We start from the raw sequence: 230,686 nt of genomic DNA on the forward strand, positions 1-230,686 counted from the left end.
CCCGGATGCGGGCGACGAGGTCGAGATAGTCGGCGGCGGTGTGGCGGCGGTTCATGGCCGCGAGGATGCGGTCCGAGCCCGACTGCACGGGAAGGTGCAGGTAGGGCATCAGCTTCGGATTGCCGGCGTGTTCGGCGATCAGCGCGTCGTCGAGATCGCGCGGATGGCTGGTGGTGTAGCGGATGCGGGCAAGGCGCGGCAACTCGGAGAGGCGGGCGAGCAGGCCGGCAAGGCCGACGGGGCGGCCGTCCTCGTCCGTGCCGTGATAGGCGTTGACGTTCTGGCCGAGCAGCGTGATCTCGCGCACGCCGGCCGCCACCAGCCGCCGCGCTTCCTCGACGATGCGGGCGACCGGCCGCGACGCCTCCGAGCCGCGCGTGTAGGGCACGACGCAGAAGGTGCAGAACTTGTCGCAGCCTTCCTGCACGGTGAGGAAGGCGGTCACCCCGCGCGAGCGCACCGCCGTCTCGGTCGGGGCGGCGAGGTGGTCGAACTTGTCGTCGAGCGGAAACTCGGTCTCCACCACCTTCGGCCGGGCCGGCGCCTGGCCCTCGGTGGCGGCCGGACGCTCGCCGGCGCGGACGCGGTCGATCAGCTCGGGCAGGCGGTGGTAGGTCTGCGGGCCGAATACCATGTCGACCACCGGCGCGCGGGCGATGATCTCCTCGCCCTCGGCCTGGGCGACGCAGCCGGCGACGGCGATCAGCGTCTCGCGGCCCTCGGCGGCCCGCGCCGCCTTCATGACGCGCAGCCGCCCCAGCTCGGAATAGACCTTCTCGGCCGCCTTCTCGCGAATGTGGCAGGTGTTGAGGATGACGAGGTCGGCGCTTTCCGGGCTGTCGGCGGCGGCATATCCGAGCGGCGCCAGCGTGTCCGACATGCGCTCGCTGTCGTAGACGTTCATCTGGCAGCCGTAGGTCTTGATGAAGACAGATTTGTTGTCCGTCACCGTCGCTCGCTTTCCCTCGGGGGACGGCCTATCCGCGCCGTCCCGGTAAAGATAACGGCATCTAGTGCATTTTGAGGAGCGGCGAAAGGCGGTTTTCCAACAAATTCGCGTGGCAGCCGGCCGTGCGGGCCGGCCGGTCGCTGGAACGATTAGCCGCCGCGCCGGCTTGATCGGCGGTGGGCGGCGGGCGCAAATGGCCGGCGACGCCGGCCCCGCCGGCTCCCCGGATGGAAGGATGAGGCCCGATGCCCCTTTACGAACTCGACGGAATCGCCCCCGAACTGCCCGACGGCGATTGCTGGATCGCCCCCGACGCCCACGTCATCGGCAAGGTGAAGCTCGGCGAGGACGTCGGCGTCTGGTTCGGCGCGGTGATCCGCGGCGACAACGAGCCGATCGTCGTCGGCGCCCGCACCAACATCCAGGAAGGGGCGACGCTGCACACCGACATGGGCTTCCCGCTGGTGATCGGCGAAGGCTGCACCATCGGCCACCAGGCGATCGTCCATTCCTGCGAGATCGGCGACAACGTGCTGGTCGGCATGGGCGCCACCATCCTGAACGGCGCGAAGATCGGCAAGAACAGCCTGGTCGGCGCCAACGCGCTGGTCACCGAGGGCAAGGTGTTTCCGGAAGGGTCGCTGATCGTCGGCTCGCCGGCGCGGGCGGTGCGGGCGCTCGACGACGCGGCCATCGAGAAACTGCGGCAGTCGGCCGTCAACTACGCCGCCAACTTCAAGCGCTTCAAGGCCGGCTGCCGCCGCATCGACGGCTGACGCGTCATCAGGGGCGCACCGGCCCGCCGGTCTCCGCCGAGAAGATGGCGGCGAGATGGGGGGCGATGGCCTGAAGCGGCAGCTGCCGCTCCACCGCCCCGATCTCGAAGGCGGCGCGCGGCATGCCGTAGATCACCGACGTCGCCTCGTTCTGGCCGAGCGTGTGGCCGCCGCCGAGGCGGATGTCCAGGAGGCCGGCGGCGCCGTCGCGGCCCATGCCGGTCAGGATGACGCCGAGGCTGCTCAGCGGGCAGAGGCGGGCCATCGAGCGGAACAGCACGTCGACCGACGGCACATGGCCGGAGACGCGCGCCTCGCCGCCGAGGCGGCAGACGAGGTTCGGCCCGATGCGTCCGATCTCGAACTGGCGGCCGCCGGGCGCCATGTAGGCGGTGCCGGGTTGCAGCGCCTCGCCGTCGTCGGCCTCCTTGACGCGCAGGGCGCAGAAGCCGTCGAGCCGGCTGGCGAACGGGCCGGTGAACGGGGCGGGCATGTGCTGGACGATCAGGATCGGCGGCATGTCGGCCGGCAGGGCCGCCAGCACCGCGTAGATCGCCTCGACGCCGCCGGTCGAGGCGCCGATGCCGATCACCGCGCCGGTACGCGAGCAGCCGGCCATCGGCGGCAGGGCACCGGGCCGGGCAACCGCGGCTTCCGACGCGGCGCGGCGGGCGCCGACGTTGGCGGCGGCGGCGATCTTGATCTTGTCGGTCAGTTCGACGGCGATGGTCGCGAGATCGGTGGCCCTGGCCGGCTTGGCGACGACGTCGACCGCGCCGATTTCGAGGGCGCGCAGCGTGGCGAAGGTGCCGGCCTGGGTCAGCGTCGACACCATCACCACCGGCATCGGCCGGAGCGCCATCAGTTTTTCCAGGAAGGAGATGCCGTTCATGCCGGGCATCTCGACGTCGAGCGTCAGCACGTCGGGATTGAGGCGCTTGATCGCCTCGCGGGCGGCGAAGGTATCGGCGGCCGTTCCGACCACCTCGATCTCCGCATCGCGGCTGACGAGGGCGCTCAAAAGGTCGCGCATCAGGGCGCTGTCGTCGACGATCAGGAGGCGGATGGGCCGAGCGGGCATGGTGGCGTCTCAGAACAGGTCGATGTCGCCCTCGACCGTGGTCCGGGCGAGGTGATCCTTGAAGGAGCGTTCGTCGGCGACGAGGACAGGGTGGGAGGCGGCGGCGAGCAGCAGCCGGTGCACGACGCCGGTCGACGGATGGTAGTGGATGCGGCGGCCGGTGGCGCCGCCGAGGTCGACGGAGGCGGCGGCGAGTCCTTCCGCTTCGAGATAGCCGAGCACGAAGGCGACGTTGGACGAGCCGATCAGCGTCGGCCCGTCGGTGAGGTCGGCGCCGCCGAACAGCTTGATCTCCAGGTCCTGCCGCCGGCAACCCGACTTCAGCACCTCGTTGATCAGCACCTCCATGGCGTGGTTGCCGTAGCGCATGGCGGCGCTGACGCCGTTCCATGTTCCGGATTCGCTTTCGGGCAGCATGAAGTGGTTGAGCCCGCCGAAGCCGGTGGCCGGATCGCGGATGCAGGCGGCGACGCAGGAGCCGAGCACGGTGACGATCATCTCGTCGGCCCGCCGCGTCACGTAGGCGCCGCCCGGCAGCACCCGCACCGCGTAGAGGCCGCGCCGCCGGTCATAGGTGCGGGTGGCGGCCTGCTGGCAGGAGGTGGCGTCGCTCTCGGTTCGTTCGAGCGGAGACGGCCGGCTGAGGCGGGACAATCGCTCACGCTCCCTTCTGGTAGATGGTCGGGCCGCGCAGGCGGAAGACGGTCTTCTGGTCGAGAATGGTCTCGGAATGGCCGATGTAGAGCCAGCCGCCGGGCGCCAGGAGGTCGGCGAAGCGCTGCACCAGCCGTGCCTTGGTGGGGTTGTCGAAGTAGATCATCACGTTGCGGCAGAAGATGGCGTCGAGCGGCCCCTTCATCGGCCAGGGGTCGAGCAGGTTGAGCTGCTTGAAGGCGATCAGCTGCCTGAGTTCGGGCCGTACCTGCCACTCGTTGCCGCCGGCGGCGGTGAAATGACGGTAGCGCCGGCCCTTGCCAAGCTCGGCCACCGCCGGCGCGGCGTAGCGGCCGGCGCCGCCGCGCGCCACCACCGAGCTGTCGATGTCGGTGGCGAGGATCTTCATGTCGCAGCGGGCGCGCGCCGCTGCCTCGAGATAGGTCATGGCGATCGAATAGGGCTCCTCGCCGGTCGAGCAGCCGGCCGACCAGACGCGCAGCCGCGTCCGCCCCTGCGCGCCGTCGGTGGAGAGGTCGGCGAGGAGGTTGGCCGCGAAATGGTCGAAGTGGTGCGCCTCGCGGAAGAACTTGGTGAGGTTGGTGGTCAGCGCGTTGATCAGGTATTCGATCTCCGCCTCGCCCTCCGGGCTCGAATAATAGTCGCAGTATTCGGCGAAGGTCGAGAAACCGAGTTCCCTCAGGCGGCGGGTCAGCCGCGAATAGACCATGTTGATCTTGTGGTCGGGCAGCGTGATGCCGGTGCGGCCGTGGATGAAGGCGGCGAGGCGCCGGTATTCCCGCAAGGTGAAGGGAAACTCGCGGTGCTCGGAAAGGGTGTTCAGGGCGGCCATGTCTGCTCCGGCGGGCGGGGGCCGCGGCAAGGCGCCGCGGCCCGGTTGTCGGATGCTCAGAACTCCTTCCAGTCGGCATCGGTGTTGAAGGCGGCGGCAAGATCGGCCTGCAGCCGCTGCGGGTTGCGGCCCCCGGCCGCCGCCACCTTCTTCGGCTGGGCGGGACGCGGCGCGGTGGCCTTCTGGGCCGGACGGCCCGTCGGCGCCGCCGTGCGGCCGCCGGCGGCGGCGCGGACCGGCAGGGCGGTGTCGTCGAGCACGAAGGCGGACATGCGGCTGTGCATGGCCTCGGCCTGCTCCTGCAGCATGCGGGTCGCCGAGGCGTTCTCCTCGACCAGCGCCGAGTTCTGCTGCGTCATCTCGTCCATCTGGGTGACCGCCTTGTTGATCTCCTCGACGCCGGCCGACTGCTCGCGGCTGGCCGAGGCGATGTCGGAGACGATGTCCGCCACCTTCTTGATCGAGCCGACGATCTCGGTCAGCGCCGTGCCGGCGTCGTTGACCAGCTTGACGCCGTCCTTGACCTGGGCGCCGCTCTCGACGATCAGCGCCTTGATGTCCTTGGCGGCGCCCGACGAGCGCTGGGCCAGCGAGCGCACCTCGGAGGCCACCACCGCGAAGCCCTTGCCGGCGTCGCCGGCCCTGGCCGCCTCGACGGCGGCGTTGAGGGCGAGCAGGTTGGTCTGGAAGGCGATCTCGTCGATCACCGAGATGATGTCGGAGATCTTCTGCGACGAGGTCTCGATGCGGCTCATGGCGCCGACCGCCTTGCCGACCACCTCACCGCCGTCGGTGGCCGTGACGCGCGCCGAGGCGGCGAGCTGGTTGGCCTGCTGGGCGTTGTCGGCGTTCTGCTTGACGGTGGCGGCCATCTCCTCCATCGACGCGGCGGTTTCCTCAAGGTTGGAAGCCTGCTGCTCGGTGCGCTGGGAGAGGTCCGTGGTGCCCGAGGAGATCTCGGCCACGGCGTTGGAGATGGTGGTGGCGGCGTCCATGATGTCGGCGACGACGGTCGACATGGTGTCGAGCAGCGTGTTGATGCCCTCGCAGAGGCTGGCGATTTCGCCGGTCTTGCCGTCGAGCGGCACGCGCTTGGTCAGGTCGTTGATCCGCGCCGCTTCGATCACCTCCTTGGATTCGCGCACCGCCGCCTTCAGCGCCTCGGCGGCCATCACCTGCTCGGTGACGTCGGTGGCGTATTTCACCACCTTGAACGGCTTGCCGTTCATGTCGAGGATCGGATTGTAGGACGCCTGGATCCATACTTCCCGGCCGCCCTTGCCGATGCGCTTGTACTGGGCGGCGTCATACTCGCCGCGGCCGAGCTTCTCCCAGAACATGCGGTAGTCGACCGACGCCCGGTAGGCCGGATCGACGAACATCGAGTGGTGCTGGCCGCGGATCTCGGTCAGCGTGTAGCCGAGCGCCGACAGGAAGTTCTCGTTGGCGTCGAGCACCTTGCCGTCCATGGAGAACTCGATCACCGCCTGCGCCTTGGAGATGGCGGCGATCTGTCCCTCGAAGTCGGCTGCCTGCATGCGCCGCGTGGTGATGTCGGTGGCGATCTGGACGATCTTGAACGGCTTGCCGTCCAGGCCGAGGATCGGGTTGAACGACACCTCGAGCCAGATTTCCCGGCCGCCCTTGCCGATGCGCTTGTACTGGCCGGTGACGTGCTCGCCGCGATGCAGCCTGTCCCACATCAGCTTGTATTCGGCGCTCTCGCGGGCGGCCGGATCGGCGAACATGGAGACCGGCTTGCCGCGGATCTCGTCGATGGTGTAGCCGAAGACGGTGCAGAAGATCTCGTTGGCGTCGATCACCGTGCCGTCGGGCGTCAGTTCCAGCACCGACTGCGACAGGCGGATGGCGTCGGCCTGGCCCTTGTAGTTGGCGGTCAGCTCGGCGATCTCGCGGCCGTTGTCGCGGAACACCGACACGGCGCCGGCGATGGTGCCGATCTCGTCCTTGCGGTCGGCGCCGTCCACCTCGAAGGCATAGTCGCCCTCGGTGATCTTCTGCATGTAGCCGATCATCCGGCCGATGCCGCGGGTGATCTGCATCGAGAAGAAGATGCTGGCGGCGAGCGCCACCAGAACGGCGGCCAGCACGGCGGCGAAGGTGGTGAACAGGGCGTTGCGCAGCGCGCCGGCATGGTCGTCGAGCATGGTGGTGAGCGCATCGGCGCCCTGGTGCCAGAGGCTCTGGCTCGCCTGGGCCTGCGCCTTGGTGGCATCCATGAAGCGGGTGATGTCGACGCTCCCGGGCGACGCGGCGCTCTCGAAGGCGGCGGCCACGGCCTCGGCCTCGCGCACGAAGAGCGGGACGACCTCGGCAAAGGCGGTGGTCTGGCTGGCGATCGCCTCCATGCGGCCGTCGGCGTTGTGCGACTTGGCGACGTCGATGGCACCGAGGGCGCCGTTGGAGGCTTCCTGGAACAGGGCGATCTGCGACTTCAGGTGACCGAGGTCGGCCACCGACACCGACGCGGCGCGCGACATGGCGCGGATGGTGCCGGTGATCGCCACGCGATACCAGAGCACGCGCGGGATGCGGTTCATCAGCGCCTGGCCGAGGTAGTTCTGGTCGATCTCGGTGTCGACGGTGATGCCGGCGCCATCGGCGATGCCGGCCATCAGGCCGAGGCCGGCGTCGACCGACTTGGTGAGCTGCGCGTCGAAGGGCACGTGGGCGCGCGGCCAGTCGTAGCCGGCGAGCGCGGTGGAGAAGGCGGCGGCCGCGTCGGTGGTGCCGAAGGTGGCGTCATGCTCGCGTCCGAGGCCGTTGAGGTCCGGAATGACGGTCAGCACGCTGGCCGGCGTCGCCGTGTCGTCGAGGGCGGAGTTGGCAAGGCCGCGGATGCTTTCCCAGACGGCCGCCGAGTAGGTGACGCCGCCGGCCTCCTTGCGGGCCACGGCAACGCCCTCCTCGCTCTTGCTGACGTAGAGCCAGCCGAGGATGACGATCGGCAGGCTCATCAGCGCGACGATCAGACCGATCTTGGTGCGGAGTTTCAGCGAGGTGAGTGACATGATGTCCGTTCCTGGGAGGAAGGTCAGGCGGCGACGGCGGTGTCGGCCGGGCCGTGATGGGAGAACAGGTTTTCGAGGCTGAGAAGCACGACCATGCTGTCGCCGACGGCGATGATGCCGGCGAGGAAGGCGCTGTCGACGGGCTGGTCGACGTCGGGCACCGGCCGGATGTCGGCGGCGTTGACCGTCAGGATGTCCGAGACGGCGTCGACCAGGAGGCCGAGGATGCGGCCGCCGATCGACACGATGATCACCACATGGCTGCGCGTCGCCGTGGTCAGGCCGAGGCCGAAGCGGCAGCGGAGGTCAAAGATCGGCACGATCGTGCCCCGGAGGTTGAGCACGCCGAGCATATATTCCTGCTGGTTGGGCAGGATGGTCGTCTCGGTCCAGCCCTTGATCTCGCGCACCGCCATGATGTCGATGGCGAACTCGTCGTCACCGACGCGGAAGGAGATGAACTGCCGCGTCTGCGAGGCGGCGGCGCCGGCGTCCGTGCCGGTGCTGGAGGGGTCCTGCGGTTCTGCCATGAAGAGGCTCCGTGAGGTCAGGCGTTGACGAGGAGCGGCCGGGGTGGGGCGTCGGCGCGGCGGGCGGCGCGGTCGCTCCGGTCGTTGAGGCGGGTAAGTTCTTCGATGTCGACGATGAGCGCGACGCGCCCGTTGCCGAGGATGGTGGCGCCGGAGATGCCCGGCACCGGGTCGTGGTTGTCCTGCAGCGACTTGATCACCACCTGCTGCTGGCCGATCAGCTCGTCGACGACGATGCCGAGCTTGCTGCCGTTGGCCAGCTCGATCAGCACGACGAGGCCCTGGCTGGGATCGTCGACGGCCTCGTGCACGCCGAACAGCCGGGCGAGGTGGATCAGGCGGACGAACTCGCCGCGGATCGAGGCGACCTCGCCGCCGCCCGGCACGCTGCGGATCTGGCCGCGGTCGGGGCGGAAGGATTCGACGATCGAGGTCAGCGGCAGGATGTATTTCTCCCAGCCGACCGCCACCACCATGCCGTCGAGCACGGCCAGCGTCAGCGGGATCACCAGCGTGAAGCGGGTGCCGCGGCCGAGCGTCGACACCACCTGCACGCGGCCGCCGAGCGCCATGATGTTGCGCCGGACGACGTCCATGCCGACGCCGCGGCCGGACACGTCGGTGACGGCGGCGGCCGTCGAGAAGCCGGGCGCGAAGATCAGCTCGTCGATCTCCTCGCCGGACAGCTTGACGCCGGCCGGCACGATGCCCTTCTCGATCGCCTTGGCGAGGAGGCGGTCGCGGTCGAGCCCGGCGCCGTCGTCCTCGACGTGGATCAGGATGTTGGAGCCGGCGTGCTGGGCGGAGAGGCGGATCACCCCCTCGGCCGGTTTGCCGGCGGCAAGGCGCGCCGCGGTGTCCTCGATGCCGTGATCGACGGCATTGCGGATCATGTGGGTGAGCGGATCGGCCAGTTCCTCGATCACCGTCTTGTCGACCTCGGTCTGCTCGCCGGCCATCTCGAGGCGCACCTCCTTGCCGGTCTTGTGACTGACGTCGCGGACGAGGCGCGGCATGCGCGAGAACACCGACTTCAGCGGCTGCATGCGGATGGCCATCACGCATTCCTGCAATTCGCGCGTCAGGCCGGCCAGATGCTCGAAGCCCTGGAGGCCGGCCGAGTCGTCGCGGTCGTGGCTTTCGACGAACTGCTGGGCCAGCATGGCCTGAGCGATCACCAGCTCGCCGACCATGTTGACGAGCCGGTCGACGCGGGCGAGGTCGACGCGGATCGACGACATGGCGGCCGACTTGCCGGCCGTTGCGCCCGAGGTCCGGGCCGCGGCGGCCGGTGCCGGCGTCGGCGTGGCGCGGGCAGCCGGCGCGGCCGGCGTCACGGCCGCAGCCTCGGCCTGGACGGCTGGCGTGGCAGCGATCTCCTCGATGGTCAGCTCGCATTCGTCGTCGACGAACTCGAACACCTCGGCGACAGTGGCCGGCCGGCACTCGGCGCGGAGCGTCATGGTCCAGCTCAGATAGGCGTCGTCGACGTTGAGCGCCTCGAAGGACGGCAGGCGCGTGAGGTCGCAGTCGACCGTCAGCGTGCCGAGCGCCTTCAGCTCGCGGATCAGGTAGAGCGGCTCGTTGGCGTGGCGGAACAGCTCGGCGTTCGGCCGGAAGACGATGCGGTAGATCCGCTCGGCCGGCGCCTCTGGCGCCTCCGCTGCCGCTCGGGCGGCCGGCCTCGCCGGTCCGTCGCCGTCGAGCAGGGCGGCCAGCTCCTCGGCGACGTCGGCGCCGAAGTCGTCGGCCGGGCTCTCGCCCTGGCGGGCGAGGTCGACCAGCGCCGAGAACACGTCGGCGGCGGCGACCAGGGCGGCCAGCGTGCGCTCGTCGAGTTCGGCCTTGCCGTCGCGCAGCCGGTCGAGCAGCGCCTCGAAGCGGTGGGCGAAGCCGACCAGCACGCTGTAGCCGAAGGCGCCGGCACCGGCCTTCACCGAGTGGACGGCGCGGAAGATGGCATTGAGGCTCTCGATGTCACCGGAGAAGGCGGCGAGGGCGCCGAGGCGCTCCTCGAGGTCGGCCAGGAGTTCCGTGCATTCCTCGAAAAAGGTCTTGCGGAACTGGGCCAGCTCGTCGGAGCCGAAAGTCGGAGTGGGCATGGTGGCCATCCGTTCAGGCGGGGCAGACCTTGTTGACGACGGAGAGCAGCTTCTCCGGCGCGAAGGGCTTGACGATCCAGCCGGTGGCGCCGGCCGCCTTGCCGCCGGCCTTCTTGTCGTCGCCCGATTCGGTGGTCAGGATCAGGATCGGCGTCGACATGTGGCCGCCGGAGGCGCGCAGGCGCTTGACCAGCGTCACGCCGTCCATGTTGGGCATGTTGATGTCGGTGATGATCAGGTCGACGCGCGTGGTGGCCAGCAGGCCGAGCGCCTTCAGCCCGTCCTCGGCTTCCAGAACCTCGAAGCCGGCCCCCTTCAGCGTGTAGGAGACCATGTCCCGCATGGTCTTGGAATCGTCAACCGTAAGTATCTTTCTCTTCATGTCGGAGGCTCCGGGCGTCGAGTTCGGTCAGAAGGCCGAGGTCGGCATAGGCGTCGCGAAGGGGGGGCGTGGCGTGCACGATCGCGAGCCGGCCGCCGTTCATGTCGAGCGCGCGGGCGGTTGCAAGAAGAAGCTGGACGGCCTGGGTGCCGAGGCGTTCGACGGCCGCGGCATTCAGCGTCAGAAGAGTGTTTTCGGCGATGAAGGGTTCGATGCGCCCGTAGAGGTCGCGAACGGCCGCGGCGTCGAGAACGGCTGGCAGATCATAGGAAATCTCGCGGTGTTCGAGCTGCGACAATTTGGAATCTCTACAATCTACGGGCGGTAGCTTTCATCTTCCCGCCTTCACGTGGCAGGTAATACACGCACGGATTGGTTACCGAAAACTGAAGTGGATTTTCGCGACTGTTATTCATTCGATTATATAGGTAAACTTTGGTATCGGTTTCCCGAGTCTTCCCTGTCAATTCATGAAAGCAATTGTCATGGACAAAAAGTCATTCCAATCGAATATGTTAGGTGAAAACTGACAAGGGTGCCGACAAGGCCGCGCGAATAGAGTCTTGAAATGAATCGGGGTTTTCATCCGCGCCCGTCGACGGTGAAAAACGGCCGAGACTCGCCTGCCGATACTGGTGCGGTCATTTCAATTTAGGATAGAATATGCCCTATAAGTATTTTGCGGTATGTGGATGACGGCGGCACGGTCGCGCCGATGCTCGGGGGAAAAGGCGCGACTCAGCCCTTGCGGCCGCCGGGCGGAAGACGCATTGCTCTGAAACCTGCCCGGAAACGACTGCAACATGGCGCCGCTCGAATTCCTTCCCATCGCCCTCCTGGCCCTCGGCTTCGAGGCCTTGGCCGGCTATCCGGATCTCCTGTTCCGGCGGATCGGCCATCCGGTCACCTGGATGGGCGCGCTGATCGGCCTACTCGACCGCACGCTCAACCGCGACGACCTCGACGACGAACGCCGCAGGATGAACGGCGTGCTGGCTGCCGTGATCAATGTGCTCGTCAGCATTGCCGCCGCCACGTTGCTGGCGGCGCTGTTCGGCCTCGCCGGCCCGATCGCCGGCCTCGGCCTCGCCGCCATCGCCGGTTCGACGCTCCTCGCCGCCCGCAGCCTGCACGTCCACGTCGCCGCCGTCGCCGACGGCATGCGGCACGGCGGCCTTGCCGAGGGGCGGATGGCGGTGTCGCGCATCGTCGGCCGCAACCCCGAGCATCTCGACGCGGCCGGCGTCTGCCGTGCCGCCATCGAGAGTCTGGCCGAGAGCTTTTCCGACGGCGTGACGGCGCCGCTGTTCTGGATGGCGCTGTTCGGCCTGCCGGGCGCCGCCGCCTACAAGGCGATCAACACCGCCGATTCGATGATCGGCCACAAGACGCCGCGCCATCTCGCCTTCGGCTGGGCGTCGGCGCGGCTCGACGACCTCGTCAACCTGCCGGCCTCGCGCCTCACCGCCTGGGGAATCGTGCTGGCGGCGCTGGCCGACGACGGCGCCTCGGCCGCCGCCGCCCTCCGGGCGATCGACCGCGATGCCCGCCGCCACAAGTCGCCCAACGCCGGCTGGCCGGAGGCGGCGATGGCCGGCGCCCTCGGCCTGCGCCTCAACGGTCCCAAGATCTACGGCGATACCCGCGTCGACGACGCCTGGATGGGCGACGGCCGCGCCGAGGTCAACGCCTACGACATCGATCGGGCGCTGCGCCTCTACCGGCGGGCGGTGCTGCTGATCGCCGCCGTGCTGGGCCTCGTCTGGCTCGGCCTGGTCATCCTCGTCTACGGCTGAGGTCGAGGAGGCCGTCGGCGTCGAGATGGGTGGTGAGGTGCCCGGCGAGGCCGTCGAGCACCCGTTCGATCTCCGCTTCGTAGGCGAGGGGCGAGGCGTCGGCGCCGATCCAGGCGAGGAGCCGCGTCCGCTGCCGGTCGTCGGCGAACAGGCCGTGGCAGTAGCTGCCGACGATGGCGCCGTCCGGCGAGGTCGCTCCCTCTTCGCTGCCATCGGCGAGGCGGGCGAACGGCCTTCCGCGGTCGGGTCCGCCGGTGGCGCCGACGTGCATCTCGTAGCCGGCAAAGGGTGTGCCATCGGGCAATGAAACGCCGGTCACCGGCTGGAGACGCTTGTCGCCGGCCATCACCGTCTCGACGTCGAGGAGGCCGAGGCCGTCGACCATCGCGACGTCGCTTTCGAGCCGCTCGGGGTCGCCGAGCGTCCGGCCGAGCATCTGGTAGCCACCGCACAGGCCAAGCACCTTGCCGCCGCGTCGGGCGTGCGCCTTGATGTCGATATCCCAGCCCTCGGCCTTGAGCGCCAGGAGATCGGGAATGGTCGCCTTCGAGCCGGGCAGCAGCACCAGGTCGGCGTCGGGCAGCGGCCGGCCGGCTTCCGCGAGGATCACCTCGACGCCAGTCTCCTGCCGCAGCGGATCGAGGTCGTCGAAATTGGCGATGCGCGGCAGCACCGGCACGACGATGCGCTTGCGGCCGGCGGTGCCTCGCGTGTCATGCCGGCTCCTGAGGCCGAGGCCGTCCTCGGCCGGCAGGCGGGCGGCGTCGGGGAAGTGCGGCACCACGCCGAACGACCGCCAGCCGGTGCGGCGGCCGATCTCGGCGAGGCCGGCGTCGAACAGGCTGACGTCGCCGCGGAAGCGGTTGATCAGGTAGCCGGCGATCAGCGCCGCGTCCTCCTCCGGCATCACCGCGCGGGTGCCGACCAGGCTGGCGATCACTCCGCCGCGGTCGATGTCGCCGATCAGCACCACCGGCGTTTGGGTGGCGCGGGCAAAGCCCATGTTGGCGATATCGCCGGCCCGGAGGTTGACCTCGGCCGGCGAGCCGGCACCCTCGATGAGGATGAGGTCGGCGTCGTCCGACAGGCGACCGAAGCTGTCGAGCACCGCCGGCATCAGCGTCGGCTTCATCGCCTGATAGTCGCGCGCCTTGGCATTGCCGACGACGCGGCCCTGCACCACCACCTGCGAGCCGATCTCCGACTGCGGCTTGAGGAGCACCGGGTTCATGTGAACGGATGGAGCCACGCCGGCGGCCCGCGCCTGCAACGCCTGCGCCCGGCCGATCTCGCCGCCGTCGGCGGTCACCGCCGCGTTGTTCGACATGTTCTGCGGCTTGAAGGGCCGCACCCGGAGGCCGCGCCGGGCGTAAAGCCGGCAGAGGCCGGCGACGATCAGCGACTTGCCGACGTCCGAACCCGTCCCCTGGAACATCAGCCGGCAAACCATCAGAACTCGATTCCCGCCTGCGCCTTCACGCCGGCGGCGAAATGGTGCTTCACCGCCGTCATCTCGGTGACGCAGTCGGCCGCCGCGATCAGCTCCGGCTTGGCGTTGCGGCCGGTGACGACGACGGTAAGGTCGGGCCGCCGTGCCTTGAGCGTCGCCACCACGTCCGCAAGCGGCAGATGCTCGTAGCGCAGCGCGATGTTCAGTTCGTCGAGCACCAGCAGGCGGATGGCCGGATCGTCCATCAGCTGGCGCGCCTTGCCCCAGGCGGCCTCGGCGGCGGCGATGTCGCGCGCCCGGTCCTGCGTCTCCCAGGTGAAGCCCTCGCCGAGCGTGTGCCAGGAGACGCCGGGGAGGCCCTCCAGTACCTTGCTCTCGCCGCTCTCCCAGCCGCCCTTGCCGAACTGCACGACGCCGACCTTCCAGCCGTGGCCGAGGGCGCGGACGGCCAGACCGAAGGCGGCCGTCGACTTGCCCTTGCCGGGGCCGGTGTTGACGATGAGGAGGCCCTTGTCGGCAATCGTCTTCGACGCCACCTCGGCGTCCTGCACCGCCTTGCGCTTCTGCATCTTCAGGCGATGGCGTTCGGCGTCCGCGTCGGTCATGCCGCTTCCCTCCTCAAGTCAGTGCGCCTCGTCCCAGTTCTGCGCCGCCCGGGCGTCGACCACCAGCGGCACGGCCAGCCGCACCGCCGGCTCGGCGGCGCCCTCCATGACGGTGCGCACCACCGGCAGCGTCGCCTCCACCTCGTGGTCGGGCACCTCGAAGATCAGTTCGTCGTGCACCTGGAGCAGCATCAGCGCCGAGAGCCCGGCCGCGTCGAGCGCCGCTTCCATGCGCGCCATGGCGCGGCGGATGATGTCGGCGGCCGAGCCCTGGATCGGCGCGTTGATCGCCGCCCGCTCCATGAAGGCGCGCATCGACGCGTTGGGCGAGGCGATGTCCGGATAGTGCGCCTTGCGGCCGAAGATGGTGGTGACGTAGCCGTGCTCGCGTGCCTGCCGCTTGGTCGCCTCCATGTAGTCGCGAATGCCGGGGAAGCGCTGGAAGTAGCGCTTGATGTAGTCGGCCGCCTCCTCGCGCGGGATCGACAGCTGGTTGGCGAGCCCGAAGGCCGAGATGCCGTAGATGATGCCGAAGTTGATCGCCTTGGCGCGGCGGCGGATCATCGGGTCCATGCCGATGACCGGCACGCCGAACATCTCCGACGCCGTCATGGCGTGGATGTCGATGCCCTCGGCGAAGGCGTTCTTCAGCGCCGGGATGTCGGCGACGTGGGCGAGTACGCGCAGTTCGATCTGGCTGTAGTCGGCCGACACCAGCTTGCGGCCGGCCGGCGCCACGAAGGCGCGGCGGATCTTGCGGCCCTCCTCGGTGCGGACGGGGATGTTCTGGAGGTTGGGCTCCGACGAGGCGAGGCGGCCGGTGGTGGTGGCGGCCAGCGAATAGCTGGTGTGGACGCGTTTCGTCTCCGGATGGATGTAGCCGGGCAGCGCATCCGTGTAGGTGGACTTCAGCTTGGCGAGCTGCCGCCAGTCGAGGATGCGGCGCGGCAATTCGTGTCCGGCGGCGGCGAGGTCTTCCAGCACGTCGGCGCCGGTCGCCCAGGCGCCGGTCTTGGTCTTCTTCGCTCCGTCGAGGCCGAGCTTGCCGAACAGGATGTCGCCGATCTGCTTGGGACTGCCGATGTTGAAGCTCTCGCCGGCCGCCTCGTGGATGCCGGCCTCCATCGCCGCCATGCCTTGCGCGAAGTCGCCGGAGAGGCGGCTGAGAATCTGACGGTCGATCGACACGCCGCGCATCTCCATGCGGGCGATGACGTCGATCAGCGGCCGCTCCGCCGTCTCGTAGAGGGCGGTCATGCTCTCGGCGGCGAGGCGCGGCTTCAGGACATGCCAGAGGCGCAACGTGATGTCGGCGTCCTCGGCGGCGTAGCGGGTGGCGCGGTCGAGCGACACCTTGTCGAAGGTGATCATGCCCTTGCCCGAGCCGCAGACGTCCTTGAAGGCGATCGGCTTGTGGCCGATCAGCGTCTCGGACAGCTCGTCCATGCCGTGTCCCATCAGCCCGGCGTCGAGGGCGTAGGACAGCAGCATGGTGTCGTCGCACGGGGCGACGGTGATGCCGAGGCGCTTCAGCACCACCCAGTCGTATTTGGCGTTCTGGCCGATCTTCAGCACCGACGGGTCTTCGAGCAGCGGCTTGACGACGCGCACGAAGTCGGCGACGGCGATCTGGCCGGGCACCGGCCCGCCGCCGAGCAGGTCGCCGTCGCCGGTGACATGGCCCAGCGGAATGTAGCAGGCCCGTCCCGGCACCACGGCGAGCGAGGCGCCGACGATGTCGGCCTGCATCGAATCGAGGCCGGAGGTCTCGGTGTCGAAGGCGACGCGGCCGGCCTCGCGGGCCTCCGCCACCCAGGCTTCCAGGCGGGCGAGATCGGTGACCGTCTCGTAGAGCGCATGGTCGACCGGGATCGCCTGCATCCGCGACAGCGCCTCGGCGGCGCGGGACGCCGGGGTGAAGTCGCTGACGGCCGGCGCGGGCACGGCCCGTTCGGGCGACGGGGATGCCGCCGATGCGGCGCCGGCGTCCGGCATAGCCGAGGCGAATTCCGGCAGATCGGCCGTCGCCGCGCCGCCCTGACCGGACGGGGGCGTCCCGGCTCCCGCTTCTCCCTCCGGCGGCCAGAAGGACACCGGCACCGAGGCCGGCTCCACCTTGGATGAATCGACGCCGGTCGCCTCGGCCGCCCGCCGGGTGAGGGTGGAAAACTCCATCGCCTTGGCATAGGCGATCAGCCGCTCGCCGATGATCGGCCGCACGCCGAGCAGGTCGATCGGCTCGGTCACCGGCACGTCGCGCTTCAGCGTGACGAGGCGATGCGACAGGCGCGCCTGCTCGGCGAAGGCGATCAGGTTCTCCCGCCGCTTCTGCTGCTTGATGCCGGCGGCGGCGGCGAGCAGGCTTTCGAGGTCGCCGTATTCGAGGACGAGTTGCGCCGCCGTCTTGAGGCCGATGCCCGGCACGCCCGGCACGTTGTCGACCGAGTCGCCCGACAGCGACTGCACCTCCGCCACCTTGTCGGGCGGCACGCCGAACTTCTCGATCACCTCGGCGGCGCCGATGCGCTTGTCCTTCATGGTGTCGAGCAGCGCCACGCGCTCGTCAACCAGCTGCATCAGATCCTTGTCGGAGGAGACGATGGTGACGTCGGCGCCCGCCGCCTTGGCCTGTTCGGCGTAGGTGGCGATCAGGTCGTCGGCCTCGAAGCCGAGCTGCTCGACGCACGCGACGTTGAAGGCGCGCACCGCCTCGCGGATCAGCCCGAACTGCGGCCTGAGGTCGGCCGGCGGCTCGGGCCGCTGCGCCTTGTAGGCGGGGTAGATCTCGTTGCGGAAGGTGATCGAGGAGGCGTCGAAGATGACCGCCAGATGCGTCGGCGGCACGCCAACGGCGGTTTTCTCGGCTTCCCGCAGCAGTCGCCACAGCATGTTGCAGAAGCCGGACACCGCGCCGACCGGCAGGCCGTCCGACTTGCGGGTGAGCGGCGGCAGCGCATGGTAGGCGCGGAAGATGTAGCCCGATCCGTCGATCAGGAACACGTGGTCGCCGGCCCTGACCGGACGCGCGACGGGGCTTGTGAGGGAAGGTGCGTTCGACATGGGGCCGACTATGCCCGCCCGCCCGCGGGAAGGGAAGACGCACTGTCGCCGGCCAGCGTCATAGCTGACGCTTTCTGTCCCCCTCCCGACCATCGGCGGGGATGACACGCAGGCGTTGCGGCGCATGATGGACGGCGATTCGCCGAGCGGAGGCAGCCATGAAAGCGAGCGGCGGCCGCTATTTCGAGGACTTCAGGGTTGGACAGGTGTTCCGCCATGCCAGCCCGCGCACGGTCACCGACGGCGACGTCGCCTTCTACCGGGCGCTGACCGGCAGCCGCTTCGCCCTGCAATCGTCGGACGACTTCGCCCGCGCCCTCGGCTACCCGATGGCGCCGGTCGACGACGTCTTGGTCTTCAACATCGTCATGGCCCAGTCGGTGCCCGACGTCGGCCTCAACGCCATCGCCAACCTCGGCTATGCCGGCGGCCGCTTTCTGGCGCCGGTCTACCCCGGCGAGACCCTTTCGGCGGTGACCGAGGTGATCGGCCTGCGCGACAACGGCGGCCGCACCGGCGTCGTCTATCTCCGCACCACCGGCTACAAGGACGGCGGCACCGAGGTGATCGATTTTGCCCGCTGGCAGTCGGTGCGCAAGACCGAGGAGGGCGTGCCGCCGTTCGCCGAGCAGCTGGTGCCGCAGCTGCCGGCGGCGGTGCCGGCCGACGCGCTGGGCGCCGGCCTGCCGGTGCTCGACGTCTCCGCCTGGGACGGCGGCCTCAGCGGCAGCCGCTTTCGCTGGGGCGACTACGAACTCGGCGAGCGCATCGACCATGTCGACGGCATCCACATCGACGAGGGTACGGCGATGATGGCGATCCGCTTCTTCGGCAATCCAGCCCGCCAGCACCCGCTGCCGTTTTCCGATGGCGCGGCGCGCGGCCGCTGGCTGGTGTCGGGCGCCCTGGTGATGAGCGCCGCCCGCGCCCTCAGCTTCAACGGCCTCGGCAACGCCATCCACGTGGCGGCGATCAACAGCGGCCGCTACGTCGCGCCGGTGTTCACCGGATCGACGGTGCACGCCTGGTCGACCATCCTCGGCAAGGAACTGATGGACGGCCGCGACGACCTCGGCGCCCTGCGCGTCCGTCTGGTGGCGACGCGCGATCATCTGGCTGCCGATTTTCCCGACCGCGACGAGGCCGGCGCCTACCTGCCGTCGGTGGTGCTCGATGTCGATTTCTGGCTGCTGATGCCGCGATAATCAGCTGTCAGCTGCCGCGCAGCTCGCTCGCCAGCAGGCGGCGGCAGGCGGCCTCGGCGGCGAGCGCCACCTCCTTGCGGTTGGCGGCGCGGTCGAAGCGGATTGGCTCGCCGAACACGATGCTGACGTCGAAGTCGGAGACGGCCAGCACTTCCTTGGCGTGCGGCGCCAGATCCTGGTGGCCCATCCAGGACAGGATCGACCGCCCCGAGCGGCCGAGCGGCAGGCCGCGCATGTGGGTGTAGGCGATGGCCGCCGGCTGCACGACCACCGCGTCGACGCCCGCCTCGTCGAGGGCGGCGCGGGCGGCGCCGAACAGCGACGAGCGAAAGGGCAGCACCTGGTTGCCGTCCGAGGTGGTGCCCTCGGCGAACAGCATGATGACGTCGCCGTCGGCGAGGCGGCGACCGATGCCGTCGGCGGCGTCGGCGACGGCGCCGCGCCGGGTGCGGTCGATGAACACCGATCGTTGCAGCCGGGCGAAGAAGCCGATCAGCGGCCAGGTGCCGACCTCGCGCTTGGCGACGAAGGACAGCGGCATCACCGCGCTGTAGGCGGGAATGTCGATCCAGGACGCATGGTTGGCGGCGATCATCAGCGGCCGGTCGGCGGCCGGCCGGCCCTTGACGTGCAGGCGGATGCCGAGCACCCACAGCACCAGCCGGTGGAACACCATCTGCAGGCGGCCGGCGAGGCGCAGGCGGAAGTGCCGGGCCGGCAGGTAGAGGAGGATGAGCAGGCAGGCGGCCACGCAGAACAGCGGCAGCGTCAGCGCCGCCCTGACGTGGCCGGGCCTCAAGCCTTTTCTCCGCCGGTGTCGTCGAGCGGCACGCCGTAGAGTTCCAGCCGGTGGTCGATCAGCTTGTAGCCGAGCTTGCGGGCGATCTCGCGCTGCAACGCCTCAATCTCCTCGCTGTGGAACTCGACGACGGCGCCGGTGCGGAAGTCGATCAGGTGGTCGTGGTGCTCGTCGGGCAGCGGCTCGTAGCGCGAGCGGCCGTCGCGGAAGTCGAGCCGGGCGATCATGCCGGCGTCGTCGAACAGCTTGACCGTGCGGTAGACGGTGGAGATCGAGATGTTGCTGTCGATCGCCGAGGCGCGGCGATAGACCTCCTCGACATCCGGGTGGTCGACCGCCTGCTCCAGCACGCGGGCGATCACCCGCCGCTGCTCGGTCATGCGCATGCCGCGCGCCGCGCAGGCTTCTTCCAGGGAGAGCGGAGTGGATGGCTCGGTCATCTCGATACCCTCGAACAGCCGGGCGCCGGTGCCGGCCAACTATGGGTTATTTGAGATCGGCTCGCATGACAAGGGCGTTGGCGGTGCTGCCGCCGCTGCCGCCGTAGTAGTTCGGACGCCGGCCGACCTCGCGGAAACCGAGACGCTGGTAAAGGGCGCGCGCGGCGCCGTTGCCTTCGTCGACTTCCAGGAACAGCGCGCCGACGCGCAGGAAATAAAGGCGGCGAATCATTTCGTCCATCATCAGGCGGCCGATGCCGCGGCCGCGCCGGCGCGGCGCCACGGCCAGCGTCAGCACCTCCGCCTCGTCGGCGGCGGCGCGCACCATGACGAAGCCGACCGGCCGGCGGGTGAACGGCGTCCGCCCCTCGCGCGCCACCACCACCAGCACCGAGGGGTCGGCGATCAGCGCCTCCATCTCGGCGGCCGGCCAGCCGTGGCGGAAGGCGATGGCGTGCAGGGCGGCGAGATCGTCGGCGTCGGCGATGCGGCCGGGCTCGCAGATCGGCTGCGGGGCGGCGAACCAGCATTTCATGGGGCAGGGCTCATGCGAGAAGGCCGGGAACGGGCGGCTGCGGTTTGGCGTCGGGCGCCCTGAGGTAGAGCGGTCGCGGCAGGGCGGCCGCCGGATCGGCCAGCGCCCCGAGGCGGGCGAGCGCCAGCGGCAGGGTGCCGGTCATGGCGTCGACCGGCGGCACGCGCCGGCCGGACACCGCCGCCTGATGGGCGAGGATCGCCGCACCCGAGCCGGCCAGGACGGCGGCGCGGTCGCCGATGCGGGCGAGCACCGTGTCGGCGTCGGCGGCGAACGGCGCTTCCAGCACCTCGCCCTTCGGCCCGTAGAGGGCGGCGTAGACCTCGCCGCGCCGGGCGTCGACGGCGCTGAGCACCGGCCCGCCGGCCGGCTCGTCGAGCGAGGCGGCGATGAGGCGCAGCGCGTCGATGCCGACCACCGGCACGCCGAGCGCCAGCCCGAGGCCACGCGCCGCCGCCACGGCGATGCGGATGCCGGTGAAGCTGCCGGGGCCGACGTTGACGGCGATCCGCCCGACGCGGCCGATCTCCGTTCCCGCCTCGGCGAACAACTCGTCGATCAGCGGGAACAGCCGCTCGGCGTGGCCGCGCGTCAGGATCTCGACGCGCGCGAACTCCCGGCCCTCGCCGGCAAGGGCGACGGCGATCCGGTCGTTGGCGGTGTCGAGCGCAAGCGTCAGCATCGGCCCCCTTTATCGCGGCCCGCCGCCGCTGTCGAGCAATCCCGGAGCGTCGTCCACCTCTGCCGTCCTCCGGCTTCGCGGGGACTTGCGCCGAAGGGCCGCGGCCGCCAGATTAGCCATTGCGGAAAGGAGTTTCGGCATCGTGACCATGACAGGCGGACAGGGCGGTTTGCAGGCACTCGACGCGCGCTCGCGCGATATCTTCCGCCGCATCGTCGAGGCCTATCTCGACACCGGCGATCCCGTCGGCAGCCGCAATATCTCGCGTCTTCTCGCCGCGCCGCTGTCGCCGGCCTCGGTGCGCAACGTCATGTCCGACCTCGAGGCGGCCGGCCTCCTCTATGCGCCCCACACCTCGGCTGGCCGCCTGCCGACCGAGCTTGGCCTGCGCTTCTTCGTCGACGCCATGCTGGAGATCGGCGATCTCGCCGAGGGCGACCGCTCGGCGATCGAGGGCCGGCTGAAGGCATCCGGCACCGGCAAGAGCGTCGAGGACGTGCTGACGGAGGCGTCGCAGACGCTGTCCGGCCTGACGCGCGGCGCCGGCGTGGTGCTGACGCAGAAGGCCGACATCCGCCTCCGCCACATCGAGTTCGTCCGCATCGAGCCGACGCGCGGCCTCGTCGTGCTGGTCGGCGACAACGGCACCGTCGAGAACCGGCTGATCGACCTGCCGCCCGACCTGCCGGCCTCGGCCTTGCAGGAGGCCGCCAACTACCTCAACGCCCACATCCGCGGCCGCACGCTCGGCGAGACGCGCGCCGAGATCGAGCGCCAGCGCGCCGCCCGCCAGCTGGAACTCGACCGGCTGACCGCCCGCGTCGTCGATGCCGGCCTCGCCTCCTGGTCGGGGGTGGGCGGCAACCGGCCGCAGACGCTGATCGTGCGCGGCCGCGCCAACCTTCTCGACGACGTCAAGGCGGCCGAGGACCTCGAACGCATCCGCGCCTTGTTCGACGAACTCGAAAGCTCCGAGGACCTGATCGAGCTTTTGGGCCTCGCCGACGCCGGCGAGGGCGTGCGCATCTTCATCGGCTCGGAGAACAAGCTGTTCGGCCTTTCCGGCTCGTCGCTGGTGGTGTCGCCCTATCGCGACAACGAGGCGCGGGTGATCGGCGTCGTCGGCGTCATCGGGCCGACGCGGCTCAACTACGCCCGCGTCGTGCCGATGGTCGACTACACCGCCCGCGTCGTCGGCCGGCTGCTCGGCTGAGGGGAACAATGGAATCGTCCGGCGCCAAGCGGCGCCGGCCGCAGCGGGTCTTTGGTGGCGAAGCCCCGAAAGATGGAAAGCGGAGCGGAAGCCAAGGCGATGGATGTCGCCGCCGGCGCCTGAGGCCAGGAATAAAGTCGCCAAGGGTTGATTTTCCGGGTCGAAACCCTCAAATCCGGGGCACGCTTTGCGGCGACCGCCGCCTTTGAGACAGTGTGAGGACAAGATGGCAGACGAAACGGCACAGGGACCGACCACGCCCGAGCTGGACCCGGTGGTCGACCAGGGGCTTCAGCGCATCGCCGCCCTCGAGAAGGAGGCGGCCGATCTCAAGGATCAGCTGCTCCGCACCCTCGCCGACATGGAGAACCTGCGCCGCCGCACCGAGCGCGAGATCGCCGACGCCCGCACCTATGCGGTGACCAATTTCGCCCGCGACATGGTCGGCGCCGCCGACAACCTGACGCGGGCCATCGCCGCCGTCGACGCCGAGGCGCGCGCCAGCGGCGACGCGGCGCTGATCGCCCTGGTCGAGGGCGTCGAGCTGACCGAACGCGAGCTGATGAAGGCGCTCGAAAAGCACGGCATCAGCCGCGTCGATCCGGCCGGCGAGAAGTTCGACCCCAACTTCCACCAGGCGATGTTCGAGGTGCCCGACCCGAGCGTGCCGGCCGGCACGGTGGTGCAGGTGATGCAGGTCGGCTTCAAGATCGGCGAGCGCGTGCTGCGGCCGGCCCTGGTCGGCGTCGGTCGCGGCGGCCCCAAGGCGGCGCCGGCCGATGAGTCCGCCCAGCCCGACAAGCCCGCCGACGGCGGCCACAAGATCGACAAGACGGTCTGAGCGGCGATCGGCGGCAAGCGCTTCCCCGAAAGGAAAAGGGCGTCCGGCAGCGGGCGCCCTTCTTGTGTCTGGTCTCGTCGATTTATACGCGGTTTCACGTAAAAGGGGCTGGTATTCGCTGGCGTTCGCATCTAGCGTCGAGCAAGGCCCCGGAGGGGTTGGTCGCCATCGGGCGGCAATGTCGGAACGGCCCCGCCACGGCGGGGGACATTGCCGGCCCGGCGGCAGACGCTCAAAACAGGGGTCATTGGAGATGACCCCTGGCATTGAACTTGCCGATGTCGCATGCCCCGGATGCAAATGAGCAATCGGCGATGATTCCAATGAGCGGATGCGCCGGCATCGTCGCGAACCGGTATTAGTCGTCCATCTTCAGCGCCGCGATGAACGCCTCCTGCGGGATCTCCACCTTGCCGAACTGGCGGAGGCGCTTCTTGCCTTCCTTCTGCTTGTCGAGCAGCTTGCGCTTGCGCGTCACGTCGCCGCCGTAGCATTTGGCCAGCACGTCCTTGCGGAGCGCCCGGATGGTCTCGCGGGCGATGATCTTGCCGCCGATCGCCGCCTGGATCGGGATCTGGAACATGTGCTGCGGGATCAGGTCCTTGAGCTTCTCGCACATCGCCCGGCCCCGCCGCTCGGCCTGGCTGCGGTGGACCAGCACCGACAGCGCGTCGACCGGCTCGGCGTTGACCAGAATCTGCATCTTGACGAGGTCGCCCTCGCGATAGTCGCTGAGGTGGTAGTCGAACGACGCGTAGCCCTTGGAGATCGACTTCAGGCGGTCGTAGAAGTCGAACACCACCTCGTTGAGCGGCAGGTCGTATTGCACGATGGCCCGGCTGCCGACGTAGCTGAGGTCGATCTGGATGCCGCGCCGGTCCTGGCAGAGCTTCAGGATGGCGCCGAGATAGTCGTCGGGCGTCATGATCGAGGCGCGGATCCACGGTTCGGCGATCTCGACGATGCGCGTCACCTCCGGCATGTCGGCCGGGTTGTGCAGCTCGATCTCGGTATCGTCGGTGAGGCGCATCTTGTAGATGACCGACGGCGCCGTGGCGATCAGGTCGAGGTTGAACTCGCGCTCCAGCCGCTCCTGGATGATTTCGAGGTGCAGGAGGCCGAGGAAGCCGCAGCGGAAGCCGAAGCCGAGGGCGGCCGAGGTCTCCATCTCGAAGGAGAAGCTGGCGTCGTTGAGGCGCAGCTTGCCGACGGCGGCGCGCAGGTCCTCGAAGTCGGCGGCGTCGACCGGGAACAGGCCGCAGAACACCACCGGCTGCGCCGGCCGGAAGCCGGGCAGCGGCTCGGCGGTCTGGCGGCGCTCCTCGGTGATGGTGTCGCCGACCGCGGTGTCGGCCACCTCCTTGATCGAGGCGGTGATGACGCCGATCTCGCCGGTGTCCAGCCGGTCGCGGAGTTCGAGCTTCGGCGTCATGGTGCCGACCCGCTCCACCTCGTAGACGGCGCCGGTGCGCATCATCCTGACCTTCATGCCCTTGGTGAGCACGCCGTCGACGATGCGCACCAGCACCATGACGCCGAGATAGGCGTCGTACCAGCTATCGACCAGCATGGCCTTGAGCGGCGCCTCCGGATCGCCCTGGGGCGGCGGCAGGCGGGTGACGATCGCTTCCAGCACGCCCTCGATGTTGAGCCCGGTCTTGGCGGAAATCTCCACCGCGTCGGAGGCATCGAGGCCGATGACGTCCTCGATCTGCTGCTTGACGCGCTCCGGCTCGGCGGCCGGCAGGTCGACCTTGTTGAGGATCGGCACGATCTCGTGATTGTTGTCGATCGCCTGGTAGACGTTGGCCAGCGTCTGCGCCTCGACGCCCTGGCTGGCGTCGACCACCAGCAGCGAGCCCTCGCAGGCGGCCAGCGACCGGCTGACCTCGTAGGCGAAGTCGACGTGGCCGGGCGTGTCCATCAGGTTGAGCGTGTAGGTCTCGCCATCCTTGGCCTTGTAGGCCAGCCGGACGGTCTGCGCCTTGATGGTGATGCCGCGTTCGCGCTCGATGTCCATCGAATCGAGGATCTGCTCCTTCATGTCGCGCTGGGCGACGGCGCCCGTCGTCTGGATCAGGCGGTCGGCGAGCGTCGACTTGCCATGATCGATGTGGGCGATGATGGCGAAGTTGCGAATATGGGACAGCGGCTGTTTCGTCATGGCCGGCTAGATAGCATCCCCCCGTTCCCCCGCCAAGCACCCGACGCCCGGCAAAGCCAAGGTTTTACGGCGCCGGCTCGCCGATCGCGCCGCGCGGTACGACGGAGGTAGCACACGCGGTAAGTGTTTTCATGGGCGGTGCCGGCCGCCACGTTCGGTTATCAATGAGAAGCGGATAGCGATTCCCGTGGCCGGCTGGGTACGGCGTGGGACAGCCGGGGAGACATGGACGTGCATTTGTCGAACAAGCTCGCCGCCTTGTCGCTGGCCGTCACCGACGCGGCGCTGGCCGCCGACGCCGGGCTCGCCACCACCGCCGTCGCGGCGCTGATCGCCGGCGCCAACAGTCCGCCGCTGGCCATCGGCGAGATCGCCGTCATCGTCGGCCTCACCCATTCGGCCACCGTCCGTCTGGTCGACCGGCTGGAGGCCGACGGCCTGATGCGCCGCCAGCGCCGGATCGGCCGCGAGGTGCTGGTCGAGATCACGCCGGCCGGCCGCCGCCGGGCGCAGGAGTTGCAAAACCGGCGCCTCGCCGAGAGCGGCGCTTTCCTCGGCTGCCTCACCCCCGAGGAGCGCAACCAGCTCGGCCGGCTGCTCGACCGCATCATGCAGGACCACGTCGCCCGCGGTGTCGATCGCCGGCGCCTCTGCCGCATGTGCGCGCGGAGCTATTGCAACTGCTGCTTCGAGCGGGCCGGAACCGACGCCGGAGAAGCGCGGCAGGAGGCCTGATCCGGCCGGCATCTCAGGGAGCGGACGCGCCGGCCTCCTCGCCAATGGCCATCACGCCTTGCGGTAGGTCCAGACGCGGGCCGGCGGCAGGTTGCGCACGATCCAGCCGCCGACGTCGAGCGTCCAGCGGCTCGGCTCGGCGGGCACCGGCGGCACCAGCGCATAGGAGAACTGGATGAACGGACGCCCCGGCGGCAGGGCGGCCATCGCCTGGTCGAGCAGGCGGCGGCGTTGCAGCGGCGGCCGGGTGAAGAGGGGCAGCGACGACACGACGGCCGCCACCTCGGAGACGCCGGCGTGCTTCAGCGCGTCGGTGAGCTGGTAGGCGTCGCCCACCGTCACATGCAGCCCCGGAAAGCGGGCGCGGATGTGCTCGGCGAAGTCGGGATTATACTCGATGGCGATCAGCCGCTCGGGCGGCAGGCCGCGTTCGATGAGCGCCGCCGTCACCGCGCCGGTGCCGGGGCCTAGCTCGACCACCATGCCCGGCCAGGCCGGATCGACGACGGCGGCCATGGCGCGGGCCAGGAAGCGCCCCGACGGGCTGACGGCGCCGGTGGTCAGCGGCCTCGAAGCCCAGCTCCTCAGGAACTTGATGTCGTCGGAATATTGGCAGCGCACGCGCCGCGCTCCGGCGATCGCTTCATCCCGCAGTCGATGCACCAGCATCCTTCACCTCCGGCTCGGAGCACAGGACATCCCGGAGCGAACCTTGGCCCGCCGACATGTCGGGAGTTTGACGGCTGGTGTCAGCCGCCGAGATTGTCGAAGAAATCGCGGACGCGGGCGAAGAAGCCGGCCGATTCGGGATTGTTGTCGCCCGACGATTCGCGCTCGAATTCCTCCAGCAGCTCGCGCTGGCGGCGCGTCAGCCGCTGCGGCGTCTCGACGGTGACGTTGATGTACATGTCGCCGACGTCGCGCGCCCTGAGCACCGGCATGCCCTTGCCGCGCAGGCGGAACTGCTTGCCGGTCTGCGTGCCCTCGGGCACGCGCACCTTGGTCTTGCCGCCGTCGATGGTCGGCACCTCGAACTCGCCGCCCAGCGCCGCCGTGGTCATGGAGATCGGTACGCGGCAATGGAGGTCGGCGCCGTCGCGCTGGAAGAAGGCGTGCGGCCGGAGCGAGATGAAGATGTAGAGGTCGCCGGCCGGGCCGCCCCTCAGGCCCGCCTCGCCCTCGCCGGAGAGGCGGATGCGCGTGCCGTCCTCGATACCCGAGGGAATGTTGACGGAAAGCGTGCGCTCCTGTGTGGTCCGCCCGGTGCCCGAGCAGGCGTCGCAGGGGTTGGCGATGGTCTCGCCGCGGCCCTGGCAGGTCGGACAGGTACGCTCGATGGTGAAGAAGCCCTGGCTCGCCCGGACCTTGCCGGCGCCGCCGCAGGTGCGGCAGGTCTGGGGGGATGTGCCCGGCTTGGCGCCGGTGCCGGCGCACTTGACGCAGGTGATCGAGGTCGGCACGCGGATCTCGACGGTTTTGCCGGAGAAGGCTTCCTCCAGCGTGACGTCGAGATTGTAGCGGAGGTCGGCGCCGCGCTCGCGGCCATTCGGCCGGCTGCGGCGGCCGCCGCCCATGAACTCGCCGAAGATGTCGTCGAAGATGTCGGCCATCGAGGCGCCGAAGCCGCCGGCATCGCCGCGTCCGCCCATGCCGTTCTCGAAGGCGGCATGACCGAAGCGGTCATAGGCGGCCTTCTTCTGCGGATCCCTCAGAACTTCGTAGGCCTCGTTGGCTTCCTTGAACCGGGCCTCGGCGGTGTCGTCTCCGGGGTTCTTGTCCGGATGCAGCTGCATGGCGAGCTTGCGGAAGGCGCTTTTCAGCGTCTTTTCGTCGGCGTCGCGGGGAACGCCCAGCACGTCGTAATAGTCGCGTTTGGCCATCGTCTGTCCCGAGGTCGAGGGGAACCCTGCGGCGGTCGCGTCCCGCCCGGCCATGAAGCATGAGCCGTTGCTGGCGGCTTATACCTCACGTTTCTGCTCTTGGCATCCGCTGGCCCGAAAAAGCCTGCAACGTTTCGGGCGGATGCCCCTGACGGAGACCGGCCCCCCGGCCTCTGCGGACGGGGGAGCCGGATGCTCAGGAAGCCCGGCCTCAGCCGTTCTTCTTGTCGTCCTTGACCTCCTCGAAGTCGGCGTCGAGGACGTCCTCGCCCTCGGTGCCCGGCTTCGTCTCGGCGTCGCCCGGCTGCTGCTGGGCGGCGTACATCGCCTCGCCAAGCTTCATGGCCGCCTGGGCGAGGGCGTTGGTCTTGGCCTTGATGTCCTCGGCGTCGTTCGAATCGATCACCGCCTTGAGGTCGGCGATGGCGCTTTCGATGATCGACTTGTCCGACGACGACACCTTGTCGCCGTAGTCGGCCAGCGACTTCTCGGTCGAATGGATCAGCGCCTCGCCGTGGTTCCTGGCCTCGACGGCCTCGCGGCGCGCCTTGTCGGCGGTGGCATTGGCCTCGGCGTCCTTCACCATCTTGTCGATGTCGGCGTCCGACAGGCCGCCCGACGCCTGGATGCGGATCTGCTGCTCCTTGCCGGTGCCCTTGTCCTTGGCCGACACGTTGACGATGCCGTTGGCGTCGATGTCGAAGGTCACCTCGATCTGCGGCACGCCACGCGGCGCCGGCGGCAGGCCGACGAGATCGAACTGGCCCAGGAGCTTGTTGTCGGCCGCCATCTCGCGCTCGCCCTGGAAGACGCGGATGGTCACCGCGCTCTGGCTGTCCTCGGCGGTCGAGAACACCTGGCTCTTCTTGGTGGGGATGGTGGTGTTGCGGTCGATGAGGCGCGTGAACACGCCGCCCAGCGTCTCGATGCCGAGCGACAGCGGCGTCACGTCAAGGAGCAGCACGTCCTTGACCTCGCCGGCCAGCACGCCGGCCTGGATGGCGGCGCCGATCGCCACCACTTCGTCCGGGTTGACGCCCTTGTGCGGCTCGCGGCCGAAGAACTGCTTCACCGTCTCCTGCACCTTGGGCATGCGCGTCATGCCGCCGACCAGCACCACCTCGTCGATCTGCCCGGCGCTGAGGCCGGCATCCTTGAGGGCGGCCTTGCAGGGCTCGACGGTCTTCTGGATCAGGTCGTCGACCAGCGCCTCGAACTTGGCGCGGGTGAGCTTCAGCGTCAGGTGCTTGGGGCCCTTGGCGTCGGCGGTGATGAACGGCAGGTTGATCTCGGTCTGCGAGGCGCTGGACAGCTCGATCTTGGCCTTCTCGGCGGCTTCCTTGAGGCGCTGCAGGGCGAGCTTGTCGCCGCGCAGATCGATGCCCTGCTCCTTCTTGAACTCGTCGGCGAGATAGTTGACGAGCCGCATGTCGAAGTCTTCGCCGCCGAGGAAGGTGTCGCCGTTGGTCGACTTCACCTCGAACACGCCGTCGCCGATCTCCAGGATGGAGATGTCGAAGGTGCCGCCGCCGAGGTCGTAGACGGCGATGGTGCGGGAGTGGTCGGACTTGTCGAGGCCGTAGGCGAGGGCGGCGGCCGTCGGCTCGTTGATGATGCGCAGCACCTCGAGGCCGGCGATCTTGCCGGCGTCCTTGGTGGCCTGGCGCTGGGCGTCGTTGAAGTAGGCGGGCACGGTGATGACGGCCTGGGTGACGGCGGTGCCGAGATAGGCTTCGGCCGTCTCCTTCATCTTGGCGAGCGTCATGGCCGAGATCTGCGACGGCGAATATTTCTTGCCGTCGGCGCTGACCCAGGCGTCGCCGTTGTCGCCCTTGACGATGGCATAGGGGACGAGGTCCTTGTCTTTTGCCACCATCGGGTCCTCGAAGCGGCGGCCGATCAGCCGCTTCACCGCGAAGATGGTGTTCTCGGGGTTGGTCACCGCCTGCCGCTTCGCCGGCTGGCCGACCAGACGCTCGCCGCCGTCGGCGAAGGCGACGATCGACGGCGTGGTGCGCGCGCCCTCCGAGTTCTCGATGACCTTGGCGTTCTTGCCATCCATGATGGCGACGCAGGAGTTGGTCGTTCCGAGGTCGATGCCAATAACCTTGCCCATTTCGTCACTCCGTTCAGGCAGACCGTCCGAACCCCCTTGCGAGGCATTCGGCGTGGCGCCGGATACCCGGCCGGTCCCCGTTTTTTCCTATGAATGCTGACCGGGGAACTCCCCGAATTCGGGCGGTATATAGGTTGCCGGCGCAGGCCGCGCAAGACGGCGGATGCCGGCCGGCGGCGGCTTCTCGCGCGAAAGAGAGGCTCGCCGCCCTAACCGGACATTAAGGCGTGGCCGGCTAGGATTTCTCCCCGAACGCGAAAGGGTGACGCCATCGGGGCACCCGTCACGGTCGCAGGGTGGAGCCGGTCATGGATCAGACTGTGGTAACGGAGCCGGATTCGGACCGCGTGTCGAGAGGCCGGCTGTCGCTGGTCGTCCCGACCTACAACGAACGCGCCAACATCGCGCCGCTGATCGCCTCGGTTGCCCGCGTCCTCGACGGGCTCGACTGGGAGATCGTCGTCGTCGACGACGACAGCCCCGACCGCACCTTCGAGGAGGTGAGGCGCCTTGCGGCGGCGGATCGCCGGATCCGCTGCCTGCGCCGCGTCGGCCGCCGCGGACTGTCGTCGGCAGTGATCGAAGGCGCGCTGGCGGCGAGCGGCGAGGTGATCGCCGTCATGGACGCCGACTTCCAGCACGACGAGCGCATCCTCGGGACAATGTACCGGAAGCTCCGCGACAGCCGCGCCGACGTGGTGGTGGCCACCCGCTACGACGGCGAAGGCGGCGTCGGCGACTGGAATGCCGGCCGGCAGGCGATGAGCCGGCTGGCGACCTGGGTGAGCCGGCTGGTCATTGGCGGCCGGACGTCCGATCCGATGAGCGGCTTCTTCATGTTCCGCCGCGATGTTCTCGACGAGATCGTCTACGACCTGTCGGCCCAGGGCTACAAGATCCTGCTCGACATGCTCGCCTCCGCCCGGCGGCCGTTGCGCGTCGAGGAGGTGCCTTTCGTCTTTCGCCGCCGCGCCGAGGGCGAGAGCAAGATTTCGGCGATGGTGATCGCCGAATATGCCACGCTGCTGGTCGAGAAACTGTCGCGCGGTCTCGTGCCGGGACGCTTCGTGCTGTTCTGCATGGTCGGCAGCCTCGGCATTCTCGTCCACATGCTGGCCCTCTGGGCGAGTCGGGCGGCCGGCGTCGCCTTCGAGGAGGGCCAGGTCATGGCGACCTTTATCGCCATGCTGTTCAACTTCGGGCTCAACAACGAGGTCACCTATCGCCGCTGGCGCCTCTCCGGATCGGCGATCTACGGCGGCGTGGTGGCCTTCTGCCTCGTCTGCTCGCTCGGCGCGCTCGCCAACGTCAGCGTCGCCGAGCTGGCCCTCGTCCAGCTCGGGAGCTGGCCGCTGGCCGGCCTTTCCGGCGCGCTGATCGGCGGCGTCATCAACTTCGCCATTGCCGACAACGTCGTCTGGCAGGTGGGGCGGCGGCGCGGACGCGCAAGGGGGCAGCAGCCGTCGGCAGCTGCGGTGGCCGTCGACGCCGCCGGCGGCGAAAGCCCGGCCCGATGACGGCGATGGACCGCGCCGCCGCGACGCGGACGCCGGCCGATGCCTGGACGGTGGCCGCCGTCCTGCTGGCTCTCGCCGCCATGGCGTTCCAGGCCTTCATGCCGACCAAGGACGACATAAGCTGGCTGATCACCAACGCCGAGGCGCTGCTCGACGGCAAGGAGCTTTACAAGGACATCATCGAGACCAATCCGCCCCTCTCGGTGCTGCTCTATCTGCCGGCCGTGCTCGTGGAGCGCCTCGTCGGCGTGCGGGCCGAGCTGGCCAGCATCGTCTTTACCGGCGTGATCGGCCTCGCCATCGCCCGAATGGCCCGGCGGCGTCTCGACGCGGCCGGCGTCGAGGGAGGCGGACCTCTCGAGGCGGCCGTGGCGCTGGTATTCCTGGTGCTGCCGGTCGGCGCCTACGGCCAGAAGGACCATGTCGCGGCGCTGATCGCGCTGCCCTATTTCATCGACCTCGTGCTTCTCGCCGAGCGAAAGGGGCGGATGTCCGTGGCCGCGGGCGTGCTGGCCGGCCTCTGCGTGGCCGTGAAGCCGCATTTCGTCCTTGCCGTTCTGTTTCCCTGCTTCGGGCTGACGGCTTGGGTCTGGTGGACGGAGGGGCGACTTTCCCTGGCGCCGATCCTGAACCGCGCCAACGTGACCGCCGCCGCCGTCGCCGTCCTGTTCCAGGGGCTGGTCTACCTGCTGTTTCCGGCCTTCTTTCGCGTCGTCCTGCCGATTGTGCTGGAAATCTACGTTCCGGCCCGCGAGCCGCTGTGGAGCCTGCTGGTCACCGACAAGGGCTTCCTGTTTCCGGTTCTGTTGCTCATCGCCGCGTTCTACGGCTCATGGACGAAGCGGGAGAGCATCCTGGCGCTCGCCGGAGCCGGCTTCTTCGGCGCCTACCTGCTGCAGGCGAAGGGATGGCCCTATCATCTGTTTCCGGCGACGAGCTACGGCTTCCTCATCCTGGCCTGGACGGTCCTGCCGAACCTGCGGAAACCCGCTTCCCGCCGCTCGCCGCTGATCGCCGCGGCGATGGTCGCCGTCGTCGCCGCAAGCCACTCCCAATGGATGACGGTGACCTGGCTCGACTGGTCACCGCTGACGCGGGCGATCGTCGCCACCGGTATCGACAGGCCGAAGGTGCTCAACATCGCCAGCTCGCACGAGGTCGGCCATCCCTCGGTGCGGGACGCCGGCGGGCAATGGGTCGGCACCCTCTCCTGCCGCTGGATCACGGTCAATGCCCTGATCAGCGTCTACCTCCATCCCGACGACCCCGCCATGCGCGCCCGCTCCGAGGCCTGGCAAGCCCGCGATCGGGACTATCTGTTCGAGGACATCCAGCGCGCGAAGCCGGATCTCATCCTGGTCGAACGGCTCGATCTACTCGATTGGATGGACTGGGCGCGGAAAATGCCGGCGCTCGCCGCCGCCCTCGACGACTATGAGGTCGCGGTGGATGTTCCCGGCACCAGGGCGAGGGCGGCGGTTGCCGTCTATCGGCGCAAGGCCGCCGGCTGACCCGCCGGAGCTGCCGTCCGGCGTTTCCGTCTCTTTGGTCTTCATTACCGAATTGTCACGGAACCGTCGGCGAATTGACATTATCCTTGCAGAAAGGTGAGCGAGAGAAGAAGCAAGGACGGACAACCGGAGGGTTTGCGATGTTCGGTCTACCAAGTGGCTTTCCCGCCGCCCGCAAACTGCCGCCGGCCTTTCCCGGTGCCGCCGGGGAGATGCCCCTCGGCCGCATGGGCGCGCTGGAGGTGCGGCTTGCCCGCTCGGCCGGCGAGGTGCGCGCCGCCCAGGCGCTGCGCTACCGCATCTTCTACGGCGAGATGCAGGCCACGGCCGATCCGCGCACCCTTCTTCGCCGCCGCGACGCCGACGCCTTCGACCGCTATTGCGACCACCTGCTGGTCCTCGATCACGACGACGTCGAGGTCCGCCGTTTCCGCCGGGCACGGCCGCGCATCGTCGGTACCTACCGCCTGCTGCGACAGGAAGTGGCGGCACGCCACGGCGGCTTCTACACGGCGGGCGAGTTCGCCATCGAACCGCTGATCGCCCGCCATCCCGGTCTCGAATTCCTGGAACTCGGCCGTTCCTGCGTCATGAAGCCCTACCGGTCGAAGCGCACGGTGGAACTGCTGTGGCAGGGCATATGGGCCTACGTGCTGAACCACGGCATCGACGCGATGATCGGCTGCGCTTCCTTCGAGGGCACCGACCCCGACACCCTCGCCCTGCCGCTGTCCTTCCTGCATCATCATGCCTCGGCCGGCGGCGACTGGCTGGTGGAGGCGCGGCCCGAGCGGACCGTATCCATGAACCGGCTGCCGATCGAAGCGATCGACATGAAATCGGCGCTCGCCGCGATGCCGCCGCTGATCAAGGGCTACCTCCGGCTCGGCGCCATGATCGGTCGCGGCGCCGTCGTCGACCGTCCCTTCGGTACCACCGACGTGATGATCGTGCTGCCGGTCGAGCGCATTTCCGAGCGCTACGTCCGCTATTACGGCGCCGACGCCAGCCGCTACGCCGCCTGATCGTTCCGGAACACCAGGCGCGAATAGCCGGCGTAGTTCATCACCATGCCGACGCCGGTGCCGGCCGCCACGGCGATCAGCGGTCTGAGGCCGGAGATCGTCGCGAGTGCCGCCGCGAATACCAGGTAGTTGACGGCGATCGACGTCAGCGATACCGCCACGTAGCGCGCCCGCCGGCCGGGCACCGGCGCGCGCCGGTCCTTCCAGGTCAGGTTACGATTGATGGCGTAGGTCACGGCGATGGCGACGGCCACCGCGGCGACGCGGCCGAGATAGGGGCTGACGCCGAGGGCCGCCAGCGCCTCGGTGAGGCCGGCGTCAACGAAGAAGCCGCTGAAGCCGGCCAGCGCGAAGCCGCCGAGCCGCCGGAAGGTGGTCATCTCAGCCGGCCCGCCGCAGGAGGTCGCGCAGCGCCGCGAGATTGGCCGCGGTCGCCGTTTCGGTCGCCGCCGGGTCGGGCCGCTTCAGCGAGGGGATCGACAGGTAGAGAATGCGCTTCTGCTCGACGCGCGAGCGGGCGAGGCTGTCGAGCACCAGGCCGGCGGTGGCGATCAGCGCGGCGAGAATCATCAGCCCGGTGGTGAGCACCGCCGTCGGCAGGCGCGGCACCAGCCCGGTCTCGACATAGGTCGCGAAGATCGGCAGGGCGAGGCCGATCGAAGCGGCGGCACAGAGGCCCGACAGCACGCCGAAGAACAGGCTCGGCCGCGTCTCCTTCACCAGCATCATGAACATCATCAGGATGCGGAAGCCGTCGCGGAAGGTGTTGAGCTTGGACGGCGCACCCTCGACGCGGCGGCCGTAGTCGAGCGGCAGCTCGACGGTGGGGATGTGGAGCTGGCCGGCGTGGACGGCCATCTCCGTCTCGATCTCGAAGCCGTGCGAGACGGCCGGGAAGCTCTTGACGAAGCGGCGGGTGAAGGCGCGATAGCCGGAGAACACGTCGGTGAAGCCGGCGCCGAACAGCCGCCGGTAGAGGCCGTTGAACAGGCGGTTGCCGAAGGCGTGGCCGGAGCGGCCGGCGTCGACGGTGACGTTGCGGCGGACGCCGACCGCCATGTCGGCCCGCTCGGTGATCAACGCCCGGACGAGGTCGACCGCGTCGGCCGGCGCGTAGGTGCCGTCGCCGTCGGCCATCACGTAGACGTCGGCGTCGATGTCGGCGAACATCCGCCTGACGACGTGGCCCTTGCCCTGCCGCCCCTCGCGGATCACCTCGGCGCCGGAGAGCGCCGCCTCGACGGCGGTGCGGTCGGAGGAGTTGTTGTCGAACACGATGACGCGCGCCTCGGGCAGCGCCGCCCGGAAGCCGCGCACCACGGCGCCGATCGTCGCCCCTTCGTTGTAGCAGGGCAGCACCACGGCGATGTCGAGGCCGGGAAAGGTTGGAGGCTCGGCGGCGTCCGGGCGGATGTCGGTTGCGGTCATCGGGGGGCACTCGGACGGCTGCGGGCCGCGAAGCGCGGCACTCGCCTTTACCATTTATCCATCGTGTTAAGGCAAAGCTAACGACGCTTAGCGTGTGCCGGGCGTCCCGCGTCCTGTTGTCGGCTTTGGTCAATGAATTCGAAACAAGGTGCCCTCGGCGCCGCCTCCGTCCTCTCCGGTCTCAGGCTCCGGACCCGCCTGATCTTCGCCGCCGCGCTGGGACTGCTGGTCGCCGGGCTTCTGGGAGTGGGCCGCCTTGCCGACCTCGGCCCCGCCTGGAGCGACCCCGATTCGATGATGCGCCTCGTCGAGGTGCGCGACCTGCTCGCCGGCCAGGGCTGGTTCGACCTCACCCAGTACCGGCTCGACCCGCCGGGCGGCCTGCTGATGCACTGGTCGCGCCTCGTCGACGCGCCGATCGCCGCGCTGATCCTCGCCGCGACGCCGTTCCTCGGCAGGGCCGGCGCCGAGCTGTTCGCCGCCAACCTCTGGCCGGTGCTGCTGATAGTGCCCTTTGCCTGGGCGCTGGCCTCGGTGGCCGGCCGCTTCGGCGGCGACATCGCCCGTCTGGTCACGCTCCTGATGATCTTTCTGTCGCCGCAGGTGAAGGCGGTGTTCCAGCCGGGCATCCTCGATCACCACAACGTCCAGGCCGTGCTGGTCGCCGTCGTGCTGATGGGGCTGGTGCGGGCCGATGGCGCCCGCCGCTGGCCGCTTCTCGCCGGCGCGGCGGCGGCCCTGAGCCTTGCCGTCGGCATGGAAACGCTGCTCGCCGTCCTGCTGGCCATCCTCGGCCTCGCCGCCGCCTGGACCGTCGACGCCGACCGCTGGCGGCGCGGCCTGCTGCTGTTCACCGGCGCACTGGTCGCCGGCACGCTGGTCGCCGCCGCCGTCACCATTCCGCCCTCGCGCTGGCTGGTGCCGGCCTGCGACACGCTGTCCTTCGCCTATCTGGCGCCGGTGCTGGTCGGCGGTGCCGGCGTCATGGCGCTCGCCGCCCTGCTGCGCGGCCACGACGACGGCGTGCCCGGCCTGTTGATGCGCGGCGGCGCGCTGGTCGCCGTCGGCTCGCTGCTGGTGGCGCTGGCCGCCGTGCTGTTCCCGACCTGCCTCGCCGGCCCCTATGGCGGCGTCGACCCGGCCATCCGGCCGATCTGGCTCGACCGCGTCGCCGAGGCGCAGGGGCTGCTCGACACGCTTCAAGGACGGCCGACGCTGGCGCTGCCGCTCTACCTCGCGCCCTTCGCCGCCGTCCTGCTCGGCGCCGCGGCGCTCCGCCGCCTGCCGGCCGCCGACCGGCCGGGCTTTGCCATGGTGCTGTCCATCCTCGGCGGCTCGGTGCTGATCGGCATGGTGCAACTGCGCGCCATGGTCGGCGCTCAGATCGTCGCCTCGGCCGCCATCGGCGTCGTCGCGGCGCTGGCGGTGCGCGACACCGCCGGCCGCGACGACATCAGGGCGGTGGCCCGGCGCTGGAGCTGGCTCGTCGCCGTGCCGGCGCTGTGGTGGCTGGCCGGCAAGCCGATCGACCAGTTGCTCGGCCGGACGGAGGCCGACGCCGTGGAGACGGCGACCATGACCGACTGCCGCGCCTTCCTCGGCGACGTGCTGTCAGCGCGCGCGCCGGGTCTCGTCGTCGCCACCTCCAACTTCGGTGCCTTCCTGCTGGAAGCGACGCCGCACGCCGTGCTGGCCGCTCCCTACCACCGCGACGCCCACGGCATCCTCGCCGTCGACGCGATATTCACCGGCGACGATGCCGAGGCCGCCTTCCACAGGACCGGCGCCACCTATCTCGCCGCCTGCGCCGGTGATCCCGAACTCCACCAGATGGCCGAGCGGGCGCCGCACGGCCTCGCCGCCCGGCTGATCGACGGCGTGCGGCCGCCCTGGCTCGCCGAGGTCGCCTCGGGGCCGGCCGGCATGGTGTTCTCGGCGCGGCCCTCCGGCCTCGACGTCACCGGCTCGCTGCCGGTGCTGCGCCTCAGGCCGTCGATCCGTCAGTGAGGCTGGTTAATCTCCGGTTCATCCGGATTGGCGCAGCATGATCGCCCGTCCGATCCGGAATCGCCCCATGCTGAAACGCTTCTTCGCCGCCTTTCTCCTCGCCGCCGTGCTGCCGGCCGCCGCCGCCGACCGGCCGGCCAAGGAGCTGTTCGGCGCCGCAGAGGCGCCGGCGCCGCTCGCCGCCCGCTCGATCGGTACCTATGCGAGAGGTTGCCTCGCCGGCGCCGCGTTGCTGCCGGTCAACGGCCCGGCCTGGCAGGTGATGCGTCTTTCCCGCAACCGCAACTGGGGCAACCCGGTGCTGGTCGACTTCCTTGAACGCCTCGCCGCCAAGGCGCCGTCGGTCGGCTGGAATGGCCTTCTGGTCGGCGACATGTCGCAGCCGCGCGGCGGCCCGATGTCGTCGGGCCACGCCAGCCACCAGATCGGCCTCGACGCCGACATCTGGCTGACGCCGATGCCGAAGCGGGAGTTCTCCTACGACGAACGCGAAAAGGTCAGCGCCGTCTCCATGCTGGCGCGCGACACGCTGAGCGTCGATCCGGCGAAGTTTTCCGACAAGCAGTTCGGCATCCTCCGCCTGGCGGCCAGGCAGCCGGAGGTGGAGCGCATCTTCGTCAACCGGGCCATCAAGAAGGCGCTGTGCGAACGGGCGACCGGCGATCGCTCATGGCTCGCCAAGGTGCGGCCCTGGTGGGGCCATGACTACCACTTCCACGTCCGCATCGCCTGCCCGAGGAATTCGCCGACCTGCAAGCCGCAGGCCGAGCCGCCGTCCGGCGACGGCTGCGGCGCCGAGCTTCAGAGCTGGTACGCGCCGCCGCCCAAGCCGACGAAACCGTCGAAGCCCAAGCCGCCGCCGCCCGAGATTACGCTGAAGGACCTGCCACCTGAATGCGCCCAGGTACTGGTGGCGAAGTAATGAAAAGGGCCGCGAGGATTGTCCCCGCGGCCTTTCTCGCAACGCTTTTGATCAGACTTACGCCCGCAGGCTCGCTCCCGTCGCCTTCTGCACGGCGGCGACGATCGCCTTCGACACCTTGTCGATGTCCTCGTCGGTCAGCGTGCGGTCGGTGGGCAGGAGCGTGACGGCGATCGCCACCGACTTCTGGCCGGCCGAGACGTGCTCGCCCTTGTAGACGTCGAACACCTCGACGCCGCCGATCAGCTTCTTGTCGGCGCCCTGCACCGCCTTGACGATCTTCGCCACCTCGACGCCGTCGTCGACGACGAAGGCGAAGTCGCGGGAGACCGGCATGAAGGCGCTGAGCGCCAGCGCCGGCTTGCCGCGGCCGGCCTTGGCCTTGGCGACCGGGATGCGATCGAGGATCACCTCAGCGGCGACGATCGGCCCCTCGGTATCCAGCGCCTCGACGACGGCCGGATGCAGCTCGCCGAAATGGGCGAGCACGGTCTGCGGCCCGAGCTGGATGCTGCCCGAGCGGCCGGGATGGAACCAGTTGGGCGCGGCGCGGACGATCTGCACGCGCGAGATATCGACCCCGAGTGCGTCGAGCAGGGCGAGCGCATCGGCCTTGGCGTCGAAGGCGGTCACCGGCTTCGCCGATCCCTCCCAGTGGCGGCCGCCGCCGATAAGGCCGGCGTTGCCCTCGCGCACGGCGGTGGCGGCGGTCGACTGGTCCTGCGGCCGGTCGCCGGCGAACACCTGCCCGACCTCGAACAGCGCGAGATCGGCAAAGCCGCGATCGGCGTTGCGCTTGACGGCCGCGACGAGGCCGGGGATCAGGCTCGGCCGCATGTCGCTCATGTCGGCGGAGATCGGGTTGGCCAGCTCCAGATCGGCGCCGCCGCCGCCGAACAGCACGGCGATCGGCTTGGCGACGAAGGACCAGGTCACCGCCTCGACGAGGCCGCGGGCGGCGAGCGCCCGCTTGGCGCGGCGGGTGCGCACCTGGAGCGGCGTCAGCACCTTCTGCGACACCGAGGCGATGCGCGGCAGCGCCGTCGCCGGCACCTGGTCGAGCCCGACGATGCGCACCACCTCCTCGACGAGGTCGGCCTTGCCGTGGACGTCCGGCCGCCAGGACGGCACGGCCACCGAACGACTGTCGCCGCTGCCGGTCACCTTGAAGCCGAGCTTCTCCAGCGTCGCGACGATGGTGTCGGCGGCAAGGTCGAGGCCGGAGAGGCGCTTCACCTCGGAGAACGGGAAGTCGATCACCTTGTTCGGAAGCGGCTCCTGGCCGGCCACCACGACCTCGGACGCCTCGCCGCCGCAGAGATCGAGCACCAGGCGCGTCGCCAGTTCCAGCCCGGCGACCACGAAGCCGGGATCGACGCCGCGCTCGAAGCGGAAGCGGGCGTCGGAGTTGAGGCCGAGGCGGCGGCCGGTGCGGGCGGTGCGGCCGGGATCGAAATAGGCGCTCTCGATGAACACCGAGGTGGTGGCCTCGGTCGAGCCGGTGGTCTCCCCGCCCATGACGCCGGCAAGGCCGAGCACGGCCGCGTCGTCGGCGATGACGCACATCGTCTCGTCGACGGCGTAGGTCTTGCCGTCGAGCGCCAGGAGGCTTTCGCCGGTCTTGCCGAGGCGGGCGCAGATGGTGCCGGTGAGCTTGTCGGCGTCGTAGACGTGCAGCGGCCGGCCGCGATCGAAGGTCAGGTAGTTGGTGATGTCGACCAAAGCCGAAATCGGCCGGAGACCGATCGCCTTCAGACGGTCCTGAAGCCACTTGGGCGACGGACCGTTCTTGAGGCCGCGCACCACGCGGCCGGCGAAAATCGGGCAGGGCGTGTCGTCGCCGTCGAACCTGAGGGCGATCGGCACCGGCGAGGCGAAGGCGCCGGGCACCGGCTGGAGCGGATCGGGCTTCAGCGTGCCGAGGCCGCGCGCCGCGAGATCGCGGGCGACGCCGCGCACGCCGAGGCAGTCGGGCCGGTTGGGGGTGATCGAGATGTCGATCACCGGATCGGCGCCGCCCCGCCAGTTGGCGAAGGACATGCCGACCGGCGCGTCGGCCGGCAGCTCGATGATGCCGTTGTGCTCGTCGGAGAGGCCCAGCTCGCGCTCCGAGCACATCATGCCGCGGCTCTCGACACCGCGGATGGTGCCGATCTCCAGCACGGCGCCGGTGGCCGGAATGACCATGCCGGGCAGCGCGAACACGCCCTTCAGGCCGGCCCGCGCGTTGGGCGCGCCGCATACCACCTGCACCGGCCCCTTGCCGGCGTCGACGGTGAGCAGCTTCAGCTTGTCGGCGTTGGGGTGCTTCACGGCAGTGACGATCTCGGCGATCACGAAGGGCTTCAGCGGCGCCGACGGATCGGACACCTCCTCCACTTCGAGGCCCACCATGGTCAGCGCCTCGACCACCTCGTCGAGCGAGGCGTCGGTGTCGAGGTGGTCTTTCAGCCAGCTGAGGGTGAATTTCATTTTGGCAAATCCATTCGGAAAATCAGGCGCGGACGATCAGGAGGTCAGGCCGCCGTAAAGGCTCGGCAGGTCGAGCGGCCGGAAGCCATAGTGGCGAAGCCAGCGGACGTCGGCGTCGAAGAAGGCCCTGAGGTCGGGCATGCCGTATTTCAGCATGGCGATGCGGTCGATGCCCATGCCGAAGGCGAAGCCCTGATAGCGGTCGGGATCGAGGCCGGCCGAGCGGATGACGTTGGGATGCACCATGCCGCAGCCCAGGATCTCCAGCCAGTCGTCGCCCTCGCCGATGCGGATCTCCGAGCCGGAGCGCTTGCAGCCGACATCGACTTCCATGGAGGGCTCGGTGAACGGGAAGAACGACGGCCGGAAGCGCGTCTTCACCTCGTCGACCTCGAAGAAGGCCTTCAGGAACTCCTCCAGCACCCACTTGAGATGGCCGAAATGGGTGGTCTCGTCGATGACCAGGCCCTCCACCTGATGGAACATCGGCGTGTGGGTGGCGTCGCTGTCGCAGCGATAGGTGCGGCCGGGCGCGATGATGCGGATCGGCGGTTTCTCCCGCTCCATCGTCCGCACCTGCACCGGTGAGGTGTGGGTCCTGAGGAGGAGGCGCGAACCGTCCTGCTTCGGCTTCAGGAAGAAGGTGTCGTGCATCTCGCGCGCCGGATGGTCGGGCGGGAAGTTGAGGGCGGTGAAGTTGTAGTGGTCAGTCTCGATGTCCGGTCCCTCGGCCACCGAGAAGCCCATGTCGGTGAAGATGGCGGTGATCTCGTCGATCACCTGGCTGACCGGATGGATGCGCCCCTCGGCGAGCGGCCCCGGCCGCACCGGCAGGGTGATGTCCACTGTCTCGCGGGCAAGGCGGGCGTCGAGGGCGGCATCCTTCAGCACGGCCTTGCGGTCGGCGATGGCGAGGCCGACGCGGTCCTTCAGCGCGTTGATCGCCGCGCCGCGCGTCCGTCGCTCGTCCGGGCTCATGGCGCCGAGCGTCTTCAGCAGCGCCGATACCGAGCCCTGCTTGCCGAGGGTGGCAACGCGCACGCTTTCGAGGGCGGCTTCGTCGGCGGCGGCGTGGATGTCGTCGAGAATGGAGGCTTCGAGCTGTTCGATGTCGGTCATGACGCTTGTTCCGGCCCCGGTAGGTCTGATGGGTGGCTTCTAGCCGGTCTCGCCGGCGATTGCACGCCCGGAAAAGAAAAGAGCGGCGCACCGATCGGCGCGCCGCTCTCGTATTTCGGGGGCGGCCGATCGGCGATCGGCCCCGTGGCTGTTGCCTTAGGCGGCAGCCTGGGCCTTCTCGACGATGGCCCTAAACGACGCCGGCTCGCTGATGGCGAGGTCGGACAGCACCTTGCGATCGATGGCAATCCCGGCCTTGGCCAGGAGATCGATGAAGCGGGCGTAGGTCAGCTCGCCACCGGTGACGTCGCGGACGGCGGCGTTGATGCGCTGGATCCACAGGGCGCGGAAGTTGCGCTTCTTGGCCCGGCGGTCGCGCGTCGCATATTGCATCGCGCGATCGACGGCCGCCTTGGCGGTCTTGATGGTATTCTTGCGGCGGCCCCGGTAGCCCTTGGCGGCCTCCAGAACCTTCTTGTGCTTGGCATGGGACGTAACGCCCCGCTTGACGCGCGCCATTGTTCAGTCTCCTCGATTGAGTGCCGTTTGATCGCGCGGGATCAGGCGTAGGGCAGGAAGTTCTTCTTGATGATGATTTCATCCGGCTTGGACAGCACGGTGGTGCCGCGCGCCTTGCGGATGAACTTGGTGGTCCGCTTGATCATGCCATGACGCTTGCCGGCCTGCGCCGACTTGATATGGCCGTTGGCGGTCACCTTGAAGCGCTTCTTGGCGCCCGACTTGGTCTTCATCTTGGGCATTTTGCTCGTTTCCGAGTGTTTGGAGATCCCTTTCGGGTATCTCGTTGTGGTCTTTTCCGAAAAAGCCGCGATCCGCCGCCGGATTTCCCGCGACCCGCGACAGGCTCGTCCGGGGTTGAGCTTCGACGGTCGCCACGGCATGCCCATGGATACGGCAAGCCGTCTCCACGCCGGGCGACCTGAAGTGGCTGGGCTTCTAGCCGAAAAGGGCGGCCGGCGCAAGGCGCATTCGCCCTCACGGGGCCTATTGCCGGCAAAGGAAAGGGCCCCGGCGCGGCGGCCGGAGCCCTGTTCGGCGGACGGGCGCGAGGAAGGCTCAGCGCGGGGCGAGCAGCATCACCATCTGGCGGCCTTCGAGGCGCGGCTCGCTCTCCACCTTGGCGACGGCGCCGGTCTCTTCCTTGACCTGCTGCAGGAGCTTGAAGCCGAGGTCCTGATGGGCCATCTCGCGGCCGCGGAAGCGCAGCGTCACCTTGACCTTGTCGCCCTCCTCGAAGAACCGCAGCATGCTCTTCATCTTCACGGTGTAGTCGTTCGTGTCGATGTTGGGCCTGAGCTTGACTTCCTTGATCTCGACGATCTTCTGGTTCTTGCGGGCTTCCGACGCCTTCTTCTGGGCTTCGAACTTGTATTTGCCGAAGTCCAGAATCTTGCAGACGGGAGGCGTCGAATTCGGGGAAATCTCGACGAGGTCGAGACCGGCCTCGACGGCGGCGGCCAGCGCATCGGCGATCGCGACGACGCCGAGGTTGTCACCTCCCTCGCCGATCAGCTGGACCTGGGGGACCCGGATTTCGCGATTGATGCGCGGACCTTCCTTGACGGGGGCGGTGGCTCGGAACGGGCGACGAATGGCTGTCAACTCCTCTGATGTTTCGGAAAACGGCCATCCCTCCGGGTATGACGGCGCCTGACGTGTGCCACGGCCTTGATCGTCGAACGATCGGACAGCGAAACAGGGGGCGCCACCCACGGGCGGCCGGCTGTCCTCTCGCCATCGCTTCCGACGAAGCGCCAACTCGCGAAGCTGGACAACGGCCTGAAAATCGTTGGAGAGTGCGAAAAAGTCAAGGTCGCAGGCAGAGATCGCCGCGAAAACGGGAGAGCGCATCGCCATGACGGGCCGGGCCATCAGCATCACCATGCCGGACGACGGCCGGATCATCCGCGGCCTCGTCGACGACGGCGCCGGCCCGACGGTGGTCTGGCTGGGCGGCTTCCGCTCCGACATGACCGGCGCCAAGGCCGAGGCGGTGGCGGCCTGGGGCCGGGCGCACGGCCGCAAGGTGGTGCGCTTCGACTATTCCGGCCACGGCGCCTCGGGCGGCGACTTCGAGCACGGCCGCATCGGCCGCTGGCTTGCCGAGGCCCAGGCGGTGATCGCCGCCGAGGCCGGCGCCGACTTCCTGCTCGTCGGCTCGTCGATGGGCGGCTGGATGGCGCTGCTTCTCGCCCGTGAGAGGCCGGCCGGCCTCCGGGGGCTGGCGCTGGTCGCCCCGGCCCCGGATTTCACCGAAAAGCTGTTCTATCCGGCGCTTCCGGCCGAGGCGCGCGCCCGCGTCGACGCCGGCGGGACCATCGACATTCCCGGCGAATACGGCAGCCCCGACTACCGCCTCGCCGCCGATTTCTTCCGCGACGGCGCCCGCCACAATCTCCTCGACGGCCCGCTCCGGCTCGGCGTGCCGGTGATCATCCTGCAGGGCATGGCCGACGCCTCGGTGCCGCACGCCCACGCCCGGCGCATCGTCGACCGCCTCGTCGACGACGACGTGGTGCTGACGCTGGTGAAAGACGGCGACCACCGGCTGTCGCGCCCCGCCGACATCGACCTCCTTCTCGATGCCGTCGGTCGCCTTGCCGGGGAATGAGGCCGGAAACCGGCGCCTCTACGCGTTTTTTCCAGCATGATCCCGATGGTTTTTTGCGACTAAAGGATTACCTCGCGGCCCTCGCGTGCTAGAAGGCCGCCATGGCAACGGTGTTGTTTCCCTGGAACCGGCGAGGTCGGACATGGCGGACATGAAGCTCGTGGTGGTCGGCGCCGGCGGACGCATGGGGCGGACGCTGGTGCGCATCGTCTCGGAGACGGCCGGCATGACGGTGCACGCCGCCGTCGATCGGCCGGACAGCTCGCTGATCGGCCAGGACGCCGGCCTGCTGGCCGGCATCGGCGAGATCGGCGTGCCGCTCACCGCCGATCCGCTGGCCGCCGTGGTCGGCGCCGACGGCATCCTCGATTTCACCGTCCCGGCCGCCACCGTCGGCTTTGCCGAGCTGGCCGCCCAGGCGCGCATCATCCACGTCATCGGCACCACAGGCTGCTCGGCCGAGGACGAGGCGGCGATCGATGCCGCCGCCCGCCACGCCGTGGTGGTCAAGTCCGGCAACATGAGCGTCTGCGTCAACCTCCTGGCCGTGCTGGTCGAGCGGGCGGCCCGGACGCTGGGGCCGGACTTCGATATCGAGATCCTGGAGATGCACCACCGCCACAAGGTCGACGCGCCCTCCGGCACGGCGCTGCTGCTCGGCGAGGCGGCGGCGCGCGGCCGTGACATCAAGCTCGACGACTACGCCGTCCGCTCGCGCGACGGCTACACCGGCCCGCGGCCGCAGGGCGCCATCGGCTTCGCCACGCTGCGCGGCGGCTCGGTGGTCGGCGACCACACGGTCTACCTGGCCGGCGCCGGCGAGCGGCTGGAGCTGAGGCACGTCGCCGAGGACCGGGCGCAGTTCGCCAAGGGGGCGGTGCGCGCCGCGCTCTGGGCCTGGGGCAGGAAGCCGGGCCGCTACGACATGGCCGACGTGCTCGGCCTCAAGGATTGAAGAGATTCCGGGACCGGTGGTCGGTTCCGGCCTGCAACGACACGATCAACTGGAGAAAAGCCCATGAGCCGCATTCTGGTCCTCGTCCGCCACGGTCAGTCCGAGTGGAACCTCCTCAACCTGTTCACCGGCTGGAAGGACCCCGACCTGACCGAGCTGGGCGTCAAGGAAGCCACCGCCGCCGGCACCCGCCTCAAGGCGCTCGGCTACAAGTACGATATCGCCTACACCTCGGTGCTGACCCGCGCCCAGCACACGCTGCGCCTGATCCTGGAGCAGATCGGCCAGCCGGATCTTCAGACCATCCGCGACCAGGCCCTCAACGAGCGCGACTACGGCGAGCTGACCGGCCTCAACAAGGACGACGCCCGCAAGAAGTGGGGCGAGGAGCAGGTGCACATCTGGCGCCGGTCGTTCGACGTTCCCCCTCCGGGCGGCGAGAGCCTGAAGAACACCGCCGAGCGCACGCTGCCCTATTTCAACGCCGAGATCCTGCCGCGCGTCCTGAAGGGCGAGAACGTGCTGGTCGCCGCCCATGGCAACTCGCTGCGCTCGATCATCATGGACCTGGAGAAGCTCTCCGGCGAGGAGATCGTCGCCCGCGAGCTGGCGACCGGCGAGCCGATCGTCTACGAGCTGAACGAGGATGGCTCGATCAAGTCGAAGCGCGTGCTGTCGGCCTGATGTCCGGCAGTCCGAACTGACATGAAAAGCGCCGCGGCGGGCTTCCGTCGCGGCGCTTTTCGTTTCTGGTCCGAGAAGCCGGCTCAGGCCGTCTCGACCTCGGCGCCGCCGAGCCGGCGGGCGAGGCCGGTTTCCCAGCCGAGGATGGCCTTCTTGCGGGTGAGGCCCCAATGGTAGCCGCAGAGGTCGCCTTCGCGGCCGAGCACGCGGTGGCAGGGCACGACGAAGGACAAGGGGTTTCGCCCGACCGCCGAGCCGACGGCCCGCGCCGCCTTCGGATTGCCGATGTGGCGGGCGATGTCGGAATAGGTCGTCGCCTTGCCGAGCGGGATGCGCAGCAGCGTTTCCCAGACGCGCACCTCGAAGTCCGAGCCGATGAACACCAGCCGGATCGGCCGGTCCTGCGACCAGACCGTCGGGTCGAACACCTGCCGCGCATAGGGCGCGGTCACCACGTCGTCCTCGACATAGGTGGCGGCCGGCCAGCGGGCGGCCATGTCGCGGAACGCCTTGCGCTCCTCGCCGGGGTCGGCGAAGGCGATGCCGGCAAGGCCGCGGTCGGTGGCCATGACCAGCGCCGTGCCGAAGGGCGAGGCGTGGAAGCCGTAGGCGATGGTGACGCCGGCGCCGCGCGCCTTGTAGGCGCCGGGACTCAACGCCTCGTGCGTGACGAAGAGGTCGTGCAGCCGGCCGGGGCCGGACAGGCCGACCTCGTAGGCGGTATCGAGGATCGACGACGACTGGTCGAGCATCCGCCGCGCCTCGTCGAGGGTCAGCGCCTGCACGAAGGCCTTGGGCGTCAGGCCGGCCCAGCGGGTGAACAGGCGATGCAGGTGGCCGGCGTCGGTGCCGACGGCGGCGGCGATGGTCTCCAGCTCCGGCTGGTCGCGCCAGCGCTCGGAGATGAAGCGGATGGTGTCGCGGACCAGTGCGTAGTCGCCGTGATCGCGGTCGAGCGTTACCTCGCCGGCCATCCGCATGCCTTCGTGCAGCCAGCTCGCCGACATCGGCGGGGCGGTCAGGTTGTCGGTCAGCGTAATGGCGTCCATCGCATCCTCCATCGAGCGTGCGACACGAAGTTAGGGAGCGGCGAGCGGTCCAACCACCCGATTTTCGCACGTCGGCCGAAAAAGCGCAAAAAAAGCGAGGGCGGCGGCCGGAGCGGCCGCCTGCTGACTCTCCCGGGCGGCAAATCCGGCTATAGATGGCGGCGTTGCGCCCTGCCCGGAGTATCCTCTCGTGCCGAGAAAGCCCGCCGCCCCGTCCGAGGACATCGTCACGCCCGTCCCGCCGACGCCGCCGATGAGCGCCGCCGAGATCGAGGCGTTGTTCGCCCGCTTCCGGGAGGCCAACCCGGAGCCGAAGGGCGAGCTTCAGGCCGACAATCCCTACAAGCTGCTGGTCGCCGTGGTGCTGTCGGCGCAGACCACCGACGCCGGCGTCAACCGGGCGACGCGGCCGCTGTTTGAGACGGTCGACAGCCCGGCGAAGATGCTGGACTACGGCGAGGAACGGCTCGCCGAGGCGATCCGCACCATCGGCCTTTACCGCAACAAGGCGAAGAACGTCATCGCGCTGTCGGAAATCCTGGTGCGCGAGCACGGCGGCACGGTGCCGCGCGACCGGGCGGCGCTGGAGGCGCTGCCGGGCGTCGGCCGCAAGACGGCCAACGTCGTGCTCAACATCGCCTTCGGCGAGCCGACGATGGCCGTCGACACCCATGTCTTCCGCGTCGCCAACCGGCTGGGCCTCGCTCCCGGCAAGACGCCGCTGGAGGTGGAACTCGGCCTCGAAAGGGTGGTGCCCGACGCCTATCGCCTCAACGCCCACCATTGGCTGATCCTGCATGGCCGTTACGTCTGCAAGGCGCGACGGCCCGAATGCGAGCGCTGCATCGTCGCCGACCTCTGCCGCAGCCCGGAAAAGCGCCTGCCGATGTGAGGCATGAAAAAAGCCCCGCCCTTGCGGGCGGGGCCGGAGTTTCGACGAGGCCCGAGGTCAGGCGATGCGGGCGTATTCGTCGAAGGCAAGGCGCGGCAGGCGCGGGAACAGCGACGCCTTGTCGCCGTAGCCGAGATTGAGCACCAGGAAGGTCTTGACGCGGCTGTCGGGGAAGAAGGCGGCGTCGATGGCGGCGGCGTCGAAGCCGGCCATCGGGCCGACGTCGAGGCCGAGCGCCCGGGCGGCCATCGTCAGGTAGCCGACCTGCAATGACGCCGACCGCAGCGCCGAGAACTGCAGCCGCTCGTCGGGCGAGCCGGCATACCAGGAGCGGGCGTCGGCGTGCGGGAAGGTCTTCGGCAGCATCTCGTAGAAATCGAGGTCGTAGCCGGCGATCACCGACACCGGCGCCGTCTTCGTCTTCTCCTGGTTGCCGGGCGCCATGGCGGCGAGCAGCTTCGCCTTGGCCTCGGGCGATTTGACGAAGACGAAGCGGCCGGGCAGCGTGTTGGCCTCGGTGGGGCCGAGGCTGACCAGTTCGGCCAGCGTCTTCAGCGTGGCATCGCTGACCGGCTTGTCGAGAAAGCCGTTGTAGGAGCGGCCGTCGCGGAACAGGCGGTCGAGGGTGTCGTCGGCGAGAAGGGCGGACATCAAAAAACCTTTCGGGAGGGAAAGCGAAAAACCACCCCCGAGTTAGGCGGGCCGCCGGCGACCGCATAGTCCACGATCGGCTGACAGATTGTTCGCTGAAAGTGTCCAATAACGGAAATGCGCCGGCGATTGCCCGCATTTCACGCCATTCTCACGATCTCTTGAAGAGCGCGGCTCCCAAAACGAAACCGCCGCCGGGCGGAACCGGCGGCGGCTGGACAGGCGATGCGATGGTCGGTCAGGCGACGGCGCGCACCTCGCGCACATCCGGCAGGAAGTGGCGCAGCAGGTTCTGGATGCCGTTCCTGAGCGTCGCCGTCGACGACGGACAGCCGGCGCAGGCGCCGCGCATGTTGAGGTAGACGACGCCGTCCTTGTAGGCGCGGAAGGTGATGTCGCCGCCGTCAGCGGCCACCGCCGGGCGAACGCGGGTGTCGAGCAGCTCCTTGATCGACGACACCGTGTCGGCGTCGGCCGGATCGAAGTCCTCGTCGCCGGCCGCCGCCTCGGCGCCGGTCAGGATCGGCGCGCCGGACATGAAGTGCTCCATGATGACGCCGAGCACCGCCGGCTTCAGGTGCGCCCAGTCGCCGGTGCGGGTGGTGACGGTGATGAAGTCGGCGCCGAAGAAAACGCCGGACACGCCGGGAATGTCGTAGAGGGCGGCGGCGAGCGGCGAGGCGGCCGCTTCCTCGGCCGTCAGGAACTCGCGCGGGTTGCCTTCGAGCACGACGCGCCCCGGCAGGAACTTCAGCGTCGCCGGATTGGGCGTGGACTCGGTCTGGATGAACATCGGATGGGCTCCTCAGGCTCGCCTGATTGGAATTTCTCTAAACTTCATTATGAAAGGATAGTTCCAGTATTGCAACTGAACAATCGGTGAACCTGCGGACATGGCGCCATTCACGCCACGGCGGCGATGTCCTCGTCGTCCAGATCGCCGGGCACGATGGTCACCGGGATGGGGAAGGGCGGCGCGGCGCGGGCGGCGATCGAGCTGACCAGCGGTCCCGGCCCCTCGCTGCCGGTGCCGGCGGCCAGCACCAGGATGGCGACGTCGCGGTCGTCGTCGATCAGCCGGTGAATGGCTTCGGCCGGCTGTCCCTCGCGGATCACCAGTTCGGCGTCGACGCCGGGCGCGAAGGCGTGCACACGCTCGGCGGTGGCGGCGAGCCGCTGCCGCGCCTCGTCCATCGCCTCGGCCCGCATCATCTCCTCGACGCCGCGCCAGTGCTGGAAGTCGCCCGGCGGGATGACGTAGAGCAGCACCACGGCGCCGGCCGTGTGGATGGCGCGCGTCGCCGCGTAGACGACGGCCCGGTCGCATTCGGGCGTGTCGTCGACGACGCAGAGGAACTTGCGGCGGTGGCCCTCTTCGCGGGCGAGGCGGCGTGAAACCATGGCCGGAGAGTAGCAGAAGGCCGGCGCCGCACAAGCCGCGCCGGCCCTGGTTTGCCGTCGTTTTGCCGCTGTCAGCGCCGCTTGCGGCTCTGGATGAAGCCGATGATGTCGCGCACGTCGTCCATCACCTTGCCGGCGATGGCGCCGGCCCGCTCCGAGCCGTCGGCGAGCACGGCGTCGATGTGGTCGGGCTCGGCCAGCAGCGCCTTCATCCGGTCGTTGATCGGCGACAGCACGGAGACCGCCAGGTCGGCCAGCGCCGGCTTGAAGGCCGAGAACTGCGAGCCGCCGTGGTCCCTCAGCACCGCCTCCTTCGTCGTGTCGGCGAGCGCCGCGTAGAGGGTGACGAGGTTGTCGGCGTCCGGCCGCTCCTTGAGGCCGTCCACCTCGGAGGGCAGCGGTTCAGGATCGGTGCGGGCCTTGCGGATCTTCTGGGCAATGGCGTCGCTGTTATCGGTGAGGTTGATGCGCGAGTAGTCCGACGGATCGGACTTCGACATCTTCTTGGTACCGTCGCGAAGGCTCATGACGCGCGGCGCCGGCCCCTGCGTCAGCGGTTCGGGCAGCGGGAAATAGCCCTCCTCGGCGTTATGGCCGTTGGCGGCGATCGAGGCGGCGAAGTCGTTGTTGAACTTGACGGCGACGTCGCGGGTCAGCTCGAGGTGCTGCTTCTGGTCCTCGCCGACCGGCACGTGCGTCGCCCGGTAGACGAGGATGTCGGCGGCCATCAGGCTGGGGTAGGCGAACAGGCCCACCGAGACGTTCTCGCGGTCCTTGCCGGCCTTCTCCTTGAACTGCGTCATGCGGTTGAGCCAGCCCATGCGGGCGACGCAGTTGAACACCCAGGCCAGCTCGGCGTGCTCGGGCACCTGGCTCTGGTTGAAGACGATGTTCTTCACCGGGTCGATGCCGGCGGCGAGGAAGGCGGCGGTCACCTCGCGGATCTGCTTCTTGAGTTCGAAGGGATCCTGCCAGACGGTGATGGCATGCTCGTCGACCACGCAGTAGATGCAGTCGTGCGTCGCCTGCATTTCCACGAAGCGCTTGATGGCGCCGAGATAATTGCCGAGATGGAGATTGCCGGTGGGCTGGACACCGGAGAAGACGAGAGGCTTGAAGGGCATCGGTTTGGACCCGAGTAAGAAGGTTGCTGTCCGCGCCGGTGGTGGAACCGGGCGGTGCGGACTTATGGACCGCCGGCGCTGGAACCGCAAGGCGGAAGAACGGCTCAGCCGCTCCGGCCGCGGGCCAGCACCGCCTTCAGGTAGCGACGGACGTCGACGGCGCCGGTCAGCACCGTGGCAAGGCCGTAGACCGCCATGCCCCAGAGGCAGAGCAGCAGAAGCCACAGGCCCTGGGCCAGTTGCCGGCCGCCGGTGAGGTGGGCGTCGATCAGGCTTTCGCCGCCGAGCAGCGCCGCTCCCATCATCAGGCTGGCGACGGCGAGCAACGTCAGGCGGCGCAGGAGCAGCGCGTCGGCCTTGAAGTGGCCGCGGCGGATGAGTTCGATCACCAGCATGACGGCGTTGACCCAGGCGGCCAGCGAGGTGGCGGCGGCGATGCCGACGTGGCCGATGAACGGAAACAGGGCGAGCGAGGCGACGATGTTGACGGCCACGGAGATGCCGCCCTGGATGGTCGGCGTGCGGGTGTCCTCGCGGGCGTAGAAGGACGGCTGGAATACCTTGATGGCGACGAAGGCCGGCAGGCCGGCGGCAAAGGCGATCAGCGCGTCGGCGGTGGCAACGGTGTCGGCGGCGGTGAAGGCGCCGCGCTCGAACAGCACGCGCATGATGGTGTAGGGAATGGCGCAGAGGGCGACGGTGGCCGGCAGCGTCAGCGCCATGGCGAATTCCAGCGCCCGGTTCTGGGTGTGGAAGATGCTGTCCAGGCTGTCGCTGCGCACGCGTCGGGTGAGGTCGGGCAGCAGCACGACGCCGATGGCGACGCCGATCACTCCGAGCGGCAGCTGGTAGATGCGGTCGGCGAAGTACAGCCAGGACACGGCGCTCGCCTGCATCGAGGCGATGATGGTGCCGACCACGATGTTGATCTGGGTGATGCCGCCGGAGATCACGCCGGGGATGCCGAGCGTCACGAAGCGGCGGACGTTGTCGTTGTAGCGCGGCCTCGTCAGCGACATCGGAAAGCCGATCCACCACAGCGAGCCGCCGACGGCGATCAGTTGGGCGATGCCGGAAATGCACACCGCCCAGGACAGCGTGTAGGCGGCCTCCGGCGTGCCGGCCCAGTTCTCCCACCAGATCAGCACGAGGGCGGCGACCAGGATGACGTTGAGCAGCGACGGCGCGAAGGCGGCGACGGCGAAGCGGCCGAAGGATTGCAGCATGCCGGCCGCCATGGCGGTCAAGGACATGCAGGCGAGATAGGGGAACATCACCCGCGTCATGAACTCGGCGGCGGCGAACTTGTCGGGATCGGCGACGAAGCCGGGGGCGAGGATGCCGACCAGCCAGGGCGCGCCGACCTCGGCCAGCGCCGTGACGACGACGAGGGCCAGCAGGAACACCGCGAGGATGTCCTCGGCCAGCGCCCGCGCCGACACCTTGCCACCCTCGGCGAGCGCCCGGCCGAACAGCGGCACGAAGGCCGAGGAGAAGGCGCCCTCGGCAAACAGCCGGCGGAACAGATTGGGCAGGCGGAAGGCGACGAAGAAGGCGTCGGCGATCGGTCCGGAGCCCAGCATGTTGGCCATGAACACGTCGCGCACGAAGCCGAGCAGGCGCGAGGACAGCGTGGCGCCGCCCACCGTCACGAAGTTCTTGACCAGACTCATCGGGTTTTGCTCGCAGGGGTTCTCAGCATTGGGCGGCGTTCATTCTCCGGCGGCCTTCTTCGGCGGATGGACATCCTCGCCGTCGACGGCGGCGAGAATGCGCCGGCGGATCGCCGCCTGCTTGGCGCCGGACTGGATCTTCAGCTTGGTGAGGTCGGTGACGTAGAACACGTCGACCGCCCGCTCGCCGAAGGTGGCGATATGCGCCGAGGCGATGTTGAGGTTGAGGTCGCTCATCGCAGTGGTCACGTCGTAGAGCAGGCCCGGCCGGTCGAGGCAGGACACCTCCAGCACCGACAGGCTGGCCGACAGCGTGTTGTCGAAGCGGATCTCGGTCGGCACGCTGAACGCCTTGCTCGGCTTGCGCTGGCCGACGCGGCGGGCGACGATCTCCGGCAGCCTCTCGCGGCCTTCCAGCGCCGCTTCGATCATCTTCAGCACGCGGTCGGCGCGGCGGAACTCGTCGGCGTCCTCGGGGAACTCGCGGTTGATCAGGATGGTATCGAGGGCGAGGCCGTCGGTGGTGGTGTAGATCTGGGCGTCGGCGATGTTGACGCCGGCCGCCGCGCAGGCGCCGGTGATGGTGGAGAGGAGCCGCGGATGGTCGGGCGCCACCACGACCAGCTCGGTGATCGCCTCGAACTTCTTGGTCGACCAGGTGGTGGCGAGCCGCCGGCCGGTGCCCTGCATGGACTTGAGAAGGCGAGCGTGCATCACTTTCTCGGGAAGGTCGACCCTCAGCCAGTAGGGGGCGAAGTGACGGCCGCCGTAGTCGGCGAGTTCCGCCTCGCTCCAGTCGGTCAATTCGGCGGCAAGCTCGGCCTTGGCGGCGGCGACGCGCTGGTCGCGCGACAGCTTGGAATGGCCGCCGAGCAGATAGGGTTCGGTCTCGTAGAACAGCGTCCTCAGAAGCTGGCCCTTCCAGCCGTTCCAGACGCCGGGGCCGACCGCCTTGATGTCGGCGACGGTGAGCAGCAGCAGCATGCGCAGCTTCTCCACCGTCTGCACCACGGCGGCGAAGTCGCGGATGGTCTGGCGGTCGGAAAGATCGCGCGACTGGGCGATCATCGACATCACCAGGTGGTTCTCCACCAGCCAGGCGAGCTGGTCGGTCTCGCCGGGCGAGAAGCCGAAGCGCGGGCCGAGGCGGCGGGCGATCTTGGCGCCGGCGGTCGAATGATCCTCGACGCGGCCCTTGGCGATGTCGTGCAGGAACAGCGCGAGGTAGAGCAGCTTGCGGTTGGCGATGGTCGGGAACAGCTCGGTGGCCAGCGGATGGTCGTTCTGGTCCTCGCCGCGCTCGATCTGGGTCAAGAGGCCGATCGCCCGGAGCGTGTGCTCGTCGACGGTGTAGTGGTGATACATGTTGAACTGCATCATCGCCACGACGCGGCCGAACTCGTGGATGAAGCGGCCGAGCACGCCGGTCTCGTTCATCGCCCTCAGCACCGTCTCGGCATGCTTCTTGGAGCTGAGCACGTCGAGAAAGATGCGGTTGGCCTCCTCGTTGTCCCGGAGGTCGGCGTCGATCAGCCGGAGCGAGCGGGTGATCAGCTTCAGCGCGTCCGGGTGGAAGTCGAGGCCGGTGCGGTCGGCGACGGCGAAGATCCTGAGCAGGTTGACCGGATCGCGCTCGAACACCCGCTCGTCGGTCACCGACAGGCGGTCGTTGTCGATGATGAACTGCGGCGTGCCGGGCAGCGACTTCTTGCGCCGGCGGAAGGTGTGGTGCAGCACCCGGTCGAGCATCGGCTTGGGCTTGGCGTGCATCTCCTCGAGCGCCGCGCAGAAGATGCGGGTGAGATCGCCGACGTCTTTCGCCACCAGGAAATAGTGCTTCATGAAGCGCTCGACCGGTTCCAGGCCGGGGTGCTCCTGGTAGCCGAGCAATTCGGCGATCTCGCGCTGGTTCTCGAAGCCGAGCCGGTCGTCGGCGCGGTTGGTGACGAAGTGGAGGTTGCAGCGCACCGCCCACAGGAACTCCTCGCACTTGTGGAAGCGCTGCAGCTCCTTCTGCGAGAACACTCCGTGCTTGACCAGTTCGTCGGCGCTGAAGGCGCGATAGAAGTATTTGGCGATCCAGAACAGCGTGTGCAGGTCGCGCAGGCCGCCCTTGCCGTCCTTGACGTTGGGTTCGACGAGATAGCGCGAGGTGCCGGCCCGCCGGTGGCGCTCGTCGCGCTCGGCCAGCTTGGCCTGGATGAACTCGGGGCCGGTGCCCCTCACCACCTCGGCGTTGAAGCGGCTGACCATCTCGGCGTAGAGGTCGCGGTCGCCGAGGATGAAGCGCGCTTCGAGGAGCGCCGTGCGGATGGTCATGTCGGCGCGGCCGAGCCGGATGCAGTCCTCGACGCGCCGCGTCGAGTGGCCGACCTTGAAGCCGATGTCCCAGAGGAAATACAGGATGTGCTCCAGCACCTTGTCGGCCAGCGGCTGCGGCTTCGGCGGCAGCAGGAACAGCAGATCGACATCCGACGACGGCGCCAGCGTGGCGCGGCCGTAGCCGCCGACCGCCACGACGGCGATCCTGTCATCGCAGCCGGGAAAGACGCGGGTGATCGTGTGATGATGGATGACGCGGATCAAGAGGTCGACCAGCGCCGACAGCCGGCGGGCGCAGCCGACGCCGTCGCGGTCGTTGCGCAGCCGGTCGCGCGCCGCCGCCCGTCCCTCCTGGTTGGCCCGCTTCAGGGCGGCCAGCAGCTCGGGCCGCGGATCGGCGCCGGACAGCGTCGCCCGCTGGAAAATGGCGGCCATCTCGGCGTTGAGCGCCCGCTCGTCGATCAGGGAAGCGGCTTCCGGAAATTTGATCATCGGCGGCAATCACCTTCTGGACGGCGGACGCGACTCCCTGACGAGATCGATAGTCGGCGCGCCGCCAACAATCAACCGTGCCGCCCGACGGCGCCGCGCAGCGCCTTCAGGCGATAGAGCGCTTCGAGCGCCTCGCGCGGCGTGAGTTCATCGGGCGCCAGCGCGTCGATCGCCCGGAGAAGCTCGGCTTCCGCCGGGTCGGGCGGCGCCTCGGCCGGTGCGTCCGAAGTCGGACGGCGGGCCAGCGAGAACAGCGGCAGGTCGTCGAGCATCGAGGCGGCGTTGTTGCCGCCCGATTTCTCCAGCTCGGCCACCACGGCGCGCGCCCGCTCGATCACCGGACGCGGCAGGCCGGCCAGCTTGGCCACCTGGATGCCGTAGGAGCGGTCGGCCGAGCCGGGCACGATCTCATGCAGGAAGACGACGTCGCCGCGCCATTCCTTCACCTTGACCGTGGCGTTGACGATGCGCGGCAGCCGCTCGGAGAGGGCGGTCAGCTCGTGATAGTGCGTCGCGAACAGCGTGCGGCAGCGATTGGCCTGGTTGAGGTGCTCGATGGTCGCCCAGGCGATGGACAGGCCGTCGTAGGTGGCGGTGCCGCGGCCGATCTCGTCGAGGATGACCAGGGAGCGCGGGCCGGCCTGGTTGAGGATGGCCGCCGTCTCGATCATCTCGACCATGAAGGTCGAGCGGCCGCGGGCGAGGTCGTCGGCGGCGCCGACGCGGGAGAACAGCCGGTCGACGACGCCGATATGCGCCGACCGCGCCGGTACGAAGGAGCCCATCTGGGCGAGCACGGCGATCAGCGCGTTCTGCCTGAGGAAGGTCGACTTGCCGGCCATGTTGGGGCCGGTAACCAGCCACAGCCTGCCGGCCGCCTCGCCACTTCCGGACGGGCCGAGATCGCAGCCGTTGGCGACGAAGGCGCCGCCGTCCTCGCGCAGCATCTGCTCGACCACCGGATGGCGGCCGCCGTCGATGCGGAAGGTCAGGCTGTCGTCGACGCGCGGCCGCACGTAGCCCTCGGCGGCGGCGAGTTCGGCGAGCGACGTGGCGACGTCGAGGGCGGCCAGCATTTCGGCGGCCCGCTTGATGGCGGCGCCGGCCTCCACCGTCGCCCGCGCGAGATCGGCGAACACGGCAAGCTCGACGGCCAGCGCCCGCTCGGCCGCCGAGGCGATGCGGCCTTCCAGCGCCGACAGCTCGGTGGTCGAAAAGCGCATGGCGCCGGCCATGGTCTGGCGGTGGATGAACAGCCGATTGAGCGGCTCGGAGGTCATCGCCTGGCCATAGGCGGCCGGCACCTCGACGAAATAGCCGAGCACGCCGTTGTGCTTCACCTTCAGCGACTTGATGCCGCTCTCCTCGGCATAGGTCTGCTGCAGGGCGGCGATCACCTTGCGGCTTTCGTCGCGCAAGGCGCGGGCCTCGTCGAGGTCGGGCCGGAAGCCGGGCCGCACGAAGCCGCCGTCGCGCTTGAGAAGCGGCAGCTCGTCGTCGAGTGCCGCTTGCAGCCGGCCGGCGAGATCGGCCGGCGCCGCCCGGAGGCCGTCGGCGATGCGGCCGATCTCCGGGCCGGTGGCGACGGCTTCGGCGAGATCGTCGGCGAGGCGGGCGGCGGCGAGAAGGCCCTCGGCGATGGCGGCGAGGTCGCGCGGGCCGCCGCGATCGAGGCTGACGCGGGTCAGCGCCCTGGCCATGTCGGGCACGCCGGCGAGATCGCGGCGGAGCCGCGTCCGGAGCGTCGTCTCGGCGAGGAAATAGTCGACGGCGTCGAACCGCTCGCGGATGGCCTGTGGGTCGGCGAGCGGCGCCGCCAGGCGGTCGGCGAGCAGCCGGGCGCCGGCCCCCGACACCGTGCGGTCGATGGCGTGGAGCAGCGAGCCGCGCCGTTCGCCGGACAGCGTGCGGCAGAGTTCGAGATTGGCGCGGCTCGCCGCGTCGATGGCCAGCGCGCCGCCGAGGGTTTCGCGGGCCGGCGGGTCGAGCGGCGGCCGGTTGCCGACCTGCGTCTTGTCGACATAGGCGAGAACCGCCGCGGCGGCGGTCAGCTCCAGCCGCGTGAACGTGCCGAAGCCGTCGAGCGAGGCGACCGAGAAGAAGCCGGCCAGCCGGTGCTCGGCGGTGGCGCCGTCGAAGAAGGCGCGCGGCAGCGGCACCACGGCCGGACTGGCCGCCTTGAAGGTGCGCCTCAGCTCGTCGTCGTCGAACAGGCTGTCGGCGGCGAGCAACTCGCGCGGCTCGATGCGGGCGAGCAGGGCCGGCAGGGCGGCGGCCGTCGTCTCGGCGAGGCGGAAGGCGCCGGTCGACATGTCGGCCCAGGCGACGGCGAAGGCGTCGGCGGCGCTGTCGACGCCCTTCTGGCGGGCGACGGCGGCGAGATAGTTGGAGCGGCGGGCATCGAGGAGGTTGTCCTCGGTCAGCGTGCCGGGGGTGACCAGACGGACGACGTCGCGCCGGACGACCGATTTCGAGCCGCGTTTCCGGGCCTCGGCCGGGTCCTCCATCTGCTCGCAGACGGCGACGCGGTGGCCGAGGGCGATCAGCCGCTGCAGATAGTCGTCGGCGGCATGCACCGGCACGCCGCAGAGCGGAATGTCGACGCCGCGATAGCGGCCGCGCTTGGTCAGCGTGATGCCGAGCGCCCGCGAGGCCACCTCGGCGTCCTCGAAGAACATCTCGTAGAAGTCGCCCATCCGGTAGAACAGGAGGCAGTCGGGGTTGGCCGCCTTGATCTCGATATATTGCGCCATGGCGGGCGTCGCCGCGTCGGCGGTCCGGTCGTCGGGGAGGGCTTCAACGTCGGTCATGACGGCGGAAGCTAGCAAAGGCCGCGCCGCTTTTCACGCGGCAAATGGCCGGCCAGCCCGGTTATCCCGCCATCAGGGCGCCGCCGTCATTCCGGCACCGGCGAGGGGCGCGTCAACACGCCCTCGCCGTAGCGGGCCTTGTCGCGGTTGCGGTGCGAGCCGAGGTTCTCGGCTTCGAGATAGCCCCAGATCTCCTCGGCCGTCTCGGCGAAGTGCACGAGGTTGATGTCCTCGGGATTGATCATGCCGTAATCGGCCAGCGCCTCGAAGTTGATCACCTTGTGCCAGTATTCGGAATCGACCAGCACCACCGGAATGCGCGTGCCTTTGTGCGTCTGGGTCAGCGTCAGCAGCTCGAACAGTTCGTCGAAGGTGCCGAAGCCGCCGGGGAACACCACCAGCGCGTTGGCGCGCATGGCGAGGTGCATCTTGCGCATGGCGAAATAGTGGAAGCGGAAGGTGAGCTGCGGCGTGGTGTAGCCGTTGGGCTCCTGCTCGTGCGGCAGCGTGATGTTGAAGCCGATGGTCGGCGCGCCGGCGTCGCGGGCGCCGCGGTTGGCCGCTTCCATGATGCCGGGGCCGCCGCCGGTGGCGATGACGTTGTCGAAGAAGCCGTCGGTGCGGTTGACGGCGCCGCCGCGCTCGGAGGCGATGCGGCCGAACTCGCGCGCCGTCGCGTACCAGCGATTGTGCAGCGGATTACCGTTCTCGTGGACGCGGGCCGAGCCGAACACCACCAGCGTCGAGCGGATGCCCCAGGCCTTCAGCGTCTGCTCGGCCTTGGAATATTCGAGCAGGAAGCGGACGCCGCGCATCGAATCCGACAGGAGGAAATCGTTGTCGATGGCGGGCAGGAGGAAGGCCCTGGAGGTCTTCTGGGCGGTGTTGTCGGCGATATCGGTCATGCGAGGGTTCCAGACTCCGCCATCCAGCCTGAGGCGGCGGGACGGCAAGCATAGCTTTTCCCCTGTTAAGGAACGTTGAAGCGTGGCCGGACTGTGGCAAGGCGGCGACAGACGGCGGCGGCGGAGCCGTCGCCGCCGGCAAGAACGACTATAATCGGCTCCGAATCAGAGCGTTCGTGCCATGGAACGGCAGCCTGGACGGACGGGCGGCATCTGGAGCTGAAACTGCACGAGGACCCGACGATCGACGAGGGATGCCGGCCTGGGACGCCGGGCGCTTCCGGCCGCCCGCTGTGGGACGGTACTCGCCTGCCGGCCGCCCGGCTGCTGGTCGTTGCCGGGGAGGGCGATTGCGACACGCTGGCCCTGGGTCGCCTGCTGCCGGCGCTCGCCGCCCGCGTGCTGTCGCTGACGCTGGCCGCGCCGGCCGAACAGCTGTCCCGGCTCCTCGCCTTTGCCGCCACCTTCGGCAATCTGCCGCTTGCCGACCTCGCGGCGCCGCCGCCGCACGATCTCGTGCTGCCGCTCGCCTCGGTGCCGGCCGTGCTCGGCCTCAAGCCCGGAGACGTACCGCCGCCGCTTCCCCGCCCGGTGGCGCGGGCGCCGGGCGGAGCGATCGGCCTGGCGCTGGCGCCCGACGCGCCGGCGGCCATCGTCGCGACGCTGCGGGCCGCCTTTCCCGGCGTCCGCCTGCTGGCGCTCGATGACGCGGCGGCCCGGCAGCTTGGCGGGGAGCCGATCGACGCCGATCCGCCGACGCTCACCGGCCTCGACCTCGTCGTCGCCACCGACGGCGCCGTGGCGCATGCCGCCGGCAGCCTTGGCGTGCCGCTCTGGCTGCTCGTCGACGCCGCGCCGCACTGGATATGGGGACCGGAGGGCCGCCTCAGCCGCTGGTATCCCGCTGCCCGCCTGTTCCGCGCCGCCGGCCCCACCTGGCAGGGCGTGGCAGAGGCGCTGGCCGCCGAGGCGGCGGCGCTCGCCGTGCCGGGCCTTTCCGACGTCGCCGCGCTGCGCCGGCTCGCCGGGGTGGCCGAGGAGGTGGACGGCGCCGCCGCCGCGCTGAGCGCGTTGCCCTTCGCCCTGCGCCTTGCCGCGCTGCGGCCGGCCGATCCCGACGCCTGGGCCCGGCTCGTCGGCCTGCTGCTCCGCCTGGACGATGCGACCGACGCCGACCACGCGCTCGCCGCCGGCCTTGCCGCCGGGCCGCGCCACGGGCCGCTGCTGCGCCTCGCCGCCCGCCGCGATCTCGAACGCGGCAATCCCGCCGCCGCGCTCCGCCATGCCGAGCAGGCGCTCGGCGCCGATCCCGCCTCGGTCGCCGCGCTGGCGACGCGCGCCGCCGCGCTGGCGGCGCTCGGCGAGCCGGCCAAGGCGGAATTCGCGCTTCGGCAGGCGGTGCAGGCGGCGCCGCGCCGGGCCGACCTGCTGGTGGCCTGGGGCGAGGCGCTGCGCCGGCTGGGCGACGACCGTGCCGCCGGCCGCGCCTTCGAGCGGGCCGCCGTCGTCGAAGACAGTGCCGACGCCCGCCTCGGCCTCGGCCGTATCGCTCTGGCGGCCGGTGACAGCGATGTCGCGCTGCATTTCCTGAACAGCGCCGTGGCGCGCGACGACGGCCACGCCGAGGCGGCGATCGACTGCGCCCGTGCCCTGCATGACGCCGGCCGCGTCGCCGAGGCGATCGGCGTGCTGCGCCGCCTCGTCGCTCGCCGGCCGTCGCCATCCGCCCGCGCCCTGCTCGGCGAACTGCTGCTGGCTTCCGGCGATTTTACGGCCGGCCTTGTCGAATTCGAGGGCCGGCACGCTGCCGCCCTGCCGGACTTGGCGGATATCGCCGGACGCCCGGTGATGCTGACGGCCGAGGGCGACGCCGGCGTCCTCCTGCGCTTCCTGCGTTTCGTGCCGCGCCTGAAGGCGGCCGGCGCGACCCACGTCGGGGTCGCTGGTGCCGACGAGCTGGCGCCGCTGCTCGCCGATGTCGCCGGCCTCGACGGCATGGACGGGCCCTCCGGGGCCCTGCATCTGCCGATCATGAGCCTGCCGGCACTGTTTGGCCTCGGCGCCGGCGACCTCGCGTCCGGCAGCCGCTGCCTGACGCCCGACCCGGCCGCCGTCACCGACGCCGCATTGTCACTCGCCGGGGTCGACGGCTTCCGCGTCGGCGTGGCGCCCGGCGGCCCCGACCTCCCACCGCTCTCCGGCATCGTCCTGGTCGATCTCGATGCCGACCTCGCCGCCGTCGCCGCCGCGCTGCCCAACCTCGATGCGGTCGTGGCGCCGGCGACGAGCCCGGTCGCCGCGCTGGCCGGCGCCGTCGGTCGCCCGGCCTTTGTCCTCGCTCCGGATCGCGACGACTGGCTGTGGCTGGAGAGAGACGGCCGCACGCCCTGGTTCCCGTCGACCCGCCTGTTCCGCCGCCGACCCGGCGAAACGGACATGGCCGCTCCGTCGCAGCGCCTCGCGGCGGCGCTCGCCGCCTTCGCGGCCGGCGACCGCGCCGTTCCCTACCGGCCCGATCCCCCGCCGCCCGTCGCACTTGCCGACCAGCCCGACGCCGCCGCGACGCTCGCCCGTGCTGGCCTCGAGGCGCTCGCCCGCCGCGACGACCACCGCGCCGTCCTGCTGATCGGCGATGCCGTCGCCGCCGGCGCCACCGACCCGGAGCTGCGCCAGCGGCTGGCCGTCGCCCTTCTCGGCATCGGCGAGCGCGACCGGGCCGGCCAGCTCCTCGCCGCGCTGATTGCCGAGGCACCCACCGCCGAGCGGTTGGCCGAACTGTCCGAGGTCGAGCGGACCGCCGGCCGTCCCGACGAGGCGCTCGCCCACGCCGAGCGGGCGGCCGAACTACGGCCCGATCTCCCCCGTGCCCACCGTGCCGCCGGGCGGGCGCTGATCGCGCTCGGCCGGCCGCAAGAGGCGCTGGCCGCCTACGGGCGCGCCGTGGCGCTGGCGCCGGCCGATCCCGAACTTGCCCTGGACGAGGCGGAGGCGCTGCTCATCGCCGGCGACTACCGCCGCGGCTTCGCCCGCCGCGAAATCCGCTGGCGGGCCGCCCAGTTCCTGCCGCGCCGCTTCGAGGTGCCGCGCTGGACCGGCGAGGATATCGCCGGCCGTACGCTGCTCGTCCACGGCGAGCCGGCGCTCGGCGCCGACATCGCCTTCGCCCGCTTCCTGCCGCAGGTGGCGGCGCGGGGCGCCCGGCTGGTGGTCGAGGTGCGGCCGGCGCTCATCGACCTCTATCGCCGGCTCGATCTCGCCGGCGACGTCACGATCGTCGAGCAGGGCCGCCGTCTGCCGCCGCACGACCTCGAGGTGCCGCTCCTCAGCCTGCCGCACGTCCTCGGCATCGACCGGGCCGGCCTGCCGCCACCGGCCGCCTTCCGGCCCGATCCGCTGCGCGTCGACGCCTGGCGCCGGACCTTCGGCGACCGCTTCACGGTCGGCCTCTACTGGCGGAGCGCCGAGGACGCCGCCCTTTACGCGCCGCTGGCCGACCTCGACGGCGTCAGCCTCGTCGCGCTCGATCGCCGCGCCGGCCGGGCGATGCTCGCCGCGCTGCCGCCGGGCCTCGCCGTCGAATCGCTCGGCGCCCGGCTCGGCGGTCTCGTCGAAACGGCGGCGGCCATCGCGGCGCTCGACGCGGTGGTGGCGCCGGCCTCGGCCACCGCCCATCTCGCCGCGACGCTCCTCAGGCCGACCGTGGTGGTCGATCCGCCGGCCGACGACTGGCTCCTGGGCGGGGAGGGCGGCTCGCCCTGGTATCCGGCCGTCCGCCGCCTCCGCCGGGGCGGCGACCTCGCCGGCCTGCTCGGCGCGCTTGTCCGCGAAAGGTCGGCGCCATGAGCGAAGCGATGATCGATCAGTTGCTGATCCGCGCCGCCGCCGCCGAGGCGGCCCACAAGTGGATCGAGGCGGTCGCCCTCTACGAGGTGGCGCTCGCCCGGTCGCCCGATCACGTCGCGGCGATGCTGGGCGCCGCCCAGGCCTGCCGCGAGGGCGGCGATCACGCCCGCGCCGTCATCTTCCTGGCGCGTGCCGACCGCACCGAGCCGGGCCGCGCCGACGTCGCCCTGGCGCTCGGCGAGGCGCTGGCCGCCACCTCCCGGCTTACCGAGGCGGCCGCCGCCTTCGAGCGGGCCCGTGCCGCCCGGCCGCTCGATGCCGCCGTCGCCGCCCGCCTCGGCGCGGCGCGCCTTGCCGCGGGCGACGCCAGCGGCGCCGTCGAGGTGTTCGAGGCGGCGCTGCGGCTCGATCCGGCTGAACCGCGAGCCCGCCGCGACATCGGCGCGGCGCTCGCCGCCGCCGGCCGGCCGCTCGACGCCATCGCCGCCTTCCGCCGGCTCGGCGATGCCGCCCCGCGTGCCGACCGGGCCGCCGCCCTCTGCGCTGTCGGCGACATGGCCGGCGGCTTCGCCGAACTCGACGCGCTGGCCGGCGCCGCGCTGCCGCCGTGGGCCGCCCGCCTGCCGGCCTGGGGTGGACGACCGCTTGACGGCCCGCTGCTCGTCGTAGCCGCCGCCGATCCGCTCGACCTTCTCGCCCTGGCGCCGGCGCTGCCGCTCGCCCGCTCGCTGGTCGCCGAGCTGGTGCTCTCCGTGCCGAAGCCCTTCGCCCGCCTCGCCGCCTCGCTCGCCGGCGTCGATCGCGTGGTCACCGACGAGACGCCGGCCGCCGCGGCGGTACCGCTGGCCGGCCTGCCGCACCGGCTCGGCCTGACGGCCGGCAGCTTCGTGCCGCATGGTCCGCTGCTCGTCCCCGAGCCGGCGCTCGCCGACCGCTGGAGCGCCCGGCTCGGCCTCGGCAAGGGCAAGCCGGTCGTCGGTCTTGCCTGGAGCAACGGGCTCGATCCGGCCGACCTCGCGCCGCTCGCCGGCCTCGACGACCTGCGCTTCGTCGCCCTCGAACGGCTGCCAGCCTCGACGATTGCCCGCGCGTCGGGGGCGGCGTCCGGCTGGGAGGTGACGGGCACGCCGGTGCGCATCGAGCATCCCGGCCCGGATTTCGAGGCTGGTGTCGACGCCCGCGTCGACGGCGCCGCGCTGATCGCCCGGCTCGATGCGGTGATCGCCGTCGATGGCCTGCCGCTCCGCCTCGCCGGCGCGCTCGGCCGGCCGGGCGTTGCGCTGCTGCCGCCGGTTGCCGGCTGGATATGGGGAATGGATGGGGAGAGGTCGCCCCGCTTTCCGTCGCTGTCGCTGTTGCGGCGGGCGGCGGAAGGGTCGTTCCGGGCCGTGCTGCCGCGGGCGGTCCGCCTCGTCCGCGACGCCCTCCGCCGCTGATCGGACAGGAAAATCCCACCGGAAAGGACCCGCTTCCGGGAAGCATGTTGCCTTGGCAGCCCGAATGGGCGACAGTATCGGAAGGAATTTTTACAATCGGGCCATTCCGGAGGGAATCCTATCTCTTGCTAATTGAAGTCGTCCACTTAGGATTTCAGCCTGTCGGGAAGCGCTGCGACGGCCGAGAGGCGACCTAGCTCCCGAGAGGCGCGATGCCAGGGCATCGCTCGAAGCTGGAGACCGGAAGCATGAGACGCTCGAAACTCCTGGGACTGTTCGCTGCCGCCCTGATCGCCGGGCCGCTCGCCCTTGCCGCGCCCGCCCAGGCGGTGACGCTGACCAACGTCTCCTACGATCCGACGCGCGAGTTCTACGAGGCCTACAACAAGGCTTTCGCCGCCCACTGGAAAGCCGAGACCGGCGAGGACATCACTATCCGCGCCTCGCACGGCGGCTCCGGCAAGCAGGCGCGCGCCGTCATCGACGGCCTGCCGGCCGACGTCGTCACGCTGGCGCTCGAAAGCGACATCAACGCCATCGTCGAGAGGACCGGCAAGATCCCGGCCGACTGGCGCGGCAAGCTGCCGCACAATTCCGCCCCCTATACCTCGACCATCGTCTTCCTGGTCCGCAAGGGCAATCCCAAGGGCATCCACGACTGGGGCGACCTGGTGAAGGACGGCGTCGAGGTGATCACCCCCAACCCCAAGACCTCGGGCGGCGCCCGCTGGAACTATCTCGCCGCCTGGGCCTGGGCGGCCGGCCAGTACGGCGGCGACGAGGCGAAGATCCGCGACTACATCACCACCCTGTTCCGGCACGTGCCGGTGCTCGACACCGGTGCCCGCGGCTCGACGGTCACCTTCGCCCAGCGCGAGCTTGGCGACGTGCTGCTGGCCTGGGAGAACGAAGCCTTCCTCGCTCTCGACGAGTTCGGCGCCGACAATTTCGACATCGTCGTGCCGCCGCAGTCGATCCTGGCCGAGCCGCCGGTGGCCGTGGTCGAGGCGAACGCCAAGGCCAACGGCACCGAAAGGCAAGCGCGCGCCTATCTCGAATACCTCTATTCGGCCGAGGGCCAGACGCTGGCCGCCAGGTACCACTACCGGCCGTCCGAGCCGAAGCTGGTCGATCCCGAGCTGCTGAAGACCATCCCGGAACTGAAGCTCGTCAGCATCGACGATCCGCTGTTCGGCGGCTGGGCCAAGGCGCAGCCCTACCACTTCGGCGACGGCGGCGTATTCGACCAGATCTACAAGCCCGCCCAATGACCGATACTCGATAATGGCAGGGAGGATGCCATGTGGATCGCCACCGCGCCGCCGGGCTTCCTCTTTCCGCTGACCGAACGCGACCTCGACGCTGGCCGGCCGGGTGACCCCGACCGGCCGGCGAGCGCCGAAAGAGAGGCCGATGACCCCGACCGCCCCCTTCGTCAAGCCCAGCGTGCTGCCGGGATTCCGGCTGACGATCGCCTTCACGCTGCTCTACCTGACGCTGATCGTGCTGTTGCCGATTGGCGCCCTGCTCTTCCGGGCTTCTTCGCTGGGGGTGCATGAGATCGTCGCGCTGGCGCTCGACGGTCGCACGCTGGCCGCGTTGCGTCTTTCGTTCATGACCAGCCTGGCCGCCGCCGCCTTCAACGTGCCCTTCGGCCTGCTGATCGCCTGGGTGCTGGTGCGCTACGACTTTCCCGGCCGCCGCTTCTTCGACGCCATCATCGACCTGCCCTTCGCCCTGCCGACGGCGGTGGCCGGCATCGCGCTGACCGCGCTCTATGCGCCGAAGGGCTGGATCGGCTCCATCGCCGCGCTGGCCGGCCTCAAGATCGCCTTCACGCCGGTCGGCGTGTTCCTGGCGCTGGTGTTCGTCGGCCTGCCGTTCATCGTCCGCACGGTGCAGCCGGTGCTCGGCGAGCTTGATCGCGAACTTGAAGAGGCGGCGGCAACGCTCGGCGCCGGCCGGCTCCGCACCGTCGCCTCGGTGGTGCTGCCGCCGCTCACGCCGGCCATCCTCACCGGCTTCGCGCTGGCCTTCGCCCGGGCGGTCGGCGAATACGGCTCGGTGATCTTCATCGCCGGCAACATCCCCTATGTCTCGGAGATCGCCCCGCTGCTGATCGTCATCAAGCTCGAGGAGTTCGACTATGCCGGCGCCACCGCCGTCGCGGCCATCATGCTGGCCATCAGCTTCGCGACGCTCTTGCTCATCAACCTGATCCAGGCCCGGGCGCGCGCGAGGTACGGCCATGTCTGACGGCTCCGCTGCCTTCGCCGTGTCAACGGGCGAGCCCATCGCCAAGGCGGTCACCGCCCGGCCGCCGGCCCGCCGCCTGCCGACCGAGGAAGCGCCCTGGGTGCGGCGCCTGTTGATCGGCCTCGCCGTCGGCTTCCTCGGCCTGTTCCTGCTGCTGCCGCTGGTCACCGTGTTCATGGAGGCCTTCCGCAAGGGCGCCGGCGCCTTCCTCGCCGCCTTCGCCGACCCGGCCGCCGTCGACGCGGTTCTCCTGACGCTCCTGGTCGCCGCCATCGCCGTGCCGGCCAACCTGGTGTTCGGCGTCGCCGCCGCCTGGGCGATCGCCAAGTTCGACTTCCGCGGCAAGGCCTTCCTGGTGACGCTGATCGACCTGCCGTTCTCGGTGTCGCCGGTGGTGGCCGGCCTCGTCTACGTGCTGCTCTACGCCAGCCACGGCCTGTTCGGCGGCCTGCTGCAGTCGGCCGGCATCCAGATCATCTTCGCGCTGCCCGGCCTGGTCATGGCGACGATCTTCGTCACCTTCCCGTTCATCGCCCGCGAGCTGATCCCGCTGATGGAGGAACTCGGCAACGCCGACGAGGAGGCGGCGCTCACCCTCGGCGCCTCCGGCTTCCGCATGTTCTGGACGGTGACGCTGCCCAACGTCAAATGGGCGCTGCTCTACGGCGTGCTACTCTGCAATGCCCGCGCCATGGGCGAGTTCGGAGCGGTGTCGGTGGTCTCCGGCCACATCCGCGGCTACACCAACACCATGCCGCTGCACATCGAGATCCTCTACAACGAATACCAGTTCGTCGCCGCCTTCGCCGTCGCCTCGCTGCTCGCCGCCCTGGCGCTGGTGACGCTCGGCATCAAGTCCTGGCTGGAACATCGCTACGCCGGCGACCTCGCCGCCGGCCATCGCCACTGAACGGAACCCCCGATGGAACTCGACATCCGCAATCTCGTGAAGACCTTCGGCACGACGCCTGCCCTCCACGGCGTCGACCTCCGGGTCGAATCGGGCGAGCTTCTGGCGCTGCTCGGTCCCTCCGGCTCGGGCAAGACGACGCTCTTGCGCTGCGTCGCCGGCCTCGAAATCCCGTCCTCCGGCCAGATCCTGTTCGGCGGCGACGACGCCAGCTTCAAGAGCGTGCAGGAGCGGCAGATCGGCTTCGTCTTCCAGCACTATGCCCTCTTCAAGCACCTCAGCATCGCCGACAACATCTCCTACGGCCTGAGGGTGCGGCCGCGCCGCCGCCGGCCGACCGACGCGGCGATCAGGGCGCGGGTGGAGGAACTCCTGGAGCTGATCCAGCTTCCCGGCTACGGCGGCCGCTACCCGAGCCAATTGTCCGGCGGCCAGCGCCAGCGGGTGGCGCTGGCCCGGGCGCTGGCCGTCGAGCCGCGCGTGCTGCTGCTCGACGAGCCGTTCGGCGCGCTCGACGCCAAGGTGCGCAAGGAACTGCGCCTCTGGCTGAGGGCGTTCCACGACCGCACCGGCCACACCACGCTGTTCGTCACCCACGACCAGGAGGAGGCACTCGACCTCGCCGACCGCGTCGTCGTCATGAACGCCGGCAAGGTCGAGCAGGTCGGCTCGCCCGAGGAAATCTACGACCGGCCGGCGACGCCCTTCGTCTTCGACTTCATCGGCGAGTCGGTGCGCCTCGACATCCGCATCGACAAGGGCCGGCCCTTCGTCGGCCAGCAGCAGGTGTCGATCCCCAAACTGCCGCCGCTGCTGTTCGACGGGCCGGCCAGGCTCTACGTCCGGCCCGAGCACGTCGCCTTCCGCCGCGACGGCGAGGGCCTGTGGGCGACGGTGGTGTCGCTGCACCGCTCGGGCTCGTCGCGCCGCGTCGGCTTCCGCGCCGACGGCAGCGAAGCGCTGATCGAGGCGCTGACGCCGGCCGACCGCGAGCCGCCGCGCATCGGCGACCGTGCGGCGCTGGAGATCCGGGCGGCGGGGCTGTTCGCCGGCTGAGACAATATGGAGAGCATTGCCACTCTTCGCAACCGGTGATACCAGTTACAATCGGAAACATCACCGATGCGCACGGCGCGCATGAAGTGCGGAGGGGAGCTCATGCGTTTGTTTTTTGCCGCGGCGGCGCTGCTGTCGCTGGTTAACGTCGTCCATGCCGAAGATCTCGCCTTCGATGTCCGATCCGGGCAGACCGGCGTCAAGGAAATGTACATTTACATGGGCAACTGCGTTTCGGCCGGCCAGTTCAGGACCAAGGTCCTGAAGGAACCGGCGCACGGCACGCTGGTCGTCCGCCGCGAGACTTTCATCGCCAACGAACCTCCCTGCCAGGGGCGGAAGTTCGTCGGCACGAAGTTCTACTACACGTCGGCCAAGGGCTTCCGCGGCACCGATCATCTGTCGGTCAACCTCGGCTATCCCATCGACAGCTCCGAATTGCAATATTCCTACACCACCTACGACGTGACGCTGAACGTCCGCTGATCAGGTGCCGCGCGGCTTGGCCCGCCGGGTCGGTTCGGCGGCAATCGGATCGTCCGGCCAGGGGTGCTTGGGATAGCGGCCCCTGAGGTCTTTCGCCACCTCCTTCCACGAGCCGCGCCAGAAGCCGGGAAGGTCCCTGGTGGTCTGGATTGGCCGGTGGGCGGGCGAGGTCAGCACCAGCGTCAGCGGCACCCGGCCGCCGGCGATCGCCGGATGGCGGTCGAGGCCGAACAGTTCCTGCACGCGGATCTCGACGGCCGGGCCGCCGTCGGCGGCGTAGTCGATCGGCAGACGGCTGCCGGTCGGCGCCTCGAAATGGCTGGGCATCAGCCGGTCCATCTCCTGACGGAGGCCGAAGGGGATGAGCCGGTCGAGGGCGGCGCCGAGCAGTGCTGCGTCGATGTCGTCGAGCCGCGTCAGCCCCTCGGCGAAGGGGGCGAGCCAGTCGTCGAGCGTTTCGGCAAGCGCGGCGTCGGTGAGGTCCGGCCAGGGTTCGCCCACCGTGCGCTGAAGGAAGCCGGCGCGCTCTCTCAGCCGCCGCTGCTCCTTGGACCAGCCGAGCCTGTCGACGCCGGTCTTGCGGATGCCGGACAGCAGCGCGGCAACCGTTTCTGGTCCGGCCGGCGCGGCGATCGGTTCCTCGGCCAGCCTGACGGCGCCCAGCCGGCGGACGCGGCGGGCGCGCACGGCGCGGGCCGCCGGATCGTAGAGCACCGTGGTCTCGGCGACGACATGGCCGGCAAACAGCGCCTCGATCTCGTCGCGGGAGATGGCGGCGGCCAGCCGGATGCGCGCCCGCTCGGCCTTGCCGGCCAGATCGGCCACGACGATGTAGTCCTCCCTGGCCAGCCGGTCGTGATCCTCGACCAGGCCGCCGCGGCCGCTGGCGAGGCGAAAGGCACCGGCTGCCCCGCGCGCCTCGGCGATGCGGTCGGGATAGGCCAGCGCCAGGATGGCACCGGGCGACAGCGGATCGGCCGCCGCCGTGCCGCCCGAGAGCTTCGCCCATTTCGCCGCCATGGCGCGGGCGTCGGTCGCCCGCAGGCTGCGATCGGAACGGAAGCGGGCGAGGCGGTCGGCAAGATCGGTGGCGTCGCCGCCGAGCCCCTGCTCGGTCAGGATGGCCGCGATGTCGGCTGCGTCACGACCGGCGCCGAGTTCGGCTGCCCGGCGGATCATGTGGGCAAGGCGCGGCGGCAGCGGCAGCCGGGCGAGCGCCCGGCCCTCGGCGGTGATGCGGCCGCTGTCGTCGAGGGCGTCGAGCGCCTTGAGGAGAAGGACCGCCTCGTCCCAGGCCGGTTTGGGCGGCGGGTCGAGGAAGGCGAGGGCGACGGGGTCCTTGACGCCGACGGCGGCGAGGTCGAGCACCAGCTGGGAAAGATCGGCCTCGAGGATTTCCGGCGTCGAATAGGCTTGCAGCGCCGCCGTCTGCCCTTCGCCCCACAGGCGCCAGCAGACGCCCGGCTCGGTGCGGCCGGCGCGGCCGCGCCGCTGGTCGGCCGAGGCACGCGACACCCGCACCGTCTCGAGCCGGGTCAGGCCGGTGTCCGGCTCGTATTTCGGCACGCGGGCGAGACCGCCGTCGATGACCAGCCGCACGCCGTCGATGGTCAGCGACGTCTCGGCGATGGCGGTGGCCAGCACCACCTTGTGCTCCGGCGGCCGGCAGGGGCGGATGGCGAGGTCCTGCTCGGCGTTCGAGAGAGCGCCGTAGAGCGGCGCCAGCCGCACGCCGGCCGGCAGGCGGCCGTCGAGCCGCTCGGCGACGCGGCGGATTTCCGCCTGCCCCGGCAGGAACACCAGCGCCGAGCCCGCTTCCTCGCGGAGCGCGCTGAGCGTCACCGCGGCCACCTGGTCCTCGAAGCGCAGGAGCGGGTCACGGTCGACGTGCCGCGTCTCCACCGGGAAGGCGCGGCCGGCACTCTCGATCACCGGCGCGTTGCCGAGGAGGGCCGCCACCCGGCCGCCGTCGAGCGTGGCGCTCATCACCAGGATGCGCAGGTCGTCGCGGAGCGCCGCGCCGTCGAGGGTCAGCGCGAGGCCGAGGTCGCCGTCGAGCGAGCGCTCGTGAAACTCATCGAACAGCACCGCCGACACGCCGTCAAGCGAGGGATCGTCGACCACCATGCGGGTGAAGACGCCCTCGGTGACCACCTCGATCACCGTCTTCGCCGACACCTTCGCATCCATGCGGACGCGGTAGCCGACCGTGCCGCCCACCGCGTCGCCGAGACTGGTGGCCATGCGCGCCGCGGCGGCGCGGGCGGCGATGCGGCGCGGCTCGACGACGATCAGCCTGCCCCGACGCCACGGCGCATCGAGGAGGGCGAGCGGCACCCGCGTCGTCTTGCCGGCGCCCGGCGCGGCGGTGAGCACGAGACGCGGGTTGGCGTCGAGCGAGGCCCGGATGTCGCCGAGCACCGCGTCGATGGGCAGCGGCGGGGAAAAGCGGCCCGGCGTCGCCGTCAACGCAACGCCCTGAGCACCGCCGAATCGGGCCAGCCGTCGGCCGGCAGGCCGGCCTGCAACTGGAAGCCGCGCACCGCTTCGCGCGTCCGCTGGCCGAGCTTGCCGTCCTTGGGGCCGGCGTCGAAGCCTCTCGCGGCGAGCGCGCCCTGGATGAAGGCGATGTCGGACGCGCCGAGCGCCTCCACCTTGCCGTTGCCGGCGCCGACCGGCGGCGCGCCGGAAAGGCGCGTGGCGAAATAGGCGGCGGTCGTCGAATAGACCAGCGATTCGTTCCAGCCGAGATACACGTCGAAATTGTGATAAGCGAGGAAGGCCGGCCCGAAGCGGCCCATCGGCAGATAGAGCGCGGCGAGGCCGTTGGGGATGGTGCCATGGGCCGGCCGGACACCCATTGCCTGCCAGTCGCCGGCCGGCTTCTTGATCGGCAGGTCGGCCTGGTCCCAGGGCAGGTTGGCGGGAATGTCGACCTCGACCAGCCAAGGCTGGCCCGGCGCCCAGCCGAGCGACTGGAGATAGTTGGCGGTCGAGGCCAGCACGTCGGGGGCGCTCTTGATCAGGTTGCGGCGGCCGTCGCCGTCGAAGTCGACGGCGTAGCGGAGATAGTTGGACGGCAGGAACTGCGTCTGGCCGAGTTCGCCGGCCCAGGCGCCCTTCATCTCGGACGGCGCGAGGTCGCCGCGTGCCACGATCCGGATGGCGTCGCCGAGTTCGGTCTGGAACATGGCGGGACGGCGGCAGTCGTAGGCGAGCGTTGCCAGCGACTGGATGGTTGGGAAATCGCCGGTGTTGGCGCCGAAATCGCTTTCGAGGCCCCAGACGGCGACGATCACCTCGGCCGGCACGCCGTATTGCGCCTCGATGCGGGCGAACAGGCTGGCGTTGGCCTTGATCTTCTGCGCCCCCACCGTCAGGCGGTTCTTGTTGACCATGCGGCCGGCGAATTCGGTGAAGGTCTGCGAGAACACGCCCTGTCCCCGGTCCTTCCTGATCACCGCCGGATCGAAGGCGACGCCGGAGAGCGAAGACCGTACCGCATCGGCCGGCAGGCCGGCGTCGGTCAGCGTCTTGGCGTAGCCGGCGAGCCAGGCGCCGAAGCCGTCGCCCTTGGCGCTGCAGGAGGCGGCGAGGCCGGGCGTGGCGAAGGCGGGCAGGCCGGCGAGCAACGCCGCGAGGATGGAAACGGACGACCGCATCGATACAATCTCCTGTAGCACTGAAACCAAGGGGTGTGGATCATAGCGGCATTCGCCGGCCGCCGACAGGTGTCAGTCGAGGCTTTCCGTCCCGGCTCTCTTGCGCCGGCGTCCGCCCGCCAGCATCAGGCCGGCGACGATGATCACCGCCGCGCCGACCAGCATCGACGGCCGCGGCCGGTCGCCGAACACCAGCCAGCCGAACAGGATCGCCCAGAGCAGCAGTGAATACTGGATCGGCGCCACCACGGCGGCCGACGCCAGCTTCAGCGAGCGGGCGATGGAGAGGTGCGCCACCATGGCGACGATGCCGAGGGCGGCCAGCATCATGAGGTCGGCCGGTCCCGGCGTCACCCAGCCGAACGGGGCGAGCACGGCGCCGACGACCAGCGCCCCCGCCGTCTGCCAGAACACCAGCACCCGGTCGGGCGTGCCGCGCAACTGGCGGCTCTGCACCACCATCATGGCGTAGGAGAGCGAGCCGCCGATGGAGAACAGCGATGCCCATGTGAGGCTGCCCGATCCCGGCTGCAGCACGAAGACCACGCCGGCAAAGCCGACGGCGATGGCCAGCCACTGGCGGCCGCCCACCCGCTCGCCGAGCAGGAACGGCGACACGGCGGCAATGTAGATCGGACCGGCGAGATAGAAGGTCATGACGTCGGCGAGCGGCAGGAAGCGGACCGCCGCGTAGAAGAACACCAGCTCCGCCGTGGCCAGCACGACGCGCGACAACTGCGTGCCCGGTCGTTCCAGCCGGACAAGCGCCGGCGCGCCGCCCCGGGCGAGAAGGGGCGCCAGCAGGGCGAGGGCGGCGAGCGAGCGAATCAGCACGATCTCGCCGGCCGGGAAGGTGCCGGCCAGCCACTTGCCCATGATGTCGTTGACGGCGAACAGGAAATCGCCGAACAACATCATGAAGATGCCGAGGCCGACGGTGGAGCGGGCAGGGATGGCGGACACGGACGGCTCCGGCGGGACGAGGCTGGCGCCTCGATAGCCGATCCGCGGCGCCTTGGCGAGGCGGACGCCGGCTTGGCCGTTTTTCCGCTTGGCCGGGCGAGGGCGGCGAGGCTAACCTCGCGCCAGTTGCAGCGGTTCCGGAGACGAGATGCGGAAGCTCGATATTCTTCTCTACACGCGCGCTTCCGGCGGCGGCGGCGCCGAGCGCGTCTGGTCGATCCTGGCGGCCGGCCTGGCGGCGCGCGGCCACCGCGTCGTCTTCGCCTTCGATGGGAGGGTGCCGGGCATCCCGATCGATCCGGCCGTCGAGGCGATCGACGTCGGCGCCCGTCACGGCGCCGCCGTGCTGAAGCTCGCCCGCCTGCTGCGCCGGCGGCGCTTCGACGTCATCGCCGCCGCCGTGTCGGTCTCCTGCGTCAAGCTGGCGCTCGCCAAGGCACTGGCGCCGACGCGGGCGCCGCTCGTCGTCTCCTATCACGGTTTCGAGGAATACAAGACTGGCCGCCTGTCGGCCGCCGCCTACTATGGCCTGCCGCTGCTGCGCCTGGTGGCCAGCCGCTTCGTCGGCGTCTCCGACGGCATCGTCGAGGCGCTGGTCAGCCGCTGGCACGCGCCGGCGGCCCGCACGGAACGCATCTACAATCCGGTGCCGCTGCTCCCCGCCGCCACGGCGGATGAGATCGCCGCCCGGCCGCCGGTGGTCGGCGCCGTCGGCCGGCTGTCGCGCGAGAAGGGCATGGATGTGCTGATCGACGCCTTTGCCCGCCTGACGACGCCGGATGTCCGTCTCGTCATCGGCGGCGACGGGCCGGAGCGCGACACTCTCGTCCGGCAGGCAGCCGAACTTGGTGTGACGGATCGCCTGCGCTTCCTGGGGCGCGTCGCCTCGGCGGCCGAGGTCTACGGTCTGGCGCGCGTCGCCGCCGTGCCGTCGCGCACCGAGGCCTTCGGCATGACCACGGTGGAGGCGCTGTCGGCCGGCCTCAAGGTGGTGGCCAGCGATTGCGCCGGTTCTAAGGAGATCCTGGCCGGTTACGCCGGCGAACTGGTGCCGGTCGGCGACGCCGCCGCGCTGGCCGCGGCGCTCGACAAGGCGCTGGCGGCCCCGCCCGATCCCGCGCCCGGCGTCGGCCGGGCGCGGGATTTCTCGGCCGAGGCCGGCATCGATCAGTGGGAGCGGCTGTTCGCCGGGCTGGCCGGGCCGGGCTGACGGGCAGCCGTGCCGGTGCGCCCGAGCGCAACGTGCCGCTCGAACAGCTTCGGCATCTGCACCGCCACCGAATAGGGCGTCACCTTGGCGCGGATCGCCTCCGGATCGAGCTTGCCGGCGAAGATGTCGGCGGCAAGACGGGCGAATCCCTCGGCCATCTGCTCGGCGGCCGCCTCGCGATCCTCCGGCCGTTCGACCAGGAAGCCGGAGACGCCGGACTCGATCAGCGGGTCGTATTGCGGCAGGCGGATGGCGCCGACCGGCCGGCCGCTCGACAGCGCCTCCAGGAGATAGCAGGGCATGCCCTCGAAATAGGAGGTGAGGATGCCGGCGTGGCAATCGCGCATGATCGCCGACACGCCGTCGCCGGTCTGGAAGCCGTGGCGGATGGTGAACGCCTCGACGCCGGCGAACTCCTTGTCGCGGTAGGGGTCGGAGGTGCCGACATAGTGGAATTCGAGTTTGCCGCCGAGCTTGCCGTGGAGGCGCCTCAGCGTCTCGAACATCAGCGGCGGGTCCTTGAAGGCGTCGAGCCGGCCGGCGAACACCACGCGGAACACGTCGGTCGCCGGGAAGGGCGCCGCCGGGAAGCGCTCGGTGTCGACCGAGACGGTCATGAACTCCGATTTCCGGGCGATCCTCGGCATCTCCCGCTCGTAGCGGGCGATGATGTTGGGATTGACGCCGACCACGCGGGTCGCGAGGTTCAAGGCGATCGCCTCGTTGAGGCGGTAGAGCCACCAGTAGCGGGCGAGGATGGTGTCCATCTTGTCGCCCTTGCTGCCCTCGCCATGCACGAGCTGCACCACCGGATGGCCGATCAGCCGGGCGGGAATCGCCAGCTCGAAGCGCTCGATCTCGGTCGAGGCGGTGTCGCCGGCCGCAAGGCGGCGGATGGTGAGGAGATGCCGGATCACGCCGAGCGTGAAGCGCAGCGTCACCGACTGGAGAACCGTCTTGGCGGCGGCGTGGATGGTGTCGCCGGGGATATGCACCACCGGCAGGAAGTCGACGCGGCGGCCATCGAACTCGACGGGCACCGGCTTGCCGATTTCGAGATCGCCGCGCTCGTCCATGCCGACGAGCAGCACCGACACGTCGGCCGGGTGGCGCGACAGCATCAGCCGCACGTGCGTCTCGATGCCGCCCACCTTGCCGCCGCGCGGATCGATCGTGTGGAGGATGGTGATGCGATGGGCCATCGGTCGGGTTACTCCTGGCTCGGCTGGTCGGTCTGGTCGCTGGTCGGGCGCGTCGGCCGCCGTCGGCCCAGAAGCTCGCGTACGTTGTAGCGCATGAGATACAATGCCGAAAGCGCGTAGCGCCCGGCGAGACGGCGCGGATTGTGCAGGAGCCGCCACAGCCACTCAAGGCCAGCCGCCTGGAACAGGCTTGGCGCGCGGGCCTGGCTGCCGCCGATGAAGTCGAGCGCCGCGCCGATGCAGACGAAGGTGACGTCCGGCGCCCAGCGGCGGGCGAATTCGGCGAAGATCTCCTGCTTGGGCGCGCCGAGGGCCACGAAGCAGATGCGGGCGCCGCTCGCCGCGATGCGCTCGGCGGCGGCGCGGGCTTCGGTGCCGATCGGACTGAAGCCGAAGGGCGGGCTTTCGAGGCCGGCGATGACCAGACGCGGGTTTTCGCGGCGGAGCACGACCTCGGTCCCGGCGAGGGTTTCCGGGCTGGTGCCGAAGAAATGCACCGGCAGGCGGGCGAGCGCCGCCGCCGCGCACAGCGGCCGCACCAGGTCGGCGCCGGTGACGCGGACGATGTCGGCCCCCTGCCGCCGGGCCAGCGCCACCACCGGCGCGCCGTCGGCCGACACGTAGGTGGCGCGGTCGTAGGCGTTGCGGAAGGCCGGATCGCGCTCGAGCTTGACGAGGTGGTCGAGATTGAGCGTGAACACCGTGCCGCCGCGCCCGGTCAGCGCGTCGAAGGTGACGAGGTGGACGAGGTCGGCCTGATGGCCGATGTTGACGCGCGCCGCGTCGATGACGGCGATCGGCCCGGGGGTGCGACCGGCGGTATCGGCAGGGGCGGGAGCTTCGGCCGGCACCGGCCGATCGTGGAACAGACCTGACATTGGCGACCTTCCGGCGCGCGACGCGCCATCCCGACGCCGGAGGCGCGCGATGGACCACGAAGGTCCCATCCCCGCCTCCCAGCGAATTGACTGTCGGGGGAGAGCCGTCCCTGAAGGCCGCTCTCCTCCTTGGCAGCCAATCTAGACCGGGTGCCGTTCAGCCCCGATTGATCCGATTCTTCAAATTGTAATGAAATGCCGATTTGTTTTGCACGGACAGCACTCCCGCCTCTCAGTCGAGGCGCAGGAGGCGTTCGACGAGCGCCGCGCGGTCGGCGGCGGCCAGCGCGTTCCAGCGGGCGACGTTGGTCCGCCCCGCCGCGGCGGCGTGGGCGAAGGCGTCCTCGGCGGTGAGCCGGGCGGCGATCGCCGCCGCGGCGGCGCCCGGCGCCGCCGGGTCGATGTGGAGGCCGGAGCCGGCCAGCACTTCGTGGAACACCGGGGCATCAGGGGCGACGACCGGCAGGCCGGCGTGCTGCGCTTCGATGAGCGGCAGGCCGAGGCCCTCGTCGAAGCTGGTGGAGATCAGCGCGTGCGCCCGGCCGAGCGCCGCCCGGACGCCGGCCTCGTCGAGATAGCCTGTGAGCGTCACACCCGGCAGCCCGGCGAGGCGCTTCGCCTCGCCGCCCCAGCCGACGCGGCCGACGATTTCGAGGCTGGCGTCGAAGCCGTGCGCCTGTCGCAGCGCGGCGACGATCGTTGCGGCGGCAATGAGGTTCTTGCGCGGCTCGACGGTGGAGAGCGCCATCAGGCGGAGCGGGCCGCCGGGAGCGGGCGGTTGGCGCATCGGCAGGCCGGCGGCGCCGAATATGTCGCGCACCGGCGGCCGGCACAGGCTGATATCGGCGTCGGCCCGGCAGAAGCGCCTGAGTTCGCGCGCCGTCGCCTCGGAATTGGCGATCAGCCAGGGCAGGCGGACGACCGCGTAGCGGAAGGCCGGCGCCATGTAGAGGCGGGCGCGCCAGTTGAGGTCCTGCGGCCGGGTGATCAGGAAGCAATCGTGGACGTAAGGCACCACGCGGCGGCCGGCCAACGCCACCAGCAGCATGGACGGCGGAAAGCCGGGGCAGAGGACGATCGACCGGCGGTCGACGGCCAGACGGGCCGGCAGCCCGAACTGCTGCGTCGCCAGCATGCTGAGGGTCGAGCCGCCACCGGCCAGCGTCAGCGTCAGCGGCGCCAGCGCGTCGCCGGAGAACAGTTCGAGGGTGATGCGCTCGAGACCGGTGATGGCCCGCCCGAGATGGGAGTGGTCGACGATGAGGCGCGGCGACATGCCGCTCACGCCCGTTCGGCGACGGCAAGGCGCTCGGCACGCTCCCGGACCAGCACCAGGCCGGTGAAGGCCGGCAGGGCGCCGGCCAGATCGCGGACCATCTCCGCCGCCTCGGCATCGTCCTCGACCACCGCATCGGCGACGATCAGCACGGCGTCGGCGCGGGCGAGCAGCGACTCGAACAACTCGGGCGAGCGGCGGTGGCCGCAGTTGACGACGATACGGCCGAAGTCGCGGGCGAGCTTGCCGACGAAGCCGGCGACGCGGCCGGCGTTGCCGGCGATGTCGGCCGCCGCCTCGGGGCCGCCGACACCGATCAGCGTAACGTCCGGTCCGCCTTCGCAGATGGCGATATCGCCCGCCGCGGCGGCGCCGGCGATGACGTCGATGACGCCGGGCATCGGTCCCTCTACATAGGCGCGATGAAGCGGCAGCTCGTCCCAGGCGGCGTCGACCAGCAGCACGCCGTCCGGCGTCGGCACGCGAGCGAGGCCGAAGGCGATGGCGGCGGCGGCCGGGCCGTCGTCGGCGCCGATGAGCAGCACCAGCCGCGATGCGCCGGCCGTGGCGTCGAGGACGCGGGCGAGCTGGGCGAAGGCGGCGGCCGACGCCGGTGTGCCGTCGTCGTCGGTGACGGCGCTCCTGAGGACGGCGCGCGGCGGGCGGGCGACCGGCCAGCCACGATGGTCGCGGGTCACCGAGCGGGTCGACAGCATGATTTCGGCGAGCACCGGCGGCGCCTCGGCTTCGGCTTCTTCCTCCACCTCTTCCCCGGCTTCGGGCTCGATCTCGGGCGCGTCGTCGGTTTCTTCTTCGGGCTCGGCTCCAAGCTCGGCATCGTCCCCGGCCACGAGCGGCATGGGCTCGTCGAAGACGACATCCCCGCCGGCATCCGGCCCGGCAAGCTCGTCGGCCTCGGAAACGAGAGGCGCCGCCGGCGCCTCGGCGTCCTCGTCATAGTCCGGCAGGTAGCGGCGGCCGCGATAGATGGCGACGGAGAGCGACAGGCCGAGCCCGGCGATGCCGGCCAGCGCCAGGATGATGGTGCGGCGCGGCGAATAGGGAAAGAGCGGCACGTCGGCCGGGGCGATGACGCGGGCGTCCGACACCTGCGTGTTGGCCTGCAGGGTGATTTCCTCGGTGCGCGCCACGTAGGTCTTGTACATGTCGGCCCTGAGCGACGCCTCGTTCTCCAGTTCGCGCAGCTCGATGGTCCGCTCGCTGGTGTCGGTGACCACGGCGCTGGCGTCGTCGAGCGCCTTGCGCGCCGCCGCCTCGGCCGCCGCCGCCACCTGGTATTCGGCGTCGGTACTCGCCGACAGCGTCTTCAGCTCGCCCTCGATCTGGGCGTCGGCGCGGGCGAGGTCGCCGCGTGCCGCCACCATGCGCGGATGGCTGGGGCCGAGGTCCTGCGCCAGCTCGCCCACCGTGCGGGCGGCCAGCGCCCGCTCGATCTTGAGGCGGCTCAGCACCGTCGAATCGATGCCGGACAGCGCCGCGTCCGAACCGCTGGCCCGCGCCGCAGCGATCTTGTCGCGACGGGCCTTGGCGTCCTGGGTGCGCAGGCGGGCGGCGACATAGGCGTCGTTGAGCTGGCGCAGCGTGTCCTCGTCCACCGAGCGGCCGTTGGCGGTGAGGATGCCGTGCTCGCGGCGATAGGTTTCCAGCTTTTCCTGGGCGGCGCGCGCCTTGGCGCGGAGATCGTCGAGCTGGCGGTTGATCAGGCTGCTCGCCTCGCGCACCGCCGCCGCCTTCACGTCCACCTGATTGGCGACGAAGGCATCGGCGAGCGCCTCGGCAATGCGCGCCGAGCGGTCGGCCGAGCGGCTGCGCACGGAAATGTCGAGCACGTAGGTCTGGTCGGCGCGCGCCACCGCAGTCGCCCGGCTGAGCGCCCTCAGCGTCTCGTCGCGGCTGCCGCCGAATTCCTCGTCCCGTTCGAGGCCGAGCTTGTCGATCACCGACGACAGGATGGCCGCCGAGGTGACGACGCTGGCCTGGGTGTCGATCCAGACGGCGTCCACGCCCTGGAGGGGCTGGGAGAGGCCGGGGCCGGCCACCTGCTTGTCGCGCGGGTCGAGCAGCACGCGGGCCGTCGATTCCCAGACCTTGGGCGCGAAGGTGGCATAGGCGAAGCCGACGCCGAGGAACAGGAGGGTGACGCCGGCGATCAGCAGCCACTGGCGCGAGAGGATCGCCACGAGCAGGCCGAGGTCGACCTCGCCCCGCGGCCGGGAGACCGGCCGGCGCGCCTCATCGGCCAGCACGGCCGACCTGGCGATGTCCCTGTCGTCGGATGTAAGGAGGCCGTTCAAGTCGCGTCCCGCCCTTGTTTGCAGCTTGTTAACTATGAGAGGACGCGCTTAAGGAAACGTGAACGCTGTCGCTCGAAATAGAGCCTTCGACCCGGCCCGCGAGACCGCCGGTTAACCCCGCCGCCACGACGATCTCTTCAGAGATTTTCCAAGGTGGTCCGTCGGGCCGCCTCTGGTCGGGGGATCGACACGGCATGGCCGTCCGGGCATTGCAGCTTCCGCTTTCCTATCGCGCCGGCGCCGGTTCGGGCCTGGTGCTCGACGCCCGTCCGTTCGCCGTCGGCCTGACCTTCCTCGCCGTCCTCGCGCTGTTCCTCTTGTCCGGACAGATGCTGAGCCTCATCGGCATCCCCTATGACGGCAAGGGCGGCAGCCAGCTCCTGAAGATCCACCCGGCCACCTATCTGGCCGTGCTGTCGCTCGTCGCCTGGGTCGCCGCCGGCGGCGGCGTCACCGCCTTCCTCGGCCGGAGCTGGCGCGAAAGCCCCGGCCTGCTCGTCCTGCTGCTGGCCATCGGCCTGCTGGCCTTCCAGGTGATCTTCGTTCAGAAGACGCCGCTGTCGCAGATCGCCGACAACTTCGTGCTGACCGCCTGCCTGTTCGTCGGGCTCACCCGCCTCGGGGCCGGCGAGATGCGGCGTCTCGCCCTGGTCGTGCAGGCCATCCTCGTCGTCAACAGCTTCCTGGGCTATGCCGAGGTGCTGGGCGGCTTCCGTCTGACGCCGCTCTACGTCAACGGCGCGCTGCTCGACTGGGACTGGCGGGCGACGGCGCTGCTCGGCCACCCGCTGATGAACGCCATGACCACGGCGGTCTGCCTCGTCTCGCTGGCGCTCGGCGCCGGCCCGTTCGGCCGGCGGACCCGCCTCGCGCTGGTGCTGTTCCACTTCGGCGCGCTGTTCTTTTTCGGCGGCCGCACCGCCATCGTGCTGTCCGCCGCCACGCTCCTGGCCATCGCCGCCCTGTCGGGCGCCCGCCTGCTGCTCGGCCGACGCTTTCCGCTGGCCGGCGCGGCGGCGGCGGTGCTCGTCGCCACGCTGCTGGTGGTCGGCGTCGTGCTGATCGTCGACGGCGGCCTGATCGACCGCCTCATCCGCCGCTTCATCGACGACGACGGCAGCGCCATGGCGCGCGTCGCCATGCTGTCGGTCTTCCGCGGCATGTCCTGGCCGGAGGTGGTGTTCGGGCCGGACGTCGCCACCGTCATGGCGATGCTGCCGAAGATTGGCACGCCGCTGGCCATCGAGAGCGCCTATGTCGGCTTCGTCGCCTATTACGGCGGCTTCGTTACCCTGTTCTTCCTGATGGGCCTTGCCGCTTTCATCAGCGAGTTGTTCCGCCGCTTCGGCACCGCCTCGCTGGTGCCGCTCGGCATCTACTTGCTGATGTCGACGACGACATCGTCCTTCTCCACCAAGTCGCTGGAACTCGGTCTCCTGGTCGTCGTCGTCATGACGGCCTTCGCCTCTCGTCCGCAATCCTCCAGGGGGCCGTCGCCATCGTGCTGATCCGCCAGACCATCCTCTACCTGCCGGCGCAATTCCTGTCGCCGGTCGCCCAGTTCCTGTCGATGATGATCTGGACGTGGTGGCTGTCGCCGGCGGAGATGTCCACCTTCGTGCTGGTCACCTCGACGCAGGAACTCGCCTACATGGTGAGCCGGTCGTGGTTCTCCTTCTACACGCTGCGCTTCCTGCCGCCGGCCGAGGACGCGGCCGGCCGCCGCCGCTACCTCCAGACCGAGACGACGCTGATCGGCCTGCTGACGCTGCCCGAGCTTCTGGCCGCCGCTCTCTCCATGCACTTCTTCGACGGCCGCGGCGACCCGGTGCTGGTCTTCCTGACCATCGCCGCCTACTACGTGACGCGCGGCCTCAACAACCATTACGGCGAGCGGGCGCGGGCGCAGGACAGGATCTTCGCCTATACGCTGCTACTCACCGCCGGACCGGTCGGCGGCCTCGTCGCCGGCATCGCCTCTACCGAGATGTTCGGCGCCTCGGCCGGCGAACTGCTGCTCGCCTACGCCGCCATGCAGGCGCTCGGCACCGCCGTCGCCTTGCCGATGATCGGCGCCAGCCTCCGGACGGTCCGTCTCGACGTCGCCATCCTGAAGGACGCCATCCTGAACGGCGGCCCCATGCTGGTGATCAACGGCATCGGCTGGTTCGGCGAGAACGGCATCCGCTACGTCGTCGAGCAGATCGGCGGCGCCACCGCCTTCGGCCTGATGGCGGTCGGCTGGGGCCTCGGCCGCCGCTCGGCCTCGGTCGCTTCGATGCTGGTCGCCGTCGCCGCCTTCCCGATCGCCGCCCGGCTGATCAACGCCGGCGACCGCGAGGCGGCGCTCGAACAACTGAAGATGAACGCCGCCCTGCTCACCGCCGTGCTGCTGCCGTCGGTGGTCGGCCTCTGGCTGGTCACCGACATCCTGGTCGACCTCGCCGTCGCCGAGACCTACCGCGACGTGACGCGCTCCATCCTGGGCCTCGCCGCCTTCGGCGGCATGGTGCGCGCCTACCACGCCCACGCCACCGGCCAGATGCTGACGCTCGACCGCCGCTACGGCCTGCTGGTCGCCATCGGCCTGTTCGAGATCGTCGCCACCACCGGCCTCGCCGTGGTCGGCTTCCGCATGAACTACCTGGTCGGCGTGGCGGTGGGCGCGCTCGTCGCCTCCGGCCTGACGCTGGCGCTGTCGGCCGCCGTCGCCATCCGGCTCTGCGGCTTCCGCTTCCCGGCCGCCGACACGGCGCGGATCGCCGTGGCGACGCTGGTCATGGGGCTCGCCGTCCATGCCGTCGACTGGCCGCACACCGCCCTTGGTCTTGTGGGCGCCATGCTCACCGGCGGCCTTTTCTATGTCGCCGCGCTCGCCGCCGTCTATTATAGGCGCCTGCCGCCGCTCTACGGCCGGCTCACCGAGAAACCGTCCCGGACGCCATCATGACCTTCATCTCCCAGGAATTCCTCGACGACCTCTTGGCGCAGGAAGAGCGTCTGCAGTTCCCCGCCTTCGACAACGAGACGGCGCTGGCCCTCGGCCTCCATCTGGTGGAGCTTGGCCGCGCCCGCCGCCTGCCGATCACCGTCGACGTCCGGCGGGCCGGCCAGCAGCTGTTCCACGCCGCGCTTGCCGGCACCAGCCCCGACAACGACGAATGGGTGGTCCGCAAGAGCGCCGTGGTCATGCGTTTCGGCCACTCCTCCTACTACATGGGCCGGCGGTCGGCGCTGAAGGACGTGCCCTTCCATGAGGCGATGCTGGTCGACCCGCGCGAATACGCCGCCCACGGCGGCTCCTTCCCGATCCGGGTGATCGGCACCGGCCTCGTCGGCACGGTCACCGTGTCGGGCCTGCCGCAGCACGAGGACCACGCGCTGGTGGTCGAGGCGCTCGACAGCTTCCTGGCCGGCCGGGCCTCGGCCGCCCCGCCCCGATAATCTGCCGCCAGGGCTCGACTTCCCCGTCCGACAGCGTGCATAACGGGCTTGCCTGTTTTGCGGGCGTCGAACGGGAGTGCGGTTTCGTGGAAATCAAGTGGCTGGAGGACTTCGTGAGCCTCGCCAACACGCGCAGCTTTTCGCGATCGGCGGTGGAGCGCCGCGTCACCCAGTCCGCCTTCAGCCGGCGAATCCAGCAGCTCGAGCAATGGCTGGGCGTGCCGCTGGTCGACCGCTCCACCTATCCGACGACGCTGACGCCGGAGGGCCGCCGCTTTCGCGAGACCGCCGAGGAGGTGCTGCGCCTCATCCTGGTCGAGCGCGCCGAGCTGCGCTCCGGCCGCGCCGAAGGGCAGGGCATCCTCACCTTCTCGACGCTGCACTCGCTGTCGATCTCCTTCTTCCCCTGGTGGCTGAAGGATCTTGAGGCCGGTTTCGGGCCGATCCACGCCCGGCTGATCACCGAGAACTTTCACGACAGCATCCGCATGTTCGCCGAAGGCGACTGCGACTTCCTCCTGACCTACGAGCATCCGCGCGTGCCGGTGCTGCTCGACCCCGAGCGCTTCCCCTCGCTCGATCTCGGCAGCGACCGGGTGATGCCGGTGTCGGCGCCGGCCGGCGACGGCGCGCCGTTGTTCCCGCTGCCCGGCAGCCCGGACAAGCCGGTGCCCTATCTCGCCTATGCGCCGGAGACCTTCCTCGGCCGCCTGGTGTCGGTGCTGCTGGCCGAGCGCGGCGAGGCGCTCAACCTCGCCAAGATCTACGAGAACCCGATGGCCGAGGCGATCAAGACCATGGCGATGACCGGCCGCGGCCTCGGCTGGCTGCCGGCCAACACGGTGCGGGCCGAGATCGACACCGGCAAGCTGGTGGTGGTCGACCCCGAGGCGGTGATCGACATGCGCATCCGCATCTATCGCAACATGGACAAGGTGCGCGCCCGCGTCGAGCGGCTCTGGACCTATCTCAAGGACCATACCGACGCCGCGCCGGCGACCTGAGCTATTCCTCGCCGTCCCAGTAGCCGAGACTCGCCTCGCGCCGGCCGATGAAGCGGAACGGCTCGCTTCGCGCGCCGTCGCCGGCCGGCAGGTTGCCCTTGACCAGGAACTTGCCCGAGTCCGGATAGTCGATGATGTCCGGCTCGGCCATGGTGGAGATGGCGAGATAGCGGAGCGGCGCCTCGGAGGTGTTGACGATCTGGTGGGCGGTCTCCGGGCCGCCGGGTGGGCAGGCGATGACGTCGCCGGCCCGGATGGCATGCTGTTCGCCGCCGATGCGGAGGCTGCCGCATCCTTCGAGGATCAGGAACATCTCCTCGTTGCAGCGGTGATTGTGCAGCGGCGAGGCGCGGCATCCCGGCCCGATCTCGATCAGCGTGCAGCCGAGCATGCGGGCGCCGAGCTGGACGCCGATGGCCGAAAAGCGCGCCGCGTAGCCGGCCGGCGCCGTCCGGTCGGCGGCGTCCTCGGGATCGAAGCCGACGTCCGAGAGATTGACGATCCGTGCCACGGGCGCCTCCCGTCAGCCTTGCCGGCGGGCTTCCTTCCAGGTGTTGGCCTGGCTCAGCATCGACTTGAGATAGGCGACGTTGGCTTCCGCCTGCGCCGGATCCAGCTCCTGCCGGGCGATGGCGTCGGCCTCCTTGAACTTGCCCTGCAGGCCGAGCACCAGGGCGAGGTTCTGGCGGATGCGGCTGGTGGCGCCGGGCCGGGCGGCGGCGTCGCGCAGCGTCTTCTCGGCGTTGGCGATGTCGCCGGCCAAGAGATAGGAGAGGGCGAGGTTGTTGAGGATCGACGGCTCGCCCGGCGCGATCTGCAACGCCTTCTGGTAGGCGGCGCGCGCCTCGGCCGGGTTGCCCTGCTGGTCGAGGATGGCGCCCTCGGCCGAATAGAGCTTCCAGTCGGGACGGTCGGGCCGCTGGGTGCGGCGGATGACGTTCAGCGCCTGATCGAAGTTGCCGTTGGCGGCCAGCGCCTTGCCGTAGGCGGCGCTTATCTCGGCGTCGTTGGGCGTGTTGACCATGCCCTTTTCGAGCACGGCCACCGCCTGATCGGTGCGGCCGCCGAGGCGCAGGGCGGCGGCGTAGTTCAGGATGTTGACGCGGTTCTTCGGGTCGGCGTCGTAGCGGCCGCCCCAGGCGGTGGCGGCGGCGGCGATCTGGCTGTCGCTCATCCGGTCGATCGAGCCGGTCACCGACACGTCGCCATGGGTGGTGATCACCGGCCGGTTGCTGGCGCAGCCGGCGGCGGCGAGCGCCAGCGGCAGGAGGAGAGCGAGGAACGCGGGACGTCGGAAGCTCGGCAGCATCGGTCTCACCGGGTGGCGGGCGGCGCGGACGGGCCGCCGTCTATGCCGTCCTTGGTAATCCGTTAACCCTAACGGCCGGTTAATCCGCCGCCGCGCCGGCCGCCGCCGACGCCTTGCCGCCGCCCGCCCGCCTCTCTACATTCGGGACGATCCCGAGCCGGAGTTCTTGCCTTGCTGTCCGCTTTTGCCGCCCCCGATGCCGCCGCCATTCCCGTCCATGCCGTCACCTCGGAGAGGCTGGACGCCAGGCTCGCCGAACTCGGCGCCGCCGCCTGGGCCAAGGCCAGCGCCTTCGCCGCCGACGAGGGGGCGATCCTGTTGCTGCCCGACGCCGAGGGGCGTCTTGCGGCGGTGCTGTTCGGCCTCGGCCGGGAGGGCGCGGCGCGGCCGCCGCTCCTCGCCGGCAAGCTGGCGAACGGGCTGCCGGCCGGCACCTATCGGCTGGAAGGCTGGCCGGGTGACATGGCCGAGGCGGTGCTCGGCTTCGCCCTCGGCGCCTACCGTTTCGAGCGCTACCTGAAGCCGCGCGCCGCGGCGCCGCGTCTGGTGCTGCCGGAAGGTGAGGCGGCGGCCGAGGCGGCGCGCATCGCCGCCGCCGTCTGGATGGTGCGCGACCTCGTCAACACGCCGGCCAACGACCTCGGCCCGGCCGAGCTGGCCGCCGCCGCCCGCGAGCTGGCCGCCGCCCATGGCGCGGTGTTCGAGGAGTATTTCGGCGACGACCTGCTCGCCCGCGAATTCCCGCTGATCGAAGCGGTGGGGCGTGGCTCGCCCCGGCCGCCGCGCCTCGTCACCTTCACCTGGGGCCGGCCGGATGCGCCGAAGCTGTCGCTGGTCGGCAAGGGCGTAGTGTTCGACACCGGCGGCCTCGACATCAAGGGCGCCAGCAACATGGCCCTGATGAAGAAGGACATGGGTGGCGCCGCCAACGTGCTCGGCCTCGCCCGCCTGATCATGGAGGCCGGTCTCGACCTCCGCCTGCGCGTCGTGCTGCCGATCGTCGAGAACGCCGTCTCCGGCCTGAGCTTCCGGCCGGGCGACGTCTTTCCGTCGCGCAAGGGCCTCAGCGTGCAGATCGGCGACACCGACGCCGAGGGCCGGCTGATCCTCGCCGACGCGCTGGCCTTTGCCGACGACGAGGCGCCGGATCTGCTGGTCGACCTCGCCACGCTGACCGGCGCCGCCCGCGTGGCGCTCGGGCCGGACATCCCGCCCTTCTATACCCGCGACGATGCCTTTGCCGCCGATCTTGCCGAGGCGAGCCGCGCCGCCGGTGACCCCCTCTGGCGCCTGCCGCTCTGGGCGCCCTACGAGGAGGGGCTGAAGTCGAAGATCGCCGACCTCAACAATATCGCGCCTGGCGGCTTCGCCGGCTCGATCACCGCCGCGCTGTTCCTCGGCCGCTTCGTCGAGCGGGCGAAGACCTGGATGCACGCCGACATCTACGCCTGGGTGCCGGCGGCGCGTCCCGGCCAGCCGGAGGGCGGCGAGGCGCAGGCGATCCGCGCCCTCTACCGCTATCTGAAGGACCGTTTCGGCCGCGCCGACGCCTGAGAACCGCCGGACGGACGGGATGGCGGCATCCGGTCCATCCCGGATGCGGGCGGACATTGCGGCGGAACGGCGGCAAGGCTTTGAGGCAAAAAGCTGTTCGGCGGCGCGGACTTATGCCGCTGCCGGGCGGCTCGTCTGCGCCTCACGCAATGCTCTCTGCGGCGCGTTGCAGTTATCGTCGGCGACAGTTTTTGTTAAAGTCATGAAAAGAAAATATAAATCGCCATAGGCCATGATGGCTCGGGTTTTCCGGCGGTTGGAAGCTCCAATTTCGGTAAGGGGTGGGCCGCATACCAAATGCCCCTGATCTCGGATATTGGCCGCAAATCCACGAGATTTGGTATGACGGGGGCGCCGCCGCTCGCCGTATCCTCGGTCAATCCTACGAGAATCGATAGAGTATCGCCGATGCCGACTTCCTCCCCCCTGATCCTGGTCATCAACAGCGGTTCGTCGTCGCTGAAGTTCGCCATCTACCCGGTCGGCGAGCGCAAGCCCCTGGCCTCCGGCCTTGCCGAGCGGCTCGGCCAGCCCGATGCCTCGATCCGCTTCGACGTCGACGGCGACAAGACGCGCTTTCCGCTGTCGGTCACCGACCATCAGGGTGCGGTCGACGCGCTGATGGCCTTCCTGAAAGAGCACGGCTGGTTCGAGCGGGTGGCGGCGGTCGGCCACCGCGTCGTCAACGGCGGCGAGCGCTTCACCGAGAGCTGCATCGTCACCGACGACGCGATGATCGAGGAGATCGGCACCTGCCCCTTCGCGCCGCTGCATAACCCGGCGCATGCCATCGGCCTGCGCGCTGCCGTGCGCGCCTTCCCGGCGCTGAAGCAGGTGGCCGTGTTCGACACCGCCTTCCACCAGACGATGAAGCCGGAAGCCTATCTCTACGCCCTGCCGCGCAAGTATTACCGCGACCTCGGCGTCCGCCGCTACGGCGCCCACGGCACCTCGCACCAGTATGTCTCGCACGAGACCGTCCGCCTGCTCGGCCTCGACCCCGATGACAGCGGCGTCGTCGTCTGCCACCTCGGCAACGGCTCGTCGGCCACCGCCGTCTGGAACGGCAAGTGCGTCGACACCTCGATGGGCCTCACCCCGCTCGAGGGCCTCGTCATGGGCACCCGCACCGGCGACGTCGACTACGGCGCGCTGGCCTACATCGCCAAGAAGACCGGCCTCGACGTCGACGGCCTCGAACGCATGGCCAACCGCGAGAGCGGCCTCCTCGGCCTCTCCGAGCTGTCCAACGACTGCCGCACGCTGACGGAAGCCGCCCAGGCCGGCAACCACCAGGCCGAGGAGACGCTGGACGTCTTCGTGTTCCGCCTCTGCCGCTACATCGGCGCGCTGACCGCCGCCCTGCCGCGCCTCGACGCCGTCGCCTTCACCGGCGGCATCGGCGAGAACTCGGCCTATATCCGCGCCAAGACGCTGAAGCGCCTGTCGGCGCTCGGTCTTGACCTCGACGAGGAAGCCAACGCCGGCGTGTTCGGCGGCCGCAGCGGCATCGTGTCGCGGTCGCGCAAGCCGGTGGCGATCGTCGTCCCCACCGACGAGGAGCGCGTCATTGCCGAGGACACGGCCCGTCTGGCCGGCCTTCTGCCTGTAACCGCCTGACCCGCGAAAGGAACGAAGGACATGACCCCGAAACCGTCCTCCCGCACGTTCTTCCTGGCGCCCACCTCCAGTCAGCAGGGCATTTCCTCGGTGGCGCTCGGCCTCGTCCGCGCCTTCCAGCGCGAGGGCTACAACGTCGGCTTCGCCAAGCCGGTGGCCGACCCCGAGGCCTATCCCGATGGCCTCGACCGTTCGGTGCACTTCGCCCGCACGCTGCTCGGCCTCAACACGCCCGACCCGATCCCGGCCGAGCACGCCGAGGAGATGATCCGCACCGGCAACCTGTTCACCCTGCTCGAAGAGATCGTCGAGCTGGTCGAGGAGGCGCGCGGCGACCGGTCGATCGTCATCGTCGAGGGGCTGCTGCCGTCGACCACCCATCCGCTGACCATCGACCTCGACATCGCCATGGGCCGGTCGCTGTCGGCCGAGATCATCCCGGTGGTGCCGGGCCTCGACGCCACGGTGAAGTCGATCGTCGGCGACCTCGCCGATGCCCAGCATCGCTTCCTCGCCGAGGGCCGGCCCTTCGCCGGCCTGATCGTCGGCCGCGCCCGCGGCGGCGACGTCAAGGCCGAGGAATTCGCCAAGGCGCTCGAGGCGGCCAAGATCGGCGTGCCGGTGCTCGCCGTCACCTCCGACGAGCCGGCGCTGAACGCGCCGCGCCTCGTCGATGTCGCCGCCGATCTCGGCTTCGGCATCCTCAGGCCCGGCGACATCAAGAAGGCCCGCGTCGGCGAGATCGTCATCGGCGCCCGCAGCCCCGACAAGGTGGTGCTGGCGCTGAAGCCCGGCACGCTGGTGGTCACCCCCGGCGACCGCTCCGACCTGATCATCACCACCACGCTCGCCCGCGCCTCGGGCATGCCGATCGCCGGCCTGCTGCTCACCTGCGACGAGCCGATGGCGCCGTCGATCGCCGAGTTCCTGGAGCCGCGCTTCGGCGATCTGCCGGTGCTGACCACCGAACTCCAGACCTACGACGTTGCCGTGCGTCTCAACTCGATGGACCGCCGCGTCCGCCACGAGGACTCCGAGCGCATGGAGAAGCTGGTCGAGCACGCCGCCGACCACATCAACCTCGCGCCGCTGGCCCCGGCGACGCCGCGCGCCAACAGCGGGCTGATGACGCCACCGATGTTCCGCCATCGCATGATCCAGGAGGCGCGCGCCGCCAACCGCCGCATCGTGCTGCCGGAAGGCGACGAGCCGCGCACCATCAAGGCCGCCGTCATCTGCACGCAGAAGCGCATCGCCCGCTGCGTGCTGATTGGCGACCCCAAGGCAATCCGGGGCGTCGCCACCACCCACGGCATCGAGCTGCCGCCGGAGCTGGAGATCCTCGATCCGGCCAGCGTGCGGTCGAGCTACGTCGGGCCGATGGTCGAACTCAGGAAGTCCAAGGGCCTGACGCCGCCGCAGGCCGAGGCGCAACTCGAGGACAACGTGGTGCTGGCCACCATGATGCTGGCCTTGGGTCACGTCGACGGTCTGGTCTCCGGCGCCGTCCACACCACCGCCTCGACGGTGCGGCCGGCCTTGCAGCTGATCAAGACCGCCCCCGGCAACTCCATCGTGTCGAGCGTGTTCTTCATGCTGATGCCCGATCAGGTGCTGGTCTACGGCGACTGCGCCATCAACCCGGACCCGACGGCCACCGAGCTGGCGGAGATCGCCTGCCAGTCGGCCGAGAGCGCCCGCTCCTTCGGCATCGATCCGCGTGTCGCCATGATCTCCTACTCGACCGGCACCTCCGGTTCGGGCAGCGACGTCGACAAGGTGCGCGAGGCGACGCTGATGGTGATGGAGCGCCGCCCCGACCTCTTGGTCGACGGCCCGATCCAGTATGACGCGGCATCGGTGGAGAGCGTCGGCCAGCAGAAGGCGCCGGGCTCGCCGGTGGCCGGCCATGCCAACGTCTTCGTGTTCCCCGACCTCAATACCGGCAACACCACCTACAAGGCGGTGCAGCGCTCGGCCAACGTGGTGTCGGTCGGCCCGATGCTGCAGGGCCTGCGCAAGCCTGTCAACGACCTGTCGCGCGGCGCCCTGGTCGACGACATCGTCTACACCATCGCTCTGACCGCCATCCAGGTCGGTCAGAGCGAGCAGCCCCGCAGCGAGCAGCCGGTCAGCGCCGCCGCCGAGTGAGGCGGTTCGCCATATCGGTGAGGACGTGAAAAGCCGGCGGCGCCCTGAGGGTGCCGCCGGTTTTATTTGCCGGGATGTCAGGATAGATTAGCCGGAAAAATAGATGAGGCCGCCGGATGCGAAGTTCCGGCGGCCTCAAGCCTTGCCCCTTGGGTTCAGCCGGCAACAACCAGCTCCGACCTGAGCTTCTCGGTCTCGAACGAGGCGTCGAGAATGCGCTGGAGGTCGGCGGCGCGGCGGAAGCTCGGCTCCATGGTGCGGCCGGCCCGGACGGCGTCGACGAAGCGCTTGTAGTTCATCGGCACCGGCTTGGCGGTGACCGGCCGCCAGGTCTGGCTGTTGATGTCCTTGACGCCCTTGCAGACGCGCAGCCAGGTGCCGTCGGAACCGTTCTGGATTTCGAGGCCGCCCTTGTCGCCGAACACCCGGACGCGCAGCGTGTTGGCGTAGCCGGTGGCGAAGCGCGAGGCGTGGATGACGCCGATGGCGCCGTTCTCGAATTCCAGCGTGCCGGCGAAGCTGTCGTTGGCGTCGAGCGTGTATTCGCCGATCTTGTCGTCCGGCGCCTTGTGGAAGGTCTTCAGGCGGCCGAACAGCCGCGTCACGTCGGTGCCGGCGCCGAAGGAGGCGAAGTCGAGGATGTGGATGCCGACGTCGCCGATGACGCCCTTGGAGCCGTGGTTCTCGGAGAGGCGCCACAGCCAGCGGCTTTCGGTCTTCCAGTCGCCCCAGTGGGTGCCGGTCAGCCAGCTCTGGAGATAGCTCGCCTCGACGTGCTTGACGTCGCCGATGACGCCCGAGGTGACCATCTCGTGCATCTTGTAGATTTCGGGCACGTTGCGGTAGCTGAGGTTGACCATGCCGACGAGGCCGGCCTTCTCGGCCGCCTCGGTCATCTCCAGGGCATGGAGATAGTTGGTGGCCAGCGGCTTCTCGCAGAGCACGTGCTTGCCGGCGGTGATCAGCGCCATGGTGGTCGGATAGTGGGCGAGGTCGGTGGTGACGTTGGCCGCCGAATCGAACTTGCCCCAGGCGATGGCGTCCTCGACGGTGGTGAACGTGCGGGGAATGCCGAAGTCCTTGGCGAAGGCGGTGGCCAGTTCCGGGAAGACATCGACGCAGCCGACGATCTTCACGCCGCGGATCTGGGCGAAATGCTTGGCATGGTGGCGGGCCATGCTGCCGGTACCGACGATGATGAGGCGCATGTTGGTAGGAGTCCGTTGGGCAGGGGAGATGGAAAAGCGGCCGGCGGGGAGGGTCGCCGGCCGCGTGGGAAGCGCTCAGCGGAGGCCGGGCGCGCCCTTGGCGTGGATGGTCAGGCCGCGTTCCTTGATCGGCTCCAGCGCCTTGTCGACCGGCACGTTGGGCGCCTCGGTGACCGCCGTCCAGGCCGGGGCCGGGTTGTAGGCCCATTTGACGGCGTTGCGCAGCACGGTCAGCACGTTGTCGTCGTGATAGGTCGGATAGGCCTCGTGGCCGGGGCGGAAGTAGAAGATCTTGCCGGCGCCGCGCTTGTAGCAGAGGCCGGAGCGGAACACCTCGCCGCCCTGGAACCAGGAGACGAACACGGTTTCGTCCGGCTCGGGCACGGTGAAGGGCTCGCCGTACATCTCTTCCATGTCGAGTTCGATCTTCTCCGGCAGGCCCCAGGCGATCGGATGGTTGCGGTTGATCACCCACAGGCGCTCGCGCTCGCCGGCCTCGCGCCACTTCAGCGCGCAGGGCGTGCCCATCAGCCGCTTGAAGATCTTCGAGAAGTGGCCCGAATGCAGGACGAGGAGGCCCATGCCCTCCCAGACGCGCTTGGCGACCCGCTCGACGATCTCGTCCTTCACCTCGCCGTGGGCGGCGTGGCCCCACCAGACCAGCACGTCGGTGGCGGCGAGCTTTTCGACCGTCAGGCCGTGCTCGGGCATCTGCAGCGTCACCCAGCCCGCCTCGATGGCCGGGTCGGCGTTGAGCGCGTCGGCGATCGTCGCGTGCATGCCGTTGGGGTAGAGGTCGCGCACGACCTGGCTGGTCTGTTCGTGGACGTTCTCGCCGAAGACGGTGGCGCGGATAGTCATGAGTGTCCTCCCGGGGATGAGCGGTCCGGCGCAGCTTCTCGGAACGGGCGCCGGGCTCGCGGCAAGGCCGGCCCCGTCGACCTATCCTCGACGACAGCGGGGCGAAGCGCGGCAGCTTGCTTCGCGGCTATTCAAAGCGCTTTCAATGCCGCTTGTCAAGAGTCGATATCTCCCACATGCCATCCGTGCAACTGCTTGTTTTGTCCGTCATATTTCGGATGCCACGGAAATAAAAGCGCTTTGGATGAATCGAAACAAAAAGCCGAGGTTTTTTCGGCCGGGACGCGCATTTCGCAGAGGAGCGGATTTGACGCCCGAATCGGGGCGGATCTCGGGCAAGACGGGGGTCGCGGCAGACAAAAGCGCATCCGCAGCCAACAGACGGCGGCGGCAACATAATATTTCGGGCGGACGCCGCGGCGCCCGCCCGTATCGATAGATCAAATCGCGGGGATGCCGACGCATCCGCTCATCAAGGCCGTTGCCGGCTTCTCATGGGCATCAGCGACATGAGAAACCGGTAAGCGGAGTGGCGCCCGGCATCAGTGCTCGATCTGGCTGACGTCGCGCACGGCGCCCTTGGCCGCCGAGGTGGTCATGGCGGCATAAGCCCTGAGCGCCGCCGACACCTTGCGCGGCCGCGGATTGGCCGGCTTCCAGGCCGCCTTGCCCTTGGCCTCCATGGCGGCTCTGCGGGCGGCGAGCGTCTCGTCGGAGACCAGCAGATCGATGGTGCGCTTCGGGATATCGATGCGGATGCGGTCGCCGGCCTCGACGAGGCCGATGGCGCCGCCTTCGGCGGCTTCCGGCGAGGCATGGCCGATGGAAAGGCCCGAGGTGCCGCCCGAGAAGCGGCCGTCGGTGAGCAGCGCGCAGGACTTGCCGAGCCCCTTCGACTTCAGGTAGCTGGTCGGGTAGAGCATCTCCTGCATGCCCGGTCCGCCCTTCGGCCCCTCGTAGCGGATCACCACCACGTCGCCGGCCTTGACGTCGCCGCTGAGGATGCCCTTCACCGCCCCTTCCTGGCTCTCGTAGATCTTCACCGGTCCCTCGAACACCAGGATCGACTCGTCGACGCCGGCCGTCTTCACGATGCAGCCGTCGAGCGCGATGTTGCCGTAGAGCACGGCGAGGCCGCCGTCCCTGGAATAGGCGTGGTCGAGCGAGCGGATGACGCCCGCCTTGCGGTCGAGATCGAGCGCCTCCCAGCGGCGCGCCTGGCTGAAGGCCTCGATCGACGGCACGCCGCCCGGCGCCGCCGAATAGAAGGTGCGGACCTCCTCGGAATTCGATTGCACGATGTCCCACTCGCCGATCGCCGCCTTCAGCGTCGGCGCGTGCACGGTGGGCAGGTCGGTGTTGAGGAGGCCGGCCCGATCGAGTTCGCCCAGGAGGCCGAAGATGCCGCCGGCCCGGTGAACGTCCTCCATGTGGATGTCAGCGACGGCCGGCGCCACCTTGCTGAGGCAGGGCACGCGGCGCGACAGGCGGTCGATGTCGGCCATGGTAAAGTCGACGCCGGCTTCCTGCGCGGCGGCCAGCAGATGCAGCACCGTGTTGGTCGAGCCGCCCATGGAGATGTCGAGCGTCATGGCGTTCTCGAACGCCTTGAACGAGGCGATGGAACGCGGCAGCACGCTTTCGTCCTCGCCCTCGTAATAGCGCTTGCAGAGGTCGACGATCAGCCGGCCGGCCTTCTGGAACAGCGTCTTGCGGTCGGCATGCGTCGCCAGCATCGAGCCGTTGCCGGGCAGGCTGAGGCCGAGCGCCTCGGTCAGGCAGTTCATCGAGTTGGCGGTGAACATGCCCGAGCAGGAGCCGCAGGTGGGGCAGGCCGAGCGCTCGTAGGAGCGGACGTCAGCGTCCGACACCTTGTCGTCGGCGGCCGCCACCATGGCATCGATCAGGTCGACCGACTTGGTGACGCCCGAGGCGAGCAGCACCTTGCCGGCCTCCATCGGCCCGCCGGATACGAAGACGGCGGGCACGTTGAGGCGCAGCGCCGCCATCAGCATGCCGGGCGTGATCTTGTCGCAGTTGGAGATGCAGACCATGGCGTCGGCGCAGTGGGCGTTGACCATGTATTCGACGCTGTCGGCGATCAGGTCGCGCGACGGCAGCGAATAGAGCATGCCGTCGTGACCCATGGCGATGCCGTCATCGACGGCGATGGTATTGAATTCCTTGGCCAGGCCGCCGGCCGCCTCGATCTCGCGGGCAACCAGCTGGCCGATGTCCTTGAGGTGGACATGGCCGGGCACGAACTGGGTGAAGGAGTTGACCACGGCGATGATCGGCTTGCCGAAATCGCTTTCCTTGACGCCGGTGGCGCGCCACAGGCCGCGGGCACCGGCCATGTTGCGGCCGTGGGTGGAGGTGCGGGAACGATAGGCGGGCATGGGTTCGATCCATCCAGGTGATATGCGTATTACCTGACGGATGGGACCGTTTTGCCGAAAAAGCAAGGGCGGCGGCGGCGCAAAGCGTTCGCTGCCCGGCGTTGCAGGCCGGGCTATCGCCCGGACCCATCCGGAGGTTCCACCTCCGGACCTCCGGTTTTCTTGTCAATAAGCTGGTGGGTGCGGGAGGCTGCGCCTCCCGCGCGGGGATCGGGGCGGCAGCCCCGAATTCCGGCGACGTGGTGAAACATCCCCAAGCCGCGTCAGGCAGCGCGCACCTTGTCGAGGAAGCCCTTGATCTCCGAGCGCAGCCGCGCGCAGGTCGCGTCCAGCTCGGTCGTGCCGCTCTTCATCCGCTCGGTGGCGGCGACGGCCGCCGCGTTGGCCTGCGACACGCCGTCGATATGCTCGGTGACCTCGGCCGTGCTGCTCGACGCCTGATTGAGGTTGCGCGAGATGTCCAGCGTCGCGGTGCCCTGCTCCTCGACCGACGTGGCGATGACGTTGGAGATCTCGCTGAGCCGGTTGATGACGCCGGAGATGGCGTCGATCGCCGCCACCGACTGCTCGGTCGACGACTGGATGCCGTTGATCTGGTCGGCGATGGTCGAGGTGGCCTTGGCGGTCTGGTCGGCGAGCTGCTTGACTTCCGCCGCGACGACGGCGAAGCCCTTGCCGGCCTCGCCGGCGCGAGCCGCCTCGATGGTGGCATTGAGAGCCAGAAGGTTGGTCTGCGAGGCGATGTTGTCGATCAGGTCGACGACGTCGCCGATCTTCTTGGCGGCCTCGGACAGTTCCTTGATCTGCGCCGAGGTGCGGGCGGCGTCGGCCGCCGCCTCGGCGGTGACGCGCGACGATTCCTCGACCTGCCGGGTGATCTCGCTGATCGAGCCGGTCAGCTCCTCGGTGGCGGCGGCGACGGTGGCGACGTTGGCCGACGCCTCCTCGGCGCCGTGCGAAACGCTCTTGGCGCGGTCGGCGGCGCGTTCGGTCGCCTTGTCCAGCGCGCCCGTTAGCGCCGACATGTCCTTGGCCGACGCCAATACCTGGTCGGCGATAGCGCCCACCGACGACTCGAATTCCTGCGTCACGCGATCGATCAGGCTGTGCCGGGCCTGCCGCTCGGTGTCGATGTAGACGGAGATGGCGAAGTCCATGTCCACCAGCACCGCCTTGGTGAGGGCGCGCAGCAGCTCGTAGCGCACGGTCTCGCGGCTGCCCTTGAACAAGCGGCCCGAGAAGTCGTGGTTGACGCGCTCGACGAGGGTGGTCAGCAGGAAATTGTAGCCGCCGATGTACCAGGTCGGCGACAGGCCGATCCGGTAGTGCGTCTCGCCGATCGTCGACACCGACTTGAGGTAGGCCTCGTCGAACTTGGCGTCGAGAACGCGCTCCCAGTGCTTGAGCTGCGCCGCCTTGGCGTGGGCCATATGGTCGGGCGAACGGAAGAAGCGCTTGGTTTCCGGGAACTCGGCAATGTGCTTGTAAAAGGCCTCGATGCCCTCGGCGAGGATCGTCGAGATGTAGGGGCGATGCTCGCGCAGGGTCTTGACGACGTTGTCATCGATGTCGTGAAAGCCGAGGCGCTGACGCATGTCGGAGGCGGGTGTCGATGAAGCGGACATGCCAGTTCCTTCTCGTGGTGCGGTCGGCGCAATAAATGCACCCGACATTGCCCTTTTTCGGGCCGAACCGCTTACTCATTGGTAAAGGAAACCGGGAAGCCCCGTTGTTTTTCGGGGGTTAGGCGCCGGGTATTTCGCGGCATCTGTAATTTATGCGTGTATTACGTGTAGAAATCTATCACTGGTCGTTTTGACGGCGTGGCCCATCCTCCAGCCCGGTGTAGCCCTCCGGCCGGAAGCGCGGCCGGCAGAGGCAGAGGAAGACGAGATCGGCGGTACCGATATTCTCGATGCGCTGCGGCGTGCCGGCCGGGATCAGCACGCTGTCGCCGGCGGCGACGGGGAAGCGCTCGCCATCCAGTTCCATCATGCCGCGCCCGGCCTCGATGACATAGGTTTCCTCGACGTCGAGGGCATGCAGCTCGGTGACAACATCAGGTTCGACGCGCGCCCGCGCCAGCGATATCTCCGGCCGCGATGAGTGATTGAGGAGTTCGCTGATGAAGCAGCGCTCCCGGGTGAGGAATTCGGGAAGGCCCTGGCCGGGCAGCAGGAAACGATGGGTCATGGCAGTCTCTTCGGTCGGCCGACTGTGGGCCATCGGGCATTCGGCGGCAACTCCCTTTACGAGCGGCCGCGCCTGGGCGATGAAAGGGCAACCCCGGAGACAGCATGCCCAGCCCCGATTTCGTCGTCCGCGCGCCCTATGTCGTCACCTGCGACGACGCCATGACCGTGATCGAGGATGGCGCCGTCGCCGTCCGCGACGGCATCGTCGCCGCCGTCGGCCCGGCCGGCGCCGTACCCTCGGACGGCGCCGAGCTGATCGAGGCGGCGGGGCGCATCCTGATGCCCGGCCTCGTCAACATGCACTGCCACGCCGGCGACAGCCTGTTTCGCGGCCTCGTCGAGAACCTGCCGCTGGAGCCCTGGCTCGAGACGGTGTGGAAGGCCGAACGGGCGATCCTCGACCCCGCCGCCTGCCGGCTCGGCGCCGAGCTGGGCCTTGCCGAGCTGCTGCTCTCCGGCGTCACCACCGTCATGGACATGTTCTGGTTTCCCGAGGAGACGGTGCGGGCGGCCAAGGCGCTCGGCATCCGCGTCGCCACCGGCGGCATCTTCTTCGACCCGCCCGGCATGGACGGCCACCTCGCCGACCGGCGGCTTGCCGACGCCGCCGCCTTCTTCGATGCCGTCGAGGATGAGCCGCTGGTGTTCCCCGGCTGCCTGCCGCATGGCACCTACACGGTGTCGCCGGAGCATCTCCGGAGCGCCGGCCGCCTCGCCCGGTCGCGCGGCGGCTTCTTCTCGACCCACGCCGCCGAGACCGTCGCCGAGCAGGCGACGGTGACCGGGCGCTACGGCCGCCGGGTGATCGCCCATCTCGCCGAACACGATCTCCTCGGCCCCGACGTGGTGCTCGCCCATTGCGTCCATCTCGACGCGGCGGAGATCGGCCTGCTGGCGGCGAGCGGCACCCATGTCGTGCACAATCCGCTGTCCAATCTGAAGCTCGCCTCGGGCTTCGCGCCGGTGCCGGCGCTGCTCAGGGCCGGCGTCAACGTGGCGCTCGGCACCGACGGCGCCATCTCCGGCAACGATCTCGACCTGTGGCTGGCCATGCGGCTGGCCGCCACGCTGCACAAGGCGGTGACCGGCGACGCCGCCGCCGTCGCCACCCACGAGGCACTGGCCATGGCGACGAAGAACGGCGCCCGGGCGCTCGGCGCCAGCGATCGCATCGGTTCGATCGAGGCCGGCAAGGCGGCCGACTTCATCCTGGTGGCCATCGACAAGCCGCATGCCGCGCCGCTGTTCGATCCGGTCGCCCATCTCGTCTATTCGGCCGGTCGCGGCGACGTCACCGACGTGTTCGTCGCCGGCCGGCGGCTGGTCGAATCGGGCCGGCTCCTGACCGCCGACGTTGCCGCGCTGGTCGCCGGGGTGAATGCCCTGCGGCCGGCCATCGCCGCCGCCATCGCCTGACCGGCGGTGATTGGGGCGCGCCGGCCGCCATATCGAGGCGCGGCGGAGGCTTCAGCGGCGAATGCGATTCCATCGCCGGCCCCGTAGGCGAAAGTCTTTGCCGGAACGCCGTTTTCGGCCGCCCCTCGCCTTCTCAGACGATCGGGGCTGCGCTACAGTCTTTGGCGTCGCGGTTTCGACAGCGAAGCCGTCGGGTCGAAGGGTCCAGTTTATTGTCCCGAACGCCCCTGAGAGGATGCCGCATCGGGCGTCCGCTGGCTGGGTTCCGAACAAGAGAGGATTTCGACATGTCCGATATCGAAGCCAAGATCAGGGCCAAGGCGCGCGAACTCTGGTTGGCCGAGGGCCAGCCCGAAGGTCGGGCCGACGCCCACTGGCTGGAGGCCGAGGCGCTGGTGCGCGCCGAAGCCGAGGCCGAGGCGAAGCCCAGGGCATCCCGCAAGCCGCGCGCTCCCAAGGCGGAAGCGGCCGAGGCCAAGGCTCCGGCCAAAAAGCCGGCGGCCAAGAAGGCGCCTGCTGCCAAGAAGGAAGCCGCCGCCAAGAAGGACGAGGCCAAGAAGCCGGACCTCAAGGTGGTTTCGGGCAAGAAGGACGCCGCCGCCTGAGGCGTCAACCGGTCGCGGATGGAATGTTGACAAGCCGGGCTGGCGCCATTGCGCCGCCCGAATGGGATGCCTAATGTCGCGGCCTTCATTCCGGGAGCCGTGACATGACCCTTTCCGCCGACGTCGAAGCCCGTATCGTCAAGGCCATCGCCGCCGAGATCGGCTGTCGGCCGGCGCAGGCGGCCGCCGCCATCGGCCTGATCGACGAGGGGGCGACCGTGCCCTTCATCGCCCGCTACCGCAAGGAAGTCACCGGCGGCCTCGACGACACCCAGCTCAGGAAGCTCGAGGAACGGCTCGCCTACTCCCGCGAGATGGAAAGCCGCCGGGCCGCCGTGCTCGCCGCCATCGACGGCCAGGGCAAGCTGACGCCCGACCTCTCCGAGAAGATCGCCGCCGCCGCCACCAAGGCGGAGATCGAGGATCTCTACGCTCCCTTCAAGCCGAAGCGCCGCACCAAGGGCGAGATCGCCCGCGAGAAGGGCCTCGGGCCGCTGGCCGAGGCGCTCTTCGCCGACCGGACGCTGGAGCCGGCAGCGGCCGCCGCCGCCTACCTCACCGACGCCGTGCCCGACGTCAAGGCGGCGCTCGACGGCGCCCGCGACATCCTGGCCGAACGCTTCGCCGAGACGCCGGAGCTGGTCGGCCGCCTCAGGAGCTACATGCAAGGCGGTGCCGTGCTGCGGTCGTCGGTGGTGGCCGGCAAGGAAGCGGCGGGCGAGAAGTTCGCCGACTATTTCGATCACCGCGAACGCTGGGCGACGGTGCCGAGCCACCGGGCGCTGGCCATGCTGCGCGGCCGCAATGAGGAGGTGCTGTCGCTCGAACTGGAGATCGACGCCGACGATCCCTCGCCGGTCAAGCCGGTGGAGCGCATGGTGGCCGAAGCCTTCGCGATCAATGTGCCCGCCAAGCTGCCGGCCGACGGCTTCCTGTTCGACGTCTGCCGCTGGACCTGGCGGGTGAAGCTGCAGCTTTCCCTGTCGCTCGACCTGATGGGCAGCCTGCGCGACAAGGCCGAGGCCGAGGCGATCCGTGTCTTCGCCGACAATCTCAAGGACCTGTTGCTGGCCGCGCCGGCTGGCGCCCGTACCACCATGGGCCTCGATCCCGGCATCCGCACCGGCGTCAAGGTGGCGGTGGTCGATGCCACCGGCAAGCTGCTGGATACCGCCACCGTCTATCCTTTCCAGCCGAGGAACGATATCGCCGGCGCGCTCGCCGCGCTGGCGTCGCTGGTCCGCAAGCATAAGGTCGAGCTGATCGCCATCGGCAACGGCACGGCCAGCCGCGAAACCGACCGCCTCGCCGCCGAGCTGATTTCCCATCTGCCGGCGCCGAAGCCGGTGAAGGTGGTGGTAAGCGAGGCCGGCGCCTCGGTCTACTCGGCCTCCGAACTGGCGGCGCGCGAGTTCCCCGGCCTCGACGTGTCGCTGCGCGGCGCCGTCTCCATCGCCCGCCGCCTGCAGGACCCGCTGGCCGAACTTGTGAAGATCGAGCCGAAGTCGATCGGCGTCGGCCAGTATCAGCACGACGTCGACCAGGGCCATCTGGCGAAGGCGCTCGATGCCGTGGTCGAGGACGCGGTCAACGCCGTCGGCGTCGATCTCAACATGGCCTCGGCGCCGCTGCTGTCGCGCGTTTCTGGCCTCGGTCCGTCGCTGGCCGAGGCGATCGTCGCCTACCGCGACGCCGCCGGCGCCTTCCCGAGCCGCAAGGCGCTGATGGCCGTGCCGCGGCTCGGCGCCAAGACCTTCGAGCAGGCGGCCGGCTTCCTGAGGATCCGCGACGGCGACGAGCCGCTCGACGCGTCCTCCGTGCATCCGGAGGCCTATGGCGTCGCCCGCCGCATCGTCGCCGCCTGCGGCCGCGACATCCGCCAGCTGATGGGCGACAGCGCCGCGCTGAAGGCGCTCGATCCGGCGAAATTCGTCGACGACCGCTTCGGCCTGCCGACGGTGCGCGACATCCTCGGCGAACTGGAAAAGCCCGGCCGCGACCCGCGCCCGGAATTCCGCACCGCCAGCTTCGCCGAAGGGGTGGAGGACATCGCCGACCTGAAGCCCGGCATGGTGCTGGAGGGCACGGTGACCAACGTCGCCGCCTTCGGCGCCTTCGTCGACATCGGCGTCCACCAGGACGGCCTCGTCCACGTCAGCCAGCTGGCCGACCGCTTCGTCAAGGACCCGCGCGACGTGGTGAAGGCCGGCGACGTGGTGAAGGTGCGCGTCGTCGAGGTGGACGCCAAGCGCAAGCGCATCGGCCTCTCCATGCGCAAGGACGATGGCGGCCCGCCGAAGGGGCCGGCGGGCGGCAAGCCGGACGGTCGCGGCGCAAAGCCGCCGGCGCCCTCGGGCAACAATGCCATGGCCGCCGCGCTTGCCGCCGCCCTGAAGCAGCGCTGATCGACCGGCACCGCGACAGACTGATACATTTTCGGGTGGCGTCCGGCCCGGCCGGCCATTGGTATGCGGGGGAATTGGTATAAGCTCGGCGGCGTTAACCATCGTGGGAGTCCGCCATGGCCAAGCAGTCCAACGGTTATACCGTCCTCCAGCTTTCGCTCCACTGGCTGATCGTGTTGCTCGTGTTCTTCCAGTTGATCTTTGGCGAGGACATGGCCCGCTACAATTATGCCCTGCGCTCCGGAGAGGACGTCGCTCCGCTGATGACCGGCTATTACCTGCATATCGGCGTCGGCCTCGTCATCCTGGTCCTGACGCTGCTCCGCTTCGGGCTGCGCCTGACGATCGGCGTGCCGGCGTCGGTGCCCGGTCCCGCCCTGCGGGTCAGGGCCGGCGAGGCGCTGCACTATCTGTTCTACCTGATGCTGATCGTCACGCCGATCACCGGGCTGCTGGCCCAGTTCGTCGATATGCGCACCTTCGGCGGCATCCATTCCCTCAACAAGCCGATCTTCGTGCTGCTGATCGTGCTGCACGTCGCGGCGGCGCTCTACCATCACTTCATCCTGAAGGATTCCACCCTCCGGCGGATGATGGTGCCGCATACGTTCTGAGCGGCCGCGCCTGCAAAAGAAAACCCCGCGGGAGAGGCTCCCGCGGGGCTTGATCTGTCGATCCGGTCGCCTTGGATCAGGCGGCGGACAGGTTGTCGGCCGAGGACTTGCCGGAGCGGCGGTCCTGAACGACCTCGAAGTTCACCTTCTGGCCGTCGTTGAGCGAGCCGAGGCCCGAGCGCTCGACGGCGGAGATGTGGACGAAGACGTCCGGTCCGCCGGCGTCCGGAGCGATGAAGCCGTAGCCCTTGGTGGCGTTGAACCACTTGACGGTGCCGAGAGCCATGATGGGATCCTTTCCTGAAGAAAGTCGTATCTAAGAAAGCCGCGTGCCCGCACAGGAGCGCGCGGCTGGTTGGTTTACCGAATTTGGAAAGGTCGTCACGTCGCGGAGGATATACCTCAGGCGTTCAGGGCCGATGGTCTGGCCAAAATCGATCCCTTCTCATACTACGGGAAGGCGCCCCGATCAAGCAACTTAAGATGGCCGGAACGCCCGGCATACCGCAGGGTCGGTTTCGATGCGTCCGGCGCCGATCAGATCGAGGCAATAGGGCACGGCCGGGAACACTGCGTCGAGGCAGACGGCGATCGACGCCGGCTTGCCCGGCAGGTTGACGATCAGCGTCGTGCCGCGCGTGCCGGCGGTCTGGCGCGACAGGATGGCGGTGGGCACCTTTTCGAGGCTGATCTTGCGCATCAGCTCGCCGAAGCCGGGCAGTTCCTTCTCCAGCACCACCTTCATCGCCTCGGGCGTCAGGTCGCGCGGCGAGGGGCCGGTGCCGCCCGAGGTGAGGATCAGGTCCACCCGCTCCTCGTCGCAGAGCCGCACCAGCTCGCCGCCGACGCTGTCGACGCCATCGGCCACCACCGAGGTTAGGAGATCGTGAGGAGAGGTGACCGCCGTCTTGAGCCAGGCGGCCATCGCCGGGCCGCAGAGGTCCTGATACTCGCCGCGCGCCGCGCGGTCGGAGACGGTGACGAGCGCGATGCGAACCATGGCTGAACCTCCGGGCTGTGAATCACGGGTGAAGATACACCTAGCATCGCGCTTCGCCCTTGGCCAAGCCGACCGAATCGGACGACAGAGAAAGCGCGCCCGCCGCGGCGTAGCCTAAAGTATGAGTCGAGTGGGACGAAGACGTCGGCATGACCTTCAGCGTGGACATCGGCAACAGGACGAACGGCAGCCGCGCCGCCTTCGATCTCGAGGAGCTGCTGGCCACCCGCCTGCTGGTCCAGGGCAATTCCGGCTCCGGCAAGTCGCATCTGCTGCGCCGGCTCCTCGAGCAGAGCGCCGGCTGGGTGCAGCAGGCGGTCATCGATCCCGAGGGCGACTTCGTGACGCTGGCCGACCGCTTCGGCCACGTGGTGGTCGACGCCGCCGGCTCCGAGCGCGACCTGATGCTGATCGCCGCCCGCGTCCGCAAACATCGCGTCTCGGTGGTGCTGAACCTCGAAGGGCTGGACGTCGACGGCCAGGTGCGCGCCGCCGCCGCCTTCCTGAACGGCCTGTTCGACGCCGAGCGCGACCACTGGTATCCGATGCTGGTGGTGGTGGACGAAGCGCAGCTGTTCGCCCCCGCCGCCTCCGGCGAGGCCGACGGCGAGGCGCGCCGCGCCTCGCTTGCCGCCATGACCAACCTGATGTGTCGCGGCCGCAAGCGCGGCCTTGCCGGCGTCATCGCCACGCAGCGGTTGGCCAAGCTCGCCAAGAACGTCGCCGCCGAGGCGTCCAACTTCCTGATGGGCCGTACCTTCCTCGACATCGACATGTCCCGCGCCGCCGACCTGCTCGGCATGGAACGGCGACAGGCCGAGATGTTCCGCAACCTCGAACGCGGCGAGTTCGTCTCGCTCGGCCCGGCCATCGGCCGCCGGCCGGAACCGGTCAGGATCGGCCCGGTGGAGACGACCGGCCGCGGCGGCGGCCCCAAGCTGACGCCGCTGCCCGAGCAGGGCGGCGAGGCGGCGCGGGAACTGATCTTCCGTCCCTCGGACGGCGAGGAGGCGCCGCGCCTTGCGGCGGCGCCGGTGTCCACCGCCGACATCCTGGCCGAACTCGCCCGCTCGCGGGCGGCGCTGGCTCCGGCGCCGGAAGACAACCCCGAGCAGGCGGACCTGCTCGGCTTCGCCGCCCGCGACGCGGCGATCGAGGACATCCTCGCCGAGATGATGGCCGAGCCGGACGCCGCCTTCCAGCCGGTGTCGATGCTCTACCAGGACTTCCTGGTCCGCTGCCGCATCAAGCGGGTGACCGGCGACAGCCTCGATCTCCAGTCCTTCCGCAAGCGCCTGTCGCTGGCCCGCGCCGGCGTCGAGACCGAGGCGGTCGACGAGGCGGCCTGGCAGCAGGCCAGCCTGATCGCCGCCTCGCTGCCCGAGGACATGCGCGGCGTGTTCCTGCTGGTCGCCAAGGCGGCGCTCCTGAAGGCGCCGTGCCCGTCGGACGCCGACATCGCCCGCGCTTACGGCACCCGCTCGCCGTCGCGGGCGCGGCGTCTCCTCGCCTACATGGAGGAGCGCGGCTTCCTGGTCTCGGCCTCCGACCTCAGGGGCCAGCGGCTGATCCAGCTGCCCGACCTCGGCTGGCAGACGGCGCCCGGCTCGGCGACGGCCGCCGCCGCCGAGTAGGCCAGCCCTATTGCCGTGTTCCCACCCCCTTGGAGCGCAACGCAAAAGACGACAGACTGCCCGCTTCGGCGGCGGACGACTCGGGAGGAGCGTCCGGCCGCCCGACGGGAGGAAGGCATGGTGTTGTCGAGGTTGGGCGAGGGGACGGCGGCGGCCGTCGACCTTCGCGGCATTGCGTTCTCGGAAGCCGAGCGGATCGTCTTCCGCGCCGGATCGCTGACGGCGGCGGCCTTCCGCTTCGCCTCCGGCGTCGACGCCGTGCGCCTGTCGAACGGCGTCGACGAGGTGGTGGTGCTGCCCTTCCAGGGCCAGCACGTCTGGTCGGCGCGGCTCGGCGGCCGCGACGTCGGCATGAAGTCGATGTTCGACATGCCGCGCCCGACGCAGAAGTTCTTCGAGACCTACGGCGGCTTCTTCCAGCACGCCGGCATCACGGCGATCGGCGCCCCCGGCCCGACGGAACGGCGCGAGCAGCACGGCGAACTGCCCAACGCCCCCTATCGCGATGCCGCCATGGTGCTCGGCGAGGACGGCAGCGGCCGCTACATCGCCGTCACCGGCCGCTACAATCACACCGTCGCCTTCGACGTCAATTACGAGGCGGTGCCGATCCTCAAGCTCTACGAGGGCCGGCCGCGCCTGGCCATCGGCATTGCCGTCACCAACCTGAAATCGACGCCGCTCGACGTCAACTATCTCGGCCATCTCAACTGGCGGGCCCGCGAGGGCGGCCGCCTCGTCGGTACCGTCCACGAACGGGCGGATACCATGCGCGTCCGGCAGGAGATCCCGCCGCACATCAAGCCGGGGCCGGGCTACGTCGAGTGGATCGCCGAACTGGCCAGGAACCCGAGTCTTGCCGGCACGCTCTCCTCGGACAGGATCTTCACGCCGGAAGTGGTGTTCGCCTTCGATCCGCTGACCGACGACGACGGGCGCTCGCATTTCATGCAGGTGCATCCGGACGGCACCGCCGACTACGTCTCCTTCGCGCCGCGGCACACCGGCGCCGGCGTCCGCTGGATCTGCCGCACCGGCGACCAGGAGGCGGTGGGCATCGCCTTTCCGGTGCGTTCGCCCGGCCAGCCCGGCAACGTCAACGGCCGGCCGCTGGTCCATCCGCCGCTCGACAAGGGCGAGCGCTTCGAGAACGAGATCGTCGCCGCCGTGTTCACGCCGGCCGAGGCCGAAGCCATGGCCCGCCACATCGAGGCGGTGAAGGAGAAGCGCGCCTGAAGGGAGGCGTCAGCCGAAGGCGTCGAGCGTCGTCTTCATCATGTCGTTCGCCACCTTCATCGTCTTGGCCGACGTCTCGTAGCTCAGGCGGGCGGTCATGACGTTGACCAGTCCGCCGGCCATGTCGACGTCGGGCGCGGCCACCATGCCGTCGGCGTCGGCATCCGGCGAGGCCGGGTCACGGACGGCGACATAGGGGTCGGCGGCCTGGACGATGCGGGCGGCAACGCCGCCGCCCCGCACGTCGCTCTGTTTCACCGTCACCGGCGCGTAGGCGGTGGTGGCGCCTGACCCGTCCGGCAGCGGCCCCGACGAGCCGGCATTGGCGATGTTGCTGGCCGACGCCTCAAGCCGCGTCGCGGCAGCGCTCATGCCCGAGGCGGAAATGGACAGCATCGAGGACAGGGACATCGGGGGCGGCTCCAGCGAAGCCTCCATCTTCGGCCGGAGATGCTAAGGTCGTCTTGCCGCGATGTCCCGAATTTGAATCATCGCCGGGCTTTCGGGCGTCCGGCGGCTTTCCGGGCGATTTATCTCCATTTCCGCCAATATTTGGATGACGTTTCCTCGCCGGAACGCCCCCTTCGATGCCAAATGACAGGGCATCCCGACGGATGTGGCGGAATTTGACAGCAGCTTGCGACCGCCGGTTCAAACGCTAAAGCGCCATGCCCTCGCATGGTGGCGCCTGCCTTGGAGGCGGACGACCATGACTGCCAGAAACGCTCTTTCGATGCCCCCGATCCAGCCGCGCCGACGCTGTCGGCAACTTTGTCGAACGTGCCGTTGAAACAAGTTGGCCCGAACGAAGTTAATAGGCAGTGGATGGCCGGCGAGTGCGTGCCGGCCCAGGAGGTCTTAAATGAACAGCGGTTACATCGTTGAACTCTCCGGCGACGCCGTCGGGGTTCTGGTCGGTGCGGGCAATGCCTACGAGTTCCACGCCGTCGATCCGCGCTTTCGCGTCCTCGAAGGCGCCACTTTCGACAATGGTTTTGCCGCCGAGCGGGCGGTGCGTCGTCTCTCCCGTCGCGGGGTCGCCAAGCCGGCCGGCCGGCGCGGTCGTCGTCAGTATTCGCTCTTTGCCGACGGTCTCGGCCTTGCCGGCCGGCCGACGGAGGCTTTCAGCACCTGATCATAGTCGAGGACTATTTCAGCCCTTTCCTTCAGACCTTTGCTTTATTTCTTGCCTTGGTTGTCCTTCTCGGCCCGTTTCCCTTCCAGGCGCGCCGATCACTGCCCCGGGAGCCACCGCTCCCGGGGCTTTTTACATCGCTCAGGTCGATGCCGCCTGGGCGCGGCCGGCGATCAGGTCGCGATACCAGATGGCCGACGACTTCGGGATGCGCGCCTGCGTCTCGTAATCGACGTAGACGACGCCGAAGCGTTTGGCATAGCCGTGCGACCACTCGAAATTGTCCATCAGCGACCAGACGAAATAGCCGTCGACGCGGATGCCCTTGTCGCGCGCGTCGGCGAGCACGGTGAGGTGCCGTTCGAGATAGTCGATGCGGCCGGGGTCGTCGCATTTGCCGTCGATCAGTTCGTCATACTGGGCGCAGCCGTTCTCGGCGATGTAGATCGGCGGCAGCGGATAGCGGGCGGCAAGGTCGGTCAGGAGGCGGTCGAGGGCGGGCGCGTGGACCTCCCAGCCCATGGCGGTGCGCGGCACGTTCTCGGCCTGCACCGAGCGGGCGCGCGGGAAGGGCAGGGCGGGATCGGCGGCGATCCGCTCCGGCGCGTAGAAATTGAGGCCGAGGAAGTCGATCGGCGTGGCGATCGTCTCGAGGTCGCCCGCCTCGATCTTCGGCATGATCGGGCCGAAGGTCTCCAGCACCTCGGCCGGATAGCGGCCGAAGAACACCGGATCCAGGAACACGCCGTCGTGGAAGGCGCGGTAGCGCTCGACGGCGGCGGCATCCTCCGGCCGGTCGGAGGCGGCATAGAGCGCCTTGGCGTTGTAGACGATGCCGGCCGGCAGGTCGGCGCGGCGCGCCTTGATCGCCTGCATGGCGAGGCCGTGGCCGAGGTTGAGCGTGTGGATGGCGGCCAGCGCGGCGGCGAGATTGCGTTCGCCCGGCGCATGCTCGCCGATGAGATAGGAGAGATGGCCCGAGCACCACGGTTCGTTGAGCGTCATGACGCCGGACAGGCGGTCGCCGAGGCGGGCCATCACCACGTCGGCATAGTCGGCAAAGGCGTAGGCGGTGTCGCGGGCGCACCAGCCGCCGCGGCCGTGCTGCTCGATCGGCAGATCCCAGTGATAGAGCGTCGCATAGGGCTTGATCTCGGCCCGCAGCAACGCGTCGACCAGCCGGTCGTAGAAGTCGAGCCCCTTGGCGTTGACCGGTCCGCGACCGTCCGGGATGACGCGTGGCCAGGCGATCGAGAAGCGATAGGCGTCGGCCGACAGCGATTTCAGGAGCCGCACGTCCTCGGGCATGCGGTGATAGTGGTCGCAGGCGACGTCGCCGCTGTCGCCGCCGCGCACGTGGCCGGGAATGCGGCAGAAGGCATCCCAGATGCTCGGCTTGCGGCCGTCTTCGTCGTGGGCGCCTTCGATCTGGTAGGCGGCGGTGGCGTAGCCGAAGACAAAGTCGCGGGGAAAACGTTTCGAAAGCGCGGTGCTGGACATGCGGTTTCTCCTCCTCGATCACAAGGCATTGCCATGAATCGGTTCACCCGTGAAGGCCCCGCCATTTCTTTTTGCCTTCATCGGGAATGGGCTGTATTTGGGCTCTCATCGACCATCCCCGCGAGGGGCCTTGGCATTCCGGTCGTGGATCCCCCATATCCCCGGCGGGGGCGGGACGGTCCAGATGCAGCCGACGGATGGCTGCCTCGTTTTTTGGCGAATGGGCATCGCCGTCGGAGACGACCGGACACGATGGACAAGCTGGCTTCCTGCAACTGGGTGAAGATCGCTTCCTACCTGATCACCGGCGGCGCCCTGCTGATCTGCCTCGAAATGGGCCTGTTGGCCGGCCTCCTGGCCGGGCTTCTGGTCCATGAGACGGCGCTCACCGCCGCGCCCTGGCTGCGCGGCCGCACCGGCTGGACGCAGGAGATGGGCAAGGCGGTGGCGCTGATCGTCATCGTTGCGCTGATCTCGCTCGGCCTCACCGCCGCCGTCATCGCCGCCGGCTCGCTGTTCACCAACGGTTCGGAGGGGCTGTTCGGCCTCATCCACAAGATGGCGCAGGTGCTGGAGACCGGCCGCACCTACCTGCCGCCGTGGATCGGCGACTACCTGCCCGGCAACACCGACGAACTGCGCCGGCAGGCGGTGAAATTCCTGCAGGACAACGCCTGGCAGTTGCAGCGCTTCGGCCAGGACGTCGGCCGCATCCTGGTCTACATCCTGTTCGGCATCATCATCGGTTCGCTGGTGCTGTTCCGCAAGGCGCCGGTAAAGCCGCACGGCCCGCTGTCGGTCGAGCTGATCGAGCGCGTCAGCCGCCTGACGCTGTCCTTCCGCCGCGTCGTCTTCGCCCAGATCCGCATTTCGCTGCTCAACACCACGCTGACCGCCCTGTTCCTCTACGGCCTCGATCCGCTGATCGGCGTTCAACTGCCGTTCCTGAAGACCATGGTGGCCGTCACCTTCATCGTCGGCCTGCTGCCGGTGATCGGCAACATCATCTCCAACACGGTGATCTTCATCGTCAGCCTCGGCGTGTCGGCGCCGGCCGCCATCGCCGCCCTGCTGTTCCTGATCGCCATCCACAAGCTGGAGTATTTCGTCAACGCCCGCATCATCGGCACGCAGATCAACTCGCGCGCCTGGGAGATGCTGACGGTGATGCTGGCCATGGAGGCGACCTTCGGCATACCCGGCCTGATCGCCGCGCCGATCTTCTACGCCTACGTCAAGGAGGAGCTGGCCGCCAACGGCCTGCTCTGAAGGCCCCTTCTGGCGGCTTGCGCCGCTCCGGCCGTCGTTATAGCCTCGATTACATAACGATCAGACGGGGACTTCAAACATGAGCAAGCCGCTTCTTCTCGCCGCGCTGGCGCTCGGCGCTTTCGTTACCGCCGCCCAAGCCGCCGACCAGATCAGGATCTTCGCCGCCGCCTCGGTGGCGCCGTCGCTCCAGAAGATCGCCGACACCTACGTAGCCGGCAAGGACGTCGCGGTGACGATCACCCCCGCCGCCTCCGGCGCGCTCGCCAAGCAGATCGAGGCCGGCGCGCCGGCCGACGTCTTCGTCTCGGCCGACCGCAAGTGGATGGACTACACGGTGGAGAAGGGCCTCGTCGACAAGACCTCCGTCTTCGATCTTCTCGGCAACTCGCTGGTGCTGGTCGCCGCCAAGGATGCCGCCGCCGCCGTCGATCTCGCCGACAAGGCGGCGCTGCCGGCCGCCCTCGGCGAGGAGCGTCTCGCCGTCGGCGAAGCCAAGAGCGTGCCGGCCGGCGCCTATGCCGAGGAGGCGCTGAAGTCGCTCGGCCTTTACGACGCCCTGGCGCCGCGCTTCGCGCCGGCCGAGAACGTCCGCGTCGCGCTGCAACTGGTGGCGCGCGGCGAGGCGAGATTCGGCATTGTCTACGGCACCGACGCCGCCGCCGAGCCGGGCGTCGCCGTGGTCGCCACCTTCCCGGAAACCAGCCACGCGCCGATCGTCTATCCGATCGGTCTCGTCAAGGGCGCCGGTCCCGCCGCCGCCGGTTTCGTGACCTACCTGAAGGGCCCCGAGGCGGCCGCCGTCTTCTCGGCCGCCGGTTTCGTGAAGCCGGCGGAGTGACGCCGTCGGCCCGCCGGATGTGAGCCGATGCCCGAACTCTCCCCCGCCGCCTGGTCCGCCATCGCGCTGAGCTTCAAGGTCGCCGCCGTCGCCACGCTGTGGGGCGTGCCGGTGGCGACCGCGCTGGCGTTGCTGCTGGCCCGCGGCCACTTCCCCGGCAAGGCGCTGCTCGACGGTATCATCCACCTGCCGCTGGTGCTGCCGCCGGTGGTCACCGGCTATGCGCTGCTGTTGCTGCTCGGCCGCAAGGGGCCGATCGGCGCCTTCCTCGACCAGCAGTTCGGCATCGTCTTTGCCTTCCGCTGGACCGGCGCCGTGGTTGCCGCCGTGGTGATGGCGCTGCCGATCATCGTCAGGGCCATCCGCCTGTCGATCGAGGCGGTCGACGTCCGTCTCGAACAGGCCTCCGGCACGCTCGGCGCCGGCCGCCTCGCCACGTTCTTCCTGGTGACGCTGCCGCTGTCGCTGCCCGGCATCCTGGCCGGCGCCACGCTGGGCTTTGCCAAGGCGCTCGGCGAGTTCGGCGCCACCATAACCTTCGTCTCCAACATTCCCGGCGAGACGCGCACCATCGCCTCGGCCATCTACACGGCCAGCCAGACGCCGGACGGCGACGCCGAGGCGCTGACCCTGTCGGCGGTGGCGGCGGTCCTCGGTCTCGCAGCGCTCGTCGCCTCCGAACTCCTGGCCCGCCGGGCGCGCGGGGCGTTGTCGTGATCGACGTCGACATCCGCCAGCGCCTCGGCGACTTCTCGCTCGACCTCCGCTTTTCGGGCGGCGCCGGCGTCACGGCGCTGTTCGGGCCGTCCGGCTCCGGCAAGTCGTCGGTGATCAAGGCGATCGCCGGCCTGACGCGGCTCGACGCCGGCCGCATCGTCGTCGGCGGCACCGTGCTGGCCAACGACGGCCGCCACACGCCGCCGCACCGCCGCCGCATCGGCGTGGTGTTCCAGGAGGCGCGCCTGCTGCCGCATCTCTCCGTCAGGAGCAACCTGCGCTACGGCCGGTTGTTCACGCCGCGGGCCGAGCGGCGCATTGCCGAGGAGCCGGTGATCGATACGCTCGGCATCGGCCACCTGCTGGCCCGCCGGCCGGCGACGCTCAGCGGCGGCGAACAGCAGCGCGTCGCCCTCGGCCGGGCGCTGCTCGCCTCGCCGCGCCTTCTGCTGATGGACGAGCCGCTCGCCGCCCTCGACGAGGCGCGCCGCCGGGAAATCCTGCCGCTGATCGAGACTCTGCGCGACGAGTTCGCCATCCCCATCGTCTACGTCAGCCACGCCGTCGAGGAGGTGGCGCGGCTCGCCGCCAAGGTGGTGGTGCTGGACGCCGGCAAGGTGGCGCGCGAGGGATCGCCGGCCGACGTGTTCCGCGCCGCCACCGACCGCTTCGAGATCATCTCGGTGGTGGCCGGCCGGCTCGGCGCGCCGGATCATGACTTCCGCCTGACGCCGGTCGAGACGGCGGCCGGGCCGATCTGGCTGAACGGCCTTGCCGGACCGGTCGGCCGGCCGGTGCGCGTCCTCGTCCATGCCACCGACGTGGCGCTGTCGCTGGCCCGGCCGGACGGGCTCAGCATCCGTACCGTGCTCTCCGGAACCGTCGCCGGCGTCAGCGGCGGCGACGGCCCCACCGTCACCGTCGATCTGGCGCTGGAAGGCGGCGACCGCCTCGCCGCCTCGGTCACCCGGCGGTCGGCGGTCGAGCTTGACCTCACGCCAGGCCGGTCGGTGTTCGCGCTGGTCAAGGCGGCGGCGCTCGACGAACGGCCGGTCTGACCGGCGATCGCCGCATCTGAATGCTTTAGCCCCTTTCCTCGCCGGGCCGGCCGGGCTAACTAGCTCCAGCCCAAATGCCGACGAGGTTTCCGACCATGGCCGACGCTGCCAAGCGCACCCACATCCTCACGCTCTCCTGCGCCGATCGCCCGCGCATCGTCGCCTCGGTCACCACCATTCTCGCCGGCCTCGGCGGCAACATCGCCGAGAGCGCCCAGTTCTGGGACCGCGTCACCAACCGCTTCTTCATGCGCATCGCCTTCGAGACGCCGGCCGCCCTCAGCGCCGACACCATCCGCGCCGCGCTGTCCGACACCATCGACACCTTCGGCATGACCGTCGACCTGGTCGACGCCGCCCGCACGCCGAAGATCATCATCATGGTCTCCAAGTTCGACCATTGCCTGCAGCACCTGATGTACCAGATCCGCGTCGGCTGGCTGAAGGCCGAGGTGGCGGCCATCGTCTCCAACCACGAGGACAGCCGCGCCTTCGCCGAGGCGCAGGGCGTGCCCTATCATTGCTGGCCGGTCGAGCGGGACAAGTCCAACAAGGCCGAGCAGGAGGCCAGGGTGCGGGCGCTGGTCGAGGAAACCGGCGCCGAGCTGGTGGTGCTCGCCCGCTACATGCAGGTGCTGTCCGACGAGCTGTCGTCGGCGCTGTTCGGCAGGATCATCAACATCCACCACTCCTTCCTGCCGTCCTTCAAGGGCGCCCGGCCCTATCACCAGGCGCACGAACGCGGCGTCAAGCTGATCGGCGCCACCGCCCATTACGTGACGCCCGACCTCGACGAAGGCCCGATCATCGAGCAGGAGACCTCGCGCGTCACCCACGCCCTCTCCGCCGAGGACCTGGTGGCCGTCGGCCGCGACAACGAGTCGCGCGTGCTGGCCCGCGCCGTCAAGCTGCATCTCGAGGCGCGCGTGCTGATGCACGGCAAGAAGACCATCGTCTTCGCCTGATCGGCACGCTGGTCCCCCGCCCGCCGCCCGGCGCCGCCATCGGCGGCGTTAAGCGTTGTTTCATGCCGTCCTGCCACATTCGATGCCAACTTTAACGGATGGCGTGGATGTCACGGTGCTGAACGGCGTGTTTCCCGGAAGCCGGGCCGGAATCCTGGTAGGCTGCGGCCTCGTCTACGCCGGACTTTCGGCGGCGATGATCGCGCTCGTCGTGTTCGCCGGCGTCCGGATGCCCGCCTGGCCGGCCGACGCCGTGGTCGTGGCGCTGCTCGCCAACCGCTCGACCGGCGATCGCCTCTACGGCGTCGCCGGTGCCCTTCTCGGCTGGCTGCTGTTCGCCTGGTTGCGCGGCGGCGAGGCGCAGTTCTTCCTGTCCATCCTGCTGGTCCGGGCGATCACCATGGGCACCGGCCTCTGGGTGATCGACCGCGTGCGGGCCTGGACCGAGCGGACGCGCAACGAGGCGCTGTTCGAGGTGGCCGCCGCGCTGGCCGCCACCATCCTGCCGCCGCTCTTCAGCCTCGCCGCGGCGCTTCTCCTGTCGGCGGCCGGCATCCTGTCGCATACCCCGATGCCGCTCGGCATCTGGTGGGGCGGCGCCACCGCCGCCTTCGCCATCTTCCTGCCGCCGCTGCTCTACCTGCAGCGCGATGCGGCGAGCCTCGGCCGGCGGCCGGCCTGGCTGAGCGATGGCCTCTTCGCGGCCGTGGTTGTGCTGTTCTCGGTCGGCGCCGTGGCGGCCACCGCCACGCTGCCCGAGCCGATGGTGTTCTTCGTCGTACCGCTGCTGCTGGCCGGCTTCGTGCTGAGACCGGTCGACATGGCGATCCTGTCGGGCACGGTCTGGTTCGCCACCATGATGGCCGCCTTCGGCCTCGCCGATGCCCAGGCGGCGCCGTTGCTCATGCCGCTCGGCATCGGCATCGGCACGCTGCTGCCGATCGCCAACTCGGTGCTGATCGAGCGCCTGCGCCTGCGCGAGCGAGACCTCGCCGAGAGCCGCAGTCTGTTCCGCCGCGCCATGGACGATTCCTCGATCGGCGTGACGGTGATCGGCGCCGATCTGCGCTACATCTCGGTCAATGCCGCCTTCTGCGCCATGATTGGCTACGAGGCGTCCGAGCTGATCGGCCGCGACTACCGCGAGGTCACCTTCCCCGACGACCGCGACGGCTGCGACGGCCTCTGCGCCGGCATTCGCGACCGCACGCTGCGCTCGCTGCATATCGAGAAGCGCTACGTGCGCAAGTCGGGCGAGGCGTTCTGGGCCAAGGTGTCGACCATCGTCATCGACGACCCGCTGACCGGCAAGCCCCATCGCCTCTTGTCGCAGGTCGAGGACATCGACTTGCGGCGCCGCGCCATCGAGGCCATCGAGCAGAGCGAGATCCGCTGGGCTTTCGCGCTGGAGAACGGCAAGCAGGGCGTCTGGGACATCGACAAGGTTTCCGGCCGGCTGTTCACCTCGCCGACCTGGAAGCGCATGCTCGGATACGAGCCCGACGAGCTTGTCGTCGACGGCGGCGACGCCTGGATGGAGCTGATGCATCCCGACGACCGCGACGGCTTCCTCGCCATCAACGGCGCCCACGAGCGCGGCGAGACCGGCCACATCGAGGCCGAGTTCCGCCTGCGCCACAAGGACGGCCATTGGGTGTGGATTCTCGATCGCGGCAAGGTGATCTCCCGCGACGAGGGCGGCAAGCCGCTCCGCATCATCGGCACCCACACCGACATCTCGCGCAACAAGGCGGCCGAGCGGGAGATCCAGCTCCTCGAAGAGCGGGTGCGCCTCGCCGTCGAGGCCGGTGGCATCGGCCTGTGGAGCATCGACCTCACCACCGGCGCCGCCACCTGGAACGGCCAGACCTTCGGCCGCATGGCCGACGACGGCAGCGGCCCGCGCTCGCTCGAATGGCTGCGCTTCGTCCATCCCGACGATCGGGACGGCCTGTCGGACCTGCTGCACCAGGCGGCGCACGACCCGCAAGCGCGCGTCAACACCACCTGCCGCCTCCTGAGCCCGGTGCGCGGCGTGCTGCACATCCGCGTGCTCGCCGACCAGGTGACGCTGTCGAGCGGCGACCGGCTGCTGCTCGGCACCGCCTGGGACATCAGCGAGCAGGTCAGCGCCGCCCAGGCGCTGCGCGACGAGAAGGAGCGCCTCCGCACGACGCTGCACGCCATCTCCGACGGCGTCATCGCCACCGACGCCGACGGCCGCGTCGTACTGGTCAATCCGGCCGCCCAGCGCATGACCGGCCTCAGCGAGGCCGAGGCTTCCGGCCAGCCGATCGAGGAGGTGTTCCAGGCCATTCACGACGACAGCGGCCAGCCGGCCGCCTCCTGCGTGCGGCAGGTGCTGGATGCCGGCGTTCCCGTGGAACGGCTCGGCACCCAGGTCATCGACGTGCGCGGCCGCGCCATCCACTACATCCGCGAGGCGGCGGCGCCGATCGCCGCCGGCCCCGGCGAGCGGGCCGGCGCCGTGCTGGTGTTCCAGGACGTGTCGGCCGAGCGCGCCATGCAGCGCTCGCTGGCCCATGCCGCCAGCCACGACGACCTGACCGGCCTTGCCAACCGCCGCCACTTCGAGACGCGCATCCATGGCATGATCGCCGCGGCGCGCCAGGACGGCAGCCGGCACGGCCTGCTGTTCGTCGATCTCGACCGCTTCAAGATCGTCAACGACACGGCCGGCCATCTGGCCGGCGACGCGCTGCTGCAGGAAGTGGCGCGCATCATGCGGGCCATCGTGCCGATCAGCGATTGCCTTGCCCGGCTCGGCGGCGACGAATTCGCCGTGCTGATCGAGAATTGCGACCGCCAGTTCGCCGCCTTCGTCGGCGAGAAGCTGATCGCCGCCATCGAGACGATCCGCTTCACCTGGGAGGGCAAGGTCTACGAGGTCGGCGCCAGCGCCGGCGTGTCGCAGGTCGACGCCACCACGGCCAGCGCCGAGGCGGTGCTGGCCGAGGCCGATGTCGCCTGCTACGCCGCCAAGGCGGCCGGCCGCGGCCGCGTCTCGGTGTTCCTTCAGGACACCGGCGAGGCGCAGCGCCACATGAGCGACTTCCGCATGGCCGCCCGCATCCGCGAGACCATCGAGAACGGCCGCTTCGTGCTCTACGCCCAGGAAATCCGGGCGATCGCCGATCCCGGCGCCCGCGGCCGCTCGCTGGAACTCCTGGTCCGCATGCTCGACGACAACGGCGGCGTGCTGACGCCCGACACCTTCATCCCGGCCGCCGAGCGCTTCGAGCTGATGGGCAGCATCGACCGCTGGGTGCTCGGCAAGGTGATCGGCGACTTCGGGCCGGCGATCATGGCGGTGCCCAACCTGCGCGTCGCCGTCAACCTCTCGGCCAACTCGCTCAACGATCCGACGCTCTGGCGCTATCTCGCCGAGCTGTTCCGCGGCAGCCGGCTGTCGCCGTCGCGCGTCACGCTGGAGATCACCGAGACGGCGGTGATCAACTCCTTCGAGGTGGCGCGCGACTTCATCCGTGCCGCTCGCGGCATCGGCTGCCACGTCAGTCTCGACGACTTCGGCTCCGGCCTCTCCTCCTTCACCTATCTCAAGAGCTTCGACGTCGACGCCATCAAGATCGACGGCAGCTTCGTCCACACCATGGCCGAAAGCGCCTACGACCGCACCGTCGTCCGGGCGATCAACGAGATCGGCCGCCAGCTCGGCGTCGACGTCATCGCCGAGCGCATCGAGGACGAGGCGACGCTGCGCGAGCTGGCGGCGCTCGGCGTCCGCTACGGCCAGGGCTATCTGTTCCACCGCCCGCGCGATTTCCAGTCGGTGCTCGCCGACTACGGCGTCGATGTCGTCGAGGAGGCCGAGGCGCTGCGCGCCTGAGCCTTTGCCCATAAATTCAAGCGATTGGACCTTCTTGCCGATTGTATCGAGGCCGAAGGCGGCCCATCATGCAGCCGTCGCGAGGCCGGCGTCACGGCCGGTCGCGCCTTCGATCAGGAGATCGACATGGCCAAGGGACAAGTGAAGAAAACCAAGGAAGCGCGCAAGCCGAAGGCCGACAAGCCGAAGGGCGGCAAGGCTGGTTCGGCGGTGACCGATGTGTTCGCCAAGGCGACCGAGCAGGCCACCCATCACGCCGGCAAGAAGTCGTCGGCGGCGTGACGGCGGCCGGGCGAGAGGCGGGCACCCGTTGCCCGTCGACCCGCCGCGCCGCCTCCTTCAGATGAGATCGAGGGTGGTGACGCCCTCGCCATAGGCCGCTGCCCAGTCGGCGGCAAAGCCCGCCAGGCCCGAATCGGTCAGCGGGTGGCGCAGCAGCGCTTCCAGCATGTCGGGCGGCAGCGTCACCGACTGGCCGCCGGCCATGGCCACCGCATGCACCTGCTGCACCGTCTTGAACGAGGCGGCCAGCACCTTGGTGCCGAGATCATGCACCCGGCAGAGGTGGACGATGTCGGCCACCACGCGCGCGCCGTCGCCGCCGATCATGTCGAGCCGGTTGACGTAGGGAGCGACGAAGGCGGCGCCGGCCACCGCCGCCATCAGCGCCTGCTGCGGCGCCACCACGGCGGTCGCCGTGACGCGGAAGCCGAGGCCGGCGAGGCGGCGGATCGCCTTGATGCCCTCGGCGGTCACCGGCACCTTGGGGTGGAAGCCGGCGCCGACGAGGTCGGCGAGCTTCTTCGCTTCCGTCACCATGGTCTCGGCGTCACGGCCGGTCACCTGCACGTGCAGCATGGCGCCGTCGCCGATCACCGCGCGGATGTCGCGGATCACGTCGGGAAACGGCCGCTTCTCGCGGGCGACCAGTGTCGGATTGGTGGTGACGCCGGCGATCGGGTAGAGATCGCAAAGCCGGGCGATGGCGGCGGCGTCGGCGGTGTCGAGAAAATAGATCATCGGGGGCTCCTCTCGGCGCGACAATAGAGCAACGGACCGAAAAGTGGGCCTACTTTTCGGAAAAATCCGATGCGCAAACAAACGACTGGGGCCGCAGTCCGGATAGGACCGGGCGTCCGCCGCTCCAGCCGCCGATCGCGCGTCACCGGGGGAGCGCCGCCATGCGCTGCCAGAGCCGCGCCGCCGCGGCGCGCGCCTCGGCCTCGATCGCCCCGGCATCGGCGGCGACGAGGCGGCCGCTCTCGACGACCAGCCGGCCGCCGACCACCACCGTCGTCACCTTGCCGCTCTCGCGCACCACCAGGTCGCCGGCCGCGCCGGGACTGAGGCCGACGGCGGCAAGGCCGAAGCGCTCGGCGATCAGCCGCTCACCGGCCGCCAGCCGGCCGTCCGCCCCGTTGTCGCCGTGGGCGGCGGCGAGGCGGTGGAGAGCGGCGTCCTCGACGGCCATGTCGGCGGCCCAGCCGTCCGTGCCGAGCGCCACCCTCTGCGAAAAGCGCAGGTTGGCGGCGTAGCCAACGCGGTTGCCTTCGTTGGAGCGCGGGTTCTGGACGAACCAGAGGCCGCGGCCATCGGCCTCGCGCACCGCCTCGGCCGATAGATGCACACCGTGAGCGAGGATGGAGCCGGCCGGCAGGGCATCGAAGGCGATCAGCCGTTCGAGCGGCCCGGCATAGCCGCGCGCTTTGGCATCGTTGACATCATCAGCGGCTTCCGCCACGTGGACGTGTAGTACCGTGCCGAGCTGGCGGCAGAGATCGCCGGCCTCACGGAGCGTTTCGTCGGAGACGGTGAAGCTGGCGTGCAGGCCGACGAGGCGGCGGACGAGCGGCGTCTCCTCGACATTGGCGCATTCGGCAAGCCCCGCCTCCGCCTCGTCGCGGCCGAAGTTGCGCTCCGTGGCGCCGAAGGCGAGCAGCGCCCTGACGCCCAGTTCCCCGGCCGCATCGGCCAGCACCTGAAGCGATCCCTTGATGAACCGCGGCGACTCGTGATGGTCGACGAGGGAGGTGGTGCCGGCCAGCAGCGCCTTGGCGATATAGTCGCGCGCCGACGCCCTGAGCGTTTCGGTATCGAGCGCCCGGTCGAGCCGCCACCAGACCTTTTCCAGGATCTCGATGAAACTTTGCGGCGCCGGCTCGCCGGCAGGCATGCCATAGGGCGCGAGGCCGGAATAGAGATGGGTGTGGGCGCAGACGGCGCCGGGGCCGATCGTGCCGTCCGGGCAGGCGATTACCGGCGCCGCCGGATCGGGCGTCGCGGCGATGACGCCGTCGACGATGGCGACGGTACGGCCGGTCCGGTCGGGTCCGATGGTGATCGAGTGCGTCAATGCCAGTCGCTCCGTTCGAGGTTGGGATCGAGACCGACGCTGAGCGCCCGCGCCGCCGGACTGTCGATCATCGGCAGCACCGTCCGGCGGATGCCGTCATAGGCGGCCAGCGCCCCGGCGACGGCGCCGGCCGTCGGCACCAGGCCGATCTCGCCGAGCCCCTTGGCGCCGAACGGCCCTTCCGGCTCGGGCTCCTCGATCAGCATCACCTCGACCTCCGGCATGTCGGAGGCCCTGAGCACGCCGATCTCGCGGACATTGACGGTCACCGGCATGCCGTTCCGGCAGGGAAGCTGCTCGGTCAGCGCGTAGCCGAGCCCCATGTGCACGGCGCCCTCGATCTGGCCTTCGGCGAGCCGCGGGTTGAGCGCCTTACCGACGTCGTGGGCGGCGATCACCCGGTCGACGCGGCCAGTCTCGTCGAGGATCGCCACCTGCGTCGCCCAGCCGAAGGCGGTGTGCGTCTTGATCTTGCCGTCGCGGTTGAGCTTGCCCGGCGCGGTGGTGTCGTCGATCAGGATGTCGCCGGCGAACACCTCGCCGACGAGGTCCTTCAGCGTCCTGCCGGCGTCGAGCGCGGCGCGCAGCGCCTCGGCCGCCTTGATCACCGCCCGGCCGGCCAGGAGCGTGCCGCGCGACCCCGTGGTCTGGCCGACGCCGACCTCGAAGCGGCTGTTCACCTGCGGCACGAAGATCGACGACGGCAGGCCGGTCACCTCGGCCGCCGACTGGGCGGAGATGGTCAGCAGGCCCTGGCCCATCTCGGTGAAGCCGATGTGGAGGCCGATGCGGTCCTCGGCCTCGATCTCCAGCCGGCACTTGCCCCATTCGAGCGCGCCGTTGCCGATGCCGGAGTTCTTCACCGCACAGGCGATGCCGACCGCCTTGCCGTCGGCTCTCGCCGCGTAATAGGCGTCCCTGACGGCGAGCAGCGATTTTTCGAGGCCGACCGACTTTTCGAGGATCTGGCCGGACGAGAACACGTCGCCCACCCGCACGCCGTTGCGCCAGCGCATCTCCCAGCCGTCGATGCCGACCTTGTCGGCGAGGAGGTCGAGGCAACCCTCCATGGCGAACGACGTCTGGTTGACGCCGAAGCCGCGCATGGCGCCGCAGGGCGGATTGTTGGTATAGGCGGCGACCGAGTGGATGGAGAGGGCCGGCACCCGGTAGGGGCCGCAGGCGTGGCCGGCCGCCCGCTCCAGCACCTTGTCGCCGACCGAGGCGTAGCAACCGCTGTCGCCGAGGATGTCGATTTTCGCCGCCGTGATATGGCCGTCGGCGTCGCAGCCGACGGCGTAGGTCATGGTCATCGGATGGCGCTTGGGGTGGAGGCGCACCGATTCCTCGCGGGAGAGCACGAGCCGCACCGGCCGGCCGGTCAGCCGGGCGAGCAGGGCGGTCTGCGCCTGCACCGTCATGTCCTCCTTGCCGCCGAAGGCGCCGCCGGTCGGCACCAGCTCGACGAAGATGTTGTCGACCGCCTCGCCGAGCACGCCGGCCACCGCCTTGCGGTCCTCGAACACGCCCTGGCCCTGCGAGTAGAGATGCAGCCGGCCGTCTTCGAGCGGCACGGCCAGCGCCGCCTCGGGCTCCAGGAACAGGTGCTCGATGCGCTGGGTCTGCCAGGTGCCGGACACCACGTGGGTGGAGGCGGCAAGCGCTGCCTCCGCATCGCCGCGACTGATCAGCGTCTCGGACAGAAGGTTGGGATGACGCGGGTTGACCTGCCGCGCGCCGGGCTTCAGCGCCTCTTCCGGCGTGAGAGTCGGCTCAAGCAGCGTGTAGTCGACGGCGACCAGCGCCGCCGCCGCGCGGGCAGCAGCCGCGGTCTCGGCGGCGACGGCGGCGATGACGTCGCCGACATAGCGCACCTCCTCGCCCACGGCGACCAGCACCGGCCAGTCCTTCCTGATCTGGCCGACCCAGCGGTCGCCGGGCACATCCTCGGCCAGGGCGATGCGGACCACGCCGGGATGGGCGAGCGCTTGCGTCAGGTCGATCGCATTGACGCGGGCGCGGGCGTGCGGCGACAGCACGAAGGCGCCGTGCAACAGGCCGGGCAGGTCGATGTCGGCGAGGAACGGTCGGTCGCCGAGCGCCAGCTCGCCGCCGCGGAAGCGCTCGACCGGCCGGCCGACGCCGCCGGCCGGCAGCGGCAGGGGGTGCGGCCTGAGGCCGGCCTTCACGTCGCGGATCAGTTCGACGGCGTCGATCACCTTCTTGTAGCCGGTACAGCGGCAGAGGTGGCCGTCGAGGGCGGCGGCGATCGCCTTGCGGTCGGTGGCGCCGCCGGCATCGGTCAGCGCCTTGATGCGGATGACGAGGCCCGGCGTGCAGAAGCCGCACTGGACGCCGGCCGCCGCCTGGAAAGCGTCGGCATAGAGCCGCCGCTCCGCTTCGTCGACGCCTTCCAGCGTGACGACCGGCCGCCCCTTCACGGCCACCGCCTTGACGGTGCAGGTCTTGGCCGGCCGGCCGCCGATCAGCGCCAGACAGCAGCCGCACTGGCCCTGGCCGGAGCAACCGTCCTTGGGCGAGGTGATCTTCAGCCGGTCGCGCAGCACGGCGAGCAACGTTTCGTTGGCCTCGACGTCGAGACTGTGGTCGCGTCCGTTGACGGAAAGGGTGATGGCGATCATGGGCTGGTTCCGTCAGTCGAAGGCGGCATTGGCGTAGGTGACGACGTCGGGCGCCGTCACGGCGGCGGCGATGCGGGCGAACAGGGCCAGCCGGTCGGCGTCGAACGGTTGATCGGCGCTGCCGTCGGCCTCGATTGTCACGCGCCGGCCGCCGTCGCGAAGGTGGATGCGACGGCCGGCCGCCGTCGTCTCGACGAAGAAGCCGTCACGGTCTGGCGCGCTATCGAGACTGTCGAGGGAGCCGAACACGTTGGGCTTGCGGGCAAACGGTCCGCCGTCCTCGGGGCAGGCGACATCGCAGTTGCCGCAGCGGTTGCAGACGTCGGCGAAGATGCCGATCTGCTGGGCGCGCGCCGCCATTAGCGGATAACGGAAGACGGCGTCGTTGGGACAGACGCTGATACACTTGCCGCAAGTCTCGCAGTCGAGAAGGTCGAGCGGCACATGCGTCTTGCGCGGCGGATGGCCGGTCTCGGCGGCCGTATAGCGGCGGTCGGCGCGGACGCGGGCGGCGTAGTGGGCGGTATTGCGCAGCCGGGCCGCCGACACCCACGCCGCGAAATCGCCGCCGGCGGCGGCGCGAAGGTCGTCGCCGGTTTCGAGCGCCGCCCGCAGCGCCTCCTTGCGCACCTCCGGGATGTCGAGATCGTCGAGCGCCGCTTCGGCGAGCCCGAAGGCCCTGAGCGCGTAGGCGTCGAGGTCGGCCGCTTCCATCTCGGCCATGCGGTCGGCGAGGTCGGCGACATATTCCGCGCCCTTACCGTAGCCGGCGCCCTTCAGGAGATCGGTGCAGACGCTGACCGGCTTGAGGCCGAGCGCCACCGTCTCCGCGAAGTTGCCGACATCGATGCCGGCCGAAAAGGAGATCGGAAAGCGATCGCCGAACTCGGCGCGGAAGTGCTCGACCAGCGTCACCGCCAGCACGTGCAGCGGCGGTCCGGAGAGATACATCTCACGGGCGCCGGCCGGGAAGAAATCCTTGTGATTCTCCACCAGAAGCGTGTTGGAGAACTTGACGCCGAAGCCACGGCCGAGCCGATCGGCGAGATTGCCAAGCCGACTAACGATGCCCCTGACGTCCTCCCATTTGGCATCCTTCTCAAAGGTCGCGTCGGGCACCACGAGGTCGGCGTAGCCGAGCCGGTCATGCAGCAGGGCGTCGAGATCGGCCTTGCCGAGCAGCGTCGGGTTGAGCTTGACGACGACGTCGAGCCCTTCCGTTTCCATGAGATGAGCGGCGATCGCCTCGATCTCGCCGGGCGGGCAGCCGTGGAAGGTGGAGACGGTGACGCTGTCGGAAATGCAGGTCGGGAAAGGAAGGTCGCGGAAGCGGGCGTAGGCGTCGGGAATTTCGCGCCGCAGCTTGTCGATGACGGCGCTCGCGTCCTTCATGCCGGCGATGAAGGCGCGCACCTTGTCCGAGCGGATGCCCGCGAGGTCGTAGCCGACGCTCATGTCGAACACGGTGTCGGCAAGGCCCGGCGCCAGCCCTTCCGCCTTGGCCATCTCGATCAGCATCGCCGCCTTGACGTATTCCTCAAGCGATTGTTCGAGCGTCAGTTCCTGCGACCACTCGATGTTGAAGCCGACCGTCGCCATGTCGATGCAGGGGCGGCCGATCTCCAGCCGGTCGAGCACCTGCACGGTCTTCAGCTCGATCACCCGGCCGCCGGCGAGCCAGGACAGCACGATGTTCTGGGCGAGCTGGGTATGCGGCCCGGCCGCCGGCCCGAACGGCGTCGCCGCCCGGCGGCCGAAGATCGACGTCGAGAAATCGCGGCCGGCCGCCGCCCGCGCGAACTTGAAGCGCGGCAGATGGAAGGCACTGTTTTTCGCCTCAAGCTCGCGGAACATCCGCTTGACGAGCACCGGCAGCGGGATCGGCGTCAGGTCGGCCATGGGCGGTCAGACTTTCGCCGACAGCAGCGGATACATCTCCGGCCGGCGGTGCTTGGCGAAGTTGAAGATGTTCTCGCGGATCTCGGTGCAGCGGTCGAGGTCGCAGTCGTGGGTGACCAACTCGTCGCCGAGCGTCGAGGCCATGGCGACGATCTCGCCGGTCGGCGCGATGATGCAGGATTGGCCGATCAGCACGCAGTTCTCCTCGTTGCCGGCCTTGCCGACGCCCACCACCCACATGCCGTTGGCGTAGGCGCCGGCCTGCATGGCGAGGTGATTGTGGAACGACTGGAGATGGTCGTGCTCGGGGGCGAGCGGATAGTGGTAGGGCGTGTTGTAGCCGATCAGCACCATCTCGGTGCCCCTGAGGGCATGCTCGCGATAGGTCTCCGGCCAGCGGCGGTCGTTGCAGATCGCCATGCCGATCTTGCCGCCAAGGCAGTCAGCCGGCGCGAAGAAGGTGTCGCCCGGCTCGAAGTAGCGCTTTTCGAGATGCTGGAAGGCCCGCCACGGCTCATTCTCCGTGTGCCCCGGCAGGTGGACCTTGTGGTAGCGGTGAACGATCTCGCCGGTGCGGTCGGTGAGGATTGCCGTGTTGAAGCGCCGGACGCGGCCGTCCACCACCGTCTTCTCGGCATAGCCGAAGCTGATTGCGACGCCGAGTTCCCTGACACGCGCGAACAGCGGCGCCGTCGCCTCGTTCGGCATCTCGGTTTCGAAGAAGGCGTCGACCTCGGCTTGATCGGCCATGAACCAGCGCGGGAAGAAGGTGGTCAGCGCCAGTTCCGGATAGACCACCAGGTCGCAGCCGCGGCGGGCGGCCTGTTCGAGCAGCGCGATCATCCGGGCGACGACGGCGGCGCGGCTGTCGGCGCGGGCGATCGGTCCCATCTGGGCGGCGCCGACGACTAGGGTACGGGACATTGAACTCTCCTCAGGCGGGCGCGTTGGCGCGGCCGGCCAGTTCCAGCGCCAGCGTACCGAGCACCGCAAGACCGTTGGCGATGTCGTCCGGCGCCGTGTATTCGGCGATGTTGTGGCTGAGGCCGGCGATCGACGGCACGAACACCATGGCGGCCGGGCATATGCGGGCCAGCATCTGGGCGTCGTGGCCGGCGCCCGAGAACATGCGGCGGGTGGTGAGGCCGAGGCTCTTGGCCGTCCGCTCCACCCGGCCGACCAGGTCGCGGTCGAAGGCCACCGGCTCGAAGCGGGCGAGGCGGCGGCGGGTGAAGGAGACGTGCTCCTCCTCGGCGACGCGGGCGACCAGCGCGGCGAGCCGCGCCTCGGCCTCGGCCAGCACCTTTTCCTGTGGGTGACGGAGATCGACGGTCAGTTGCGCCATCTCGGCCACGACGTTGACGAGATTGGGCCTGAGGCGCAGCGAGCCGACGGTGCCGACCATGTCGCCGCCGATCGACCGGGCGATGTCGGCAACGCCGTGGGCGACGCGGGCGGCGGCGAGGCCGGCGTCGCGGCGGAGCCGCATCGGCGTGGCGCCGGCGTGGCTGGCCCGGCCGCTCAGCGTGATCTCGGTCCAGGAAATGCCCTGCACGCCCTCGACGACGCCGATCTCGACGCCCTCGGCCTCCAGCACCGGCCCCTGCTCGATGTGATATTCGAGATAGGCGGCCGCCTGGACGCCGCCGAGCGGCGCGTCGCCGGCGTAGCCGATGTCGGCGAGGTCGTCGCCGAGCCGGGTGCCGTCGATGGAGATGGTGTCGAGCGCTTCCTCAAGCGGCAGGCCGCCGACGTGGACGAGGCTGCCCAGCATGTCCGGCTGGAAGCGGGCGCCCTCCTCGTTGGTGAAGGCGGCGACGGTGACCGGCCGCACCGTGGCGATGCCGGCGTCGTCGAGCGCCTTCAGCACCTCGAGGCCGGCCAGCACGCCGAGATTGCCGTCGTAGATGCCGCCGGTCGCCACCGTGTCGACATGCGAGCCGATCATCACCGACGGCCCGTCCTGGGTGCCCTTGCGGGTGGCGAAGATGTTGCCGATCGGGTCGATCGCCACGGCAAGGCCCTGCTCCCTCATCCAGCCGACCACCAGGTCGCGGCCGGCGCCGTCCTCGGGCGTCAGCGCCAGGCGGCAGACGCCGCCTTCCGGCAGCGCGCCGATCTGGCCGAGCGCCTTGAGACGGCCGATGAGGCGGTCGCCGTTGACGGGAAGGGCGGCAGAATGGTCGGTCATCGCAAAGCTCCAGCGCGGACCGCCTCGCCGGTGCGGCCGACGATGCGGGTATAAAGGTCCGGATCGGTGTCGCCCTCGCTGCCGAACACCAGCACGCGCGCCCCGCCGTCGAGGCGGAGCGCCGCGCGCCAGTCGTCCCGTCCGGCGGCGACGATCAGCCCGGCAAGGCCGGCGACGCCCGATTCGCCGCCGACGATGGTGGCCCCGCCGACGCCCGACGCCAAGAGGCGCATGGTCTGAAGGGCCGCCTCGTCGGGGATGGCCATGAAGGCGCCGGCGCCTTGCTGAAGAATCGGCCAGGCGATCAGCGATGGCTCGCCGCAGGCAAGGCCGGCCATGACGGTGTCGAGATCGCCGGTGACCGTCACCGGCCGGCCAGCCATGGCGCTTTCGTAGAGACAGGCGGCCTTGTCCGGCTCGACGACGGTGATGACCGGCACCTCGGCGCCAAGGGCTTCCCAGAGATGGGCGGTCACCGCCGCCGCGAGGCCGCCGACGCCGCCCTGGACGAAGACGTGGGTGGGCGGTGCGTCGAGGTCGGCGAGCGCTTCGGCCACCATCACCGCATAGCCCTGCATGACGTCGCGCGGAATGTCGGTATAGCCGGGGTAGGAGGTGTCGGAGACCACGAACCAGCCGTTCCCGGCGGCGGCGCGGTCGGCCTCGCGCACCGTATCGTCGTAGTTGCCGGCCGTCCGCACCACCTCGGCGCCGTAGCGGCGGATCGCCTCGGCCCGGCCCTCGGAGACGGTGGCGTGAATGAAGATCACCGCCCGCGCGCCGAACAGTTGCGCGCCCCAGGCGACGGAGCGGCCGTGGTTGCCGTCGGTGGCGCAGCAGACGGTGATGTCGCTGACGGCTTCCTTCAGGCGGCCGGCGGCCAGCGCCGCTTCATCGACCGTGCCATTGCGGCGGCGGAGTTCGGCGGCCAGCAGCCGGAACACCGCATAGGCGCCGCCCAGCGCCTTGAACGAGCCGAGACCGAAGCGGCCGCTCTCATCCTTGTAGTGAAGGCTGGCGATGCCGAGCCGGCCGGCCAGCAGCGGCAGCGATACCAGCGGCGTCGGCGCGTAGCCCGCCCAGGCGGAGACGACGCCAGCCGCCCGGAGGTGGCCGGCCTGCGACAGCGTCGCCTTGAAGGCTTCCGGGTAGGGGCCGGCCCGGTGGCCGGGGTTGGTGAAGAAGGCGGCGCTGGCGGGCGACAAGGCCGGGTCGGCGAACGGGTCGGTCATCGGGTCGGGCTTCCTGTTGCCGGGGCGTCCGGCTTGACAGTCGAGACTATATGAAAGAGAATTTTCATGAAATGGAAAAGATGAAAAAAGAGGCGATTGCCGTCGCGACGGGCGCCAGGCCGGCAGACGACATCGAGGCGCGCATCGCCGCCGCTTTCGACCGGCTAACCGAAAGCGAGAAGCGGCTCGCCGAGGTCGTGCTGGAGACGGGCGGCGACCTCTCGGCCTTCACCGCCGGTGAGCTGGCCGGTCGCGCCGGCGTGTCGGCCGCCACGGCCGCCCGCTTCTTTCGTCGCCTCGGCTACCAGAGCTACGGCGATCTCCGCCGTACCGCCCGCGCCGCCCGCACCTGGGGCTCGCCGCTCTACGAACTGGCGGCCGGCCGGCCGGCCGATTTCGATCGCCATGTCGCCCAGGATATCGAGAACCTGCGGCGCCTGTCGGCCGAACTGCCGCCGGCGACACTGGAGGCCGCCGTGGCGCTGCTCGTCTCGGCCAAACGCCTCAACGTCCTCGGCTTCCGCAATTCGGCGGCGCTCGCCGCCTATGCCCGCGGCCTCCTCGTCCAGGTGCGGCCGGACGTGCGCCTGCTGCCGCTGCCCGGTCAGACGCTGGCCGAGGATCTCGTCGGGCTCGGTCCCGACGACGCGCTGCTGGTGTTCGGCTTCCGCCGCCGGCCGCCGGCCCTGCGCGAAGCGATGGCTGTTGTCCGCGAGGCCGGCGTCCGCATCCTGCTGGTCACCGACGCCTCTGCCACCCGCACCGCGCATCTGGCGAGCGTCACGCTGCGCTGCCCCAACCAGGGCGCCAGCCTGTTCGACAGCTACGTGGCGCCGATGTCGCTGATCGGCCATCTCGCCGCGGCGGTCGCGGCAAGGCTGGGGCAGGGGGCGGAAGACCGCCTCGCGGCGATCGAGGACCTGCATCGCCGCCTCGAACCCTTCGCGCCGTCCGGTCGGCGGGCCTAGAGCATGTCCGGTGAAATCCGGTTCACCGGAAATGCTCCATCCCCGTGTTGAGACGCAATTCCGGACGCCAGACCGGCTCCCGCTTTGGCTGGAATTGCCCTAGCGCATTGGGCTGGAAGGCGGGCGTACCGCGGGAAATTTCAACGCGTCCAGAAGAGGGGGCAGCGGCGGTATTGGCTTTGTCCGGGCATGCGGCGTTTCAGCGCGGCGCATACTTCGGGGATGCTTTCAGGTTTTGGCGCGACTCTTGGTAAAAATCGTGTATACTCGGCACAGGACGAATATGGCGCCTGTCCCGGATCGGGGCGCTCGGCCAACCCTTTGTTAACCTTGGCCGTGCGAGGTTTAAACCCCGGACCTCGGGAGAGAACGAATGGCCTGCCGGCTGCTTGGAGCGGCCTGAAAAGCAGGCTTGAGAGTTTCTTTTTTCATTTGGCCGGTTTGGCGACCGGCGCTCAGAGATCAGGGTCGGACCGATGGTTGTTCTCGCTCTTCTCGCCAGTTTGGCCTATCTCGCCGTCGGGCTCGGCTTCGCCTCCCTGTCGCTGCACGAACTGGTCGCCGGCGGGCGCGGTCGTCCCATCAACCGGCTGCTCGCCTGGTCTGGCATCGTTCTCTGGCTGCCGATGCTTGTTGCGGTTGCCGTCACCGCGCTTGTCCTGGCGGTCCGGCCGACGCGCCGGCCGTTGTCCGCCGCCTCGGCTGATGCCCTTCCGGATGGCCGCCGGACTGTTCGGCAGGCCTGACGGCGACGCCCCGGAAAATCGCCGCGCGGCGGCAAAATCCTTTGCCGGCCGAAGTTTTGCCGCCGGCACGCTTTCGGCTAACCATTTGAAAAGGCGGAAACTTGCCCGGTTTGCAAAAAGCCGCCCTGCCGCCGTAGAAAGCACTTGCATTCATCCGGTGAGTTGGTTAGACACTCCCCAGCGATTGGAGCCGCCGATTTCATCGCGGCGGTGCCCCTGTCGTATTGGCTTGCGCTCGTAGCTCAGCTGGATAGAGCATCAGACTACGAATCTGAGGGTCAGGAGTTCGAATCTCTTCGAGCGCGCCATTTTTCTTCCGAACGTTTGAAGTTGCGACGGGCTCGGCCCGCGACGGCGTTTTCGCTGCGACAGCGCCATTCCGCTCAGCTGCGCTGTTCGCGCGCCGGCATCGGCGATAGTCGCCGGTGCGCTTCCATATAACAAGCGATGGCGCAACACCCGACGACCGGGCGCCGTCCTCAAGATCGGGGCCCGCAGCAAACCGCCCACGGCGAGCCGCCGCGTCACATCATCCCGGTCCCCGAAACTGCGTCCTCAGACGTCCACCACCCGCAAATCGACGCCTTCCTTGCGCAGGGCATCGGCTTCGGCCGGCGAAATACCGCCGTCGGTGATCACATGGTCGAACTCGGTCAGCGAGGCGAGCTTGATCAGGGCGGTCTTCTCGAACTTGGAGCTGTCGATCAGCAGCACCTTGCGGTCGGCGGCGGCCATCAGCGCCCGCTTGGTCTTCACCACCTCTTCCTGCTGGTGATAGGCGGTGAGGCCGAATACGGTCGACGTCGACATGAACAGGATGTTGGCCCTGAGCGAGCCGATGGTCTGTTCGCAGAAATAGCCGAAGAAGGCGTTGAAGCGCGGATTGTAATGGCCGCCGAGGCAGATGGTTTCGATGCCGTGAGCATCCTTCAGCGTGTTGATGATCGACAGGCTGCTGGTGATCACCGTCAGCGGCTTGCAGGTGACGATCTGCGCGGCGAGATGTCCGACCGTGGTCGAATCATCGAGAAGGATCGCCTGACCGGGCTCGATCAGCTCGATCGCCGCCTTGGCGATCGCGTCCTTCTCGTTGTCGGCGAGGCGCGAGCGGTAGAGGATCGTGCTGTCCACCAGATTGGACGATCTCACTGTGACGCCACCATGCACGCGCCGGACGATACCCTGCTCCTCCAGCACCTTGAGATCCCGGTGAACGGTCATCCGGCTGACGCCGAAATGCTCGGCGAGTTCGTCAACCTGGGCGGACCCGATGGGCAACAGGTAGTCGAGCAGAACCTTGCGTCGACCGGCCGGTCCGGCGAAGGCCCGCGTGCTTCGTGTCTCAAGGTCGTCTTGCACAGCGCCACATCCATTGCGAGAAGAAAGTGATCTTGTTCAACATACACGTTTTGTTGCCAAAGTCGCACTAGAATGATGCGATTGTCATCGCTCCTTCGTCGTGCCGCGGCGCATGATATCATGAGTCTCCCACCGCATATCAAGGCGTCATCCGGCGACGATCGCCGGCCGTGGGTGCCGCGCGCGATCCAGACGTGTCCGCGTGGGAGCGCTTCTGGACTTAGCGCTACGCTAGCGGCTGCTTTTGAAGGATAACTTCCCGCTCCCCCGATCGATAGCCTGCCGGGCGGCAATAGCGACCGAAGGGGCTCCTCCGGCAATGGCTGTTCGTCCTGCGTAACGGCGTGTTGCGTGATGTGGCCTTGCCCCTCTGCCACCCCCGCTCGAAACGGATCACTGGCCGTTGCCTGGCCGAAGCGGCGCCGGGGCTGCCTCGGTGAACGCTCCGATGTGACTTCACTGGCCATGAAAGCCAATGACCGCAGGCGGTTGGCAGCTTCCGGCGCGACGCCACATCGGCCGGCCGATCCGGACAATGACGGGCGGCATCGCGCTTTCCGTTTGGTCAAAGGTCAGGGGGATATCCGAAGTTATCACGCCAGGTTAGCAATGTAACATATACGTGGTTTACCTGGATGCTGGCTGTTGTTGCCCGTCGATGGGGGTGATTTCACGGGATCGTCTGTCGGCGTCCGTCACCACCGCCCTGGCGCCGGCGGATGCAAGCACGCATATCGTCCCCAAAAAGGGCGTGGCGAACGCGACGGCTGGAGGTGATCGCACCGGCCGACGGCGAGCGCCGGTTTGTCCTCGCGTCCTTGACCTGACGGAAGCGGGCCGCCTCGCCCATGGTCCTCGGAAGTGGAGATTTTCAGGCGATCTGCCTTGAACTTCAGCCTGTCCGGGTGGTCTGGGAGGGTCGGGCCGCCAGTGTGAAAGGTGGCCTCCCGATGTCGCTGTCCTCGCCGATGCCGGAGAACAGGACGCCTGCCGGCGGGCGGCTTGGGTGGTCGTGGGGGGAAGGCGCGGCGCGCTTTCGCTTTCCGCCGCCGACGCGGACGAGCGGGCTGTCACTGGCGCACCATGCCACCCGTTGAACTGAGTTGCCCGGTGTCCCGCCAGCACAAAATCACATTCGATGATACGTTAATCACACTAAATCGACCCAAAATGGCAATTTTGCGTGAGAAAATGCACTTCTTGTTTGACATCCCGCCGGCCCGGCTGTAACGTATGTAACACGATCTGAGAGCGCTCTGGGAGGAGCGTGCAGATGTCGAGGGACTTCAGGACGGCTGCTGTCGGTTCGATCGCGCGCTGCGATGGCGTCGAGGCGAGTGTCGGGTCTCTCGCGAGGGTCAAGGTCGCCGGAGGGCTTTCCGGCGAGGGGTGGAGAGATCGCGAATGAACAGGATATTCAACGATCCCGATCTGATGGTCGAGGATGCTGTCCGCGGCTATGTCAAGGCGCACAAGGATCTGGTGTCGGTCACCGACAACCCGCGCGTCGTCAAGGTCAATTCGGCGCCCAAGGCCGGCAAGGTCGGCGTGGTCACCGGCGGCGGCTCGGGTCATGAGCCGGCTTTCGTCGGCTACGTCGGCGAGAATATGGTCGACGCCGTGGCCATCGGCGAAATCTTCTCCTCTCCCACCGCCCAGTCGTTCTATGACGCCTTCAAGGCATGCGATGGCGGAGAGGGCGTCGCCTGCCTCTACGGCAACTATGCCGGCGACAACATGAACGTGAAGATGGCGGTGAAGATGGCCGCCAAGGACGGCCTCACCGTCAAGACCGTCGTCGCCAACGACGACGTCGCCTCCGCTCCCAAGGACGAGCTGGCCAAGCGCCGCGGCGTCGCCGGCGAGATCCTGATGTGGAAGGTGGGCGCCGCCCGCGCCGCCGAGGGCGGCAGCCTCGACGAGGTGATCGCCGCCGCCCAGAAGGCGATCGACAACACCCGCTCGATCGGCATCGGTCTGTCGCCCTGCACGCTGGTGGCGGTCGGCCACCCCAACTTCATGATCAAGGACGGCGAGATGGAGGTCGGCATCGGCCACCACGGCGAGCCCGGCGTCTCGGTGATGAAGACCCGTCCGGCGGCCGAAATGGCCGACATGATGCTCGATTACGTGCTGCCCGACCTGCCCTTCGCGGCCGGCGACAAGGTGGCGGTGCTGCTGTCCGGCCTCGGCGCCACGCCGGTCATGGAACTCTACATCCTCTACGACCGCATCGCCGACGTGCTCGGCCAGCGGAACATCGAGATTCGTCACAACTTCGTCGGCAACTACTTCACCTCGCTGGAGATGATGGGCGCCACGCTGACGGTGATGCGGCTCGACGACGAGCTGGACCGGCTGCTCGCCCATCCGGCGCGCTCGGTCGGCCTGGTCAAGTGAGGGGGTGCGTCATGGGTCTTCAGGTGAATGACGCCGGCTTCGTGGTGACCGACCTGATCAAGGCGATCGTCGCTCAGCGCGACCGCCTCAGCGAGATCGACGGCGCCATCGGCGACGGCGACCACGGCGTCAACATGGCCAAGGGCTTCAACCTCTGCGCCCAGGCGCTCGGCACGCCGACGCCCGGCCTGAAGGAGAGCCTCGCCACGCTCGGCAACACGCTGATGGCCGGCATCGGCGGTTCGATGGGGCCGCTCTACGGCACCTTCTTCAACGAGATGGCCGATTCGCTCGATGGCGTGACCGAACTCGACGCGCCCGCCTTCGCCAGGATGGTCCGGGCCGGCCTCGACGGCGTGCTGGACATCGGCGGCGCCAAGCCCGGCGACAAGACGCTGCTCGACACGCTGGTGCCGGCCGTCGAGGCTTTCGAGGCGGCGCTGGCCGCCGGCAAGCCCTACAAGGTCGCGCTCGACGACATGACCGAGGCCGCCCGCCAGGGCCGGGACTCCACCGTCGGCATGATCGCCAGGGTCGGCCGGGCGAGCCGCCTCGGCGAGCGGTCGCGCGGCGTCCTTGATGCCGGCTCGGCGTCCTGCTGCGTCATCCTCGAGACCATGGCGGGCAGCGTCGCGCCGAAGGTGGCGTGAAGGACCGGCCGCCGCCGGCGGCCTTATGGAATCGACAGCCTGGTCGCGCCGCGGGGCGCGACCGATGAGCCGCGTCTCGGCGCGGCCGGAGACCCACGACGGCGGCGGCACGCCGGCAATCGAGACGCGCCGTGTCGGCCTTCTTTCCCCAGGGAGGAAAACATGAACATCGTCAAGCACGCTCACTCCATCTCGCTCGGCGAACTGCCGAAGACCATGGAAGCCGTGGTCGCCTACGCCCCCGGCGACTTCCGCCTCGCCACCGTCGACGTGCCGCGCGCCGGCCCGGACGAGATCATCATCAAGGTCGAGGGCTGCGGCATCTGCGCCGGCGACATCAAGAGCTACGACGGCGCGGCGTCCTTCTGGGGCGATGCCGACCAGCCGGCCTATATCAAGGCGCCGATGATCCCCGGCCATGAGTTCGTCGGCGTCGCCGTCGAGATCGGCGAGAACGTCGCCGCCGAGGGCAAGTACAAGCTGGGCGACCGCCTGGTGTCCGAGCAGATCGTGCCCTGCGGCCATTGCCGCTTCTGCCAGCGCGGCGAATACTGGATGTGCGAGAAGCACGACGTCTACGGCTTCCAGACCAACGTCAACGGCGCCATGGCCGGCTACATGCGCTTCCCCAAGGAATCGCGCACCCACAAGGTGCCGCACGACGTGCCGCTGGAAAAGGCGGTGCTGATCGAGCCCTATGCCTGCTCGGCGCACGCCGTCAACCGCGCCAACGTGCAGTTCGATGACGTGGTGGTGCTGTCGGGCGCCGGCACGCTCGGCCTCGGCATGGTCGGCGCGCTGCGGCTCAAGAATCCCAAGACGCTGATCGTGCTCGACGGCAAGGAGGACCGGCTGGCGCTTGCCAAGCAGTTCGGCGCCGACATGGTGCTCAACCCGTTCAAGGAGGACGTCGACAAGATCGTCAAGGGCCTGACCGACGGCTACGGCTGCGACGTCTACATCGAGGCCACCGGCCATCCGTCGAGCGTGCTGCAGGGCCTGAAGATGATCCGCAAGCTCGGCCGCTTCGTCGAGTTCAGCGTGTTCAGCCACGACGTCACCTGCGACTGGTCGATCATCTCCGACCGCAAGGAACTCGACGTTCTCGGCGCCCACCTCAGCCCCTACGTCTATCCCTTCGTCATCGACGCCATCGCCGACGGCCGCCTGCCGACCGACGGCGTGGTCACCCACAAGCTGCCGCTCAAGGACTATGACGAAGGCTTCAAGATGATGAAGAAGGGCGACAAGTCGCTGAAGATCGTCCTGGTTCCCTGAAGATGAGACCGCGGCGCGCCGGACCGCCGGCGTGCCGCGCCCGATACAGAAGACGCCGGACGGCCGACCTTCGCCGGCCCCCGGCCTCGGGAGCGGCGGCTGCCGCCGCTCCCGCCCGGCCCGGACATGACGGGGCCGACGCGCGAAACTCCCGAAACCGATCTCCCAGCCGTTGCGCCGGGCGCGATCCTGTCGCGCCGCCGCTGGCGGCTGGCTGCGGCCGGACAACATTCCGTCACGGCGGCAGGTCCCCGCCGTCAGGGCACCGCATCCGCTGCAACTGAAGAAGGTGAAACCAACATGGGCGACAAGCTCGCCGGGCTTGCCCGGCATACGATCATCGTTGCCGACTCCGGCGACATCGCCGAGATCAAGTCGGCCCGCGCCGAGGACTGCACCACCAACCCGAGCCTCATCCTGAAGGCGGCGAGCAAGCCCGAATATGCCGCGCTGATGCAGGATGCCGTCGACTATGCCGTGGCGCGGGAGCGCAACGCCGACGCCCGCCTCGAGCTGGCGCTCGACAAGCTGGCCGTCAACTTCGGCGCCGAGCTGTCGCGCATCGTGCCCGGCTACGTCTCGACCGAGGTGGACGCCCGCCTGTCCTTCGACACCGCCGCCACGGTGCGCCGCGCCGAGCGGCTGATCGCCCTCTATCGCGAGGCCGGCGTTGCCCCGAGCCGCATCCTGATCAAGATCGCCGCCACCTGGGAAGGCGTCAAGGCGGCGGCCGAGCTGAAGAACAAGGGCATCGCCTGCAATCTGACGCTGATCTTCGCCAAGGCGCAGGCCGCGCTCTGCGGCGCCGCCGGCGTGTTCCTGATCTCGCCCTTCGTCGGCCGCATCACCGACTGGTACAAGGCGCATGGCGCCGTCGTCACCTCGTCTGAGGACGATCCGGGCGTCCGCTCGGTACGCGAGATCTACGACTATTTCCGCGCCTTCGGCTACAAGACGGTGGTGATGGGCGCCTCCTTCCGCAACACCGACCAGATCCTCGGCCTCGCCGGCTGCGACCGGCTGACCATCAGCCCCGGCCTCATCGACAGCCTGCGGGCCATGGAAGGGCCGGTGGAGCGCCGGCTCGGCGCCAACCCGCCGGCCGCCGACATCCGGCCGCTGCCGCTCGACGAGGCCAGCTTCCGCTGGCAGCTCAACGAGGACGCCATGGCCACCGAGAAGCTCTCCGAGGGCATCCGCGCCTTCGCCAAGGACACCGAGACCCTGCTGGACCTCCTGCGGGCCAGGCTGCCAGCCTGAGCAGGGCCGGAATGCCGCCGACGTGCCGATCAACGGCGCGCCGGCGGGGCGGCCGGATCGTCCGGCGGGGGATGGTCGTCCCATCCTGTCAGGCGATCATGTTACGTTTCGTGACGATCCTGTCCGGGAAGGGATGGGCGCCGCGGGTGAGCAAGGCGATCGAGGTGGCGGGAGATGCTTGCCGCAAGATATTGTTTATGCGGCGATAATCCTGACGTTACGGCTCGGTCGAGGAGTGTTGCGCGGCAAGCGACAAAGCGGACATCGTTATGGTTGCATCGTCGATTGCGACCATAGAACAAAATTTTGATAGATTGAAAACAGATGTCCCGTGTGTTATCGTTCTAATTGTCGCGTGGTTTGAAAAAAGTATCACGAGATCACATCCGGCGGCGGTTTGAGGAGACGTGGCCGCGGGATGGTTGGGAGGGATCGCTCCGGTTCGGGTACGCAGGACGCCGCGGTTGTTCCACGGCGATCGAGGGTGCGTGTTCCGATGCCAGAAGGAGCCGCTCGGTCCGCCGAGTGCCGTTTCGCCCAGCCCGGACGTGATCATCAGAGGATGAGGTTCTGAGGCGATGAGCACTGAGGCGAGCACGACAATCCCAACCAAACAGGCTGGCCTGTCCAAGGCGGCCGGGCCGTCCCGGTCGAACCGGCCGAAGTGGCGGCGCACCGCGCTGATCGGCGGTGTGGTCCTCGTCATCCTGGCCATCGCCGTCGACACCAAGGTGGTGCGGATCGGCTCGTCCGAGGATTTGCGGCAGGCCGGCTTCTCGCCGGCCGCCTATGGCGCCAAGGCCTTTCCCGGCATCAAGCAGGCGATCGAGGAGCGGGCCGTCGAGGCGTCGGTGCTGCAGCAGGCGATCCTCGCCGACAAGGCCGAGGCGACCGCCAAATACGGCATCGCCGGCGGGTCCGGCCCGGTGTTCTCGGTGAAGCTGACGGGTGTCGCCGGCGAGAAGCAGGCGTCCGGCATCTACGAGGTGAAGGTTCCCGACCTCCCCGACGTCAAGATCCGCCTCCAGACCGGCCCGGCCATCAACGGCACCGAACTCCGCGACGCCACCGGCACGGTGCACTTCGGCGCGTTCACCAACCAGATCGAGTACCAGAACGCCGGCTCGGCGCTCAACAACGAGATGAAGAAGACGGTGCTGGAAGCGGTCGACACCAGCGCGCTGGCCGGCAAGACGATCAGCGTCGTCGGCGCCTTCCGGCTGATCAATCCCAAGAGCTGGCTGGTGACGCCGGTTCGCCTGGAGGTCCAATAACGTGGACACGTCCGTCTTTCCCGCTCCCGAAGCCGGCGCGGCCGAGGTCGTGCTGTCGGCCCGCAACGTCGCCAAGGTGTTCGGCAGCATCCAGGCCCTGAAGGGTGTGAACTTCGATGTTCACCGCGGCCAGGTGACGACGCTGTTCGGCGAGAACGGCGCCGGCAAGTCGACGCTGATGAAGATCCTGTCCGGCGTCTACAAGCCGACCTCCGGCGAGATCATCCTCGACGGCGAGACGATCGAATTCGGCTCCTCCACCGAGGCGCGCGACCACGGCATCTCGATCATCCACCAGGAGCTGAGTCTGGCGCCCAACATGACGGTGCGCGACAACATCTTCATGGGCCGCGAGATCCGCACGCCCTACGGCGTCGACTTCGCCGAGGAGGAGCGGCAATGCCGCCTGCTGCTCTCCGAACTGGAGGAGAACATCGACCCGCGCATCAAGGTCGAGGACCTGCGCCTCGGCCAGCAGCAGATCGTCGAGATCGCCCGCGCCCTGTCGGTCAACAGCCGCATCCTGATTATGGACGAGCCGACCTCGGCCCTCTCCGCCTCGGAAGTCGAGGTGCTGTTCAAGGTGATCGGCGACCTCAAGAGCCGTGGCGTCTCCATCGTCTACATCTCGCATCATCTCGAAGAAGCGCTGCAGATCACCGACCACGCCGTGGTGCTGCGCGACGGCAACATGACCGCCTATGCCCCGCGCGCCGACATCGACCTCGAATGGATCGTCCGCAATATGGTCGGCGAGCACTTCAATCTCGGCTCGCCGCCCACCGACTACACCTTCGGCGATGTCGTGCTGGAGGTCGAGGGGGTCACCGTCTGCGATTCCACCGGCAACCAGAGGCTGGTCGACGAACTGTCGCTCAGCGTGCGCGGCGGCGAGATCGTCTGCATCTACGGCCTGATGGGCGCTGGCCGCACCGAACTGCTCGAATGTCTGGCCGGCCGCTTGACGGCCGAGACCGGCAAGGTGCGGCTCTACGGCCGGGAGATCACCCGGGCCAGCATCGCCGACCGCATCGCCGCCGGCCTGGTGCTGGTGCCCGAGGACCGGCAGCGCGACGGCCTGGTGCAGACCATGACCATCGGCCAGAACCTGTCGCTCGCCAACCTGCGGCGTCTCGTCCGCGGCCTGTTCACCTCCCGCCGGCTCGAACGCGACCACATCTCCAACGCCATCCGCCGCACCACCATCAAGGCCGGCTCGCCCGATCACCTGATCGGCTCGCTGTCGGGCGGCAACCAGCAGAAGGTGGTGATCGGCAAGATGTGGTCGACCAACCCCAAGGCGCTCCTGCTCGACGAGCCGAGCCGCGGCATCGACATCGGCGCCAAGGCCGAGGTGTTCCGCCTGCTCGCCGAGGGCGCCCGCGAGGGCCTCGCCGTTCTCTACACGACGTCGGAAGTCGGCGAATGCCTGAGCGTCGCTCATCGCATCATCGTCATGCACAAGGGCAAGATCTCTGCCGAATTCGGTTCTGATGTGACCAAGGCAAGAATCATGGCGGCTTCGGGCGAAGCCGTTGTCCATTAATCGAATGAGCAGGACAACGTCCATGTCGAATACTGATGTCTCGAAACTGGCTCCGGCGGCCGCCAAGCAGAAGATCAACATCGCCGGCCTTCTGATTGAGGGGCGCGCCTTCGCCGCCTTGCTGGTGATCATCGTCTTCTTCTCGCTGATGTCGCCGAACTACCTGACGGTCAGCAACCTCCTGATCATGTCGTCGCACGTCGCCATCTACGGCATCCTGGCCATCGGCATGCTCTTGGTCATCCTCACCGGCGGCATCGACCTGTCGGTCGGCTCGGTGCTGGGCCTCGCCGGCATCGTCGCCGGCTTCCTGATGCAGGGCGTCACCTTCAATTCGATGGGCATCATCCTCTACCCGCCGGTCTGGGCGGTGGTGGTGATGACGCTGGCCTTCGGCGCCTTCCTCGGCTCGATCACCGGCGTACTGGTCGCCTACATGCGCGTTCCGGCCTTCGTGGCGACGCTCGGCATCCTCTACGTCGCCCGCGGCATCGCGCTCCTGATCACCAACGGCCTCACCTACAACAACCTCGGCGGCAACGACACCTACGGCAACACCGGCTTCGACTGGCTCGGCTTCAACCGGCTGTTCGGCATCCCGGTCAGCGTCGTGGTGCTGGCCATCCTGGCGGCGGTGTTCGGCATCATGCTGGCCCGCAGCGCCTTCGGCCGCTGGATCTACGCCACCGGCGGCAATCAGCGCGCCGCCGAGCTGTCGGGCGTGCCGGTTCCCTTCGTCCATGTCTGCGTCTACGCCCTGTCCGGCATGCTGGCCTCGGTCGCCGGCCTGGTGCTGTCCTCGCAGCTCACCTCGGCCGGTCCGACGGCCGGCTTCACCTACGAGATGATTGCCATCGCCGCGGTGGTGATCGGCGGCGCCTCGCTGAACGGCGGCCGCGGCAACGTCCGCGGCACCATGCTCGGCGCCTTCGTCATCGGCTTCCTGTCCGACGGCCTGGTGATCATCGGCGTCTCCGCCTACTGGCAGACCGTGTTCACCGGCGCCGTCATCGTGCTCGCCGTGCTGCTCAACAGCCTCCAGTACGGTGGCAAGCGGTTCTGAAACGGCAATCCATTCAAGCCCTTCTCTGTACCAGGCCGGAGGAACATCGTCTGGTGCGGAAAGCCTCGCCGTCTGTCCGGCGCGTTGATCAACCAGGTTAATTAGGGAGTGAGAAACATGACTACCAGCCTTCGCCGTGTCCTCTTCGCTGCCGCGGCCATGGCGCCGCTGATGAGCGGCTACGCCTATGCCGACGGCCTCATCTCGATCATCGTCACCGACCCGGCCAACCCCTACTGGTTCACCGAGGGCGAGGTCGCCAAGGCGACGGCCGAGAAGCTCGGCTACACGGCCAACGTGTCGGCCCACAAGGGTGACACCAATGCCGAGAGCACGCTGATCGACACCGCCATCACCAACAAGTCGGTGGCGATCATCCTCGATCCGGCCAACGCCGATGGTTCGGTCGGCGCCGTCAAGAAGGCGGTCGCCGCCAACATCCCGGTGTTCCTCGTCAACGCCGAGATCAACCAGGAAGGCCTCGCCAAGGCGCAGCTCGTCTCCAACAACGCGCAGGGCGCGGCTGCCGGCGCCACCCAGTGGGTCGAGATGGTCGGCGAGAAGGGCAACTACGTCGAGCTGTTCGGCAACCCGGCCGACAACAACGCCGCCACCCGCTCGAACGGCTTCGAGACCGTGCTCACCCAGTATCCGGACCTGGTCAAGGTCGGCCGCGAAGTGGCCAACTGGGACCGCTCGCAGGGCTACAAGAAGATGCAGTCACTGCTGCAGGCCCATCCGGACATCATCGGCGTGATCTCCGGCAATGACGAGATGGCGCTCGGCGCCGTGGCCGCCCTCAAGGAAGCCGGCAAGCTCGACCAGGTCAAGGTCGGCGGCTTCGACGGCTCGCCCGACGCGGTTGCCGCCGTCAAGGCCGGCGAATTGCAGTACACCGTGCTGCAGCCGGTTGCCGTGTTCTCGCAGAAGGCCGTCGAGCAGGCCGACAGCTTCATCAAGACCGGCGCCACCGGCGCCTCCACCGAGAAGCAGCTCTACGACTGCGTGCTGATCACCAAGGACAACGTCGACAAGATGACGTCGCCCTTCGTGCTGTCCGAGTAAGTATCAGGACGGTCGGCGCCCGGCCAGGCCGGGGTGGCGACCGGCGTCGGATCGATGGGGCGCTCGGGGCGCAAGGCTCCGGTTGCTTCGCTGGACGGATCGAGACGGCGCCGGTTGCCGCCGCCGCGTGAGCGGCGCGCCGACGAGCTTGAGCCCGCATCGTCTTGACGATGCGGGCTTTTCATATTGCGGCCCCACGGCACGAGCGTTCCAAACGGCAAACCGCTCCGCCCGGCTGAAACATCCGCATCAGCGATCGCACGAAGTATGTTAGGATTATATCAACAAATATGATGTCAATCTCATGCCTGAGGGAGTTTCCCATCGGGCAGCGTTTTGGTTCCTCGCCGCTCCCGTGCAGTGGATATCCCGGATTTTCGGCCCGGCCGGGCCTGGCTACGCCGTCCGGCACGGCGCTCCGGCGTGTGCCGGAGCCAGTTCGCGACTGTTCGTCTTGTTGTCGCTGCTTCGACGCCCGGCATTCCCCGATCAAATGTAACAGGACGGTCGACAGGGGCGCCGCCATCGGGAGACGGGCCGAGCGGCGGGCGGGGGAGCGGCACAAAGGCTCGGAGGGGGAGAGACATGCGGATATTCAATGCCTCGTTGATGGTCAAGACCAACCTGCTGGTTGGCATGCTGGGCGTGCTGGCCCTGCTCAGCAGCGGCTACTCGTCGGTGACGCTGCTGTCGGTCGACCAGCGCTATTCGGGCCTGCTCGGCGGCTCGGTGGCCGCCGCCGACTATGTCGGTCGCGCCAACCGGGCGCTGTCCGACATCGTGACCTCGATGTACCAGAACGCCGCCGCCACCAGCCCGGACCAGATCCAGCAGGCGGCGATGCTGCGCACCACCAGCCGCTCGAACTTCAACAAGTATATCGACGCCGCCGCCGCCGCCCTGCCGGCCAAGGCTGCCGAATTGAAGGCCATCCGCAGCGGCCTCGACCAGGCGTTCCTCGACACCTGCGGCGGTGTTCTCGAACAGCTCACCTCGGCCGATCAGGCGCGGATTGCCGCGGCGGTCGGCAGCCTGATGCAGTCCTGCACGCCGCTGATCGAGAAGACGCAGGCGACGGCCGTCCGCTTCAACGACGTGCTGCTGAAGGAAGTCCGCGCCGAATCGGTCGCCAACAACGCCTATTCCTGGCGCTCGATCGCCTTTTCGGCTGGCGGCACGCTGCTCGCCGTGCTGGCGGTGATGATGCTCGGCATCTGGTTCATGAGCCGCACGGTGTCGCGGCCGCTGCGCAAGCTGCTCGGCCGCATGTCGGAGCTGGAGGCCGGCAATTACGATCTCGCCGTCGCCGGCGGCAGCCGCAAGGACGAGGTCGGCGCCCTGGCCCGCAGCCTGGAAGCGCTGCGCCAGGCGCTGGCGGCCGGCCTTGCCGAACGGACGGCGCAGGAAGCCGTCGACGCCCGCCAGCAGGCGGTGGTCGCCGAGCGGGCGCGGCTGGCCGAGCGCTTCGTCGAGCGGACGCAGGAGATGGTGTCCGGCTTCGGCGCGTCATCGGTCGAGCTGGACGTTTCGGCCAACAACCTTACCGACACCGCGAGCGGCACCGCCCAGCAGGGCGAGGCCGTGCAGTCGGCGGCCAGCCATGCCGCCCGCAACGTCCACGCCATCGCCGCCAGCGCCGAGGAGCTGTCGGCGTCGATCCGGGAGATCGCCGGGCTGGTCGAGCGCTCGTCGATGACCGCCAGCGAAGCGGCGAGCGAGGCGCGCGGCAGCGCCGAGAGCGTGCGGGCGCTGTCGGTCGCCGTGCACGAGATCGGCGACGTGGTCAACATGATCAACGAGATCGCCTCCCAGACCAACCTCCTGGCGCTCAACGCCGCCATCGAGGCGGCGCGGGCCGGCGACGCCGGGCGGGGCTTCGCCATCGTCGCCGCCGAGGTCAAGGGACTGGCCAACCAGACGACCGGCGCCACCGAGGTCATCCGCGGCAAGATCGGCGAGGTCACCTCGGCCACCGACCGGGCCGTGCAGGCCATGGACAGCATCGTCGGCACGCTGTCGAACATCGAGCTGTCGTCGCAGTCGATCGCCTCGGCGGTCGAGCAGCAGGGCGCGGCCACCGCCGAGATCGCCGAGAACACCCAGCGCGCCGCCTCGGCGGCGTCTGAGGTGACGGTGATCATCGAGAAGGTCAGCGCCTCCTCGCAACTGACCGACGAGGCGGCGCGGCACGTGCTGACCGTGTCGGGACAGCTCAAGCAGCACTCGCAGCGCCTCGAAGACGAGGTGAGCCTGTTCGTCGAGGGGCTGAAGGTGGCGTGAAGCCGGCGATATGGCCGGAGAATGGTTGAAGCCTTCGTCCGTCAGGCTGCCCGGCCTTTCGGACGAAGGCTTCGGCTCGTCGCGCCTGCGGCCGCGTCGCTTCGAGAACAGCCGGAGCGGGACGGCCGGGCCGGAAAGAGCCCGCAAGGAGTTCCCGGCCCACACTCAGGAAGGGGGAACGGCCGGGTCCTGTCGAGCTGGCTTCCGGGAGGACGGAAAAAGCTTTCCGGCCCGGCTTGCCGGGGCGGCCAGATAGTGAGGCAGGTGGCCGGCCCCGGTTGTGCTGGCCAGTCCCGGCGGTGAACCGCCGGGACCGGCGATCAGTCGAAGACGATCTGCGTCTTGATGATGTCGGCCGGCGCCTTTGCCGCGAACTCGAATGCCTCGACGGCCTGGTCGAAGGAATAGGTCTTCGAGATCAGCGGCTTGACGTCGATCTTGCCGGACGCCAGCAGGTTGATCGCCCGGTCGTAGATGTTGGCGTAGCGGAAGACGTGCTCGACGCGCAGCTCCTTGGCCTGGGCGGCCACCACGTCGTAGGCGACCGGCTTGGCCGGCATGCCGACCAGCACGGCGCAGCCGCCGGGGCAGGCATAGTCGAACAGCGTGTCGTAGGCCTTCATGCTGCCGCTCGCCTCGAACACCACGTCGGCGCCCCAGCCGCCGGTGGCGGCCTTGACGCGCTCGACGGGATTCTCCTTGGCGAGGTTGATCGGCGTGAGGCTCGGGTATTTGGCGGCCACGTCGAGCTTTTCCTGTTGCAGGTCGACGACGAACACGTCCGAGCAGCCGGCGGCCACCGCCGACAACGCCGTCATGATGCCGATGGTGCCCGAGCCGATGACCACGGCGGCGGCGCCGGGCGCGATGCGCGCCTTGGTCGCCGCCTGCATGCCGACCGCCAGCGGCTCGACCATGGCGCCTTCGGCGAGGCTGACGTTGTCGGGCAGCTTGAAGGTCAGGTTGGCCGGATGCACCACCTCGGGCGCCAGGCAGCCGTGGACCGGCGGCGTCGCCCAGAAGCGCACGGCCGGGTCGAGATTGTAGAGGCCGCCGCGCGAGGCGCGCGAGGTCCAGTCGGGAATGCCCGGCTCCATGCACACCTTGTCGCCCACCGACAGCGTCTTGACGTTGGCGCCGACGGCCAGCACGACGCCGGACCCTTCGTGGCCGAGCACCATCGGCGCCTTGACCACGAACGGCCCGATGTTGCCGTGTTCGTAGAAGTGGACGTCGCTGCCGCAGATGCCGACGTTCTTCATGGCGATCAGCACGTCGTCCGGGCCGGGCTTGGTCGGCATGTCGACGTCCCGCAGGCGAATGTCGCCGATCTTTTCGAGAACCAGAGCTTTCATGGCTTTTTCCTCCCTAGCCGTTGTCTCTCCGCAGGGCTGAGGATCGGTCCCGCGCGATTGACCGAGCCGTCGGCGCCGATCCCGGCAGAGCGGTTGATTGTGATACCGGCGCCGCGCTCAATTGATAAATATATAACACCTTATTGAGGGGATCGGCAAGCCGATGTCGCGGAAGATCGCAACAAGGAACATCGCGCTGCGTCCGACTGGAAGGCCGGTGCCGCTTGCTGAAAGAAATGAATTAAATCATCGATATAGGATGAAACAGGCAGCGCGGCGTTGGGTCGCCGCCACCCCATTCTTCTCCGTTCCGTTCGAAATTGGCTCCCTGAAGGCTGTGACAAAGGCGCAAGTTCTCGGGCCAGAACAACAAAAATGGATACGAACAAAACACTTATATGAAAAATTCAATTGACAGCCGACAGGCCCGGTGCCCCTAATGTCACAAACCCGACCGGCGCCTTGTCGAGGCGAACTGGTCCAGAACCGTTAAGGGGAGGAATCGGCATGGCCAGGCCGAAGAAATTGCTCAACAATCCGGTAGACGTCGTGTCCGAGCTGATCGACGGGCTGGTGGCGGCGAGCGGCGGCGATCTGCAACGCCTCGGTGATCGCAACGCCGTCGTCCGCGACCGGATCGCCGACGACAAGGTGGCGCTGCTGATCGGCGGCGGCAGCGGCCACGAGCCGATGTTTCCCGGCTTCGTCGGCTCCAACCTCGCCGACGGCGCGCCCTGCGGCGAGGTGTTCGCCGCGCCGACGCCGGACCTCATCCTCGATACGCTCCACGCCGTGCATCGCGGCCGCGGCGTGCTGATGGTCTACGGCAACTATGCCGGCGACAACATGAACTTCGACATCGCCGCCGAGCTGGCCGAGGAGGCGGGCATCGTCACGCGCACCGTGCGCGTCTGGGACGACGTGGCGGCGGCGCCGCTCGACCGCATCACCGACCGCCGCGGCATCGCCGGCGATTTCTTCGTGATCAAGGTGGCCGGCGGCGCCGCCGCCGAGCTGACGGACCTCGACGAGGTCTGCCGCGTCGCCGTCAAGGCGCGAGACAACACCCGCTCGATGGGCGTGGCGCTCGCCGCCGGCTCGATCCCGGAAACCGGCGAGCGCACCTTCGAGCTGCCGGAGGACGAGCTGGAGATCGGCATGGGCGCCCACGGCGAGCCCGGCATCGCCCGCCGCAAGATGACCGACGCCGACGCCATCGCCGGCGAGATGGTCGACCGCATCCTCGTCGACCTGCCGTTCCAGTCTGGCGACGAGGTGGCGCTGCTGATCAACAACCTCGGAGCCACCACCCAGATGGAGCTGCTGGTGGTCACCCGCCGGGTGCACCAGCTCCTCAAGGAGCGGGGCATCGCCGTCCATCGCACCGATGTCGGCTCCTTCCTGACCTGCCAGGAGATGGCCGGCCTGTCGATCACGCTGATGCGGCTCGACGACGAGCTGAAGCGCTATCTCGACATGCCCGCCCGTTCGTTCGCCTATTCGAGGAGCTGACCCATGCGCGATACCCTCACCCCCGCCGAGGCGCGCGACATGCTCGCCGCCGTCGCCCGGCACATCGTCGCCAGCGTCGACATGCTGACCGAGATCGATCAGGCGATCGGCGACGGCGACCACGGCATCGGCATGCGCCGCGGCTTCGCCGCCGTCGAGGAGGCGATGGCCGGCAGCGATCTCCAGTCGGTCGCCAAGGTGTTCAAGGACGCCGGCACGGCGATCATGGCCAAGACCGGCGGTGCCGCCGGCGCGGTGTTCGGCACGCTGTTCCGGGCCGGCAGCGCCGCATTCGACGGTCGCGACGGGATGGATGCCGCCGGTTTTGCCGGCTTCCTTGCCCAGGGTCTCGACGCCGTGGAGAAGCGCGGCGGCGCCAAGCCCGGCCAGAAGACGATGATCGACGCGCTGGCGCCGGCCGCCGTTGCCGCCGCCGATGCCGCCGGCGGCAGTCTCGGCGAGGCCGTCCGGAGCGCCGCTGCGGCGGCACGGCAGGGCGTCGAGGCGACCAAGGGCATGATCGCCACCACCGGCAAGGCGAGGACGCTGGGCGAACGCTCGCTCGGCCATGTCGATCCGGGCGCGGTCTCCTTCACGCTGATCCTGGAATCGATGCGCGACTACATCGCCGCCTGAGGCGGCGGCGAGGACGGGAACTCCGGAGGCGGACGTGGGCACATTCTGGATCGGCACCGGCTGGAAGATGAACAAGACGGTGGCCGAGACGCGCCGCTACATCGCCGCGCTGAAGGGCCTGTGGCCCGAGGGCGCCGGTGGCTGCACCGTCTTCGTCATTCCGCCCTTCACGGCGCTGGCCGCCGCCCGCGAGGCGATCGGCACGATGCCGCTTCTTCTCGGGGCGCAGAACATGCACTGGGCCGAGGCGGGCGCCTTCACCGGCGAGATCTCGGCGACCATGCTGGAGGAGTTCGGCATCGATATGGTCGAACTGGGCCACTCCGAACGCCGGCAGATGTTCGGCGAGACCGACGCGGCATTGAACATGAAGGTCAAGGCGGCGCTGCGGCACGGCCTGCGGCCGCTTTTGTGCGTCGGCGACAGCGCCGAGGAGCGGCGCGCCGGCGCCTCGGGCGAGGCGGTGGTGCGGCAGGTGCGGCTCGCCTTCGCTGGCCTCGACGCCGGCGAGCTTGGCCGCTGCCTCGTCGCTTACGAGCCCATCTGGGCGATCGGCGAGGGCGGCGTCGCCGCCACGCCGGAGGAGGTGCGGGCGGTTCACGCCGACCTGCACGTCGCTCTCAAGGAGATGGGCGGACCGGCCGTGCCGGTGCTCTACGGCGGCAGCGTCAGTGCCGGCAACGCCGCCGACCTCGCCGCCGAGCCCATGGTCGACGGCCTGTTCGTCGGCCGGGCCGCCTGGACGCCCGAGGGTCTCGCCGGCCTGATCGCCGCCGTCGCCGCGGCGCGCGCCTGAGCGGCCTTCCGTCAGGCTTCGACCACCGTCAGCTTGACGCCGCCCTTCAGCAGGGCGTCGGCCAGGGCCGGCCCGAGATTGCTGTCGGTGATCACCTCGTCGAACTCGGTGAGCGCGGCGAGCTTGATCAGCGACGCCTTGCCGAACTTGGAGCTGTCGATCAACAGCACCTTGCGGTCGGCGGCAGCGTCAGCGCCGCCAACGCCGCCGACCTCGCCGCCGAGCCCATGGTCGACGGCCTGATCGCCGCCGCCGCGGCGGTCCGGATCTGATCAAGCTTCGACCACCGTCAGCTTGACGCCGCCCTTCAGCAGGGCGTCGGCCAGGGCCGGCCCGAGATTGCTGTCGGTGATCACCTCGTCGAACTCGGTGAGCGAGGCGAGCTTGATCAGCGACGCCTTGCCGAACTTGGAGCTGTCGATCAGCAGCACCTTGCGGTCGGCGGCGGCCATCAGCGCCCGCTTGGTCTTCACCACCTCTTCCTGCTGGTGATAGGCGGTGAGGCCGAACACCGTCGAGGTCGACATGAACAGCACGTCGGCCCGGAGCGAGTCGGCCGCCTGTTCGCAGAAATAGCCGAAGAAGGCATTGAAGCGCGGATCGTAGTGGCCGCCGAGGCAGATGGTCTCGATGCCCTCGGCGGTCTTCAGCGCGTCGATCACCGACAGGCTGCTGGTGATCACCGTCAGCGGCCGGCAATGGGCGATCTGGGCGGCGAGATGGCCGACCGTCGTCGAATCGTCGAGCAGGATGGCCTGGCCGGGCTCGATCAGCCGGGCGGCGGCGCGCGCCAGCGCGTCCTTTTCCGCGTCGGCAAGGCGCGAGCGGTAGAGGATGGTGCTGTCGGCGAGGTTGGAGGAGTGCACCGTGACGCCGCCGTGGACGCGGCGGACGATGCCCCGCTCTTCGAGCAGCTTCAGATCGCGGTGGACGGTCATCCGGCTGACGCCGAAATGGCCGGCCAGCTCGTCGACCTGCGCCGAGCCGACCGGCAGCAGATAGTTGAGAAGCGCCGCGCGCCGGCCGGTCGGGCCGGCGGCGGCTGTCGTTCTGGGACTGTCGTCATCATGCTGCACGGCTTCGGTTCCGTCCTGTTGATCGGCATCCGCCGGATCGGCCGGGGCCGGTCCGGCGGCCTGGCCGGGTCAGGCCTTGCCGAGAAGCGCCTTGGCCTTGCCGACGATCGCCTCGCGGGTGATGCCGAACTCGGCGTAGAGCCGCTCGGCCGGCGCCGAGGCGCCGAAGCCGTCGAGGCCGACGACGTCGTCCTCGCTGTCGACATAGCGCGTCCAGCCGAACTTGCCGGCCGCCTCGATGGCGAGGCGCGGCGCCGTTCCCAGCACGGCGCGGCGGTATTCCCTCGGCTGCGCCTCGAACAGCTCCCACGACGGCATCGACACCACGGCGGCGGCGATGCCGCCGGCATGGAGCGCTTCCGCCGCTTCGACGGCCAGCGCCACCTCGGTGCCGGTGGCGAGCAGCGTCACGTCCCGCCCCTCGCCGAACGACCGGATGACGTAGGCGCCGCGCGCCGCCTTGTTGTCGGCCGCGTCCGCGTCCGTGCCGAGGCGCAACTGCGGCACCGCCTGCCGCGACAGGGCGAGCAGCGACGGCCGCTTGCGGCTGCGGACGGCGATGTCCCAGCATTCCAGCGTCTCGACGGCGTCGGCCGGCCGGAACACCAGGAGGTTGGGAATGGCCCGCAGCGAGGCGAGATGCTCGACCGGCTGGTGCGTCGGTCCGTCCTCGCCGAGGCCGATCGAATCGTGGGTCATCACGTAGATGGTGCCGACCCCCATCAGCGCCGACAGGCGGATGGCGCTGCGGGCATAGTCGGAGAACACCAGGAAGGTGCCGCCGTAGGGGATCAGGCCGCCGTGCACCGACATGCCGTTCATGGCGGCGCCCATGGCGAACTCGCGCACGCCATAGCCGACGTAGCGGCCGGATTTCTCCCGGCCGAACTGGCTGTCGACGGCCTTGACGCGGGTGAGGTTGGAGCCGGTGAGGTCGGCCGAGCCGCCGATCATCTCCGGCACGGCGGCGGTGAGCGCTTCGAGGGCGATCTGGCTGGCCCGGCGCGTCGCCACCTTCTGCGGCTCGGCATAAAGCCGATCCCTGAGGGCAGTGACGGCGGCGGCATAGCCGGCCGGCAGGTCGCCGGAGAGCCGCCGCTCGAACTCGGCCCGCAGCGCGGCCGGCTTGCCGGCAAGGCGCTCCTCCCAGGCGGCGCGGGCGGTGGCGCCGCGGGCGCCGATGGCCCGCCAGCGCGTCAGAAGGTCGGCGGGAATCTCGAACGGCGCGGCGGTCCAGCCGAGCGCCGCCTTGGTGGCCGCCGCCTCCTTGGCGCCGAGCGGCGCACCGTGGCAGCTCTCCTGCCCGGCCTTGCCCGGCGAGCCGAAGCCGATCACCGTGCGGAGCGCGATCAGCGAGGGTTGCGACGTCTGGGCGCGGGCGGCGGCTATGGCGGCATCGACCGCCCGGGCGTCATGGCCGTCGCAGCTCTGCACGTGCCAGCGGCAGGCGGCGAACCGGCTGGGGATGTTTTCCGAGAAGCTGACCGACGTCGGCCCGTCGATGGTGATGCCGTTGTCGTCATAGAGCACGATCAGCTTGCCGAGGCCGAGATGGCCGGCCAGCGAGATCGCCTCCTGGCCGATGCCCTCCTCGAGGCAGCCGTCGCCGACGAACACGTAGGTGAAATGGTCGACGACGTCGCTGCCGAACTCGTCGGCCAGCCGCCGCTCGGCCATCGCCATGCCGACGGCGCCGGCAATGCCCTGGCCGAGTGGGCCTGAGGTCGTCTCGATGCCCTTGGCGTGCCCGTATTCCGGATGGCCGGCCGCCCGCGATCCCCACTGCCGGAACGCCTTCAGCTGGTCGATCGTCATGTCGGCGTAGCCGGTGAGGTGGAGCAGCGCATAGAGCAGCATCGAGGCGTGGCCGTTGGACAGCACGAAGCGGTCGCGGTCGGGCCAGTCCGGCCGGCTGGCGTCGAACTTCAGGTGCTTGTCGAACAGCACGGTGGCGGCATCGGCCATGCCGAGCGGCGCGCCGGGATGTCCGGACTGGGCCGCCTCGACGCCGTCGATGGCCAGCGCGCGGATGCAGTTGGCGAGGCGGAAGGTCTCGGGAGCCGCGTCGGCATGGGCGCGGATGAACTCGGAACAGGACATTTGAATCTCCGGATGGCAAGAATCACAGATTACGCCGGGAAAATCCCATATCAAGATATTAAAATAACATATTCGGGTTGAAAATCGAGATTTTGGTGTTATTTTGAGCGTGACGGAACCGATCCGATCACATCGTGCGATGAGGTCGCTGAGTGAACGCCATTGTAACAGGCGTGTCGCCCGGTCGCGGCCGGAGGGGACGGATGTCGGGGCAGCCATCATGATCAAGGAGTTGCGGGTATCATGAAGATTGCGGTTGCGGGCGACAGCGCCGGCGAGGGACTGGCGCACCTGCTGGCCGAACACCTCAAGGATCGCTATGAGGTGTTTGAAGTGTCACGAACCGAACAGGGGGCCGATCCTTTTTACGCCAACATGGCCGATCGCGTCGCGTCGGCCGTGCGGGATGGCCTCTATGATCGGGCGATCCTGATCTGCGGCACCGGCATCGGCGTCTCGATCAGCGCCAACAAGGTGCGCGGCATCCGCGCGGCGCTGACCCACGACGTCTATTCGGCGCAGCGCGCCGCGCTGTCCAACGACGCCCAGATCATCACCATGGGCGCCCGCGTCATCGGTAGCGAACTGGCCAAGACCATCGCCGACGCCTTCCTGCACTACACCGGCGGCTTCGATCCCGACGGCCCGTCCGGCGGCAACGTCAAGGCCATCGAGAGCGTCGACGCCAAATACGCCTTGCGCTGACCGCCGCGCCGGCGCGGCATGTCTCCCCCGCCGCGCGGCGTACGATCGGCATAAATATTCCATATCGCCCGGCAACGCCGATGCCGCCGCTGCTCCGGCCGACTTGCTGTCGGCTGGGCGGCGGCGACACTCCATTTTGTAAAATTGAAACTAACTATCAATTTAAAGACTGTAATGATTGGTAAAATCGATTAAGTGTTACAACAGACTTGCAAATATATGTCTTATAGTTGATCTAAAACGATATATCTGGAAACTCTGGGGGAGAAATTCCGGATATATAGCTGATCATGGATGCGGGTACTTCATAAGTACCAGGAGAGCTCCAGGCATTTCATAATCATCGCTTCGATATATCTCGACGTCGACCGGCGGGGTGATTCGATTCACTGTCATCCCATCGATCCGGACAAAGCTCGCGAACGCTTTTGTCTGGTCGATTTGTTCCGCGACGTGGGGGTAGATCGATTTAGACTGACAGAAAACAAAACGGACGAGCAGACTCATGGCTGAGAATACCGCTGCGGAGGAGGTCGATCTCGACCTCGAGGAAGCGCCGGAAGACGAGATCGTGGTGCTGGCGCGGAAATGGAAGAAGAAGCGGGGCAGCCTGATCATGGCCCTGCACGAGCTGCAGGGGCGCCTCGGCTTCGTGCCGCGCGACCAGGCGATGAAGCTCGGCCGCGAGATGGGCGTGCCGCTGGCCACCATCTACGAGGTGCTGACCTTCTACAATTATTTCAAGCTGGAAAGCCCCGGCAAGTACATCGTCTCGGTGTGCACCGGCACGGCCTGCCACATCAAGGGTTCGCCCAAGCTGCTGCAGGGACTGGAAGGCGAGCTTGGCATCAAGGCCGGCGAGAGCACGGCGGACGGCGAGTATCATCTGCAGGGTGTGCGCTGCCTCGGCTGCTGCGGCCTGGCGCCGCTCGCCTCGGTCAACGGCAAGGTCTACGGCAAGCAGGACGTCGACGACGCCCACGGCCTGCTCGGCCAGGTCGCCGTCGACCAGCCGACCGTCAGTGCCGCCGCCGAGCCGGTCGACGCCGAATAGGCCGTCGCCATTCTAACCTGCCCGGAGCGGCGGCCGCCCGGTCCGAACCGGCGCGTCGCCCCGGCTCCTCTTTTTCGCATCCGCGCGCTTGTGCCGCCGGCGACCCGCCGGGCTGGCGCGCCAGACATCAGTGGGACAGTCATGAAGCCGGAAGAGCTTGAAGTGAAAGCGGCTGCCGAACTGGCCAAGCAGCAGGCCATGGACGTGCGCCTCGTCTGCTGTTCGAGCACGGGCTGCCAGTCGTCGGGGGCATCGGAGGTCATCGGCCGCCTGAAGGCCGACCTCAAGGCCAGGGAACTGGACGGCAGGGTGCAGGTGGCCGGCACCGGCTGCATGGGCCTCTGCTCCAAGGGGCCGCTGGTGCGCATGACCGCCAGGGGACACGAGGACGTGCTGTTCAGCGAGATGACCGCCGAACTGGCCGGCCGGCTGATCGACGAGGTGGTGGCGCCGATGGTCGGCGACGACAAGATCGAGAACCCGACCGGTCCGCTCGCCGCCCACGTCGTCCATCTCGACGAGCCGTTCTTCGCCATGCAGGAGCGCGTCGTCCTCGCCAACAACGGCCATGCCGATCCCGAGAAGCTGGCCGACTATCTCGTCCACGGCGGCTACCAGGGCCTGCGCCGGGCGCTGACCATGAGCGCCGAGGAGATCTGCCAGGAGATGCTGGCCTCCGGCCTGCGCGGCCGCGGCGGCGCCGGCTATCCCACCGGCCTCAAGTGGGACTTCGCCCGCCGCATGCAGTCCGACGTCAAATACGTCATCTGCAACGGCGACGAGGGCGATCCCGGCGCCTTCATGGACCGCTCGGTGCTGGAGGGCGACCCGCACGCGGTGATCGAGGGCATGATGATCGCCGCCCGGGCGATGAACGCCACCAACGGCGTCTTCTACATCCGCGCCGAGTATCCGCTGGCCGTCGAGCGCATCGAGAAGGCCATCCGCCAGGCGCGCCAGGCCGGCCTCGTCGGCCGCAACATCCTCAACTCCGGCTGGAGCTTCGATTTCGACGTCCGCCTCGGCGCCGGCGCCTTCGTCTGCGGCGAGGAGACGGCGCTGATCGCCTCGGTGGAAGGCCGGCGCGGCACGCCGCGGCCGCGGCCGCCCTTCCCGTCGGTCAAGGGCCTCTGGGACAAGCCGAGCTGCGTCAATAACGTCGAGACGCTGGCCAACGTGCCGCGCATCCTGAAGAACGGCGCCGCCTGGTTCGCCGCCAAGGGCACCGAGAAGTCCAAGGGCACCAAGGTCTTCGCGCTGACCGGCAAGATCGCCCACAACGGCCTCGTCGAGGTGCCGATGGGCATCACCATCCGCGACATCGTCGAGACCATCGGCGGCGGCACCGGCACCGAGCGCAAGGTCAAGGCGGTGCAGACCGGCGGCCCCTCCGGCGGCATGATCCCGGAGAGCCAGTTCGACACGCCGATCTCCTACGAGCATCTGCAACAGCTCGGCTCGATGATGGGCTCGGGCGGCCTGATCGTCATCGACGATGGCGACAGCGTCGTGGAATTGTCGCGCTTCTACCTCGACTTCTGCGTCGACGAATCCTGCGGCAAATGCGCGCCCTGCCGCATCGGCGGCACGCAGATGCTGCATCTCCTCGACAAGATCGTCGCCGGCGACGGCACGCTCGAGGACATCAAGACCATCCGCATGATCGCCCAGGCTATGCAGAAGGGCTCGCTCTGCGCGCTCGGACAGACGGCGCCCAACCCGGTGCTGTCGGCCCTGAAGCACTTCGAGTCCGAGTTCACCGAGCGTCTCAGGACGCCCGAAACCGCTCAGGCCTGATTTTCCGAGATCGAGAAGTGACCGAAATGACTGACATGATACATGCGACGATCAACGGCGTGGCGGTCGAGGTAGCGCCGGGCGCCACGATCCTCGAAGCGGCGCGCCAGGTGCACGTCAAGATCCCGACGCTCTGCAAGCACCCCGACCTCGAAGCGACGGCGGCCTGCGGCATCTGCATCGTCAAGGTGAAAAACACCGGCAAGATGCTGCGCTCCTGCTGCACGCCGATCGAGGCGGGCATGGACATCCTGACCGAGACGCCGGAGATCGTCGAGGTCAGGCGCGGCGTGCTCGAACTGACGCTGTCGCGCCATCCCAACGAATGCCTGACCTGCCTGCGCAACCAGAACTGCGAATTGCAGTCGCTGGCCGCCGACTTCGGCATGACCGGCTTCGCGCTGCCCAACGTGGTGCCCGACCTGCCGCTCGACTGCTCGACCCAGAGCATCGTGCTCGATCCGCGCAAGTGCATACTGTGCGGCCGCTGCATCACCGTCTGCCAGCAGCATCAGAATGTCTGGGCGCTGAGCTTCCTCAACCGCGGCTTCAAGACCCGCATCGCCGCCGCCGGCGACATTCCGCTCGCCGATTCGCCCTGCGTGCGCTGCGGTCAGTGCTCGGCTCACTGCCCGACCGGCGCCATCGTCGAGTATGACGAGACGGTGCCGACCTGGAAGAAGTTGCAGGACCCGGAGGTCCACTGCGTGGTGCAGATCGCCCCGGCGGTGCGCGTCGCCATCGGCGAGGCCTTCGGCTTCCCGCTCGGCTCCAACCTGACCGGCAAGGTCTACGCCGCGCTGCGCCGCATGGGCTTCAAGGCGGTGTTCGACACCAACTTCGGCGCCGACCTGACCATCATCGAGGAAGCCAACGAGTTCAAGCACCGGCTGCTGGAAGGCACCGGCGCGCTGCCGCTGATCACCAGTTGCTGCCCGGGCTGGGTGGACTTCATGGAGAAGTTCCACGGCGACATGATCGACCACTTCTCAAGCTGCAAGTCGCCGCACGAGATGGTCGGCGTGCTGTCCAAGACCTACTACGCCGAGAAGATGGGCATCGACCCGGCCAAGATTTTCGTGGTGTCGGTGATGCCCTGCACGGCCAAGAAGTCGGAGATCATCCGCTCCAAGGAGATGAGTTCGTCGGGCTACCAGGACGTCGACGTGTCGCTGACCACCCGCGAGTTCGCGCGGATGATCAAGCAGTCGGGCATCGACTTCGTGTCGATCCCCGAGGAGCAGCCCGACCACATGCTGGGCGCCTACACCGGCGCCGGCACCATCTTCGGCGCCACCGGCGGCGTGATGGAGGCGGCGCTCCGCACGGCGCATTTCTACGTCACCGGCGAGGACGCGCCGCGCGTCGATTTCGAGATGACGCGCGGTCTCAAGGGCGTGAAGGAGGGCAAGCTCACCGTCGCCGGCAAGGAGATCCGCGTCGCCGTCGCCCACGGGCTCGCCAACGTCGAAGAGGTGATCGAAAAGGTGCGCGCCGCCAAGGAAGCCGGCGAGGAACCGCCCTATCACTTCATCGAGGTGATGGCCTGCGCCGGCGGCTGCGTCGGCGGCGGCGGCCAGCCCTACGGCGCCACCAACGAACTTCGGACCAAGCGGGCCGCCGGCCTTTACCAGGAGGACCAGTCCGGTCTCTGGCGCTGTTCGCACCACAACCCCTACATCAAGGAACTCTACGCCGGCTATCTCGGCGAGATCGGCGGCCACAAGGCGCACGAACTCCTGCACACCAGCTACCAGGTGCTGCCGGAATACAAGCGCTAAATCCGCCCGGACGGTCCACGATCGCCCCACGCCTCGACGCTCGATAAGGCGCCGAGGCGTGGGGTACGAGTTTGTGGTGGGCGACTGTCGGCGTTGTAATCGCGCTTAGCCGGGACCGAATTTCGATTTGTGCCCTTGCGGAGGGCGATGAGAAAAAGGTCGAAAGCAAAGTCGACATCTACACGTTTCGATCTGCGCCCTCGCGTAGAGAGCGACTCATTGCCGGGTGGGCCGGCAGTGTCATTGGCTGCATTTCAATCCGCGCCCTCGTGTGGAGGGCGACACTTCCGGCTCGCCGCTCGGCTGGCCGGCATCGTCGTTTCGATCCGCACTCTCGTAGGCGATGAGCTCGGCCATCGCCCTCTCGATGGGCGTGCCGCCCCGCTGTCGAATCAGGAAAGCCCCGGCCAGCGAATGTTCGACGGCTGGACCGCCCTCTAGGCGGAGGTCGAAACCTTCGGTGCATTTGCCGATGTCGTGGAACCGCCCGGCAAACCGGCCGGCGTTCTCCATGCCGAATTTAGCGGCCCAGGCGGCGGCGAGGCGTCCGACCGCGTCGAGATGATCCGGCAAAGTCTGCCAGTCGCGGCGACTGGTGTCGCCGATGGAATGCGCGAAGTGCATCCTTGAGTCCCCCCACAACCATTGGGACTCTCGAGCACCAGGCCGTCAACCGTTACCAACGGTGTCGGCGCGCCCTGTGCACCGTTTCCCGCTGGATGCTCGTCAGGGTGGCACGGGACCCTGGGGGACGGCGCATCCCATGTCGGCCGGTCCCGATGGCGGGGTAGGGCCATCGTTCCATCTTTCCGCCGGCGTTCCGCCGTTTGCCATGCGAATTCGACGGCGCCCGCCTCGTCGATCGCTATCGAAACGATAAAAATCGCGCTGCCTGCCGGCGTCCTCGGGCGTCTCCCAAGGCCGGGGCGGAGCATCCGGGCGCGCCGATCGTCGTGGAGCACGTCAAGGAGCACTAAATACGCGCCGTGTCGCTGATCGGCTATGCCGACTACGTCCGCGGCCACGGCGCGATCCAGAGGCGATGCTCCGCGAGGTCGGCCTGCCGGTCGACGACTTCGACCATGCCCGGCGGATCATCTCCTGCCAGAAGTTCACGCGGCTGCTCGACAACACGGCCGTCGCCCTCGGCATCCCCGACTTCACCATCGACTTCTTCCGGCAGGCGCCGCCGCACCTGCCCAACTGCGGTCCGCTGACGCTGATCGGCCTTCTGGTCGGCAGCATCGGCGAATGGGCGGATTTCGGCGCCAGATACTGGAACGCCCACTGCAATGCCTTCACCGTGCGTCTGTTCGACGTGGCCGGCCGGCCGGACCTCCTCGCCGTGCGCTTCGTCTGCGCCGCCGGCTACCAGCGCACCACGCAGATGGTCGAGGGCGTGTTAGCCAGCGTCGTCGGCGCCACGCGCCACATTTCCCGCCGGCCCGACCTCGACCCGGCGCGCCTCCGCTTCCGCCATCCCCGGCCGGCCGACACCGCCTCGCACGCCGCCGTCTTCCGCTGCGAGCTGGAGTTCGGCGCCGACCGCGACGAGATATGGATCGACCGCAGCCTGCTCTCCGTCGAGACCGGCGGCTCGCTGCGGCTGCTGCGGCCGATCTTCGAGAAATTCCTCCGCGCCGAGATCGCCCGCCTGCCGGTCTACGACCAGACCATGCGCGGGACGACGCGCGCCGCGCTCGAAAGTACGCTCGGCAGCGGCCGCTGCACCATTGACTTCATCGCCAACTCGCTCGGCATGAGCGGCAAGAAGCTGCAACGCCTGCTCTCGGCCGACGGAACGTCCTTCTCGGCCGTGCTCGCCGAGGTGCGCCGCGACCGGGCGATGCGGATGCTGCGCGAGACCGACATCATGGTCGCCGACGTCGCCCGGCTGCTCGACTACGCGGTGGTCGGCGCCTTCACCAACGCCTTCACCCGGTGGACCGGCGTCTCGCCGACGCTCTACCGCCGGCAGAGCCAGGACGCGCCCGCCGGCTGACGCCGGCACGGGGCGCCCGGAGGCGCCGAAACACGCCGTTGCGGCTGGGTTTGCAGCTTTGCCGCATTTGAAGTATCAGAGCGACGTGGCACCGGCAATTCCGCCCGGCGGCAGCCACCGGCAAGGAAAGGAGGCGACATGGAGAACGGCACCCGGATCGTCGTCGTCACCGCCTGCCCGACCGGCATCGCCCTCACCTACATGGCCGCCAACCGGCTGGCCGCCGCTGCCCAGCGGCTTGGCTACCTCGTCAAGGTGGAGACGCAGGGCGCGCTCGGCAGCGAGGATATCCTGACGCGTAAGGACATCGGCCGCGCCAATGCCGCCATCATCGCCGCCGACGTCGACATCGACGGCCTGGACCGCTTCCAGAGCGTGCCGGTGCTGACGGTCGGCACGGCGCGGGCCATCGCCGATCCCGACGCGGTGCTGGCCGAGGCCCTGGCTCTCGCCCGGCCCTGACGGCCGCCGGCCTACCTCGTGTAAACCTTAGTAATGATTGTTGACTTGTCGCCAGTTGTTCGGCGTGACACGGTTGCTTGCCTTGAAAGGCGCGGCTACCGAGACGGTTTCGTCTGGCGAGCCGGCCCCGAAACAACAGATGGTTAGTTCGTCAATGTGCGGAATTATTGGAATTGTCGGTCGCGACAACGTCGCTGAATTGCTGCTCGAAGGTCTGAAGCGTCTCGAATACCGCGGCTACGACAGCGCCGGCATCGCCACGCTGGTCGGCGGCGCCATCGAGCGGCGGCGGGCCGAGGGCAAGCTCGTCAACCTGGAGAAGCGCCTCGCCGAGGCGCCGCTCGCCGGCGCCATCGGCATCGGCCACACCCGCTGGGCGACGCACGGCGGCCCCACCGAGGGCAACGCCCATCCGCATGCGACGAGCCGCGTGGCGGTGGTGCACAACGGCATCATCGAGAACTATCAGGCGCTGACCGCCGAGCTGTCGGCCAAGGGACACGTCTTCGTCACCGAGACCGACACCGAGGTGGTCGCCCATCTGATCACCGACTATCTCGACGCCGGCAAGCCGCCGGTCGAGGCCTGCCGCCTGGCCTTCCGCCGCCTCGAAGGCGCCTTCGCGCTGGCCATCCTGTTTTCCGGCGAGGACAACCTGATGGTCGGCACGCGGCGCGGCACGCCGCTCGCCGTCGGCTACGGCGACGGCGCCATGTATCTCGCCTCCGACGCCTTCGCCATGGCGCCGCTCACCAACCGCCTTGCCTATCTCGAGGACGGCGACTGGGTGGTGCTGAGCAAGACGTCGGCCGACATCCGCGACGCCGACGACGCGCCGGTGACGCGCAAGATCCACGTGTCCAACGTGTCGGCGGCGCTGATCGGCAAGGCCGGCCACCGTCATTTCATGCTGAAGGAGATCTTCGAGCAGCCGCAGGTGATCGGCGACACCATCAACGCCTTCGTCTCCGCCTCCACCGGCACCATCGCGCTGCCCGAGCTGCCCTTCGATCCGGCGAAGGTGCCTCGGCTTACCATCGTCGCCTGCGGTACCGCCTATTACGTCGCCATGGTCGCCAAATACTGGTTCGAGCAGGTGGCGCGGCTGCCGGTCGACGTCGACATCGGCTCGGAGTTCCGCTACCGCGACACGCCGTTCGCCGACGGCGGCGCGGCGATCTTCGTGTCGCAGTCGGGCGAGACGCTCGACACGCTGGAGGCGCTGCGCCACGCCAAGCGCGCCGGACAGCACATTCTCTCCATCGTCAACGTGCCCGAGAGCACCATCGCCCGCGAGAGCGACCGCGTGCTCTATACCCTGGCCGGCCCGGAGATCGGCGTCGCCTCCACCAAGGCCTTCACGACGCAGCTCACCGTCATGGCCTGCCTGGTGCTGGCCTTCGCCCGCGCCCGCGGCACCATCTCGCACGAGCGCGAGGCCGAGCTGGCGCTGGCGCTGCGCGAGGTGCCGGCGCGCGCCGCCGAGGTGCTGCGCCACGACGACGCCATCCAGGCGCTCTCCGGCGCCATCGCCGAAAGCCGCGACGCGCTCTACCTCGGCCGCGGCACCGCCTATCCGATCGCCCTCGAGGGCGCGCTGAAGCTGAAGGAGATCAGCTATATCCATGCCGAGGGCTACGCCGCCGGCGAGATGAAGCACGGCCCGATCTCGCTGATCGACGACGGCGTGCCGGTGATCGCGCTCGCCCCGTCGGACGGCCTGTTCGAGAAGGTGCTGTCCAACATCCAGGAGGTGGCGGCCCGCTCCGGCCGGGTGCTGTTGATCTCCGACGCCGAGGGCGTCGCCCGCCTCGCCGGCAAGGTACGCTGGACCATCGAACTGCCGAAGGTCGATCCCTTCGTGGCGCCGATCCTCTACTCGCTGCCGGTGCAGCTCCTCGCCTACCACACGGCGGTGGCCAAGGGCACCGACGTCGACCAGCCCCGCAACCTTGCCAAGAGCGTTACCGTCGAGTAAACGCCTGGGTATCAGAATCGGGATCGAACAGGGTGGCGCGTCGGCTTTCCGGAGCCGGCGCGTCACCTTTTCCTATTGGCAAAAGGTATAATGAGGGGAGCCGGAGTGCCTGTCATGTCGACTTAAGTATGATCACTTGGGAGAGGCAATCATACAATTTTCAAGTCGACAATATCAGGCCAAACCATGGGAATTTCTATGGTTTTCGCGAGAGGACGCTTGGGGCGCCGTACCAATGCACCAAGATGGGATACATTTTTACAGTCGTGTTTATATCTTTCCACTTTCGCTCACAGTGACGTCATGTTTTTATCACAATCGAACGAGGACCCGTAAGAACAACTATTGAAGTGAGCTGGAGTCCGAGCGTCGAACGACGTTCGGGGCGGTGTTTTCGTATCTCCCGGACGAGGAAATACCCGGCCGGGATGGAGGGGCGGAGAGGCCTGCGAAATAAACGACCTGATCGGCTCGTCCCCGGAGCCGGTATTGCTTCGACGCAACTCGTTTGCGGCGACGGTGTCGCTTACTTTCCGGTCTGTCGGGCTTCTTCTTCGGCGTGACAGGACTTCGTGGAGGAGTTTCCAGAACATGGCATATACCGGAACCGCAGGGGGCGACTCGTCGTCGTCCAACCTCAAGGTGCGCGTCCAGCAAGTGGGCCGCTTCCTGAGCAGCATGGTGATGCCCAACATCGGCGCCTTCGTCGCCTGGGGTATCATCACCACTCTCTTCATTCCGACCGGCTGGCTGCCCAACGAGTATTTCGCCAAGCTCGTCGGCCCGATGATCACTTATCTTCTGCCGCTTCTGCTCGGTTATACCGGCGGCCGGCTGGTCTATGGCGAGCGCGGCGCCGTCGTCGGTGCCATCGTCACCGCCGGCGCGATCATCGGCACCGATATCCCGATGTTCCTCGGCGCCATGATCGTCGGCCCGATCGGCGGCTGGGCGATCAAGCAGTTCGACCGCACGGTCGACGGCAAGATCCGCCCCGGCTTCGAGATGTTGGTCAACAACTTCTCGGCCGGTATCCTCGGCGGCGCCATGGCCATGGTCGCCTTCGCGGTGGTCGGCCCGATCGTCGAGCATCTGGCTGCGGCCCTCGGCACGGGCGTCAACGCGCTGATCAGCACCGGTCTCATCCCGCTCGCCTCGATCCTGGTCGAGCCGGCCAAGGTGCTGTTCCTGAACAACGCCATCAACCACGGCGTCTTCACCCCGCTCGGTATCCAGCAGGCCGCCGAACACGGCAAGTCGCTGGTCTTCCTGATCGAAGCCAACCCCGGTCCGGGTCTCGGCCTCCTGCTCGCCTACATGGTGTTCGGCCGTGGCAACGCCAAGGAATCGGCTCCGGCTGCCGCCATCATCCACTTCTTCGGCGGCATCCATGAGATCTACTTCCCCTACGTGCTGATGAAGCCGCGCCTGATCATCGCCATGATCCTCGGTGGTGCCACCGGCGTGGCCGCCAACATGCTGCTCGGCGGTGGCCTGCGCGCTCCGTCGTCGCCCGGCTCGATCTTCGCCGTGCTCGGCATGACCCCGTCGGACGGTTTCGTCGGCGTCATCTCCTCGGTCGTCCTGTCCTGCGCCGTGACCTTCCTGGTCGCCTCGGTGCTGCTCAAGACCGACCGTTCGGATACCGAAGAGGACATCGACGCCGCCACCGCCCGCATCAAGGCGATGAAGGCCGAATCGAAGGGCTTCGCCCCGGCCCCGGCCGCCGCGCCGGTTGCCATCTCCGGCGCCGTCCGCTCGGTCATCGTCGCCTGCGACGCCGGCATGGGCTCGTCCGCCATGGGCGCCTCCATGCTGCGCAAGAAGCTGGATCAGGCCGGCCTCGGCGCCATCAAGTCGTCCAACGTGGCGATCAACGCGCTGCCGGCCGACGTCGACCTGGTGATCACCCACAAGGACCTGACCGAGCGCGCCCGCCGGGCCGCTCCGCAGGCGACGCACGTCTCCATCACCAATTTCCTCGACGGCGCGGCCTATGACCGCATCGTGGCGGAGATCAAGGCGAAGGCGGGCTCCGCCGCGGCTCCGGCCGCCGGCAAGCCCGAGGGTGGCGCATCTTTTAATCTCGGTGAGGAACATATCTTCCTCGGCCTCACCGCGACCACCAAAGAGGAAGCCGTTCGCTTCGCCGGCTCCAAGCTCCTGGAGATGGGCGCGATCACCCCGAGCTACATCGACGCCATGCTCAAGCGTGAGACCATCGTGTCGACCTATCTCGGCCAGTCGCTGGCCATGCCGCACGGCACCAACGAAGCGAAGAACGAGGTCCTGAAGACCGGCATCGTCGTCTGCCAGTATCCCGACGGCGTGTTCTTCGGTCCGGACCCCGAGAATGTGGCTCGTCTCGTCGTCGGCCTTGCGGCCAAGGGCAACGAGCACATGGACGTGATGTCGGCCCTCGCCCGGGTCCTCGAGAATCCCAAGGTGGTCGCCCACCTCTCGACGACCAAGAACCCGGCCGACGTGCTGCGCATCCTCGATCTCGGCTGACCTCGGCTTTTCCACGAAACGGGGCCGCCCACGGGCGGCCCTCCTTCCGACTGGCGCTGATCCAAGACAAGTTCCGGAGACGACAATGCGAGCCATTCACTTTGGCGCGGGCAATATCGGCCGCGGTTTCATCGGCAAGATCCTCGCCGACGCCGGATGGTCGGTCACCTTCGCCGACGTCAACGAAACGCTGGTCGGCCTGATCGCCAGGGACGGCCGCTATCCCGTGGACATCGTCGGCGCCGACAGCCGCCGCGAGGAAGTGACCGGCGTCACCGCCGTCTCCTCGATCGGCGACGACATCGTCGCCCTGATCGCCTCGGCCGACCTCGTCACCACCGCCGTCGGACCGGCCGTGCTGCCGAAGATCGCCCCGACGCTGGCCCGCGGCCTTGAGGCGCGCGTTGCCGCCGGCACCCACGGGCCGCTCAACGTCATCGCCTGCGAGAACACCATTCGCGGCACCACGCAGCTGAAGGAGGCGGTGTTCGGCCACCTGCCGGCCGCCGTCGCCGCCGTGGTCGAGCTGGAAGTCGGCTTTGCCGACAGCGCCGTCGATCGCATCGTGCCGCCGGCGCCGCCCGTCGAGGGCGAGCCGCTTGCCGTCACCGTCGAGGAATTCTCCGAGTGGGTGGTCGACCGCACCCAGCTCAGGGGGTGGACGCACGACATTCCCGGCATGGAGCTGACCGACAACCTGATGGCCTTCATCGAGCGCAAGCTGTTCACGCTCAACACCGGCCACGCCATCACCGCCTATCTCGGTTTCCTCAAGGGCCTGCCGACCATCCGCGACGCCATCGAGGACGAGGCCATCCGCGCCACCGTCAAGGCGGCGATGGAGGAGAGCGGCGCCGTGCTGATCCGCCGCTACGGCTTCGATCCGGTGACGCACGCCGCCTATATCGACAAGATCCTCGGCCGCTTCGCCAATCCGTTCATCCGCGACGATGTGGCGCGCGTCGGCCGCGAGCCCCTGCGCAAGCTCGGCAAGGGCGACCGGCTGATCCGGCCGCTGCTGGGTACGCTCGAATACGGCCTGCCGCATGCCAACCTCGTCAGGGGCATCGCCGCCGCGCTGCACTATCGCAACGACACCGACCCGCAGGCGGTGGAAATGCAGGCGGCGATCGCCGAGTTCGGCGTCGCGGCGGCCGTCGACCGCTTTTCCGGCAACGCACTTCCCGCCGGGGTGCTTGCCGAAATCGCCGCCGCAGCCCAGATTTAGGTCCCACGAGGCGCGACGGGCCGCCGGCCGGCGGCCGTTCTTCTCGCAGAGCCGGGCGCCGCCGGAAATCGGCGGCGGGGAGGCGCTGCCTCGGCAGCAGGTATCGGGAGACACGCATGACCACCACGACCATCTCCGTCAGGGCGCCCCTCAAGGGCCGGATCGTGCCGCTCGGCGATGTCCCCGACCCGATGTTCGCGCTCGGCATGATGGGCGACGGCGTCGCCATCGAGCCGGAGATCGGCGAGGTGCGGGCGCCGGTCGACGGCACGGTGACCTCGGTGCATCGCCGCGCCCATGCGGTGAAGGTCCAGACCGACGACGGCGCCGAACTCCTGGTGCACGTCGGCCTCGAAGCGGTGGCGCTGCGTGGCACCGGCCTCACCGCCGTGGTGGCTGAAGGCGACCGCGTCGCTGCCGGCGACCTGCTGATCCGCTTCGACCTCGCCTTGCTGGCCGAGACCTGCGGCATCGTCACCACGCCGGTGCTGGTCACCAACGAGGAGGCGTTCCACGTCACCGGCCGCAGGGCGGACGGCGAGGTCGATTTCGGCGACCAGGTGATGACGGTGCTGCCGATCGGCGTCGAGACGCCGCCGCCGGTGGAGCGCGCCGAGCGGACCGTCGTCCTCGAAATGACCGAGGGGCTGCACGCCCGTCCGGCGGCGCTGCTCGCCGCCCGGGCCAAGCAATACGCCAGCGCCGTCGAGGTGCTGCTCGGCGAGCGCAAGGCCAACGCCAAGAGCCCGGTGTCGCTGCTCACTCTCGGCAGCCGCTGGGGCAGCCGCCTGACGGTGGCCGCCGAGGGCGCCGACGCGGTGGCGGCCGTCGACGGCGTCGTCGAGGCGATCGCCTCCGGCCTCGGCGATCCCCTGGTGCCCTTCGTCGATGCCGGCCAGGAAACGCTGCCGGGCGTCGACACCGCGACGACGGTCGAGGAGCCGCCCGTCGACCTGACGCCGTTCGGCCCCGCCGACCGGCCGCTCCTCAAGGGCGTCGTGGCGGCGCCGGGCCTCGCCATCGGCCGCGCCGTGCATCTCAAGGAAAAGGTCGCCCGCCCGGCCGAACAGGGCGGCGACGTCGAGACCGAGAGCGCGGCGCTCGACGCGGCTCTCGCCCGCGTCCACGCCCATCTCAGCGAGCAGGCGGCCGGTGGCCGCACGCCGCAGCAGCGCGAGATCATGGCGGCGCATGCCGCTCTTCTGGAGGACACCGAGCTTCTGGAAGGCGCCCGCGACCGCATCGCCGCCGGCAAGAGCGCCGGCTGGGCCTTCTCCGACACCATTTCCGCCCAGGCGGCGCTGCTGCGCGGCCTCGACAACGCCCGCCTCGCCGAGCGCGCCGCCGACCTCGTCGATCTGGAGCAGCAGGTGCTGACCGTGCTGGCCGGCGGCTCGCCGGAAAGCCTGGCGCTGCCCGAGGACGCCGTCGCCATCGCCGACGACCTGCTGCCGTCGCAGTTCATGGCCTTCGGCGACCGCCTGCCGGCCGCCTTCGTGGTCGCCAAGGGCGGCCGCACCTCGCATGTCGCCATCCTCTCGGCGGCGAGCGGCGTGCCGATGCTGGCCGCCGTCGGCCCTGATGCCCGCCGCATCCCCGAGGGCACGCCGTTGATCGTCGACGCCGAGCGCGGCGAGATCCAGGTCAACCCCGAGCCGGCCACCGTCGAGGCCACCCGCCGCGCCGCCGCCGAGCGCGAGACCCGCCGCGCCGCCAACCGCGAGGCGGCGCCGGTCGACTGCGTCATGGCCGACGGCACCCGCCTGCCTGTCTACGCCAACGTCGGCTCGGTGGCCGACGCGGCGCGCGGCCTCGCCTTCGGCGCCGAGGGCTCGGGCCTGCTCAGAACCGAGTTCCTGTTCCTCGACCGCCCCACGGCGCCGACCGAGGCCGAGCAGCAGGCCGAATACCAGGCGATCGCCGATGCCTTGCGCGGCAAGCCGCTGACCATCCGCACGCTCGACATCGGCGGCGACAAGCCGCTGCCCTATCTCAAGCAGCCGGCCGAGGAAAATCCGATCCTCGGCGTGCGCGGCATCCGCGTCTCGAAGCGCCGTCCCGACCTGTTGCGCCAGCAGTTCCGCGCCATCCTGAAGGTGACGCCGGTGTCCGTCGTCCGCATCATGCTGCCGATGATCGCCGACGTCGGCGAATTGCGCTGGGCCAAGGCGATCTTCGAGGAGGAAAAGGCGGCGCTGGGCGTCACCGCCGATGTGCCGCTCGGCATCATGATCGAGGTGCCGGCCGCCGTCGCCATGGCCGACAAGCTGGCGAAGGAAGCCGCCTTCTTCTCGGTCGGCACCAACGATCTGACGCAATATGTGCTGGCCATGGACCGCGGCAACACCGAACTGGCCCCGGAGATCGATTCGCTGCATCCGGCGGTGCTCAGGACGATCGGCGACGCGGCGGCGGCCGGCCAGCGCCACGGCTGCCCGGTCGGCGTCTGCGGCGGCCTCGCCTCCGAACTGCCGGCGGCGCCCATCCTGATCGGCCTCGGCGTCACCAGCCTGTCGGCCACCCGCTCCGGCATTCCCGACCTCAAGGCTTTCATCCGCACCCTCGACAGGGAGACCTGCCGCGCCGTGGCCGAGGAGGCGCTGGCCCTCGATTCGGCGGCCGAGGTGCGGGCCATGGTGGCGCGGCGCTGGCCGGATCTCTGACACAGCCGCTCCGACGGTCGATAACCCGCGTCTTTCGCGCCGCACGAAGGAGGCGCATATGCTTCATGCTTCCGTGACGCTCGACGATTTCGCCCGTGGCGAGGCGCTGGCCGCCGCAACCGGCGCGCCGCAACGCATCGTCTTCGGCCTCGACGCCGCCGCGCCGCCGCTCGGCGCGCTGCAGGTGCAGTTCGCCCGCTTCGAGCTGGTGATCGCCGGTACCTATACCAACCTCGTCTGCGACCGCGCCGCCCGCATCGTCGAGCGCGAGCTGGTGGCCGGCGACGCGCTGGTGGTGCCGGGCAACTGCTGGAACCAGCCGCTGTGGGACCGCGACGTCGAGGTGCTCAGCCTGTTGTTCGGCGCCACCCACCTCGGCGTCAGCCTGGTACGCTGGAGCGCCGGCGAGCGGCGCTTCGTGTCGGTGGAGAAGCGGAGCTGCCTGATCCCCGGCAACGGGCCGCTGCAGCACATGATCGACGCCATGTCGAGCCACCGCGACGACGCCGGCCCGACCAGCCTCGACGCCCGCCTGCTCGCCCAGGCCATCCTCGAATACTGCCGCCGGCTGCTGGCCAACCCGATGCCGGACGAGGATCGCCAGTCGTCGGCCTTTTTCCGCGCCGCCTGTCTTTATATCGAGGAGAATTTCGACCGGCTGATCACCCGCGATACGGTGGCCGCCCATCTGCGGATCAGTCCCAACTATTTCTCGCGCGTCTTCCGCGAGCAGGGCGCCATGACCTTCTCCGACTACCTGACGCAGGTCAGGATCGGCAAGGCCAAGTTCATGCTGGAGAAATACGACCTGCCGCTGTCGCAGATCGCCACCCGCTGCGGCTTCAACGACTTCAACTATTTCTACAAGGTGTTCAAGAAGGTGGTCGGCCGCACGCCGACCGAGTACCGCAACTCGGTGCAGACGGCGACAAAGGTCTGAACGGGCGGCGATGGCCGTTTGGCTTCGCCCCAGGGCTGTGAAGCGGCGCGTTTGGGTGTATGCATCCTTGCGGTGACGACACACCAGGGGAGACCTCCGCTCCGATGATCCCAGACGATACGACGCCGGTGCTGCGCCAGATTTCGGTGCGTGCCGTCATGGACGTGCTCCTCAACGCCGGCGCCACCTCGCGCGCCGATCTCGCCAAGCTCACGGGCCTGTCCAAGCAGACCATGTCGGAGGTGATCCGCGTTCTGGAGAGCGGCGGCTTCGTGCGTGTCAAGGGCGTCACCTCCGGCCGGGTCGGCCGGGCGGCGGTGATCTACGAGGTCGATCCGGAGGCCGGCTACGTGGTCGGCGCCGAGCTTGGCGTCACCTCGCTGCGCGTCTCGCTGGCCAATCTCGTCGGCGGAATCGTTGCCTCGACGGAGGCGCCGGCCGAGGCGCTGTCGGGCACGGCGCTGCTGTCGGCGCTCGGCGGCCTCAAGGACGGGCTGATCAGCGGCGCCGGCATCGCGCCGGACAAGGTGCGGGTGGCGGCGGTGGCCATGCCCGGCGTCGTCGAGCCCGACAGCGGCCGGCTGTCGCTGTCGCCCAACCTGCCGGGCCTCGGCGCCGTCGATGTTCGTACGCTGCTGGCGGCTGAACTGGGCTGCACCGTGGTGATCGAGAACGACATCAACGCGGCGGTGATCGGCGAATCCTGGAGCGGCTGCGCCGTCGGCGTCGACGAGGTGGCCTTCGTGTCGCTCGGCACCGGCATCGGCCTCGGCGCGCTGGCCGGCGGCCGGATGATCCGCGGCATGAGCGGCGCCGCCGGCGAGATCGGCTTCCTGCCGATCGGCGAGGATCCGGCCGGTGCCGACAGTCTCGAACGCGGCGCCCTCGAAAGCGCCATCGGCGGCCGCGGCATCCGCGCCCGCTACCGGGCGCTGGGCGGCGACGCCGGCCTGACGCCGGCCGATATCTTCGCCGCCGCCGCTGGCGGACGGGACGCCGCCGCCGTTGCCGCCGCCCGCGATACCGCCCGTATTGCCGCGCTGGCCATGGTGGCCGTCCATGCCGTGCTCGAACCCAGGAAGATCGTCGTCGGCGGCCTCGTCGGCCGGTTGCCGGGCGTGGTGGAGATGATCCGCGCCGAGCTGTCGGCCGTCAGCCGCCGGCCGATCACTGTCGAGGCGAGCGCCCTCGGCGTCCGGGCGGCGCTGACCGGCGCCGTCGCCATCGCCCTCAACCAGGCGCACAACCTGCTGTTCAGCCCGGCCGACCTGCCGATGCCGCTCAGCCTGCCGGCCGCCGCGCGCGGCTAGCGCACCGGGCCGGGAGGGGCGCCGCGTTTCGGAGAAATCACAGGTATGAACGGAAGGCTGGAGCGACAGCCCGGATATGTCCGGCTGTTCGCCGCTGCGGTTGCTATCGAAATTTTAAGTTCGGCATCTTGACGAACTAATTATTGATCGCCATCCTGTTACAAAAGAGCCGGGCCGGTGACGGTCCCCCGTTCGATGGAGTGCAGGATGCGGATCAACCATTTCCCCACCACCGTGGCGGCGGCCCATGCCGTGGCCGACCGGATCGCCGAGCGGCTGAAGGCCAAGCCGAACCTGGTGCTCGGCCTGGCCACCGGCGTCACCATGGAGCCGGTCTACGAGCGCCTCGTCGCGCGTCACCGGGCGGGCGAGATCAGCTTCGCCGGCGCGTCCTCGTTCAATCTCGACGAATATGTCGGCCTGCCGCCGAGCGATCCGCGCTCCTACCGGGCGACCATGGACAGCCAGCTGTTCGATCTCGTCGACATCGACAAGACCCGCACCTTCGTGCCCGACGGCCTCGCCGCCGACCCGGACGCCTTCGCCCGCCGCTATGAGGCGATGATCCGCGAGGCCGGCGGCATCGATCTGCAACTGCTCGGCATCGGCCGCAACGGTCACATCGGCTTCAACGAGCCCGGCGCCGATTTCGCCGCCCGCACCCGCGTCGTCGACCTCGATGCCTCGACGCTGGAGGCCAACTCGGCCTTCTTCGGCGGCGCGACGCCACCCACCCAGGCGATGACCATGGGCATCGGCACCATCCTCGATTCGCGGGAGATCATCGTACTGGCCACCGGCGCGGTGAAACGCGATGCCGTGCGCGCCGCACTGACCGGGCCCGTCTCGCCCGACTGCCCGGCCACGGCGCTGAGGAACCATCCCAACGTCGGCTGGTGGCTCGATGCCGAGAGCGGCGCCGACGTCGCCGCCTGAGCGGACCGAAAGAAGAAGGAAGACGGCGGCGTCATCGACGCCGCCGTTTTTGATTTGGCGCTCAGGCCGCCATGGCCTGCCGGTCGGGGATCTCGACGACGAAGGTGGCGCCGGGGCCGGACTCGGGGCAGCTGATGGTGCCGCCGTGCGCCTTGACCAGTTCGGAGACGATGGCGAGGCCGAGGCCGGTGCCGCCGGTCCTCACCGAGCCGGAGAACGGCTTGAACAGCGATTCGCGCGCCTTCTCCGACAGGCCGGGGCCGGTGTCGGAAACGCGGATGATCACCACGGTGCCGTTGCGCTCGGCGGCGACGGTGAGCCGACGCACCAGCGGCTCGTCCTTGCACTGTTCCAGCGCCTGCGCGGCGTTGCGGACGAGGTTGAGCAACACGCGGAACAGCTGTTCGGAATCGGCGTCGACCTCCAGGTCGTCGGGCACGGCGTTCACCCACTCGATGCTGGCGTGCTGGGTGAGGCCGGTCATCTCGGCGACGTCGGTGCAGAGCCGCGACAGCGACAGCAGGCGTCGGGCCGGCGGCGCTTCCTGCGCCTTGCCGTAGGCCAGCACCGACTGGCAGTAGTTGATCGCCCGGTCGATGGCGGCGACCAGCTTGGGCGCGAAGCGCTGCACCGCCGGGTCGGGAATGGCGGTCAGGCGGTCGGAGATCAGTTGCGCCGAGGCCAGGAGGTTCCTGAGGTCGTGGTTGATCTTGGAGACGGCGAGACCCAGCTCGACCAGCCGCTTCTGCTGCTTGAACAGCTCCTGGATGCGCTGCTGCATCGCGGCGACGGCGAACTCGGCGCGGCCGATCTCGTCGGTGCGGCCGCGGTAGCGCACGAGATGCTCGTCGCTCTCGGGCGCCTGCGACCACTGATAGATCGCCCGGCCAAGCCGCCGCATCGGGATCACCATCAGATACTGGATGGAGAAGAACACCAGCACGCCGACGAAGGCGGAGATCAGGAAGGAGACGATCAGCAGCCGGGCGGCGAAATGCAGAAGCTCGTCCCGCAGCGCCGTCTCGGCGAACACCACCTCGATCTCGCCGCCGCCGTCGTAGGTGCCGGTGACGCGGATGGTGCGGTCGCCGCCGAACAGCATGGTGTCGATGGCCTCGGTCACCATGCCGTGCGCCTCGAGTCTGTCGAAGTCGATGCTGCGCGTCACCGTCGGCGGCGTGTCGGCCATGGCGACGAGCTGCTTCATGCCGCTGAGGCGCACGGCGACGGCATAGGCGTCGAGCCGGTTGAGCAGGTCGGCCTGGATGATGCGCGGCAGCGCCGTTTCCGGATAGGTGGTCAGCGTGTGCGCCACGATGCCGGCGACGCTGAGCTTGGTTTCGATATAGTTGCGCTGGAAATTGGCGATGGCCGGCACGAACAGCAGCACCTCGGCGAACATCACGAACAGGACCGTGAACACCAGGAGCTTGAACGACAGGTTGAAGGTGTGCTTGGCGGCGAAGGGGGACGCAACGGAGGCGCCGGAGGTGTCGGCCTGGACCATCTTGACGATTCCGAAAAAAGATTGCTCTCTATCTGTCGCTTCGCCGGGAAATTGGAAGAGGCGCGCGACCGAAATAAGGTAGAAATCTGTCGCGCTGCCATATTTGCCGCGAATATGGTTTACCAGTTTTCCGGTATATAACAGAGTCTTGCAATCTGAAATATGTATCGAGGTTGCGAAGCGGGCTTTGCCGTGCCCGTTCGATGCCGCGGTCGACGCGAAAGCCGGGGTGTCGGATGTCGCCGTCGGCGGCCGGAGCGGGAAAAGCCGCCCGCCGGCAATTGAGCCCCCCGAAAAACCCCCCGCCTCGTTGACGAGCCATCGTCCGTCCCGTATAAGCCGCAGCGATCGGAAGGGCGCCACCGGTCTTTCGGCCGGCATGGCCGGATATGCCGTGGCCGATTTCCCAGTTGAGACACCAGAGCTGTCCGGACGGGCGTCAAGCGACCCGGCGCCGGAGAGCCGCCAGAACGAGGGGCCCGCGCGGCGGGCAGACGACCATGAAGCGGACTTATCAGCCGTCCAAGCTCATTCGCAAGCGCCGCCACGGCTTCCGGGCGCGCATGGCCACCGCCGGCGGCCGCAAGGTGATCGCCCGTCGCCGGGCCCAGGGGCGCAAGCGTCTGTCGGCGTGATCGGCCCTGTGCACGGCGGACGCCGGCCACCCGGCTCGCGAGGCGCCAGACATGCAGCGGCTGAAAAAGCGAAATGACTACGTGAAAGTCGCCCGGGGCGCCCGAACGCCCCGGCGCGGCTTTTTGCTGCAATCGATCCGCCGCCCCGACGCGGCGGACAACGGAGCCGAGGCGGAAGCCCGCTTCGGCTTCACGGTGACCAAGAAGATGGGCAACGCCGTGGTGCGCAACCGCATCCGGCGCCGTCTCAAGGAAGCGGTCCGGCTGGCCGGTGCCGCGGCCGCCGATCCGGAGCGCGATTTCGTGCTGGTCGGCCGCCGCCCGGCGCTCGACATGCCGTTTTCCGATCTGGTCTCCGACGTGGTCGGCGCCGTCCGCGCCGCGGCTTCCGTCAAGACGGGGCCGCGCGGCGGCAAGGGGGCGCCAAAGCCGGCGCCGAGCGAGGAAGAAACGGGTCCATGACCGAAAACCGCAACATGATTCTGGCCATCGCCCTGTCGCTGGCCGTGCTGCTCGGCTGGCAGTATTTCGTCGCCGGCCCGCAGCTTGAGAAGACGCGCATCGCTCAGGAAGCGTCCCAGCAGCAGGCGGCGCCCAAGCCCGGCGAAGCCGCTCCGGCCGCCGGCAACAATGCCGCTGGCGGCACCGCCACCGGCGAGGCGCCGACGGTGGGGGTCAACGCCACCTCCGCCTTCGTCTCCCGCGACGAGGCGCTCGCCAAGAGCCCGCGCGTGCCGATCGACACGCCGGAGCTGACCGGCTCGATCAGCCTCGCCGGCGCCCGCATCGACGACCTGTCGCTGAAGCTCTATCGCGAAACCATCGCTCCGAATTCGCCGCTGGTCACCCTTCTCAATCCCTTCGGCACCGACCACGCCTACTATGCCGAGTTCGGCTTCATGGCTCCGGCCGGCGCCGGCCTGGCGCTGCCGGGCGCCGACACCGTCTGGACCGCGCCGGAAGGCGCCAGGCTGACGCCGTCGACGCCGGTGACGCTCACCTGGGACAACGGCGCCGGGCTCACCTTCACCCGCGAGATCTCGGTCGACGACCACGTCATGTTCACGGTGAAGGATGGTATCGCCAACGCCGCCGGTACCGCCGCCACCGTCTATCCCTACGGCCTCGTCACCCGCTACGGCACGCCGCAGGTGCCGGGCACCTGGGTGCTGCACGAGGGCCTGCTCGGCGTGTTCGGCGACGAGGGCCTCACCGAAACCACCTACAAGAACCTGAAGGACAGCGAGGGCGTCAAGTCCGCTCCCGTCACCTCCGGCTGGCTCGGCATCACCGACAAGTACTGGGCGACGGCGCTGATCCCCGAGGGCGGCACCGCCTTCACGCCGCGCTTCTCCTGGGCGCCGGCCGGCGACATCGACACCTATCAGGCCAACTACCTGCGCGATCCGCTGGAGATCGCCCCCGGCGCCACCGTCGCCACCGAGACGCGCCTGTTCGCCGGCGCCAAGACGGTGGCCCGCGTCGACGCCTACGAGCGGCAGCTCGGCATCGTCAAGTTCGACCGGCTGATCGACTGGGGCTGGTTCTACTGGATCACCAAGCCGATGTTCCTGCTGATCGACTGGCTCTACAACCTGGTCGGCAACTTCGGCATCGCCATCCTTCTGGTCACCCTGATCGTCAAGGCCGTCTTCTTCCCGCTCGCCAACAAGTCCTACGCGTCGATGAGCAAGATGAAGCTGCTGCAGCCGGCGATGGCCGACATCAAGGCCAAATACCCGGACGACAAGGTCAAGCAGCAGCAGGAGACGATGGAGCTGTATAAGCGGGAGAAGATCAACCCGCTGGCCGGCTGCCTGCCGATCGTCGTGCAGATCCCGGTGTTCTTCTCGCTCTACAAGGTGCTCTACGTGACCATCGAGATGCGTCACGCGCCCTTCTTCGGCTGGATTCACGACCTGTCGGCCGCCGATCCCACCACCATCTTCAACCTGTTCGGGCTGATTCCCTGGATGCCGCCGCACTTCCTGATGCTCGGCATTTGGCCGATCATCATGGGCGTGACCATGTTCGTGCAGATGAAGCTGAACCCGACGCCGCCCGATCCGACGCAGGCGATGCTGTTCACCTGGATGCCGGTCATCTTCACCTTCATGATGGCCGCCTTCCCGGCCGGCCTCGTCATCTACTGGTCGTGGAACAACACCCTGTCGATCCTGCAACAGTCGCTGATCATGAAGAAGAACGGCGTCAAGATCGAACTGTTCGAAAATCTGAAGGGTACCTTCGCCCGAAAGCCGAAGGCCGGCTGACGCCGCCTTCCGGCTTCGAGACACCCGCGGACCGGCCCCCAGCCGGTCCGCTTCCGTTATGAGGGCGGTGCGCCGCCACCCCGAGGAATTGCCGCCATGGCCGAAACCGCGATCGATCCCGAGGCGACGCGCCTCCTGTTCGCCCGTCCCTGGAGCTTCGTGCGCGGCATGACCGGGGTGGACGACCTGCCGCCGGTGGCCGGCACCATCGAGATCGCCTTCGCCGGCCGCTCCAACGTCGGCAAGTCCAGCCTGATCAACGCGTTGACCGGCCAGCAGGGCCTCGCCCGCACCTCCAACACGCCCGGCCGCACCCAGGAGCTGAACCTGTTCAAGCCCGAGGTCGACGCGGGCCTGATGCTGGTCGACATGCCCGGCTATGGCTATGCCGAGGCGCCCAAGGACAAGGTCGACATCTGGAACGCGCTGATCCGCGACTACCTGCGCGGCCGGCCCAACCTCCGCCGCGTCTACGTGCTGATCGACGCCCGCCACGGCCTCAAGAAGAACGACGAGGAGGTGCTGACCCTGCTCGACAAGGCGGCCGTCTCCTACCAGGTGGTGCTGACCAAGGCCGACAAGCTGAAGCCGGGCGGCATCGACAAGGTACTGGCCGACACCGCCGAGCGCATCCGCAAGCGTCCCGCCGCCTTCCCCGAGGTGCTGGCCACCTCCAGCGACAAGGGCGACGGCATCGACGACCTCAAGTTGGCGATCGCCCGGCTGCTCGCGGGCGCTTGACAGGCCGAGGCCGTTGAGCCTCGCCCGCCGATCGGCTATAGGCCTTTCGATCCAACCGACGCCGAGGCCGCCATGATCACCACCACGCCCGAATCCGCCGAAGCGATGCTGTCGCGCGCCCGCATCATTTCCGAGGCGCTGCCCTACATGCAGCGCTACGACGACAAGACCATCGTGGTGAAATACGGCGGCCACGCCATGGGCGACCCCGACCTCGCCCGCGCCTTCGCCCGCGACATCGTGCTCCTGAAGCAGTCGGGCATGAAGCCGATCGTCGTGCACGGCGGCGGCCCGCAGATCGGCGCGATGCTCGACAAGCTCGGCATCAAGAGCGAGTTCAAGAACGGCCTGCGCGTCACCGACCGGCCGACCATGGAAATCGTCGAGATGGTGCTGGCCGGCTCGATCAACAAGCAGATCGTCTCGGCGCTCAACGCCGAGGGCGGCCGCGCCATCGGCCTCTGCGGCAAGGACGGCAATCTCGTCACCGTCGAGAAGGCGACGCGTACCATGCGCGACCCTGACAGCGAGATGGAGAAGGTGATCGACCTCGGCTTCGTCGGCGAGCCCAAGGTGGTCAATCCGGCCGTGCTCGACATGGTGGCGAAGGAAGACCTGATCCCGGTGGTGGCGCCCGTCGCCCCCGGCGTCGACGGCGAGACCTACAACGTCAACGCCGACACCTTCGCCGGCGCCATCGCCGGTGCCCTGCACGCCGCCCGCCTGTTGTTCCTGACCGACGTGCCGGGCGTGCTCGACCGCGAGGGGCAGCTCCTGAAGCAGCTCACCCGCGCCGAGGCGCAGTCGCTGATCGCCGACGGCACCATTTCCGGCGGCATGATCCCCAAGGTCGAGACCTGCTTCGACGCGCTGAAGCGCGGCGTCGACGCGGCGGTGATCGTCAACGGCAAGACGGCGCACGCCGTGCTCCTGGAGATCTTCACCGAGACCGGCGCCGGCACGCTGATCCGCCGCTGACATGGCCGCAGACCTCGTCGTCTTCGCCGGCGTCCGCGACTGGGTGTTCGACCTCGACGACACGCTCTATCCGCCGGAGAGCGGCCTGTTCGACGCCGTGGCCGCCCGCATCCGCGCCTATGCGGCGCGGGTGACCGGCGTCAGCGCCGAGGCGGCCGTCGCCCTGCAGCGCGACTACGCCGCCCGCTACGGCACGACGCTGCGCGGCCTGATGGAGGAGCACGGCGTCGACCCCGAGGACTTCCTCGCCGACGTCCACGCCGTCGATCGCTCGGCGCTGACACCGCTGCCGGCGCTGGCCGAGGCGCTGGTCCGCCTGCCGGGCCGCAAGTTCATCCTCACCTCCGGCACCCACGCCCATGTCGGCGAGACGCTGTCCCGCCTCGGCATCGCCGACCGCTTCGACGGCGTATTCGATATCGTCGATGCCGGTTACCTGCCGAAGCCGGCCGAGGCGACCTATGCCGCCTTCCTCGCCCGCTTCGCCATCGCGCCGACAGCCGCCGCCATGTTCGAGGACGCGCCGCGCAACCTCGCGGTGCCGCGCGCCCTCGGCATGCGCACCGTGCTGGTGACCGGACGGGACGCGCCGCCGCCGGACGCGGCGGCCGCCGATTTCGTCACCGCCGACCTTCCCGCCTTCCTGGCAGATATCGCCGACGCGCTGCTCCGCTGACGAGCCATGCGCCGCCGGGGCTGGCGGCGGGCGACGATCGCCTGTATGAGAAGGCTTCGCCTTGTCGCGCCGCGCCGGCCCTCCGCCGCCGCCCGCGCGCTCCCTCCCAGGAAACAGATGTCCTTTTCAGTCGCTCATCCCGCGCTCAAGCGGGCGCTCGCCGCCCGCGGCTATACCGATCCCACCGCCGTCCAGTCGGCCGTCGCCGCCCCGGAGCTGGCCGGCGCCGACATGCTGGTGTCCGCCCGCACCGGCTCGGGCAAGACCGTCGCCTTCGGCATGGCGCTGGCCGCCCGCCTGCTCGGCCTCGCCGAGACATTCGGGCCGGCCGGCGCGCCGCTCGCCCTGGTCGTGGCGCCCACCCGCGAACTGGCCTTGCAGGTGACGCGCGAGCTGGCCTGGCTCTACGGCGAGACCGGTGCCCGCCTCGTCTCCTGCGTCGGTGGCATGGACCCGCGCCGCGAGCAGCGCCAGCTCGCCCAGGGCGCCCACATCGTCGTCGGCACGCCCGGCCGGCTCTGCGACCATCTCGATCGCCGCAACCTCGACCTGTCTAGCGTCGCTGCCCTGGTGCTCGACGAGGCCGACGAGATGCTCGACCTCGGCTTCCGCGAGGACCTCGAGAAGCTGCTCGGCGCCGCGCCGGCCGACCGCCAGACGCTGCTGTTCTCGGCGACGCTGCCGGCCGACATCGTCCGCCTTGCCCGCGACTTCATGCGCAAGGACGCCACCCGCCTCGACGTCGCCGAGGACGGCGAGGTGCACGCCGACATCGACTATCACGCCGTCCGCGTCTACCCGCACGAGATCGAGAAGGCGGTGGTCAACCTCCTCCGCTTCCACGATGCGGCCACCGCCATCGTGTTCTGCGGCACCCGCGAGGGCGTCAAGCGCCTGACCGGCGCGCTTATCGAGCGCGGCTTCTCGGTGGTGTCGATGTCCGGCGAGATGGGGCAGGGCGAGCGCAACGAGGCGCTGTCGGCGCTGCGCGACGGCCGCGCCCGCGTCTGCGTCGCCACCGACGTGGCGGCGCGCGGCATCGACGTGCCCGACCTCGGCCTTGTCATCCACGCCGACCTGCCGCACGACAGCGAGGTGCTGCTGCACCGCTCCGGCCGCACCGGCCGGGCCGGCCGCAAGGGCGTCTCGGTGCTGCTGGTTCCCTCCAACCGCCGCCGCCGCGCCGAAAGCCTCTTGGCCGGCGCCGGCATCGAGCTGTTCTCGGAAGCGGCGCCGTCGGCCGAGGCGGTGCTCCGGCTGGATGAAGAGCGCCTGCTCGCCGATCCGCTGCTGTCCGAGGAGATGGGCGACGACGAGCGCGCCTTCGCGAGCCGCCTTGCCGAGGGGCGGACGGCCGAGGAGCTGGCCGCCGCTTTCGTCCGCCTTGCCCGCACCCGCCTGCCGGCGCCGGAGGAGATCGGCGATCCGGTCGAGCGTCCCTCACGCCGCACCGACGCGCCCGCCAGGCCGCTGCTCAGGGAGTCGGTGGATTTCACGGGATCGGCCTGGTTCCGCCTGTCGGTCGGCCGCCGCGACGGCGCCGAGGTGAAACGCGTGCTGGCCTTTCTCTGCCGTCATTCCGGCCTGAAGGGTCGCGACTTCGGCGCCATCCGCATCAACGACCGCGACAGCTACGCCGAGGTGGCGCCCGGCGGCATCGCCGCCCTCGAACGTCTCGCTGCCGCCGGCAACGACGAGAAGGTGGCGATCGCTCGCGCCGACGGTCCGCCGCCGGCCCCGACCCGCCCGGACAAAGAGCGGCCCCGCCGCGACGACCGTCCTCGCCAGGAAGACCGGCCGAAGGCCGGCAAGCCGCCGCGTGACGGCAAGCCGCCTCGGTCCGACAAGCCGCCCTACAAGACGAAGAAGAAAGAGCGCAAGTCGGAGCGCTAAAGCACTGGACCGAAAAGTGGACCCACTTTTCGGGAGAATCCGATGCGCAAACAAAGGATCGGAGCGACCGCCCGGACAAGGCCGGGCGCCCGTCGCTCCAAGACTCACAGCCGGTCGGCGAGATGGTCCAGCTCGGCCGACTGCGCTTCGATGATCCGCGCCGCCACCTCTTCGAGGGCGGCAAGGCCGGCCGGGCTCGCGTCGTCCATGGCGTCGCCAGCGCTGCCGTCGAGGCGGGCGTTGAAGCGGAAATAGCGCTGCCGCGCCGGGTCGCCGCCCGGCACGGTGCGGAGGCCGTCCGGCAACGTCACATCAGGCGGATTGATCAGCGCGTTGAGCTGGTAGGCGACGGTGCTCGCCTGGCCGTGCATCAGCACCGAGACGATCGGCGCGCCGGCGCGCGGGTCGATCCAGCCGAGCGCCCCCCAGCGGGCGACGTCGGCGCCGGCATAGCCGCGCACCGACAGGCCGGTGCCGATCGATACCAGCAGGATGTCGCCATCGTCGGCGATGCCGGCCCGCCGCCGTGCCTTCACCGCCTCGACGTAGGCGGCGAGTGCCGGATCGCCGGCGAACACCCCGCCGTCGATCAGCGTCGTCGGCCGGCCACGGGTCGTCACCAGGGCTGGCGGCAGATAGGTGGGGGCGGCCGACGTGGCGCGGGCCGCTTCGGCGGCGAGCACACTCGCATCATCGAGACTGGACAGGAACACCGCTCGCCGCGCCTCGACGTCATAGGCGGTGACCACCACCGGCGTCAGCGCCTCGCCGAGCCGCCGCCGACCGAGCAGGCCATCAAGGACCGTCGCGAGGCCGTCCGCCGCATAGGCCGGGCCGTGGATGAGCGCGGCAAGGCCGCGCAGCGCCTGCCGTGGCCCGCGCGGGAAGATGTCGCGCCCATGCGTCCGGTAGAGGTGGGCGAGCGTCGCCGGCGAGGCCAGCGGATGCCGGCCGGATGCGTCCGGCAGGGCGAGGCCGAGGGCGAGGATGCCGCCGGTCGAGGTGCCGGCGATCAGGTCGAAATGACCGGACAGCTCGGCCGGCTTGCCGCGCCGGGCGAGACGGCGTTCGAGTTCGGCCAGCACGACGGCGGCGCAGAGGCCGCGCATGCCGCCGCCGTCGATGGAGAGGATGCGGCGGATGCCGGCGGAAGGAGAGGTCGTCATCGGGTTATTGCTTAGGCACCGGAGGAAGGTATGCCGCCGACTATGCGGCCGCACCGCCCGCCGGGGACAACTTCCTGATCCGTCGCGCTTTTCCCCGTTGTGCCGGTGATCGGGACGCGAGGCCCCGGCCCCGGCGGCGGCCGGGCGTCGCGGACGGCCTCGAGGCCGGAAAACCGCCGGCTTTGTTGCGCCCGCCCGGCAAAACCCCTAAAGCACGGACGTCCATTCCGAATGGCTCATCCGGAGATCATCATGACCGAGACTGCCGCCACGGCCACCTACGCCGACCTTGCCGCCACCCTTGACGCTGCCTGGGAGGATCGCGCCTCCGTCACGCAGGAGACCAAAGGCAAGGTGCGCGACGCCGTCGAGGCGGCGCTCGATCTGCTCGACAGCGGCAAGGCGCGCGTCGCCGAGAAGATCGACGGCGAATGGCTGGTCAACCAGTGGCTCAAGAAGGCGGTGCTGCTGTCCTTCCGCCTGACGCCGACCGCACTGATTTCAGGCGCTCCCGGCGGTGCCGCCTGGTGGGACAAGGTGCCATCCAAGTTCGCCGGCATGGACGCCGCCGCCTACGAGGCGGCCGGCTTCCGCGCCGTGCCCGGCGCCATCGTCCGCCGCTCGGCCTATATCGCGCCGGGCGCCGTGCTGATGCCGTCCTTCGTCAACCTCGGCGCCTATGTCGACACCGCCACCATGGTCGACACCTGGGTGACGGTCGGCTCCTGCGCCCAGATCGGCAAGAACGTCCACCTCTCCGGCGGCGTCGGCATCGGCGGCGTCTTGGAGCCGATGCAGGCCGGCCCGACCATCATCGAGGACGACTGCTTCATCGGCGCCCGCTCCGAGGTGGTCGAGGGCGTGGTGGTCGGCGAGGGTTCGGTGATCTCGATGGGCGTGTTCATCGGCAAGTCGACCAAGATCATCGACCGCGCCACCGGCGAGATCCACATGGGCAAGGTGCCGCCCTATTCGGTGGTGGTGTCCGGCTCGATCCCCGGCAAGCCGCTGCCCGGCGAGACCTGGGGTCCGTCCACCTATTGCGCCGTCATCGTCAAGAAGGTCGACGCCAAGACCCGCTCCAAGACCTCGATCAACGAGCTGTTGCGCGACTGACGGGCAGACGAATCCGTGCTATCCGGACGGCCGGCGGAACTCCGCCGGCCGTTTGCCTTTCAAGGAGAGGACATGCCCCACGATCCCGTCGCCATCGCCCGCGACCTCTTGATGTGCCCGTCGGTGACGCCGGCCGAGGGCGGGGCGCTCGCCTTCCTCGAAGGGCTGCTTGAGCCGGCCGGCTTTGTCGTGGAACGTCCCGTCTTCAGCGAGGCCGGCACGCCCGATGTCGAAAATCTGTTCGCCGGCATCGGCGCCGGCAACCGGCATCTGGTGTTCGCAGGCCATGCCGACGTGGTGCCGCCCGGCCGTCTCGATCTCTGGACGCACGGCCCGTTCGCCGGCGACATCGCGGACGGCAGGCTCTACGGTCGCGGCGCCGTCGACATGAAGGGCGGTGTCGCCGCCTTCGCCGCCGCGGCGCTCGATTTCGTCGAGGAGACCGGCGGCGACTTCGGCGGCCGCATCTCCCTGCTGATCACCGGCGACGAGGAGGGGCCGTCGATCAACGGCACGGTGAAATTGCTCGACTGGGCGGCGCAGCGCGGCGAGCGCTTCAGCCACGCCATCGTCGGCGAGCCGACCAACCCCGCCGCCCTCGGCGACATGGTGAAGGTCGGCCGCCGCGGCTCGCTATCCGGCTTCATCAAGCTCAGGGGCGTGCAGGGCCACGTCGCCTATCCGCATCTCGCCGACAATCCCCTGCGCGTCGCGCCCGCGGTGATCGCCGCGCTGATGGATCCGCCGTTCGACGCCGGCACCGAGCGTTTCCAGCCGTCGAACCTCGAGGTCACCTCGGTCGAGACGGGCAACCGCGCCACCAACGTCGTGCCGGCCGAAGTGGAGATCGCTTTCAACATCCGCTTCAACGACCTCTGGACGGTCGAAGCGCTGCATCAGGAGATCGCTGCCCGCGTCGGCCGCGCCGTGCAATCGGCGCCGCTCAGGACCGGCCGGCCGGCGCCGCTCGCCTATGAGCTGGCCTTCGAGCCGACCAACGCCGTCGCCTTCCTGACCCACGACGCCACGCTGATCGACGGCCTATCGGACGCGGTGGAGGCGGTGACCGGCCGCCGGCCGGAGCTCAGCACCACCGGCGGCACCTCCGACGCCCGCTTCATCAAGAATTACTGCCCGGTGGTCGAGTTCGGCCTGGTCGGCGAGACCATGCACAAGATCGACGAGAACGTGGTCCTCGACGATCTCCATCGCCTGAAGGCGATCTACCGCGCCTTCCTCGACCGCTATTTCGCGGGCTGAGGCCGCCGGCCTCAGCCCTTGGCCTTGCTCTTCTTTGCCGGCTTGGCCTCAGTCGGCGCCTCGCCGTCCCAGCGCAGGATGACCATGGCGAGCGGCGGCAGCGTCAGGTCCAGGCAGTAGTCCATGCCGTGGCTTCTGGCCGCCGTCGCCGTCAGCCGGCCCTTGTTGCCCATGTTGGAGCCGCCGTAGATCTCGGCGTCGGAGTTCAGCACTTCGCGCCACAGGCCGGCCCGCGGCACGCCCACCCGGAAGCCCGAGCGCGGCACCGGCGTGAAGTTGCCGACCACCAGGCAGGGCGCGTCCTGCTCGAAGCCCCAGCGCAGGTAGGCGAGCGTCGACTGCTCGTTGTCGTCGACCACCACCCACTGGAAGCCCTCGGGATCGAAGTCGCGGGCGTGCAGCGCCGGCTCGGCCCGGTAGAGCGTGTTGAGGTCGCGCGTCAGCCGCTGGACGCCGAGGTTGCTGGCCCGGCTCTCCAGCCAGAGGTCGATGGTGGCGTCGTGGTTCCACTCGCGCCCCTGGGCGATCTCGTTGCCCATGAAGGACAGCTTCTTGCCCGGATGCGTCCACATGAAGGCATAGTAGGCGCGCAGGTTGGCGAAGCGCTGCCAGTCGTCGCCGGGCATGCGGCCGAACACCGAGCGCTTGCCGTGCACCACCTCGTCGTGGCTGAGCGGCAGCACGAAGCGCTCGGAATAGGCATACATCAGCGCGAAGGTCAGCTGGTTGTGGTGATACTTGCGGTGCACCGGCTCGAGCGCGAAATAGTCGAGCGTGTCGTGCATCCAGCCCATATTCCACTTGTAGGAAAAGCCGAGTCCGCCGTCGGCGAGCGGCGCCGTGACGCCCGGCCATGCCGTCGATTCCTCGGCGATCATCAGCGCGTCCGGCACCTCGTGGGCGATGACGCCGTTGAGATGCTTGATGAACGACACCGCTTCGAGATTCTCGCGGCCGCCGTATTTGTTGGGCACCCATTCGCCGCTCTTGCGCGAATAGTCGCGGTAGAGCATCGAGGCGACGGCGTCGACCCGCAGGCCGTCGATGTGGAAGCGCTTCAGCCATTCCAGCGCCGATGCGACCAGGAAGCCGATCACCTCGGTGCGGCCGAAGTTGTAGATCAGCGTGTTCCAGTCCTGGTGGAAGCCCTCGCGCGGGTCCTGGTGCTCGTAGAGCGACGTGCCGTCGAAATGGGCGAGGCCGTGGGCGTCGGTCGGGAAATGCGCCGGCACCCAGTCGAGGATGACGCCGATGCCCGCCTCATGGCAGGCGTCGACGAAGCGGGCGAAGTCGGCGGGTGTGCCGTAGCGGGCGGTCGGCGCGAACAGGCCGAGCGGCTGGTAGCCCCAGGAGCCGCCGAACGGATGCTCCATGATCGGCAGCAGCTCGATGTGGGTGTAGCCCATGTGCTTGACATAGGCGACCAGATGCTCGGCGAGGAAGCGCCAGGTGACCGGCTTGCCGTCCGGCCGCTGCCAGGAGCCGGCGTGCACCTCGTAGATGGACAGCGGCGCTGTCGTCGACTGGAAGGCGGCGCGGTTGCGCATGAAGGTGGCGTCGTGCCACTCGAAGGGCTTGGGATCGGCGACGATCGACGCGGTGGCCGGCGCCAGCTCGTACTGGCGGGCGACCGGATCGGCTTTGTCGGGCAGCAGCTCGCCGTGGGCGCCGATGATCTCGTATTTGTAGGCCTCGCCGATGGCAAGGCGCGGCACGAACAGCTCCCAGACGCCGCATTCGCGGCGGAGCCGCATCGGGTGGCGGCGGCCGTCCCAGGAATTGAAGTTGCCGACCACCGAAACCCGCTGGGCGTTGGGCGCCCAGACGGCGAAGCGCACGCCGGGAACGCCGCCCACCTCGGTGACCACGGCGCCGAGCGTTTCGGTGAGGTCGCGGTGCTGGCCCTCGGCGAGCAGATAGACGTCCATCTCGCCGAGCAGCGGCCCGAAGGCATAGGGGTCCTCGGCCTCGTGGACGCTGTTCGGCCACTCGACGCGCAGGCGGTAGCGGCCGGGATCGCCCTTGGCGAAGGCCACCCACAGGCCGCCCTCGACGTGCTGGAAGTCGGCGAGCTTGTCGCCGCCCTCCGACAAGAGGGCGACGGCGCGGGCGTTGGGCTTGAAGGTGCGGACGGCGGTGCGGGCGCCGGATACCCGGTGCGGCCCCAGCACGGCGAAGGGATCGCCGTGGGTCCCCTCGGTGATCGCCCGGATCGCCCCGTCCGTCAGTCCTTCCCGCAGCCCCAGATCGATCATCGACCCGCCTCCCGAATTCGATTGTCGTGTCGCGACGTTACGCGGAAGCCCCGGCGGGGGCAAATGGCATTCTGGCCAATCGCCTTGCGGCGATTGGTCTTATTTTCTAGCCTCAGTCGCTGGCGGACCTCCGGTCCTTGGCTTCCGCTCCGCTTTCCGTCTTTCGGGGCTTCGTCCCGAAAAACCCGCTCCCGCGCGGCGGCGCCTGGCGCCGGAAGCCGCTGGACGCGGCTTCGGGCATCCTCTTCAGCCCGATAGCATGGACCTCAGGCGCGTGTAGCGGCGGCGGATGCGCGTCTCCGACAGCGCCATCTCCAGCGCCCGCGGCTCGGCCACCAGCACCACCAGTTGGCGGCCGCGCGTCGCCGCCGTGTAGAGGAGGTTGCGGGCCAGCATGATGGCGTGGTCGCGCAAGAGCGGGATCACCACCGCCGGATATTCCGAGCCCTGGCTCTTGTGGATGGTGATGGCATAGGCGCGCGTCAGCGCTTCGAGGTCCTGCAACCCGTATTTGACGTCGCGGCCGTCGAAGGAGACGGTGATCTCGTCGTCCGTCTCGCGGATGCGCCGGAGGATGCCGAGGTCGCCGTTGAACACGTCGCGGTCGTAGTCGTTCTCGATCTGCATCACCTTGTCGCCGGTGGCATAGGTCTGGCCGAAGCGCTCGATGCGGTCGAGCGGCGCGCCGTTCAGGAGTTCGGCCAGCCGGTCGTTGAGGTTGCGGGCGCCGCAGACGCCCTTCTGCATCGGCGTGATCACCTGCACGTCGCGCATGGCGTCGAGGCCGAAGCGCCTGGGTATGCGGTTGCCGACCACTTCGAGGATCTTGGCCAGCGCGTCGTCGGCCCCGCGCGCCTCGATGACGTAGAAGTCGGTGAGGTCGCCGGACGGCGGCGGCTCCGGCCATTCGCCGTGGTTGATGCGGTGGGCGTTGACGATGATCCGGCTCTCCTCGGCCTGCCGGAAGATTTCCGTCAGCCGGGCGACCGGCACCAGGCCCGAAGCGATGATGTCGGCGAGCACCTGCCCCGGCCCCACCGACGGCAACTGGTCGACGTCGCCGACCAGGATCAGCGCCGCGTCGAGCGGGATGGCCTCGACGAGCGCCGCCATCAGCGGCACGTCGACCATCGACGCCTCGTCGACCACCACCACGTCGGCCTCCAGCGGCTCGGAGGCCGAGCGGCGGAAGCCGCCGGTAGCCGGATCGATTTCGAGGAGACGATGGATGGTCTTGGCCTCGCGGCCGGCCTGATCGGCCATGCGGCGGGCGGCGCGCCCGGTGGGGGCGGCGAGCGCCACGGTGAGCTTGGCCGCCGCGATGGTGGCCAGCAGCGCTTCGAGCAGCGTCGTCTTGCCGACGCCGGGGCCGCCGGTGATCACCGACACCTTGGCGCCGGCAACGCTCGCCAGCGCCTCGCGCTGCGACGGGCTGAGCTGCATGCCCTTCTTGGCCTCGAAGCGGCTGACGGCGGCATCGACGTCGATCCGCCCCCAGGGCGGGCGGCCCTCGGCGAGCGCCTTCAGGCGGCTCGACACCGAGCGCTCGAAGCGGGCGAGCCGGCGCACGGCCAGGAAGGCGACGCCGTCCGCCTCGAACGCCTCGACCTCGCCGCCGGCGATCGCCCCCTCGATGCCGGCGGCCACCGCGTCGGCGTCGACGCCGAGCAGCCGTTCGGCCCGGTCGATGACGTCGGCGCGCGGCACGGCGGTGTGGCCGTCGTCGGCGGCGCTCTCGATGGCATGGGCGATGCCGGCCCGGATGCGCTCGGGCGAGGCACGGTCGATGCCGAACAGGCCGGCGATCTCGTCGGCGCCGGCAAAGCCGATGCCGCGCACCTCGCGGGCGAGGCGATAGGGGTCCTCCTCGACCAGCTTGACGGCATCCGGTCCCAGCGCCTTCCAGATGGCGACGGCGCGCGCCGTGCCGATGCCCTTGTCCTGGAAGGCGATCATCACGTCCTTCACCGCCTTGCGCTCGCGGTAGCTCTCGGCGATGCGGGCGGCGGTCTGCTTGCCGAGGCCGGGCACGGTGACGAGCCGCATCGGCTCGTTCTCGATGACGTCGAGCGCCTTGGCGCCGAACACCTGCACGATGCGCTCGGCCATGGCCGGCCCGACGCCGGCGATCAGGCCGGAGCCGAGGAAGCGGGCCACCGCGTCCTTGCCGGTCGGCTCGTGCGTCGTCAGGCGGTCGGCGCGGAATTGCAGGCCGTGGACCTTGTCGGTCATCCACTGGCCCTCGGCGTCGATCTTCTCGCCGGCGGCGACGGCCGGCACGTGGCCCACCACGGCCACCGGCTCCTTGCGGCCGCGCACCCGCACCTTCAGCACCGAGAAGCCGTTTTCCTCATTGTGGAAGGTGACGCGCTCGACGGTGCCGGCGAGGCGCTCGAACAGGCGGTCGGCCGGGCCGTCGGCCTGCTGCCGGGATTGTCGGGAATCATCAATCATCAGAGCAGTTATGCAGCCTCGGGCCACTGTTCGTCGAGCCTCGATCGGTTTATGTATGCGCCCGTCGCGCCCCGTTCTGGCAGCAGCCGGCAGTCCGGGCGGCGATCCTTCGTCGGAGTGAACCCCTCTCATGTCGTCCGCGCTTACCCGCCGTGACCTCCTGGCCATGCTGGCCGCCCTCGGGCTCGTCCCGAACCTCTCCGTGACCGAGGCTCTCGCCGTCGAGGCGTCGACCCGGCTCGGCAAGCCCAGACCCTTCTCCTTCAACAAGCTGATGACCGCCGCCAAGGAGCGCGCCGCCGCGCCTTACGTGCCGGAAGTGCCGCGTGCCTTCGAGGCGCTGGAGGCCATCGACTACGACCGTCACTGGCAGATCAAGTTCAAGGACGATCACACGGTACAGGCGGCCGGCGGCAAGGCGCCGCTGCGCTTCTTCCACCTCGGCCGCTACTTCAAGCTGCCGGTCGGCATCTACCTCGTCGACGGCGACAAGGCGCAGGAAGTGCTCTACTCGCCGGACTATTTCGACATCCCCGAGGGCAATCCGGCGGCCGGCCTGCCCGGCGACATCGGCTTCGCCGGCTTCCGCGTCATGGACGAGACCGGCACGCGCGACTGGCTGGCCTTCCTCGGCGCCGCCTATTTCCGCTCGTCGGGCGCGCTCGACCAGTACGGCCTGTCGGCGCGGGCGCTGGCCATCGACGTCGCCATGCCGACGCCCGAGGAATTCCCGCGCTTCACCAACTTCTACTTCGGCCCCTCCAAGGATAGCCAGTTCGCCATCTACGCCGACCTCGAGGGACCGCGCGTCTCCGGCGCCGTGCGCTGGGACGTCGGCCGCGACGAGGACCGCACGGTGGTGATGGACATGGCCGTGCGCTTCTATCCGCGCGAGGACATCGCCCGCTTCGGCGTGGCGGCGCTGACCTCGATGTTCTGGTACGACGAGACCAACCGCCAGCGGGCCCCCGACTGGCGGCCGGAGATCCACGATTCCGACGGCCTCTCCATCTGGAACGGCGCCGGCGAGCGCGTCTGGCGGCCGCTCAACAACCCGGCCAATGTCATGACGTCGACCTTCGTCGATAAGAATGTCCGGGGCTTCGGCCTCTGCCAGCGCGACCGCAATTTCGAGGACTACCAGGACGACGGCGTCTTCTACGACAAGCGCTCGACGGTGTGGGTGGAGCCGAAGGGCGAGTGGGGCGACGGCGCGGTGCAACTCGTCGAGATTCCCACCGACGATGAGATCCACGACAACATCGTCGCCTACTGGCTGCCGGCGGCGCCGGCCGTCAAGGGCGGCGAGATCGCCTTCGACTACCGCCTGACCTGGGGCGCCGACGAGCCGCATCCGGCGCCGGTCGGCCGCGTCTATTCGACGCGCCTCGGCTTCGGCGGCGTGCCCGGCCAGGTGCGGCCGGCCGGCGTCGTCAAGTATGTGATCGACTTCGACGGCGGCGACCTCAAGGACTGCGACCAGACGTCGGGCGTCGAGGCGGTGGTGTCGGCGTCCTCGGGCTCCATCTCCGGCGTCTACACGCTGCCGGTGGTCGGCACCACGCGCTGGCGCGCCGTGTTCGACTTCAAGGCCGATGGCCCGCACCCGGTCGACATGCGCCTCTACCTCAGGGCCGGCGACAAGACGCTGACCGAGACCTGGCTCTACCAGCACCTGCCGACCACCTTCACCTGGCCGCGGCCGGTCGCCAGCTGATGATGACGGGGGGCGGGGAGGGCACGTCCCGTCCCGTTTCCCTCAGTAGTCCACCCGCATCAGGCAGAGGCCGTGCGGCGGCGCCACCGGCGCGCAGGCCGTGCGGTCGGCGGCGTCGAGCGACGCCTTGACGTCGGCCGCCGTCCAGTGGCCGTCGCCGACCTTCTTCAGCGCCCCGACCATCGACCGCACCTGATTGTGCAGGAAGGAGCGGGCCGAGACGTCGAAATGGATCTCGTCGCCGTCGGCGGTCACGTCGAGCCGGTCGAGCGTCTTCACCGGGCTTTTCGCCTGGCAGTCCGACGAGCGGAAGGTGGTGAAATCGTGCCGGCCGATCAGCACGCTTGCCGCCTCGGCCATGCGCGCCACGTCGAGCGGCCCCTTGGCGTGCCAGATGAGATGCCGCTCCAGCGTCGGCGGCGCCCGCCGCGCCAGCACCCGATAGCGATAATGCCGCCGCACCGCCGAGAAACGGGCGTCGAACGTTTCCGGCACCTCCTCGGCGGCGACGATGGTGATGGCGTGCGGCCTCAGATGGACGTTGCCGGCGTCGCGGATGGTGTCGGTGCGCAGCGTTCTGCCGATGTCGAAATGACAGACCTGGCCGAGCGCGTGCACGCCGGCGTCGGTGCGGCCGGCGCCCTTGATGACCACGGCCTCGCCGGCGAAGGCGAGGATCGCCCTTTGCAGGTAGTCCTGCACGCCGGTCCCCTCGGCCTGCGACTGCCAGCCGGAAAAGCCGGTGCCGTCATATTCGATTAGGAGCCGGTAGCGGGGCATGGCGGTCAGCCGAACCGGAGGCCGGGAGCGAGGCGGGCGCCGCGCGCGAAATCGGAAAACGCCATGGCCCTGGAGCCGGCCCGCTGCACGGTGACGAGGCGCACCGCACCGCTGCCGCAGGCGACAATGCCATCGGGCGTCAATAGCGTGCCCGGCAGGCCCGAACCCTCCGCCCGTTCGGTCCTGAGGAGCTTCACCCGCTCCTCGCCCTTGCCGAGGTCGGCGGCGAACCAGGCGCCGGGGAAGGGCGACAGGCCGCGCACGTGGTCGTGGACGGCGCTGCCGCCGGCCGTCCAGTTGACGCGCGTCTCCTCGTTGGTGATCTTCGACGCATAGGTGACGCCGTCCTCGGCCTGCGGCGTGAAGGCGAGCGTGCCGTCCTCGATCTTGCCGAGCGCCTCGGCCATCAGCGCCGCGCCGAGCGGCGACAGCGCGTCGTGCAACTCGCCGGCCGTCATGTCCGGGCCGATGGCGAGCCGGGCGGTCAGCGCCACCGGGCCGGTGTCGAGCCCTTCCTCCATCTTCATCACCATGACGCCGGACTCCGGGTCGCCGGCCATCACGGCGCGGTTGATCGGCGCGGCGCCGCGCCAGCGCGGCAGCAGCGAGGCGTGGAGGTTGAGGCAGGCGACGCGCGGCGCGTCGAGCACCGGCTTCGGCAGGATCAGGCCGTAGGCGACGACCACGGCGACGTCGGCGTCATGGCCGGCGAAGGCGGCCTGCGCTTCCTCGCTCCTGAGCGTCTTGGGCGTCAGCACGGGGATGCCGAGTTGATCGGCGCGGACGTGTACCGGCGAGCGACGAAGCTCCATGCCACGGCCGGCCGGCTTGGGCGCCCGCGTGTAGGCGGCGACCACCCGATGCCCGGCGCCGGCCACCGCGTCGAGCACCGGCACCGAGAAGTCCGGCGTTCCCATGAAGACGACCCTGAGCGGCATGGCGAGCCTCGCGAGCGGTTGTTCCGCCGGCGTTTCATACCATGCGGGCGGCGCCGTCAAGCGCCGGGCCGAAGGTGGCCTAGATCCGCGCCTTTTCCTTGGCCGCCTTGATGAACTTCTTGGTGACGCGCTCGCGCTTCAGCCTGGAGATGTGGTCGATGAACAGCACGCCGTCGAGGTGGTCGATCTCGTGCTGCAGGCAGGTGGCGAGCAGGCCGTCGGCCTCGATCTCCTCCGGCTCGCCGGCGAGGTTGGTGTAGCGGACGCGGACGCGAGCCGGCCGCTCGACCTCCTCGTAGAACTCGGGGATCGACAGGCAGCCTTCCTCGTAGACCGACATTTCCTCCGATTTCCAGAGGATTTCCGGGTTGACGAAGACGCGCGGCTCGCGGGCGTCCTCGTCGTGCGATACGTCGATGGTGATCAGGCGGTTCATCTCGCCGACCTGCACGGCGGCGAGCCCGATGCCGGGCGCCGCATACATGGTTTCGAGCATGTCCGCCGCGAGCTTGCGCACGCCGTCGTCGACGCGGGCGACCGGCGCCGAGGCGAGGCGGAGCTGCGGGGCGGGAAGGATGACAAGGGGACGTGTTGACATGGAAATTCAGATACGCACGGCAGGTATTTCCGTCAATAGCGAGGAAAGGCGACCCCGCCGACGGCTTGCCTTCCGCTCCCCGGCCTTGGCAAGGTGGCGCCGGACTTCATCAGGGGAATAGTCATGAGCATTCTCGTCGCCGTCCGGGGCTGGAAGCCCGATCACTGGATCCATGCGCTCAGGGCGGCCGCGCCGGAGCGCACCGTGGTGCTGCCGGGCGACGCCTTCGATCCGGCATCCGTCCGCTACGCGCTGGTCTGGAAGCCGGAGCCCGGCTACCTCAGGACCTTGCCGAAGCTGGAGGTGATCTTCTCGCTCGGCGCCGGCGTCGACCACCTCACCAGCGATCCCCAGCTGCCGGACCTGCCCGTCGTCCGCATCGTCGATCCCGACCTGACCGGCCGCATGACCGAGTGGGTGGTGATGAACGTGCTGCTGCATCACCGCCAGCACACCCATTACGCGGCGGCGCAGGCGGCCGGAAGCTGGCAGCCGCGCCGGCAATGGGCGGCGGGCGCCGTCCGCGTCGGCATCATGGGCCTCGGCGAACTCGGGACCGACGCGGCACGGGCACTGATGGCGCTCGGCTTCGAGGTCGCCGGCTGGAGCCGCACGGAGAAGCGGCTCGACGGCGTCGCCGGCTTCCATGGCCCGGACGGCCTCGCCCCCTTCCTCGCCCGCACCGACATCCTCGTCTCGCTGCTGCCGCTGACGGCGGCGACGGAGAACCTGATCGACCGCGCCGTCATCGACGGCCTCGCCAAGGACGGGCCGCTCGGCGGGCCGGTGATCCTCAACGCCGGCCGCGGCCGTTCGCTGGTGGAGGCCGATCTCCTCGCGGCGCTGGAAGACGGCCGGCTGAAGGGCGCCAGCCTCGACGTCTTCGCGACTGAACCCTTGCCGCCGGACAGCCCGCTCTGGCGGGCGCCCAACCTCTACATCACCCCGCACGTTGCCGCCGAGAGCGACCCGGAGGCGCTCAGCCGCTACGTCATCGGCGAGATCGCCGCCCACGAGGCCGGCCGGCCGCTCGGTCATCTCGTCGATCGGGACAAAGGTTACTGAGGCGGCGGCAAAAGCCGTCAGGCAGCGAAAAAGGCAACGTATGTCATGGCCTCGCTGAATTGACGGCGCCCACAACAAACTGTCATATAACTCGGGTAACGAAGAACGCGGAGACGGCGAACCTTTCCCGGACCGCTCATGGCGGCGCGGAACGACTCGGCGTCCGAACTGCGCTGGTCCGTTCGCCTTCCTTTTCGGAGGCCGAGACCGGACGTTGCCGAAGAGTGGGAAATCCGGGTGCCGGGCATGTCCGGCCAACAGGGGAACCGTCATGTCATTCAAGCTGCTTCTCGCGTCGTCCATCGCCGCGCCGGCCGTGCTGTGCCTGTCCGCGCCGGCCTTTGCCGCCTCGCTCGACGAACTGGTCGCCGCCGCCAAGGCGGAAGGCAAGCTGACCGTCATCGCCCTGCCGCATGACTGGTGCGGCTACGGCGCCGTCATCGACGGCTTCAAGGCCAAGTACGGTCTCGAGATCAACGAACTCAATCCGGACGCCGGCTCGGGCGACGAGATCGAGGCGATCAAGGCCAACAAGGGCAACACCGGCGACCAGGCGCCCGACGTCATCGACGTCGGCCTCTCGTTCGGCCCGTCGGCCAAGGCCGATGGCCTCTTGCAGCCCTACAAGGTGTCGACCTGGGATTCGATCCCCGACAGCGCCAAGGACGCCGAAGGCTACTGGTACGGCGACTACTATGGCGTCATGGCGCTCGGCATCAACAAGGATCTCATCAAGGACAGCCCGGCCGACTGGGCCGACCTCCAGAAGCCGGAGCTTGCCAACGCCGTGGCGCTGGCCGGCGATCCGCGCGCCTCGGCGCAGGCCATCGCCACCGTCTTCGCGGCCGGCCTGTCGGCGGCCGGCGGCGACGTCGGCAAGGCCGGCGAGGCCGGTCTCGCCTTCTTCAAGGATGTGGTCGCCAAGGGCAACTTCGTGCCGGTGATCGGCAAGTCGGCGTCGCTGGCCCAGGGCACCACGCCGATCCTCGCCGCCTGGGACTACAACCTCCTGTCCTGGCGCGACACGCTGGCCGGCAACCCGCCTGTTGACGTGGTGGTGCCGAAGACCGGCGTCGTCGCCGGCGTCTACATCCAGGCGATCTCCGCCTACGCGCCGCATCCGAATGCCGCCAAGCTGTGGATGGAATATCTCTACTCGGACGAGGGCCAGCTCGGCTGGCTGAAGGGCTACTGCCATCCGATCCGCTTCAACGACCTCGCCAAGAACGGCAAGATCCCGCAGGAGATGCTCGACAAGCTGCCGCCGGCCGACGCCTATGCCGGCGCCATCTTCCCGACGCTCGACGAGCAGGCCGCCTACAAGGAAACCATCACCAAGAACTGGGACAGCGTCGTCGGCGCCGACGTCAAGTAACAGCTCGAGCGGCCGCCCGGCCGCTTCCCCGACATGCGCGGCACCGTCCTCCGGAAATCCGGCGGGCGGCGCCGTGCCGATCCGCCGCCCCGGATAACAGCATGGCCGTTTCCGCTTCGCCTGCCCGTCCTCCCCGCCTGCGCGTGCCCTGGGCCGTGGTCGGGGTCGCGCCTTTCATGGCCTTTGCCGTGCTGTTCCTGATCCTGCCGACACTGTTCCTGGTGGTCGGCGCCTTCCAGGACAAGGCCGGCAGTTTCACGCTTGCCAATCTCGGCAGCCTGTGGACGCCGACCATTCTCGCCTCCTACTGGATCTCCATCAAGATATCGGTCGCCTCAGCGGTGCTCGGCGCGGCGATCGGCGCCTTCATCGCCTACGCGGCGGTGTCGGGCGGCCTGCCGCACTGGATCCGGCCGACGGTGATGACCTTCTCCGGCGTCGCCTCGCAGTTCGCCGGCGTGCCGCTGGCCTTCGCCTTCCTGGCGACGCTCGGCCGGCAGGGCCTCGTCACGCTGTTCCTCACCTGGATCTTCGGCGTCAACATCTACGCCCACGGCTTCAACCTCCTGTCCTTCTGGGGACTGACGATCACCTATCTCTATTTCCAGATTCCGCTGATGGTGCTGATCGTCACGCCGGCCATCGAGGGGCTTCGCAAGGAATGGCGCGAGGCGGCGACCATCCTCGGCGCCTCCACCTGGCAATACTGGCGCCACATCGCCGGTCCCGTGCTGATGCCGTCCTTCCTCGGCGCGACGCTGCTGCTGTTCGCCAACGCCTTCGGCGCCATCGCCACCGCCTACGCGCTGACCGGCTCGTCGCTCAACATCGTCACCATCCTGCTCTACGCGCAGATCCGCGGCGACGTGCTGCACGACCAGAACCTCGGCTATGCCATCGCCTTCGGCATGATCGTCATCACCGGCCTGTCCAACCTCTGCTACATCCTCCTGCGGGTGCGCAGCGAAAGATGGCTCAAATGAAGACCAACCGTCTCGGGCACTGGCTCGCCATCTTCTTCGGCACGCTGTATTTCCTGCTGCCGCTCGTCGCCACCTTCGAGTTCTCGCTGAGGAAGCTCAGGGGCGTCTACAGCTTCGAGGCCTACCGGGTGGTGCTGGCCGACCCGCAGTTCCAGTCGTCCTTCGTCTATTCGGTGGTGCTCGCGGTGATCACCATCGTCTTCGGCATGGCGATCATCGTGCCGATGGCCTATTTCGTCGAGCTGCGGCTCCGCAAGCTCCGGCCGTTCGTCGAGTTCGTGACGCTGCTGCCGCTGGTGGTGCCGGCCATCGTCATCGTCTTCGGCTATCTCCGCCTCTACAACTCGTCGAGCCTGTTGCCGCTCACCAACACCTCCACCGGCACCAGCTTCCTCTTGACCTGCGGCTACGTGACGCTGGCGCTGCCCTACATGTACCGCTCGGTGGAGACCGGCCTCCGGGCGATCGATGTCCGCACGCTGACCGAGGCGGCCGAGAGCCTCGGCGCCTCGGCTGGCACCATCATCTGGCGCATCATCCTGCCCAACATCCGCTCGGCCATGCTGTCGGGCGCCTTCCTGACCTTCGCCATCGTCATCGGCGAGTTCACCTTCGCCAGCCTGCTGAACCGGCCGGCCTTCGGCCCCTACCTCCAGCTGATCGGCGCCAACCGCGCCTACGAGCCGGCGGCGCTGGCCGTCATGGCCTTCATGATCACCTGGGCCTGCATGGGGCTAATCCAGGTGATCTCCCGCAACACCGTCGCCGCCCGGCCCTGATCCGCCGCCTTCATACGGAACGCCCGATGTCCTTCATCGAAATCAGTCATCTCCGGAAGTCCTTCGGTGCGAATACCGTGGTTCACGACTTCGACCTGTCGATCGACAAGGGCGAGTTCGTCTCCTTCCTCGGGCCCTCGGGCTGCGGCAAGACCACCATCCTCCGGATGATCGCCGGCTTCGAGACGGCCTCCGCCGGCGCGATCCAGATCGGCGGCACCGAGGTGACGCACCTGCCGCCGTCACGGCGCAAGGTCGGCATGGTGTTCCAGGCCTATGCCCTGTTCCCCAACCTGACGGTGGCCGGCAACATCGGCTTCGGTCTGAAGATCGCCGGCAAGGACAAGGGCGAGATCGATGCCCGCGTCGCCGAGATGCTGGAGCTGATCAAGCTGCCCGACCTCGGCAGCCGCTATCCCTACCAGCTGTCAGGCGGCCAGCAGCAGCGCGTGGCGCTCGCCCGGGCGCTCGCCGTCAAGCCTGAGGTGCTGCTGCTCGACGAGCCGCTGTCGGCGCTCGACGCCAAGATCCGCGTTTCCCTGCGCGAGGAGATCCGGGCGCTGCAACGCGACCTCGGCATCACCACGGTCTTCGTGACGCACGACCAGGAGGAGGCGCTGTCCATCTCCGACCGCATCGTGGTGATGAACGAGGGCCGCGCCGACCAGATCGGCACGCCGTCGGACATCTACAACAACCCGGCGACGCGCTTCGTGGCGAGCTTCGTCGGCACGCTCAACCTGCTCGAGGCGCGGGTGGTTGACCCGGCGGCCGGCCGCCTCTCCATCGACGGCCAGCCGGTCATGACGACGCGCGATCTCTCCGCCTTCGGCATCGCCGATGAGACGACGGTGGCGCTCCGGCCCGAGGCGCTGACGCTCGGCGACGGCAACGGCGACCGCAACACGCTCTCCGGCACCGTCGAGGAGGTGGCCTTCCTCGGCGCCGTCATCCGCGTGCGGGTGCGGCTCAGCGAGGCGCGGCTGTCGCTCGACCTCTTCAACGACCCGGCGCTTCAATTGCCGAGGATCGGCGCGCCGGCCGCCATCTCCTTCAAGAGGGAAGACCTGCTGGTCATGGACCGTCGCTGAACACGGAAAAGGCCGCCCTCCGGGGAGAGCGGCCTTGACGTCGGTCGGAGCGGCGATCAGGGGGCCGGCGCTTCGTCGGCGGCCGGCGGCGCCGGCGGCTCGTCGGCCGGGGCGGCGTTACCGCCCATCCAGCGCTGCATCATGCCGGGGCCGTGGTGGCGGCCGTGCTTGCCGTCGCGGCCCCAGCCGCCGCGCTCGGGCCGGCTCGGCATCGAGTAGCTGCCGTCGTCGTTGCGGTCGAGCCGGTTCAGCATGCGCTCGCCGGCCGCCTCCATCTCGGCCTTGGTGATCTTGCCGTCGCCGTCGGCGTCGAGGCGCTGGAAGGCGCGCACCATCATCTCGCGATGCTGCTTCCAGAACCAGGTCTCGAAGTCCTGGATATCGATGCCGTCCTTGCCGCTGGGATTGGCCTCGGCGTAGAGCTTGTCGCGGGCGGCGGCGATCTCGGCGGCGTCCAGCTTGCCATCCTTGTTGGTGTCGGCGTCGTTGAACATCTTCGCCGGCCCGCCGGCCGGGCCGAAGCCCATCGGCCCCATGCCGGGGCCGGCGGCGAGAGCCGCGCCGCCGACGGCGATCATCGACAGGGCGGAAAGGGTGGCGAGGGTGAGTGCTTTCACGGGAGCTTCTCCTTGTCTGTCCGTTCCGCCCACGGAGCAAAGGGGGTTCCCGTCGGGCGGCAAGGCCGAACATAGGGGGCAATTGTCGCTCAAATTCGCCGGGAAAGGCGCCGGTTGTCGCGAGGCGTAACCCGGCGGCCGGCTGATACATCTCGATACCATTTCCTTTGGCATCGTCCGGGCGGATCGCTATCCTCGGCTCCGGACCGCCCGACACCCCGCCGAGAGCCCGCCATGACCGAGCCGCAACCGCATATCCTGGTGGTCGACGACCACCGCGAGATCCGCGACCTGATCGGCCGCTATCTCGTCAAGAACGGCTTCCGCGTCACCACGTCCGAGAATGCGGCGGCGGCGCGCAAGGCGCTGAAGGCGGCGGCCGTCGACCTGGTGGTGCTCGACATCATGATGCCCGGCGAGGACGGCCTCAGCCTCTGCCGCTTCCTGCGCGAGGGCTCGGACACGCCGGTGATCCTGCTCACCGCCATGGCCGAGGACACCGACCGCGTCGTCGGCCTGGAGATCGGCGCCGACGACTATCTCACCAAGCCGTTCAACCCGCGCGAGCTTCTGGCCCGCATCCGCGCCGTGCTGAGACGGACGCAGGCGGTGCCGAAACCCCGCGACGCGCTGGAGGCGAAGCGGCTGAAGTTCGCCCGCTTCGTGCTCGACGCCCGCCGCCGCGAGCTGATCGGCGGCGACGGCGTGGCGCTGCCGCTGTCGACGGCCGAGTTCCAGTTGCTCGCTGCCTTCCTGAAGCGCCCCAACATGGTGCTCAACCGCGACCAGCTGATGGACCTGACCTCCGGCCGCACGCCGCAGATCTTCGACCGCTCCATCGACAACCAGGTCAGCCGGCTGCGCAAGAAGATCGAGGTCGACCCGAAGAACCCCGAGCTGATCAAGACCGTCTGGGGCGGCGGCTACATCTTCGCCGCCGAGGTGGAGGAAGTGCCGGAGTGAAGCTGCGCTTCTTTTTTCCCCGTAGTCTGGCCGGCCAGTTGTCGGTGCTGCTGATCGCCGCCGTGCTGGTCGCCCAGGTGGTGACGCTGGCCTTCTTCGCCGAGAGCCGCCGCTCGGCCATCGACGCGGCGGCCCGCGAGCAGGTGCTCGGCCGCATCGCCACGCTGGCCAACCTGATCGAGGAGACGCCGGACGCCCAGCGCGGCCGCATCCTGGCGGCGCTCGGCACCAACCGCCTCAGTTATTCGGTCACCGCCGAGCCGCTGGTCACCGGCGCCGACACCGTCTGGCCGGACGGCGAGACGCGCGACAAGCTCGACGAGATCTTCGGCGCCGGCCGGGAGGTGCGCGCCGAGTTCGCCGACGGCGGCCGGGGCACCGGTCGCCGCATGATGGCGCATGGCGACGACCACGGCTCGGCCGACCGGCCGCGCCTCAGGGCGCTGCCGCCGACGCTGGCCCTGTCGGTGCGCCTCGCCGACGGCGCCTGGCTCAACTCCGAGACGCTGCTGCCGCGTCCCCAGCTCTGGGCCTGGCCGGTGGTGATGTCGACCTTGCTGACGGTGATCGCCATTTCGCTGGTCACGGCGCTGTCGGTGCGGCGCATCACCAAGCCGCTCCGCGAGCTGGCGCAGGCCTCCGACCGGCTGGGGCGCGGCGAGAGCGTGCCCGACCTCACCGAGCGCGGCCCCGAGGAGATCGCCCGCGCCAACCGCGCCTTCAACGCCATGCAGGCGCGCGTCAGCCGCTTCGTCGCCGACCGCACCCGCATGGTGGCGGCGATCAGCCACGACCTCAGGACGCCGCTCACCTCGCTGCGCCTCCGGGCCGAGTTCATCGACGACGACGAGACGCGCGACCGCATGGTCGACACCATCGACGAGATGACGCGCATGGCCGAGGCGACGCTGGCCTTCGCCCGCGACGACGCCTCGGACGAAACCTCGCGCAACACCGACCTGGTGGCGCTGGTCGAGGCGGTGTCGGCCGACTTCTCCGACCTCGGCCACGACGTGACGGTATCCGGCCCCGAGCACCTCGACCTGCCGGTGCGGCAGGTCGCGCTGCGCCGCGCCCTCAGGAACCTCGTCGAGAACGCCGTCCGCTACGGCGTCCGCGCCCGCGTCCGGCTGGAGCGGTCGGCGGCCGGCGTGACGATCGCCGTCGACGACGACGGCCCCGGCATTCCTGAGGACAAGCTGGAGGAGGTATTCGCCCCGTTCACGCGGCTTGAAACCTCGCGCAACCTGGAGACCGGCGGCGTCGGCCTCGGCCTCGCCACGGCGCGTTCGGTGGTGCGGGCGCACGGCGGCGAATTGACGCTTGCCAACCGGCCCGGCGGCGGCTTGACTGCGGCGATCCATCTGCCGGCGGCCGCCGAAGCCTGAGGCGCCGCCCACACGTTTCAGGAGCGTCATGTCCGGCACCCCGACCTTCGCCGTCGCCCCCAGCTTTCTCGGCCTTTCCCGCCACGATCGCGCCGCCGCCTATGCGGTGGCCGGCATCCCGCTCGACATCGGCGTCACCAACCGCACCGGCGCCCGCTCCGGCCCCGGCGCCGTGCGCGCCGCCAGCCGCATGCTGACCGACGGCGACCACCCGCATTTCTGGATCGACCCCGTCGCGCTCGATATCGCCGACATCGGCGACTTCGCCATTGCCCTCGGCGACCTCAAGGAGAGCTACCGGCTGATCGAACGGCAGGCGGAAGGATTGAACCATCTCCTCGCCATCGGCGGCGAGCACGGCATCACGCTGCCGCTCCTGCGGGCGCTGCGTCGCAAGACCGGCGCGCCGCTCGGCCTCGTCCACTTCGACGCCCACGTCGACACCTGGCCGGACAACTTCGGCCAGGCCCTCGGCCACGGCTCGCCCTTCTACCACGCCATCGAGGAGGGCCTCGTCGATCCCCGGCGGATGATCCAGATCGGCATCCGCTCGCCGGTGCAGCGGGCGGTGTGGGACTGGACGGTGGAAAAGGGCGTCACCATCCTGACGGCGCAGGACGTCCACCGCCTCGGCCCGGCGGCGGTCGCCGAGCGGGTGCGGCAGGTGGTGGGCGAAGGCCCGGCCTATTTCAGCTACGACGTCGACTGCCTCGACCCGGCCTTCGCGCCGGGCACCGGCACGCCGGAATTCGCCGGCCTCCTGCCCTGGCAGAGCCAGGCCATCGTCCGCGGCCTGACGGGGCTCGACTTCGTCGGCATGGACGTCGTCGAGGTGGCGCCGGCCTACGACGTCTCCGAGATCACCGCGCTCGCCGCCGCCACGGTGATCTGGGACTATCTCGGCCTCGTCGGATCGGCGGCTATTTCCTGAGGATGGCCTTGAGGATGGCTTCCGAGGTGATGGCGCCGACGATTGTCCCGGCGTCCTCGACCAGCACCGGCCGGCCGCTCCCGACCGAGGCGGCCATCACCTCGCGGATCGGCGTCTGCGGCCGCACCACGGCGCTGTCGCCGTCGCGCTGGTACCCCTCGGCTGGCGTCATCACGTCGGCGGCGCGCAGCACGGCGAGCGGGTTCATGTGGGCGACGAACTCGGCGACATAGGGCGTCGCCGGGTTGAGCATGATCTCCTGCGCCGTGCCGACCTGCACGATGCGGCCGCCCGCCATGATGGCGATGCGGTCGCCGAGCTTCATCGCCTCGTCGAGATCGTGGCTGACGAACAGGATGGTGCGCTTCAGCGCCTCGCGGAAGCCGATCAGCTCGTCCTGGAGCTTGTCGCGGATCAGCGGATCGAGGGCGGAGAACGGCTCGTCCATCAGCAGGATCGGCGCCTCGGTGGCGAAGGCGCGGGCAAGGCCCACCCGCTGCTGCATGCCGCCGGACAGCTCCTGCACGCGCCGGTCGGCCCAGTCGGCGAGATGCACCAGTTCGAGTTGCGCCCTGACGCGGGCGGCGATCTCCGGCTTGGGCACGCCGGCCAGCTCCAGGCCGAGCGCCACGTTGTCGGCCACCGTCCGCCAGGGCAGGAGGCCGAACTGCTGGAACACCATGGCGACGCGGTTGCGGCGGATGCGGCGCAGCGCCGCGCCGTCGCAGCGGGCGACGTCGACCTCGCCGTCGCCGTCGCGCACCAACAGCCGGCCGCGGCTCACCCGGTTGAGGCCGTTGACGGCGCGCACCAGCGTCGACTTGCCCGAGCCCGAGAGGCCCATCAGCACCAGGCACTCGCCCTCGCGCACCGAGAAGGAGGCCTGCATGGCGCCGACGGTGAGGCCGGTCTCGGCGGTGATGGCGGCGGGATCGAGGCCGGCGTCGATCAGCGGAAAGGCGGCCTCCGGCTTCTTGCCGAAGACGATGTCGACGCACTCGAAGCGCAGCGCGTCGCGGACGGGCGAGGGGGACACGGGAACAACTCCTCAGCCGCGGATCCGGCACATCCGGTCGAGCATGATGGCGATCAGCACGATGGCGAGACCGGCGGTAAATCCCATGCCGATGTTGACGGTGTTGAGCGCCCGCACCACCGGCACGCCGAGGCCGTTGGCACCGACCATGGCCGAGATCACCACCATGGAGAGCGACAGCATGATGGTCTGGGTGAGGCCGGCGAGGATCTGCGGCATGGCGTGCGGCAGCTCCACCTTGACGAGGCGTTGCAGGGGCGTGGCGCCGAAGCTGTCGGCCGCCTCGATCAGCGGCTTCGGCGTCGAGGCGACGCCGAGCGCCGTGAGGCGGATCGAAGCGGGCAGGGCGAAGATCACCGTGGCGATCAGCCCCGGCACCATGCCGAGGCCGAACAGCACCAGCGCCGGGATCAGGTAGACGAAGGTGGGGATGGTCTGCATCAGGTCGAGCACCGGCCTCAGCGCCGCCATCGCCCAGGGCCGGCGCGCCGACAGGATGCCGATCGGCACGCCGAGGCCCATGCAGAGCACCGAGGAGGCGACGACGAGGCCGAGCGTCTGCGTCGTCTCCTTCCAGAAGCCCTGGTTGACGATGAAGAGGAGCGCGGCGGCCACGAACAGGGCGAGCGGGATCGACCGCTTCAGCACGAAAGCCAGCGCGGCGATCAGCGCCACGGTCAGCGGCGGCGGCGGCGCCTGCAAGGCCATGACGATCCAGCCGACGATGCCGCCGAGCACGGCGGCGATCATGTCGAAGACGCCGCCGCCGTTGGCGGTCAGCCAGTCGACCAGCGTCTTGGCGAAAGGGCCGACCGGTATCTTGTAGGCCGTGAGGAAGTCCATGATCGCCTCAGCCTCCCGTTCCCGTCGTCATCGTCAGAGCCCCAGCGACGCCTTCACCGCGGCGAGACCGTCGCCGCCGTCACGCGCCGTCACCCCGTCGAGCCAGGGGGCGAGCGCCTCGGGATGCGCCTTGATCCAGGCCTTGGCGGCGTCCTTGGCCTCGGTGCCGTCGTCGAGGATGGCGCCCATGATCTCGTTCTCGAGCGCCAGCGTGAACTTCAGATTGCCGACGAAGCGGCCGAGGTTGGGGCAGTCGGCGGCGAGATTCTTGCGGGTGTTGGTGTAGATGGTGGCGCCGCCGAAATTCGGTCCGAACACCTCGTCGCCGCCCGAGAGATAGGCCATCGCGAAGCGGGCGTTCATCGGGTGCGGCTCCCAGCCGAGGAAGACGATCGGCTTTTCGTCCTTCACCGCCCGGCTGACCTCGGCCAGCATGCCCTGCTCGGAGCTTTCCACCAGCTCGAAGCCGGTGAGGCCGAACTTGCCGCCGTCGATCATGCCGAGGATCAGCCGGTTGCCGTCGTTGCCCGGCTCGATGCCGTAGATCTTGCCGTCGAGCTGATCCTTGAACTTGGCGATGTCGGCAAAGGACTTGAGGCCGGCGTCATAGGTGTATTTCGGCACGGCCAGCGTGTACTTGGCGCCTTCGAGGTTGATGCCCGTCACCTCGATCGCCCCCTTGTCGACGTAAGGCCGCAGATCGGCCTCCATGGTCGGCATCCAGTCGCCGAGGAAGACGTCGATGTCGCCGTTGGCCAGCGAGGCGAAGGTCACCGGCAGGGCGAGGAGCTGTACCTCCGGCTCGTAGCCGAGGCCCTCCAGCAGCACCGAGGCGACGCCGGTGGTGGCGGCGATGTCGGTCCAGCCCACGTCGGCGAAGCGCACCTTGGTGCAGGCGTCGCCGTCGGCGGCGAGCGCCGGCGCGGCGAGGAGGGCGAGCGGCAGGGCGGCAACAACGGATTTCATCGGTGGGCTCACTCCCAGAAGCCCTGCGGAAGCGGCGTTCCGGCCGGGCTGTGACAGATTTATTACCATGGAGCGCCGAATGAATACGCATTTTCCGGCGCTTGCCAACGCTTTTTTTGGGATAAGGCGCGGACTACTTCGCGAACGCGCCGGAAACCCGGCCGTTGCAGCGTATTTTCGAGCCGTTGCCGCCGCCTCTCCCTTTCGGACAGGGCGAAATTACGCTGCCAGATTTTTATTGATTGAGAAGTCAATTAAAAATATGCTGTCTCGTCAGGGGAGGAACGATCATGCCGAAACTCGGAATGCAGCCGATCCGCCGGCGGGAGCTGATCGTCGCCGCCGTCGAGGCGATCCACGAGCGCGGCCTGAACGGCGTCACCATGGGCGACATCGCCAAGCGGGCCGGCGTGTCGCCGGCGCTCGCCCATCACTACTTCGGTTCCAAGGACGAGCTTCTGTCGGCCACCATGCGGCATCTTCTCACCGAATTCGCGCTGACCGCCCGCCGTCGCCTCGCCGCGGCCGGCGATCCGCGTTCGCGCGTCGACGCCATCCTTCAGGCGAGCTTCGCGCCCGAGCAGTTCTCGCCGGCGGTGACCTCGGCCTGGCTCGCCTTCTACATGCAGTCGATCCACGACCAGGCGGCCACGCGGCTGCTCTCCATCTACCTGAAGCGGCTCGAAGCCAACCTCCGGCACGAACTGAGGCCGCTGGTCGGCGACGGCGCCGCCCCGCTCGCCAGAGGCATCGCGGCGATGATCGACGGCCTCTGGCTGCACGCCGCGCTGCCGACGCTGCACCGTTCGCCCGACGAGGCGCTCGGCATCCTGCGCGACTATGTCGACGGCCGCCTCGCCGTGGCGCGGCGCTGACGGTTCTCTTTGCATCCGGAGCGCGTCATCGTTAGGCTCGGCTCTCCTCCCGGAGCCGACCGCCCATGCCCGTCCGCCACATCGCCCTCGCCGTTCTCGTCACGGCGATCTGGGGCTTCAACTTCGTCGTCATCCGTCTCGGCCTCGGCTCGGTGCCGCCGCTGTTGCTGGCCGCGTTGCGCTTCGTCGTCGCGGCGCTGCCGGCCGCCTTCCTCGCCCGGCCGAACGTGCCGGCGGGTCGGATGATCGCCATCGGCATGACGCTGTTCGTCGGCCAGTTCGCCTTCCTGTTCCCGGCGATGAAGCTCGGCATGCCGCCGGGTCTCGCCTCGGTGACGCTGCAGAGCCAGGCCTTCTTCACCATCCTGTTCGCCGCGCTCGCCCTCGGCGAGCGGCCGAAACCGCGCCAGCTCGCCGGCGCCGGCGTCGCGGCGGCCGGCCTTCTGACGATCGCCAGCACGGTGGGCGGCGACTTCACGCTGATCGGCCTCGGTCTCACCATCGCCTCGGCGACGAGCTGGGCGCTCGGCAACGTCCTGATGCGCGGCGCCGGCAAGGCCGACATGCTCCCGATGATGGTCTGGCTGAGCCTGGTGCCACCGATCCCGCTGTTCCTGTTGTCGCTGGCCTTCGAGGGTTGGCCGGCGATCGTCGCCGGTGTCGGCGGCATGGGCGTCGTCGGCGCCGGCTCGGTGCTCTACCTCGCCTTGCTCGCCACGCTGGTCGGCTTCGGCCTCTGGGGCTTCCTGCTCCGGAACCACCCGGCCTCGACGGTGGCGCCCTTCTCGCTCCTGGTGCCGCTGTTCGGCACGCTGTCGTCCTGGCTGGTGCTGGGGGAAACCTTCTCGCCGTTGCGCGTTGCCGGCATGGCGCTGATCCTCATGGGCCTCGCCACCATCGCCCTGCCGCTTCCCGCCTTCGCCAAACGGAAAAGGGCGGCCTGACGGCCGCCCCCGATCCTTGTTCCCAGTGGCCGGCCGCTTACGGCAGCGGCGCCGGGCTGGCCGACAGCGACCGGAGGTAGGCGATGATGTTGGCGCGATCCTCCGGCTTCTTGACGCCGGCGAAGGCCATCTTGTTGCCAGGCACCTCGGTCTTGGGATTGGTCAGGTAGATGTCGAGCGTCGCGTAGTCCCAGACGTGGCTCTCGCCGAAGGTCACCATGGCCGGCGAATACTTGAAGCCCGGATGCGTGCCCGGCTTGCGGTTCACCACCTCCCAGAGGCCGGGGCCGACCTTGTTGGCGCCCGAATCGGCGAAGGAATGGCAGGCGGTGCAGACCTTGGCCGACTTCTCGCCGGCGGCGACATCGGCGGTCTTCAGGCGGTCGGCAATCGACCCGCCGTCGGCAGCGGCCGGAGCGGCGGCCGGCGCGGCTGCAACTGCGGCTGGCGCCGACGCATCGGCGGTGGGCGCCGGCTCGGTGGCGGTCGGCGCGGCGGTCACCTCGGCCGGCGCCGCTTCGGCGGCCGGCGGCGTCTCGACCGCCGGCGCGGCAGCGGCGGTGCTGCTTGCCTCGGGAGCGGGACCAGCCGGAGCCGCTTCGGCAACCGGTTCGGTCACCTCGACGACATAGCCGGGCACCTTGAGTTCCTGCTTGGCGAAAATCTGATTGGACACGAAATCGATGGCGAAGGCGACGACGGCGACCGCCAGCACGGCGCCGATAATCTTGGTGGGTTGCAGCGACATCGGGGATACCGGCTCCTTGGGTCGCGCGGCGCCCGCCCCGGCGCGCGTGACAACACGATCAGAAAGCGACCTCGCCAGAGGCATTTCGGTCACACCCGGCAGCATATAAGGGATTTTGCTCCCTGCTGCAAACTATCCTCAGGTCGCGCCACGCCGTATAAAGCCGCCGCGCCGCGTTGCCGCCTGCCCGCGAGGATCCGACCCATGTCCGAGACGAAGCCCAACACCCTGGTGATCATCCCCTCGCGCCTCGGCTCGACGCGCCTGCCGGACAAGCCGCTCGCCGACATCCATGGCGAGGCGATGATCGTCCACGTCTGGCGGCGGGCCGTGGAGGCCGGCATCGGCGAGGTGGTGGTCGCCTGCGACCATCCGTCCATCGCGGCGGCGGTCGAGGCGGCCGGCGGCCGGGCGGTGCTGACCCGCCCCGACCATCCGAGCGGCTCCGACCGCATCTTCGAGGCGCTGGGCAAGGCCGATCCCGACGGCCGCGTCGAGGTGATCGTCAACGTGCAGGGCGACCTGCCGACCATCGCGCCGTCGGCCGTGCGTGCCTGCTTCGATCCGCTGCTCGACCCGGCCGTCGACGTGGCGACGCTGACCGCCGAGATCGTCCGCGACGAGGAGCGGACCAATCCCAACGTCGTCAAGGTGGTCGGCTCGCCGGTGGCACCAAGCCGCCTCCGGGCGCTCTACTTCACCCGCGCCACCGCCCCTTGGGGCGACGGGCCGCTCTACCACCACATCGGCCTCTATGCCTACCGCCGGTCGGCGCTCGCCCGCTTCGTCGGGCTGCCGCCGTCGACGCTCGAAAGGCGCGAGAGGCTCGAGCAGCTCCGCCTCCTCGAAGCGGGCATGCGCATCGACGCCGCCATCGTCGACGACGTGCCGCTCGGCGTCGACACGCCGCACGATCTCGACCGCGCCCGGGCGATCATCGGCGCTGCAATCAACGGATGACAGGCCGGAAGGCGGCTGCTATGCCGCTTTCCGCCTCTTGATCAGCGGACGGGAACGATGTCGGAGAAATTGTCAAAGAAGCTGAAGGTCGTGTTCCAGGGCGAGCCGGGCGCCAATTCCCATCTCGCCGCCCTCGAGGTCTATCCCGATTGCGAGGCGGTCGCCTGCCCGACCTTCGAGGACTGCTTCGCCGCCCTCGCCTCGGGCGCCGGGGACCTCGGCATGATCCCGATCGAGAACTCGACGGCCGGCCGCGTCGCCGACATCCACCACATCCTGCCGCAGGCCGACGTGCACATCATCGGCGAGCACTTCCTGCCGGTGCATCACCAGCTCCTGGGCGTCAAGGGCGCGCGCCTCGCGGACGTCCGCACGGCGCAGAGCCACGTGCAGGCGCTCGGCCAGTGCCGGCAGACGCTGCGCGACCTCGGCATCCGGCCGATCGTCGGCGCCGACACGGCCGGCTCGGCCCGCGAGATCGCCGAGGCCGGCGATCCCTCGCGCGCCGCCATCGCCTCGTCGCTGGCCGCCGACATCTACGGCCTCGACGTGCTGAAGGCCGATTGCGAGGACACGCTCCACAACACGACGCGCTTCATCATCCTGTCGCCGCAGCCGGTCGCCGCGCCGCCGCGCGGCACGCCGACGGTCACCACCTTCATCTTCCGCGTCCGCAACATCCCGGCGGCGCTCTACAAGGCGCTGGGCGGCTTCTCCACCAACGGCATCAACATGACCAAGCTGGAGAGCTACCAGCTCGAAGGCCAGTTCTTCGCGACGCAGTTCTACGCCGACGTCGAGGGCCACCCCGACGACCCCTCGGTGAAGTTCGCGCTTGAAGAGCTGGAATTCTTCAGCCGCGAGGTCAAGGTGTTCGGCAGCTATCCGGCCAGCCCGTTCCGCGACAAGATCCGCGAGCCGGCCGCCCATCTCGGCCTCCGGCCCGGAGAATAGGGCTCACTTCAGGCCGGCCCACACCTCGATCAGATGGCGGGCGACGGCGAGCGGCGGCGGGCAGTGCAGCTTGCCGACTTCGGTTTCCGTCAGCATCGCCTTCACCTGATCGCGGCCGAACCAGCGGCAGTCGTCCATCTCGGCCTTGTCGACCTTGATGTCGGTGGAGATCGCCTCGCCGTAGCAGCCGAGCATCAGGTTGGCCGGGAACGGCCAGGGCTGGCTGGCGTGATAGCGGACGGCGCCGACGTCGATGCCCGATTCCTCCTTCACCTCGCGGCGGACGGCGTCCTCCATGGTCTCGCCCGGCTCCATGAAGCCGGCGAGGCAGGTGTACATGCCGGCCTCGAAGCGCGGCGTGCGGCCAAGCAGCACCCGGTCGTCGCCGTCCTCGATCAGCATGATCACCACCGGGTCGGTGCGCGGGAAGTGCTGGGTGCCGCAGCCGGTGCAGTTGCGCTGGTAGCCGGCGGCGATGCTCACCGTCGGCGCGCCGCAGACGCCGCAAAAACGGTTGCGCCGGTGCCAGAACAGCGTGGCGCGCGCCTGCGCCGCCGGGCCGTAGCTGTCGGCGCCGACCATGCCGTCGCGGGCGAGGCTGCGGAGGTCGACGAGGCTTTCGCCCGGTTCGAGTTCCGGCGCGGATCTGAATTCGCCGGCGAACCACGGCCGGTCCTCAAGGTCGAGCCCGAGGAAGATGTGCGTCTCGCACTCGCCGAACAGGGCGTCGGCCGCGCTGCCCTCGAAGTCGATGCGGCCCGATCTCAGCAGCACGCGGTCGTCGGCGAGCATCATCAGCCGGCGGCGCGGATCGTCGAGGTGGCGCTGCACCAGCGCCGCGTCGGCGCGCTGCTCGGAGTGGCGGTGCAGGAAATTGACCGAGTAGGTATTATGGCTCGACCAGTCGAAGCCGGTGGCGGGATCGGGAGGCAGGATCATCTTGGGTTCGCTTTCGGGGGACGTCGGTCAGAAGCGGTTGCGGCCGGCGTTGAGGAGCCGCAGCACCAGCCAGACCGGCACCACCACCACGGCGCCGAGCAGGAAATAGCGCCAGACGCGGTCGATGGCGTCAAAGCCCATCGACCAGATGCGGTCGACGAAGCGCAGCGCCGAGGCGACGATGTCGTAGGGCTCGACGCCGAGCGCGGCGAGCACGACGCCGACGACCAGCGACAGGATGACGAGGCGGACGAGCAGGCGCGCCGGGCTGTCGCCGAACAGGCGCTCGAATCGGTCGGACATGGGGAACGCTCCGGCTCTCCGGTGGGGAAGGTCGCCGAGAGATAGGCGCGCCGGCCGGCCTTGTCCAGCCGTCGGCGGCGATCGGCGAGGGCAATCGTTTGAAGCCGCCTTTGGCGACGACCGGGGCGGAACAAGCTGAAGCCGCCAAGCGGCTTCCGGTGCCGACTGGCGCCGCGCGGAGCGAAAGCCAAGGGCTAGGCCAGTCGGCAACAGAGGCCGAAAGACAATGCTGAAGCCGCCCGGCGGCTTCCGGCGCCGACTGGCGCCGCGCGGAGCGTGTCTTTCGTGGCGAAGCCCCGAAAGACGGAAAGCGGAGCGAAAGCCAAGGGCCGGAGGCCCGCCGGCGCTTGAGGCCACCTAATTCAAAGTGCGCGCCGCCATGGGGATGTCGAGCGAGAAGGCGGGGATCGTCACATCGAGCGCCGTGCCGAGATCGTCGACCATGCGGTAGCTGCCGGCCATGATGCCGCTCGGCGTCGACAGCGGGCAGCCGCTGGTATACTCGAAGGCCTCGCCCGGCTCGATGATCGGCTGCTGGCCGACCACGCCGGGGCCGGCCACGTGACGGCGGAAGCCGTTGGCGTCGGTGATCTCCCAGGCGCGGGTCATCAGCTGCACGGCGCGGCGGCCGTTGTTGGCGATCACCACCCGGTAGGACCAGACGTAGCGGCTCTCGTCGGGGTCGGACTCCTCGACGAGGTAGCGCGGCTCGACGCTGACGGCGATGTCGTGGCTGACGGCGGTGAACATGGCGGCCGGTCCCGGTTTGCTGCTGGCGTCAGTAAAGGCTTTCGGGGAAGAAGCGCAAGGCGAGATCGGCAAGCGTGCCGTCGGCGTCGAGGCTGCGCAGCGCGCCGTCGATGGCCGCCTTGAGCGGCGCGTTGCCGGCGGCGACGGCGATCTTCATGCCGTCGCCGAAATAGGCCGGTTCGGTATAGGCGCCGCCGGAGAAGGCGCAGCAGCCGGCGGCGGCCGGGCCGCTCAGCCAGAAGGCGGCGCCGACCGCGCCGGTGAACAGGGCATCGACCTTGCCGTCCTTGAGGAGAGCGAACAGCTCCGCCTCGCTGGCGGCGGTGCGCGGTGCCGCGGCCGGAAAGAAATCCCGGATGAAGGCCGCGTAACGGCTGCCGGCGAGAACACCCACCGTCTTGCCGGCGAGCGCGCGCGGCGACGGCTCGACCAGCGCCGGCCAGCGGCGGACGAAGCGGGCCGGCTCGCGGAAATAGGGCACGGAATAGGCGAGGTGGCGGCGCAGCGCCGGCGTGTCGGCGACGCCGGCGGCGATGGCGTCGGCCTTGTTGTCGCGCACCGTTTCGAGCAGCAGCGGGAAGGGCCGCACCTGGATGGTGCAGGGAATGGCGAGCCGGGTGCAGATCGCCCGCGCAACCTCGACGTTGAAGCCGGTGATGACGCCGCCGCCATCGACGAAGTTGAACGGCGGGAAGTCGTCGGCGGTGACGAAGCGGATGGAGGCGGGGCTGGCGCCGGCCGCCTGTCCGGACGCCGGCGGCACGAGCTGGGGATAACCCGCGTCGGCCGCGCGGGCCTCTGCAACCAAAGGTGAAGCCAAGCCGGGAAGGCTTGCAAGTATTGTCAAACCGATTGCAATTAAGAGACGGAGTCTTCGCATTTTGTCAGGGCATCGGCCGTTGGCTCAACCATGGTCTTCATGAGGCTATCCGAACTCGGCGGCCGGCGAAAGCCTCGGCTGGCCGCCGGCCCGGCTCCTCTCCATCCGGGCGGCGAGGATCGGTTCGCGGCGGAAATCGCCCGCCGCCACGGCTTTCCCTTCATCGCCCTGTCGTCCCGGCACGCGCTCGTCACGCCGGAGGCGCTGGGGCCGTCGCAGACCTCCGCCCTGCGGGCGGCCGAAATCCGCCTCGACGGCGACGTGGTCACCGTGCTGGCGCCGCCGCTCGATCATCTGCCGGTCCTGCTCGCCGCGCTGGCCGCCCAGGCGCCCACGCACCGCCGGTTCGCGGTGACGACGCCGCGTCGCCTCGAAGCGCGGCTCCGGGCCAGTCTCGCCGAGCGGACCGAGCGCGCCACCACCAGCCACATCGCCGCCCGTCTGCCGGCCTTCTCGGCCAGGACGGTGCCGACGCCGCTCCAGAAGGCGCTGATCGTCGCGCTGGCGGCGCTGTTCGCGCTCGGCGCCATGCTGCCGCTGTCGGTGGCGTCGATGGCGGTCAGCATCGCCTCGGTGGCGGCCTTCCTCGGCCTCGCCCTCGTCCGGCTCAGCGCTTGCCTGGCGCGCATCGGCCGGCGGCGGACGCGGCCCGACCTGCTGCCGGACGAGGCGTTGCCGAGCTACACCGTCCTGGTGGCGCTCTATCACGAAGCCCAGATGCTGCCGCAACTGTCGGCGGCGCTCGACCGGCTGGACTATCCGCTCGACCGGCTCGACATCGCCTTCCTCGTCGAGGAGGACGATCCGGCGACGCGGGCGGCCGCCGAGGCGGCGGTCGAGGGCCGCGCCCACATGCGGGTGATGGTGGTGCCGGACGGCAGGCCGCGCACCAAGCCGCGGGCGCTCGCTTACGGACTTGCCTTCAGCCGGGCCAGCCTCGTCGCCGTCTACGACGCCGAGGACCATCCGCATCCCGATCAGTTGCGCGTGGCGGCGTCGGCGCTCGCCGCCGGTCCGGACGAACTCGCCTGCGTGCAGGCGCGCCTCGAAATCGTCGGGGCGCGCAACTGGCTGCAACGGCAGTTCCTGATCGAATACGCCTATCTGTTCTCCGGCACGCTGCCCTGGCTGGCGGCGGCCGGCCTGCCGCTGCCGCTCGGTGGCACCTCCAACCATTTCAAGCGGCGGGCGCTTTCCGCCGTCGGTGGCTGGGACCCCTACAACGTCACCGAGGACGCCGACCTCGGCGCCCGCCTCGCCCGCTTCGGCTACCGAACCGGCGTCATCGACAGCGTGACGCTCGAAACGGCGCCGGCCACCGTCGGCGTCTGGCTCAGGCAACGCCGCCGCTGGGTGAAGGGCTGGCTGGTGACGGCGCTCGTCCACGCCAGCCGTCCGACCGGGCTGCTCGATGACCTCGGCGGCCGGGCGGCGCTGGTGATGCTGCTGCATTTCGCCGCCAACATCCTGTCGCCGCTGCTTTACCCGGTCTGGCTGATCGCCCTGGCGCTCTATTTCCTGGGCGTGGTGGACCCGCCGGCCGGCGACACCTTCGCCGGCAGCCTCGTCGTGGTGGCCGCCGCCACCGGTCTGGTAATCGGCTTCGGCAGCACCTTCCTGATCGCCGTCCTGTCGCTCGACCTCAGACGGCGGCGCGATCTCAAGCTGGAGCTGGTGTTCCTGCCGATCTACTGGTTCCTGAGTTCCTGGGCGGCCTGGCGGGCGGTCGGCGAGATCCTGGTCAACCCGCATTCCTGGGCCAAGACGCCGCATGAGCCGACGCCGGCCGAGCCCGACCGGCCGCGCCGCTGGTCGTGGCCGGCCTGGCTGCGCCTGCCGTGGCGGCAGCGCCGTCAGCCCTGCGAATAGCCGGGAAGTCGGCGGACGCCGGTCACCGGCCCGCCGCCGGCGGCGATGCGGGCGATGGCGGCGCCGAGCGGCTCGATCACCGTCGCCATCTGGAAGCCGCTGGCGTGCAGCAGCCGGTCCGGCCCGGCGACGATACCGACGTGACCCTTCCAGAACAGCAGGTCGCCGCGGACGAGGGCGTCGGGATCGCCGTTCCAGTCGATGGCCGCGCCAACGGCGGCCTCCTGCTGGTCGGTGTCGCGCGGCGCCCTGACGCCGACCTCGGCCAGCGCCCGCTGGAGGAGGCCGGAGCAGTCGATGCCCAGGCTGGAGGCGCCACCCCAGAGATAGGGCGTGCCGACATAGGCGGCGGCCACTGCCACGAAATCGTCGGCCGGCGGCGCGTCGAGCGGCGCGAGATGCTTCATCACCGTGGCGGTGCCGCCCGAGAGCAGCGCGTAGACGAGGCCGCGCCGCTCCACCTCGCCGGTGACGGTGACCAGCGCCGCCTGCACCAGCGGATAGGCGACCGGCAGCTTGAGGTCGGAGCCGGAGAATGCGAAGGAACGCAGCGCCGTCACCCGGTGGCTCGGCGCGGGCGCCGAGAAGGACAGCGCCTCGGCCGGCAGATAGCCGACGTAGCCGTCGCGCCCGAGCCGGGAAAAGGCCCAGCCCTCGGCGTCGACGTCGAGCACGTCCACCGCCTCGCCGTGGATCGCCTCGCTGTCGAGCGGACAGTCGGGGCGGGGCTCGCGGCGGAGGCCGGCCAGCGGCGCGGTGATCCGGGCCGGTCGCGGCGCGGAGTAGCGTTCGGCCGCCACGCTGCCGGCCAGCGCGGCGTCGGCGAGGTCGGGGCGGGCGAAGGTGGTGCGGCGGTCGGGGGTCAACGCGGCAGCTCCCGGGCTTTGTCCACGATGGTGTCGGCGAGGCGTTCGAGGAACAGCGCGCCTTCGACGGTGCGGTGGACGACGACGTTGCGGCGGTCGGCCTCGTCGCGCCTGCGGCCCAGGAGCTTCAACTCGCCCATGGTGTCGAGCGCGCGGGTGATCGCCGGCTTGGTGACGCCGAGCTTCTCGGCAAGGCCGCGCACCGTGTGCGGCGGCGGCTCCAGATAGACGGTCAGCAGCACGGTGATCTGGCGCGGCGACAGGTCGGCGCCGTTCTCGCGCACGGTGGCGAGCGAGACGTCGTGCCAGAGTTTCAGGGCCTGAGCGGGACGCATGTCGATCGGCATGCGCCCCTTCTACACCGAATTCGTTTCGGAGGCGTTATTATCCGGCCAGCGCCCGGTCGAGGTCGGCGATCAGATCGTCGACGTGTTCGAGGCCGACGGAAAGGCGCAACAGGCCCTGACGGATGCCGAGTTCCTGCCGCACCTCTTCGGAAAAGCGCTGGTGCGTGGTGGTCGAGGGATGGGTGACGAGGCTCTTGGCGTCGCCGAGGTTGTTGGAGATCTTGATGATTTCCAGCTTGTTCACGGCGGCGAAGGCGCCGTCGCGGCCGCCCTTCACCTCGACGGCGATCATGGTCGAGCCACCGGTCATCTGCTTTTGGCAGACGTCGGCTTGCGGGTGGCTGGCGAGGCCGGGGTAGATCACCCGCTCGATCTTCGGATGGCCTTCGAGGAAGGCGGCGATCTTCGCCGCGCTCTCGGTCTGGCGGGCGACGCGCAGCGAGAAGGTTTCCAGCGCCTTCAGCATCACCCAGGCGTTGAACGGGCTCATGGTCGGGCCGGTCTGGCGCAGGAACACCTGGAGATACTGCTCCAGGAACTCCTCGCCGCACAGCACGACGCCGCCGAGGCAGCGGCCCTGGCCGTCGATGTGCTTGGTGGCCGAATAGGCGACCACGTCGGCGCCGAGTTCCAGCGGCTTCTGGTAGAGGGCGGTGGCGAACACGTTGTCGACGACGAGGCGGGCGCCGGCGGCGTGGGCGATCTCGGCCACGGCGGCGATGTCCACCACTTCCAGCGTCGGGTTGGTCGGGCTCTCGAAGAACAGCACGCGGGTATTGGGCCGGACGGCCGCCCGCCATTCGTCGAGGTTGCGGCCGTCGACGAGGGTGCACGAGATGCCGAAGCGCGGGGCGAGGTCCTCGACGATGTAGCGGCAGGAGCCGAACAGCGCGCGCGCCGCCACGATGTGGTCGCCGGCCGACGCCTGCGAGAGGATCGCCGCCGTCACCGCCGCCATGCCCGTCGCGGTCGCCCGCGCCACCGGCGCGCCTTCCAGCAGCGCCATCCGCTCCTCGAACATGGTCACCGTCGGGTTGGAAAAGCGGCTGTACTGGAAGCCCGGATCGAGGTTGAGGAAGCGCGCCTCCGCCTGCTCGGCGCTGTCGTAGACGAAGCCCTGCGTCACGAACATCGCCTCCGACGTCTCGCCCCACTGGGAGCGCAGGCTGCCGCCGTGCACGAGCGCGGTGTCGGGATGCCAACTGGCCTTGGTCATGTCGTCGTCCTTCGTTGTCGGGGGTCCGAAAAAAACGAACCCGGCTGCCTATGGCGAGCCGGGCGTCAACGAGCGACATGACCGTCCCGACCTTTTAGCAGCCTTGTTTAACGTGGCGGCAAGCCGGTCGGCTCAAAGAACCACGATGCTTTCGGGTCTAGGGGATGGCGCGGCAAAGGTCAAGCCGTCCCGGCGGCGCGGCGGCGGCGGTCCGCCACCCTTGGTCGGCGGCGAGGCCCCGTGAAAGTGCCAAGCCCTTCAAGGTGGTGTTTGCCATACCCGGATAATTCCCCGATCCGTACGGAATCTTGATTGATAGGGTCCAGGATGCGGGCCATGGACCTCCCGCGTCTCCGGAGTGCCGATGAAGCCGACGACCAGCCTTGATCGCCGTTTCCTGCTGCGAGTGATCCTGCCGATGTTCGGCCTGATCGCCATCCTGCTCGTCAGCGCCATTGCCGGCGTCATGCTGCTGTCGGCCAAGCAGAACCACCTCTCCATTGAGGTCCAGGAGCGCACCGCCCGCAACGCCCTGCTTTACTTCGGCGAGGAGCTTGCCGCCGCCGCCGCCGGCCTGGCCGGCCGCGACGAGACGGCCGAGCACGTCATCGATGCCTTCGACGCCGGCTGGCTGGCCAGCCACCTGACGGTGGACGAGGCCGACGCCTTCCTGTTCGTGCTCGGCCCCGACGACCGCACGCTGTTCTCGCGCATCGACGGCCGGATCGTCTCGGCCGAGGCGCGCGGCGTGCTGCCGCCGGCCTTCGGCCAGATGGTCGCCCGCTGGCGGGCCGGCCGCATCTCGGAAACGGTGACGCAACTGATCGCCGTCGACGGCGCGCCGGTGCTGTTCGCCGTCACCGGCATCCACGCCGCCGCCGACCGTCAGGCGCCGGCCGACGGCGGCTACATCCTGGCGCTCGGCCGTCGCGCCGACCGCCGCAGCCTGAAGGACATCGCCGACACCTTCATGCTGCCCAACCTTTCCTACGAGCCGGTGCCCGGCCAGAGCGGCGACGGCCCCGGCCGCCTGCGCCTGATGAGCCAGGACGGCACCATGGCCGATTCGCTGGTCTGGGAGCCGATCCTGCCCGGCGACGAGATCATCCGGGCGGTCGGCCCGTGGCTGGGGCTGGTGTTCGCCGCCTATATTGTGCTGACGGTGGTGGTGCTGACCTTCGCCCGCCGGGCCGCCCGGGCAATCAGCATCAGCGAGGAAAAGGCGCTGCATGATCCGCTCACCGGCCTGCCCAACCGGCTGCTGCTGCTCGACCGCATGCAGCGCCTGCTCGACCGTCGCGACGGCGACGCCGCCGCGACGGTGTTCTATCTCGATCTCGACGGCTTCAAGGACGTCAACGACAGCGCCGGCCACGCGGCCGGCGACGCGGTGCTGATCGGCGTCGCCCGGCGGCTGCGGGAGTTCTGCCGCGACGAGGACACGGTGGCCCGGCTCGGCGGCGACGAGTTCGTCATGGTCATCCCCACCGACGACCGCCGCGTGGCGGCCGCCCGCGCCGAGACGCTCCTCGCCGCCCTGAGCAGTCCCTATCCCTACAACGGCCGTATGCTCGGCGTCGGCGTCAGCATCGGCGTCGCCATGGCGCCGGAGCATGGGGTCGATGTTGCCCGCCTGCTGCACAAGGCCGACGACGCGCTCTACGCCGCCAAGCAGAACGGCAAGGGTACCGTCCGCTTCTACGGCAAGGCGATGCGCCACGAGGGCGCGCGCGCCGCGCCGGCCGCCGGTCCGCCCGGCGGCCTCTGATCTTCGAGTTTGCAGCGGCGGCAAAACAGGCTAGAGCTTCGGCTTCCCCGCCGGTTCCGCCAGCCGGCCCTTCGCTGCATCTGGACCCTTGCCGCCATGACCGATCCCGCCGGCATCCTCCCCGCCCACCGCATCCGCGAGCTGTTCGAGACCGGCGCCGTCGCGGCGGCGCGGCCGCTCGACGACGACCAGATCCAGCCGGCTAGCCTCGACCTCAGGCTCGGGCCGGTCGCCCACCGCCTGAGGGCAAGCTTCCTGCCCGGCGGCTCGGCCGCCGTCGAGGACAAGCTCGCCTACCTGACGCTGCACGACCTCGACCTCACGAAGGGCGCCGTGCTGGAGACCGGCGGCGTCTACCTGGTGCCGGTGCTGGAACGCCTCGCCCTGCCGGCCGACGTCTCGGCCTCGGCCAATCCCAAGAGTTCGACCGGCCGCATCGACGTCTTCACCCGGCTGATCGCCGACCGCGGCACCGCCTTCGACCAGATCGCCGCCGGCTATCGCGGCCGCCTCTGGGTCGAGGTGAGCCCGCGCACCTTCCCGATCAAGGTGCGCGAGGGCTCGCGCCTCAGCCAGGTGCGCTTCCGCCGCGGCGACACGCGCCTCGACGACGCGGCGCTGGCGGCGCTCAACGCCCGCCATCCGCTGGTCGACGTCGAGCCGCCCCGCCTCGACCACGGCCTGACGCTGTCGATCGACCTCGCCGGCGCCGGCGAGGGCGCGCTGATCGGCTATCGCGCCCGCCGCCACACCAGCGTGCTCGACGTCGACGCCAAGGCGGCCGAGGACGTCGCCGACTTCTGGGAGCCGATCCGTGCCCGCGGCCGGCCGTCGCTGATCCTCGACCCGGACGAGTTCTACATCCTCGCCTCGCGCGAGGCGGTGCAGGTGCCGCCCGAGACGGCGGCCGAGATGGTGGCGATCGATCCGCTGGTCGGCGAGTTCCGCGTCCACTACGCCGGCTTCTTCGATCCCGGCTTCGGCCACGCGCCGGCCGGCGGCCGCGGCTCGCGCGCCGTGCTGGAGGTGAGGAGCCACGACGTGCCCTTCATCCTCGACCACGGCCAGACCATCGGCCGCCTGGTCTACGAGCGGATGGCCGAGCGGCCGGAGACGCTCTACGGCGCCGGCATCGGATCCAACTACCAGGCCCAGGGCCTGAAGCTCTCCAAGCACTTCCGGCCCTGACGGCTCTCCGAGCATGCCCGGTGAACGCAGCTTCACCGGACATGCTCCATCTCCCTGTCTTGACGGCATTCCGGGCGCAAAGCCGGTGTTGACCTCTGCCGAAATTGCGTCAGGCCGCCACAGCCGCCAGGAAGCGGTCGATGGCCGCCCGCAGCCCCTCCGAGCGCTCGAACACCTCGTGCGAGGTCCGGTCGACATGCTCGGCCGACCGCAGCGTATCCCCGGCGGTGGCGGCCACCGCGCGAACGCTTTCCTTGGTCGTCGCCGTGCTGCCGGAGGCGTCGGCGATGTTGCGCGAGATCTCGTCCGTCGCCGAGGTCTGCTGCTCGACGGCGGCGGCGATGGCGCCGGTGTAGTCGTCGACGCGCGTCATCTCGTCGGAAATGTGCCGGATGGCGCCGACCACCGCCTCGGTCTCGAGGTTGATCTCGCCGACCTTGGCGGCGATCTCCTCGGTAGCCCTGGCCGTCTGGCCGGCCAGCGACTTGACCTCGGCGGCGACGACGGCGAAGCCGCGGCCGTGCTGACCGGCCCGCGCCGCCTCGATGGTGGCGTTGAGGGCCAGGAGGTTGGTCTGGTTGGCGATGGTCTGGATCAGCTCCATCACGTCGCCGATCTTGGCGGCCGTGCTGGCGAGCCGCGCCACCTTGTCGCCGGCCTCGCGGGCGGTGCGGTTGGCTTCCTCGACCACCGCCGACGTCCGGTTGACCTGCGCGGCGATCTCGCTGATCGACGACGACAGCTCCTCGGCGGCGCCGGCGATGCCCTCGACGTTGCGGGCGGCGAGGTCGGAGGTGTCGGAGGCGGCGCCGGCGCTGTCGGCGGTCTTCTTCGAGGCCAGCTCGACGTCGGCCGCCGTCCGCGTCAGATCGGTCATGCGCGCCGCCACTTCGTCCATCAGCGATGAGGTGGTCGCCCGGAAGTCGGCGATGGCCGCCTCGGTCTCGGCCTGGCGGCGGGCTGCCGCCTGCGCCTGGCTCTCCTGCTCGGCCATCAGGCGGCGGCGGTCGGCGGAAGCGTCGCGCAGCACGGCGACGGCCTTGGCCATGCGGCCGATCTCGGTGTCGCGGTCGATGTAGGGGATGTCGATGTCGAGCCGGTCGTCGGCGATCGCCGCCATGGTCTCGGCAAGCACGGGAATGGGCTTGGCCAGCCGGCGGGAAATCAGCACGGCGGCGGTGCCGAGCAGCACCAGGACGATGCCGGCGCCGACGCCGATGTGCGTGATCATGGTGTCGGCGGTGGCCCGCACCGCCGCCTTGTCGATGCCGACGAACAGGATGCCGACGGTCCGGCCGAGCGAATTCACCACCGGCTGGTAGACGGCGTAATAGGAGCGGCCGAGGCTGGCCGCTTCGCCCTCGAAGCGTCGGCCTTCCATTGCCGCCGCGTAGGGGGCGCTGTCCTTGCCGAGATAGGTGCCGCGCGCCCGCTTGCCGTCTTCCTTGATCATCGAGGTGGTCATGCGGAAGAAGTCGTCCTTGGCCATGTCCTTGCCGAACACCGTCACCTCGCTGCCGGTGCTGCGGCTGACCCGGTCGACGAAGCCGTCGTCGGCGAAGGCGTGCAGGCCGGTGGCGGCGACGACGGCGGCGACCGAGCCGTCGTCGTTCCAGTTGACCTTCAGGCCGAGGTCGCGCTCGGCCATCAGCGCCATGGTGGCGAGCGCCGCGCGCTGCTTGGCGGCGGCGTTGCGGGCGACGTCTTCGGCGAGGTTGACGGAGACGATGACGAACAGTGTGGCGATCGACAGGACGACCGATAATACCGCCATGGCGGAAATGGCTGTGCGCAGCGACAGCGACCGCGGACGCGCGGCTAGAACGTGCATTTTCGACCTTTCTTACGGCAGGAACGCCGTCAAGTGGTTGCGAAAGGAACCTCGGGACGTGGCTGGCGGCACCTTGGTAACCGCCGGCGGGCAGCCCGCGCCAGCGCGGGGCCGATGTCCTCAGAGGACCTGCGTGGTCCTCCTACCCTCGTCAAATTTACGAATAATAATTGAGTAGAAAAGTCATATTTTTAGATCGGGGAAAATACGGTTCAATTCAATTGCTTGGAAATTTTCTAAGAATAATTACGGATTACGACTGTCTTTTTGTATCCTCTGTCGCGGCCCCGGCATTGATCACCCAACCCCGGCAAACGAGGGTTCCGGCGGGTGCTTGTTCACCGGCGGCCGCCTGGCCAAAGCCGACTCACCACAGACCCGACGGGCCGGCTCGGCGGCATGCCGGCCGGTCTGATGAGACCGCTGCGGACGCCCCTCCCGAAGGCTCAGGCGAGCGGCAGGCCGTCCCACATCAGCTTGAGGCCGGCGACGAAGGTCAGGATATAGCTCACCCGGTAGAACAGTTGCTCGTTCATCACCCTCAGGAGCCAGGTGCCGATGACCACGCCGATCAACGCCACCGGCGCCAGCGCCGCGGAGATCGCGAGATTGTCGGCGCTGAGCAGGCCGAGCACGGCGAAGAACGGCAGCTTGATCAGGTTGATGATGCCGAAGAAATACACCGTCGTGCTGGTGAAGGTCATGCGGTTGAGCTTGAGCGGCAGCAGGTAGAACATCAGCGGCGGCCCGCCGGCATGGGCGATGAAGCTGGTGAAGCCCGACATCACCGACCAGAACAGGCCGGCCCGCGGCGTCGGCGGCGCCTTGGCGGCCAGCCGGTCGAGATAGGCGCCCAGCCAGTAGCGGACGGTGAACAGCACCGTGACCAGGCCGATCAGCAGGCCGACGGTGCGCTCCTCCATCATGCGGAAGGTCAGGAAGCCGATCACCACGCCGAAGATCGCCGCCACGACCAGCGGCCACAACAGCTTGCGGTCGATGTGGTGACGGAAGGTCCACATGGCGAACAGGTCGGAAAAGCACAGCAGCGGCAGCACGATGCCCGAGGCGACGGTCGGCGGCACCGCGAAGGCGAGCAGCGGCACGGCAAGGCCGCCGATGGCCGTCAGCCCCCCCTTGGAGAGGCCGACGCTCAGAATGGCCGGCACGGCGGCCAGCAAAAAGGGGGCGCTCATCAGCGAGAGGGTCGCCGTGTCGTGCATGATGGGTCCGAATCTCCGGCGACGCCTTTGGCGGCGCTGATGTTATCGACGAAGCGACCAAATGCGAACCGGGGAATCCCCGACGGCTCCTCGTTTCGCGATTTGCCATGGGGCGGCCTGCGCCTCGGCGTGAACCAGAAAGCCCATCGTCGGATCAGCGCAAGATGGAATTTGAGGTCCATGACCTACCGGTCGGGGAGCCTGAATTCCACGCCGCCTTGCCCGGTATAAACGGAGCCGGCGGTGGCGGTTGGCCGGCCGGCGAGACAACGATACGAAGCCCGGACCCCGGTGTCGCGCCATCGGCAGCAGGCGTCCGCGCATCGGGGGGTGAGCCGTTGAGCGGTGATGGCCGGCGCCGAGGCGCGCGGATGGTTTGCGCTAAGGCTGGGCGCACACGCGTGAAGCATGATCGTTCGTCCCGGATGGACTGATCCGCGACGGTGCCCGGTCGGCAAGCGGTCGGCGAGGGACTGCGTTTCGGCGGGCCCGAGGACGCCGCCTTCGCCCTCGGCTTCACGCCCTATGCCTCGGCCACCATCAATCTCATGCGCCAAGCCGCCGCCCGACATATGCCGCAGGTCGTGGTCACCGACAGCCCGTTCAGCCCGCTGGTGCCGGAGAGCGGCGTCCGGTTCGAGATCGCCGGGGCCGACGTCGAGGGATTCCGCTCGCTGGCGGCGACCCTCACCCTGGCGATGGCCCTCACCGTGGCGGTCGCCAATCTGCGCCGGAACCGCGAGAAGCAGAATCCGCACGCCGATGGAAACGAGGTGGGGGAGCATGTCAGCCACGATGCGACGCCAGGACCGTCACTGCGGAGGAGCCGGCGGCGGGGGCTCGGTCCGACGGTCCGTGCCGCAAGGTGGACATGGGCACCGTCCTCCGGAGCGAAGGCCGGCGCGGCCGGCCCGTGGATCGGTTGGATCGTCCGCTTTCCAGGGCGTGCGACGGAGGCTTTGGAGGGCCGGTCCGGCTTCCAGGGTCACCGTGAAGGACCGGGCGGCGGATCACCACGTTCCGCGGCTCCGGCAACCAGGACCGCCTCTTGACAGCGCCGGGCCGGGCTGCGATCTAGATCGCGACGCGGGTGTAGCTCAATGGTAGAGCAGCAGCTTCCCAAGCTGAACACGAGGGTTCGATTCCCTTCACCCGCTCCAGCTCTTTCCATGCTTTCAATGAATTGACGGCCTACGGCCGCTCACTCCTCGGGCGACCAGGCGATCGGCACGCTGTCCTTGGGGTCGTAGGGCGCCTTGACGAACACCGCCTTCCACGGCGTGTCGCCGCGGTTGACGACGTGGTGGCCCTCGCCGGGCTCGCAGCGCAGGAAGTCGCCGACGCCGAGCACGTGCAATTCGCCGTCGACATACATGTGCACCTCGCCGGCGATCGTCAGGAAATTCTCCTCGACGTGCTGGTGCTTGTGGGTGGAGAAATGCTGGCCGGGTTGCAACGTCACCACCCCGACGTCGATGCGCGGCCCGCGCACCAGGTATTTGGGACCGTGGTCGCCGAAGCGATAGGCGTGCTCGTCTTCTCGGGTCTTGAACATCGTTCCTCCGCCGCCGTCCCGTCCGGACGGCGGTCTCTGTCCTGACTTGAAACTCGCGCCATCAGAGGCCGGGCGCCTTCCACATCGAGCGGGTGACGCCGGCGTCGACCAGGGCGCGCTGGGCGGCGTAGGCTTCTCGCCAGCGGTCGGCCACCTCGCGATAGAGGGCGGTGCGGCCGGCGTCGGGCTCGTAGCGGCGGCGCCAGCGAACCACCGCGTCGGCCGCCTCCGGCAGCGACGCGAACTCGCCGATGCCGACCCAGGCGGCGAGGCCGGCGGCCAGCGCCGTCGCTTCCGTCACCTCCGGCACCTTCACCGGCAGGCCGGTGACGTCGGAGAGGATCTGGCCCCACAGCTTGCCCTTGGAGGCGCCGCCGGCGAATACGAGGTCGGTCAGCGTGACGCCGGCCAACCCGGCGGCAAGGCGCAGGTTCTCGGCGGCGACGATTGCCGCGTTCTCCTGGATGGCGCGGAAGATCTGCGGCTTGCCGCAAAGGCTGGCGTCGAGCGTGAGATTGATGAGCGACGGCGCCGCGTGATACCAGGCGGCGCAGTTCATCACGTCCGAGAAGATCGGCAGGATGCCGTTGGCGCCCGGCGCCACGGCGGCCGATTTCTCTTCGAGGAGCGCGTAGACGTCGATGCCCCGCTCGGCGGCGAGGCGCTTCTCCTCGTCGCAGAAGGCGTCGCGGAACCAGCGGGTGGTCATGCCAACCATGAAGGCGATTCCCTCGGCCTGGCTGAGGCCGGGCACCGCGTGCGGGTTGACGCGCACCCGCATCTCCGGATCGGCCAGCGGCCTGGCCATGTTGACCACCTGCTGCCAGAAGGTGCCGCCGAGCACCGCCGCCTCGCCGGCCCGGGCGACGCCGAGGCCGACGGCGCCGAGCTGCACGTCGCCGCCACCGACCACCACCGGCGTGCCGGCGTCGAGGCCGGTATCGGCGGCGGCCGCGGCGGTGACCCGGCCGATTCTCGTGCCCGTTTCGTGGACGGGCGGCAGGATGGCCGGGTCGATGCCGGCGCGGCGGGCGATGTCGGCGTCCCAGGTCCGGCTGTCGAGGGCGAGCAGGCCGGAAGTGCCGCCGTTCGACGGGTCGCAGGCGATCTCGCCGGAGAGGCGGGCGACGATCCAGTCGGACAGCATCGACATGCTGGCCGTGCGGGCGTGGACGTCGGGCAGGTTGCGCTCGATCCATTTGAGGCGCGGGATGGCGCCGAGCGCGAAGGTCTGGCCGGTGACGGCATAGGCGTCGCGCTCGAAGCCGGGCAGGGCGGCCTTCAGCGCCCGCGTCTCGTCCGACGCCCGCGAATCGACGTTGGCGCAGGCCCAGAGTTCGCGGCCGTCGCGATCCCACAGCACGATGCCCTCGCGCATCGAGGTGGCGGAGACGGCGCGGATGGCCGAGGCCGGCAGGCCGGCGTCGGCCAGCGCCTTGCGCACACAGCGGGCGAGCAGCGCCCAGTTGGCCGCGCAGTCGAACTCCATCGAGCCGGCATGGCGGGGATCGCTGAGGTGCGTCCACTCCTCCTGGGCGACGGCGACCTGCCGGCCGGCAAGGTCGAAGATGACTGCGCGGCCGCTGCCGGTGCCGGCGTCGATGGCGAGAACGTGGGGGGCGGTCATGCTTGGTCCTTATCGAGGATGGCTTCGGCGGTCGGCTCGTCGGTGATCAGCACGTCGATGCGGCCGCCGCGGGCGGCGGCGCGGATCGCCTCGACCTTCTTGGGGCCGCCGGCGGAGGCGATCACCTGCGGGATGGCCGACAGCGCCTCGAAGTCGAGCCCGACCAGCATCTTGTGGAAGGGGAGGTCGAGCGGCGCGCCGTTCTGGTCGTAGAAGATGCCGATGATGTCGCCCACCGCGCCCTGGCGGCGGAAGATCTCGAACTGCGAGCGGCTGGCGTAGCCGGAGGCGATCAGCGTCGCCTCGTCGGCGACGGCGCCGATGCCGACCAGCGCGTAGTTGGCGGTGCGCGCCATGCTCATCACCTCGACGACGTGCCGCTCGCCCCGGATCGCCTCGGCGATGCTCTCCTGAGACACCACGAGCGGCGCCGGAATGAGGTGGACGTTCTGCGACGACCGGCCGGAGGCGACGCCCTCGATATAGGCCGAGACGCCGCCGGTCAGGCTGACCAGGGATATGTCGCGGTAGGAGAGGGTGCGGGCGAGCCGCTGCAAGGTGCCCATCACCGTGGCGCCCCAGCCGACGGCCAGCATCTCCTGGTCCTTGAGGCGGCCCATCAGATATTGGCTGGCCGCCTCGGCGAGGCGGTCGTTGACGTTGCCGGCCTCCTGGGCGGGAATGACGCGCGCCTCGTCGAGGCCGTAGATCTCCTGCAACCGGGCTTCGAGGGCGAAGCAGCCGCCGTAGCTCGAATTGATGTGGACGTGGATGAGGCCCATGCGCCGGCCGCGGTCGAGCATGCGCGACACCTTGATGCGGGAGAGATTGAGCCGCTCACCGATTTCGCTCTGGGTGAGGCCGTCGTGGTAATAGTGCCAGGCAACGCGGCTCAGCAGCTCTTCTTCGTGGGGCTCGAATGCGAGCTCGTCATAGGCTTCGTTCACGTCACTCACCTTCATGACATTTGCACGGCCGACGCCCCGGCCGAACCGATGCGACGCTTTCGTCGATCATATGATCACGATGCGCACATAAGCGCAAGATGTGATGTTCCTGATCATCATTAAGTCGCAGACGGTCCGGTGGCGGAGTTTATCCATATGAATAAAATCAATGGTTTACGAATATTACGTCGATCAACGGATGCGGCGTAGCCCGGTTCGTTTGCCTGTTGCGGATACTTATGTGCGAAATCTGGGTTGACGATCCGGCTTGCCCGGCGAATAATCCAGCGTGCAATTGATAAGGCGGTGTTCATTTGAACGGCTGGTACTGCTGATTGCAGACCCCCGCCAGACCTCTGGAGGACCTGATGGCCGATTTGGACGATGTGAAGGAAGGCAAGGATTTCGGGCTGGACCGGCCGGTCGAGGTAAAGGCGTTCCCGGTGCGCGGTTCGGTGTCGCTCGACTGGGGCATGCAGGACCGCCTCGCCCGCATCTTCCAGGCGGGAAGCGGCCGCACCGTCATGCTGGCCTTCGACCACGGCTATTTCCAGGGCCCGGCCACCGGTCTCGAACGGCTCGACCTGACCATCCGGCCGCTGGTGCCCTATACCGACGTGCTGATGTGCACGCGCGGCGGCCTCCGCCAGACCATTCCCGCCGACAGCCGCAAGCCGGTGGTGCTGCGCTGCTCGGGCGGCATGAGCGTGCTCACCGAACTGTCGCGCGAGCTGGTGGCTGTCGACATCGAGGACGCCATCCGCCTCAACGCCTCGGCGATCACCACCAACGTCTACGTCGGCGCCGAATACGAGCACCAGTCGCTCGCCAACCTGGTCAAGCTGATCGACACCGGCAACCGCTGGGGCGTCCCGACCATGGCGGTGACCGGCGTCGGCAAGGACATGGTTCGCGACGCCCGCTATTTCGGCCTCGCCACCCGCATTTGCGCCGAACTCGGCGCCCATATCGTCAAGTCCTATTACATCGATGAGGGCTTCGAGAAGGTGGTGGCCGGCTGTCCGGTGCCGATCGTCATCGCCGGCGGCAAGAAGCTGCCCGAGCGCGACGCGCTCGACATGGCCTGGAAGGCGATCGACCAGGGCGCCGCCGGCGTCGACATGGGCCGCAACATCTTCCAGTCCGATTGCCCGGTGGCGATGATCGCCGCCGTACGGGCGGTGGTGCACGACGGCGAGAGCGTCGACAGGGCCTATGACATCTACCGGGCCGGCAAGGCCGGGGCCGCCTGAGGCCGCGAAAACGGACCCGCGAACCGCGCCGCCGGACTTCCTTGGGGAGCCCGGCGGGCCGCCCGGAGGAGGGCGCACCGAAACGCGGGGGGGACCGCCGCGTTTCCAAGAACAGGATTGGGAGACTGTCGACATGGCGGGAAGCTCGCCGTCCGACCAGCGGCCGCTGCTGGTCGAGGCCAGGCAAATCTGGAAGTTCTTCGGCGCCATCGCCGTGCTGCGCGGCGTCGACCTGACGCTCAGGGCCGGCGAGGTGCACGCGCTGCTCGGCGGCAACGGCGCCGGCAAGTCGACGCTGATGAAGATGATCGCCGGCCTCTACCGCCTCGATCGCGGCGAACTGCTGGTCGGCGGCGCCGACGCCTCGGTCCTGACGCCGGTCACCGCCCGCCAGGCCGGCATCCATCTGGTGCCGCAGGAACCGATGCTGTTCCCCAGCCTCTCCGTCGAGGAAAACGTGTTGATGCACGTGCCCGGCAACCGCAAGGAACTGCGTGCCCGGCTGGAGACGATGATCGCCGAGATCGGCGCCGGCATGACGCTGTCGACCCAGGCCGGCCAGCTCGAAGTGGCCGACCAGCAGATGGTCGAGATCCTGCGCGGCCTCGTCCGCGACGCCCGCATCCTCATTCTCGACGAGCCGACCTCGGCGCTGACGCCGCGCGAGGTGGGCAAGCTGTTCGGGCGCATCCGGGCGCTGACCGCCCAGGGCGTCGGCATCTTCTTCATCTCGCACAAGCTCGGCGAAATCCGCGCCATCGCCGACACCGTCTCCATCCTGCGCGACGGCCAGGTGGTGCTGGCCGGCCCGCCCGCCGCCTTCACCGATGCCGAGATCGTCGCCGCCATGACCCATGTCGAGGGCCGCGAGGACTTCACGCTCGGCCGCGCCGCCGCCCCGGCGACGGTCGGCCCGGAGCGGCTGCGCGTCGAGGGGCTGGCCGGCGAGGGCTTCGCCGACGTCACCTTCTCGCTGCACTCGGGCGAGATCCTCGGCCTCGCCGGCGTCGTCGGCTCCGGCCGCACCGAGCTGGCCGAGACCATCTACGGCATCCGCCCGGCCGCCCGCGGCCGCGTCCTGATCGACGGCAAGCCGCTGGCCGGCCACGGCCCGCGCGACAGCCTCGACGCCGGCATCGTCTACCTGCCCGAGGACCGGCAGGTATCGGGCCTGTTCGTCAACGCGCCGCTGGTCTGGAACGCCTCGGCGCTGGTGCTGCATCGCGAAGGCGAATGGCTGCCGCTCGAGAAGGAGCGGGCCGACTTCGCAGAGCAGGTCAAGCTGCTCGGCATCGTCTGCGCCTCCCCCGACCAGCCGGTGCGCACGCTGTCGGGCGGCAACCAGCAGAAGGTGCTGCTCGCCAAGTGCCTGGCCGCCGGCCCGCGCGTCCTCATCCTCGACGAGCCGACGCGCGGCGTCGACGTCGCCGTGCGCGCCGACATCTACCGGCTGATCGACAGGCTGGCCGGCGAGGGGCTCGCCATCCTGCTGATCTCCTCCGACCACGAGGAGATCGAACGCCTCAGCCATCGCGTGCTGGTGATGAACCACGGCTATCCGGGCGGCCTGCTGCAAGGCGCCGACATCACCATCAACGCCATCGCCCGCCTGTCCTTCGGGGTCGGCGCCAACCGGGACGCTGCGCAATGATCATCCGTTTCCTGCAGCGCCACCGCGAAGCCTCGGTCGCGCTGATCATCGTCCTCCTGTTCGCGATCCTCGGCCTCGTCGACCGCAGCTACCTGTCCCTCGACACGGTGCTGCTCGTCTACGGCAACAGCCTGATCCTGTTCGTCTTGGCCATCGGCGCCACCATGGTAATGGCGACGCACGGCCTCGACGTATCCGTCGGCTCGATCATGGGGCTCGCGGCCGTCTCGGCCGGCCTGCTGATGAACGCCGGCTGGTCCATTCCCGCCGCCATCGGCGTTGCCCTGCTGGTCGGCCTTCTCTGCGGCCTGATCAACGGCGCGCTGGTGTCCTGGCTGAAGGTGTCGGCGATCGTCGCCACGCTCGGCACGCTCGGCCTCTATCGCGGCCTCGTCCATCTCCTCTCGGGCGGAAGCTGGATCGAGGACCTGCCGGAAGGCTTCAAGGCGCTGACCAAGGCCGGCTCGCTCGGCCTGTCGGTGTTCGCCTGGCTGGTCTTGGTGCTGCTGATCGTCGCCCACTTCGGCCTGCGCTACACCGCCTTCGGCCGCTCGATGTTCGCGGTCGGCGACAACCGCGACGGCGCCCGGCTGATCGGCATCCGCGTCGACGAGGTGCAGATCGCCGCCTACGGCCTCAACGGCGTCTTGGCGGCGCTGGCCGGCGTCATCTTCGCCTCGCAGATCGGCTTCATCCCCAACACCGCCGGCACCGGCATGGAAATGCGCGCCATCGCGTCGAGCGTGCTCGGCGGCGTCAGCCTCCTCGGCGGCACCGGCACGGTGCTCGGCGCGGCGCTCGGCGCCTATTTCATGACCTCGATCGACAGCATCCTGGTGCTCCTGCGCCTTCAAGCCTACTGGAACGACATCATCGCCGGCGCCATCCTCCTGGTGGTGCTGATCACCGACGGCAAGATCCGCGAGGCCGTCGACCGCCTCCTCCGCT

General features: G+C 69.3%; 192 protein-coding genes, 2 tRNA genes and 1 riboswitch (2 of these 195 only partly in view). Of the genes, 102 read left to right on the forward strand and 92 right to left on the reverse strand.

Going from position 1 to position 230,686, the window contains the following annotated elements:
* Window positions 1-949 carry the 5' portion of a tRNA (N6-isopentenyl adenosine(37)-C2)-methylthiotransferase MiaB gene (gene miaB / locus H512_RS0100510; protein WP_026781862.1) on the reverse strand. The gene continues 467 nt to the left of window position 1, outside the view, so only the first 949 of its 1,416 coding nucleotides appear in the window; the start codon lies at window positions 947-949; its stop codon lies off the left edge, out of view.
* Between the two features lie 245 nt (window positions 950-1,194).
* On the opposite strand from miaB, the gene H512_RS0100515 reads away from it, so the two are divergent.
* Complete coding sequence (locus H512_RS0100515) at window positions 1,195-1,725, forward strand: gamma carbonic anhydrase family protein (protein WP_026781863.1); 531 nt, start codon at window positions 1,195-1,197, stop codon at window positions 1,723-1,725.
* A gap of 7 nt (window positions 1,726-1,732) precedes the next feature.
* Here H512_RS0100515 and H512_RS0100520 read toward each other — a convergent pair whose 3' ends face one another.
* Genes H512_RS0100520 through H512_RS0100555 form a run of 8 tightly spaced genes read right to left on the reverse strand, consistent with a single transcriptional unit; the run spans window position 1,733 to window position 10,657 of the window.
* Window positions 1,733-2,806 (reverse strand): protein-glutamate methylesterase/protein-glutamine glutaminase, encoded by a 1,074-nt coding sequence (locus H512_RS0100520; protein WP_026781864.1) that lies wholly within the window; start codon window positions 2,804-2,806, stop codon window positions 1,733-1,735.
* Window positions 2,807-2,815: 9 nt separating this feature from the next.
* Window positions 2,816-3,460, reverse strand: a complete 645-nt coding sequence (locus H512_RS0100525) for a chemotaxis protein CheD (protein ID WP_026781865.1) — start codon at window positions 3,458-3,460, stop codon at window positions 2,816-2,818.
* Window positions 3,461-3,464: 4 nt separating this feature from the next.
* Window positions 3,465-4,313: a CheR family methyltransferase gene (locus H512_RS0100530; protein ID WP_026781866.1), complete on the reverse strand. Its 849-nt coding sequence runs from the start codon at window positions 4,311-4,313 to the stop codon at window positions 3,465-3,467.
* A gap of 56 nt (window positions 4,314-4,369) precedes the next feature.
* Complete coding sequence (locus tag H512_RS21940; RefSeq protein WP_245585324.1) at window positions 4,370-7,345, reverse strand: methyl-accepting chemotaxis protein; 2,976 nt, start codon at window positions 7,343-7,345, stop codon at window positions 4,370-4,372.
* Between the two features lie 23 nt (window positions 7,346-7,368).
* Window positions 7,369-7,875: a chemotaxis protein CheW gene (locus H512_RS21945; RefSeq protein ID WP_053239431.1), complete on the reverse strand. Its 507-nt coding sequence runs from the start codon at window positions 7,873-7,875 to the stop codon at window positions 7,369-7,371.
* Window positions 7,876-7,892: 17 nt separating this feature from the next.
* Window positions 7,893-9,977, reverse strand: coding sequence for a chemotaxis protein CheA (locus tag H512_RS21950; RefSeq protein WP_156899267.1), 2,085 nt, complete (start codon window positions 9,975-9,977; stop codon window positions 7,893-7,895).
* Window positions 9,978-9,990: 13 nt separating this feature from the next.
* Window positions 9,991-10,359 (reverse strand): response regulator, encoded by a 369-nt coding sequence (locus H512_RS0100550; protein ID WP_026781867.1) that lies wholly within the window; start codon window positions 10,357-10,359, stop codon window positions 9,991-9,993.
* Window positions 10,334-10,657 carry an STAS domain-containing protein gene (locus tag H512_RS0100555; protein WP_026781868.1) on the reverse strand — a complete coding sequence of 108 codons (324 nt, stop codon included), beginning with the start codon at window positions 10,655-10,657 and terminating at the stop codon, window positions 10,334-10,336. Before H512_RS0100555 ends, H512_RS0100550 begins: the two co-directional genes overlap by 26 nt.
* A gap of 505 nt (window positions 10,658-11,162) precedes the next feature.
* On the opposite strand from H512_RS0100555, the gene cbiB reads away from it, so the two are divergent.
* Window positions 11,163-12,155 (forward strand): adenosylcobinamide-phosphate synthase CbiB, encoded by a 993-nt coding sequence (cbiB, locus tag H512_RS0100560; protein ID WP_026781869.1) that lies wholly within the window; start codon window positions 11,163-11,165, stop codon window positions 12,153-12,155.
* On the opposite strand, the gene H512_RS0100565 is transcribed toward cbiB, so the two are convergent.
* The 3 genes from H512_RS0100565 to polA are packed head-to-tail and all read right to left on the reverse strand — an operon-like array spanning window position 12,136 to window position 17,270.
* On the reverse strand, window positions 12,136-13,590 hold the full coding sequence (locus tag H512_RS0100565) for a cobyric acid synthase (protein WP_036789528.1): 1,455 nt from the start codon (window positions 13,588-13,590) through the stop codon (window positions 12,136-12,138). The two genes, cbiB and H512_RS0100565, sit on opposite strands and share 20 nt — an antisense overlap.
* Before the next feature lie 14 nt (window positions 13,591-13,604).
* Window positions 13,605-14,210: a cob(I)yrinic acid a,c-diamide adenosyltransferase gene (gene cobO, locus H512_RS0100570; protein WP_026781871.1), complete on the reverse strand. Its 606-nt coding sequence runs from the start codon at window positions 14,208-14,210 to the stop codon at window positions 13,605-13,607.
* An 18-nt stretch (window positions 14,211-14,228) separates the two neighbouring features.
* Window positions 14,229-17,270 (reverse strand): DNA polymerase I, encoded by a 3,042-nt coding sequence (gene polA, locus H512_RS0100575; protein WP_053239432.1) that lies wholly within the window; start codon window positions 17,268-17,270, stop codon window positions 14,229-14,231.
* A gap of 137 nt (window positions 17,271-17,407) precedes the next feature.
* Between polA and H512_RS0100580 the strand changes: the two genes are divergently transcribed.
* Window positions 17,408-18,475: a MaoC family dehydratase gene (locus H512_RS0100580; protein ID WP_342663944.1), complete on the forward strand. Its 1,068-nt coding sequence runs from the start codon at window positions 17,408-17,410 to the stop codon at window positions 18,473-18,475.
* A gap of 7 nt (window positions 18,476-18,482) precedes the next feature.
* Here H512_RS0100580 and olsA read toward each other — a convergent pair whose 3' ends face one another.
* The 4 genes from olsA to tsaB are packed head-to-tail and all read right to left on the reverse strand — an operon-like array spanning window position 18,483 to window position 20,931.
* On the reverse strand, window positions 18,483-19,274 hold the full coding sequence (gene olsA / locus H512_RS0100585; protein ID WP_036789361.1) for a lyso-ornithine lipid O-acyltransferase: 792 nt from the start codon (window positions 19,272-19,274) through the stop codon (window positions 18,483-18,485).
* The gene (locus tag H512_RS0100590; RefSeq protein WP_026781875.1) at window positions 19,271-19,714 is read right to left on the reverse strand and encodes a Fur family transcriptional regulator; all 444 of its coding nucleotides are present in this window, start codon (window positions 19,712-19,714) and stop codon (window positions 19,271-19,273) included. The genes olsA and H512_RS0100590 overlap by 4 nt, the downstream gene beginning before the upstream one ends.
* A 46-nt stretch (window positions 19,715-19,760) precedes the next feature.
* Window positions 19,761-20,249, reverse strand: a complete 489-nt coding sequence (locus H512_RS0100595; RefSeq protein WP_036789364.1) for a GNAT family N-acetyltransferase — start codon at window positions 20,247-20,249, stop codon at window positions 19,761-19,763.
* 10 nt (window positions 20,250-20,259) lie between these two features.
* Complete coding sequence (gene tsaB, locus H512_RS0100600; protein ID WP_026781877.1) at window positions 20,260-20,931, reverse strand: tRNA (adenosine(37)-N6)-threonylcarbamoyltransferase complex dimerization subunit type 1 TsaB; 672 nt, start codon at window positions 20,929-20,931, stop codon at window positions 20,260-20,262.
* A 148-nt stretch (window positions 20,932-21,079) separates the two neighbouring features.
* On the opposite strand from tsaB, the gene hrcA reads away from it, so the two are divergent.
* Both hrcA and grpE read left to right on the forward strand, forming a co-directional pair.
* Window positions 21,080-22,144 (forward strand): heat-inducible transcriptional repressor HrcA, encoded by a 1,065-nt coding sequence (gene hrcA / locus H512_RS0100605; RefSeq protein WP_026781878.1) that lies wholly within the window; start codon window positions 21,080-21,082, stop codon window positions 22,142-22,144.
* Window positions 22,145-22,370: 226 nt separating this feature from the next.
* Window positions 22,371-22,985, forward strand: coding sequence for a nucleotide exchange factor GrpE (gene grpE / locus H512_RS21955; RefSeq protein WP_084798228.1), 615 nt, complete (start codon window positions 22,371-22,373; stop codon window positions 22,983-22,985).
* A gap of 358 nt (window positions 22,986-23,343) precedes the next feature.
* On the opposite strand, the gene lepA is transcribed toward grpE, so the two are convergent.
* The gene (gene lepA, locus H512_RS0100615; protein WP_026781879.1) at window positions 23,344-25,149 is read right to left on the reverse strand and encodes a translation elongation factor 4; all 1,806 of its coding nucleotides are present in this window, start codon (window positions 25,147-25,149) and stop codon (window positions 23,344-23,346) included.
* Window positions 25,150-25,380: 231 nt separating this feature from the next.
* On the opposite strand from lepA, the gene H512_RS25510 reads away from it, so the two are divergent.
* On the forward strand, window positions 25,381-25,884 hold the full coding sequence (locus H512_RS25510; protein ID WP_169507107.1) for a MarR family winged helix-turn-helix transcriptional regulator: 504 nt from the start codon (window positions 25,381-25,383) through the stop codon (window positions 25,882-25,884).
* 51 nt (window positions 25,885-25,935) lie between these two features.
* On the opposite strand, the gene H512_RS0100625 is transcribed toward H512_RS25510, so the two are convergent.
* The 3 genes from H512_RS0100625 to dnaK all read right to left on the reverse strand — a co-directional run bounded on the left by H512_RS0100625 (window position 25,936) and on the right by dnaK (window position 29,880).
* Window positions 25,936-26,553, reverse strand: a complete 618-nt coding sequence (locus H512_RS0100625) for a class I SAM-dependent methyltransferase (protein ID WP_036789367.1) — start codon at window positions 26,551-26,553, stop codon at window positions 25,936-25,938.
* 80 nt (window positions 26,554-26,633) lie between these two features.
* On the reverse strand, window positions 26,634-27,764 hold the full coding sequence (gene dnaJ / locus H512_RS0100630) for a molecular chaperone DnaJ (protein WP_026781881.1): 1,131 nt from the start codon (window positions 27,762-27,764) through the stop codon (window positions 26,634-26,636).
* Between the two features lie 211 nt (window positions 27,765-27,975).
* Window positions 27,976-29,880 carry a molecular chaperone DnaK gene (dnaK, locus tag H512_RS0100635; protein WP_026781882.1) on the reverse strand — a complete coding sequence of 635 codons (1,905 nt, stop codon included), beginning with the start codon at window positions 29,878-29,880 and terminating at the stop codon, window positions 27,976-27,978.
* A 308-nt stretch (window positions 29,881-30,188) separates the two neighbouring features.
* Between dnaK and H512_RS21965 the strand changes: the two genes are divergently transcribed.
* The 3 genes from H512_RS21965 (at window position 30,189) to olsB (ending at window position 33,933) form a co-directional block, all read left to right on the forward strand.
* Window positions 30,189-31,397: a glycosyltransferase family 2 protein gene (locus H512_RS21965; protein ID WP_053239434.1), complete on the forward strand. Its 1,209-nt coding sequence runs from the start codon at window positions 30,189-30,191 to the stop codon at window positions 31,395-31,397.
* Window positions 31,394-32,908 carry a hypothetical protein gene (locus tag H512_RS0100645; RefSeq protein ID WP_026781883.1) on the forward strand — a complete coding sequence of 505 codons (1,515 nt, stop codon included), beginning with the start codon at window positions 31,394-31,396 and terminating at the stop codon, window positions 32,906-32,908. Before H512_RS21965 ends, H512_RS0100645 begins: the two co-directional genes overlap by 4 nt.
* 140 nt (window positions 32,909-33,048) lie before the next feature.
* Window positions 33,049-33,933 carry a l-ornithine N(alpha)-acyltransferase gene (olsB, locus tag H512_RS21970; RefSeq protein ID WP_084798229.1) on the forward strand — a complete coding sequence of 295 codons (885 nt, stop codon included), beginning with the start codon at window positions 33,049-33,051 and terminating at the stop codon, window positions 33,931-33,933.
* Here the strand turns inward: olsB and H512_RS21975 are convergent.
* Window positions 33,921-34,313 carry a GtrA family protein gene (locus tag H512_RS21975; RefSeq protein ID WP_053239435.1) on the reverse strand — a complete coding sequence of 131 codons (393 nt, stop codon included), beginning with the start codon at window positions 34,311-34,313 and terminating at the stop codon, window positions 33,921-33,923. The genes olsB and H512_RS21975 overlap by 13 nt on opposite strands.
* Window position 34,314: 1 nt before the next feature.
* Complete coding sequence (locus H512_RS21980; protein ID WP_053239436.1) at window positions 34,315-35,361, reverse strand: glycosyltransferase; 1,047 nt, start codon at window positions 35,359-35,361, stop codon at window positions 34,315-34,317.
* Between the two features lie 132 nt (window positions 35,362-35,493).
* On the opposite strand from H512_RS21980, the gene H512_RS0100665 reads away from it, so the two are divergent.
* A complete protein-coding gene (locus H512_RS0100665) occupies window positions 35,494-37,368 on the forward strand; it encodes a hypothetical protein (RefSeq protein WP_026781884.1) in 1,875 nt (624 codons plus the stop codon).
* Window positions 37,369-37,435: 67 nt separating this feature from the next.
* Window positions 37,436-38,290 carry a penicillin-insensitive murein endopeptidase gene (gene mepA, locus H512_RS21985; protein WP_053239437.1) on the forward strand — a complete coding sequence of 285 codons (855 nt, stop codon included), beginning with the start codon at window positions 37,436-37,438 and terminating at the stop codon, window positions 38,288-38,290.
* 57 nt (window positions 38,291-38,347) lie between these two features.
* On the opposite strand, the gene pheT is transcribed toward mepA, so the two are convergent.
* The 5 genes from pheT to infC all read right to left on the reverse strand — a co-directional run bounded on the left by pheT (window position 38,348) and on the right by infC (window position 43,495).
* Window positions 38,348-40,762: a phenylalanine--tRNA ligase subunit beta gene (gene pheT / locus H512_RS0100675; RefSeq protein WP_026781885.1), complete on the reverse strand. Its 2,415-nt coding sequence runs from the start codon at window positions 40,760-40,762 to the stop codon at window positions 38,348-38,350.
* A 36-nt stretch (window positions 40,763-40,798) separates the two neighbouring features.
* The gene (pheS, locus tag H512_RS0100680; protein WP_026781886.1) at window positions 40,799-41,881 is read right to left on the reverse strand and encodes a phenylalanine--tRNA ligase subunit alpha; all 1,083 of its coding nucleotides are present in this window, start codon (window positions 41,879-41,881) and stop codon (window positions 40,799-40,801) included.
* A 156-nt stretch (window positions 41,882-42,037) separates the two neighbouring features.
* Window positions 42,038-42,400, reverse strand: a complete 363-nt coding sequence (rplT, locus tag H512_RS0100685) for a 50S ribosomal protein L20 (protein ID WP_026781887.1) — start codon at window positions 42,398-42,400, stop codon at window positions 42,038-42,040.
* Window positions 42,401-42,441: 41 nt separating this feature from the next.
* Entirely contained in the window at window positions 42,442-42,642 is a 201-nt protein-coding gene (gene rpmI / locus H512_RS0100690; protein WP_026781888.1) for a 50S ribosomal protein L35, read from the reverse strand.
* A 316-nt stretch (window positions 42,643-42,958) separates the two neighbouring features.
* The gene (gene infC / locus H512_RS0100695) at window positions 42,959-43,495 is read right to left on the reverse strand and encodes a translation initiation factor IF-3 (protein WP_026781889.1); all 537 of its coding nucleotides are present in this window, start codon (window positions 43,493-43,495) and stop codon (window positions 42,959-42,961) included.
* Between the two features lie 262 nt (window positions 43,496-43,757).
* Between infC and H512_RS0100700 the strand changes: the two genes are divergently transcribed.
* The 3 genes from H512_RS0100700 to H512_RS0100710 all read left to right on the forward strand — a co-directional run bounded on the left by H512_RS0100700 (window position 43,758) and on the right by H512_RS0100710 (window position 46,152).
* Window positions 43,758-44,513 carry an alpha/beta hydrolase gene (locus H512_RS0100700; protein ID WP_026781890.1) on the forward strand — a complete coding sequence of 252 codons (756 nt, stop codon included), beginning with the start codon at window positions 43,758-43,760 and terminating at the stop codon, window positions 44,511-44,513.
* A 151-nt stretch (window positions 44,514-44,664) separates the two neighbouring features.
* Entirely contained in the window at window positions 44,665-45,468 is an 804-nt protein-coding gene (gene dapB, locus H512_RS0100705) for a 4-hydroxy-tetrahydrodipicolinate reductase (protein WP_026781891.1), read from the forward strand.
* Between the two features lie 63 nt (window positions 45,469-45,531).
* A complete protein-coding gene (locus H512_RS0100710; RefSeq protein ID WP_026781892.1) occupies window positions 45,532-46,152 on the forward strand; it encodes a 2,3-bisphosphoglycerate-dependent phosphoglycerate mutase in 621 nt (206 codons plus the stop codon).
* 83 nt (window positions 46,153-46,235) lie between these two features.
* Here the strand turns inward: H512_RS0100710 and H512_RS21990 are convergent, their stop codons facing one another.
* The gene (locus H512_RS21990) at window positions 46,236-47,132 is read right to left on the reverse strand and encodes a methylated-DNA--[protein]-cysteine S-methyltransferase (RefSeq protein WP_036789551.1); all 897 of its coding nucleotides are present in this window, start codon (window positions 47,130-47,132) and stop codon (window positions 46,236-46,238) included.
* A 259-nt stretch (window positions 47,133-47,391) separates the two neighbouring features.
* On the opposite strand from H512_RS21990, the gene nth reads away from it, so the two are divergent.
* Complete coding sequence (gene nth, locus H512_RS0100720) at window positions 47,392-48,093, forward strand: endonuclease III (RefSeq protein WP_026781893.1); 702 nt, start codon at window positions 47,392-47,394, stop codon at window positions 48,091-48,093.
* A gap of 57 nt (window positions 48,094-48,150) precedes the next feature.
* Here the strand turns inward: nth and H512_RS0100725 are convergent, their stop codons facing one another.
* The 8 genes from H512_RS0100725 to H512_RS0100760 form a co-directional block, all read right to left on the reverse strand.
* Window positions 48,151-48,744: a malonic semialdehyde reductase gene (locus H512_RS0100725; protein ID WP_036789374.1), complete on the reverse strand. Its 594-nt coding sequence runs from the start codon at window positions 48,742-48,744 to the stop codon at window positions 48,151-48,153.
* Window positions 48,745-48,982: 238 nt separating this feature from the next.
* Complete coding sequence (locus H512_RS0100730) at window positions 48,983-49,537, reverse strand: NifU family protein (protein ID WP_026781895.1); 555 nt, start codon at window positions 49,535-49,537, stop codon at window positions 48,983-48,985.
* 110 nt (window positions 49,538-49,647) lie between these two features.
* Window positions 49,648-50,145: a universal stress protein gene (locus H512_RS0100735; protein ID WP_026781896.1), complete on the reverse strand. Its 498-nt coding sequence runs from the start codon at window positions 50,143-50,145 to the stop codon at window positions 49,648-49,650.
* A 71-nt stretch (window positions 50,146-50,216) separates the two neighbouring features.
* Window positions 50,217-51,269, reverse strand: coding sequence for a tryptophan--tRNA ligase (gene trpS / locus H512_RS0100740; protein WP_026781897.1), 1,053 nt, complete (start codon window positions 51,267-51,269; stop codon window positions 50,217-50,219).
* Between the two features lie 104 nt (window positions 51,270-51,373).
* The gene (murJ, locus tag H512_RS0100745) at window positions 51,374-52,942 is read right to left on the reverse strand and encodes a murein biosynthesis integral membrane protein MurJ (protein WP_026781898.1); all 1,569 of its coding nucleotides are present in this window, start codon (window positions 52,940-52,942) and stop codon (window positions 51,374-51,376) included.
* A gap of 39 nt (window positions 52,943-52,981) precedes the next feature.
* On the reverse strand, window positions 52,982-55,756 hold the full coding sequence (locus tag H512_RS0100750; protein WP_026781899.1) for a [protein-PII] uridylyltransferase: 2,775 nt from the start codon (window positions 55,754-55,756) through the stop codon (window positions 52,982-52,984).
* Window positions 55,757-55,827: 71 nt separating this feature from the next.
* Window positions 55,828-58,566, reverse strand: a complete 2,739-nt coding sequence (gene mutS, locus H512_RS0100755; protein ID WP_026781900.1) for a DNA mismatch repair protein MutS — start codon at window positions 58,564-58,566, stop codon at window positions 55,828-55,830.
* An 86-nt stretch (window positions 58,567-58,652) separates the two neighbouring features.
* Window positions 58,653-59,471 (reverse strand): LOG family protein, encoded by an 819-nt coding sequence (locus H512_RS0100760; RefSeq protein WP_026781901.1) that lies wholly within the window; start codon window positions 59,469-59,471, stop codon window positions 58,653-58,655.
* Window positions 59,472-59,564: 93 nt separating this feature from the next.
* On the opposite strand from H512_RS0100760, the gene H512_RS21995 reads away from it, so the two are divergent.
* From H512_RS21995 to H512_RS0100795, 7 genes are all read left to right on the forward strand, one after another.
* A complete protein-coding gene (locus tag H512_RS21995) occupies window positions 59,565-63,314 on the forward strand; it encodes a tetratricopeptide repeat protein (RefSeq protein WP_156899271.1) in 3,750 nt (1,249 codons plus the stop codon).
* Window positions 63,311-64,750: a tetratricopeptide repeat protein gene (locus H512_RS0100770; RefSeq protein ID WP_026781902.1), complete on the forward strand. Its 1,440-nt coding sequence runs from the start codon at window positions 63,311-63,313 to the stop codon at window positions 64,748-64,750. Before H512_RS21995 ends, H512_RS0100770 begins: the two co-directional genes overlap by 4 nt.
* Before the next feature lie 248 nt (window positions 64,751-64,998).
* A complete protein-coding gene (locus H512_RS0100775) occupies window positions 64,999-66,021 on the forward strand; it encodes a sulfate ABC transporter substrate-binding protein (RefSeq protein WP_026781903.1) in 1,023 nt (340 codons plus the stop codon).
* A 142-nt stretch (window positions 66,022-66,163) separates the two neighbouring features.
* A complete protein-coding gene (cysT, locus tag H512_RS0100780) occupies window positions 66,164-67,006 on the forward strand; it encodes a sulfate ABC transporter permease subunit CysT (RefSeq protein ID WP_026781904.1) in 843 nt (280 codons plus the stop codon).
* Window positions 66,999-67,916 carry a sulfate ABC transporter permease subunit CysW gene (cysW, locus tag H512_RS0100785; RefSeq protein ID WP_084798230.1) on the forward strand — a complete coding sequence of 306 codons (918 nt, stop codon included), beginning with the start codon at window positions 66,999-67,001 and terminating at the stop codon, window positions 67,914-67,916. The genes cysT and cysW overlap by 8 nt, the downstream gene beginning before the upstream one ends.
* A 12-nt stretch (window positions 67,917-67,928) precedes the next feature.
* A complete protein-coding gene (locus tag H512_RS22000; RefSeq protein ID WP_053239438.1) occupies window positions 67,929-68,972 on the forward strand; it encodes a sulfate/molybdate ABC transporter ATP-binding protein in 1,044 nt (347 codons plus the stop codon).
* Between the two features lie 102 nt (window positions 68,973-69,074).
* On the forward strand, window positions 69,075-69,458 hold the full coding sequence (locus tag H512_RS0100795) for a hypothetical protein (protein WP_026781906.1): 384 nt from the start codon (window positions 69,075-69,077) through the stop codon (window positions 69,456-69,458).
* Here the strand turns inward: H512_RS0100795 and hrpB are convergent, their stop codons facing one another.
* The 3 genes from hrpB to H512_RS0100810 form a co-directional block, all read right to left on the reverse strand.
* The gene (hrpB, locus tag H512_RS0100800; protein WP_026781907.1) at window positions 69,459-71,927 is read right to left on the reverse strand and encodes an ATP-dependent helicase HrpB; all 2,469 of its coding nucleotides are present in this window, start codon (window positions 71,925-71,927) and stop codon (window positions 69,459-69,461) included.
* Window positions 71,924-73,120, reverse strand: coding sequence for a lytic murein transglycosylase (locus tag H512_RS0100805; protein ID WP_026781908.1), 1,197 nt, complete (start codon window positions 73,118-73,120; stop codon window positions 71,924-71,926). The genes hrpB and H512_RS0100805 overlap by 4 nt, the downstream gene beginning before the upstream one ends.
* A 72-nt stretch (window positions 73,121-73,192) precedes the next feature.
* A complete protein-coding gene (locus H512_RS0100810; RefSeq protein ID WP_245585325.1) occupies window positions 73,193-74,083 on the reverse strand; it encodes a DMT family transporter in 891 nt (296 codons plus the stop codon).
* A 148-nt stretch (window positions 74,084-74,231) separates the two neighbouring features.
* On the opposite strand from H512_RS0100810, the gene H512_RS0100815 reads away from it, so the two are divergent.
* A complete protein-coding gene (locus H512_RS0100815; RefSeq protein ID WP_026781910.1) occupies window positions 74,232-75,293 on the forward strand; it encodes a glycosyltransferase in 1,062 nt (353 codons plus the stop codon).
* Here H512_RS0100815 and H512_RS22005 read toward each other — a convergent pair.
* From H512_RS22005 to H512_RS0100835, 4 genes are all read right to left on the reverse strand, one after another.
* Window positions 75,251-76,495 (reverse strand): glycosyltransferase family 4 protein, encoded by a 1,245-nt coding sequence (locus H512_RS22005; protein ID WP_053239439.1) that lies wholly within the window; start codon window positions 76,493-76,495, stop codon window positions 75,251-75,253. The two genes, H512_RS0100815 and H512_RS22005, sit on opposite strands and share 43 nt — an antisense overlap.
* Window positions 76,496-76,503: 8 nt before the next feature.
* A complete protein-coding gene (locus tag H512_RS22010; RefSeq protein ID WP_084798231.1) occupies window positions 76,504-77,373 on the reverse strand; it encodes a WecB/TagA/CpsF family glycosyltransferase in 870 nt (289 codons plus the stop codon).
* A gap of 232 nt (window positions 77,374-77,605) precedes the next feature.
* On the reverse strand, window positions 77,606-78,649 hold the full coding sequence (locus H512_RS22015; RefSeq protein ID WP_053239485.1) for a glycosyltransferase: 1,044 nt from the start codon (window positions 78,647-78,649) through the stop codon (window positions 77,606-77,608).
* 5 nt (window positions 78,650-78,654) lie between these two features.
* Complete coding sequence (locus H512_RS0100835) at window positions 78,655-80,964, reverse strand: GumC family protein (protein WP_026781911.1); 2,310 nt, start codon at window positions 80,962-80,964, stop codon at window positions 78,655-78,657.
* A 194-nt stretch (window positions 80,965-81,158) separates the two neighbouring features.
* Here H512_RS0100835 and H512_RS0100840 point away from each other — a divergent pair, with 194 nt between their 5' ends.
* From H512_RS0100840 to H512_RS0100855, 4 genes are all read left to right on the forward strand, one after another.
* Window positions 81,159-82,472, forward strand: a complete 1,314-nt coding sequence (locus H512_RS0100840; RefSeq protein ID WP_026781912.1) for a VpsF family polysaccharide biosynthesis protein — start codon at window positions 81,159-81,161, stop codon at window positions 82,470-82,472.
* A complete protein-coding gene (locus H512_RS0100845) occupies window positions 82,466-83,914 on the forward strand; it encodes a lipopolysaccharide biosynthesis protein (protein WP_026781913.1) in 1,449 nt (482 codons plus the stop codon). The genes H512_RS0100840 and H512_RS0100845 overlap by 7 nt, the downstream gene beginning before the upstream one ends.
* Window positions 83,911-84,408, forward strand: a complete 498-nt coding sequence (locus tag H512_RS0100850) for a heme-degrading domain-containing protein (RefSeq protein ID WP_026781914.1) — start codon at window positions 83,911-83,913, stop codon at window positions 84,406-84,408. Before H512_RS0100845 ends, H512_RS0100850 begins: the two co-directional genes overlap by 4 nt.
* Before the next feature lie 86 nt (window positions 84,409-84,494).
* Entirely contained in the window at window positions 84,495-85,412 is a 918-nt protein-coding gene (locus tag H512_RS0100855; RefSeq protein WP_026781915.1) for a LysR substrate-binding domain-containing protein, read from the forward strand.
* Between the two features lies 1 nt (window position 85,413).
* On the opposite strand, the gene H512_RS22020 is transcribed toward H512_RS0100855, so the two are convergent.
* Together H512_RS22020 and H512_RS0100865 are read right to left on the reverse strand one after the other, a co-directional pair.
* Complete coding sequence (locus H512_RS22020) at window positions 85,414-85,923, reverse strand: cupin domain-containing protein (protein ID WP_036789378.1); 510 nt, start codon at window positions 85,921-85,923, stop codon at window positions 85,414-85,416.
* A 12-nt stretch (window positions 85,924-85,935) separates the two neighbouring features.
* Entirely contained in the window at window positions 85,936-86,721 is a 786-nt protein-coding gene (locus H512_RS0100865; protein WP_026781916.1) for a tetratricopeptide repeat protein, read from the reverse strand.
* Window positions 86,722-86,892: 171 nt separating this feature from the next.
* On the opposite strand from H512_RS0100865, the gene H512_RS0100870 reads away from it, so the two are divergent.
* From H512_RS0100870 to pta, 3 genes are all read left to right on the forward strand, one after another.
* Window positions 86,893-88,275, forward strand: a complete 1,383-nt coding sequence (locus H512_RS0100870; RefSeq protein ID WP_026781917.1) for a leucyl aminopeptidase family protein — start codon at window positions 86,893-86,895, stop codon at window positions 88,273-88,275.
* Between the two features lie 408 nt (window positions 88,276-88,683).
* On the forward strand, window positions 88,684-89,895 hold the full coding sequence (locus H512_RS0100875; protein ID WP_026781918.1) for an acetate/propionate family kinase: 1,212 nt from the start codon (window positions 88,684-88,686) through the stop codon (window positions 89,893-89,895).
* 21 nt (window positions 89,896-89,916) lie between these two features.
* Window positions 89,917-92,046, forward strand: a complete 2,130-nt coding sequence (gene pta / locus H512_RS0100880; RefSeq protein WP_026781919.1) for a phosphate acetyltransferase — start codon at window positions 89,917-89,919, stop codon at window positions 92,044-92,046.
* Between the two features lie 155 nt (window positions 92,047-92,201).
* Here the strand turns inward: pta and H512_RS0100885 are convergent, their stop codons facing one another.
* The 5 genes from H512_RS0100885 to H512_RS0100905 form a co-directional block, all read right to left on the reverse strand.
* A complete protein-coding gene (locus H512_RS0100885; protein ID WP_026781920.1) occupies window positions 92,202-93,254 on the reverse strand; it encodes a Gfo/Idh/MocA family protein in 1,053 nt (350 codons plus the stop codon).
* 75 nt (window positions 93,255-93,329) lie between these two features.
* The gene (locus tag H512_RS0100890) at window positions 93,330-94,115 is read right to left on the reverse strand and encodes a ThuA domain-containing protein (RefSeq protein WP_026781921.1); all 786 of its coding nucleotides are present in this window, start codon (window positions 94,113-94,115) and stop codon (window positions 93,330-93,332) included.
* A 542-nt stretch (window positions 94,116-94,657) separates the two neighbouring features.
* Window positions 94,658-96,514 (reverse strand): dihydroxy-acid dehydratase, encoded by a 1,857-nt coding sequence (gene ilvD / locus H512_RS0100895; RefSeq protein WP_026781922.1) that lies wholly within the window; start codon window positions 96,512-96,514, stop codon window positions 94,658-94,660.
* 263 nt (window positions 96,515-96,777) lie between these two features.
* Window positions 96,778-98,139 (reverse strand): globin-coupled sensor protein, encoded by a 1,362-nt coding sequence (locus H512_RS0100900; RefSeq protein ID WP_026781923.1) that lies wholly within the window; start codon window positions 98,137-98,139, stop codon window positions 96,778-96,780.
* Window positions 98,140-98,317: 178 nt separating this feature from the next.
* On the reverse strand, window positions 98,318-98,707 hold the full coding sequence (locus H512_RS0100905) for a cupin domain-containing protein (RefSeq protein WP_026781924.1): 390 nt from the start codon (window positions 98,705-98,707) through the stop codon (window positions 98,318-98,320).
* Between the two features lie 104 nt (window positions 98,708-98,811).
* Here H512_RS0100905 and H512_RS0100910 point away from each other — a divergent pair, with 104 nt between their 5' ends.
* From H512_RS0100910 to H512_RS0100925, 4 genes are all read left to right on the forward strand, one after another.
* The gene (locus H512_RS0100910) at window positions 98,812-100,125 is read left to right on the forward strand and encodes an amidohydrolase family protein (protein WP_026781925.1); all 1,314 of its coding nucleotides are present in this window, start codon (window positions 98,812-98,814) and stop codon (window positions 100,123-100,125) included.
* 287 nt (window positions 100,126-100,412) lie between these two features.
* A complete protein-coding gene (locus H512_RS22025) occupies window positions 100,413-100,730 on the forward strand; it encodes a DUF2934 domain-containing protein (protein WP_053239440.1) in 318 nt (105 codons plus the stop codon).
* Between the two features lie 104 nt (window positions 100,731-100,834).
* Window positions 100,835-103,135, forward strand: a complete 2,301-nt coding sequence (locus H512_RS0100920) for a Tex family protein (RefSeq protein ID WP_026781926.1) — start codon at window positions 100,835-100,837, stop codon at window positions 103,133-103,135.
* 116 nt (window positions 103,136-103,251) lie between these two features.
* Entirely contained in the window at window positions 103,252-103,749 is a 498-nt protein-coding gene (locus H512_RS0100925; protein WP_026781927.1) for a cytochrome b, read from the forward strand.
* 76 nt (window positions 103,750-103,825) lie between these two features.
* Here H512_RS0100925 and H512_RS0100930 read toward each other — a convergent pair whose 3' ends face one another.
* Together H512_RS0100930 and mog are read right to left on the reverse strand one after the other, a co-directional pair.
* Window positions 103,826-104,035: a cold-shock protein gene (locus H512_RS0100930; protein ID WP_026781928.1), complete on the reverse strand. Its 210-nt coding sequence runs from the start codon at window positions 104,033-104,035 to the stop codon at window positions 103,826-103,828.
* A gap of 192 nt (window positions 104,036-104,227) precedes the next feature.
* On the reverse strand, window positions 104,228-104,749 hold the full coding sequence (gene mog, locus H512_RS0100935) for a molybdopterin adenylyltransferase (RefSeq protein ID WP_026781929.1): 522 nt from the start codon (window positions 104,747-104,749) through the stop codon (window positions 104,228-104,230).
* Window positions 104,750-104,898: 149 nt separating this feature from the next.
* Here mog and H512_RS0100940 point away from each other — a divergent pair, with 149 nt between their 5' ends.
* Both H512_RS0100940 and H512_RS22030 read left to right on the forward strand, forming a co-directional pair.
* Entirely contained in the window at window positions 104,899-106,383 is a 1,485-nt protein-coding gene (locus H512_RS0100940) for a helicase HerA domain-containing protein (protein WP_026781930.1), read from the forward strand.
* A 117-nt stretch (window positions 106,384-106,500) separates the two neighbouring features.
* Window positions 106,501-107,619, forward strand: a complete 1,119-nt coding sequence (locus tag H512_RS22030) for a DUF4432 family protein (protein WP_053239441.1) — start codon at window positions 106,501-106,503, stop codon at window positions 107,617-107,619.
* A gap of 9 nt (window positions 107,620-107,628) precedes the next feature.
* Here H512_RS22030 and H512_RS0100950 read toward each other — a convergent pair whose 3' ends face one another.
* Complete coding sequence (locus H512_RS0100950) at window positions 107,629-108,030, reverse strand: flagellar basal body rod protein FlgC (protein ID WP_169507108.1); 402 nt, start codon at window positions 108,028-108,030, stop codon at window positions 107,629-107,631.
* A gap of 451 nt (window positions 108,031-108,481) precedes the next feature.
* Between H512_RS0100950 and H512_RS22035 the strand changes: the two genes are divergently transcribed.
* Window positions 108,482-108,754, forward strand: coding sequence for a hypothetical protein (locus H512_RS22035; protein ID WP_036789382.1), 273 nt, complete (start codon window positions 108,482-108,484; stop codon window positions 108,752-108,754).
* A gap of 141 nt (window positions 108,755-108,895) precedes the next feature.
* On the opposite strand, the gene H512_RS0100960 is transcribed toward H512_RS22035, so the two are convergent.
* Window positions 108,896-110,254, reverse strand: coding sequence for a GH1 family beta-glucosidase (locus tag H512_RS0100960; RefSeq protein WP_026781932.1), 1,359 nt, complete (start codon window positions 110,252-110,254; stop codon window positions 108,896-108,898).
* Between the two features lie 252 nt (window positions 110,255-110,506).
* Here H512_RS0100960 and H512_RS0100965 point away from each other — a divergent pair, with 252 nt between their 5' ends.
* The 7 genes from H512_RS0100965 to H512_RS26805 all read left to right on the forward strand — a co-directional run bounded on the left by H512_RS0100965 (window position 110,507) and on the right by H512_RS26805 (window position 119,254).
* Window positions 110,507-111,523: an AI-2E family transporter gene (locus tag H512_RS0100965; RefSeq protein ID WP_036789386.1), complete on the forward strand. Its 1,017-nt coding sequence runs from the start codon at window positions 110,507-110,509 to the stop codon at window positions 111,521-111,523.
* Between the two features lie 79 nt (window positions 111,524-111,602).
* Window positions 111,603-112,364: a molybdate ABC transporter substrate-binding protein gene (gene modA / locus H512_RS0100970; protein ID WP_026781934.1), complete on the forward strand. Its 762-nt coding sequence runs from the start codon at window positions 111,603-111,605 to the stop codon at window positions 112,362-112,364.
* A 27-nt stretch (window positions 112,365-112,391) separates the two neighbouring features.
* Window positions 112,392-113,081: a molybdate ABC transporter permease subunit gene (modB, locus tag H512_RS0100975; RefSeq protein WP_026781935.1), complete on the forward strand. Its 690-nt coding sequence runs from the start codon at window positions 112,392-112,394 to the stop codon at window positions 113,079-113,081.
* The gene (gene modC / locus H512_RS0100980; RefSeq protein ID WP_026781936.1) at window positions 113,078-114,139 is read left to right on the forward strand and encodes a molybdenum ABC transporter ATP-binding protein; all 1,062 of its coding nucleotides are present in this window, start codon (window positions 113,078-113,080) and stop codon (window positions 114,137-114,139) included. Before modB ends, modC begins: the two co-directional genes overlap by 4 nt.
* Before the next feature lie 95 nt (window positions 114,140-114,234).
* The gene (gene purU, locus H512_RS0100985; protein ID WP_026781937.1) at window positions 114,235-115,104 is read left to right on the forward strand and encodes a formyltetrahydrofolate deformylase; all 870 of its coding nucleotides are present in this window, start codon (window positions 114,235-114,237) and stop codon (window positions 115,102-115,104) included.
* A gap of 196 nt (window positions 115,105-115,300) precedes the next feature.
* Window positions 115,301-118,972, forward strand: coding sequence for an EAL domain-containing protein (locus H512_RS25515; RefSeq protein ID WP_169507109.1), 3,672 nt, complete (start codon window positions 115,301-115,303; stop codon window positions 118,970-118,972).
* 126 nt (window positions 118,973-119,098) lie between these two features.
* Window positions 119,099-119,254 carry a hypothetical protein gene (locus tag H512_RS26805; protein WP_156899274.1) on the forward strand — a complete coding sequence of 52 codons (156 nt, stop codon included), beginning with the start codon at window positions 119,099-119,101 and terminating at the stop codon, window positions 119,252-119,254.
* Window positions 119,255-119,311: 57 nt separating this feature from the next.
* Here H512_RS26805 and H512_RS0101000 read toward each other — a convergent pair whose 3' ends face one another.
* The 7 genes from H512_RS0101000 to H512_RS27290 all read right to left on the reverse strand — a co-directional run bounded on the left by H512_RS0101000 (window position 119,312) and on the right by H512_RS27290 (window position 129,289).
* A complete protein-coding gene (locus H512_RS0101000; protein WP_026781940.1) occupies window positions 119,312-119,992 on the reverse strand; it encodes a transaldolase family protein in 681 nt (226 codons plus the stop codon).
* A gap of 142 nt (window positions 119,993-120,134) precedes the next feature.
* The gene (locus H512_RS0101005; protein WP_026781941.1) at window positions 120,135-121,325 is read right to left on the reverse strand and encodes an amidohydrolase family protein; all 1,191 of its coding nucleotides are present in this window, start codon (window positions 121,323-121,325) and stop codon (window positions 120,135-120,137) included.
* The gene (gene xdh / locus H512_RS0101010) at window positions 121,322-123,967 is read right to left on the reverse strand and encodes a selenium-dependent xanthine dehydrogenase (protein WP_026781942.1); all 2,646 of its coding nucleotides are present in this window, start codon (window positions 123,965-123,967) and stop codon (window positions 121,322-121,324) included. The genes H512_RS0101005 and xdh overlap by 4 nt, the downstream gene beginning before the upstream one ends.
* A gap of 12 nt (window positions 123,968-123,979) precedes the next feature.
* Window positions 123,980-125,866, reverse strand: a complete 1,887-nt coding sequence (locus H512_RS22045; RefSeq protein ID WP_036789399.1) for a glutamate synthase — start codon at window positions 125,864-125,866, stop codon at window positions 123,980-123,982.
* A gap of 6 nt (window positions 125,867-125,872) precedes the next feature.
* Window positions 125,873-126,790 carry an N-carbamoyl-D-amino-acid hydrolase gene (locus H512_RS0101020; RefSeq protein ID WP_026781943.1) on the reverse strand — a complete coding sequence of 306 codons (918 nt, stop codon included), beginning with the start codon at window positions 126,788-126,790 and terminating at the stop codon, window positions 125,873-125,875.
* A 10-nt stretch (window positions 126,791-126,800) separates the two neighbouring features.
* Entirely contained in the window at window positions 126,801-128,057 is a 1,257-nt protein-coding gene (locus H512_RS27285) for a Zn-dependent hydrolase (protein WP_026781944.1), read from the reverse strand.
* Window positions 128,054-129,289, reverse strand: a complete 1,236-nt coding sequence (locus H512_RS27290; protein ID WP_053239444.1) for a diaminopropionate ammonia-lyase — start codon at window positions 129,287-129,289, stop codon at window positions 128,054-128,056. Before H512_RS27290 ends, H512_RS27285 begins: the two co-directional genes overlap by 4 nt.
* A 71-nt stretch (window positions 129,290-129,360) precedes the next feature.
* On the opposite strand from H512_RS27290, the gene H512_RS0101035 reads away from it, so the two are divergent.
* Window positions 129,361-130,257: a MurR/RpiR family transcriptional regulator gene (locus H512_RS0101035; RefSeq protein WP_053239445.1), complete on the forward strand. Its 897-nt coding sequence runs from the start codon at window positions 129,361-129,363 to the stop codon at window positions 130,255-130,257.
* Window positions 130,258-130,712: 455 nt separating this feature from the next.
* Here the strand turns inward: H512_RS0101035 and H512_RS26810 are convergent, their stop codons facing one another.
* Complete coding sequence (locus tag H512_RS26810; protein WP_156899276.1) at window positions 130,713-131,153, reverse strand: hypothetical protein; 441 nt, start codon at window positions 131,151-131,153, stop codon at window positions 130,713-130,715.
* Between the two features lie 81 nt (window positions 131,154-131,234).
* Here H512_RS26810 and H512_RS0101045 point away from each other — a divergent pair.
* Window positions 131,235-131,311, forward strand: a tRNA-Arg gene (locus H512_RS0101045).
* A gap of 247 nt (window positions 131,312-131,558) precedes the next feature.
* Here the strand turns inward: H512_RS0101045 and H512_RS0101050 are convergent.
* On the reverse strand, window positions 131,559-132,362 hold the full coding sequence (locus H512_RS0101050) for a DeoR/GlpR family DNA-binding transcription regulator (RefSeq protein ID WP_053239446.1): 804 nt from the start codon (window positions 132,360-132,362) through the stop codon (window positions 131,559-131,561).
* A 1,404-nt stretch (window positions 132,363-133,766) separates the two neighbouring features.
* Between H512_RS0101050 and H512_RS0101060 the strand changes: the two genes are divergently transcribed.
* The 9 genes from H512_RS0101060 (at window position 133,767) to H512_RS22055 (ending at window position 145,178) form a co-directional block, all read left to right on the forward strand.
* Window positions 133,767-134,762 (forward strand): dihydroxyacetone kinase subunit DhaK, encoded by a 996-nt coding sequence (locus tag H512_RS0101060; protein WP_026781948.1) that lies wholly within the window; start codon window positions 133,767-133,769, stop codon window positions 134,760-134,762.
* 11 nt (window positions 134,763-134,773) lie between these two features.
* Window positions 134,774-135,412 (forward strand): dihydroxyacetone kinase subunit DhaL, encoded by a 639-nt coding sequence (dhaL, locus tag H512_RS0101065; RefSeq protein ID WP_026781949.1) that lies wholly within the window; start codon window positions 134,774-134,776, stop codon window positions 135,410-135,412.
* Window positions 135,413-135,574: 162 nt separating this feature from the next.
* Complete coding sequence (locus tag H512_RS0101070; protein WP_053239447.1) at window positions 135,575-136,690, forward strand: alcohol dehydrogenase catalytic domain-containing protein; 1,116 nt, start codon at window positions 135,575-135,577, stop codon at window positions 136,688-136,690.
* A gap of 300 nt (window positions 136,691-136,990) precedes the next feature.
* The gene (tal, locus tag H512_RS0101075) at window positions 136,991-137,950 is read left to right on the forward strand and encodes a transaldolase (RefSeq protein ID WP_026781951.1); all 960 of its coding nucleotides are present in this window, start codon (window positions 136,991-136,993) and stop codon (window positions 137,948-137,950) included.
* Window positions 137,951-138,528: 578 nt separating this feature from the next.
* Entirely contained in the window at window positions 138,529-139,224 is a 696-nt protein-coding gene (locus tag H512_RS0101080) for a DUF2291 family protein (protein ID WP_084798236.1), read from the forward strand.
* A 1-nt stretch (window position 139,225) separates the two neighbouring features.
* A complete protein-coding gene (locus tag H512_RS0101085) occupies window positions 139,226-140,770 on the forward strand; it encodes a sugar ABC transporter ATP-binding protein (protein WP_026781953.1) in 1,545 nt (514 codons plus the stop codon).
* Window positions 140,771-140,792: 22 nt separating this feature from the next.
* A complete protein-coding gene (locus tag H512_RS0101090) occupies window positions 140,793-141,833 on the forward strand; it encodes an ABC transporter permease subunit (RefSeq protein ID WP_084798237.1) in 1,041 nt (346 codons plus the stop codon).
* 117 nt (window positions 141,834-141,950) lie between these two features.
* Window positions 141,951-142,898: a D-ribose ABC transporter substrate-binding protein gene (locus H512_RS0101095; protein ID WP_026781955.1), complete on the forward strand. Its 948-nt coding sequence runs from the start codon at window positions 141,951-141,953 to the stop codon at window positions 142,896-142,898.
* A 585-nt stretch (window positions 142,899-143,483) separates the two neighbouring features.
* Window positions 143,484-145,178: a methyl-accepting chemotaxis protein gene (locus H512_RS22055; RefSeq protein WP_053239448.1), complete on the forward strand. Its 1,695-nt coding sequence runs from the start codon at window positions 143,484-143,486 to the stop codon at window positions 145,176-145,178.
* 320 nt (window positions 145,179-145,498) lie between these two features.
* Here H512_RS22055 and H512_RS0101110 read toward each other — a convergent pair whose 3' ends face one another.
* The gene (locus H512_RS0101110; RefSeq protein WP_026781956.1) at window positions 145,499-146,533 is read right to left on the reverse strand and encodes an NAD(P)-dependent alcohol dehydrogenase; all 1,035 of its coding nucleotides are present in this window, start codon (window positions 146,531-146,533) and stop codon (window positions 145,499-145,501) included.
* 163 nt (window positions 146,534-146,696) lie between these two features.
* Between H512_RS0101110 and H512_RS26815 the strand changes: the two genes are divergently transcribed.
* The 4 genes from H512_RS26815 (at window position 146,697) to H512_RS0101125 (ending at window position 149,477) form a co-directional block, all read left to right on the forward strand.
* A complete protein-coding gene (locus H512_RS26815) occupies window positions 146,697-146,948 on the forward strand; it encodes a hypothetical protein (RefSeq protein ID WP_156899278.1) in 252 nt (83 codons plus the stop codon).
* A 92-nt stretch (window positions 146,949-147,040) separates the two neighbouring features.
* Complete coding sequence (locus H512_RS0101115) at window positions 147,041-148,045, forward strand: dihydroxyacetone kinase subunit DhaK (protein ID WP_026781957.1); 1,005 nt, start codon at window positions 147,041-147,043, stop codon at window positions 148,043-148,045.
* Window positions 148,046-148,048: 3 nt separating this feature from the next.
* On the forward strand, window positions 148,049-148,681 hold the full coding sequence (dhaL, locus tag H512_RS0101120; protein ID WP_026781958.1) for a dihydroxyacetone kinase subunit DhaL: 633 nt from the start codon (window positions 148,049-148,051) through the stop codon (window positions 148,679-148,681).
* 34 nt (window positions 148,682-148,715) lie between these two features.
* The gene (locus tag H512_RS0101125) at window positions 148,716-149,477 is read left to right on the forward strand and encodes a triose-phosphate isomerase (protein WP_026781959.1); all 762 of its coding nucleotides are present in this window, start codon (window positions 148,716-148,718) and stop codon (window positions 149,475-149,477) included.
* An 11-nt stretch (window positions 149,478-149,488) separates the two neighbouring features.
* Here H512_RS0101125 and H512_RS26820 read toward each other — a convergent pair whose 3' ends face one another.
* The 3 genes from H512_RS26820 to tkt all read right to left on the reverse strand — a co-directional run bounded on the left by H512_RS26820 (window position 149,489) and on the right by tkt (window position 152,653).
* Window positions 149,489-149,641 (reverse strand): hypothetical protein, encoded by a 153-nt coding sequence (locus H512_RS26820; protein WP_156899280.1) that lies wholly within the window; start codon window positions 149,639-149,641, stop codon window positions 149,489-149,491.
* Between the two features lie 108 nt (window positions 149,642-149,749).
* Complete coding sequence (locus H512_RS22060; RefSeq protein WP_053239449.1) at window positions 149,750-150,553, reverse strand: DeoR/GlpR family DNA-binding transcription regulator; 804 nt, start codon at window positions 150,551-150,553, stop codon at window positions 149,750-149,752.
* A gap of 69 nt (window positions 150,554-150,622) precedes the next feature.
* Entirely contained in the window at window positions 150,623-152,653 is a 2,031-nt protein-coding gene (gene tkt / locus H512_RS0101140) for a transketolase (protein WP_036789406.1), read from the reverse strand.
* Between the two features lie 243 nt (window positions 152,654-152,896).
* Between tkt and H512_RS0101145 the strand changes: the two genes are divergently transcribed.
* From H512_RS0101145 to H512_RS0101160, 4 genes are all read left to right on the forward strand, one after another.
* A complete protein-coding gene (locus tag H512_RS0101145) occupies window positions 152,897-153,358 on the forward strand; it encodes an RpiB/LacA/LacB family sugar-phosphate isomerase (protein ID WP_026781961.1) in 462 nt (153 codons plus the stop codon).
* Window positions 153,359-153,863: 505 nt separating this feature from the next.
* Window positions 153,864-154,412 carry an NADH-quinone oxidoreductase subunit NuoE family protein gene (locus H512_RS22065; RefSeq protein ID WP_053239450.1) on the forward strand — a complete coding sequence of 183 codons (549 nt, stop codon included), beginning with the start codon at window positions 153,864-153,866 and terminating at the stop codon, window positions 154,410-154,412.
* A gap of 162 nt (window positions 154,413-154,574) precedes the next feature.
* On the forward strand, window positions 154,575-156,209 hold the full coding sequence (locus H512_RS0101155; protein ID WP_245585326.1) for a (2Fe-2S) ferredoxin domain-containing protein: 1,635 nt from the start codon (window positions 154,575-154,577) through the stop codon (window positions 156,207-156,209).
* Between the two features lie 26 nt (window positions 156,210-156,235).
* The gene (locus H512_RS0101160; RefSeq protein ID WP_210162642.1) at window positions 156,236-157,990 is read left to right on the forward strand and encodes an NADH-dependent [FeFe] hydrogenase, group A6; all 1,755 of its coding nucleotides are present in this window, start codon (window positions 156,236-156,238) and stop codon (window positions 157,988-157,990) included.
* Window positions 157,991-158,230: 240 nt separating this feature from the next.
* Here the strand turns inward: H512_RS0101160 and H512_RS22070 are convergent, their stop codons facing one another.
* On the reverse strand, window positions 158,231-158,614 hold the full coding sequence (locus H512_RS22070) for a CRISPR-associated endonuclease Cas3'' (protein WP_053239451.1): 384 nt from the start codon (window positions 158,612-158,614) through the stop codon (window positions 158,231-158,233).
* Between the two features lie 418 nt (window positions 158,615-159,032).
* Here H512_RS22070 and H512_RS0101170 point away from each other — a divergent pair, with 418 nt between their 5' ends.
* From H512_RS0101170 to nagB, 9 genes are all read left to right on the forward strand, one after another.
* The gene (locus H512_RS0101170) at window positions 159,033-159,992 is read left to right on the forward strand and encodes a helix-turn-helix transcriptional regulator (RefSeq protein ID WP_026781964.1); all 960 of its coding nucleotides are present in this window, start codon (window positions 159,033-159,035) and stop codon (window positions 159,990-159,992) included.
* Window positions 159,993-160,130: 138 nt separating this feature from the next.
* Complete coding sequence (locus tag H512_RS0101175) at window positions 160,131-160,454, forward strand: PTS fructose transporter subunit IIB (RefSeq protein ID WP_026781965.1); 324 nt, start codon at window positions 160,131-160,133, stop codon at window positions 160,452-160,454.
* A gap of 154 nt (window positions 160,455-160,608) precedes the next feature.
* The gene (gene glmS, locus H512_RS0101180) at window positions 160,609-162,432 is read left to right on the forward strand and encodes a glutamine--fructose-6-phosphate transaminase (isomerizing) (RefSeq protein WP_026781966.1); all 1,824 of its coding nucleotides are present in this window, start codon (window positions 160,609-160,611) and stop codon (window positions 162,430-162,432) included.
* Window positions 162,433-163,023: 591 nt separating this feature from the next.
* Window positions 163,024-164,943: a PTS mannitol transporter subunit IICBA gene (locus tag H512_RS0101185; protein WP_053239452.1), complete on the forward strand. Its 1,920-nt coding sequence runs from the start codon at window positions 163,024-163,026 to the stop codon at window positions 164,941-164,943.
* Window positions 164,944-165,028: 85 nt separating this feature from the next.
* On the forward strand, window positions 165,029-166,171 hold the full coding sequence (locus H512_RS0101190) for a mannitol-1-phosphate 5-dehydrogenase (RefSeq protein ID WP_026781968.1): 1,143 nt from the start codon (window positions 165,029-165,031) through the stop codon (window positions 166,169-166,171).
* A gap of 116 nt (window positions 166,172-166,287) precedes the next feature.
* A complete protein-coding gene (ptsP, locus tag H512_RS0101195) occupies window positions 166,288-168,834 on the forward strand; it encodes a phosphoenolpyruvate--protein phosphotransferase (protein ID WP_026781969.1) in 2,547 nt (848 codons plus the stop codon).
* Between the two features lie 58 nt (window positions 168,835-168,892).
* Complete coding sequence (locus tag H512_RS0101200) at window positions 168,893-169,774, forward strand: helix-turn-helix transcriptional regulator (RefSeq protein WP_053239453.1); 882 nt, start codon at window positions 168,893-168,895, stop codon at window positions 169,772-169,774.
* 104 nt (window positions 169,775-169,878) lie between these two features.
* A complete protein-coding gene (locus tag H512_RS0101205) occupies window positions 169,879-171,084 on the forward strand; it encodes an ROK family transcriptional regulator (RefSeq protein ID WP_026781971.1) in 1,206 nt (401 codons plus the stop codon).
* Between the two features lie 207 nt (window positions 171,085-171,291).
* Complete coding sequence (gene nagB, locus H512_RS0101210; RefSeq protein ID WP_026781972.1) at window positions 171,292-172,020, forward strand: glucosamine-6-phosphate deaminase; 729 nt, start codon at window positions 171,292-171,294, stop codon at window positions 172,018-172,020.
* A 61-nt stretch (window positions 172,021-172,081) separates the two neighbouring features.
* Here nagB and H512_RS22075 read toward each other — a convergent pair whose 3' ends face one another.
* On the reverse strand, window positions 172,082-173,527 hold the full coding sequence (locus H512_RS22075; RefSeq protein WP_036789411.1) for a sensor histidine kinase: 1,446 nt from the start codon (window positions 173,525-173,527) through the stop codon (window positions 172,082-172,084).
* 500 nt (window positions 173,528-174,027) lie between these two features.
* On the opposite strand from H512_RS22075, the gene rpmH reads away from it, so the two are divergent.
* The 7 genes from rpmH (at window position 174,028) to H512_RS22090 (ending at window position 180,723) form a co-directional block, all read left to right on the forward strand.
* Window positions 174,028-174,162 carry a 50S ribosomal protein L34 gene (gene rpmH / locus H512_RS0101220; protein ID WP_026781973.1) on the forward strand — a complete coding sequence of 45 codons (135 nt, stop codon included), beginning with the start codon at window positions 174,028-174,030 and terminating at the stop codon, window positions 174,160-174,162.
* Between the two features lie 51 nt (window positions 174,163-174,213).
* Window positions 174,214-174,624: a ribonuclease P protein component gene (gene rnpA / locus H512_RS22080; RefSeq protein WP_053239454.1), complete on the forward strand. Its 411-nt coding sequence runs from the start codon at window positions 174,214-174,216 to the stop codon at window positions 174,622-174,624.
* Window positions 174,621-176,435: a membrane protein insertase YidC gene (gene yidC, locus H512_RS0101230; protein WP_026781974.1), complete on the forward strand. Its 1,815-nt coding sequence runs from the start codon at window positions 174,621-174,623 to the stop codon at window positions 176,433-176,435. The genes rnpA and yidC overlap by 4 nt, the downstream gene beginning before the upstream one ends.
* 96 nt (window positions 176,436-176,531) lie before the next feature.
* Window positions 176,532-177,176, forward strand: a complete 645-nt coding sequence (gene yihA, locus H512_RS0101235; RefSeq protein WP_026781975.1) for a ribosome biogenesis GTP-binding protein YihA/YsxC — start codon at window positions 176,532-176,534, stop codon at window positions 177,174-177,176.
* 105 nt (window positions 177,177-177,281) lie between these two features.
* Window positions 177,282-178,154 carry an acetylglutamate kinase gene (argB, locus tag H512_RS0101240; RefSeq protein WP_425414151.1) on the forward strand — a complete coding sequence of 291 codons (873 nt, stop codon included), beginning with the start codon at window positions 177,282-177,284 and terminating at the stop codon, window positions 178,152-178,154.
* 1 nt (window position 178,155) lies between these two features.
* Window positions 178,156-178,830 carry a pyrimidine 5'-nucleotidase gene (locus H512_RS22085; protein WP_036789414.1) on the forward strand — a complete coding sequence of 225 codons (675 nt, stop codon included), beginning with the start codon at window positions 178,156-178,158 and terminating at the stop codon, window positions 178,828-178,830.
* 117 nt (window positions 178,831-178,947) lie between these two features.
* Window positions 178,948-180,723, forward strand: coding sequence for a DEAD/DEAH box helicase (locus tag H512_RS22090; RefSeq protein WP_053239455.1), 1,776 nt, complete (start codon window positions 178,948-178,950; stop codon window positions 180,721-180,723).
* 104 nt (window positions 180,724-180,827) lie between these two features.
* Here H512_RS22090 and H512_RS0101255 read toward each other — a convergent pair whose 3' ends face one another.
* Entirely contained in the window at window positions 180,828-181,889 is a 1,062-nt protein-coding gene (locus H512_RS0101255) for a patatin-like phospholipase family protein (protein ID WP_026781977.1), read from the reverse strand.
* A gap of 252 nt (window positions 181,890-182,141) precedes the next feature.
* On the opposite strand from H512_RS0101255, the gene dapD reads away from it, so the two are divergent.
* On the forward strand, window positions 182,142-183,005 hold the full coding sequence (gene dapD, locus H512_RS0101260) for a 2,3,4,5-tetrahydropyridine-2,6-dicarboxylate N-succinyltransferase (RefSeq protein ID WP_026781978.1): 864 nt from the start codon (window positions 182,142-182,144) through the stop codon (window positions 183,003-183,005).
* A 72-nt stretch (window positions 183,006-183,077) separates the two neighbouring features.
* On the forward strand, window positions 183,078-184,265 hold the full coding sequence (dapE, locus tag H512_RS0101265) for a succinyl-diaminopimelate desuccinylase (protein WP_026781979.1): 1,188 nt from the start codon (window positions 183,078-183,080) through the stop codon (window positions 184,263-184,265).
* An 11-nt stretch (window positions 184,266-184,276) separates the two neighbouring features.
* On the opposite strand, the gene glgB is transcribed toward dapE, so the two are convergent.
* Both glgB and recD2 read right to left on the reverse strand, forming a co-directional pair.
* Entirely contained in the window at window positions 184,277-186,520 is a 2,244-nt protein-coding gene (glgB, locus tag H512_RS22095) for a 1,4-alpha-glucan branching protein GlgB (RefSeq protein WP_084798239.1), read from the reverse strand.
* Between the two features lie 246 nt (window positions 186,521-186,766).
* Window positions 186,767-188,974, reverse strand: coding sequence for an SF1B family DNA helicase RecD2 (gene recD2 / locus H512_RS0101275; protein WP_026781980.1), 2,208 nt, complete (start codon window positions 188,972-188,974; stop codon window positions 186,767-186,769).
* Between the two features lie 130 nt (window positions 188,975-189,104).
* Here recD2 and H512_RS22100 point away from each other — a divergent pair, with 130 nt between their 5' ends.
* The gene (locus H512_RS22100) at window positions 189,105-190,691 is read left to right on the forward strand and encodes an OpgD/OpgG family glucan biosynthesis protein (protein ID WP_053239456.1); all 1,587 of its coding nucleotides are present in this window, start codon (window positions 189,105-189,107) and stop codon (window positions 190,689-190,691) included.
* 42 nt (window positions 190,692-190,733) lie between these two features.
* On the opposite strand, the gene truA is transcribed toward H512_RS22100, so the two are convergent.
* The 3 genes from truA to H512_RS0101295 all read right to left on the reverse strand — a co-directional run bounded on the left by truA (window position 190,734) and on the right by H512_RS0101295 (window position 193,007).
* On the reverse strand, window positions 190,734-191,471 hold the full coding sequence (truA, locus tag H512_RS0101285; RefSeq protein WP_026781981.1) for a tRNA pseudouridine(38-40) synthase TruA: 738 nt from the start codon (window positions 191,469-191,471) through the stop codon (window positions 190,734-190,736).
* Between the two features lie 5 nt (window positions 191,472-191,476).
* Window positions 191,477-192,409: a methionyl-tRNA formyltransferase gene (gene fmt / locus H512_RS0101290; RefSeq protein ID WP_026781982.1), complete on the reverse strand. Its 933-nt coding sequence runs from the start codon at window positions 192,407-192,409 to the stop codon at window positions 191,477-191,479.
* Between the two features lie 79 nt (window positions 192,410-192,488).
* Window positions 192,489-193,007 (reverse strand): peptide deformylase, encoded by a 519-nt coding sequence (locus tag H512_RS0101295; RefSeq protein WP_026781983.1) that lies wholly within the window; start codon window positions 193,005-193,007, stop codon window positions 192,489-192,491.
* A gap of 123 nt (window positions 193,008-193,130) precedes the next feature.
* Between H512_RS0101295 and H512_RS0101300 the strand changes: the two genes are divergently transcribed.
* The 5 genes from H512_RS0101300 to H512_RS0101320 all read left to right on the forward strand — a co-directional run bounded on the left by H512_RS0101300 (window position 193,131) and on the right by H512_RS0101320 (window position 198,300).
* Window positions 193,131-194,072 carry a 2-hydroxyacid dehydrogenase gene (locus tag H512_RS0101300; RefSeq protein ID WP_026781984.1) on the forward strand — a complete coding sequence of 314 codons (942 nt, stop codon included), beginning with the start codon at window positions 193,131-193,133 and terminating at the stop codon, window positions 194,070-194,072.
* A gap of 271 nt (window positions 194,073-194,343) precedes the next feature.
* Complete coding sequence (locus H512_RS0101305) at window positions 194,344-195,447, forward strand: ABC transporter substrate-binding protein (RefSeq protein ID WP_026781985.1); 1,104 nt, start codon at window positions 194,344-194,346, stop codon at window positions 195,445-195,447.
* A 101-nt stretch (window positions 195,448-195,548) separates the two neighbouring features.
* On the forward strand, window positions 195,549-196,430 hold the full coding sequence (locus H512_RS0101310; protein WP_026781986.1) for an ABC transporter permease: 882 nt from the start codon (window positions 195,549-195,551) through the stop codon (window positions 196,428-196,430).
* Window positions 196,418-197,209 (forward strand): ABC transporter permease, encoded by a 792-nt coding sequence (locus H512_RS0101315; protein WP_210162644.1) that lies wholly within the window; start codon window positions 196,418-196,420, stop codon window positions 197,207-197,209. Before H512_RS0101310 ends, H512_RS0101315 begins: the two co-directional genes overlap by 13 nt.
* 26 nt (window positions 197,210-197,235) lie before the next feature.
* Entirely contained in the window at window positions 197,236-198,300 is a 1,065-nt protein-coding gene (locus H512_RS0101320; protein ID WP_026781988.1) for an ABC transporter ATP-binding protein, read from the forward strand.
* Between the two features lie 56 nt (window positions 198,301-198,356).
* Here H512_RS0101320 and H512_RS25520 read toward each other — a convergent pair whose 3' ends face one another.
* Complete coding sequence (locus H512_RS25520; protein WP_053239457.1) at window positions 198,357-198,917, reverse strand: EF-hand domain-containing protein; 561 nt, start codon at window positions 198,915-198,917, stop codon at window positions 198,357-198,359.
* A gap of 234 nt (window positions 198,918-199,151) precedes the next feature.
* On the opposite strand from H512_RS25520, the gene H512_RS0101330 reads away from it, so the two are divergent.
* From H512_RS0101330 to speB, 3 genes are read left to right on the forward strand one after another with little or no spacing between them, the layout of a single operon-like run.
* Window positions 199,152-199,880: a response regulator gene (locus tag H512_RS0101330; protein ID WP_026781989.1), complete on the forward strand. Its 729-nt coding sequence runs from the start codon at window positions 199,152-199,154 to the stop codon at window positions 199,878-199,880.
* The gene (locus H512_RS0101335; protein ID WP_026781990.1) at window positions 199,877-201,268 is read left to right on the forward strand and encodes an ATP-binding protein; all 1,392 of its coding nucleotides are present in this window, start codon (window positions 199,877-199,879) and stop codon (window positions 201,266-201,268) included. The genes H512_RS0101330 and H512_RS0101335 overlap by 4 nt, the downstream gene beginning before the upstream one ends.
* Before the next feature lie 28 nt (window positions 201,269-201,296).
* Complete coding sequence (gene speB / locus H512_RS0101340; RefSeq protein WP_026781991.1) at window positions 201,297-202,199, forward strand: agmatinase; 903 nt, start codon at window positions 201,297-201,299, stop codon at window positions 202,197-202,199.
* Here the strand turns inward: speB and choV are convergent.
* Genes choV through H512_RS0101355 form a run of 3 tightly spaced genes read right to left on the reverse strand, consistent with a single transcriptional unit; the run spans window position 202,189 to window position 205,044 of the window.
* Entirely contained in the window at window positions 202,189-203,235 is a 1,047-nt protein-coding gene (gene choV / locus H512_RS0101345) for a choline ABC transporter ATP-binding protein (RefSeq protein WP_026781992.1), read from the reverse strand. The genes speB and choV overlap by 11 nt on opposite strands.
* A 12-nt stretch (window positions 203,236-203,247) precedes the next feature.
* Window positions 203,248-204,078 carry a choline ABC transporter permease subunit gene (gene choW / locus H512_RS0101350; RefSeq protein ID WP_026781993.1) on the reverse strand — a complete coding sequence of 277 codons (831 nt, stop codon included), beginning with the start codon at window positions 204,076-204,078 and terminating at the stop codon, window positions 203,248-203,250.
* 33 nt (window positions 204,079-204,111) lie between these two features.
* Window positions 204,112-205,044 (reverse strand): choline ABC transporter substrate-binding protein, encoded by a 933-nt coding sequence (locus H512_RS0101355; RefSeq protein WP_026781994.1) that lies wholly within the window; start codon window positions 205,042-205,044, stop codon window positions 204,112-204,114.
* Window positions 205,045-205,334: 290 nt separating this feature from the next.
* Here H512_RS0101355 and betI point away from each other — a divergent pair, with 290 nt between their 5' ends.
* Together betI and H512_RS22110 are read left to right on the forward strand one after the other, a co-directional pair.
* The gene (gene betI / locus H512_RS0101360) at window positions 205,335-205,919 is read left to right on the forward strand and encodes a transcriptional regulator BetI (protein WP_026781995.1); all 585 of its coding nucleotides are present in this window, start codon (window positions 205,335-205,337) and stop codon (window positions 205,917-205,919) included.
* Window positions 205,920-205,984: 65 nt separating this feature from the next.
* Window positions 205,985-206,863 (forward strand): EamA family transporter, encoded by an 879-nt coding sequence (locus tag H512_RS22110; RefSeq protein WP_036789419.1) that lies wholly within the window; start codon window positions 205,985-205,987, stop codon window positions 206,861-206,863.
* A gap of 37 nt (window positions 206,864-206,900) precedes the next feature.
* Here the strand turns inward: H512_RS22110 and H512_RS25525 are convergent, their stop codons facing one another.
* Window positions 206,901-207,611, reverse strand: a complete 711-nt coding sequence (locus tag H512_RS25525) for a c-type cytochrome (protein ID WP_053239458.1) — start codon at window positions 207,609-207,611, stop codon at window positions 206,901-206,903.
* 204 nt (window positions 207,612-207,815) lie between these two features.
* On the opposite strand from H512_RS25525, the gene H512_RS0101375 reads away from it, so the two are divergent.
* Together H512_RS0101375 and H512_RS0101380 are read left to right on the forward strand one after the other, a co-directional pair.
* Window positions 207,816-208,571 carry a 3-deoxy-manno-octulosonate cytidylyltransferase gene (locus H512_RS0101375; protein ID WP_053239459.1) on the forward strand — a complete coding sequence of 252 codons (756 nt, stop codon included), beginning with the start codon at window positions 207,816-207,818 and terminating at the stop codon, window positions 208,569-208,571.
* Between the two features lie 69 nt (window positions 208,572-208,640).
* Window positions 208,641-209,525: a prephenate dehydratase gene (locus H512_RS0101380; RefSeq protein ID WP_026781997.1), complete on the forward strand. Its 885-nt coding sequence runs from the start codon at window positions 208,641-208,643 to the stop codon at window positions 209,523-209,525.
* Window positions 209,526-209,528: 3 nt separating this feature from the next.
* Here the strand turns inward: H512_RS0101380 and nudC are convergent, their stop codons facing one another.
* The 4 genes from nudC to H512_RS0101400 all read right to left on the reverse strand — a co-directional run bounded on the left by nudC (window position 209,529) and on the right by H512_RS0101400 (window position 212,280).
* Window positions 209,529-210,464, reverse strand: a complete 936-nt coding sequence (gene nudC / locus H512_RS0101385; protein WP_026781998.1) for an NAD(+) diphosphatase — start codon at window positions 210,462-210,464, stop codon at window positions 209,529-209,531.
* A 27-nt stretch (window positions 210,465-210,491) separates the two neighbouring features.
* The gene (locus tag H512_RS0101390; protein WP_026781999.1) at window positions 210,492-210,767 is read right to left on the reverse strand and encodes a DUF6460 domain-containing protein; all 276 of its coding nucleotides are present in this window, start codon (window positions 210,765-210,767) and stop codon (window positions 210,492-210,494) included.
* A gap of 357 nt (window positions 210,768-211,124) precedes the next feature.
* Window positions 211,125-211,517: a Co2+/Mg2+ efflux protein ApaG gene (gene apaG / locus H512_RS0101395; protein WP_026782000.1), complete on the reverse strand. Its 393-nt coding sequence runs from the start codon at window positions 211,515-211,517 to the stop codon at window positions 211,125-211,127.
* 28 nt (window positions 211,518-211,545) lie between these two features.
* The gene (locus H512_RS0101400; protein WP_169507110.1) at window positions 211,546-212,280 is read right to left on the reverse strand and encodes a transporter substrate-binding domain-containing protein; all 735 of its coding nucleotides are present in this window, start codon (window positions 212,278-212,280) and stop codon (window positions 211,546-211,548) included.
* A gap of 156 nt (window positions 212,281-212,436) precedes the next feature.
* On the opposite strand from H512_RS0101400, the gene H512_RS22120 reads away from it, so the two are divergent.
* Window positions 212,437-214,266, forward strand: a complete 1,830-nt coding sequence (locus tag H512_RS22120; RefSeq protein ID WP_169507111.1) for a glycosyltransferase family 2 protein — start codon at window positions 212,437-212,439, stop codon at window positions 214,264-214,266.
* Here H512_RS22120 and H512_RS0101410 read toward each other — a convergent pair.
* From H512_RS0101410 to H512_RS0101420, 3 genes are read right to left on the reverse strand one after another with little or no spacing between them, the layout of a single operon-like run.
* Window positions 214,251-215,132, reverse strand: coding sequence for a C40 family peptidase (locus H512_RS0101410; protein WP_026782002.1), 882 nt, complete (start codon window positions 215,130-215,132; stop codon window positions 214,251-214,253). The two genes, H512_RS22120 and H512_RS0101410, sit on opposite strands and share 16 nt — an antisense overlap.
* Complete coding sequence (locus H512_RS0101415; protein ID WP_026782003.1) at window positions 215,129-215,479, reverse strand: MarR family transcriptional regulator; 351 nt, start codon at window positions 215,477-215,479, stop codon at window positions 215,129-215,131. The genes H512_RS0101410 and H512_RS0101415 overlap by 4 nt, the downstream gene beginning before the upstream one ends.
* Window positions 215,480-215,516: 37 nt before the next feature.
* Window positions 215,517-216,695: an O-succinylhomoserine sulfhydrylase gene (locus tag H512_RS0101420; protein ID WP_026782004.1), complete on the reverse strand. Its 1,179-nt coding sequence runs from the start codon at window positions 216,693-216,695 to the stop codon at window positions 215,517-215,519.
* 74 nt (window positions 216,696-216,769) lie between these two features.
* A riboswitch (SAM riboswitch) is annotated at window positions 216,770-216,849 on the reverse strand.
* A 210-nt stretch (window positions 216,850-217,059) separates the two neighbouring features.
* Here H512_RS0101420 and H512_RS0101425 point away from each other — a divergent pair.
* Complete coding sequence (locus H512_RS0101425) at window positions 217,060-218,463, forward strand: GGDEF domain-containing protein (protein WP_026782005.1); 1,404 nt, start codon at window positions 217,060-217,062, stop codon at window positions 218,461-218,463.
* A gap of 96 nt (window positions 218,464-218,559) precedes the next feature.
* On the forward strand, window positions 218,560-219,651 hold the full coding sequence (locus tag H512_RS0101430) for a 2'-deoxycytidine 5'-triphosphate deaminase (protein WP_026782006.1): 1,092 nt from the start codon (window positions 218,560-218,562) through the stop codon (window positions 219,649-219,651).
* Window positions 219,652-219,760: 109 nt separating this feature from the next.
* On the opposite strand, the gene H512_RS0101435 is transcribed toward H512_RS0101430, so the two are convergent.
* Window positions 219,761-221,482, reverse strand: a complete 1,722-nt coding sequence (locus H512_RS0101435) for a methyl-accepting chemotaxis protein (RefSeq protein WP_026782007.1) — start codon at window positions 221,480-221,482, stop codon at window positions 219,761-219,763.
* A gap of 446 nt (window positions 221,483-221,928) precedes the next feature.
* Entirely contained in the window at window positions 221,929-222,705 is a 777-nt protein-coding gene (locus H512_RS0101440; protein ID WP_053239462.1) for a sulfite exporter TauE/SafE family protein, read from the reverse strand.
* Between the two features lie 443 nt (window positions 222,706-223,148).
* On the opposite strand from H512_RS0101440, the gene H512_RS0101445 reads away from it, so the two are divergent.
* Complete coding sequence (locus H512_RS0101445; protein ID WP_026782009.1) at window positions 223,149-223,757, forward strand: MurR/RpiR family transcriptional regulator; 609 nt, start codon at window positions 223,149-223,151, stop codon at window positions 223,755-223,757.
* A 34-nt stretch (window positions 223,758-223,791) separates the two neighbouring features.
* Window positions 223,792-223,865: transfer RNA gene (locus H512_RS0101450), tRNA-Gly, on the forward strand.
* A 41-nt stretch (window positions 223,866-223,906) separates the two neighbouring features.
* Here H512_RS0101450 and H512_RS0101455 read toward each other — a convergent pair.
* From H512_RS0101455 to H512_RS0101465, 3 genes are all read right to left on the reverse strand, one after another.
* The gene (locus H512_RS0101455) at window positions 223,907-224,260 is read right to left on the reverse strand and encodes a cupin domain-containing protein (RefSeq protein ID WP_026782010.1); all 354 of its coding nucleotides are present in this window, start codon (window positions 224,258-224,260) and stop codon (window positions 223,907-223,909) included.
* 61 nt (window positions 224,261-224,321) lie between these two features.
* Window positions 224,322-225,887 (reverse strand): autoinducer-2 kinase, encoded by a 1,566-nt coding sequence (lsrK, locus tag H512_RS0101460; protein ID WP_026782011.1) that lies wholly within the window; start codon window positions 225,885-225,887, stop codon window positions 224,322-224,324.
* The gene (locus H512_RS0101465; protein ID WP_245585327.1) at window positions 225,884-226,834 is read right to left on the reverse strand and encodes a sugar-binding domain-containing protein; all 951 of its coding nucleotides are present in this window, start codon (window positions 226,832-226,834) and stop codon (window positions 225,884-225,886) included. Before H512_RS0101465 ends, lsrK begins: the two co-directional genes overlap by 4 nt.
* Window positions 226,835-227,202: 368 nt before the next feature.
* Here H512_RS0101465 and lsrF point away from each other — a divergent pair, with 368 nt between their 5' ends.
* The 3 genes from lsrF to lsrC all read left to right on the forward strand — a co-directional run.
* Window positions 227,203-228,087 (forward strand): 3-hydroxy-5-phosphonooxypentane-2,4-dione thiolase, encoded by an 885-nt coding sequence (lsrF, locus tag H512_RS0101470; protein ID WP_026782013.1) that lies wholly within the window; start codon window positions 227,203-227,205, stop codon window positions 228,085-228,087.
* A 133-nt stretch (window positions 228,088-228,220) separates the two neighbouring features.
* On the forward strand, window positions 228,221-229,738 hold the full coding sequence (gene lsrA / locus H512_RS0101475; protein WP_026782014.1) for an autoinducer 2 ABC transporter ATP-binding protein LsrA: 1,518 nt from the start codon (window positions 228,221-228,223) through the stop codon (window positions 229,736-229,738).
* A protein-coding gene (lsrC, locus tag H512_RS0101480; protein ID WP_210162645.1) for an autoinducer 2 ABC transporter permease LsrC crosses the window boundary here: on the forward strand, window positions 229,735-230,686 show its 5' portion. 101 nt of this gene lie beyond the right edge of the window; the window shows 952 of its 1,053 coding nt (coding positions 1-952); its start codon is at window positions 229,735-229,737; the stop codon falls past the right edge of the window. The genes lsrA and lsrC overlap by 4 nt, the downstream gene beginning before the upstream one ends.

Origin of the sequence: Pleomorphomonas koreensis DSM 23070, from assembly GCF_000425185.1 — a bacterium.
Taxonomy (GTDB): Bacteria; Pseudomonadota; Alphaproteobacteria; order Rhizobiales; family Pleomorphomonadaceae; genus Pleomorphomonas; species Pleomorphomonas koreensis.

Coding starts and splice junctions, on each gene's coding strand:
- choW (WP_026781993.1), bottom strand. CDS start 204,078: ATGGACTTCCTCACGGCCTACAAGATACCGGTCGGCCCTTTCGCCAAG.
- H512_RS0100775 (WP_026781903.1), top strand. CDS start 64,999: ATGAGACGCTCGAAACTCCTGGGACTGTTCGCTGCCGCCCTGATCGCC.
- H512_RS0100750 (WP_026781899.1), bottom strand. CDS start 55,756: ATGATCAAATTTCCGGAAGCCGCTTCCCTGATCGACGAGCGGGCGCTC.
- truA (WP_026781981.1), bottom strand. CDS start 191,471: ATGCCCCGCTACCGGCTCCTAATCGAATATGACGGCACCGGCTTTTCC.
- tal (WP_026781951.1), top strand. CDS start 136,991: ATGGGCGACAAGCTCGCCGGGCTTGCCCGGCATACGATCATCGTTGCC.
- H512_RS0100950 (WP_169507108.1), bottom strand. CDS start 108,030: ATGTCCCTGTCCTCGATGCTGTCCATTTCCGCCTCGGGCATGAGCGCT.
- nagB (WP_026781972.1), top strand. CDS start 171,292: ATGCGGATCAACCATTTCCCCACCACCGTGGCGGCGGCCCATGCCGTG.
- H512_RS22010 (WP_084798231.1), bottom strand. CDS start 77,373: ATGTCAGGTCTGTTCCACGATCGGCCGGTGCCGGCCGAAGCTCCCGCC.
- H512_RS27285 (WP_026781944.1), bottom strand. CDS start 128,057: ATGACCGACCATTCTGCCGCCCTTCCCGTCAACGGCGACCGCCTCATC.
- H512_RS21940 (WP_245585324.1), bottom strand. CDS start 7,345: ATGTCACTCACCTCGCTGAAACTCCGCACCAAGATCGGTCTGATCGTC.
- lsrF (WP_026782013.1), top strand. CDS start 227,203: ATGGCCGATTTGGACGATGTGAAGGAAGGCAAGGATTTCGGGCTGGAC.
- apaG (WP_026782000.1), bottom strand. CDS start 211,517: ATGTTCACCGCCGTCAGCCACGACATCGCCGTCAGCGTCGAGCCGCGC.
- H512_RS0100625 (WP_036789367.1), bottom strand. CDS start 26,553: ATGCTGGTGCATCGACTGCGGGATGAAGCGATCGCCGGAGCGCGGCGC.
- olsB (WP_084798229.1), top strand. CDS start 33,049: ATGTTCGGTCTACCAAGTGGCTTTCCCGCCGCCCGCAAACTGCCGCCG.
- modA (WP_026781934.1), top strand. CDS start 111,603: ATGAGCAAGCCGCTTCTTCTCGCCGCGCTGGCGCTCGGCGCTTTCGTT.
- dapD (WP_026781978.1), top strand. CDS start 182,142: ATGACCGAGACTGCCGCCACGGCCACCTACGCCGACCTTGCCGCCACC.
- H512_RS0100530 (WP_026781866.1), bottom strand. CDS start 4,313: ATGGCCGCCCTGAACACCCTTTCCGAGCACCGCGAGTTTCCCTTCACC.
- H512_RS0100735 (WP_026781896.1), bottom strand. CDS start 50,145: ATGGTTTCACGCCGCCTCGCCCGCGAAGAGGGCCACCGCCGCAAGTTC.
- H512_RS21980 (WP_053239436.1), bottom strand. CDS start 35,361: ATGACCGCAACCGACATCCGCCCGGACGCCGCCGAGCCTCCAACCTTT.
- dnaK (WP_026781882.1), bottom strand. CDS start 29,880: ATGGGCAAGGTTATTGGCATCGACCTCGGAACGACCAACTCCTGCGTC.
- cysT (WP_026781904.1), top strand. CDS start 66,164: ATGACCCCGACCGCCCCCTTCGTCAAGCCCAGCGTGCTGCCGGGATTC.
- recD2 (WP_026781980.1), bottom strand. CDS start 188,974: ATGATTGATGATTCCCGACAATCCCGGCAGCAGGCCGACGGCCCGGCC.
- cysW (WP_084798230.1), top strand. CDS start 66,999: ATGTCTGACGGCTCCGCTGCCTTCGCCGTGTCAACGGGCGAGCCCATC.
- grpE (WP_084798228.1), top strand. CDS start 22,371: ATGGCAGACGAAACGGCACAGGGACCGACCACGCCCGAGCTGGACCCG.
- H512_RS0100960 (WP_026781932.1), bottom strand. CDS start 110,254: ATGTCCAGCACCGCGCTTTCGAAACGTTTTCCCCGCGACTTTGTCTTC.
- H512_RS0101390 (WP_026781999.1), bottom strand. CDS start 210,767: ATGTCCGACCGATTCGAGCGCCTGTTCGGCGACAGCCCGGCGCGCCTG.
- pta (WP_026781919.1), top strand. CDS start 89,917: ATGACCCCGAAACCGTCCTCCCGCACGTTCTTCCTGGCGCCCACCTCC.
- H512_RS21975 (WP_053239435.1), bottom strand. CDS start 34,313: ATGACCACCTTCCGGCGGCTCGGCGGCTTCGCGCTGGCCGGCTTCAGC.
- H512_RS0100930 (WP_026781928.1), bottom strand. CDS start 104,035: ATGGCTCTCGGCACCGTCAAGTGGTTCAACGCCACCAAGGGCTACGGC.
- argB (WP_425414151.1), top strand. CDS start 177,282: ATGCTGTCGCGCGCCCGCATCATTTCCGAGGCGCTGCCCTACATGCAG.
- H512_RS22120 (WP_169507111.1), top strand. CDS start 212,437: ATGAGGCTATCCGAACTCGGCGGCCGGCGAAAGCCTCGGCTGGCCGCC.
- H512_RS0101170 (WP_026781964.1), top strand. CDS start 159,033: ATGCTCCGCGAGGTCGGCCTGCCGGTCGACGACTTCGACCATGCCCGG.
- ilvD (WP_026781922.1), bottom strand. CDS start 96,514: ATGCCCGCCTATCGTTCCCGCACCTCCACCCACGGCCGCAACATGGCC.
- H512_RS0100795 (WP_026781906.1), top strand. CDS start 69,075: ATGCGTTTGTTTTTTGCCGCGGCGGCGCTGCTGTCGCTGGTTAACGTC.
- H512_RS22075 (WP_036789411.1), bottom strand. CDS start 173,527: ATGGTCCAGGCCGACACCTCCGGCGCCTCCGTTGCGTCCCCCTTCGCC.
- H512_RS0101330 (WP_026781989.1), top strand. CDS start 199,152: ATGACCGAGCCGCAACCGCATATCCTGGTGGTCGACGACCACCGCGAG.
- H512_RS0101415 (WP_026782003.1), bottom strand. CDS start 215,479: ATGCCGATCGACATGCGTCCCGCTCAGGCCCTGAAACTCTGGCACGAC.
- H512_RS0101000 (WP_026781940.1), bottom strand. CDS start 119,992: ATGATCTATTTTCTCGACACCGCCGACGCCGCCGCCATCGCCCGGCTT.
- yidC (WP_026781974.1), top strand. CDS start 174,621: ATGACCGAAAACCGCAACATGATTCTGGCCATCGCCCTGTCGCTGGCC.
- H512_RS25515 (WP_169507109.1), top strand. CDS start 115,301: ATGATCGCGCTCGTCGTGTTCGCCGGCGTCCGGATGCCCGCCTGGCCG.
- betI (WP_026781995.1), top strand. CDS start 205,335: ATGCCGAAACTCGGAATGCAGCCGATCCGCCGGCGGGAGCTGATCGTC.
- mepA (WP_053239437.1), top strand. CDS start 37,436: ATGCTGAAACGCTTCTTCGCCGCCTTTCTCCTCGCCGCCGTGCTGCCG.
- H512_RS0101455 (WP_026782010.1), bottom strand. CDS start 224,260: ATGTTCAAGACCCGAGAAGACGAGCACGCCTATCGCTTCGGCGACCAC.
- fmt (WP_026781982.1), bottom strand. CDS start 192,409: ATGCCGCTCAGGGTCGTCTTCATGGGAACGCCGGACTTCTCGGTGCCG.
- H512_RS22100 (WP_053239456.1), top strand. CDS start 189,105: ATGTCGTCCGCGCTTACCCGCCGTGACCTCCTGGCCATGCTGGCCGCC.
- H512_RS0101080 (WP_084798236.1), top strand. CDS start 138,529: ATGAGCACTGAGGCGAGCACGACAATCCCAACCAAACAGGCTGGCCTG.
- mutS (WP_026781900.1), bottom strand. CDS start 58,566: ATGACCGACGTTGAAGCCCTCCCCGACGACCGGACCGCCGACGCGGCG.
- H512_RS0100520 (WP_026781864.1), bottom strand. CDS start 2,806: ATGCCCGCTCGGCCCATCCGCCTCCTGATCGTCGACGACAGCGCCCTG.
- pheT (WP_026781885.1), bottom strand. CDS start 40,762: ATGAAATTCACCCTCAGCTGGCTGAAAGACCACCTCGACACCGACGCC.
- tsaB (WP_026781877.1), bottom strand. CDS start 20,931: ATGCTGACGCTTGCGCTCGACACCGCCAACGACCGGATCGCCGTCGCC.
- H512_RS0101430 (WP_026782006.1), top strand. CDS start 218,560: ATGACCGATCCCGCCGGCATCCTCCCCGCCCACCGCATCCGCGAGCTG.
- dhaL (WP_026781949.1), top strand. CDS start 134,774: ATGGGTCTTCAGGTGAATGACGCCGGCTTCGTGGTGACCGACCTGATC.
- H512_RS0101110 (WP_026781956.1), bottom strand. CDS start 146,533: ATGAAAGCTCTGGTTCTCGAAAAGATCGGCGACATTCGCCTGCGGGAC.
- dapE (WP_026781979.1), top strand. CDS start 183,078: ATGCCCCACGATCCCGTCGCCATCGCCCGCGACCTCTTGATGTGCCCG.
- mog (WP_026781929.1), bottom strand. CDS start 104,749: ATGGTTCGCATCGCGCTCGTCACCGTCTCCGACCGCGCGGCGCGCGGC.
- H512_RS0100515 (WP_026781863.1), top strand. CDS start 1,195: ATGCCCCTTTACGAACTCGACGGAATCGCCCCCGAACTGCCCGACGGC.
- lsrK (WP_026782011.1), bottom strand. CDS start 225,887: ATGACCGCCCCCCACGTTCTCGCCATCGACGCCGGCACCGGCAGCGGC.
- H512_RS0101145 (WP_026781961.1), top strand. CDS start 152,897: ATGAAGATTGCGGTTGCGGGCGACAGCGCCGGCGAGGGACTGGCGCAC.
- H512_RS0101420 (WP_026782004.1), bottom strand. CDS start 216,695: ATGACCAAGGCCAGTTGGCATCCCGACACCGCGCTCGTGCACGGCGGC.
- H512_RS0100565 (WP_036789528.1), bottom strand. CDS start 13,590: ATGTTCCAGGGGACGGGTTCGGACGTCGGCAAGTCGCTGATCGTCGCC.
- H512_RS27290 (WP_053239444.1), bottom strand. CDS start 129,289: ATGACCGACCCGTTCGCCGACCCGGCCTTGTCGCCCGCCAGCGCCGCC.
- H512_RS22045 (WP_036789399.1), bottom strand. CDS start 125,866: ATGGCCGACCTGACGCCGATCCCGCTGCCGGTGCTCGTCAAGCGGATG.
- dnaJ (WP_026781881.1), bottom strand. CDS start 27,764: ATGGCCAAACGCGACTATTACGACGTGCTGGGCGTTCCCCGCGACGCC.
- H512_RS0100550 (WP_026781867.1), bottom strand. CDS start 10,359: ATGAAGAGAAAGATACTTACGGTTGACGATTCCAAGACCATGCGGGAC.
- lepA (WP_026781879.1), bottom strand. CDS start 25,149: ATGACGAAACAGCCGCTGTCCCATATTCGCAACTTCGCCATCATCGCC.
- modB (WP_026781935.1), top strand. CDS start 112,392: ATGCCCGAACTCTCCCCCGCCGCCTGGTCCGCCATCGCGCTGAGCTTC.
- H512_RS0100920 (WP_026781926.1), top strand. CDS start 100,835: ATGACCCTTTCCGCCGACGTCGAAGCCCGTATCGTCAAGGCCATCGCC.
- H512_RS0101305 (WP_026781985.1), top strand. CDS start 194,344: ATGTCATTCAAGCTGCTTCTCGCGTCGTCCATCGCCGCGCCGGCCGTG.
- lsrA (WP_026782014.1), top strand. CDS start 228,221: ATGGCGGGAAGCTCGCCGTCCGACCAGCGGCCGCTGCTGGTCGAGGCC.
- H512_RS0100725 (WP_036789374.1), bottom strand. CDS start 48,744: ATGTCCGCCCTTCTCGCCGACGACACCCTCGACCGCCTGTTCCGCGAC.
- H512_RS22025 (WP_053239440.1), top strand. CDS start 100,413: ATGTCCGATATCGAAGCCAAGATCAGGGCCAAGGCGCGCGAACTCTGG.
- H512_RS0101320 (WP_026781988.1), top strand. CDS start 197,236: ATGTCCTTCATCGAAATCAGTCATCTCCGGAAGTCCTTCGGTGCGAAT.
- H512_RS21990 (WP_036789551.1), bottom strand. CDS start 47,132: ATGCGGATGGCCGGCGAGGTAACGCTCGACCGCGATCACGGCGACTAC.
- H512_RS0100815 (WP_026781910.1), top strand. CDS start 74,232: ATGCGGAAGCTCGATATTCTTCTCTACACGCGCGCTTCCGGCGGCGGC.
- H512_RS0100940 (WP_026781930.1), top strand. CDS start 104,899: ATGACCTTCAGCGTGGACATCGGCAACAGGACGAACGGCAGCCGCGCC.
- H512_RS0101425 (WP_026782005.1), top strand. CDS start 217,060: ATGAAGCCGACGACCAGCCTTGATCGCCGTTTCCTGCTGCGAGTGATC.
- H512_RS21965 (WP_053239434.1), top strand. CDS start 30,189: ATGGATCAGACTGTGGTAACGGAGCCGGATTCGGACCGCGTGTCGAGA.
- glgB (WP_084798239.1), bottom strand. CDS start 186,520: ATGATCGATCTGGGGCTGCGGGAAGGACTGACGGACGGGGCGATCCGG.
- H512_RS0101295 (WP_026781983.1), bottom strand. CDS start 193,007: ATGTCAACACGTCCCCTTGTCATCCTTCCCGCCCCGCAGCTCCGCCTC.
- H512_RS0101300 (WP_026781984.1), top strand. CDS start 193,131: ATGAGCATTCTCGTCGCCGTCCGGGGCTGGAAGCCCGATCACTGGATC.
- cbiB (WP_026781869.1), top strand. CDS start 11,163: ATGGCGCCGCTCGAATTCCTTCCCATCGCCCTCCTGGCCCTCGGCTTC.
- H512_RS22000 (WP_053239438.1), top strand. CDS start 67,929: ATGGAACTCGACATCCGCAATCTCGTGAAGACCTTCGGCACGACGCCT.
- H512_RS0100850 (WP_026781914.1), top strand. CDS start 83,911: ATGACCTTCATCTCCCAGGAATTCCTCGACGACCTCTTGGCGCAGGAA.
- H512_RS21950 (WP_156899267.1), bottom strand. CDS start 9,977: ATGCCCACTCCGACTTTCGGCTCCGACGAGCTGGCCCAGTTCCGCAAG.
- speB (WP_026781991.1), top strand. CDS start 201,297: ATGTCCGGCACCCCGACCTTCGCCGTCGCCCCCAGCTTTCTCGGCCTT.
- dhaL (WP_026781958.1), top strand. CDS start 148,049: ATGCGCGATACCCTCACCCCCGCCGAGGCGCGCGACATGCTCGCCGCC.
- H512_RS0100805 (WP_026781908.1), bottom strand. CDS start 73,120: ATGCGGTCGTCCGTTTCCATCCTCGCGGCGTTGCTCGCCGGCCTGCCC.
- H512_RS0101070 (WP_053239447.1), top strand. CDS start 135,575: ATGAACATCGTCAAGCACGCTCACTCCATCTCGCTCGGCGAACTGCCG.
- H512_RS0100905 (WP_026781924.1), bottom strand. CDS start 98,707: ATGACCCATCGTTTCCTGCTGCCCGGCCAGGGCCTTCCCGAATTCCTC.
- ptsP (WP_026781969.1), top strand. CDS start 166,288: ATGACCACCACGACCATCTCCGTCAGGGCGCCCCTCAAGGGCCGGATC.
- xdh (WP_026781942.1), bottom strand. CDS start 123,967: ATGATCGCCATCACCCTTTCCGTCAACGGACGCGACCACAGTCTCGAC.
- H512_RS0100910 (WP_026781925.1), top strand. CDS start 98,812: ATGCCCAGCCCCGATTTCGTCGTCCGCGCGCCCTATGTCGTCACCTGC.
- H512_RS0100710 (WP_026781892.1), top strand. CDS start 45,532: ATGAGCCGCATTCTGGTCCTCGTCCGCCACGGTCAGTCCGAGTGGAAC.
- H512_RS0101160 (WP_210162642.1), top strand. CDS start 156,236: ATGACTGACATGATACATGCGACGATCAACGGCGTGGCGGTCGAGGTA.
- H512_RS25525 (WP_053239458.1), bottom strand. CDS start 207,611: ATGTCGCTGCAACCCACCAAGATTATCGGCGCCGTGCTGGCGGTCGCC.
- H512_RS0100760 (WP_026781901.1), bottom strand. CDS start 59,471: ATGACCGATATCGCCGACAACACCGCCCAGAAGACCTCCAGGGCCTTC.
- H512_RS0100770 (WP_026781902.1), top strand. CDS start 63,311: ATGAGCGAAGCGATGATCGATCAGTTGCTGATCCGCGCCGCCGCCGCC.
- H512_RS0100665 (WP_026781884.1), top strand. CDS start 35,494: ATGAATTCGAAACAAGGTGCCCTCGGCGCCGCCTCCGTCCTCTCCGGT.
- H512_RS0101200 (WP_053239453.1), top strand. CDS start 168,893: ATGCTTCATGCTTCCGTGACGCTCGACGATTTCGCCCGTGGCGAGGCG.
- H512_RS22110 (WP_036789419.1), top strand. CDS start 205,985: ATGCCCGTCCGCCACATCGCCCTCGCCGTTCTCGTCACGGCGATCTGG.
- H512_RS0100645 (WP_026781883.1), top strand. CDS start 31,394: ATGACGGCGATGGACCGCGCCGCCGCGACGCGGACGCCGGCCGATGCC.
- polA (WP_053239432.1), bottom strand. CDS start 17,270: ATGTCGAACGCACCTTCCCTCACAAGCCCCGTCGCGCGTCCGGTCAGG.
- H512_RS22005 (WP_053239439.1), bottom strand. CDS start 76,495: ATGGCCCATCGCATCACCATCCTCCACACGATCGATCCGCGCGGCGGC.
- H512_RS0100595 (WP_036789364.1), bottom strand. CDS start 20,249: ATGAAATGCTGGTTCGCCGCCCCGCAGCCGATCTGCGAGCCCGGCCGC.
- H512_RS26815 (WP_156899278.1), top strand. CDS start 146,697: ATGTCGCGGAAGATCGCAACAAGGAACATCGCGCTGCGTCCGACTGGA.
- H512_RS0101315 (WP_210162644.1), top strand. CDS start 196,418: ATGGCTCAAATGAAGACCAACCGTCTCGGGCACTGGCTCGCCATCTTC.
- dapB (WP_026781891.1), top strand. CDS start 44,665: ATGAAGCTCGTGGTGGTCGGCGCCGGCGGACGCATGGGGCGGACGCTG.
- hrcA (WP_026781878.1), top strand. CDS start 21,080: ATGACAGGCGGACAGGGCGGTTTGCAGGCACTCGACGCGCGCTCGCGC.
- rplT (WP_026781887.1), bottom strand. CDS start 42,400: ATGGCGCGCGTCAAGCGGGGCGTTACGTCCCATGCCAAGCACAAGAAG.
- H512_RS0101435 (WP_026782007.1), bottom strand. CDS start 221,482: ATGCACGTTCTAGCCGCGCGTCCGCGGTCGCTGTCGCTGCGCACAGCC.
- H512_RS0101375 (WP_053239459.1), top strand. CDS start 207,816: ATGTCCGAGACGAAGCCCAACACCCTGGTGATCATCCCCTCGCGCCTC.
- H512_RS0101355 (WP_026781994.1), bottom strand. CDS start 205,044: ATGAAATCCGTTGTTGCCGCCCTGCCGCTCGCCCTCCTCGCCGCGCCG.
- pheS (WP_026781886.1), bottom strand. CDS start 41,881: ATGACCGACATCGAACAGCTCGAAGCCTCCATTCTCGACGACATCCAC.
- H512_RS22035 (WP_036789382.1), top strand. CDS start 108,482: ATGAACAGCGGTTACATCGTTGAACTCTCCGGCGACGCCGTCGGGGTT.
- H512_RS22015 (WP_053239485.1), bottom strand. CDS start 78,649: ATGTCGCCGCGCCTCATCGTCGACCACTCCCATCTCGGGCGGGCCATC.
- H512_RS0100965 (WP_036789386.1), top strand. CDS start 110,507: ATGGACAAGCTGGCTTCCTGCAACTGGGTGAAGATCGCTTCCTACCTG.
- H512_RS0100840 (WP_026781912.1), top strand. CDS start 81,159: ATGGCCGTCCGGGCATTGCAGCTTCCGCTTTCCTATCGCGCCGGCGCC.
- purU (WP_026781937.1), top strand. CDS start 114,235: ATGGCCGACGCTGCCAAGCGCACCCACATCCTCACGCTCTCCTGCGCC.
- H512_RS22030 (WP_053239441.1), top strand. CDS start 106,501: ATGGTGTTGTCGAGGTTGGGCGAGGGGACGGCGGCGGCCGTCGACCTT.
- H512_RS22055 (WP_053239448.1), top strand. CDS start 143,484: ATGCGGATATTCAATGCCTCGTTGATGGTCAAGACCAACCTGCTGGTT.
- H512_RS0100900 (WP_026781923.1), bottom strand. CDS start 98,139: ATGTCCGCTTCATCGACACCCGCCTCCGACATGCGTCAGCGCCTCGGC.
- H512_RS0101115 (WP_026781957.1), top strand. CDS start 147,041: ATGGCCAGGCCGAAGAAATTGCTCAACAATCCGGTAGACGTCGTGTCC.
- H512_RS0101035 (WP_053239445.1), top strand. CDS start 129,361: ATGGAAAAGATGAAAAAAGAGGCGATTGCCGTCGCGACGGGCGCCAGG.
- H512_RS22090 (WP_053239455.1), top strand. CDS start 178,948: ATGTCCTTTTCAGTCGCTCATCCCGCGCTCAAGCGGGCGCTCGCCGCC.
- H512_RS0101255 (WP_026781977.1), bottom strand. CDS start 181,889: ATGACGACCTCTCCTTCCGCCGGCATCCGCCGCATCCTCTCCATCGAC.
- H512_RS26810 (WP_156899276.1), bottom strand. CDS start 131,153: ATGCAAGTGCTTTCTACGGCGGCAGGGCGGCTTTTTGCAAACCGGGCA.
- murJ (WP_026781898.1), bottom strand. CDS start 52,942: ATGAGTCTGGTCAAGAACTTCGTGACGGTGGGCGGCGCCACGCTGTCC.
- H512_RS26805 (WP_156899274.1), top strand. CDS start 119,099: ATGGCCAAGGGACAAGTGAAGAAAACCAAGGAAGCGCGCAAGCCGAAG.
- nudC (WP_026781998.1), bottom strand. CDS start 210,464: ATGATCCTGCCTCCCGATCCCGCCACCGGCTTCGACTGGTCGAGCCAT.
- rpmH (WP_026781973.1), top strand. CDS start 174,028: ATGAAGCGGACTTATCAGCCGTCCAAGCTCATTCGCAAGCGCCGCCAC.
- H512_RS0101060 (WP_026781948.1), top strand. CDS start 133,767: ATGAACAGGATATTCAACGATCCCGATCTGATGGTCGAGGATGCTGTC.
- H512_RS0101190 (WP_026781968.1), top strand. CDS start 165,029: ATGCGAGCCATTCACTTTGGCGCGGGCAATATCGGCCGCGGTTTCATC.
- H512_RS0101185 (WP_053239452.1), top strand. CDS start 163,024: ATGGCATATACCGGAACCGCAGGGGGCGACTCGTCGTCGTCCAACCTC.
- H512_RS0100700 (WP_026781890.1), top strand. CDS start 43,758: ATGACGGGCCGGGCCATCAGCATCACCATGCCGGACGACGGCCGGATC.
- cobO (WP_026781871.1), bottom strand. CDS start 14,210: ATGACCGACGCGGACGCCGAACGCCATCGCCTGAAGATGCAGAAGCGC.
- H512_RS0100885 (WP_026781920.1), bottom strand. CDS start 93,254: ATGCGCCTCATCATCGTCGGTACCGGCAGCATGGCCCGCCACCATGCC.
- yihA (WP_026781975.1), top strand. CDS start 176,532: ATGGCCGAAACCGCGATCGATCCCGAGGCGACGCGCCTCCTGTTCGCC.
- trpS (WP_026781897.1), bottom strand. CDS start 51,269: ATGCCCTTCAAGCCTCTCGTCTTCTCCGGTGTCCAGCCCACCGGCAAT.
- H512_RS22085 (WP_036789414.1), top strand. CDS start 178,156: ATGGCCGCAGACCTCGTCGTCTTCGCCGGCGTCCGCGACTGGGTGTTC.
- tkt (WP_036789406.1), bottom strand. CDS start 152,653: ATGTCCTGTTCCGAGTTCATCCGCGCCCATGCCGACGCGGCTCCCGAG.
- H512_RS0100875 (WP_026781918.1), top strand. CDS start 88,684: ATGCCGACTTCCTCCCCCCTGATCCTGGTCATCAACAGCGGTTCGTCG.
- H512_RS0100865 (WP_026781916.1), bottom strand. CDS start 86,721: ATGCTGCCGAGCTTCCGACGTCCCGCGTTCCTCGCTCTCCTCCTGCCG.
- H512_RS0100590 (WP_026781875.1), bottom strand. CDS start 19,714: ATGACCGAGCCATCCACTCCGCTCTCCCTGGAAGAAGCCTGCGCGGCG.
- H512_RS21945 (WP_053239431.1), bottom strand. CDS start 7,875: ATGGCAGAACCGCAGGACCCCTCCAGCACCGGCACGGACGCCGGCGCC.
- H512_RS0100890 (WP_026781921.1), bottom strand. CDS start 94,115: ATGACTATCCGCGCCACCGTCTTCGGCGAGAACGTCCACGAACAGACC.
- H512_RS0101310 (WP_026781986.1), top strand. CDS start 195,549: ATGGCCGTTTCCGCTTCGCCTGCCCGTCCTCCCCGCCTGCGCGTGCCC.
- H512_RS0101020 (WP_026781943.1), bottom strand. CDS start 126,790: ATGTCCCGTACCCTAGTCGTCGGCGCCGCCCAGATGGGACCGATCGCC.
- H512_RS0101095 (WP_026781955.1), top strand. CDS start 141,951: ATGACTACCAGCCTTCGCCGTGTCCTCTTCGCTGCCGCGGCCATGGCG.
- H512_RS0101090 (WP_084798237.1), top strand. CDS start 140,793: ATGTCGAATACTGATGTCTCGAAACTGGCTCCGGCGGCCGCCAAGCAG.
- rpmI (WP_026781888.1), bottom strand. CDS start 42,642: ATGCCCAAGATGAAGACCAAGTCGGGCGCCAAGAAGCGCTTCAAGGTG.
- H512_RS0101440 (WP_053239462.1), bottom strand. CDS start 222,705: ATGCACGACACGGCGACCCTCTCGCTGATGAGCGCCCCCTTTTTGCTG.
- H512_RS0100925 (WP_026781927.1), top strand. CDS start 103,252: ATGGCCAAGCAGTCCAACGGTTATACCGTCCTCCAGCTTTCGCTCCAC.
- H512_RS0101175 (WP_026781965.1), top strand. CDS start 160,131: ATGGAGAACGGCACCCGGATCGTCGTCGTCACCGCCTGCCCGACCGGC.
- H512_RS0101205 (WP_026781971.1), top strand. CDS start 169,879: ATGATCCCAGACGATACGACGCCGGTGCTGCGCCAGATTTCGGTGCGT.
- rnpA (WP_053239454.1), top strand. CDS start 174,214: ATGCAGCGGCTGAAAAAGCGAAATGACTACGTGAAAGTCGCCCGGGGC.
- H512_RS0100730 (WP_026781895.1), bottom strand. CDS start 49,537: ATGTTCATCCAGACCGAGTCCACGCCCAATCCGGCGACGCTGAAGTTC.
- H512_RS22070 (WP_053239451.1), bottom strand. CDS start 158,614: ATGCACTTCGCGCATTCCATCGGCGACACCAGTCGCCGCGACTGGCAG.
- glmS (WP_026781966.1), top strand. CDS start 160,609: ATGTGCGGAATTATTGGAATTGTCGGTCGCGACAACGTCGCTGAATTG.
- H512_RS22065 (WP_053239450.1), top strand. CDS start 153,864: ATGGCTGAGAATACCGCTGCGGAGGAGGTCGATCTCGACCTCGAGGAA.